The organism is Marinobacter nanhaiticus D15-8W, from assembly GCF_036511935.1.
GTDB lineage: Bacteria > Pseudomonadota > Gammaproteobacteria > Pseudomonadales > Oleiphilaceae > Marinobacter_A > Marinobacter_A nanhaiticus.
This window is the reverse complement of the sequence record NZ_AP028878.1, coordinates 2823674-3054359: the sequence shown is the minus strand read 5'-3', so window position 1 is coordinate 3054359 and position 230686 is coordinate 2823674. Positions and strand designations below refer to the sequence as shown.

General features: G+C 57.3%; 187 protein-coding genes, 2 tRNA genes, 1 other RNA gene, 3 pseudogenes and 1 riboswitch (2 of these 194 cut by a window edge). Of the genes and pseudogenes, 138 read left to right on the top strand and 55 right to left on the bottom strand.

The window, feature by feature from the left end; genetic code table 11:
* The 3 genes from RE428_RS13560 to RE428_RS13550 all read left to right on the top strand — a co-directional run.
* Positions 1–126: the end of an NAD-dependent epimerase gene (locus RE428_RS13560; protein WP_004582563.1), read on the top strand. 882 nt of this gene lie to the left of the window's left edge; the window shows 126 of its 1008 coding nt (coding positions 883–1008); its start codon lies off the left edge, out of view; its stop codon occupies positions 124–126.
* A gap of 77 nt (positions 127–203) precedes the next feature.
* Positions 204–280 (top strand) — tRNA-Val (locus RE428_RS13555).
* Between the two features lie 186 nt (positions 281–466).
* Positions 467–1885, top strand: coding sequence for a hypothetical protein (locus RE428_RS13550; protein WP_004582562.1), 1419 nt, complete (start codon positions 467–469; stop codon positions 1883–1885).
* An 88-nt stretch (positions 1886–1973) separates the two neighbouring features.
* On the opposite strand, the gene RE428_RS13545 is transcribed toward RE428_RS13550, so the two are convergent.
* The 3 genes from RE428_RS13545 to RE428_RS13535 all read right to left on the bottom strand — a co-directional run bounded on the left by RE428_RS13545 (position 1974) and on the right by RE428_RS13535 (position 4558).
* A complete protein-coding gene (locus tag RE428_RS13545) occupies positions 1974–2909 on the bottom strand; it encodes a DMT family transporter (RefSeq protein ID WP_004582561.1) in 936 nt (311 codons plus the stop codon).
* Positions 2910–3039: 130 nt separating this feature from the next.
* A complete protein-coding gene (locus RE428_RS13540; RefSeq protein ID WP_004582560.1) occupies positions 3040–3624 on the bottom strand; it encodes a YceI family protein in 585 nt (194 codons plus the stop codon).
* Between the two features lie 187 nt (positions 3625–3811).
* The gene (locus RE428_RS13535; protein ID WP_004582559.1) at positions 3812–4558 is read right to left on the bottom strand and encodes a CDP-alcohol phosphatidyltransferase family protein; all 747 of its coding nucleotides are present in this window, start codon (positions 4556–4558) and stop codon (positions 3812–3814) included.
* A gap of 148 nt (positions 4559–4706) precedes the next feature.
* Here RE428_RS13535 and RE428_RS13530 point away from each other — a divergent pair, with 148 nt between their 5' ends.
* The 5 genes from RE428_RS13530 to RE428_RS13510 all read left to right on the top strand — a co-directional run bounded on the left by RE428_RS13530 (position 4707) and on the right by RE428_RS13510 (position 9089).
* Complete coding sequence (locus RE428_RS13530) at positions 4707–5732, top strand: zinc-dependent alcohol dehydrogenase (RefSeq protein WP_004582558.1); 1026 nt, start codon at positions 4707–4709, stop codon at positions 5730–5732.
* 25 nt (positions 5733–5757) lie between these two features.
* Entirely contained in the window at positions 5758–6156 is a 399-nt protein-coding gene (locus RE428_RS13525) for a 6-pyruvoyl trahydropterin synthase family protein (protein WP_004582557.1), read from the top strand.
* The gene (locus RE428_RS13520; protein WP_004582556.1) at positions 6146–7225 is read left to right on the top strand and encodes a glycosyltransferase family 4 protein; all 1080 of its coding nucleotides are present in this window, start codon (positions 6146–6148) and stop codon (positions 7223–7225) included. The genes RE428_RS13525 and RE428_RS13520 overlap by 11 nt, the downstream gene beginning before the upstream one ends.
* A gap of 164 nt (positions 7226–7389) precedes the next feature.
* Positions 7390–8154, top strand: coding sequence for a methyltransferase domain-containing protein (locus RE428_RS13515; protein ID WP_169334082.1), 765 nt, complete (start codon positions 7390–7392; stop codon positions 8152–8154).
* Complete coding sequence (locus RE428_RS13510) at positions 8151–9089, top strand: lysylphosphatidylglycerol synthase transmembrane domain-containing protein (RefSeq protein ID WP_004582554.1); 939 nt, start codon at positions 8151–8153, stop codon at positions 9087–9089. Before RE428_RS13515 ends, RE428_RS13510 begins: the two co-directional genes overlap by 4 nt.
* Here RE428_RS13510 and RE428_RS13505 read toward each other — a convergent pair.
* On the bottom strand, positions 9075–9905 hold the full coding sequence (locus RE428_RS13505) for a RibD family protein (protein WP_004582553.1): 831 nt from the start codon (positions 9903–9905) through the stop codon (positions 9075–9077). The two genes, RE428_RS13510 and RE428_RS13505, sit on opposite strands and share 15 nt — an antisense overlap.
* A gap of 564 nt (positions 9906–10469) precedes the next feature.
* On the opposite strand from RE428_RS13505, the gene RE428_RS24460 reads away from it, so the two are divergent.
* Complete coding sequence (locus RE428_RS24460) at positions 10470–11108, top strand: GTP cyclohydrolase II (protein ID WP_406564739.1); 639 nt, start codon at positions 10470–10472, stop codon at positions 11106–11108.
* Here RE428_RS24460 and RE428_RS13495 read toward each other — a convergent pair.
* On the bottom strand, positions 11105–11896 hold the full coding sequence (locus RE428_RS13495) for a creatininase family protein (protein ID WP_004582551.1): 792 nt from the start codon (positions 11894–11896) through the stop codon (positions 11105–11107). The two genes, RE428_RS24460 and RE428_RS13495, sit on opposite strands and share 4 nt — an antisense overlap.
* A gap of 266 nt (positions 11897–12162) precedes the next feature.
* Here RE428_RS13495 and RE428_RS13490 point away from each other — a divergent pair, with 266 nt between their 5' ends.
* Positions 12163–12960: an enoyl-CoA hydratase-related protein gene (locus RE428_RS13490; RefSeq protein ID WP_004582550.1), complete on the top strand. Its 798-nt coding sequence runs from the start codon at positions 12163–12165 to the stop codon at positions 12958–12960.
* 23 nt (positions 12961–12983) lie between these two features.
* Complete coding sequence (locus RE428_RS13485; protein ID WP_227500250.1) at positions 12984–13388, top strand: helix-turn-helix domain-containing protein; 405 nt, start codon at positions 12984–12986, stop codon at positions 13386–13388.
* 49 nt (positions 13389–13437) lie between these two features.
* Here RE428_RS13485 and galU read toward each other — a convergent pair whose 3' ends face one another.
* The gene (gene galU, locus RE428_RS13480) at positions 13438–14274 is read right to left on the bottom strand and encodes a UTP--glucose-1-phosphate uridylyltransferase GalU (RefSeq protein ID WP_004582547.1); all 837 of its coding nucleotides are present in this window, start codon (positions 14272–14274) and stop codon (positions 13438–13440) included.
* Positions 14275–15054: 780 nt separating this feature from the next.
* On the opposite strand from galU, the gene RE428_RS13475 reads away from it, so the two are divergent.
* The 21 genes from RE428_RS13475 to RE428_RS13375 all read left to right on the top strand — a co-directional run bounded on the left by RE428_RS13475 (position 15055) and on the right by RE428_RS13375 (position 44184).
* Complete coding sequence (locus RE428_RS13475) at positions 15055–16812, top strand: ShlB/FhaC/HecB family hemolysin secretion/activation protein (RefSeq protein ID WP_154660770.1); 1758 nt, start codon at positions 15055–15057, stop codon at positions 16810–16812.
* A 450-nt stretch (positions 16813–17262) separates the two neighbouring features.
* Complete coding sequence (locus RE428_RS13470) at positions 17263–18807, top strand: glucan biosynthesis protein G (protein ID WP_004582545.1); 1545 nt, start codon at positions 17263–17265, stop codon at positions 18805–18807.
* Between the two features lie 54 nt (positions 18808–18861).
* Positions 18862–19119, top strand: coding sequence for a hypothetical protein (locus tag RE428_RS13465; RefSeq protein WP_004582544.1), 258 nt, complete (start codon positions 18862–18864; stop codon positions 19117–19119).
* Entirely contained in the window at positions 19112–21244 is a 2133-nt protein-coding gene (mdoH, locus tag RE428_RS13460) for a glucans biosynthesis glucosyltransferase MdoH (protein WP_004582543.1), read from the top strand. Before RE428_RS13465 ends, mdoH begins: the two co-directional genes overlap by 8 nt.
* A 93-nt stretch (positions 21245–21337) precedes the next feature.
* Positions 21338–22921, top strand: coding sequence for an OpgD/OpgG family glucan biosynthesis protein (locus tag RE428_RS13455; RefSeq protein ID WP_040882701.1), 1584 nt, complete (start codon positions 21338–21340; stop codon positions 22919–22921).
* Between the two features lie 311 nt (positions 22922–23232).
* The gene (locus tag RE428_RS13450) at positions 23233–23913 is read left to right on the top strand and encodes a GntR family transcriptional regulator (RefSeq protein WP_004582541.1); all 681 of its coding nucleotides are present in this window, start codon (positions 23233–23235) and stop codon (positions 23911–23913) included.
* Between the two features lie 64 nt (positions 23914–23977).
* Positions 23978–24865, top strand: a complete 888-nt coding sequence (prpB, locus tag RE428_RS13445; RefSeq protein ID WP_004582540.1) for a methylisocitrate lyase — start codon at positions 23978–23980, stop codon at positions 24863–24865.
* 127 nt (positions 24866–24992) lie between these two features.
* On the top strand, positions 24993–26117 hold the full coding sequence (prpC, locus tag RE428_RS13440; protein ID WP_004582539.1) for a bifunctional 2-methylcitrate synthase/citrate synthase: 1125 nt from the start codon (positions 24993–24995) through the stop codon (positions 26115–26117).
* A gap of 98 nt (positions 26118–26215) precedes the next feature.
* Positions 26216–28822, top strand: a complete 2607-nt coding sequence (gene acnD / locus RE428_RS13435; RefSeq protein ID WP_004582538.1) for a Fe/S-dependent 2-methylisocitrate dehydratase AcnD — start codon at positions 26216–26218, stop codon at positions 28820–28822.
* A gap of 438 nt (positions 28823–29260) precedes the next feature.
* A complete protein-coding gene (gene prpF / locus RE428_RS13430; protein WP_004582537.1) occupies positions 29261–30439 on the top strand; it encodes a 2-methylaconitate cis-trans isomerase PrpF in 1179 nt (392 codons plus the stop codon).
* Between the two features lie 154 nt (positions 30440–30593).
* A complete protein-coding gene (gene prpD / locus RE428_RS13425; protein WP_004582536.1) occupies positions 30594–32078 on the top strand; it encodes a 2-methylcitrate dehydratase in 1485 nt (494 codons plus the stop codon).
* Positions 32079–32576: 498 nt separating this feature from the next.
* Entirely contained in the window at positions 32577–33989 is a 1413-nt protein-coding gene (locus RE428_RS13420; RefSeq protein ID WP_004582535.1) for a TIGR03013 family XrtA/PEP-CTERM system glycosyltransferase, read from the top strand.
* Between the two features lie 131 nt (positions 33990–34120).
* On the top strand, positions 34121–34750 hold the full coding sequence (locus RE428_RS13415; protein WP_040882700.1) for an XrtA/PEP-CTERM system exopolysaccharide export protein: 630 nt from the start codon (positions 34121–34123) through the stop codon (positions 34748–34750).
* Between the two features lie 98 nt (positions 34751–34848).
* A complete protein-coding gene (locus RE428_RS13410) occupies positions 34849–36372 on the top strand; it encodes an XrtA system polysaccharide chain length determinant (RefSeq protein ID WP_004582533.1) in 1524 nt (507 codons plus the stop codon).
* 158 nt (positions 36373–36530) lie between these two features.
* Positions 36531–37322: a P-loop NTPase family protein gene (locus RE428_RS13405; RefSeq protein WP_004582532.1), complete on the top strand. Its 792-nt coding sequence runs from the start codon at positions 36531–36533 to the stop codon at positions 37320–37322.
* Positions 37315–38595 carry a porin family protein gene (locus tag RE428_RS13400; RefSeq protein WP_004582531.1) on the top strand — a complete coding sequence of 427 codons (1281 nt, stop codon included), beginning with the start codon at positions 37315–37317 and terminating at the stop codon, positions 38593–38595. The genes RE428_RS13405 and RE428_RS13400 overlap by 8 nt, the downstream gene beginning before the upstream one ends.
* A 27-nt stretch (positions 38596–38622) precedes the next feature.
* Positions 38623–39489 (top strand): XrtA system polysaccharide deacetylase, encoded by an 867-nt coding sequence (locus tag RE428_RS13395; protein ID WP_004582530.1) that lies wholly within the window; start codon positions 38623–38625, stop codon positions 39487–39489.
* Between the two features lie 9 nt (positions 39490–39498).
* Positions 39499–40833, top strand: a complete 1335-nt coding sequence (locus tag RE428_RS13390; protein WP_004582529.1) for a FemAB family XrtA/PEP-CTERM system-associated protein — start codon at positions 39499–39501, stop codon at positions 40831–40833.
* Positions 40833–41852 (top strand): GNAT family N-acetyltransferase, encoded by a 1020-nt coding sequence (locus tag RE428_RS13385; protein ID WP_004582528.1) that lies wholly within the window; start codon positions 40833–40835, stop codon positions 41850–41852. The genes RE428_RS13390 and RE428_RS13385 overlap by 1 nt, the downstream gene beginning before the upstream one ends.
* 241 nt (positions 41853–42093) lie before the next feature.
* Positions 42094–43260: a carboxylate--amine ligase gene (locus RE428_RS13380; RefSeq protein WP_004582527.1), complete on the top strand. Its 1167-nt coding sequence runs from the start codon at positions 42094–42096 to the stop codon at positions 43258–43260.
* 141 nt (positions 43261–43401) lie between these two features.
* Positions 43402–44184, top strand: coding sequence for a polysaccharide deacetylase family protein (locus RE428_RS13375; protein WP_169334081.1), 783 nt, complete (start codon positions 43402–43404; stop codon positions 44182–44184).
* 5 nt (positions 44185–44189) lie between these two features.
* On the opposite strand, the gene RE428_RS13370 is transcribed toward RE428_RS13375, so the two are convergent.
* Positions 44190–45365, bottom strand: a complete 1176-nt coding sequence (locus tag RE428_RS13370) for a carboxylate--amine ligase (RefSeq protein ID WP_004582525.1) — start codon at positions 45363–45365, stop codon at positions 44190–44192.
* A 137-nt stretch (positions 45366–45502) separates the two neighbouring features.
* Between RE428_RS13370 and RE428_RS13365 the strand changes: the two genes are divergently transcribed.
* From RE428_RS13365 to RE428_RS13355, 4 genes are read left to right on the top strand one after another with little or no spacing between them, the layout of a single operon-like run.
* Complete coding sequence (locus RE428_RS13365; RefSeq protein WP_004582524.1) at positions 45503–46582, top strand: glycosyltransferase family 4 protein; 1080 nt, start codon at positions 45503–45505, stop codon at positions 46580–46582.
* A gap of 9 nt (positions 46583–46591) precedes the next feature.
* Positions 46592–47137: an arsenate reductase/protein-tyrosine-phosphatase family protein gene (locus tag RE428_RS24455; protein WP_004582523.1), complete on the top strand. Its 546-nt coding sequence runs from the start codon at positions 46592–46594 to the stop codon at positions 47135–47137.
* A gap of 3 nt (positions 47138–47140) precedes the next feature.
* Entirely contained in the window at positions 47141–48412 is a 1272-nt protein-coding gene (locus RE428_RS13360; protein WP_004582522.1) for an O-antigen ligase family protein, read from the top strand.
* The gene (locus RE428_RS13355) at positions 48405–49355 is read left to right on the top strand and encodes a glycosyltransferase family 2 protein (protein WP_081614628.1); all 951 of its coding nucleotides are present in this window, start codon (positions 48405–48407) and stop codon (positions 49353–49355) included. The genes RE428_RS13360 and RE428_RS13355 overlap by 8 nt, the downstream gene beginning before the upstream one ends.
* On the opposite strand, the gene RE428_RS13350 is transcribed toward RE428_RS13355, so the two are convergent.
* The gene (locus tag RE428_RS13350; protein WP_004582520.1) at positions 49338–50183 is read right to left on the bottom strand and encodes a hypothetical protein; all 846 of its coding nucleotides are present in this window, start codon (positions 50181–50183) and stop codon (positions 49338–49340) included. The two genes, RE428_RS13355 and RE428_RS13350, sit on opposite strands and share 18 nt — an antisense overlap.
* Positions 50184–50777: 594 nt before the next feature.
* Between RE428_RS13350 and RE428_RS13345 the strand changes: the two genes are divergently transcribed.
* The 3 genes from RE428_RS13345 (at position 50778) to RE428_RS13335 (ending at position 54606) form a co-directional block, all read left to right on the top strand.
* Positions 50778–51707: a glycosyltransferase family 2 protein gene (locus RE428_RS13345; RefSeq protein WP_004582518.1), complete on the top strand. Its 930-nt coding sequence runs from the start codon at positions 50778–50780 to the stop codon at positions 51705–51707.
* Complete coding sequence (locus RE428_RS13340) at positions 51697–52836, top strand: glycosyltransferase family 4 protein (RefSeq protein WP_004582517.1); 1140 nt, start codon at positions 51697–51699, stop codon at positions 52834–52836. Before RE428_RS13345 ends, RE428_RS13340 begins: the two co-directional genes overlap by 11 nt.
* 117 nt (positions 52837–52953) lie before the next feature.
* On the top strand, positions 52954–54606 hold the full coding sequence (locus RE428_RS13335; protein ID WP_004582516.1) for an asparagine synthase-related protein: 1653 nt from the start codon (positions 52954–52956) through the stop codon (positions 54604–54606).
* 215 nt (positions 54607–54821) lie between these two features.
* On the opposite strand, the gene RE428_RS13330 is transcribed toward RE428_RS13335, so the two are convergent.
* The 5 genes from RE428_RS13330 to RE428_RS13310 all read right to left on the bottom strand — a co-directional run bounded on the left by RE428_RS13330 (position 54822) and on the right by RE428_RS13310 (position 60984).
* Complete coding sequence (locus tag RE428_RS13330) at positions 54822–55898, bottom strand: polysaccharide pyruvyl transferase family protein (RefSeq protein ID WP_004582515.1); 1077 nt, start codon at positions 55896–55898, stop codon at positions 54822–54824.
* A 114-nt stretch (positions 55899–56012) separates the two neighbouring features.
* Positions 56013–56816, bottom strand: coding sequence for an LPS glycosyltransferase (locus RE428_RS13325; RefSeq protein ID WP_004582514.1), 804 nt, complete (start codon positions 56814–56816; stop codon positions 56013–56015).
* A 106-nt stretch (positions 56817–56922) separates the two neighbouring features.
* Positions 56923–58740, bottom strand: a complete 1818-nt coding sequence (locus RE428_RS13320; protein ID WP_004582513.1) for an ABC transporter ATP-binding protein — start codon at positions 58738–58740, stop codon at positions 56923–56925.
* A 19-nt stretch (positions 58741–58759) separates the two neighbouring features.
* Positions 58760–59959: a glycosyltransferase family 4 protein gene (locus tag RE428_RS13315; RefSeq protein WP_004582512.1), complete on the bottom strand. Its 1200-nt coding sequence runs from the start codon at positions 59957–59959 to the stop codon at positions 58760–58762.
* On the bottom strand, positions 59959–60984 hold the full coding sequence (locus RE428_RS13310; RefSeq protein ID WP_004582511.1) for a polysaccharide deacetylase family protein: 1026 nt from the start codon (positions 60982–60984) through the stop codon (positions 59959–59961). Before RE428_RS13310 ends, RE428_RS13315 begins: the two co-directional genes overlap by 1 nt.
* A 219-nt stretch (positions 60985–61203) precedes the next feature.
* Here RE428_RS13310 and RE428_RS13305 point away from each other — a divergent pair, with 219 nt between their 5' ends.
* The 4 genes from RE428_RS13305 to xrt all read left to right on the top strand — a co-directional run bounded on the left by RE428_RS13305 (position 61204) and on the right by xrt (position 66409).
* A complete protein-coding gene (locus tag RE428_RS13305; RefSeq protein WP_004582510.1) occupies positions 61204–62331 on the top strand; it encodes a glycosyltransferase family 2 protein in 1128 nt (375 codons plus the stop codon).
* A 9-nt stretch (positions 62332–62340) separates the two neighbouring features.
* The gene (locus tag RE428_RS13300; RefSeq protein WP_051079805.1) at positions 62341–63522 is read left to right on the top strand and encodes a DegT/DnrJ/EryC1/StrS family aminotransferase; all 1182 of its coding nucleotides are present in this window, start codon (positions 62341–62343) and stop codon (positions 63520–63522) included.
* Positions 63470–64759, top strand: a complete 1290-nt coding sequence (locus RE428_RS13295) for a hypothetical protein (protein ID WP_169334079.1) — start codon at positions 63470–63472, stop codon at positions 64757–64759. The genes RE428_RS13300 and RE428_RS13295 overlap by 53 nt, the downstream gene beginning before the upstream one ends.
* Before the next feature lie 72 nt (positions 64760–64831).
* Positions 64832–66409, top strand: a complete 1578-nt coding sequence (gene xrt, locus RE428_RS13290; RefSeq protein ID WP_004582507.1) for an exosortase — start codon at positions 64832–64834, stop codon at positions 66407–66409.
* Here the strand turns inward: xrt and RE428_RS13285 are convergent.
* The 9 genes from RE428_RS13285 to RE428_RS13245 all read right to left on the bottom strand — a co-directional run bounded on the left by RE428_RS13285 (position 66406) and on the right by RE428_RS13245 (position 80955).
* Positions 66406–68346, bottom strand: a complete 1941-nt coding sequence (locus RE428_RS13285; protein WP_004582506.1) for a PA14 domain-containing protein — start codon at positions 68344–68346, stop codon at positions 66406–66408. The two genes, xrt and RE428_RS13285, sit on opposite strands and share 4 nt — an antisense overlap.
* A 531-nt stretch (positions 68347–68877) precedes the next feature.
* Positions 68878–69549, bottom strand: a complete 672-nt coding sequence (locus tag RE428_RS13280; RefSeq protein ID WP_004582505.1) for a hypothetical protein — start codon at positions 69547–69549, stop codon at positions 68878–68880.
* Positions 69550–69765: 216 nt separating this feature from the next.
* Positions 69766–72465 (bottom strand): tetratricopeptide repeat protein, encoded by a 2700-nt coding sequence (locus RE428_RS13275; protein ID WP_004582504.1) that lies wholly within the window; start codon positions 72463–72465, stop codon positions 69766–69768.
* 48 nt (positions 72466–72513) lie between these two features.
* Positions 72514–73899 (bottom strand): PEP-CTERM-box response regulator transcription factor, encoded by a 1386-nt coding sequence (prsR, locus tag RE428_RS13270; protein WP_004582503.1) that lies wholly within the window; start codon positions 73897–73899, stop codon positions 72514–72516.
* 408 nt (positions 73900–74307) lie between these two features.
* Entirely contained in the window at positions 74308–76422 is a 2115-nt protein-coding gene (gene prsK, locus RE428_RS13265; RefSeq protein ID WP_004582502.1) for an XrtA/PEP-CTERM system histidine kinase PrsK, read from the bottom strand.
* 311 nt (positions 76423–76733) lie between these two features.
* Positions 76734–77681: an SDR family oxidoreductase gene (locus RE428_RS13260; RefSeq protein WP_004582501.1), complete on the bottom strand. Its 948-nt coding sequence runs from the start codon at positions 77679–77681 to the stop codon at positions 76734–76736.
* Positions 77681–78496, bottom strand: coding sequence for a lysophospholipid acyltransferase family protein (locus RE428_RS13255; RefSeq protein ID WP_004582500.1), 816 nt, complete (start codon positions 78494–78496; stop codon positions 77681–77683). Before RE428_RS13255 ends, RE428_RS13260 begins: the two co-directional genes overlap by 1 nt.
* A gap of 244 nt (positions 78497–78740) precedes the next feature.
* Positions 78741–79958, bottom strand: a complete 1218-nt coding sequence (locus RE428_RS13250) for an integrase core domain-containing protein (protein WP_227500176.1) — start codon at positions 79956–79958, stop codon at positions 78741–78743.
* Positions 79959–80061: 103 nt separating this feature from the next.
* Positions 80062–80955: a D-hexose-6-phosphate mutarotase gene (locus tag RE428_RS13245; RefSeq protein ID WP_004582499.1), complete on the bottom strand. Its 894-nt coding sequence runs from the start codon at positions 80953–80955 to the stop codon at positions 80062–80064.
* Positions 80956–81227: 272 nt separating this feature from the next.
* Here RE428_RS13245 and RE428_RS13240 point away from each other — a divergent pair, with 272 nt between their 5' ends.
* The 21 genes and pseudogenes from RE428_RS13240 to RE428_RS13140 all read left to right on the top strand — a co-directional run bounded on the left by RE428_RS13240 (position 81228) and on the right by RE428_RS13140 (position 104227).
* On the top strand, positions 81228–83717 hold the full coding sequence (locus RE428_RS13240; protein WP_004582498.1) for an acyl-CoA dehydrogenase: 2490 nt from the start codon (positions 81228–81230) through the stop codon (positions 83715–83717).
* Between the two features lie 124 nt (positions 83718–83841).
* Complete coding sequence (locus tag RE428_RS13235; RefSeq protein WP_004582497.1) at positions 83842–84546, top strand: 2OG-Fe(II) oxygenase; 705 nt, start codon at positions 83842–83844, stop codon at positions 84544–84546.
* Between the two features lie 92 nt (positions 84547–84638).
* An RNA gene (gene ffs / locus RE428_RS13230) (signal recognition particle sRNA small type) lies at positions 84639–84735 on the top strand.
* Between the two features lie 208 nt (positions 84736–84943).
* Positions 84944–87058, top strand: a complete 2115-nt coding sequence (gene dnaX / locus RE428_RS13225; protein WP_004582496.1) for a DNA polymerase III subunit gamma/tau — start codon at positions 84944–84946, stop codon at positions 87056–87058.
* Between the two features lie 106 nt (positions 87059–87164).
* Positions 87165–87488: a YbaB/EbfC family nucleoid-associated protein gene (locus RE428_RS13220; RefSeq protein ID WP_004582495.1), complete on the top strand. Its 324-nt coding sequence runs from the start codon at positions 87165–87167 to the stop codon at positions 87486–87488.
* 106 nt (positions 87489–87594) lie between these two features.
* On the top strand, positions 87595–88197 hold the full coding sequence (gene recR / locus RE428_RS13215) for a recombination mediator RecR (protein WP_004582494.1): 603 nt from the start codon (positions 87595–87597) through the stop codon (positions 88195–88197).
* Positions 88198–88254: 57 nt separating this feature from the next.
* Complete coding sequence (locus tag RE428_RS13210) at positions 88255–89394, top strand: ribonuclease D (protein ID WP_004582493.1); 1140 nt, start codon at positions 88255–88257, stop codon at positions 89392–89394.
* A 53-nt stretch (positions 89395–89447) separates the two neighbouring features.
* On the top strand, positions 89448–89741 hold the full coding sequence (locus RE428_RS13205) for a YcgL domain-containing protein (protein WP_004582492.1): 294 nt from the start codon (positions 89448–89450) through the stop codon (positions 89739–89741).
* Entirely contained in the window at positions 89738–90199 is a 462-nt protein-coding gene (locus RE428_RS13200) for a YcgN family cysteine cluster protein (RefSeq protein ID WP_004582491.1), read from the top strand. The genes RE428_RS13205 and RE428_RS13200 overlap by 4 nt, the downstream gene beginning before the upstream one ends.
* Positions 90200–90574 (top strand): hypothetical protein, encoded by a 375-nt coding sequence (locus RE428_RS13195; protein ID WP_004582490.1) that lies wholly within the window; start codon positions 90200–90202, stop codon positions 90572–90574.
* Positions 90575–90607: 33 nt separating this feature from the next.
* Positions 90608–93316 (top strand): VWA domain-containing protein, encoded by a 2709-nt coding sequence (locus RE428_RS13190; protein WP_081614627.1) that lies wholly within the window; start codon positions 90608–90610, stop codon positions 93314–93316.
* A gap of 132 nt (positions 93317–93448) precedes the next feature.
* A complete protein-coding gene (locus RE428_RS13185) occupies positions 93449–94291 on the top strand; it encodes an AAA family ATPase (RefSeq protein WP_004582488.1) in 843 nt (280 codons plus the stop codon).
* Positions 94292–94334: 43 nt separating this feature from the next.
* A pseudogene (locus RE428_RS13180) lies at positions 94335–95511 on the top strand (vWA domain-containing protein).
* A 506-nt stretch (positions 95512–96017) separates the two neighbouring features.
* Positions 96018–96524 (top strand): hypothetical protein, encoded by a 507-nt coding sequence (locus RE428_RS13175; protein WP_004582486.1) that lies wholly within the window; start codon positions 96018–96020, stop codon positions 96522–96524.
* Between the two features lie 11 nt (positions 96525–96535).
* Positions 96536–98347, top strand: a complete 1812-nt coding sequence (locus RE428_RS13170; protein ID WP_004582485.1) for a coiled-coil domain-containing protein — start codon at positions 96536–96538, stop codon at positions 98345–98347.
* Positions 98344–101157 (top strand): tetratricopeptide repeat protein, encoded by a 2814-nt coding sequence (locus tag RE428_RS13165; RefSeq protein WP_004582484.1) that lies wholly within the window; start codon positions 98344–98346, stop codon positions 101155–101157. The genes RE428_RS13170 and RE428_RS13165 overlap by 4 nt, the downstream gene beginning before the upstream one ends.
* On the top strand, positions 101135–101749 hold the full coding sequence (locus tag RE428_RS13160) for a tetratricopeptide repeat protein (protein ID WP_169334078.1): 615 nt from the start codon (positions 101135–101137) through the stop codon (positions 101747–101749). The genes RE428_RS13165 and RE428_RS13160 overlap by 23 nt, the downstream gene beginning before the upstream one ends.
* Before the next feature lies 1 nt (position 101750).
* The gene (locus tag RE428_RS13155) at positions 101751–102125 is read left to right on the top strand and encodes a hypothetical protein (protein ID WP_004582482.1); all 375 of its coding nucleotides are present in this window, start codon (positions 101751–101753) and stop codon (positions 102123–102125) included.
* A 69-nt stretch (positions 102126–102194) separates the two neighbouring features.
* Positions 102195–102836, top strand: a complete 642-nt coding sequence (locus RE428_RS13150) for a MotA/TolQ/ExbB proton channel family protein (protein ID WP_115840350.1) — start codon at positions 102195–102197, stop codon at positions 102834–102836.
* Between the two features lie 16 nt (positions 102837–102852).
* Positions 102853–103230 (top strand): hypothetical protein, encoded by a 378-nt coding sequence (locus RE428_RS13145; RefSeq protein ID WP_004582480.1) that lies wholly within the window; start codon positions 102853–102855, stop codon positions 103228–103230.
* Positions 103223–104227, top strand: coding sequence for an AgmX/PglI C-terminal domain-containing protein (locus RE428_RS13140; protein ID WP_338381143.1), 1005 nt, complete (start codon positions 103223–103225; stop codon positions 104225–104227). Before RE428_RS13145 ends, RE428_RS13140 begins: the two co-directional genes overlap by 8 nt.
* A 53-nt stretch (positions 104228–104280) precedes the next feature.
* On the opposite strand, the gene RE428_RS13135 is transcribed toward RE428_RS13140, so the two are convergent.
* Positions 104281–104763 carry a MaoC/PaaZ C-terminal domain-containing protein gene (locus tag RE428_RS13135; protein ID WP_004582478.1) on the bottom strand — a complete coding sequence of 161 codons (483 nt, stop codon included), beginning with the start codon at positions 104761–104763 and terminating at the stop codon, positions 104281–104283.
* Positions 104764–104913: 150 nt separating this feature from the next.
* Positions 104914–105897 carry an alpha/beta fold hydrolase gene (locus tag RE428_RS13130; protein ID WP_004582477.1) on the bottom strand — a complete coding sequence of 328 codons (984 nt, stop codon included), beginning with the start codon at positions 105895–105897 and terminating at the stop codon, positions 104914–104916.
* 537 nt (positions 105898–106434) lie between these two features.
* Between RE428_RS13130 and RE428_RS13125 the strand changes: the two genes are divergently transcribed.
* From RE428_RS13125 to RE428_RS13115, 3 genes are all read left to right on the top strand, one after another.
* Positions 106435–108111 carry a long-chain-fatty-acid--CoA ligase gene (locus RE428_RS13125; protein ID WP_004582476.1) on the top strand — a complete coding sequence of 559 codons (1677 nt, stop codon included), beginning with the start codon at positions 106435–106437 and terminating at the stop codon, positions 108109–108111.
* Positions 108112–108294: 183 nt separating this feature from the next.
* Positions 108295–112212 carry an ATP-dependent RNA helicase HrpA gene (gene hrpA, locus RE428_RS13120; protein WP_004582475.1) on the top strand — a complete coding sequence of 1306 codons (3918 nt, stop codon included), beginning with the start codon at positions 108295–108297 and terminating at the stop codon, positions 112210–112212.
* A 244-nt stretch (positions 112213–112456) separates the two neighbouring features.
* Complete coding sequence (locus tag RE428_RS13115; RefSeq protein WP_040883547.1) at positions 112457–113578, top strand: beta-ketoacyl-ACP synthase III; 1122 nt, start codon at positions 112457–112459, stop codon at positions 113576–113578.
* Positions 113579–113680: 102 nt separating this feature from the next.
* On the opposite strand, the gene RE428_RS13110 is transcribed toward RE428_RS13115, so the two are convergent.
* Entirely contained in the window at positions 113681–114088 is a 408-nt protein-coding gene (locus RE428_RS13110) for an acyl-CoA thioesterase (protein WP_004582473.1), read from the bottom strand.
* 120 nt (positions 114089–114208) lie between these two features.
* Between RE428_RS13110 and RE428_RS13105 the strand changes: the two genes are divergently transcribed.
* The 5 genes from RE428_RS13105 to dinG all read left to right on the top strand — a co-directional run bounded on the left by RE428_RS13105 (position 114209) and on the right by dinG (position 121529).
* Positions 114209–115003, top strand: coding sequence for an MlaA family lipoprotein (locus RE428_RS13105; RefSeq protein WP_227500248.1), 795 nt, complete (start codon positions 114209–114211; stop codon positions 115001–115003).
* 101 nt (positions 115004–115104) lie between these two features.
* Positions 115105–116583: a DUF3336 domain-containing protein gene (locus tag RE428_RS13100; RefSeq protein ID WP_040883545.1), complete on the top strand. Its 1479-nt coding sequence runs from the start codon at positions 115105–115107 to the stop codon at positions 116581–116583.
* 132 nt (positions 116584–116715) lie between these two features.
* Positions 116716–118521: an ExeA family protein gene (locus RE428_RS13095; RefSeq protein WP_004582470.1), complete on the top strand. Its 1806-nt coding sequence runs from the start codon at positions 116716–116718 to the stop codon at positions 118519–118521.
* 3 nt (positions 118522–118524) lie between these two features.
* Positions 118525–119391: a general secretion pathway protein GspB gene (locus tag RE428_RS13090; RefSeq protein WP_004582469.1), complete on the top strand. Its 867-nt coding sequence runs from the start codon at positions 118525–118527 to the stop codon at positions 119389–119391.
* A complete protein-coding gene (gene dinG / locus RE428_RS13085) occupies positions 119391–121529 on the top strand; it encodes an ATP-dependent DNA helicase DinG (RefSeq protein ID WP_004582468.1) in 2139 nt (712 codons plus the stop codon). Before RE428_RS13090 ends, dinG begins: the two co-directional genes overlap by 1 nt.
* Before the next feature lie 402 nt (positions 121530–121931).
* Here dinG and RE428_RS13080 read toward each other — a convergent pair whose 3' ends face one another.
* Both RE428_RS13080 and RE428_RS13075 read right to left on the bottom strand, forming a co-directional pair.
* Entirely contained in the window at positions 121932–124631 is a 2700-nt protein-coding gene (locus RE428_RS13080) for a winged helix-turn-helix domain-containing protein (RefSeq protein ID WP_004582467.1), read from the bottom strand.
* Between the two features lie 164 nt (positions 124632–124795).
* Positions 124796–125572: a sulfite exporter TauE/SafE family protein gene (locus RE428_RS13075; RefSeq protein ID WP_004582466.1), complete on the bottom strand. Its 777-nt coding sequence runs from the start codon at positions 125570–125572 to the stop codon at positions 124796–124798.
* Positions 125573–125734: 162 nt separating this feature from the next.
* Between RE428_RS13075 and cysB the strand changes: the two genes are divergently transcribed.
* Positions 125735–126709 carry an HTH-type transcriptional regulator CysB gene (gene cysB / locus RE428_RS13070; protein WP_004582465.1) on the top strand — a complete coding sequence of 325 codons (975 nt, stop codon included), beginning with the start codon at positions 125735–125737 and terminating at the stop codon, positions 126707–126709.
* A 182-nt stretch (positions 126710–126891) separates the two neighbouring features.
* Here the strand turns inward: cysB and RE428_RS13065 are convergent, their stop codons facing one another.
* Positions 126892–127626 (bottom strand): phosphoadenylyl-sulfate reductase, encoded by a 735-nt coding sequence (locus RE428_RS13065; protein WP_081614625.1) that lies wholly within the window; start codon positions 127624–127626, stop codon positions 126892–126894.
* 194 nt (positions 127627–127820) lie between these two features.
* Between RE428_RS13065 and thrH the strand changes: the two genes are divergently transcribed.
* Both thrH and RE428_RS13055 read left to right on the top strand, forming a co-directional pair.
* A complete protein-coding gene (gene thrH / locus RE428_RS13060) occupies positions 127821–128429 on the top strand; it encodes a bifunctional phosphoserine phosphatase/homoserine phosphotransferase ThrH (RefSeq protein ID WP_004582463.1) in 609 nt (202 codons plus the stop codon).
* A gap of 167 nt (positions 128430–128596) precedes the next feature.
* A complete protein-coding gene (locus tag RE428_RS13055; RefSeq protein WP_227500176.1) occupies positions 128597–129814 on the top strand; it encodes an integrase core domain-containing protein in 1218 nt (405 codons plus the stop codon).
* Positions 129815–130210: 396 nt separating this feature from the next.
* Here the strand turns inward: RE428_RS13055 and pabB are convergent, their stop codons facing one another.
* Positions 130211–131464 carry an aminodeoxychorismate synthase component I gene (gene pabB / locus RE428_RS13050; RefSeq protein ID WP_004582462.1) on the bottom strand — a complete coding sequence of 418 codons (1254 nt, stop codon included), beginning with the start codon at positions 131462–131464 and terminating at the stop codon, positions 130211–130213.
* A 197-nt stretch (positions 131465–131661) separates the two neighbouring features.
* Here pabB and RE428_RS13045 point away from each other — a divergent pair, with 197 nt between their 5' ends.
* Entirely contained in the window at positions 131662–132237 is a 576-nt protein-coding gene (locus tag RE428_RS13045) for a hypothetical protein (RefSeq protein WP_004582461.1), read from the top strand.
* Between the two features lie 176 nt (positions 132238–132413).
* Positions 132414–133265 carry a DUF6160 family protein gene (locus RE428_RS13040; protein ID WP_004582460.1) on the top strand — a complete coding sequence of 284 codons (852 nt, stop codon included), beginning with the start codon at positions 132414–132416 and terminating at the stop codon, positions 133263–133265.
* A 132-nt stretch (positions 133266–133397) separates the two neighbouring features.
* Here the strand turns inward: RE428_RS13040 and RE428_RS13035 are convergent, their stop codons facing one another.
* On the bottom strand, positions 133398–134012 hold the full coding sequence (locus tag RE428_RS13035; RefSeq protein WP_004582459.1) for a hypothetical protein: 615 nt from the start codon (positions 134010–134012) through the stop codon (positions 133398–133400).
* 160 nt (positions 134013–134172) lie between these two features.
* Between RE428_RS13035 and RE428_RS13030 the strand changes: the two genes are divergently transcribed.
* The 10 genes from RE428_RS13030 to RE428_RS12985 all read left to right on the top strand — a co-directional run bounded on the left by RE428_RS13030 (position 134173) and on the right by RE428_RS12985 (position 145072).
* A complete protein-coding gene (locus tag RE428_RS13030; protein ID WP_227500246.1) occupies positions 134173–135231 on the top strand; it encodes a DUF58 domain-containing protein in 1059 nt (352 codons plus the stop codon).
* Entirely contained in the window at positions 135231–137234 is a 2004-nt protein-coding gene (locus tag RE428_RS13025) for a transglutaminase TgpA family protein (protein ID WP_004582457.1), read from the top strand. Before RE428_RS13030 ends, RE428_RS13025 begins: the two co-directional genes overlap by 1 nt.
* 54 nt (positions 137235–137288) lie before the next feature.
* A complete protein-coding gene (gene holB, locus RE428_RS13020; protein WP_004582456.1) occupies positions 137289–138308 on the top strand; it encodes a DNA polymerase III subunit delta' in 1020 nt (339 codons plus the stop codon).
* Positions 138309–138464: 156 nt separating this feature from the next.
* Positions 138465–138815, top strand: coding sequence for a PilZ domain-containing protein (locus tag RE428_RS13015; RefSeq protein ID WP_004582455.1), 351 nt, complete (start codon positions 138465–138467; stop codon positions 138813–138815).
* Between the two features lie 18 nt (positions 138816–138833).
* On the top strand, positions 138834–139778 hold the full coding sequence (locus RE428_RS13010; protein ID WP_227500245.1) for an alpha/beta fold hydrolase: 945 nt from the start codon (positions 138834–138836) through the stop codon (positions 139776–139778).
* Entirely contained in the window at positions 139775–140689 is a 915-nt protein-coding gene (locus RE428_RS13005) for a DUF4892 domain-containing protein (RefSeq protein ID WP_004582453.1), read from the top strand. Before RE428_RS13010 ends, RE428_RS13005 begins: the two co-directional genes overlap by 4 nt.
* Positions 140690–140693: 4 nt before the next feature.
* Entirely contained in the window at positions 140694–141779 is a 1086-nt protein-coding gene (locus RE428_RS13000) for a patatin-like phospholipase family protein (RefSeq protein WP_004582452.1), read from the top strand.
* Between the two features lie 98 nt (positions 141780–141877).
* Positions 141878–142771, top strand: a complete 894-nt coding sequence (gene prmB / locus RE428_RS12995; RefSeq protein ID WP_004582451.1) for a 50S ribosomal protein L3 N(5)-glutamine methyltransferase — start codon at positions 141878–141880, stop codon at positions 142769–142771.
* Between the two features lie 25 nt (positions 142772–142796).
* Entirely contained in the window at positions 142797–143903 is a 1107-nt protein-coding gene (aroC, locus tag RE428_RS12990) for a chorismate synthase (RefSeq protein WP_004582450.1), read from the top strand.
* Positions 143900–145072: an MFS transporter gene (locus RE428_RS12985; RefSeq protein ID WP_227500297.1), complete on the top strand. Its 1173-nt coding sequence runs from the start codon at positions 143900–143902 to the stop codon at positions 145070–145072. Before aroC ends, RE428_RS12985 begins: the two co-directional genes overlap by 4 nt.
* An 8-nt stretch (positions 145073–145080) precedes the next feature.
* Here the strand turns inward: RE428_RS12985 and RE428_RS12980 are convergent, their stop codons facing one another.
* A complete protein-coding gene (locus RE428_RS12980) occupies positions 145081–145947 on the bottom strand; it encodes a LysR family transcriptional regulator (RefSeq protein WP_004582448.1) in 867 nt (288 codons plus the stop codon).
* Between the two features lie 199 nt (positions 145948–146146).
* Between RE428_RS12980 and leuC the strand changes: the two genes are divergently transcribed.
* From leuC to cysG, 21 genes and pseudogenes are all read left to right on the top strand, one after another.
* Positions 146147–147565, top strand: a complete 1419-nt coding sequence (gene leuC, locus RE428_RS12975) for a 3-isopropylmalate dehydratase large subunit (protein WP_004582447.1) — start codon at positions 146147–146149, stop codon at positions 147563–147565.
* 11 nt (positions 147566–147576) lie between these two features.
* A complete protein-coding gene (gene leuD, locus RE428_RS12970; protein ID WP_004582446.1) occupies positions 147577–148227 on the top strand; it encodes a 3-isopropylmalate dehydratase small subunit in 651 nt (216 codons plus the stop codon).
* Positions 148228–148264: 37 nt separating this feature from the next.
* Positions 148265–149338 (top strand): 3-isopropylmalate dehydrogenase, encoded by a 1074-nt coding sequence (leuB, locus tag RE428_RS12965; RefSeq protein WP_004582445.1) that lies wholly within the window; start codon positions 148265–148267, stop codon positions 149336–149338.
* 136 nt (positions 149339–149474) lie between these two features.
* Entirely contained in the window at positions 149475–150590 is a 1116-nt protein-coding gene (gene asd / locus RE428_RS12960; RefSeq protein ID WP_004582444.1) for an aspartate-semialdehyde dehydrogenase, read from the top strand.
* A 368-nt stretch (positions 150591–150958) separates the two neighbouring features.
* Positions 150959–154135 carry a FimV/HubP family polar landmark protein gene (locus RE428_RS12955; protein WP_004582443.1) on the top strand — a complete coding sequence of 1059 codons (3177 nt, stop codon included), beginning with the start codon at positions 150959–150961 and terminating at the stop codon, positions 154133–154135.
* Between the two features lie 110 nt (positions 154136–154245).
* Positions 154246–155154, top strand: a complete 909-nt coding sequence (gene truA, locus RE428_RS12950; RefSeq protein ID WP_004582442.1) for a tRNA pseudouridine(38-40) synthase TruA — start codon at positions 154246–154248, stop codon at positions 155152–155154.
* Between the two features lie 34 nt (positions 155155–155188).
* Entirely contained in the window at positions 155189–155809 is a 621-nt protein-coding gene (locus tag RE428_RS12945; protein WP_004582441.1) for a phosphoribosylanthranilate isomerase, read from the top strand.
* Between the two features lies 1 nt (position 155810).
* Positions 155811–157019 (top strand): tryptophan synthase subunit beta, encoded by a 1209-nt coding sequence (gene trpB / locus RE428_RS12940; RefSeq protein ID WP_205624668.1) that lies wholly within the window; start codon positions 155811–155813, stop codon positions 157017–157019.
* Between the two features lie 17 nt (positions 157020–157036).
* Complete coding sequence (gene trpA / locus RE428_RS12935) at positions 157037–157849, top strand: tryptophan synthase subunit alpha (RefSeq protein WP_004582439.1); 813 nt, start codon at positions 157037–157039, stop codon at positions 157847–157849.
* Positions 157850–157895: 46 nt separating this feature from the next.
* Entirely contained in the window at positions 157896–158831 is a 936-nt protein-coding gene (gene accD / locus RE428_RS12930) for an acetyl-CoA carboxylase, carboxyltransferase subunit beta (protein ID WP_004582438.1), read from the top strand.
* Positions 158800–160089, top strand: coding sequence for a bifunctional tetrahydrofolate synthase/dihydrofolate synthase (gene folC, locus RE428_RS12925; protein WP_051079803.1), 1290 nt, complete (start codon positions 158800–158802; stop codon positions 160087–160089). The genes accD and folC overlap by 32 nt, the downstream gene beginning before the upstream one ends.
* Before the next feature lie 157 nt (positions 160090–160246).
* Positions 160247–160945, top strand: a complete 699-nt coding sequence (locus RE428_RS12920) for an SPOR domain-containing protein (RefSeq protein WP_004582436.1) — start codon at positions 160247–160249, stop codon at positions 160943–160945.
* Between the two features lie 108 nt (positions 160946–161053).
* Complete coding sequence (locus RE428_RS12915) at positions 161054–161632, top strand: CvpA family protein (RefSeq protein WP_004582435.1); 579 nt, start codon at positions 161054–161056, stop codon at positions 161630–161632.
* A 6-nt stretch (positions 161633–161638) separates the two neighbouring features.
* Positions 161639–163162 carry an amidophosphoribosyltransferase gene (gene purF, locus RE428_RS12910; RefSeq protein ID WP_004582434.1) on the top strand — a complete coding sequence of 508 codons (1524 nt, stop codon included), beginning with the start codon at positions 161639–161641 and terminating at the stop codon, positions 163160–163162.
* 15 nt (positions 163163–163177) lie between these two features.
* Positions 163178–164401 (top strand): O-succinylhomoserine sulfhydrylase, encoded by a 1224-nt coding sequence (locus tag RE428_RS12905; protein ID WP_004582433.1) that lies wholly within the window; start codon positions 163178–163180, stop codon positions 164399–164401.
* A gap of 88 nt (positions 164402–164489) precedes the next feature.
* Positions 164490–165035, top strand: a pseudogene (locus tag RE428_RS24450) (DNA translocase FtsK 4TM domain-containing protein); the annotation flags it as partial.
* A gap of 408 nt (positions 165036–165443) precedes the next feature.
* Positions 165444–167081 (top strand): annotated as a pseudogene (locus RE428_RS24445) (DNA translocase FtsK); the annotation flags it as partial.
* 15 nt (positions 167082–167096) lie between these two features.
* The gene (gene lolA, locus RE428_RS12895) at positions 167097–167738 is read left to right on the top strand and encodes an outer membrane lipoprotein periplasmic chaperone LolA (protein WP_004582431.1); all 642 of its coding nucleotides are present in this window, start codon (positions 167097–167099) and stop codon (positions 167736–167738) included.
* A complete protein-coding gene (locus RE428_RS12890; RefSeq protein ID WP_004582430.1) occupies positions 167738–169105 on the top strand; it encodes a replication-associated recombination protein A in 1368 nt (455 codons plus the stop codon). Before lolA ends, RE428_RS12890 begins: the two co-directional genes overlap by 1 nt.
* A 238-nt stretch (positions 169106–169343) precedes the next feature.
* Positions 169344–170621, top strand: a complete 1278-nt coding sequence (gene serS, locus RE428_RS12885; protein WP_004582429.1) for a serine--tRNA ligase — start codon at positions 169344–169346, stop codon at positions 170619–170621.
* A gap of 79 nt (positions 170622–170700) precedes the next feature.
* Positions 170701–172074 (top strand): siroheme synthase CysG, encoded by a 1374-nt coding sequence (gene cysG / locus RE428_RS12880; protein ID WP_004582428.1) that lies wholly within the window; start codon positions 170701–170703, stop codon positions 172072–172074.
* Positions 172075–172240: 166 nt separating this feature from the next.
* Here cysG and RE428_RS12875 read toward each other — a convergent pair whose 3' ends face one another.
* Positions 172241–173317: a 3-deoxy-7-phosphoheptulonate synthase gene (locus tag RE428_RS12875; protein WP_004582427.1), complete on the bottom strand. Its 1077-nt coding sequence runs from the start codon at positions 173315–173317 to the stop codon at positions 172241–172243.
* Positions 173318–173672: 355 nt separating this feature from the next.
* On the opposite strand from RE428_RS12875, the gene RE428_RS12870 reads away from it, so the two are divergent.
* Positions 173673–175496: a DUF1631 family protein gene (locus RE428_RS12870; protein WP_004582426.1), complete on the top strand. Its 1824-nt coding sequence runs from the start codon at positions 173673–173675 to the stop codon at positions 175494–175496.
* The gene (locus RE428_RS12865) at positions 175493–175915 is read left to right on the top strand and encodes a PilZ domain-containing protein (protein ID WP_004582425.1); all 423 of its coding nucleotides are present in this window, start codon (positions 175493–175495) and stop codon (positions 175913–175915) included. The genes RE428_RS12870 and RE428_RS12865 overlap by 4 nt, the downstream gene beginning before the upstream one ends.
* An 89-nt stretch (positions 175916–176004) precedes the next feature.
* On the opposite strand, the gene RE428_RS12860 is transcribed toward RE428_RS12865, so the two are convergent.
* The 8 genes from RE428_RS12860 to gloB form a co-directional block, all read right to left on the bottom strand.
* Positions 176005–177045, bottom strand: a complete 1041-nt coding sequence (locus tag RE428_RS12860) for an alpha/beta fold hydrolase (protein ID WP_004582424.1) — start codon at positions 177043–177045, stop codon at positions 176005–176007.
* 162 nt (positions 177046–177207) lie between these two features.
* Positions 177208–177993, bottom strand: a complete 786-nt coding sequence (locus RE428_RS12855) for an enoyl-ACP reductase FabI (RefSeq protein WP_004582423.1) — start codon at positions 177991–177993, stop codon at positions 177208–177210.
* Between the two features lie 103 nt (positions 177994–178096).
* A complete protein-coding gene (locus RE428_RS12850) occupies positions 178097–179707 on the bottom strand; it encodes an ABC transporter ATP-binding protein (protein WP_004582422.1) in 1611 nt (536 codons plus the stop codon).
* A 1-nt stretch (position 179708) separates the two neighbouring features.
* Positions 179709–180737: an ABC transporter permease gene (locus RE428_RS12845; RefSeq protein WP_004582421.1), complete on the bottom strand. Its 1029-nt coding sequence runs from the start codon at positions 180735–180737 to the stop codon at positions 179709–179711.
* A gap of 1 nt (position 180738) precedes the next feature.
* Positions 180739–181815 (bottom strand): microcin C ABC transporter permease YejB, encoded by a 1077-nt coding sequence (locus RE428_RS12840; RefSeq protein ID WP_004582420.1) that lies wholly within the window; start codon positions 181813–181815, stop codon positions 180739–180741.
* 31 nt (positions 181816–181846) lie between these two features.
* Entirely contained in the window at positions 181847–183637 is a 1791-nt protein-coding gene (locus RE428_RS12835; protein WP_004582419.1) for an extracellular solute-binding protein, read from the bottom strand.
* A gap of 62 nt (positions 183638–183699) precedes the next feature.
* Positions 183700–185427: a LysM peptidoglycan-binding domain-containing protein gene (locus RE428_RS12830; RefSeq protein ID WP_040882694.1), complete on the bottom strand. Its 1728-nt coding sequence runs from the start codon at positions 185425–185427 to the stop codon at positions 183700–183702.
* 305 nt (positions 185428–185732) lie between these two features.
* A complete protein-coding gene (gloB, locus tag RE428_RS12825) occupies positions 185733–186530 on the bottom strand; it encodes a hydroxyacylglutathione hydrolase (RefSeq protein ID WP_004582416.1) in 798 nt (265 codons plus the stop codon).
* Between the two features lie 116 nt (positions 186531–186646).
* On the opposite strand from gloB, the gene RE428_RS12820 reads away from it, so the two are divergent.
* The 5 genes from RE428_RS12820 (at position 186647) to RE428_RS12800 (ending at position 191579) form a co-directional block, all read left to right on the top strand.
* Positions 186647–187447 carry a class I SAM-dependent methyltransferase gene (locus tag RE428_RS12820; protein ID WP_004582415.1) on the top strand — a complete coding sequence of 267 codons (801 nt, stop codon included), beginning with the start codon at positions 186647–186649 and terminating at the stop codon, positions 187445–187447.
* 110 nt (positions 187448–187557) lie between these two features.
* Entirely contained in the window at positions 187558–188004 is a 447-nt protein-coding gene (rnhA, locus tag RE428_RS12815; protein ID WP_004582413.1) for a ribonuclease HI, read from the top strand.
* A 34-nt stretch (positions 188005–188038) separates the two neighbouring features.
* A complete protein-coding gene (gene dnaQ, locus RE428_RS12810) occupies positions 188039–188764 on the top strand; it encodes a DNA polymerase III subunit epsilon (protein ID WP_004582412.1) in 726 nt (241 codons plus the stop codon).
* Positions 188765–189112: 348 nt separating this feature from the next.
* Positions 189113–190819 carry a FimL-related protein gene (locus RE428_RS12805; protein ID WP_004582411.1) on the top strand — a complete coding sequence of 569 codons (1707 nt, stop codon included), beginning with the start codon at positions 189113–189115 and terminating at the stop codon, positions 190817–190819.
* Between the two features lie 103 nt (positions 190820–190922).
* On the top strand, positions 190923–191579 hold the full coding sequence (locus RE428_RS12800) for a hypothetical protein (protein WP_004582410.1): 657 nt from the start codon (positions 190923–190925) through the stop codon (positions 191577–191579).
* A gap of 497 nt (positions 191580–192076) precedes the next feature.
* Here the strand turns inward: RE428_RS12800 and RE428_RS12795 are convergent, their stop codons facing one another.
* Positions 192077–192391, bottom strand: a complete 315-nt coding sequence (locus tag RE428_RS12795) for an SCP2 sterol-binding domain-containing protein (RefSeq protein ID WP_004582409.1) — start codon at positions 192389–192391, stop codon at positions 192077–192079.
* Between the two features lie 391 nt (positions 192392–192782).
* Between RE428_RS12795 and sohB the strand changes: the two genes are divergently transcribed.
* Both sohB and RE428_RS12785 read left to right on the top strand, forming a co-directional pair.
* The gene (sohB, locus tag RE428_RS12790) at positions 192783–193844 is read left to right on the top strand and encodes a protease SohB (RefSeq protein WP_004582408.1); all 1062 of its coding nucleotides are present in this window, start codon (positions 192783–192785) and stop codon (positions 193842–193844) included.
* A 170-nt stretch (positions 193845–194014) separates the two neighbouring features.
* The gene (locus tag RE428_RS12785; protein ID WP_004582407.1) at positions 194015–195004 is read left to right on the top strand and encodes an oxidoreductase; all 990 of its coding nucleotides are present in this window, start codon (positions 194015–194017) and stop codon (positions 195002–195004) included.
* Between the two features lie 235 nt (positions 195005–195239).
* Here the strand turns inward: RE428_RS12785 and RE428_RS12780 are convergent, their stop codons facing one another.
* The 4 genes from RE428_RS12780 to metH all read right to left on the bottom strand — a co-directional run bounded on the left by RE428_RS12780 (position 195240) and on the right by metH (position 201790).
* Positions 195240–195752, bottom strand: a complete 513-nt coding sequence (locus RE428_RS12780) for a DUF934 domain-containing protein (protein ID WP_004582406.1) — start codon at positions 195750–195752, stop codon at positions 195240–195242.
* Positions 195745–197397 (bottom strand): nitrite/sulfite reductase, encoded by a 1653-nt coding sequence (locus RE428_RS12775; protein WP_004582405.1) that lies wholly within the window; start codon positions 197395–197397, stop codon positions 195745–195747. The genes RE428_RS12780 and RE428_RS12775 overlap by 8 nt, the downstream gene beginning before the upstream one ends.
* 398 nt (positions 197398–197795) lie before the next feature.
* Positions 197796–198038, bottom strand: a complete 243-nt coding sequence (locus RE428_RS12770; protein ID WP_004582404.1) for a DUF2970 domain-containing protein — start codon at positions 198036–198038, stop codon at positions 197796–197798.
* A gap of 56 nt (positions 198039–198094) precedes the next feature.
* Complete coding sequence (metH, locus tag RE428_RS12765) at positions 198095–201790, bottom strand: methionine synthase (protein WP_004582403.1); 3696 nt, start codon at positions 201788–201790, stop codon at positions 198095–198097.
* A gap of 213 nt (positions 201791–202003) precedes the next feature.
* Between metH and nfuA the strand changes: the two genes are divergently transcribed.
* The 3 genes from nfuA to RE428_RS12750 all read left to right on the top strand — a co-directional run bounded on the left by nfuA (position 202004) and on the right by RE428_RS12750 (position 204633).
* Positions 202004–202591, top strand: coding sequence for a Fe-S biogenesis protein NfuA (gene nfuA / locus RE428_RS12760; protein WP_004582402.1), 588 nt, complete (start codon positions 202004–202006; stop codon positions 202589–202591).
* Between the two features lie 421 nt (positions 202592–203012).
* Positions 203013–204233 (top strand): DUF445 domain-containing protein, encoded by a 1221-nt coding sequence (locus RE428_RS12755; protein WP_085988684.1) that lies wholly within the window; start codon positions 203013–203015, stop codon positions 204231–204233.
* Positions 204234–204276: 43 nt separating this feature from the next.
* Entirely contained in the window at positions 204277–204633 is a 357-nt protein-coding gene (locus tag RE428_RS12750) for a hypothetical protein (RefSeq protein ID WP_004582400.1), read from the top strand.
* On the opposite strand, the gene RE428_RS12745 is transcribed toward RE428_RS12750, so the two are convergent.
* The 6 genes from RE428_RS12745 to RE428_RS12720 form a co-directional block, all read right to left on the bottom strand.
* Positions 204601–205671, bottom strand: coding sequence for a glycosyl transferase family protein (locus RE428_RS12745; protein WP_004582399.1), 1071 nt, complete (start codon positions 205669–205671; stop codon positions 204601–204603). The genes RE428_RS12750 and RE428_RS12745 overlap by 33 nt on opposite strands.
* An 11-nt stretch (positions 205672–205682) precedes the next feature.
* Positions 205683–206009 carry a TusE/DsrC/DsvC family sulfur relay protein gene (locus tag RE428_RS12740; protein ID WP_004582398.1) on the bottom strand — a complete coding sequence of 109 codons (327 nt, stop codon included), beginning with the start codon at positions 206007–206009 and terminating at the stop codon, positions 205683–205685.
* On the bottom strand, positions 206009–206293 hold the full coding sequence (tusB, locus tag RE428_RS12735; RefSeq protein ID WP_004582397.1) for a sulfurtransferase complex subunit TusB: 285 nt from the start codon (positions 206291–206293) through the stop codon (positions 206009–206011). Before tusB ends, RE428_RS12740 begins: the two co-directional genes overlap by 1 nt.
* A complete protein-coding gene (locus RE428_RS12730; protein ID WP_004582396.1) occupies positions 206293–206646 on the bottom strand; it encodes a DsrE family protein in 354 nt (117 codons plus the stop codon). The genes tusB and RE428_RS12730 overlap by 1 nt, the downstream gene beginning before the upstream one ends.
* A 1-nt stretch (position 206647) precedes the next feature.
* Positions 206648–207061 carry a sulfurtransferase complex subunit TusD gene (tusD, locus tag RE428_RS12725; protein ID WP_004582395.1) on the bottom strand — a complete coding sequence of 138 codons (414 nt, stop codon included), beginning with the start codon at positions 207059–207061 and terminating at the stop codon, positions 206648–206650.
* 110 nt (positions 207062–207171) lie between these two features.
* Positions 207172–207897, bottom strand: coding sequence for a Bax inhibitor-1/YccA family protein (locus tag RE428_RS12720; RefSeq protein ID WP_004582394.1), 726 nt, complete (start codon positions 207895–207897; stop codon positions 207172–207174).
* Between the two features lie 249 nt (positions 207898–208146).
* Between RE428_RS12720 and RE428_RS12715 the strand changes: the two genes are divergently transcribed.
* A tRNA-Ser gene (locus RE428_RS12715) sits at positions 208147–208237 on the top strand.
* Between the two features lie 200 nt (positions 208238–208437).
* On the opposite strand, the gene cobS is transcribed toward RE428_RS12715, so the two are convergent.
* Complete coding sequence (cobS, locus tag RE428_RS12710; protein ID WP_004582393.1) at positions 208438–209205, bottom strand: adenosylcobinamide-GDP ribazoletransferase; 768 nt, start codon at positions 209203–209205, stop codon at positions 208438–208440.
* Positions 209206–209350: 145 nt separating this feature from the next.
* Between cobS and cobU the strand changes: the two genes are divergently transcribed.
* The gene (gene cobU, locus RE428_RS12705) at positions 209351–209884 is read left to right on the top strand and encodes a bifunctional adenosylcobinamide kinase/adenosylcobinamide-phosphate guanylyltransferase (protein ID WP_004582392.1); all 534 of its coding nucleotides are present in this window, start codon (positions 209351–209353) and stop codon (positions 209882–209884) included.
* A gap of 4 nt (positions 209885–209888) precedes the next feature.
* Here cobU and RE428_RS12700 read toward each other — a convergent pair whose 3' ends face one another.
* Complete coding sequence (locus tag RE428_RS12700; protein WP_004582391.1) at positions 209889–210509, bottom strand: histidine phosphatase family protein; 621 nt, start codon at positions 210507–210509, stop codon at positions 209889–209891.
* Positions 210510–210511: 2 nt separating this feature from the next.
* The gene (gene cobT, locus RE428_RS12695) at positions 210512–211567 is read right to left on the bottom strand and encodes a nicotinate-nucleotide--dimethylbenzimidazole phosphoribosyltransferase (RefSeq protein WP_004582390.1); all 1056 of its coding nucleotides are present in this window, start codon (positions 211565–211567) and stop codon (positions 210512–210514) included.
* Positions 211568–211777: 210 nt separating this feature from the next.
* Here cobT and cbiB point away from each other — a divergent pair, with 210 nt between their 5' ends.
* The 15 genes from cbiB (at position 211778) to cobJ (ending at position 229414) form a co-directional block, all read left to right on the top strand.
* On the top strand, positions 211778–212695 hold the full coding sequence (cbiB, locus tag RE428_RS12690; protein WP_004582389.1) for an adenosylcobinamide-phosphate synthase CbiB: 918 nt from the start codon (positions 211778–211780) through the stop codon (positions 212693–212695).
* Positions 212696–212703: 8 nt separating this feature from the next.
* The gene (gene cobD, locus RE428_RS12685) at positions 212704–213732 is read left to right on the top strand and encodes a threonine-phosphate decarboxylase CobD (protein WP_004582388.1); all 1029 of its coding nucleotides are present in this window, start codon (positions 212704–212706) and stop codon (positions 213730–213732) included.
* 251 nt (positions 213733–213983) lie between these two features.
* Positions 213984–215456: a cobyric acid synthase gene (locus tag RE428_RS12680; protein ID WP_004582387.1), complete on the top strand. Its 1473-nt coding sequence runs from the start codon at positions 213984–213986 to the stop codon at positions 215454–215456.
* Positions 215453–216160, top strand: a complete 708-nt coding sequence (gene bluB, locus RE428_RS12675) for a 5,6-dimethylbenzimidazole synthase (protein ID WP_004582386.1) — start codon at positions 215453–215455, stop codon at positions 216158–216160. Before RE428_RS12680 ends, bluB begins: the two co-directional genes overlap by 4 nt.
* Positions 216161–216193: 33 nt before the next feature.
* Positions 216194–216403, top strand: a riboswitch (cobalamin riboswitch).
* A 34-nt stretch (positions 216404–216437) separates the two neighbouring features.
* Positions 216438–216629, top strand: coding sequence for a CbtB domain-containing protein (locus RE428_RS12670; protein WP_004582385.1), 192 nt, complete (start codon positions 216438–216440; stop codon positions 216627–216629).
* A 106-nt stretch (positions 216630–216735) separates the two neighbouring features.
* Positions 216736–217518 carry a CbtA family protein gene (locus tag RE428_RS12665; RefSeq protein WP_004582384.1) on the top strand — a complete coding sequence of 261 codons (783 nt, stop codon included), beginning with the start codon at positions 216736–216738 and terminating at the stop codon, positions 217516–217518.
* Positions 217499–219250 carry an AAA family ATPase gene (locus RE428_RS24490; RefSeq protein WP_004582383.1) on the top strand — a complete coding sequence of 584 codons (1752 nt, stop codon included), beginning with the start codon at positions 217499–217501 and terminating at the stop codon, positions 219248–219250. The genes RE428_RS12665 and RE428_RS24490 overlap by 20 nt, the downstream gene beginning before the upstream one ends.
* A complete protein-coding gene (cobO, locus tag RE428_RS12655; RefSeq protein ID WP_004582382.1) occupies positions 219247–219840 on the top strand; it encodes a cob(I)yrinic acid a,c-diamide adenosyltransferase in 594 nt (197 codons plus the stop codon). Before RE428_RS24490 ends, cobO begins: the two co-directional genes overlap by 4 nt.
* Positions 219840–221210 (top strand): cobyrinic acid a,c-diamide synthase CobB, encoded by a 1371-nt coding sequence (locus tag RE428_RS12650; RefSeq protein WP_004582381.1) that lies wholly within the window; start codon positions 219840–219842, stop codon positions 221208–221210. The genes cobO and RE428_RS12650 overlap by 1 nt, the downstream gene beginning before the upstream one ends.
* Before the next feature lie 2 nt (positions 221211–221212).
* The gene (gene cobW / locus RE428_RS12645) at positions 221213–222334 is read left to right on the top strand and encodes a cobalamin biosynthesis protein CobW (protein WP_004582380.1); all 1122 of its coding nucleotides are present in this window, start codon (positions 221213–221215) and stop codon (positions 222332–222334) included.
* On the top strand, positions 222334–226191 hold the full coding sequence (gene cobN / locus RE428_RS12640) for a cobaltochelatase subunit CobN (protein ID WP_004582379.1): 3858 nt from the start codon (positions 222334–222336) through the stop codon (positions 226189–226191). Before cobW ends, cobN begins: the two co-directional genes overlap by 1 nt.
* The gene (locus RE428_RS12635) at positions 226181–227317 is read left to right on the top strand and encodes a precorrin-3B synthase (RefSeq protein WP_004582378.1); all 1137 of its coding nucleotides are present in this window, start codon (positions 226181–226183) and stop codon (positions 227315–227317) included. The genes cobN and RE428_RS12635 overlap by 11 nt, the downstream gene beginning before the upstream one ends.
* Positions 227317–227946: a precorrin-8X methylmutase gene (locus tag RE428_RS12630; protein ID WP_004582377.1), complete on the top strand. Its 630-nt coding sequence runs from the start codon at positions 227317–227319 to the stop codon at positions 227944–227946. Before RE428_RS12635 ends, RE428_RS12630 begins: the two co-directional genes overlap by 1 nt.
* Positions 227943–228668 (top strand): precorrin-2 C(20)-methyltransferase, encoded by a 726-nt coding sequence (locus RE428_RS12625; protein ID WP_004582376.1) that lies wholly within the window; start codon positions 227943–227945, stop codon positions 228666–228668. The genes RE428_RS12630 and RE428_RS12625 overlap by 4 nt, the downstream gene beginning before the upstream one ends.
* The gene (cobJ, locus tag RE428_RS12620; protein WP_004582375.1) at positions 228665–229414 is read left to right on the top strand and encodes a precorrin-3B C(17)-methyltransferase; all 750 of its coding nucleotides are present in this window, start codon (positions 228665–228667) and stop codon (positions 229412–229414) included. The genes RE428_RS12625 and cobJ overlap by 4 nt, the downstream gene beginning before the upstream one ends.
* Here cobJ and RE428_RS12615 read toward each other — a convergent pair.
* Complete coding sequence (locus RE428_RS12615; RefSeq protein WP_004582374.1) at positions 229390–230136, bottom strand: cobalt-precorrin-6A reductase; 747 nt, start codon at positions 230134–230136, stop codon at positions 229390–229392. The genes cobJ and RE428_RS12615 overlap by 25 nt on opposite strands.
* A gap of 1 nt (position 230137) precedes the next feature.
* On the opposite strand from RE428_RS12615, the gene RE428_RS12610 reads away from it, so the two are divergent.
* Positions 230138–230686 carry the 5' end (the start) of a bifunctional cobalt-precorrin-7 (C(5))-methyltransferase/cobalt-precorrin-6B (C(15))-methyltransferase gene (locus RE428_RS12610; RefSeq protein WP_040882692.1) on the top strand. Its footprint extends 660 nt past the window's final position, so the window shows 549 of its 1209 coding nt (coding positions 1–549); its start codon is at positions 230138–230140; its stop codon lies beyond the right edge, outside the window.

Genomic DNA, 230686 nt, shown 5'->3' with positions numbered 1-230686 from the left:
GATGTACCGGCCACCTATGCCGACGTCCATGCGCTGATCGACGACGTGGGCTACAAGCCGGACACCCCAGTAGAGGAGGGAATTGCTCGTTTTGTAGACTGGTATCGGGACTTTTATCGAGTGTAATTGTTTTTTTACTGGTCCGGGCAAAAAACGGGTTGACCGCCCCCATCCGGACCAGTATAGTTCTGCCCCGTTGACGGAGGACCATAGCTCAGTTGGTTAGAGCGCTACCTTGACATGGTAGAGGTCGGCAGTTCGAATCTGCCTGGTCCTACCACCGAATTCCGAATTAAGGCAGTGGGTTACGTGTTTTGTAGCCACTGCCTTTTTTTGTGCCCGCAAAATTCCTGCAATTCTCCTGCAAAACCCCTTAGCATACAGTGTCTTCGATGTGTACATTGATTGTTCAGGAAGGGGCGTTTTTACGATTCTTATTTAGCTACTGGCAGGGATTAGAAACGTTATGCAATCGATTGACTCCGAACAGGCGCTGGAAGTGTTGGAGCAAACTTCAACGGACGGGACGGAGTGTTGGAACAATTGGATTGAGCAAAACCTTGATGCAAAAATTAGTTTCGAAGGGATTGACTTCTTGGAGTATTTGGTCATGGATTCAGGTGGCTCTAGCGTTCTCAACTTCAGCGGTATGCGATTTCCAAAAGGTGGATTGGCTTTTAAGAGATGCAGTTTTGGGAATGCAGATATCCTATTTGAAGATTGCGATTTTACTGGTGGTGAGTTGACCATTCACATGCCGACAAGCTTTGGCGGAAATATATCGTTTCAGTCTTCCAAGTTTAAGAATGCCTCCCTGAAGTTTTCGGATATAAGGAAAATAAGGTACGTAGATTTCACGAACCTATTTTCGAAAAATTCCAAATTTGAATTCGAAATGTGTGGATTCGAAAGAGGATTTGTCGATTTCACTGGTTCTGAGATTGTTGGTGGTTTTATACGTTTCTATAATTGCGACGCGATGTTGTCGTTGATTGCATTGCATGAAATGGAGATTAGAAATACAAGTATATTTTTTAATAGAGGTTTGTATGAAAAATCTTCTATAACTATTGTTGAGCTAAAAACAGGTGAGGGAGATTTAGAGTTTGATGATTTGAGACTTGTAGAATCCGACTTGCATATTGATTTTGAGGAAGCTGATACTGGACTAGTTTCGGTCGAGAATTGCTGGATTGACGGTTCTTTGTATTTCAATATTCAGGATTCTTACTGTCCTAAGTTGCTATCGCTTCGAGGGACAACGATCGACGGACCAGTCAACTTATGTGCTACTAAGTTCGCAAATGTACCAGACTTCACGCTTACCCGTATTAATAACCATATCTCTTTCCGAGGGTTTGATTATGAGCTTTTAAGAAGTGAGGGTGTCTTTAAAACTATCATAGATATCGACGACGTTGAAAGAATACAACGGCTAAAGGAGTTAGCGGTTCAAAACGGCGATCATGGCTTGGCGCTTAGGCTTCATGCTGATGAGATGCGAGCCAAACGTTGGGTTTCCCACGGTAAATTTATTTCAATGATAGATCTTCTATTTTCTACGTTTTCAGATTATGGCATGAGCATTATCAGACCTCTGATATGTCTCGGTTCAATTATTTTATCATTTCCTTTGCTGTATAGATGTTATCTTTCCGATGCCGCCGTTGAATCGAGTTACGCAGATTTATTGGTGTTATCCTGCAGTAACAGTCTCCCTTTCATACCGATTTCAAGAGAGGCAAGAAGCTTACTTCTTGACGTAATGCCATTTGTGGCAGATAGTTTGCCTCAACTATATTGTCTCTTTGCGTTCCAGGGTATCCTATCTTTCGTTCTTCTTTTTCTTCTGGGTCTAGCGTTTCGAAATCAGTTCCGCCTATAAATTTAGGCGCTATTAATTTCATGGCTTTGTAAATACCCTCTGAGGGCGTTTTTTTATGGCCAGAATATACCGTTTGAACGTAGCAAGCTTACCGCCGCAAGATCAGCTTCCGAACCGCGCTCCAGCGATTAATCAGCAACGCTGCGAAGATCAGCGAGCATCCCCCCAACTGCACTCCTGACATCGACTCACCAAACCAGCCCGCAGCGAAAATCGCGACCCAGACTGGCTCCAGCACCAGGATCACGACCCCGTGACTATGGATGGACAGGCTTTGGGCATAGGTTTGTACGAAGAAGCGTCCCGCGGTGCCGATGGTGGCGCTGGCCAGAACCCAGACCCATAGCATCGGCTGGACATCCATGAAAGTGGGCGACCAAGGCTCTCGGATGGCCGAGAGAGTCAGCGTGACAAGGCCGACGGTGGTCAGCGCAATTGCTGTCAGTGCCAGCGCTGGTACGCGCTCCTTGCGTGTTTCACTGCCGTCGCGGCGTTGTGCAACTCGGGTATTGGCTGCGCGTGTATTGAGTGTGAAGTAGAGCGCAAAGATACAGGCGGCAATGACGAAGAATAACTGCCCCGGTTCTGGGCGAAAGCCATTGCGCAGGGAGAGTAGCGCAAGGCCGGTTATAGCGATGGGGAGCGCAAGCCATGTGGATATCGGCTGTGCTTCCTTGAACGCGATGCGGGCGATCAAAGGCACGATCACGACGCCCAGGCTGGTGAGAAAGGCGCCCTCGCCAACATGTTCGGTCAGGAACAGACCTGTAATCCAGCAGCTCATAGCGACGCCGAACACCAGCCCGACTCCTATCGCTCGACGGAACTGGTCAGCCGTCAACCGTCTTATTTGGTGCTGACCGGCGGCGATCAGGATGGATCCGGCGATCAGGAAGCGTAGCGCCATGAACAGAAGTGGCGGCATGAGCAATACCGCCTCCTTGGAAAACATCCAGCTTATCGCCGCCAGTAATGTGACGACGACCATCAACAGATCGGCCTTGCGGGAGTCTGGGAGGTTCATTCAGTGAAACAACTCGTCGGTAGGTGAAAGGCGACGCAGTTTATCACGGGATCGTTAGGGAGCGAACGTTATACCTTCGGCCACCGACCGCCTGTCCATATCGAAAAAAGACCCTTCAGTTTCACTGGGGCTAATCTGCAGTCGCCTCCAACTCGAAGCGTAGGTGCACTTCATCCCCAACCATATCCAGTCCGTAATCCATGCCCCAGCGGCTGCGCTCGACGGTGGTCGTGGCCGACATGCCGAGGGTGTAGTCGCCGTGTCCGAACGGATAGTCGGCCATTTTATTGAGAGTAACGTCCAGCGAAACGGAATGGGTCTGTCCAAGCATGGTCAGGTCGCCGGTCAACACCCCTTGCTTGTCGCTATTTCGGGTGAAATCCTTGAACTCGAAGACGATCTCCGGATATTCCGCCGCGTTGAGAAAATCGTCGCTGCGCAGGTGATCGTCACGGTCTTCGTTATCCGTGAATACGCTGTCGCTTTGCACAACCACCCGACCTTCGCCGAAACTCCCGGCTGCCTCGTCATAGACAAAGCTGCCCTCGGCCTCCGTGAAAAAGCCCAACACACTGGCGTATCCGAGATGGTTCACTGCGAAGGAGATGGCGAAGTGTTCCGGGTCGATGGTGAATTCTGTCGGTTCTGCGTGGAGCGGCGCCGCGAGCAGCGTCGCAAGGGATAGCGCACAGGTGGTGGAAACGAGCCGTTGCATGTTTCTCTCCTTGTGGGAGCCTCTGAGTAACTCCTGAATCGTCTCTACGAGCCCTTCGGGGCTTTCAGAGCAATCCACACTCCGCGTTGCGACTTTTTGAAAGGCAACCAGCCTTCCTGCAAAGTTGTGCCTTGATTGTGAATCGCTCTGAAAGCTAGAGGCGACTCAGGAGTTAAGCAGAAGCTCCTTAGCGTTTGGGTTGCCTGATCAGCCAGACGATATCCTTCATGAAGGAATAGGTTAGCAGAGCCAGTGCCAGCGCGAGTAAGCCAGTTGCCATCGACGGCGTGATCAGGGGGAGCAGGCAGATCATCAACGTCACCAGTTGCCAGACGCAAATCGTCTTGCGACGGAAACTCTCGGGCAACGGCTGCGTCAGCTTCGGATAGAGCCGACCCATGACAACGAAGATATACCGATATAGACCGATCAGCAGTACCCAAGCGCCGGCCTTGTCCATCACGATCGTCAATCCACAGAGGATCAGTATCAGCAGGGCGTCGAGCTCCATGTCGAAACGCGCGCCGAAGGCGGAGTGACTCCGCGTCCTGCGGGCAGCGGCGCCATCGACGCCGTCGAGAATCAGTGCAATCAAGGTAATCGATGCGACCGTCCAGGCATGGGTTTGGGCGTATTCGTTGAAGGGGATAAAACCGGCGACCACACATATCAGCACGCCACGTCCGAGGGTTACCTGATTGGCCAGGCCGAGGGAATCTGCATCTTGGGGTCGGTGGGTCGGAGGTGAGAGTGCCCAGAACACGCCTACGGCAGCGGTAAGACCGAGGCCAAGCAGCGTGGTGAATGCCACGAAAGGAACTGCAAGATGCAGCGTGAATGACAGCAAGGCTGCTGCAGTAATGGTTAGCCCGGCTGCAACGGCAAGCTCGGAAGCGATTTTTGCGGGTAGACCCGCCGGCCTTGAAATATCCATAAATGGACGCCCGCGTAATCTTGATCCATTAAGTGTCGGCAACTGACAGGTGTTCAATCAAGCCCTATGTTCGTCGAGTGAACGCCGGTTGCATTTAACCGTAGTTTACGACTTTACTGTTGCCTTGGATTGCGTAAGGAGCACGCTCATGACCGATTCGGCCCCGTCCCAAAACGATGGCCATACCCCAAGCCGCAACTATCAGGGGAAAGCATACTGGATAACCGGCCCGCGTGAGGGAGAAATCCGGCCGGTCGCTGTCGAGCGTGACGGCCTCGAGCTTTCCGGGGATATCGTTGTAGAGACTCTGTACAGTGGTATCAGCCGCGGTACCGAGAGTCTGGTCTTCAACGATGCGATACCCGAATCGGAATATCAACGGATGCGCTGTCCCTTCCAGGAAGGTGAATTCCCTTGGCCGGTCAAATATGGATACGCCAATGTCGGCCGGGTGCTCGAAGGGCCGGCCGAATTGCGAAATCGAGCCGTTTTTTCGCTCTTTCCCCACCAGACCTGTTTCCGGATACCGTCGTCTGCCGTGACGCCTTTGCCCGAAAGATTGCCGCCCGAGCGGGCGGTGCTCGCGGCTAACATGGAAACGGCCGTCAACGCCCTTTGGGATGCTGCACCACGGCTGGGGGATCGTATCGCTGTCATCGGGTGTGGTGTGGTGGGCTCTCTGGTGGCCTGGCTTGCAAGTCGGGTTCCGGGAACCCGTGTGCTGGCTGTCGATCCCAATACCAAACGTGAATCCGTGTTGAGAGGCCTCGGGGTTCGGTGTCAGCCGCAGCCTGATGCCCGGGACGATTATGATCTGGTGATTCACGCCAGCGGCCATCCCGACGGCCTTCAAACGGCATTGGAAATGGCGGGCGTGGAAGGGCGGATCGTCGAGATGAGCTGGTTCGGGGATCAAGCAGTGAGCCTCAATCTTGGCGGTGCCTTCCATTCGCGGCGTCTGTCCCTGATCTCAAGCCAGGTGGGGCGGGTTTCGCCGATTCAGGCGCCACGTTGGTCCTACGGTGACCGCATGGCCCTGGCTCTGCGTTTGCTCCAGGCCGATGAACTGGATCACCTGATAAATTCGGAGTGCACGTTCGACCAATTGCCCCAGCGGATGCCTGAGATTACTGCAGACACGACAGATATCCTTTGCCATCGCGTAACCTACTAGTCAACGAACGACCAAGGAAAAGTCCATGTTCAGTCTTACCGTTCGCGATCATATGATGATCGCCCACAGCTTTAACTCCCCCCGTTTCGGCCCGGCGCAGAAGCTTCACGGCGCAACCTATGTCGTGGATGTGTCCTTCTTCCGTGAGCAACTGGATCAGGACGACCTGGTGATCGATATCGGTCTCGCGTCTGAGCAACTCAAGGCGGTAGTCGATGAGTTCAATCTGACGAATCTTGACGAACAGGCCGAATTCGAGGGTCGCAACACGACCACGGAATTCATGGCCAAGGTCATTTTCGACCGGCTGGCCAAGCGGATTGACAGTGGATCCCTCGGTGAGGAGGCCCAAGGATTGAGCCGGATGCGTGTCTGTCTCAGCGAATCCCATATCGCCTGGGCGACCTTTGAAGATGCGCTCTGATCGTCCGCATATCGTATTTCTCGCTCCCGGCGATCCCAACCAGCGCACGGGTGGCTACGGTTATACCCGACGTATTGTCCAATGCCTTCGTGACCGCGGACATACCGTAGATCTCGATGGGCTGGAGGGCGCTTTCCCGGAAACGGATGCGCTGGCTCAACGGGCCATGGATAACGCCCTCGATGCCCTGGAAGACAATACCGTCGTCATCATCGATGGATTGGCGCTTTGTGGCCTGCCTGCGTTGGCGGATCGCCATATCCAGCGCCTGCGTGTGCTGGCACTGGAGCACCACCCTTTGGCGGACGAAACCGGTTTGACGCAGGCACAGCAAGCGTATTTCTTCCAGAGCGAAAAGGCAGCCCTGGCAAGGGTTGGGGGCGTGATCGTCACCAGCGATTTCACCGCGCGACGACTGCAGGATTTCGATGTCGATCCGTCGCGAATCGAAGTCGTGACACCCGGCGTCGATCGGCCCGTGCCCGCCGACGCCGGTAAGCGCCTGGTATCGGATCGTCCGCTGGAGATTCTCTGTGTCGCGACCCTCGCACCGCGCAAAGCGCAGGATGTTTTGGTCGAAGCGCTGGCACGATGTCAGGACTATGACTGGCACTGCACCCTGGCGGGATCGACCGATCGTCACCCCGACTATGTCGCTTCCCTCAAGGCGCAGATTGATCAGTTGCACCTCAATGATCGTATCGAACTCTGTGGCGAGCTGGAGGAACAGGGTCTGGCTGAGGCCTATCGCAATGCCGATCTGTTCGTCTTGCCTTCCTGGTACGAGGGGTACGGAATGGTGATTACCGAAGCCTTGGCTTATGGTTTGCCAGTAATTACAACGACCGGCGGCGCCTTGGCTTATACCGCGTCAGACCAGGCGGCCATCAAGGTACAACCAGGGGACGCCGGAGCGCTGGGCGCTGCGATGATACAGCTGTTCTCGTCATCCGAGCGTCTCCAGCAACTGGTTGCAGGTGCGGCACAGGCGAGGGACGAGCTGCAGAGCTGGTCCGAGGCCGGGGAACGTTTTGCGAAGGCGATCGATACGTTGCTCTCCGGTCGCTGATAGGGCATTTGGAGAGCTCATTGGTATAACGATGGTGGACAACCATGGTGGAGCCGTTGGCACATCGGGCGTCGCTTTTTGCCGGTGACTGGCTGGCAAATCGAGAGCCCGCCGATCATGCTGCTCGAAGCAGCGACCTTACTCAAAGACTGGTTCGCTGGATCATGACCAGGTCTCCGCAGGCGGAGGTTTACCAGATGCTCGATCTGGGGTGCGGTACTGGCTCCAACATGAGGTACCTGGCGCCACGGCTGCCGGGCGGCCAGGCATGGACATTGGTTGACCATGACCCTGGCCATCTCGAAGCCGCAGACCGTCTGTGCAAGGAACTACCGGGCGTCTCCAGTTTCGCTACCCGGCTGCAGCGCCTGGAAGAGGGTTTGGGCGTAGCGATTCCTGACGAGACAGACGTCGTTACCGGTTCGGCACTGTTGGACCTCGTGTCCGGAGATTGGCTGGAGAATCTGGCGGCACGGGCGGACGAGATTTCCGCAGCCGTTCTTTTTACGCTTTCCTATAGCGGTGACTTCCTCCTATCACCCATGCTCGAAGACGACGGCTGGATATTACGCGCAGTGAACGAGCACCAGCGGTCTGAAAAGGGGAGTGGCCGCGCCTTGGGGCCCGATGCCTGGTTTCAATGTGCCCAGGCGTTTGAACCCCGTGGCTACCATGTTTTCAGTGCACCCTCAGCGTGGGTGTTGGGCGAACCCCTCCGCAACCTGCAGGTACAGCTTTTCGAAGGCTGGGCCGAGGCAGCCGCGGAGCAACGTCCGAACGAGGCTGGGCGAGCGGATGCCTGGTTGACCCAGCGCCTGAAGCTGCTAGACGATGTCGCATCCGAAACCCGCGTCTTTCATCAGGATGTCCTTGCGCTGCCCGACGATGCAGCCACTTCTCCAGTCAAGGATGGGGCTAGGCCCGTATGAGTCGTTATCTGCCGTACCTCCGGTGGATCTGGACCCTGACTATCCTCACGGGCGCTCTGGTCGTGTTCGGTCAGGCGGACATCGTCTCGCATCTGGAAGGTCTGTCGCTCACGGCCGTCGCCTTAGCCCTTGGACTGTTTACCTTGCAGCTTTTCATGTCGGCGTGGCGCTGGAGCTTCACGGCTCGTCAACTGGGCCTTGCCATCGACTGGCGGGATGCCCTGCGTGAATACTATCTGGCGACCTTCGTTAACCAGGTATTGCCCGGCGGTGTGTTGGGGGACGCGAATCGGGCGTTGCGTCATGGTGCCATGACGCGTCAGCGCTCCCGGGCTGTCCATGCGGTGATGATTGAGCGACTTTCCGGCCAGGTGGTTTTAGTGATCCTGGCGGTCACGGCCTGGGCCTTCCTGCTATCCGATCGAGATGGGGTGGCGCTCTCTGCAGGCGCTGGCGGTGTTCATGTCGGTCTTGTTGCTGCCGGAATGGTTTTTGTGGCGATATTGGCCGCGACCTTTTTTCGTGCCCGTGTGGGGCCCCTGATCGCCGCTTTTCGCGATGCGCTCTGGGTAGCACTGCTCCAGCCGAAGGTGCTCGGGGTTCAAATGCTGAGTTCGGCCCTAGTCGTGGGCAGTTATGTGATGGTCTTTTTGGTGTTGGCCTGGGGCATGGATGTTTCGATGCCCCAGTCCATACTGGTGCCTTGCGTTCTGTGTCTGCTGATGACCATGGTGATTCCGGTTACCGTGGCCGGATGGGGTATTCGCGAGGGTGTTGCCGGCGCACTGTGGGTCTGGGCTGGTTATCCGGCTGGCGAAGGGCTGGCCCTGAGCATCGCGTATGGTGCGCTGTTCCTGATCTCAAGCTTGCCCGGCTTACCGTTTGTGTTGCCTCGGGCTTGTGTCCGCGCTTTCGCCAAATCAGGGCGCCCTTAAACACATGTCAAACAGGTAGTCCGAGCCGAGGGTGTAAGCTTTGGTCTCGGGACGCAGGGCGAGGTCCAATTGGTCGATTTCGGGCAGTTGGAGAGCGGGAATGCCGCTGCCAATGATCATCGGCGCGACGATCAGATGCAGGCGGTCAAGACAGCCTGCATGCAGGAAGCTGGAGACGGTTTGGCTGCCGCCCTCGATAAAGATACGACGATAGCCCCGCGCGCGCAGGGCATCGACAATGGCCCCCGGTGTGATAGGGGTACCGTCTGGCGCAACCTGAAGCTCATGTTCTGAATTCGGCGCTCCTGCGACCAGGCGGTAGGTTGGCGCAGAGGACATATCGAATACGGCCTGATCCGGGTCGATACGCCGTCTAGGGTCAATTACGGCCCGGTCTGGATGCGGGCCATCCACACGGCGGACTGTCAGTCGCGGATTGTCTGCGTGGACCGTACCGGCACCGACCACGACGATGTCCGCCATGGCTCTCAGCCGGTGAAGATGATCGAGCCCCGCCTCCCCATTGATGTAATGGGAGGCGCCGGTCACTGTGGCGATGCGCCCGTCCAGGCTCTGGCCAACCTGGGCGAAAACCACTGACGGTCGTGCGGGATGGCAAAAGGGCATGAAGCAGTCGATCAGTTCCGCCGTCGTTGGGTCTGCAGGCTCGGCATGCAGGGTCCAAAGGCCGTCGCTCAAGGTCGTTAGCAGTGGAACGTCAGCCATCGGCAAGGTCACGGACCCCGGAATCGTCGATGCCCGGGTGGTCAGCAACAACTGCCAGGCGTCCTGGAAACTGATCCGTTTTGCAGCCATTTCTGTAAACGTCCTTAGTGATCAATACGGTACTGCCCGATGGTACCCAAGTGTACCTGAACCACGAGGAATTGGATGATGCGCAAGGTTGAGCGAGCCATAGTCGAACTGAAGGCCGGCGAGCCGGTACTGGTGACCGATGGGGACGAGGCTGCCCTGGTTTTCAGTATCGAAGGCGTGGATTCGCCCGCTTTCGAGGCCTGGATCGACAGGCTGAATGCGTCTTCGGTGGCCGTAACCTTGACTCGTAAGCGATTGGAAAGTCTGGGCATTGATCATTCTTCCACGTCGGGCGGCGTGTTGGAGATCCCCTTGACCGATACGATGGGAATGGCCCCCCTGATCGATTCCCTACAGCGGCTGGGCACGCAGACAACGACAAACAGCGGCGTGAGTTCGTCAGATCTCGCCGAACCAGAAGCCATCCAGCAGGCTAGCCTGACCCTCATGCGGCAGGGACGACTTTTACCGGCGTCCGTATCGATCGGTGTTCCAACTGATGCTCGACCGGAGATCGACGGTGCGCTCCATTCCCAGGACCTGATGCGCGTCGATGCGGCCGACGTGTCGGACTTCGAGCAAACGGTCGAGCGCCACCTACACCGTGTCTCTGAAGCACAGGTGCCGCTCGAGGGCGCCGAAGAAACACGCTTCGTACTGTTTCGCGAGGGTAGTGGCCTGCGCGAACACCTGGCCTTGCTGATTGGTGATCCGTCGCACTGGCCCGATCCCGTGCCGGTACGCATGCACTCCGCCTGTCTGACCGGCGACCTGTTCGGTAGCCTTCGCTGTGACTGTGGTGAGCAATTGCGGGGTGCCGTTCGGTCGATCTCGGAAGAGGGCGGCGGTGTGCTGCTGTATCTGGCGCAAGAGGGACGCGATATCGGCTTGGCGAACAAGTTAAGGGCGTACAGCCTGCAGGACCAGGGATTGGATACGGTTGACGCTGACCAGGTACTGGGTTTTGCGGATGATGAGAGGCGCTATGGTGTTGCTGTCGGCATGCTGCGGTCGCTCGGCATCGAACGTATCGATCTCTTGACCAACAACCCTGGCAAGATCCAGGCAATCCTCGATGGCGGCATTGAGGTGGGTAAGCGTCGCGAACTGCTTGGCAGGGTGACGCCATACAACCGCCGCTATCTCGCCGCCAAGGCAGAGCGTTCTGGCCACCTGTTGGGTGCTTCGCTGAAGACCGGTTAGCGGAGGAGCTTCAAATTGAATTGCTGAGCTTCCCGAATGGTTGTCGCCAGTGCTCGAGCGAAGTGGGCCACCAGCTTTTCACCCTGGCTGGTCGTCGCCTGCGCAGCCCTCCCCACGACACCCGCCGGGTTCAGGTCCTGGCCCATCCACGCGAAAGCGGCCTCGTTCTCGGGGCCGAGCTTCTCATTGTTTGCCAACAGGTTGTCGTCCAAGGCCTCGAAATTCTGGAGATGCTCGAGACGGACCGAATCGCGCGCGAGGTATAGCATCATCGCCGTTTCCAGTTCGCCGCCGTGAATACCGCGGGCAAGCTCTGAGGCTTCCACAAGGTCACTCGGCGTCTTGAAGCGGAAATAGTTGGCTTTTACCACGAGCATGCCGAAGCGTTGGCGCAACTGCAGGGCCGCCAGGTCGATAATCTGGCGGTTGCCACCGTGACTATTGAAGATCACCAGGCGATGCACGCCACTGGCAGCCACAGACTGGCCGATGTCCACCAGCACGTCGATGGCGGTGTCGGGCCGAAGCGACAGTGTGCCGGAAAACGAGGTATGTTCCAGGCTGAGACCGACGGTGACTGTCGGCAGGACCAGTGCGGAGGCGCCATCCAATTGGTCCAGCGCCTTGAGCAGGATGCCTTCGCCAATGATCAGGTCCGTGGACAGAGGAAGATGCGGGCCGTGCTGTTCAATGGCCGCCACCGGCAATATGGCCACAGTACTGTCACCAACGACATCGGCTAATTCCTCGGTCGTCAGGTCCTGCCAATAATGAACGGTGTCGTCCATACCTTACCTCGTGTTCCAATTCCATTGAGCTCCCGGCTGTCTGTTCGGGAGCGTTCCTTTCTGCTCGTGAGAGTTTCTCTGTCTGTACGCATTCTAGCTCAAGTCACCGCAACTTGATTTAGGATGAACAGGTGCCTCCAGCCTGTTTGCCGATGCGACGTCGTCATCTGACCGGTGACATCGCAGAACTGTGACCATTGCGCGTGGAAATGAGTGTGGGGTGTAATGGTCGCACTAAAATTGACGGCCCCACCGAGGAGACTGCTTTGGTCGATACCACCAGCACTCAGCCCGATGTCCAGAATGGGTTGGCAATGCTCTCTATTCCGCAATCGGCGGAACGCTATTGGACAGAAGGGGCCCTTGCCGACTTTTTGCAGACCGTCCAGGCTTTGGGGCTGGACCCTGCGGTGAGAGCCTTGATCCTGACCGGCGAGCCGGGTCAGCCTTTTTCTCATGGGCTAGAGCTAACAGCAGTGCGTGAGGGCAGCAAGGTGGCCTCCGCGGGTATTGGCCGTCAGTTCGCCCAGGCATTTGCCGCGCTGCGCCGCTTTCCCGGTGTTTCGGTAGCGGCATTGACCGGAAATGCCTCCGACGCCGGTCTGGAATGTGCGTTATGCTGTGATTTCAGGATTGCCGAACCTGGCAGCCAGTTTTCCATGGTCCCTGCACGGTATGGTCTCGTGCCGGTCGCTGGCGGAAGCCAACTGTTACCGCGACTGGTCGGGGAAGTCTGGGCGAAGCGGCTCCTGTTGTGTGGGGAGACGGTGGATGCCGAGCAGGCATTGGCCATCGGATTGGTGGACGCCGTCAGCGAGTCCGGCGGGGCGGTGGAACTGGCCGCAGATTGGGCCAGGCGCTCGTTTGCCCAGGGGCCGACGGCTATCCGGGCGACCAAACAGCTTATTGAACACGCACGCATGCGCCCGCTGGAAACCGGGTTTGCGGCGGAACGCGACTGGCTGGTGGAGCTACAGGGTACAGCTGAGCAGATCGAAGGCGTGCGGGCCGGCGTCGAGGGCCGTCAGCCTCACTGGCAGGATGATTCAGGGATTCAGGAATAGGGGAGTGATCGGTGATGCGGTATATGAAGTCCTTTCATCGACGGTTGAAAACGCTGCGCGAGATGAAGCAATTGTCAGTGAGCGATGTGGCGCGCCTGGTCGACTCCGATGAGCGCAGGGTCTTGAGCTGGGAGAGCGACAACCCGAAAAACCGGACCTACCCCGACATCGATGAACTCATGGACCTCTGCCTGAAAACCGAGACCGGGCTTGAGGCCTTGCTGGACTTCGAGGATGCTCCGGACGCGGGGCAAATGGAATTGCCGGGACTCGCCTTCAGCAACGATGTCGATCTCACCAAGGTCCTAGACACGCTGGAGCAGGAGATTGAGCGGCTGAAGCCGTCGGAAGAAGAAGTGGAATTGCTGCGCCGATTCCGCAAGACCACTGCGGAGAACCGGCGCATGATTATCCAGCTATTGGGTTAGTGTCGCTGGCTGGGTGGGGTTGGCAACTTAACCAGCGACACTTATCACCTCATTCGCCGTTTTTGTAGATGTTCTCGTAAACGTAGTTGGTGGCCTGTACGAAACCGTCGATGCTGCCGCAGTCAAAGCGACGGCCGCGGAATTTGTAGGCCAGCACCATCCCTGACTGGGCCTGCTGCAGGAGGGCATCGGTAATCTGCACTTCGCCGTTCTTGCCGGGCTCGGTGTTCTCGATGATCTCGAAAATGTCCGGCGTCAGGATGTAGCGGCCAATGATGGCGAGGTTGGACGGTGCGTTCTCAGGTGCCGGCTTCTCCACCATGTCGGTGATACGGTACAGGCCGTCTTTCAATGTTTCCCCGGCGATAACCCCGTACTTGTGAGTCTCGTCTTCCGGCACTTCTTCGATGGCAACGATCGAGCAGCGGAACTGCTTGTATAGCTCAGCCATTTGCGCCAGCACGCCGATATCACCCGGCTCCGGTACACAGAAGTCGTCCGCCAGGATAACGGCAAATGCGTTGTCGCCCATGAGGTTGCGACCGGTCCAGATGGCATGGCCCAGGCCTTTCATCTCATTCTGGCGAGTGAAGGAGAAGGTGTTGTGGTCGATCAGGTCACGGATCGAGGTCAGAAGGTTTTCCTTACCTGAACCAGCGATCTGGTGCTCAAGCTCGTAACTGATATCGAAGTGATCTTCGATCGCCCGTTTGCCTCGCCCGGTCACGAAACCGAACTCACTGATTCCCGCCTCGGCTGCTTCCTCAACACCATACTGCACCAACGGTTTGTTCACGACGGGCAGGATCTCTTTCGGCATAGCCTTGGTCGCCGGAAGGAACCGGGTACCGTAACCAGCGACGGGGAATAAGCACTTCCTGATCATAACGTTCGTCCTTTTGGCTGCTAATTCAGAACCTGTATAAAGCGGAAAAGCTGCCTCTCAGGCATCCAATACAGGTTTCTGCACAAAGTTTGCCAAGTGTAACCAAGTTGATGTGACAAATGGAGTGCTGCCCCCTTACCGGTTATTCACGTTATCCGAGGCGGACTGGCGACCCATTCGCGCCCCGTTTTGGGGCGCTGGAATCCTTTAGGGGCTCTCCAGCTTTCACCGGGGAGTGACTTGACGGGACAGGGTAGGCATCAACATTCGAATATAAGTGTAGCGATGAAGTACGGGAATTGCCGCCAAATAATCTGGAATTCTGCATTTCCTGTATTCGACAACGTCGCATTGAGCAACACCGTCGTTTCTTCCAGAATTCGCATTTAATTTTCGTTACAAGTTTTTGTTTTTTGATAAAAATTAAAATTGTAAAATTTTGAAAATAAGGGCTGGTACTACTTCATTTCCTTCCCTATAGTCCCCGCAGTTGCCGATCGATAGTCCGGTCAGTTTTTGAACAGCTCATTTTTATCAGTGTTAGAGCTAACGGATCGGAAGATCGATGTCTGGAAGATTCCTTCGGTTAAAGGCAGGCCGATTGGAAACGGACTCATGAGCAAAGATTGACGGCAAGACGGCCAGCAGAGCTGGCGAACATAAGAGAATGATCCCAAGTAAGTCGTCTGGGTGGCCAAGGAAGGGCCGGAAATAACGAATTTTCCCTACGTTAATACCTATGCTCAGGCTGCCATGTCGGCCTGATGGAGACGCTTGCTCGTGAGATTTTGGTTGGGTGCACTTTTTCTAAGTGTTATCAGTGCAGAAGCGATGGCGCTCGATGGGGGTGTTGCCCCGATTGAACTGCCGGCCGTTGCGCACTCCGACCTTTCCGGCGTCCTGGATGCAGCCATCGTCCAGGATAACGAGCACAGCTGGCTCACCTCCCGAAACCATTCGACCGCACCTTCTCGTTCAGACGCTATGTTGTCTGACGACATGAAAGCCGATTGGCCGAAGGGGCGTTGCGTCCGGATCGACTCCATTCGTATGCCAGGTCTCCAGTTGATCCCCAAGCGTCTGGAGACCCGTGTTTCCGCCATGGTTCAGCCTCATGCCCGGCAGTGTGTCGACCCGGGCAGGCTGGATGCGCTCACCCGTCGAATCAACGAAGTCTTGCAGGTCGACGGCAAACCCGAGGCCATCGCGGAATTGCCTGATCGACCGATCGTCAACGGGGTATTGACGCTGCGCTTCCGCGATACGGCAATGGCGGCACGTCGCTCACGTGCATCCGGCGGCGGGACATCGATCCGTTTACGGTCCCCCGAGTCCATTGAACCGCCCAAGTCCAAGGCAACGGTCAAGACTCGCTCGATGCCGGTCTATGGCCTCGGCCGCTGGACCGATACTTCCCAGCGGTCCACCTCAGAGCCGCAGCAGGCCATGCCTCTTGCGGGGATCGAGCAAAATAGTGTTGCGCCTACCGTCACACTGCAACGGGTACAGAACCACTGGCTGGCTTCGCATTTGCAATTTGCAGGCAACTCGGCGCAAAGCGACGAAGGTCACCACGGCCGTATTGGGCTCGCGGCGAACGGGCTGGTTCAGGCTGATCACGATATTCGGCTCGACTTTAACGAGTCCGCATCACAGCGGGTCGAGAACGAGTCCGAAGCCATCGCTTTCAGCTATTCCTTCCCGCTGGGCGCAAACCGATTCAGTCTGTATGCGAACAGCTATGAGCATCAGAGTACGGTCGTCGGCGACGAGGGCAAGTATGAGGCCAGCGGAGAAGGGCGGAAATTCAACGTCAGCAATCGTCGATCCCTGTTCTCGTTTGCGGGTATGTCTTTCGACAGCGTAATGAGTATGTCGAGCAGCCAGGCGCGTTATTTCGAGCGAGGGGAGTGGATCGAGGATTCTTCGCGTCAACTGTCGAAGTTCACCCTGGAGGGCGCGACCAGCCGGGATCTGTGGTTCGACGTGCGCTCCACTACGCGCATCTCTGCCGTAAGCGGCCTGGAGGTCCTAAGCAAAGATTACGATATGGAAGAGAGCCTTGACGAGGATGACCGCTTTCATAAGTTTTCGATCTCCAGCAGTCTTAGCAAGGAGTTATACAGCTGGCAGTGGGGTGTGACCGGGCGATACCAGTTTTCTCCAAGCGACCTGCCGGATTCCGAGTATCTCCTGGTGGCTGGTCCTGCCATGATCGCCGGTTTCAACGGCCAGTCGCTGGCGGCGGCGGAAGGTGGCTGGCTGCGCGTGGATGCCAACAGTCCAAGCTTCGGCGTGCCGTTGCTGTCCGATCTGCGCTCGGATATACGTTTCTCCGTGTTGCAGGGCTGGGTGCCTTACGACGACATGCAGTCGGATCGCTATGGTTCGGCCAGTGCTGCAGAGATCTCGCTGCGATTCCAGGGGCGCGGCTTGAGGGCGGATGTCAGTGTCGGGCGGATGCTTGGCTCTTCCAGCTTGTCGACTGACAAACCTGACGTACCCGACGTTTCGCTCTCTCTTTCCCTGGGCTTGTAAACGAAAGATCCTCTACCGGATCACATATGGGGCGTTGTTCGCCCCGTGCCTTTCCTGACGATCCTAGTCCTTCTTCGGAATCAGCTTTCTTTCCGGGTAAAACTCCATACGGTCGGGCTGTTTCCCTTATTCCTGCATATACTGTAATTGGTCTGGACGTCCCACATAAGCGGGTGTCAGCGGATCGGCGATGTGTCTTACATAGATGTCACTTGAAGCGCAAGCTACTGACAGTGTTACATTATTAAACAATGAGACGCCTACGATGACTGAATGTCGTCGAATCTGAAGGATATTTCGAAGGTTCGTTTCCGCATTGTGGGCGGGCTGCTTTGTCGCTGTGGAGCTGGAGACCGTCCGGCTTTTCCGGATGCGCTCCAGACTGCCGCCAGGGAGTGAGCGCCCGGTCCACTGAGTACGGAAAATTGAAACAATGGAGACGGACTATCCATGCTTTCAGCGCGATTGCTGACTATTCCTGTGGCCCTGGCTATTACGTTCGCCGGCAACTTGGCCCATGCGTTCGATCTTGCAGATGTTGTAGAGATGGCCAAGACCCGGGCCCAGAATGCGTACGAACCTCCTGCTCCTGCTCCTCAGTTTCTTCGCGACCTCAGCTATAGCGATTATCAGGCTATCCGCTTCAAGCAGGAGGCAAGCCTGTGGCGCCAGGGAAAGTCCCGGTTTCAGGCGGAACTGATCCCGCCTGGCAGTTACTACACCCATGCTGTCAAATTGCATGAGGTGGACAGCGAGGGCGTCAAACCTATCACCTTCGACAAGACCAATTTCAACTACCCCAACGATGCCTTCGCCAAGCGTGTACCAGCCGATCTCGGTTATGCGGGTTTCAAGCTGACTTTCCCGCTATACACGGAAACGACCCAGAACCAGTTCCTTACCTTTGGCGGCGCCAGCTATTTCCGCGGTATCGGTCGTGATAACCGGTTTGGTCTCTCTGCGCGTGGAATTGCGGTAGATACCGGCTTGCCCTCCGGGGAAGAGGTCCCCAGCTTCGTCGAGTTCTGGCTCGAGCGTCCTGCCGGGGGCAGCGATACGATGCGTGTTTATGGGTTGCTCGAAGGACCGAGTGTGACTGGGGCCTATCGCTTCGATATCCACCCGGGCGACGCCACGCGTATCGACGTCACGGCAGAGCTGTTTTTCCGTGACAATGTGGAGTTGTTGGGCCTCGCCCCCCTGACATCCATGTTCTACTACGGTGAGAACACCGTCCGCCCGGCGGGCGAGTGGCGCCCCCAGGTCCATGATTCCGATGGCTTGCTTATCCACGATGGTGCCAGTGGCGAATGGCTCTGGCGGCCCCTGATCAATCCCCGTTCGTTGCGCATGAGCTACATGCAGATCGGCAACCTCAAAGGGTTCGGGCTGATGCAGCGCAATACCCGCTTCAATCAGTTCGAGGATATGGAAGCGCGTTATGACCTGCGGCCCAGCGCCTGGGTCGATGCCAAGGGCGATTGGGGCAAAGGCGACGTCGTACTGGTCGAGATTCCCACCCGTTCCGAAACGAACGACAACATCGTGGCTTTCTGGCGCCCGGAACAGAGGGTTGGTGGGGGTGATCACCGCAAGCTTGAATACACGCTCAGCTTCGGCGGTCCGTCGATTGCGAAGCAGCCTGCAGGCCACGCTACCCAGACATTCGTTGGCGAAGGGGACAGGATAGGTGGCGGTAACGTCGAGGGCGCCTTTCGCCTGATCGTCGATTTCAAGGGTGGGGAGCTGGATAAGCTCAAACCCGATGCGCCTGTCGTCAGTCAGGTTACCGGCAGCGAGGGCGTGGAGGTCATTGAGCATTTCGTAGAGTACAACGAGCCGGAGCAGGCGTGGCGACTGTCGACACTCGTACGCCCGGCTCCGGAAAAAACGATGAGCATACGCGGCTTCCTGAGTGTTGAGGGCAAGCCGCTGACCGAAACCTGGACCTATGAGTTGCCTGTGAACTCGGACCTGAGGGCTCCGGAAGAGTAGTTGGACCGGCCGCAAGGATCGTCAGGAAAGCAGGTTTCGGGATAAGGAGGAAGGATGTCTCGCGCAGTTTGTCAGTTGGCTCTGGATCGCATTATCGCCTACGTGCGAGGGTGCGGGGTCGAGCTCACCCCCGAGATTTGCCGTAGGGCGCTGCAGTTGGTCGATAGGGCTCTGGCTGAGGCCAGTAACGGCGAGGTCATGGAATTGGCCATGAACCTGGTGCCGGAGTATTTCGACCTACCACACATCCATGTTCCCCAGCAGCATCCGGAGCTAAAACGCGGCAGCATCGGGTACAGTCCCTATGTCTGAAACCTTGCATCACAGCAGAACCGCGAAGACGACCGTCGACCAGGCGGACAAGCGACGTCGTCATGCCTGGCGTGGCGTTGCCTTTATGCGTCGGGCCCTGCTTATTCTGTTCGTCCTGGGGCAGACGACTGTGGCCTGTTACTACCTCCTGTGGGTCCTGCCTTATCACGGCGGGACCGCGGTGGAGATGGGTTTGCTTATCCTGTTCGCGCTGCTGTATTCGTGGATTGCCGTAGGTTTCTGGACAGCGGTACTAGGCTTCGTGCTGCGACTGTTCGGCGGGGATCGTCATTCGCTGCTCAAGCGACACAAGCCAGAGGAGCTGGACCAGACGCCCTTGGGCAAGACAGCGATCGTGATGCCGATCTACCACGAACCGGTTCATCGAACCCTGAGTGGTCTCAAGGCGGTTTATCGGGATATCGAACGGGCCGGCCAGATCGAGAACTTCGAGTTCTATATACTCTCCGACAGTCGCGATCCGAACGTCTGGTTGGAGGAGCAGGCGACCTGGCACCGTTTCTGTGAAGAACTCGGTGCGGAAGGTCGATTGTTCTACCGCCGGCGCACGGTCAACCTGAACTACAAGAGCGGCAACGTGGCCGATTACCTGCGACGCTGGGGGCGTCGCTCCAAGTACATGATCGTGCTGGACGCCGACAGCCTTGTTAGCGGAAAAACCCTGGTGCGCATGGTGCAGTTGATGGAGCGCGAGCCTCAGGTGGGCATTCTCCAGACCAACCCAACGCTCATCAATGGCCAGTCGATGTTCGCGCGAATGCAGCAGTTCGCCAACCGCGTGTATTCGCCGTTGTTTGCCACCGGTCTTGCGGCGATCCAGATGGGCGATGCCGCTTTCTGGGGGCACAATGCGATCCTTCGTGTGGATGCCTTTATGCGCCATTGTGGACTGAGGAAGCTGCCCGGCTTCGGTATTTTCGGCGGACCGATCATGAGCCATGACTTTGTGGAGGCTGCCTACATGGGGCGGGCGGGCTACGAGGTTTGGCTTGAGCCGGGTCTGGGGCAAAGTTACGAAGAATCACCGCCGTCGCTGTCGGACGAGTTGACCCGGGACGAGCGTTGGTCGAAGGGCAATATACAGCATATCTGGATCATGCTGTTCGGCCGCAAAATCCGCTTCGCCCACCGTATGGCGTTCATGAACGGCATCATGGCCTATGTGGCTTCCCCTCTGTGGCTGACTTTTCTCATCCTTACCACGGTGGAGGCGGCGCAGATGGCGCTGTCACCGATCGACTATTTCCCTGAAGGTCATCAGGGGCTCTTCCCACTCTGGCCGGAATGGCGTCCGGAGTGGGCGCTAGGGCTTGCCTTGAGTACTGCCGTGCTGCTCTTCTTTCCGAAATTCCTGGCCATTCTGGACGCGCTTATCCACCGCCAGTCGAAGTATTTCGGTGGCTTCTTGCGGCTGTTCGTTAGCGTCGTGATCGAAATCGTCGTCTCCGTATTACTGGCGCCGGTGCGCATGTTGGCGCACAGCCGGTATGTATTGGGCGCCGTGCTGAATTTCTCGCTCAGTTGGGCGGGCCAGAACCGGACTGAAGAGACGACGTGGCGGGAGGCTTTCATTACCCAGCTCCCCGGACTGATCGTCGGGGCTTCCTGGTCGGCATTCGCCTGGAGCCTGGACCCTCTGTTCTTCCTGTGGTCGTTGCCGGTCGCCATACCGCTGATCCTGGCGGCGCCCACCTGTGTGTTCCTGAGCCGCGTCAGTGCCGGCCGGCGGTTACGTGACCGCAAGCTGCTCCTGATACCCGAAGAACTCAAATCCAGTCAACTGCTTGATGACGCGGAGATCAGTCGGGAGGCCGAGCCGGACGAGTCACCGCTGACATTTTTCGAGGAAGCTGTCCTGCGCCCCAGGCTGAACGAAATGCACCAGGCGTTTGCCGGTCGGCATCGTAGGCAGGTGCGGGCTGAGGTGCTCGAATCGACCGTCCGTCGCTGCCTGAGGGAAGGGCCAGAGGTATTGACCCGCAGCGAACTCAGTCATTTGTGCCGTGACCGTGAATCCCTCGCCGCGCTTCACCAGGAAGCCTGGCGGGCACGCCCCGACAGCTATTGGGGACGCAGAATCGAGAAGCTCGCGGCCATGGACTGACTGATCGACCTGGATGTGCATCGCCTGAATGCGGGCGGACAGGTATGTGATTAGCTGCAGAAAGATGCAAGACAAGGGAGGCGAGAAGCCAGCATGGATAGACGTACTGTCATGAAGATGTTTGCTGCGGTTGGCGTCCAGGGAGTACCGCTGACAGCGTTGTTTAACTCCACTCTGGCGCATAGCCGACCGATTGGGGAACCCCAGGAATTCAGTTACGCATGGCTAAAGGGGCGCGCTCGCGAACTGGCCGCAAAGCCATTCGAATCGCACGAGGGAGAAATTCCGCGGTCGTTGCAAAACATCTCCTGGGATGATTACCAAGCTATCCAGTTTCGTCCTGAAAAATCGCTTTGGCAAGGTAACGATATTAACTTCAGGGCCCAGCTGTTCCATCTTGGCCTGTTTTTCAAGACGCCGGTCACCATTCATGAAGTCATCGACGGCAAAGCTCAGCAACTGGGTTACGACCCGGAATATTTCAAATACGAAGGGGAAGAGCCTCTCGGCGATTTGCCTGAAGACCTGGGTTACGCCGGCTTCCGTATCCAGTTCCATACCAATTTCAAGCTGGATCTCGCGGCCTTTCAGGGCGCGAGCTACTTCCGCGCGGTTGGCGAAGAAATGCAGTACGGCATGTCCGCCCGGGGCCTGGCAATCGATACCGCCACGGACCACGAGGAAGAGTTTCCCAAGTTCACCGCCTTCTGGCTGGAGAAGCCGAAACCCAACAGCACCAAGCTGACGGTCTATGCACTATTGGATTCTCCCAGCACCACCGGCGCTTACGTTTTCGACCTCTATCCCGGCCGCAACATGGTCATGGACATTGGCGCGGCGCTTTACCCCCGTAAAAACATCGAACGGATTGGTATAGCACCGCTCACCAGCATGTACCAGGTCGGCGAGAACAGCCAGCGGATGGATTATGACTGGCGCCCGGAGATCCATGACTCCGATGGGCTTTCCATACATACCGGTAGTGGCGAGTGGATTTGGCGGCCGCTGGTCAACCCGCGGGGAATCCGGGTTAACAGCTTCGTGGATCAGAATCCGCATGGTTTCGGTCTGCTGCAGCGAGATCGCAGTTTCGATCACTACCAGGACGACGGCGTGTTCTATGAGAAGCGCCCGAGTGTTTGGGTTGAACCCAAGGAAGATTGGGGCAAGGGCCAGATCATGCTGGTGGAGATTCCCACGAACGACGAAACGTTCGACAACATCGTCGCGTTCTGGAACCCGGAAAAGCCTTTGGCGCCTGATCAGGAGCACCTGTTCTCATATAAGCTGCACTGGGGGGAAACCCCGCCAGTGAAACCCTACGAGCTGGCCACCGTGCAAGCGACACGCACCGGTCTGGGCGGCGTCGTGGGACAGAAGCGTGAATACTTCTCCTGGCGCTTTGCCATCGACTTCGCCGGCGGCATGCTGGATATGCTGGGTGAGAATGCTGAAGTGGTGCCGGTGATCACGAGCAGCCGCGGCCGTATTGAAATCACATCTGCGCGCCCGCTGCACTCGATTAACGGCTACCGTGCCATGTTCGACCTGGTTCCGGACGATTCCGAGGAGCCCATTGACCTTAGGCTCTATCTCAAACTCGGCAACCAGCCGCTAACCGAGACCTGGATCTACCAGTACACGCCGCCGCCCATGGATCAGAGGACGTTGTATTGAGGGAAGCCGCAAACACATGATGCGGTTCACGTTGCTCACCAAGCATCCTGCGCAGGTACATATAGACTCGAACCGAACGTAGGATGCCGGTGAGGCTTGCCGAACCGCATCACCTTGGTCCACGTAACCGCATTCCTTTCAGCGTCGCCGACCCCTGCCTTCCAAGCTGTTTGACCTGCCGCTTGTTAACAAAACTTGGCTTTTCTACCGCCTTCTTGCCAACAGTCCTTGGGTTGTGCGTTCGAATTGTTGACAAAAACGAATCCCAGGCGTAGCTTTCCCAAAATCAATGACCTTTTTGTCGACAAAATATGCTTGATATCGTACCTCCAACCCAAACGCGTGCTGACGAAGCCTTCGATTGTCTGCAAACGGCAATCGTCAAGGGCGAGCTCGCTCCGGGTGAAAAGATCGGCGAAGTGGAACTCTGTGAGCGCTTTAACCTGACTCGTGGACCCTTGCGCGAAGCTTTGGGACGTCTGGAGTCCCGCGGTCTTCTCGTACGTCGCCCACACGCCGGCTTCAAGGTAATGGCCATGAGCGGCGACGAGCTGCTGGAGCTCTACCGTATCCGCGAGGTGATGGAGGGGCTGGCAGCCCGACAGGCGGCTGAGCGCATGACAGATAGCGAAATCGCGGACCTGCAGGCGCTACTGGACCGTCACGAGAAGATTGTTGACGAAGCGCAGGGCCAAGCCTACTACCAGCACGAAGGCGACTACGATTTCCACCACCGTATTGCCACCGGCAGCCGCAACCGTAAGTTAAGCCAGATGTTGTTGGGTGACCTCTATTATATGGTGCGTATGTATCGCTACCGTCTGAGTACGTCCGCTGGCCGTCCTCACAAGGCGTTGCGTGAGCACCGCAGCATCGCGGATGCCATCGCCCAGCGGGACGGTGAGTTGGCGCAGTTCCTGATGCAGCGCCATATCAATGCTGCACGGCTGAATATCGAGAGAAAGATCCGGGAAGGTGAGCTGGACATCTAGGCACCTGGAGATCGGCCGGGAAAAGATTCTCGGAAATTATAAAGAATACAGAGGAGCGTTCGTTATGACCCAGTCACTGACCGCCGGGGCGCGTTTCCGCAAGGCCCTGAAAGAGAACACGCCGCTGCAGATTGTCGGCACCGTCAACGCCTACTGCGCCATGATGGCGGAGAAGGTGGGCCACCAGGCGATCTACCTATCCGGTGGTGGTGTCGCGAACGCGTCCTACGGTCTGCCGGATCTCGGTATGACCACCATGAACGATGTCCTGGAAGATGTGCGGCGGATTACTGCGGTGACCGATACACCGCTTTTGATCGACATCGATACCGGCTGGGGCGGGGCATTCAACATTGGCCGTACCATCAAGGAAATGGAACGGGCTGGCGCCGCGGCTGTGCACATTGAGGACCAGGTGGCCCAGAAGCGTTGCGGCCATCGTCCAAACAAGGAAATCGTATCCCAGGATGAGATGGTCGATCGTATCAAGGCCTGCGTTGACGCCCGTAACGACGACAACTTCTTCGTCATGGCACGTACCGATGCATTCCAGCGCGAAGGTCTGGAGCCGGCCATCGAGCGCGCCCGTGCCTGCATCGAAGCCGGCGCAGATGGCATCTTTGCCGAAGCGGTCACGGAGCTTGAGCACTACCGCGCATTTGCCGACGCGTTGGACGTACCCCTCCTGGCCAACATCACCGAGTTCGGCGCCACACCGCTCTACAATTGCAAGGAGCTGGCCGACGCTGGCGCGGGCATGGTCCTCTATCCGCTCAGCGCCTTCCGTGCCATGAACAAGGCAGCGCTCACCGTGTACCAGAATATTTTGGAGAAGGGCGACCAGAAGGACGTCGTGGATATGATGCAGACCCGCATGGAACTCTACGATTTCCTCAACTACCACGAGTTCGAACAAAAGCTCGACGAGTTGTTCAAACAGCAGAAGGGCTGATTAGCAGCTGCCCAGGCCCGGGGTGCACGGGCAACCGGATTTGCGGGTAACCCGATTTTCGGGAACAGCCCCGCCAGACACCATAAAAAAGTAAAAAACAAACGCAACGATGAATAAGGTGACGACCATGGCAGAGAAACAACTGGGTGGCGCCGGACTGCGCGGCCAGGTGGCGGGACAAACCGCCCTGTGTACCGTCGGACAAAGCGGCACTGGATTGACCTATCGTGGCTACGACATCAGCGACCTGGCTGAGTATGCCCAATTCGAGGAAGTCGCGTACCTGCTGTTGCGCGGCAAATTGCCGAACCGGCAGGAATTGAATGACTATACCGCGAAGCTGCGCAAGCTTCGCGCGTTGCCAGATGCATTAAAAGCTGTTCTGGAACAGATCCCCAAGAACGCCCATCCGATGGACGTCATGCGCACCGGCTGCTCTATGCTGGGTAACCTGGAGACCGAAGAGGACTTCAGCGAGCAGGACGACAAGATCGACCGCATGCTGGCGGTCTTCCCGAGCATCATCACCTATTGGTACCGCTTCGCCCACGAGGGTGTGCGTATCGAGACCGACGGCGACAGCGAGTCCATCGGCGGCCATTTCCTGGAACTGCTGCACGGTAAGAAGCCCAGTGAGCTGCATGAGCGGGTAATGAATGTCTCGCTGATCCTCTACGCTGAACACGAGTTTAATGCATCGACGTTTACTGCCCGGGTATGCGCGTCGACCCTGTCCGATATCCACAGCTGCGTGACGGGGGCTATTGGCACCTTGCGCGGACCGCTACATGGCGGCGCGAACGAAGCGGCCATGGCACTGATCGAGAAGTTCAAGACGCCGGATGAGGCCGAGCAGGGCCTGATGGGCATGCTGGAGCGGAAGGAAAAGATCATGGGCTTCGGTCACGCTATCTATCGCGAGTCCGATCCGCGCAACGCCATCATCAAGAAGTGGTCAGAGAAGCTGGCCAAAGAAGTGGGCGACGAGGTGCTGTATCCCGTCTCCGTGCGCTGCGAGGACGTCATGTGGCGGGAGAAGAAACTGTTCTGTAACGCCGACTTCTTCCATGCATCGGCCTATCACTTCATGGGCATCCCGACCGAACTGTTCACGCCGATCTTCGTGATGTCGAGGGTTTCAGGCTGGACCGCTCATGTGAAAGAACAGCGCGAGAACAACCGCATTATCCGCCCGAGCGCCGACTATACCGGCCCAGCCCATTCAGAATGGGTGCCGATAGATAAGCGGTAAGCCCGTCAATGAATAAGAAAGCCTGATGAGAGCGGGGAGCGGACCATTCACTGGCCGCTCCCAATCCTTGCCCCTCTGCCTGAATCGAGCGTTTAGCGATGAATACCCAATACCGTAAATCCCTTCCCGGTTCCGACCTGGACTTCTTCGATACCCGCCAGGCGGTAGACGATATTCAGCCGGGCGCCTATGACAAGCTTCCGTATACGTCCCGCATCCTCGCCGAGCAGTTGGTGCGCCGCTGCGAGCCGTCGATGCTCAGTGACTCACTCAAGCAGCTCATTGAACGCAAACGGGACCTGGATTTTCCCTGGTATCCGGCCCGGGTGGTCTGCCACGACATTCTTGGCCAGACTGCGCTGGTCGACCTGGCGGGTTTGCGTGATGCCATTGCAGAGAAAGGCGGTGACCCGGCGAAGGTCAATCCTGTGGTGCCGACCCAGCTGATTGTCGACCACTCCCTAGCCGTTGAGCATGCTGGTTTTGAATCCGATGCGTTCGAGAAGAACCGCGCCATCGAGGACCGCCGCAACGACGACCGCTTCCACTTTATCAACTGGACCAAGACGGCGTTCGAGAATGTGGATGTGATCCCGCCCGGTAACGGCATCATGCACCAGATCAACCTGGAGAAAATGTCGCCGGTGGTTCAGGTGCGTGATCGCGTGGCTTTCCCCGACACCTGCGTGGGGACTGATTCCCATACGCCGATGGTGGATGCGCTGGGCGTGATTTCCGTTGGTGTGGGCGGTCTTGAGGCAGAGAGCGTGATGCTCGGGCGTGCATCGATGATGCGCCTGCCGGATATCGTCGGTGTGGAGCTGACAGGTAAGTTGCAGCCCGGGATCACCGGGACCGACATGGTCCTGGCGATCACCGAGTTCCTGCGTAAGGAGCGGGTGGTAGGTGCCTACCTGGAGTTCTACGGCGAAGGCGCGGACAGTCTGACCGTTGGCGACCGCGCGACGATCTCCAATATGACGCCGGAATATGGCGCCACCGCCGCAATGTTCTACATCGACGACCAGACCATCGATTACCTGAAACTGACCGGTCGTGATGACGACCAGGTGGCGCTGGTCGAACAGTATGCAAAGCATACCGGACTCTGGTCGGACGCCCTGAAGACGGCTGAATATGAGCGCGTCCTGAAGTTCGATCTGTCCAAGGTCACGCGTACCCTGGCCGGTCCGTCCAATCCTCACGCCCACCTACCGACCTCCGAACTGGCCCAGCGTGGTATTGCCGGTCAGTGGGAAGAGGAAGAGGGCAAGATGCCGGACGGCGCGGTGATCATCGCGGCGATCACCAGCTGCACGAATACCAGCAATCCGCGCAACATGATCGCCGCCGGCCTGATCGCCCGGAACGCCAACAAGCTGGGTCTGACCCGCAAGCCCTGGGTCAAGTCGTCACTGGCCCCGGGGTCCAAGACGGTCAAGATGTACCTGGAGGAAGCGAGCCTGCTGCCGGAACTGGAATCCCTCGGCTTTGGCGTTGTGGCGTTCGCCTGCACCACATGCAATGGCATGAGTGGCGCCCTGGATCCCAAGATCCAGCAGGAAGTGATTGACCGCGACCTGTATGCCACGGCTGTGCTATCGGGCAACCGCAACTTCGACGGCCGGATCCATCCGTACGCCAAACAGGCCTTCCTGGCGTCGCCGCCGCTGGTCGTGGCCTACGCCATTGCTGGCACCATCCGCTTCGATATCGAGAAGGACGCGCTGGGGCACGATCAGGATGGCAACCCGATTACCCTCAAGGACATCTGGCCCAGCGATGAGGAAATCGATGCCATCGTCAAGCAGAGCGTCAAGCCCGAACAGTTCCGGGAAACCTATATCCCGATGTTTGACGTTACCCGTAAAGCCCAGGCGATGGTCAACCCGCTGTACGAATGGCGCCCGATGAGTACGTACATCCGCCGTCCGCCGTATTGGGAAGGTGGACTGGCGAAAGAGCGCACGCTCAAGGGCATGCGTCCTCTCGCGGTGCTGCCGGATAACATCACCACCGACCACCTGTCGCCATCCAACGCTATCCTGCCGAGCAGTGCGGCCGGTGAATACCTGGCGAAGATGGGCTTGCCGGAGGAAGACTTTAACTCTTACGCAACCCATCGCGGCGATCACCTGACGGCCCAGCGCGCGACCTTTGCCAACCCGAAACTGTTCAACGAGATGGTCCAGGACGAGAAGGGCGAAGTGAAACAAGGCTCCCTGGCACGCATTGAGCCGGAAGGCAAAGTCACTCGCATGTGGGAAGCCATTGAAACCTACATGGATCGCAAGCAGCCACTGATCATCGTGGCCGGCGCGGATTACGGGCAGGGCTCGTCACGCGACTGGGCTGCCAAGGGCGTACGTCTGGCGGGTGTCGAGGCTATCGTGGCGGAAGGCTTCGAGCGTATCCACCGGACCAACCTGATCGGTATGGGTGTGCTACCGCTGGAATTCCAACAGGGCACCACGCGCAAGACTCTGGGTATCGATGGCACTGAGACCTACGATGTCATCGGCGAATTCAAACCACGCGCGACCCTGACGCTGGTAATCAACCGTAAGAACGGTGAGCGGGAGGACGTGCCCGTGATTTGCCGGTTGGATACGCAGGAAGAGGTTTCGATTTACGAGGCTGGCGGGGTATTGCAGCGTTTTGCTCAGGACTTTTTGGAGGCTGAGGCTGAAAAAGAGACTGCTTGAATAGGCTTCTCCGTCGAGGGTATGGAGCGGCCCACAAGGCTGAGTTACTGGCAGCCCATTGGGCTGCTCCGAAGCTAAAGCGTCGGCTACATTTTGCGATCAACTCGAGCATGTAGCAGAAGCTTCAGCTTCTGAGGCACCCTCATGCGATGGCCTCGTTCGACGTTGGAAGATTAGGCCGCAGCCATTCTCCGGTCACAAGGCAATTTTTGTCGAGGTTTTGGAGGTTCAATGCATGCCTTGTGGGGCAGCCCACGGGGCTGCTCCGAAGCTAAAGCATCGGCTACATTTTGCAATCAACTCGAGCATGTAGCAGAAGCTTCAGCTTCTGAGGCGCCGCAGGTGCCCATGATCTTCACCTCACGGCAATCTCCGTATCGCCAGATTCGTGGAAGCAATAGCGAGTCACAACGCCAATTTGTTCGGGACGAATAAGCAATGACCCACAAACCACAAATCAAAATCCCCGCCACCTACATGCGTGGCGGCACCAGCAAGGGCGTATTTTTCAGCCTGAAGGACCTCCCGGAAGTGGCCCAGGTCCCGGGCGAGGCAAGGGACCGGCTTCTGCTCCGGGTCATCGGCAGCCCCGACCCCTATGGCAAGCAGACCGACGGCATGGGTGGCGCCACGTCGAGCACCAGTAAAACCGTTATTCTTTCCAAAAGCGAAAGCCCCGACCACGACGTCGACTACCTGTTCGGCCAGGTCTCCATCGACAAACCTTTCGTGGACTGGAGCGGCAACTGCGGCAACCTGTCATCAGCGGTAGGCGCCTTCGCCATCAATGCAGGTCTGGTGAACGCGGAGCGCATTCCCGAGAATGGGATTGCCACCGTTCGCATCTGGCAGGCCAACATCGGGAAAACCATCATTGCCCGCGTTCCCATAACCGACGGGGCCGTCCAGGAAACGGGTGATTTCGAACTCGATGGCGTTACTTTTCCGGCTGCGGAAGTCCAGATTGAATTCATGGACCCGGCAGACGGCGACGGCGCGATGTTCCCCACGGGTAATGTGATGGACGATCTGGAAGTGCCTGGTATCGGCACACTCAAGGCGACCATGATCAACGCGGGGATTCCGACCGTATTCGTTAATGGGTCTGACATCGGCTTCACCGGTACCGAACTGCAGGAAGCGATCAACGGCGACGACAAGGTGTTGGCCATGTTCGAGTTGATCCGAGCGCACGGTGCCGTACGGATGGGTTTGATCAACAGTATCGACGAGGCAGCCAATCGTCAGCACACACCGAAAGTCGCGTTTGTCGCAAAACCGGCGGACTATGTGTCTTCCAGCGGTAAAGCGATCCAGGCCAGCGATATCGATCTGTCGGTGCGGGCGCTTTCCATGGGTAAGTTGCACCATGCGATGATGGGCACGGCTGCCGTCGCTATCGGCACCGCGGCAGCCATTCCCGGCACACTGGTGAACCTTGCAGCAGGCGGCGGCGATCGTAACGCTGTGCTGTTCGGTCACCCTTCGGGCACGTTGAGGGTGGGTGCCGAAGCGAAGCAGGTGGATGGCGCATGGGTCGTCGAAAAGGCCATCATGAGCCGTAGCGCCCGCATTCTGATGGAAGGCTGGGTGCGCGTGCCAGGGGATAGTTTCTAGATCCCGGCCGGGCGCTATGATCGTACTGCCGCCTGAACCCTTGACAAGCCCTCCCTACGAGCCAAGCTCATAGGGCGGGTGACTCGATCAGAGGTTTCAAAATAAGGGAGCCTCGCAGCCCCGGGGCTTCTCCATAGCAAAGGAGGATGCACCTATGTCCGCGACGTTTGATCTGAACGAACGCCCTGACTACGACCAAGTCCTGCAGGAAATAGCTGACTACGTGCTCAACTTCAATGTTGAGAGTCAGGAGGCGCTGGATACGGCCCGCAACTGTCTGATGGACACGATCGGCTGCGGCTTGCTCGCGCTGCGCTTCCCGGAATGTACAAAGCATCTGGGGCCCATCGTCGAAGGTACGACAGTTCCCTATGGCGCGCGCGTTCCAGGAACGTCCTTTCGCCTCGACCCTGTCAAAGCCGCCTGGGATATTGGCTGCATCATTCGCTGGCTGGACTACAACGACACATGGCTTGCCGCGGAGTGGGGCCATCCTTCAGACAATCTTGGCGGTATCCTCGCCGTCGCAGACCACCTGTCGCAGAAGCGTGTTGCCCAGGGAAAACCTCCCATGACCATGCGGCAGGTGCTCGAAGGCATGATCATGGCCCATGAGATCCAGGGTGTCCTGGCACTGGAAAACTCCTTCAACCGCGTGGGTCTGGATCACGTGGTCCTGGTGAAAGTCGCCTCTACCGCGGTTGCCGCCAAGCTCATGGGGGCTAACCGTGAGCAAATACTCTCTGCGCTGTCCCATGCCTGGGTGGATGGGCAATCGTTGAGAACCTATCGTCATGCGCCAAACGCGGGCTCTCGCAAGTCGTGGGCGGCGGGCGACGCCACGTCCCGGGCTGTGCGATTGGCAGATATCGCCATGCGTGGAGAGATGGGTATTCCCGGCGTTCTCAGCGCGCCCCAGTGGGGCTTCTACGATGTGGTCTTCAGCAAGACCAACAAGGACCAGACGCTGAAGCCTGAGGATAAGCGCCAGTTTTCGCTACCCCAGGCATTCGGCTCTTACGTGATGGAAAACATTCTGTTCAAGATCTCGTTCCCGGCGGAGTTTCACGCGCAGACCGCCGCGGAAGCTGCCGTGCGATTACACCCGGAGGTCAAGGACCGGCTGGACGATATCGACAGGGTTGTGATCACCACCCACGAGTCGGCCATCCGCATCATCTCCAAAGTCGGCAAATTGGCTAACGCCGCCGATCGCGACCACTGCCTGCAGTATATGGCCGCCGTACCGCTGATTTTTGGCAGTCTTACCGCGGAGCACTACGAAGACAGCTTCCACGAAACGCATCCGATCATCGACGAGATAAGGGACAAGATGGAGGTCGTCGAGGACGAACGCTATACCCGCGAATACCTCGAGCAGGACAAGCGCTCGATTGCCAATGCCATCCAGGTTTTCTTCAAGGATGGTTCCAGCACCGAGAATATCGCGGTCGAGTACCCCATTGGCCACCGCAGACGTCGGGAGGCGGGCATACCGCTACTTGAGGACAAGTTCCGCAGTAACCTAGCGACACGCTTTCCGCCCCAGCGCTGCGAACAGATCTTTGATCTCTGCGCGGATCAGGAGAGCTTGGAAGCCATACCGGTACATGAATTCGTGGAGTTGTTCGTCATATAGGCGATCAGGCACCCACGTGACCCGGGAATGAGGAAGAAAGGCTAAGGGGGGAAGTGACATGATGGCGAAAAGTGTAAAGGGAGGAGCTTGTCAGACAGCTTCGCTTTACAGTCATGTCACACTATTTTACACATTTCATTACGGATAGTTCATGAAGTCTGACTTTGGCTGGAGCGCCAAAGCCGTTAGCTGCCTACGCGATAGCCAGCCCTCTGTTGCGGAATGGCCCCAATGATGGCGCAGTGCCTACGATTCTGTCGCGCTTGCTGCAAATCTTTTGCAACCAACAGGGGAACGCCAGTCGAATATAATTGAACCAATTGCCGGGAACGGTCGGCAGACAAGTCGTCGCCGAATCTTAAAATCTATGTCATATGTCTGGGCAGCCTGATTGCAGTTACAAAAAAATACAGTAGTATTGCTTCCGAAGTTCTCGCCAATGCATGGGATGCAGTTTGGCCGCAAGATCAAGTAGTAGTGTGGCGAAAAGGAGTTGACGTGGCGCACGTCAGGTTGTTCAGACATTATATTCATATTCCGTTTATCATCCTCGGGCTGGTCGATTTCATAGTCCTTGCCTGTGCATTTGCCCTCGCGGTATTTTTTCGCTTTTTCGGCAATCTCAATTTCTTTGTAGATTCCCTCAACTTCGTCGCGCCGTCGGCATTGGTATTCGCCGGATTCAACCTCCTGGTTATGATGGCGCTCGGTGTTCACCAGTCCCGGGTGGATGAGGGCCTATCGGGCATGATGCTTCGAACCATCATGGCGCTGATCCTCAGTATCCCTCTTTCGTTAACGGCCTTCCTCATAGCGACCGATTGGCTTTGGTATCTGGGTGGTGATGGCGTTATCACGGCGGCCTCCGTCTTTGGTTTCTTTCTTCTCGGCATCTTTCGCACCGTGTTCTTCACGATCGTCGGGGGTGACGCGTTCAAGCGGGATATTCTCGTCCTGGGTGCCGGTTTTCGGGCAAAGCAGTTATTGGAAGATTTGCGCACACCTTTCAATCGTAAAGGTTTTAATCTTGTAGGATTCGTGCCGTTACCTCACGAACCGGTTGAAGTTCCCGCCCAGCATTTGATAAATCTCCCAGAGTCCTTGCATCGGTATATTCTCGATAAACCAGTCAGGGAGATCGTTGTTGCAGTGGACGACCGTCGAAAAGGTTTGCCCATGGAGGATCTGCTGGAATGCAAGATGGAAGGCGTGAATATCGTCGACGGGGCTGCATTCTACGAGCGTGAGTCGAGGAAGGTTGCGCTCGAAATGATTACTCATGGCTGGCTTGTTTTTTCCGACGGATTCACGGTCTCCACGGTCTCGGGCCTTGGTAAGAGGGCGTTGGATATCCTTACGTCTGCGATCCTTCTTCTTGCGGCCAGCCCACTTATGTTATTGACCGTACTGGCCATTAAGCTTGAGGATGGCCTCGCCGCGCCGGTGCTGTACAGTCAGGAGCGCGTTGGACTCAACGGGCATGTGTTCAAGGTCCACAAATTCCGCTCCATGCGGCCCGATGCAGAAAAAGGTGGCGCCGTATGGGCACAGAAGAACGATACGCGTGTGACACGCGTTGGTGAGTTTATCCGTAAGGTTCGGATCGATGAGCTGCCGCAAATATTTAACGTGCTCAACGGTACCATGGCATTTGTAGGGCCTCGTCCTGAGAGACCGATGTTCGTCGAGCAGCTTGCTGAAAAGATCCCGTTCTATAACGAGAGGCATCGTGTTAAGCCGGGTATCACTGGCTGGGCCCAGCTTTGCTTTGCCTATGCGGACAACGAAGAGGACAGCCGGGAGAAGCTTCGGTATGACCTTTATTACATAAAAAACCAGAGTCTTTTACTGGATCTGTTGATTATTATTCAAACAGTAGAAGTGGTATTGTTCAAAAAGGGTTCAAGATAGCTACTGGGTTACGGTACTAACACAAGGGTTCAACCCCTTATAACGCCGGGCTCGACGTCAGAGATCGTCTGAGCGCCGAGTTGGAACCGTAGCAACTCATTGACTCCAATAAAGCGTAGTGAGGAAGACGAATGGCAAGGATGTTAGTTGCTGCATTTGCAGTGGTAGCCGCACTTCTTTCCGGTTGTGTATCCACACCGGCCTCCTCGCCTGACAAGATTCGTCAGGCGCTGAATGTCGAAAAGCAGGGTGTAGAGCAGTACATCCTCGGCCCCACCGATGTTGTTGATGTTTCCGTATGGCGGAATCCGGACCTGAGTGTCTCTGTACCCGTGCGTCCAGACGGCCAGATTTCCGTGCCGTTGGTGGGCGACATTCGTGCGGCCGGCAGAACGCCCGAAGTCCTGAGTCAGGCCATTGAGAACGAATTGTCCCAGTACATTCGTGAGCCGCAGGTCAGCGTGGTGGTCACGGGTATGGGCAGTCACGAGTTCACCGATCGTGTGAGGGTGACCGGCGCTGTCCAGGCTCCCATGTCTATGCCATACCGCCAGGGCATGACGGTTATGGATGTCGTCCTTCAGGCCGGTGGAGCGAACCAGTTCGCAGATCTCGATGACGCCATGCTATATCGCACGATGGGTCAGGAGGCCGTAGCCATTCCGGTGAACCTGGAAGACATCCTTAATCGCGGCAATATCAAGACGAATTACCTTCTACAACCGGGCGACATCCTCACTGTTCCGGAGCGGGACTTCTAAAGCCCTTTCTGCTGGGCATCGCACCCTTGAGATAAAGGGTGTGATGAGGTGAGAAATTGATGATTCAAGAACAGTAACGGACTACCTGGACTACTGACATGGCACTTCCATTATCTAAACTGCCTGGTGAAATCATACGCGAAGTCGCCGATCGCAAATGGCTGGCACTGGCCGTGTTCGCGATCGTAAGTTTCGGCGTTCTCGCACTCGGTTTCATATGGCCTTACAAGTATCAATCGGAAGTGGTGATCTACGTCGACGACGAGAACATCATCCGACCATTGATGGAAGGCAGTGCCGTCACCACTGAAATCAATGAGCAGGCTTCAGCGGCGCAGCAATTGTTGTGGAGCCGGAACGTTATGGAGAAGTTAGCCCGGAATGAAGATATCTTCGGTGACTCCTCCTCCCTTTCTCAGGCTCAACTCGAGTCACGTGTTCAGTCACTAAGGCAGAACCTGAGTGTCAGCACTATCGGCGAAGACTACTTCGGTATCGAATACCGCTCTGAAAATCCCAGCAAGGCTTTTAAGATAGCGCAACAACTGGGACAGCTCTTTATCGAGGAATCCTCCAGGCGTAAGCGGGTCGAGAGCCGAAGCGCCTACGAGTTCATTGATAACCAGGTCAAGAGCTACGAGCGACAGCTGTCTGAAGTTGAAGGTCGTATGAAAAGTTTCCTCTCGGAAAACGTGGATGGGACCGAGAACGAAGCGAATAATCGTCTGGCCAATTTGCGTGGTCAGCTGGAACTGGCTCAGTTGGAGAAAAAAGAGCTGAATACCAGGGTGAACTCCCTGGAAAGCCAATTGCAGAACGTTAGCTCTACGTTTAGTCAGAAGCAGACGGTAGATTCCTTCCAGAACCGAATCTCGAACCTTCAGGACCAACTGGATACCCTCCGCACGAAATACCACGACTCGTACCCCGATATCGTCATCCTGGAGGAGCAGATCGCCGAGCTTAAGCGCCAACGCGAAAGGGCGCTTGCCAGCGGCGACGACCTATCGAGGACGGTGCAGGGGGAACAGATTGTGAACCCGCTGTATCAGGAGTTGAGTGCTGAACTGGCCTCGGTCAGGACGAACATCGCAGCGGTCGACACGCGCATCGAGTCTTTGCAGGCGTTGATTGGTGACCAGAAACAGCGCATGGAGCGAATCCAGGCTAACAAGGCGCAGTATTCCGATATCACTCGCGACATGGAGGTCAACAAACAGATTTATGACGACCTTCTGAAACGCCGCGAAAAGGCCCGGGTGTCCATGCACCTCGATGTTGAGGGTCAGGGTCTGAACTATCGTATCAACGAGTCCGCGCAGTATCCGCTCGCGCCCTCCGGGCCCAAATTCTTCCAGTTCGCCGCCGTAGGCCTGTTCCTCGGCATACTTGCACCCTTCGGGGCGGTTGCCGGTCTCTTGCAGGTGGATCCCCGTGTGCGGGTCAAGTCCCAGCTTGAAGAGGACGTGGGCCTCCCGGTCCTGGTTGAAATACCGAAAATAAGAACACCTTTCGAGAAGCGGCGCGATCGTCGAGTAACCCTTGCAGTGGGTATCAGTGCGGCGGTTGTGGCCATTGGATATATCGCGATTGCAGTCGCCTCTGTCATGGGAGTGTTGTAATGGCAGAATCTCCTTCAAATCGTGGATTCAGCCCGTCTAACGACGAGAATGCTGACTCGGATTCTGAGATTGATAACAACCGCGGGTTGACGTCAAAACGTCCGTCGGAATTGCGTCCCCGCTCATCAGAACTTAGCCCGTCCGATTCGACTGGCGACATGCCGGCGAGAAAGGATTCGTCCGGGGATTCGTACAATGAGTGGGACGACTCGCGTCTGCTCGTACCCAGTTCCCTGGAGCTAGGTGCCGGTGCCGTAGATAAGTACGTCATCAGTAAACAGATTCGGCGCATGCAGGAGCCGCGCAGGCTGACAAACGATGACCTGGATGAACGACGCATCATTTATCCGGAGTCTCCTGACCGCGACCTGGTTAACCGTTTCCGTAATCTGAGAACGAAACTTCTGGAAATTTCAGGCGGCAACAACTTTACGCTTGTCGTGACCGGGGCAGCCGAAGGTGCAGGGTCATCTTTCGCCGCACTGAATCTGGCGGCTGCCTTCGCCTTCGATCAGGCCAAGACCGCATTGATCATCGACTGCAACCTTCGTGAGCCATCGTTGCATACCATGCTCGACATGGCTCCCGAGTCCGGTTTGACGGATTTCCTCGACGAATCGGACTATGACATCGGTCGTATCATCTACCCAACGGGCATCCCCCGGTTACGCCTCATACCGGCAGGAAGCCGAAGGGAGTCGCCCAGCGAGTTCTTTACGTCCTTCCGTATGAAGCAGTTCCTCCAGGCCGTGCGCCGCCGGTATCCGGACCGTTTCATTATTCTCGATACCGCACCCATCACCGAAACGCCGGATGCTCGCATTCTCACCGAGCTGTGTGACTACTCGATGTTGGTGGTTCCGCATGGCAAGGTCACGCCGGCTGTGATCGAACAGGCGGCAGGCGCTTTTAATCCGGATAAGTTTGCCGGGGCTATTATCAATGGGTAGAAGCAAAGGATCAGGGACGATTCAGCGTCTCGCGTTAGCGTTGTCGGGCACGATAGCTGTGTCTTCGGTCTATGCAGAGCCGGTGCAGGTCAGGTTGGGCTGGGAAAACCGATTTAGCGATAACGTCAGGTTGTCTGAGTCTAATGAACAGAGTGATATCGAGTCCCGCGTCAATGTCGGTCTGAGTCACCATACTGATCCTGGTCAGTGCAGGTCAGATCTTGCAGCTGATCTGGGCTATGGCGTATACCTCGATGACACTTATGATCCGGAAACTTACGTGAATCTGGATTGGTATGGCAATTGTGAGTTGGCTGATCGGCTCTTTTGGGACGTATCCAACTCCACCCGCGATGTTATAGAAAATTCCAGAAGCGGCGCGACACCAGATAACACGTCCCGCCGCAATATCTTCAGGACTGGGCCACGCTATACCTTTCGGTTGAGCCAGCGGGACTATCTGAACCTATCGGCCGAATATGAGAACACCCAATACCAGGATTCAGATGAGTCCGATAGCGAAGGCGTCAACGGAACTGCAGCCTGGCGTCATCTGTTTTCGCAAACCCTGGCTGGCGGCCTAAGATTCACGGCGGAAAGAACAGAGTATGACACCGACGAAGAGATAACGATTGAAACGGCATCTGTTTTCTTTGATAAGGCCTTTACCACCACCCATGTGAGCGGTTCTCTGGGTGTTACCACGCTTGAGACCGACGAGGATGGTGATGTCCGGGAGTCCGATGGTCTCGTTGGCGATATCAGGATCGATCGTGAAATAACAGATAGTGCCTCATCCTATCTAGAGGCTAGCCACCGGATAACGGACGATACCTCAGAGTACGACTTTGAGTTTAATGGTGTGACGTACGATGTCGAACAGCGTACGGCAGTGGAAATCACGTCTATTCGGGTGGGCTTTCTCAAGCAGTTTGCGGATAGGTCCAGTATTAACACGTCTTTAGTCGCCTATCGATCGGATGAGGTTGAGACCGATATCCGCGAAGATAGGATTTCTCTCGACGTGTCTTACAGGCGACCAATTAACGTATTCCTTGATTTTACTGCTGGTTCCCAACTTGCCTATCTCACATACAGCGACGACGACTCCGAGGATCAGCTTATCAATCTAGACGTGGGGCTTCGATACCAGTGGGCGCGTGATTTGAGCCTGCGCGGCGAAGTTGGCCATAACCGCCGTTTGAGCGATTCAGGTGGTCGGGAATACGCAGAGAACTGGGTACTCGTCAGCATTGACTACCAGTTGCGATAGAGATCTATGAGCGCTCAGGAAGGAAAGATGAATCAACCGCTGAATGCGTTGACCGTAGACGTTGAAGATTATTTCCAGGTTGCCGCGTTGGCCGAAGCTGTATCTACGGACGACTGGGATTCGATGGAATACCGGGTCGAACAGAATACGGACCGGTTGCTTGAGCTTTTCGAACAAAAGCAAGTCAAAGGGACTTTTTTCGTGTTGGGCTGGGTCGCCGAGCGCTCGCCGGATCTGGTTAGACGCATCAAAGCAGGTGGGCACGAAGTCGCCAGTCATGGTTACAGTCATCAATTGATCTACAACCAGAAACCTGATGTCTTTAAAGAGGAAACCCGTCGCTCCAAGCGGATACTGGAAGACATCCTTGGCGAACCGATCCATGGTTATCGGGCAGCCAGCTATTCGATAACGGCGCAATCCAAGTGGGCACTGGATATCCTTTGCGACGAAGGTTTCACTTGGGACTCCTCGATCTTTCCCGTGCATCACGACCGCTATGGCATGCCGGGGACCCCTGAGAAGCCCTACTTGCTTGAGGCTCCTTCTGGTGGGTCGTTGAAAGAGTTTCCCCTTTCGACGTGTCCGATTGGAAAGTACCGACTGCCGATTGCCGGTGGCGGATATTTCCGGCTCTATCCTTATTTCCTAAGCCGCTGGGGATTGGGCAAGATTAACCGGGCAGGGGAACCATTTATCTTCTACCTTCATCCATGGGAGGTGGATCCGGGACAACCGCGCCTAAAGGTAAGCGCTCTGTCACGATTCAGGCACTACAATAACCTGTCGGTCTGTTTCGATCGCCTGCAGCAGCTGTTGAAAGACTTCCGGTTCGGTACGGTGAGTGAAGTGATGGATTCTCTGGATCTCGATTCTTCTCCCGTTAAGGTTTAACGCATTACCATGGCAGAGAATTCAGCGACGAGTGCCGCCAGTGATAATTTTCCTCCCCCTTCAAAAGAGCAATTAGATGCGCTCAAGGCCAGAAAGGGCCAATTGAGTCGGCAAGTTGGAGAAGCAAAGAAAAACGGACTCTCCGCCGATGACCTTATTGAACAGCTCAAGCAGGTTTCCGACGAACTCAAAGCGTTGCAGAAAGCCCAGAAGCAGACACTCAATCGGCAACAGGACGATGCCCAAAAAACCCAAGAAGCCCCGGCCGCGCCACCTTTTGTCGGCGCAAAAATCGAGTCCATAGTCCACCAGATGCTTGTGGATCCGCGAAGCACTGACAGGTGCGCCGCATGGGATCGCTATGTGGATGAGCATCCGGCGGGTACAGCCTACCATCGAATGGGGGTTCGTCGTTTTATTGAGAACACCTACGGGCATCAAACTCGCTATCTGTGCGCACTGGGTGAAAACGGCGAGATCGTTGGCGTCTTGCCGCTAGTCCAGCTGCGTAGTCGCCTTTTCGGTAATTTCGTCGTCTCCGTACCTTATTTCAACTACGGTGGGGTGCTCGCGGATAACAGAAGTGTGGCAGATCGATTGATCGAGGCAGCTTCGGGTTGGTCCGACTCCATTGGTGCCAGCCACGTTGAGTTCAGGCATATGGACCAATCACCGTTAGACCTGCCCGCGAGAAAAGACAAGATCACCTTCTGGCTCAATCTCCCCAAGACGTCCGACGACCTGTGGAATCAGTTCAAACCCAAATTGCGCGCGCAGATAAGACGGGCTGAGCGTGAAGAGCCGGAGTGGTACATCGGTGGGCTTGAGTTGCTGAATGATTTCTACGACGTCTTTGCAGCGAACATGCGCGATCTGGGAACGCCAGTCTACGGTAAGCGTTTCTTTCGTAACCTTATAGAGGAATCTGGGCTCACGACGCGACTGGTCGTCGTTAAGGTTGCGGGAAAGCCTTGCGGCTGCGCATTCCTACTGGGCTATCGGAAACGTATGGAGATTCCCTGGGCATCGACGTTGCGAGAATTCAACTCATCTAGTATTAACATGTATATGTACTGGCGAGTACTTGAATTTGCCATTGAGCAGGGTTACCGCATGTTCGATTTTGGACGTTGCACTGAAGATGCCGGTACCTATCGCTTTAAGCGCCAGTGGGGCGCTGAGCCCCTGCCTATGCGATGGGATTACAAGATGGCGCCAGGAGTCTCCATGCCCGGACTTAACCCGGACAACCCCAAGTTCCGACTGCTCATCGCAATCTGGCAGAGAATGCCGGTTTGGCTGACGCGTATCCTCGGTCCCGGTGTCGTGAAGAGTTTACCGTGATGAGTTTGTTCCAATCTGATGCTTGGCAAAGTGCTTGGTGGGACACATGGGGGCGACAATACAATCTAACCGCGATTAGGTCCTGGGCAGGGGGGCGTAGTGGCCTCTACCTCTCCAAATACTTTCTCAAAGGTGTCATTCCGGTACGCTCCCTGGAGTTCGTTGGTTGTAACTATCGAAATGTTCGCTCAGTGCGCACTGAATACAATTCGTTGTTTTCGATGGCAGAGGACCAGAACGAGCAGTCTTTAGCCTTAACCCGGCTATTAAGTGAAACAGAATGGTCGGAAGCTATTTTTAGCGATTTATTGGAACCGTCGGACGATATATCTTTCATTTACAACGTGGCGAACTCCAACGGATGGCTCATCAGACAGGCCAAGTCTGATATGGCCTGGAGCGTCGATACCACCGGACTCTTCAAAGATTACCTCAAATCTCTAGGGCCAAATACGCGACTGAGATTATACAATCGACGTCGTGTATTGGAGTCTCTAGGAAAGATCACTATCGAAGATCTATGGCAGCAAAAAGGCGGGCTCGAAAAATTTTTCGAGTTAATCGAGGGTTTTCACAAGGCTCGCTGGGGAAAACCCGCGTTCAGGGAAAAGTCTCGGGAGTTTCATAAACGCTTTCTTGAACGAATAGTGTTGGAGGGCGGGCAGCCGTTACTGACTGTCCTGAGCTGTGAAGGAGTGGCTATTTCGCTCATTTATAATATTAAATACGGGAATCGTGTTTATAATATTCAAAGTGGATTTAAAGAGAATTATCATAAAAAGCTCTCGCTTGGCATTCTTCATTTAGGATACGCCATTGAAGATGCGTTTAGGGACCCCGAAGTTAAAGTTTTCGATATGCTTGCTGGTGAAGGGAAAAAGCAAAATTACAAGCAACATATCGCCACTGATCATTATAATTTAGTTTCCCTAATGGTTGTCCGGAGTGAGTTGCTCAAGAGCCTGTATAGGATTAAAGATAGTCAGTTCAAGAAGCTTGTGGATAGTTCCGCATTGTAAGAGGCGAACTTTGTGTAGTGCTCAGCGGCAGAGCATTGTTAGCCGTTGAGTAGTCTATGGGATAACCGGATTGCTCGGTGGAGAGGAATGGCGAGCCAAAAAATTATGTTTAGGAAAAATTGGCTTCACCGACGCGATTGGTAAAAAAATCGAATGAGTCTTAAACGGCACGAACGGTTTCTCATCGTTGAGTTTCTATCTGTGCCGCCAATATGCTTGCGAGGTTAACGTGGAAAAGCACATGCCGGCTATTGTTTTGGCAGTTGGGCTGAATGGGCTGGGCGCAGTTAGAAGCTTGGGTGTGCGCGGCGTAACCGTTTATGCGGTATGCAGTAGCAACGATCGTAGTATTCTTCGTTCCAGATACCTCGTTGGTAGCCACATCGTTCCTGCGGGAGAGGATTATGAAACGAGGCTGTTTCAGTTTCTGATCAGCGAGTACCCGGGGGGCGGCGTCCTCGTACCTACAACCGACCAAACCGCAGAGTTTCTGCAAAATTATAAAAGCACGCTTGTCGAAAATGGTTTTCGATTTCTAATTCCTCCCGACGATACCACTCGGGTGCTCAACGACAAACGCCTTGAAATCGAATTCATCGAGTCTCTTGAAGTGCCTTGCCCGAAGTCGATCACCAGGCTTGCTGACGACAATTTAACGCAAAGCCTGAGCTTCCCAGTTATTGTTAAGCCACGGCGCTTTGACGGTTACAAAGTTATAAATGCCAAGAATGTCATTTTGGAGGATAAGAATGGCGCTATTGATTTTCTCGATAAGTACTCCGATAACCTTGACCTGTTTATCGCGCAGGAAATAATTTCTGGTGATGACGAAAACCTGTGGGTGTGCAACTGCCTATTCGATCAGAATTCTGAACTGGTAAGTTGTTTCACGTTTAATCGTCTTGGAACCTCACCATCACATTATGGTGTGACAACCAGCGCAATAGGAACGCATAACCCTAGAGTCAAGGAGTTGGTAAATCTAATCGGTAAACAAATAGGGTATATCGGTCCTGCGATGTTTGAGTTCAAGCAGGATGAATTCAGTGGTGAATATCAATATATCGAAATAAACCCGCGTCTGGGAATGTGCAACTGGTTCGACACGCAGAGCGATGTAAATAACGTTTATAACTATTACCAACTAGCGTTGGGTTTTCAGGTCAGCGGCGCTGGGTCCAACCCAAGTCAATTGGAAAGAGGGTACTTGAACTTTTTCTCGGATCTTTATGCCCGAGTCGAGGATCGACAGGGCTTCTTCAGCATACTTCGTGTTTTTGTTCGGATCTTGGCGAAAAGGCCCGTCTTTGCAATGTTCTATATACATGATCTTCGGCCAGGAATTGTCGGCATATCCGGCGGCATAGCGATGGGGTATCGTAGGCTGAAAAAAAAGTTAAGAATTTAGCGGTTCGTCATCGATACAGAGTGTATGAATTGCTGTCCTGCTGAGTCCGCCTAATATCTCGCAGGCGAGTTCAGTCAAGTTGGTGCTTCAGTGGATGAGCCAGTTCTTTGTCAACGGATTAGTTAGATAGTGGGAATGAAAATGAACAGCAAGGACATTAAGCGTTATCTAGGTGGCATGGTGTTCGGTCTACGCCTACATAGATTTTTTTTCCGGGACAAGGCTGTTATTGCCGTATTTCATCGTGTAAATAACGATATTGCCCAAAACCCCATTACATGTGACGTAGAGTTATTCAGAGAGTTTTGCGCTTTTTTCAAGCGATACTTTAATGTAATAAGTTTGTCGGAACTGCTGGATAGAATGGAATCAGGTAAATCGATATCGGGTTGCCTTGTTGTTACTTTTGATGACGGGTATCTGGATAATTTTGAAAATGCCGCTCCGATATTAAAAGAGTTTGATATTCCTGCCTGTTTTTTCATAGCAACCGATTTTATTGGAACTCAGCGTGTTCCTGATTGGGATAAAAAATGGGGAGTGGAGTCGGAATGGATGTCGTGGGAACACGTCAAGTCATTGAGCAATGATGGTTTTGAAATCGGCGCACACACGAAAAACCATATCGATCTTGGGGTTGTTGAAGGGGACGAGGCGCGGGATGAAATCCAAGAGTCTCGCCTAGCCCTTGAGCGTCAACTGGGGAAAGATATCGATCTTTTCAGTTTCCCGTTTGGAAGGGAAAGCCAGTTCAGTGAGAGCAATCGTAGCCTTGTTAAAGAACTCAGATTTCGTTGTGCCCCCTCGGCATACGGGGGTATTGTTCGTTCGAACGCTGATCCATTCCGTATGCGGCGTCATCCAATTTCCCCTTGGCATGAATCGGTTTGGCAGTTCGGTTTTGAGCTGTTGCAAGAGGGGTAAGCTGCCTAACGCAGCGATCTCAGGTACTGCTTCAGTTCGACCCAAGCCGGCTTAATGTCAGAAAGGCGATTGATTTCATGCTTTTGTCCATGAAATCTTATCGAAAGAAAAGAGAGGATGCGCTGTAACTTTTTCCGAATGGGATGAGAGCTCTTTATGAAGATGTAAAGGCTGTCCAGATCACCCAAAAGCCACCGCAAACGCTGGTTGTCTCTGTAAGCATTGAGGGCAACGGATGGACGCTTTAGGTGTAGATTGGCGAGCATCAGCGGAAAGTCGACGCCAGCGTCTATTGCGAGTTGGAGAGAGCCCCAGAAGCGCGTGTTAACTTCCATGAGGTAGGGATTGCCCTCATCGGAAACTCGAAACTCCACCATTGCGACGCCATGCCAGTCGACCGCGCCCAACAAGCGTTCGGCGACTGATCTCAGGTCCTCTGGTACGGGAATGCTGCGACTAAGAACACTTACGCCTCCCTCCGGCGGCTTCTCGCGAAGACGTTGGTGGGCGAAAAATTGGACGGGCGTTCCATTATCATAGATGCAGAAGATACCGCTACCATGGCCAGGTATGAATTCCTGTAACATGAAGGGCGCATAGTCCAGATAGTCCATATCGCTGACAATTTGATCCCAATCTGCTGCGTTCTTAGCGATTCGAACCTGGGTGTGGATCCAGCGGCCCTCCCGGTAGATACGGGATAGGGCGGGCTTAATAACAACAGGAAACGTCAAACGATCAACCACGACCTGATCGCGCGAATGGTAGACCTCGCTCTCGGGTATCGCTATATCGAGCTTCCGCGCGAGCTCCACCAAGGTAACTTTGTCAGCCAGTGCCATGACGTTCGAGTAGGCCGCGAAAGGTAGCTCGACGTGGGGCAACTCCTTCTGGAACATCAGCAGGAGTTGGCTGGTGACCTCGGTCGTCGGCATATAAAGATCAAAATGGTGACTGGCCGAGAAGTTTCGTATCCAGTTGATGAATTCTTGTGGTTGTTGATTAGGATCAGGATACCGGTAGTATGTCTGGCTGTAACGGGAGGCGCCCGCCAAAGCGTAAGCGACCGAATCTGCTGAGCTGATCTGGTACTGGCTTGATTTTCCTAAAGAGCGAGTTACCGCCAAAGCGCTGCGTTGATTGGCATCCAGCACTAATACTTTTGGCTTGTCGCGATCCATTCGCGTTGTCTCCTTACATCGAGTTCCGAGCTTACCAAATTGTCAGGTTGGCTAATATCAGGATGTTGGCCCGCCTTCAGGCGCTAGGTTAACATGGAAACAGCCGCCGTCGGATCAATGGAGTGACCCGTAGTCCCATGAAGCCCACCATTTTGCACGTTATTGATACCACTGGTCCGGGTGGTGCAGAGACTGTTTTCCTTGAGTTGGCCGAAGAGTGTACCAAGCGGGGCTATGGCAGCGTTGCCGTAATCCGCGGGCCGGGGTGGGTTGAGTCCCAGCTCCAGAAACGGTCGATCAAGTACTACGTCCGCGATTGCAAGGGCAGTCTCAATTTCAAATTTCTGTGGGAACTGGCCAAGATTGCCAGGCGCGAAAAGGTCACGCATATCCAGTCCCACCTACTTGGCTCCAACGTTTACGCCTCGCTGTTGGGTCTGCTCCTTCGAATACCGGTGACAGCTACGTTTCATGGCCATGTTGATATTTCTGAGAAGGAGCGTCTGCGTAACCTGAAACTTGGCATCATTCGAGCCGGCGCCAGGTATACGATCGCGGTGACGGAAGACCTGAGGCAAACTATTGCTCAATCGTCATCCAGTTGGTACCAGTTAAAGCCTATTGTAATACCGAATGGCGTCGATACCTCTCTTTTGGAGAAGCTACCGCTGCGCACGCCAGAAGCCGCGGAGACGCGGTTGGCTTTCGGGTGTCTTGGCAATGTCAGGCCAGCGAAGAATTATCGTTTAGCGGTAGACTTTATCGGGCACCTGAAGCTAAAAGGTGTCGATAGTCGTCTCGTTATCGCGGGTGATGACACCAAGCCCCAGGCTCTGGAGTTGAAGGAATACGTGAAATCGAAGGGACTGGCCGATAGGGTGGAGTTTCTGGGGTTCATCGACGATGTCCCAGGGTTCTTTTCATCGATCGATATATTTCTGATGACATCCAGCAGCGAGGGGCATCCGCTCGCCCTCACACAAGCATTGGCCGCTGGGAAGCCCGTGCTTTCAACGAAAAACGGCGTTGAGAAAATCATTCCGGAGCCTCTGATATTCCTCTCCGGCGAGCATTCACCTGAAGCGCTTTCGGAGGCGGGCAACCGGCTACAGGAGGCTGATCGTCTGCCCGAACTGTTAACCCAGGCAAGGGCATTCGTAAGGGAGAACTATAGCTTGGATGCCATGTTCACCCGTTACATCGAGCTTTACGGGTAGGTTTGCTGTATGTTTCGAGAATTTATTCAGAACAATTATGGTAGCAGGAAAGGCCTGTTGTACTACCAGTTCGACGGGTTACTTCAGAAGTTGGGCCTTTATCGGCAGCGCCTCCCTTCGGACATCGGTCGGGTGGTTTTCGTCTGTCATGGCAATATCTGTAGAAGTGCGCTTGCCGAGGCTATATTCAAGCAACACTGTGATTTGGATGCGACTTCATTGGGGCTGGATACCACTTCGGGCAAGCCCGCGAACCCCAGGTTAATGAAAGTGGCTAAGAAAAAGGCCAATATTGACCTTTCGGCTCATCGAACAACCAGCTTGAAGGACTACGAGTGCCGGCCTACGGATCTGTTCGTTTGTATGGAAATACGGCACATTCGAAAGCTACGAAAGCTGGGTTACACGAACCCGTGTGTGCTATTGGGTTCATTCGGTGACAGCCGCCTTTGGAGGATAAACGATCCTTACTCGGCAAACGATCTCTTCATGGAAAGAACGGTAGACAATATTATTTATCATTCGACTAAACTGGCCGAGAATTTTAAGAGATAATTTGTGATTTCTATTGTAAAAAAGGATTTGACATCCTTCAGGCAACATCTTCGCAAGCAGGACATGGGGTTCTATCTAGGCCTTTTTTTCATTGTTTTGTATTACCTCCGGCCGCAGTATATTTTTTCTGAACTGCTTATTATTCCCTGGCTTCAGTTAACGATAGTTGGCGGTCTGCTAGTCTTGTTCTCTCAAGGAAAGATTAACTTTAATAAAGAGCATTTCCTCGTATTGCTTCTAGGCCTTTTAGCTTTGGCATCCGCCTTCACATCAACATATCCACAAATCTCTTTTAAAAATATTTCGACGCCTTTTATCTTCTTTGCTGAAGTTCTGTTTCTGTCGAACTGCGCCAGGACTCTGAACCAACTGAAGCTGTTGCTTTTGGTCCTTTTCCTTTGCGTATTCAAGATGTCTTTTTTTGGCGCCAGGGTGTGGGCAAGTCGAGGTTTCGGGTTTGCTGAATGGGGTATACAGGGCCCACCCGGTTTTTTTCAGAACAGTGGCGAGTATACCTTGCTCATGGCTATCATCGCGGTTATGTCTATCCCTGTCATTGCGGCGTTCAAACCTCAAACCAAATTGTATTGGATTTTGCCGGTTACGGCTGTAATGGCTGCAATTGGCGCGAGCTCACGTGGTGGACAGTTAGCACTCCTCGTGGGTCTGGTATATCTTCTGTTAGCATTCAAGAAGCTTAAACCGAAGAACCTTATCTATATATTAATAGTAGTAGGGGTTATATGGGCACTCTTTCCAGAAAAGCAATTGGATCGTTTTCGGACAGCAGGGGACGACAAAACATCTACGACTAGATTGGAGTACTGGTCTGCCGGGTTGGACATGATGCTAGAAAATCCGTTCCTTGGTGTAGGTTATGAGACGTTTCCCGTGTACTATGATAGATATTATAAGGTGCATGATGGTTCATTCCTCTCGCGTCGGAAAGAAGTCGCACATAACTCACTTGTGGAGGTCGGCGCTACCATAGGTTTTCCCGCATTAATTACTTATTTACTTATGCACTTAGCTGTTTTTCGGAAGGAAAAGCGGCCTAGAAAATTTGGTAAGAAGTCAGTTGTTCAAGATGATTTTGTATTAATGACAGAAATTGCCCTCAAGGCAAGCATCATCACGTATTTTGTTGGGGCGATGTTTATGTCAGTCGCGTTTTACCCTTATATCTATCATCTTTTGGCAATCTCAATAATTGTTAAAAGACTAGTTAGAGAGGGTGGTCAGCCCAATATTATTAGTGGTCCGAAGCATGGATAGATTTGTGCCAAACCGTTTTCAAGTAATTGTACCGTTTTTTGAGGACCACGATACTCTGCCGGATCTTATCGAGAGTCTTGTGCTGGTTGGTGTGGAGCCAGCTAGTATATCAGTGGTGCTATCGGGCCCTAGGCGAAACATATTTGAGATTCGGGATAGATATAAAATTGAATTAATCTGTTCGGATGGACCTCTAACTCCCTCCCAAGCCCGAAATCTGGGCGGGAAAAGAGCGACAGCTGACTATATCGCTTTTCTCGATGCCGACACGGTAGTTACTGAGTCGTGGGCCGACGCTCTAAATGAGGTGGCATCTCAAAGTGCAGTCCTCTTAACTGGTGATACCTGTCATATTTCTCGCGATCCAAGTTGGATTGAGAAATCTTGGTTCTCCCAAATCGAGAAGCTAAAAAGCTCCTATATAAATGGCGCGAACATAATAGTTAAGCGTAGTTTTTTCCTCGAACTGAATGGCTTTGATGAAGATCTAGAAACAGGAGAAGACTACGATTTCTCTATTCGTGCCAGCAAACTTGGCGTCGAGCCGAAACTAGATGATCGATTCTTCGTCTATCACGAGGGTTATCCAAAAACAGCAAAAGAATTTTACAGACGTGAGAAATGGCATGCGACTGGTGATTTGGGAAGTTTTTCCGCATTTTTCAAAAGTAAAGTTATGTGGGCTAGTACGTTATATATTTTCTGCCTCTTTGTGCTGATTGCCGCTGCTCTAACTTTCCAGCCAGAGTACTTTCTGATAGCCATTTTAATAATGTTTTTTATTAGCATATCGCTTACTTTGTATAAATTTGGCTGGAATAAGGCTGTGCTAACTAATTCGGTTATTATGAATATCTATTTAGGCGGGCGCGGAATGGCTTTAGCTAAAAAGTTACTAAAACCATCCACGTTTTTCAGGAAGCCTTCACTCAATCCGAAGTGATTCAATCGTTCCGGGAGGGCTTCTACCGTCTAGGAGGTTTCTGACTAGAGGGTGTCCAAATGTATCAAGGTTACTTGGTTTTTCATTGGTAATGGTTATTTCGTCAACATATAGGGACTGCGTTTTTGGTGCTCCGCCATTCCAATAAGTAAAGAGCAACGCTCGGTCAGAGAAGTCAGTAGGCTCCCTAAGAGTCTTTCTACCTGTGATATGCTTGAGGAGTACTCCGTTTTTCCAAATTCTAACTTCAGCCTGCCCGCCGGCATCCACGGGAACATTATCAAGCGTTGCTTCCATTTGATAGCTTTCCCAGCGCCCCTTCACAATTAAATCTTCGGGGTTGCCTATGTTTTGCCAAACTTGTTCACCTTCATAGATCCACTTAAACGCGTTAGGGTCATTTTTTTTATCAATTAAAAAATCGAGATAGCCGTGATTTTTATTTTCCTTTGATTTAGTTTGTATTCTCATGAACTTCAACCGGCCGCCCTCTCCATAGGAATAGTGGTCAAAGCTTTCTGGTACATAAACGTGAACCTGGTACCAGACTGTATCTCCTTTCGTCAATTTTTCCGGAAATATAAACTCGCCGCCCCAGCCACCATATCCAGTGCTCCCGTCTTCGATTGTTAACTTTGCAGCGTGACCTTTTAGTGCGTGCTCATCCGTGTAAACACTGTTACCTCCTGCTCCGTGAAACCCGTCCCCGCCACGATCGGCTTTACTGCCAAGTGGCCCGCTATCAAAGTCTGCGGAAATGGTCCAGCTGTGGGCCGGCTGGGCCATCAGGAAGGTGGCAGCTAAAATGGGTAATGCGAAAAGTCTCATGAGGCCTCCATCAAAAGGGCTAATCGTCTCATTATGAGTGTAGGCGATTTCTCTGGACGAGCACGCCGACGCGTTCTATTAAGAGAAAAGCCATTTTCTGGTGTATTTGTGTCGAGTCGATACTCTGTAAAGCTTGTTCTATGAGCCATAATCAACCAAGGGTTTTCGTATCAAACGACTGGAGTAAATTTTGCTTCCCTTTGACTGTTTTCCTTGCCGACCAGCTAGCTGGCGTCTGGTGTGACGACCGGCGGCTTGAGCGCGAAGCGGCCAAAAGGCTAAACGTCGAAGCGCTCAGTTTCGAGTTAAAGCTTTATGACATCTTTGTAACTTCGACGCTAAGTATTGGCTCACACTACGTAAATATGGTTCACTTGGAGCTAATAACTAAAAGAAATAAAGAGGTCTTCATGTATGACGAATCGCTCTTTGGTGGATCATATAACATCCTAGATGTTCTACAAAATTACGAGCTATAGCAAGACAGCAGCAGATGTATTTATGTATAGTACTGTCAGTTAGCGTATCCCAAGTATTACTTCTTCACTTCGGTACGTAATTTCATCTTTGAGACCAAGCAAACGAATAAGTTGTATGCCAAAGCATCCGTTTTTTTCTGTAGTCATACCCACATATAACCGTCAGGAAATGGTAGTTGATGCGGTTCAATCCGTTCTAGCTCAATCTTTTGCTGACTATGAGGTTATTGTAGTCGATGATGGGTCCAAAGATGATACTGAACGCGCGCTTTCCGCTTATCTGGACCGTATAAAATATGTCCGGCAGACAAATGCAGGTGTCGCGACAGCTCGGAATAGGGGTGTAGTGGAGTCCAGTGGTGAGTATGTCTGTTATCTTGACAGCGATGATACGTGGCCGCCCAACAAACTGGAGATTTATAAAGAGGCGATCGACGCTCATGATTCGATGCCGTTTTTGTTTTCCGACTTCCGGAAACATAACATGCGGTCGGATGAGCGGTACGAAAAGTCTAACTCCGATATGTTCCCTTACATCTTTGAATTATCCGAGCCGACCCACAGTGGCGCATTCCGTTTATCGGGCGAAGACAAATTGGAGCTCTTGCTTACAGGGTATCCTCTTTATCCATCTACCTTTGCTGTTAGACGTGATGTGCATGATAATTTTCGCTGGGATCCCGGTATATTAAAGTCGGAAGATTTTAATTTCGTGCTTAGGTTGTCAAAGAATTATGACATGCTTTATATCGATAAAGATCTAGCGACGGTAAGGGTTCACGATTCAAATAAGTCCGCCGACTTCCTCCTGAAAGACAAGACGAATCTCGCAACCATGAGATTGTATCGCGACCTCTATGCCAAGGGGCGTACCAGAAGTCTTTGCAACTACTACATATCCCGCCGGCAATTTCTAGATGGTAGGGGCTATATGGCAAAGGGGCTCGTAGGAAAAGGCATGGTTCTCATGGCCACCTCCCTGGCATATAAGGAGAACTGGGGGCGTTTGATGCTTAAGGTTTGGAGTAAGCTCGGTGGGCGGTGATCAATTGAACAAAAAGGGGATATTGGCTGTCGGTAATTTCGATTCCAACGAAGGGTACGCCTGGCGTTTGATGGAGCGATTCTGGTGCGACCTTTCTCAATATGGAATGAGCAAGAATTACCAGACTTATATTTGCTTTCCGACGGTTTCTGTTATTCCGCAGTGCCTGAAGGACGCAAATTGTCTAGTGGATGCCGTAGACTTCACCTCTTCGAGCTTTGAGGCTGTTAGAAGGCAGCTTCAATATATAAAGAAGAATGCCATTCGGGTTTTATATTTAACGGACTTCACGACTTATTCATGGCGCTATCTACTGTTTCGGCTTGCTGGCGTGAAAACCATAATCGTCCACGATCATACCCCTGGCGTGCGCAGTTTACCTGGCCGAAGCAAGGCAATGATGAAGCGTTTCCTGAATCGCGCCCCGCTTATATCCTGCTCAGCGGGTTTAGCCGTTAGCCCATACGTGGCGGAAAGGCTGGTTTCTGTAAATGGGTTGCCCGAGGAAAAAGTCTTTTGCGTAACGAATGGTATAGATCTGACTGAAGATGACGGTCGCGAAGTTCGAGCTGGAAAGGGTGGCAGTCTAGTCCGCATCGTGACAGTTGGGCGAGTTTGCCACTATAAGGGTATAGATTTCGCTATCGAAGTGATGAACGTTCTTGTAAGCAAATATTCCTTGAGTGGCTTTGAATACCTCATTATTGGCGACGGGCCTGATCGGGCCGAATTTGCTGAGAAGGTTAAACAATTGGGTCTGGAAGGAAAAGTGCGTTTTGTTGGGAACGTTGACAACGTTTCGGAGCGTCTTCTTGACTGTGATATCGCGTTTCATCCTTCTCGAGGAGAGGCGATGTCCTTGGCGATACTGGAGTACATGCGAGCCAGTCTTCCCGTCGTCGCTTCGGACAATCCTTCTGTCAGCTCAGCATTGAAACACCGCGAGTACGCTATGATCTACCCGGCCGAAGATATTGAACGTGCTGCCTCTACTATCAAACACTTAGTGGAAAACTCAGCAATGCGGGAACAATTAGGTCGAACGGCTCATCGTAAGGTCGTGGAGAATTTCTCTAGCGAAGTTATGTTGAGTAAGTTTAGAGACACTATATCAACCATAGTGGATTAAGCCGGGTTATATAGGGCTTCAACTGAATTGTGAGCGGTCTGGAGGCGCCGGAGCCCCTTAATTTTTTGTAAGGGGACAAGGTTAAGAGTCCTTATTAATTTGGTTCTTGGGGGGCGAATGTTTATCAAGCTAGTGATAGATACAGAAAAGTGCTTCAGCAGTGTGGAAGAACTAACCTTTACTTCTCCTCAAAGTTTCATTTCTTCTGATAAACAGGAAGTTCTACTATTTAATCGACTACCCACTGGGCTGGACGAAGAAGATTTTCGTATAGCGACTTCGAGCAACAACTTCGATTTCGTTTGGTCTGCGGAAAAGGATTTTGTTGCTTTTCATGTAAAATTGGTGAGTGGGAAGCCTATAATAACAACGATAACTGATCGATACGGTAGCTGGCGCGTCTATCATAAGCTGGATTCAGTTGCCTATGTTGTCACCACATATTGGAAGGATGTGGTGTCAAACGATTTCTCTTTTAGTGCCGCAGGACTGAGTGATCTCATTTCCAGCCGACTGCTATATGATGATCACATAGTCTTCGGAGGCGTTCGCGTCAATCCTTTACACCACTTCAGTCACTACAATGGTTCTTTATCCTTTGGCGAAATTTTTCCTCCATCCGTTAAGTTGCCGAAATTTCAAAGTGATCAAGAGACTATTGACTCTATAGAAAACTCTATAAAAAGCTCCCTGGAAAAGGTAAAAAGCCAGCAGGGAAGTTGCGCGGTATTGCTGAGTGGTGGCACCGATTCTTTTATTCTTGCAGCTTTGGCTCAGCAAATATTTGATAAAGTCGTTGCTTATACGCCTACTTGGGAGGACGACTTTAATCCCGAGTTGGAACGGGCCGAGATATTCGCAAAACATCTCGGACTTGAGCATCGGATTGTAACGCTTACCGTAGATGAGATCGGAATTGCGTATACTCAGCTTGTTCAAGCGATGGGAGTACCTATTAGAAACTTTAGCTCTGTACCTCTTTTTGCGTTGCTTGGCTATATAGGCGAGGAAGTGGTGTTGTATGGCGAGTTTGCTGACACCTTGTTCGGTAGCAAGCCGTTCAAGGGTAGGCTGCTGGATCTTAAATACCAAAAGTTGTTAGGCCCTTTTGGCTTCGTTCCGAAAATACAGAGGGTATTAAATCATCTAAGCGCAAGCGAGAATCTTTATTCTATAACCTGGCTTCACGGTATTTCCGAAAAGGATTTTGAGCATGCTGCGACAGTCCTCTTCGGTGACGAGGAAAAGCTCCCAGGTCCGTTTTTGCAAAGTAGTGGCACTGTAGAAGCCTGGAAGGATATGAATTTGCGAACGAGCTGTAGACAGCACATGGTTGAAATAGAGTTCGCTGCGGCCTTCTATGACAAGGTGGTCGCCACGCCCTTTTATAGCCTTGAGCTTATTCAGTTGTCCCGCCGGTTGACTGATGAACAGCTCTTTGGTCGAAAAGGTTTGAGTGTTATCAAGAATTTTAAGCAGGACTACTCATTAGAAGTTAAGCCGCTTCTGAAGGAGCTTGCTAGTCGCTATATCGACCGGCAACATATTTACCGGAGTAAACTGGGTTTTCCCACACCTCACGTCAAGTGGATACTGGCGTTATTTAAAGATGATTTGAAGGAGCTTGAAGTACAAGGCGTAATCGATTCGATCGATCCTAAATACATAAAAAGCCGCTACGAGTGGGTGTGGACCCAGCTTAACTTGTATCACATCTCTCAGATTGTGGAACAAGCTGCGAAGGAAGACGAACTATTAGTGTCAGCTTAGGAATGCTTCAAAAGCAATAAGTATGGCGGGCTGTGATTTTGGTTCCTGGCCAGATCTGGACCGGGCGCAACTGTTCAGAATAGAAATTCGCCTAGGGGAATTGTCTCCACAAAAAAGGGCTCCTTTCTGTAGAGCCCTCGACTGCCTGGCAAGTACATATTCTTCGGTAAGTTTTCTTTTTAGCCTCCGTGCCGGCCTTATTACTAAAGATAAAGCTATGTTGGCCTCGACTGAATACAGGCTTCCGGCTTTTTAAGATTGGTTAGGATGTTTTCAATATAGGTTTGCGTTTGCGATCTTAGTCCAATGAGCTTCTTGTAGTTTTGTTCTTGTATTTGCTCCCTGTCGGCGAGCAGATTCCTTAGTTGTCTCTCGATAACCTCTGCCTCTTGTTCTGCGTATATTAAATGACGATCGAAACCAAAAGTCGTGAACAAGTCGATTATTTTGTGATGTTTTTCTGACACGAGGGCTATAGGGAACAGGCCTTCAGACATGGCGGGTAGTAGCACGTGAAGCCGGTTACTAACGGCTATTCCGTCATTTAGGAAAAAACGTGCGTAATCAAGGTCATCAGGGCGGTCTGTTCGATAACTAACGTTCTCCAATTCGAGATCACCGGCTAGCTGGCGATTGAAAGGTCCGTCTTCGTCGACATTGGAAAAAAAAGAGGCGGACGTTCCCTCTGCTACAAAGTATTCAGTAACGACTTTAATCGCTTTTGCAAGTATGTCTTTGTAGGCAGAGCTATAATTGTCATCTGGCGTTTCATCTCGAAAGCTCAAAGCGACGTGGCTCTGGTTTATTTTGGGGGGCTTGGCAGGCTGCAAGAAAGCCATATCTGGACAGAGCGATACGGTGTTTACGTGCTTGCTTAGCAACGACTTGCTTCGGTTATCCCTCACTCCAATCGAGCTAAAGCGCTTATAGTGGTTAGCATCAAATTCTTGGCCAATCGATATGCCGGTAATATGGATAGGACATTGAAATAATCGAAGAAACATCAACACAAACCGATCTTGTAATCGGCTCCCAAATGTTTCCTTTACGGGCATTTTGGGAAGAAAACGTGCGCCGGGTGGGTGGAAGAAAAACGAACGCTCGCCCATCAGCCGACGTTTTGCAATTTTAAGCAGCGCTTGTCTCAAGCGTAGCGCCGACTTTGCGTATGGGAGCTTCTCCTCGCCCAGAATGTAAAGCTCCTGATGTTTTGCTAGCTCCTCGCAGAGGCATGAGAAAATCAGTCTGTCGCCCAGATTATCGTGACGTCCATTAAACTTGGCGACTATCATGTTTCTGGTCTTCCTCGATTAGGTTGTGTTGATTGTCGTGTGAGTAAAAAGCACATATAGCAGAACTTCCCAAGGAGAAGTCCGAGAAAATCACTGGTTTGGCTCGCTTTCAAGCTAGGAGTTCAGTTTGGAAAATAAGTACTTGACGAATGCCAAATTCGACCTGTCGGCTACCCAGCGGTAGGTTGGGAAACTTCTGGATGTCGATAGGAGAAACGGGCTTTTCATGATCTGGCTGTCGAGTTCGATCTGCCTAATGCGCTCACCATAGCGATGGCCGCTTGGGCCGGCATAGTGAATAAAATAGCTGTCGAACCGGGTGTGAGTCTTTGTGATAACCCGTGTGTGGTTGAATCGATGGCCGAGATCCTCAACCTCCATGCCGAGCTTGTTGGCTCTGTGATTCAGGAACGGTTGATCGTTAAGAAGATTCTCGTGCTCTTTGCGAAATTCCCCTGTGGCCCATTCCTTTAGGCCTTCAGCTTCAGGGTTCACCAGTTCTTTGGTTTCCTGGTCCAGGACCATCATCCCCGAGTTGAAATAACAGTTCTTCCAATCTACTTTTCCCAACACTTCCTGGGTGACCACCCGATCTCGTTTACTCTTTGAGAAAAGCTCTTCATTACAGGCACCGATTTTTCCTTTTGGAGTAAGCTCGAATACGGACGGAGAGTCCGGTGCCACGACGATATCGGTATCGACAAACGCGACCGACTCATAAGTGTCGAGGAGCCGGTATAACTGAAATTTTTCGTACGCCGCCTTGCCTAGCGCTTCAGCGAATTCAGGCTTGTCGATGACTACGAAGTCCGCATCGCAACGCTCTGCGTACCGCTTGATCAGCGGGTGTGTGTGTTTGGCCATTTCCCAGAATTTGTCGCCAAATGTGATGGTCGCAACTGCCTTTGTCTTGCTCATATATTCTGTCTCGATTTGCAATATCTCAAAGTTCGTCTAGACGAATGCACTGGTAATCTGTTCACGCTTCGATGTTCGCCGTGTGGAGCACAAAAGCAGGAGCACGTTATCCGACGTCACTGGCTTCTTCTGATGCGCTGATTTCCATCATTTTTTTGAAATCGCCATCGGTGGCGATCAGATTGTCGTAGCTATCGACCGCCGTCAGGGAGCCAGATCTCATGTGGACGATGGTGTCGGACATCTGAATTGCCGTGGGGCGGTGAGAGATAATAAGAACGATGAGATCCTTTTTGATCGAATCCAGTGTCTTCATCAGCTTATATTCGGATTCAATGTCCAGCGCGCTCGTGGGCTCGTCAAGTACCAGAACATCTGTCTGTTTATAGAGGGCCCGAGCTATGCCAATGCGCTGTCGCTGCCCCCCGCTAAGAAGTTTCCCATCCTGGCCCAGGTTGGTATGGATTCCCTTTGGTAGCGTTTCAACAAATTCCCATGCGTTTGCCATGGTCAGCGCATGATGCACCCTGTCCATATCAATCTCATGGTCGGGGACGCCGAAGGCGACGTTCTTTGCTACCGTATCTTCCAGTATGAAAATATTCTGGGCAACATACCCCAATCGCTTCCTGAACTGAGCAATATTGTCAGCCGTGACAGTGGTGTCATTAACATATAACGCTCCGGAATCGAGCCTGATCAGTCCCAGGATGATATCTGCCAGCGTTGACTTGCCGGACCCGGACTGACCCACCAAAGAATAAATTTGTCCTTTTTGCAACGCTAGTGTGACATTGTCAATGGCAACCTGATCCGACCCAGGATAGGAAAAATTGGCGTCTTCGAGTGTTACTCTATCGATTTTGATGCTGGACACAGGTGCCGGAGCTATATCTTCGTTGCCAGAAACGTTTACGTTGTTTCTAATTAACGCTGCCACCGATCCGTGACCGCTCAAGCTGGAAATCGATTTATATATCTGCTGCATGGTCGGCAGAAGCTTATAACCTGCAAGGGCATATATACTTAGAATTGGTACAACAGATTTGATGCTGTCTTGCGTCATTAGTAATACAACAGCAAGGAGTAGGATGGCTCCAAACGATATGGATTCGATTATGAACTTTGGCAGTTCTCCAGACAGTCCGATAAATGCTTGAGAGCGAAGGCCCTTGACGTTAATCGAATTAAATTCTGTTATGTACTTGTTCTCAATCGAGTCCAGTTTGACATCTTTTATTCCGATAAAAGACTCCGAAAGGATGCTCTGAACCCTATTGTTCCTCTCGGAAACGACTGCACCATGCCTGGCTAGCTTTTTTCGCAAATAAACATAGGTCGCAAGATATGATCCACCGATCACCGTTGCAGAAATAATGGCAAGAAGCGGGTCCAGAATCAATAAGCCGATAAGTATTAAAGCCGCGACAAACAATTGGCTCGTCAAAAGCAGGAATGGCTTGAATAACATATAGACAAAGCGTGGTATTTGTTGGGATATCACGGCGATTTTTCGGTTATAGTTCTCCGTCTTATGCCGTAAATAATCCAGATGAAGGAAGTTCCTGTAAGCATTCTGCTGCAGCTGGCTCCCCAGCATGATCGAGAATTTGTAGGAAATCCAGATCGTATAACCGGCTACCAGGTTGGAAAGCAGGATGAGCACGAGAGAGCCTGCGGCGGCAAAAAACATGAACTGTATATCGTTCTCAAAGCCCAGCGCTTCGTAAACATACGAGAGAGCGGCGTTTTCGTGAATGATTTCAGGGTCAGATAGTATGGAGATGAAAGGGCCTATGCTGGCTATCCCAACGACCTGAAAAAAGGCAGAGCCGAAGAAGATGAGTTGAAGACCGATATATTTTCTCTTGGTTTCCTTGTCCAGCGTCGCCAGTATATTTTTTATAACGTTTAAAATGTACATATGTAAATCTTTGCCGATGTCAGATTGAGTCGGAGTTTGTGCTATTCTCGATGGGCGTTAGTTGTACTTTTTCTCGAGAGGATAGACGTTCATAGAGCTCTTGATACTTGCGAATATTTTGGTTCGCTGAGAATTCCCTTTCCACGTATTGCCTTGCTTTGGCCGAGATAGCTGACAGAAACTCTTCGTCACTGATTAGTCCGGCTATCGCCGATGCGTAGCCCGTCGGGCTGTGGTCGGTAACCAAAATACCGCATGCCCCGCCATCCAGAACTTCGGGTATGCCACCTGTATTGTGAGCGACCACAGGGATACCGATGGAAACCGCTTCAAGCAATGACATAGGTAAACCCTCGTGGTCAGAGGGCATCAAAAGCACGTCGGCCCCGGTTAGTTCCTGCGGGACATTGCTCACGAACCCCTTGAATTCAATGGCATCAGGCGCCTTTAGAGCCGCGTATTCCTTCATTGAAGAAAGCAGGGGGCCATCGCCGTAAATTACGCCGATTACATCAATTTCATGGGTTTGTCGCAGAAGGGCAATCGTATCTATAAACAGATCGATCCGCTTGACGGGTACCGCTCGGCCAATCATCGCTATACGGCACGCTGGCGTGCGATCGCTGGAGCCCGGCGTTTTAGGGCTGGGGATTCTAGAGCCTGCGCTGGCAGAACTTTCCAGGTCAATAAAGTTGCTGATCCGGACGGTCTTGCGAGGGTATTTCCCCGAAAGCGAAGCCTCCAGCTGTCGCGATACGGCAACAATCGCATCTTGCCCGAAGCGGGCGATACAGTCGTCGAGGATCTGTGTCAGCTTCTTGGCAGGCTGCTTCCATGACAGGGTTGTTTCGGGGTTCCCGTGCGCGGTTCGCAGGGACCTCGGTACGCGAGCCAAATGCTGTGCGAGGGTGCCTAGAACATTTTCCTTGAACCCGTGGGTATGCACGATATCGGTATTCTGCTTTTTCAGATGATCACTAATCGTCAGGATCTGGCGCCAAGGTGACAGCGTCGCTTCGTTGGCTACAGTGACTTCGATCCCTAGCCCCTGGAGCTTGTCGTAGAGTATCCCCGGATTGAACACGACGGCGGTGGGAATGACTTCGCGGTTTGCGCGCAGTCCGGATATCAGCTGATAGACCTGGGCTTCTGCACCAGCCCACAAATCGCCGGAAATGATGTGAGTGACAACTGTTTGCTTTTCGCGAATGCCGGGCACTAGGCGGGTCTCCCCATTGTCGCCAGGAAGGTCAGCGCGTTGCCGCCATTGCCATCATGGAAATTGAAGCGTCGGAGACCGTAAGGCTGGGCAGGAGAGTGGTTCCAACCGCGTGCTGTGGTGCAGGCTGCCCTGTAGTGTTCCTTGACCAACTCTTCCCCTTTTTGCGAGATGTCGCCGTTCGGATAGCAGAAAACGGGCAAGGTATTCAGTCCCTTTGCTTTCAGGTCTTCTTGGCAAACAACGATTTCCCGCCTGAGCTGTTCGGAATCGCTCAGCCGATTGAGCCGGTAATGGTGTTGCGTATGGGCACCATAGGTCACCAGACCGGATGCCTGCATTTCCTGCATTTCCTGATCATTCAACAGGTGGCGTGATCGGGGGAGCTCGGCTAATGCGGGGATGGCTTCACGGGCTTCCTGGAGGGGGCCTTCGATTTGTTCGTCGGTAAAGGACTTGAGTCGGGCGATCACCGCATCGGCCTGCTCGATGGAAAGTGCGCTCTGGCGTTTATAACCGCACGCGTCCACTTCTTTCGATAACCAGGTAAGCGCGGGGTGCTCGAGCAGGTCAGCGTGATTGACCAGCAGGTTTAGCACCTGCTCGGGCCAGAATTGCCAATCGGTGTTGATGCGGCGGGACACAAGAAAAATGGTCGCCGGCACAGCATGCTGCTTGAGAATGGGATAGGCATGCTGATAGTTGTCCTGCCAGCCGTCGTCGAAGGTGACCGCGACAGCAAGGCGCGGAAGGTCCGCGCCTTGCTGTGCTTTATCGAGCCATTGATCCAGGGCCACGAAAGTAGCACCAAGAGATTTCATCAATGTGAGATGCCGATTTAGGGAATCCGGCGAAATAACCATCCCAGGCTGTTCGATCTTGCGTGCCGGATCGTTCTCGGGCAGTACGCGATGATAGGTCAGGATGACCAGGCTCGGTGAGCGGGTAAACTTGAATCTCGCCAGTGAGGCCGCAGCACAAAGCGAGTTGACAGCCAGCTTTGCTGCTTGCCGAATAGGGTCCACGCGAAAAAATCCTCCATGATCGCTTGGCGCCACCTTAAATTGGATGCGCTTTCAATCGCAAGATGATTTTGCCATTGCCGGGGATGAGTGTCATCCGTTACTCACATTTATGGGCGACCTTATGTCAATGTAACTATGGTTTGTTGTGGTAAGCTCTTGTCACGAAAATGACGAACAGGCGCATTGGTCGCTTTTAGCTAGTCACTCACGGAAGGTAACATGCTGCAGACACTATTCTGGATTTCGGCTTTTGGATCGGTTTACAGTTATTTTCTCTACCCACTGCTTTTAATGTGCGTTCCCGCCAAGAGAACCCTGAAGACCGAGAGCAACCCGCAGCAACCTTCCGTCTCCCTTATCGTTACCGCTCACAACGAAGCTCACCGTATCCGGGAAAAGATTGAGAATACCCTGGCCATCGACTATCCGGGTATCGAGTTGATTGTTGCGTCCGATTGCTCAAGCGACGCCACCGACGACATCGTTAAAGAATACGCGGACAAAGGTATCCTGCTATCCCGTACCGAAGAAAGATTGGGCAAGGAAAATGCCCAGAAGCAGGCTATTGCCAAGGCGAGCGGCGACATATTGGTCTTTTCCGATGTGGCTACACACATTCCTTCTGATGCTATCGGCGTATTGGTAGGCTACTTCAATAATCCGAAGGTGGGCGCCCTGTCCAGCGAGGATGTCTTTGTTAGCCGCGACGGTGGTGTGGTGGGCGAGGGCGCCTACGTCAAATATGAGATGTGGTTGCGCAAGCTCGAATCGCTACGCGGTGGGCTGGTGGGGCTGAGCGGCTCCTTTTTCGCAGCGCGCCGTTCACTTTGCCAGAAGTGGGATATTCACTCCCCGAGCGATTTCAATACCGCCTTGAACTGTGCGTCCGAAGGCTATGTCGCCGTTACTGCGCCTGATGTTAAAGGGCACTATCACGATGTCGCCGACCCTTCCAAGGAATACCAGCGTAAGTTGCGCACGGTTATTCGTGGCCTGACCGCACTTGCGCGTCATCCCGAAGTACTTAATCCGTTCAGCCATGGAATGTTCGCCTTCCAGGTATTCAGCCACAAAGTCATGCGCTGGTTGGTACCCTGGTTCCTGTTGGTCCTGTTTATCTCCAGCGTGATGCTGCTTCCTCGTGGTGGTATTTATACTCTGGCCTTCCTGGCGCAGCTTGTTTTCTATGGCGTGGTTATCGCCGCCCATTTCTCGCCCGCGTTCAGGACGAAGGGGGTCGCCAAAATCCCGTACTTTTTTGTTCAAGTTAACTACGCCATCGCCCATGCGACCCTGCAGTTCCTTTCAGGTCGTCGCATGACCGTATGGTCGCCGTCACAACGCTAGGATTCCCGAATGCAGATCAGTATGTTGCGACCTGTTGGTAGCCGTGTTCCGAATCCGGTTAGTGGTGCGCCCTCGGAAAGCTTGTCATGGGATGAGCGGTACCATACTGAATTCGTGGATAGTGGAACCTCGGCATTGTCGTTGGCGATCGCACTTTCAATTGCCGCTAACGACCTAGGGGAAACACCAGAAGTAATTTTACCTGCCTATGGCTGTCCCGATTTAGTTTCTGCCGTACTGTTCCAGGGCGCCAAACCGGTCTTGGTAGATCTTGGGAATAGCAGTCCGTGCTTATCCCTTGGCGCTTTGAAACAGGCGCTGACGGATAATACAGTTGCGGTTATCGCCGTTGACTTGCTCGGGTTTCACGAGAACCTAGAGGGTATAAAAGCCGTTCTTGATGGCACCGGAGTATGGTTAATCGAGGATTCGGCGCAGGCTTTTCCGCCAAGCTCGTCGGGCTCAGGGATAGCGGACTGTATTGTCCTGAGCTTCGGGCGCGGTAAGCCTATTAATCTAATGGGGGGTGGGGCGCTACTGATTCGGCGTGATCGCACCCAGTCGGCGAAAGCGATTCTTCAGTCGCTACCCAAGAGAAGAATTTCGACAGGTGCGACTTGGAGGTCAAAACGCTTCATATTCAATCTATTACTTTCGAGACTGTTCTACGGCCTCTTGGCGAGAATTCCTTTTCTTGGCTTCGGCAAGACCGAGTTTGTGCCTTTAGGCTCGATAACTTCGCTGGAAATTCCGCCAGTGCTGATAAGGGCGGGGGTGTCGAGTTATCACAAGCGCGCTTACTTTGCTGGGCTCTACTTGGAGAGTCTAGCCTTTCTTGAAGACCATGGCTGGTCAGGTCCTCGAGAATTGACAAAAGCGTGTGTGGAGTGCTCGGATTCGGACCCATTACCTCGTCTTCTGCGGTTTCCTTTGCTTGCGCCCTCTGTCGAGATTCGAGACCAGGCGGTGTTCGAGCTACAGCAAGCTGGAATCTGCGCCAATTCGCTGTATGGTGCCCCCTTGCCGGGTATTCGCGGATTGCAGTCCTTTTTTGGGCGGTATGCAAGCGATTTTCCAAACGCCAGAGCCTTCTCCAGGCATTTGATTTTGCTTCCGCTGCATGAGGATGTTCGCAGGCATGATATTGAGCATGCGGCTAAAATTCTTAAGAGTATTTCAGCGCCAAATTGACAGTTCAAAGAAAATGAATTCTGACTTTAGAATAAAAGAGTTTATGTTGAACCCAGCAAAGTCGGTTAATCAAATTGAGGTTTGTGGTCCTCTTGTAAAGATCAAGGGGAGTGAGCTTGTTGTAGAGTTCAAGGTGAGTAGCAATGTGCTCCCAGATAAACTTTACTTCGCTGTTGACGAAAAGTATAAGGACTTTATCGATAACAGCCTTAATGCAGCTCTTGTTGCTCTTCTGATACCGGCCATGCGTATTGGCGCCGACCTTTACCTGACCGGTGATATCTCTGAAAAACTTTATCTGTCATCTCACTTGAAGTTGCAGCATCTGGTCAAAAAAGTTCTAGGTTATGAGCCGGTACAGATCAGACATTCGGGAAACCTTTTGAATGAGGCTCCGGTGGCAAGACGCAGCGCAACTGGCTTTTCCGGTGGTGTTGATTCTTACTCGATTCTGCATGACTATTTTTTTCAGCCGATAAATCGCGGGGCAACTATTGATATTTTGGTATTCAACAATGTTGGTGCTAATGGAACTACAGCCGAAAGCACTCTGTTTGAGCGAAGAAAGGCACAAGCTGAAGTCGCTGCTGATACTATTGGTTTGCCATTGATGGTAATCAATTCGAACATGGACGATTTTTACGCGCTGTATAGTGACTTGCACTTCTTTAAAACGCATACCTTCAGGAATTCCGCTGCAGCTCACCTTATTAGCAGAGGGGTTTCAGAATACAAGTATGCAGCGGCCTGCGGCTATAGTGACGTGAAAGTGGCAACTGCCGAAACGATTGGTTACATCGACCCTATTACCCTGTCTTTATTGAGTTCCGAGAAATTGGATCTTCAGTCCGAGGGCGCTCAGTATACCCGTTCGGAGAAAATCGGACAGATTGCGAGTAATCCCATTGTGCAGGAGAACCTTCATGTTTGTGTAGATCATGATGCGAGTGGAAATTGCTCCGTTTGCCAGAAATGTGTACGAACGCTGTTGGTTATCGAGTTGCTTGGCTATCTGAATGATTTTCGGAAAAGTTTCAATATAGATAGATATCTTTCTGTTCGGAACGAGCGCGCTGTAAAGTTTATGGTGGATAATGACTCGTTCAGTGAAGATATTCAAAGCATGATGAGGCAGCATGATCTTAAGCTTGGCAAATGGAATACCGCTGAGGTCGTCGGCAAGCGCACTTGGCGACGCATAAAAACAGGAATCAAAGGCATGGTTGGAAAGGGTTGATTCTGTCCTTAGCGGTGATAGAAGTGCTTAGGACATAGTTAAATTTCCACTCGCTAGTAGGTAGAAATAGTCGTGAATCCAGATGTCCGTAACGCTGATAGGTTTTATCCTCTCTGTTTTTTAGCTGCGTTCGTATTTTTCACCTGGCCCACGCTCGAGGGCCTTGCCGCCCGCTGGGTTAAATGGGATGAGACATTCTCCCATGGCTTTCTGCTTCTGGGCCTGAGTACGCTCCTGACGATCAAGACCTGGTGGCGCCTACGGCCGCGGGTTGGCTTCTACTGGATATGGCTTGTGCCGTTTGTCGCAGCAGCGTTGCTGCATTTGGCGGGCAGTGTCCTGATGATAGAGACGTTCCAGCAGTTAGCCTTTGTACCTATTCTGCTGGGCGGGTTGGTGCTCATGTGGGGGTGGCGCCAAATCGTTCCATTCATTATCCCCGTCGGGATCCTGGTCTTTGCGTTGCCGATTTGGGAGTACGCCGCATGGCCCCTGCAGGTCATCACCGTTAAGATCAATGAACTGATGCTCTCACCGTTGAACATCGATTTCGTGGTCGAGGGCGTTTTCGTGTATTTCCCGGGGGTTGGTGCCTTCGAGATTGCGCATGGATGTTCCGGTCTTCGCTACCTGTTGGTCGGGATGACCCTCTGCTTCCTTTACGGTGAGCTGAACCTGGACCTTTGGCGGTCTCGCCTGCTATTGCTTGTCGTGGGGATCGGTTTGGCGTTGGCGGCAAACTGGATTCGCGTATTCGTCATCATCCATCAGGGCTACGAAACGAACATGGAGTCGCCCTTGGTTAAGGATCATGACACCTTCGGCTGGTGGGTTTTTGCAGCAACCCTCATACCACTCTTTTTCTTTGCCCGCCACCTTGAGCGGAAAGAACGCGGGGCGGTCGCAAATGGCGATTCAGGAGCCGCGACGTCTCAGCGCCAGGTTAAGGGCAGACCTCTACCAGGCATGATCGCTTCGATTCTACCGTTAGTGGTGATTGGCGCGTTGACATGGTACAGCGCGCCCAAGATGCAAGCATCTACCCAGACCTCGACGCTGAGCCATGACTTTTCGGCCGTGGACGCCGCAAGCTGGCTGCCGGTCTTTCAAAAGCAGCTTTCGGGGTGGCAGCCGGAGATGGAGCGGCCTGATCGGGTTCTGGAGCGAACATACGTTGAAAGGGGGTCGATTGCTGATGATGGTGGCGCCAGAAAGCGGTTGTTTGTCGGGCTCTACAGCTATGACTTCCAACGTCCGGGGCGGGAGGTCGTCCAATATCACAATCGACTGTTCTCTAATGAGCTCCTGATCCCTGAAAGTACCTTCAAGATCGACGTTGGTAACGATATTGAACTGGGTGGGCTTTCCCTCCGTTACCGGCAATCGGACGAGCGCATTGTCCTTGCGTATGGGTACTATGTTGAAGGTCATTGGGAGGCCACGGAATTGCAGGCTAAGCTGGCGCAGCTGCCAGGAATATTTAACGCCAGGAGCGATGCGTCACTTATGGTTATCGGCCTGTCTTGCAAGGATTGCGAGGCGAAGGATGTTATTTCGACAATGGCCTCCAAAATACAGACCGAGGTCGAACCCTATCTGGACTCGCTATACGATAAGGTTCGACCCTCAAGAGAGTCAGGGAAACTCTAATCTACAGTTTTTGATACCACTTCGGAGGGCGGGCTCGAAAGCCCGTCGGTATCGACGACCTCGACCGTGAAATACCAGGTTCCTATACCCAGATTCTCAAACGTATAGGACGCTGTATCCCCGGGGACAGTGACGGAGAGATCCAGGAATTCCGGTGCCTGGCCATAATTTATTTCGTAGTGATCGATTTCGCCGAGGGAAAGGGCGCTTCCATCCTGGCGGGTCAAAGGTGCCGTCCAGGAGAGCGTAGCTTCACCAGAAATTACGATATCCTCGACCGGACTTTGAGGCGCTGCAGGGGACGTCGAATTCAGAGTCCATGGATTAAGCTGGTTCTGATAGGCCTCGAGGTTAGTGACGCCGCTGGCATTGGACACATTACTTGCATCCTTCTGCCACGGGTTTAGGCCATAACGCATTTCCCACGTATCGGGGATGCCGTCATTGTCCGAATCCTGAGCGCCGTCGACTGCAGGGTCGGGGGCCTGGAATACTTCCGTCGTGGGTAGTGCCTCGCCAGTAGAGAGGGCTGTGACGTTGAGCTGGGCGGTCGCTCCTCCACCACGCTCATAGTATTCCATAACAACCGGCACGCTTTCGCCTGCTTCTAACGCGACTGAATGACTGAAGGACGTCGGGCCATGGTCTCTCCAATCTTCGATAACTAACTGACCATCGATATACAGTCTTACGCCGTCATCCGTCCTGACAGTGAATCGATACTGTTCCGAACCCGCAGTATGAGGTGCCGTGAAGTTGCCACTCCAGCGAATGCTGAAGTTGTCTGCCGGTAACTCGGGCGCTGGCTGCCTGGTCCATTGGAAATTGACGTTACCGTCGACCCGAGTTGTGATGAACTGGTTGAAGTTGCGACCCTCGTAGTATTGCCCAACCAGCCCGTCGACCGAAGCCTCTGGAACATCTTGAGGGTCGTCGATGTCCGTGTCAGCCCTATATTCCTGAAGGTTCGAGTAGCCATCTCCGTCCATGTCGAGCAAGGCGTCGCTATCGTCCAGTGGGTCCAGACCATAGGCATACTCGTACCCGTCTGGTATGCCATCGTTATCGGTATCCTTGCTCTGAGGAGACGTGCCGATCAGGAACTCATCTGCTGCAGGGAGGAGATCGTCGTCCTGGTCCGAGAGCGCATCATCGGGGTTGCTCGGATCAAGGCCATAAACGACCTCCCAGTTGTCGTAAAGCCCGTCGTTATCATTGTCGAGTGGGGGAAACGAGGCGTCGTAGGGGAGCCCCTGCTGGCCATCAAGGAAGCCTATCCTGTAACCCATCGAATAGGCCCGGTTCGTGCCCATTTCGTCGGAGATAACGGGTTCGGCCCAGGTTGCAAGGTATTCGCTGGTAATAACCTGGCGACGTATACCCGGACCTTCCCATGCTACGCTGAAATGATCGGCGCGGGCCCCTTCCTTGAACCTGAGTTCGAAATAGTACCGTTCACCGGCCGTTAGCGACTGTATGGGAGAGGCCTGCGAACTGTACTTTTCGTACTGGCGTTGGCTTGTGAAGCCTGTTACCGATGCAATTTGAATGGCGCCTTTTGGGGCGGCCGTATCACTCAGGTAAAATTGGGATTGATCGTCGCTGCTTACGAAGAACTGATAGTCCCCGCTGACCTGAGGAACGATGAAGCCGCGAATCAACGCGCCATATTCATCGCCTCTGTCTTCCAGTACTTCAAGCTTATTAATCTCCACAACCTGATCGGGATCGTCAGGATAGCTTTCGAGTGACGTCAAGGCGTCAACACTGCTACCACTGACATTGTTGAAGTAGTAGACCTGAACTTTTCCAGGTTGGCTCGTCTCAGGTAATGCTGCAGTGGGGGGGAGTGTCCCTACATCCCTATATTGCCAACTTTGGCAACCAGTAATCAGGATAATGGCACTACCCAGCCCTAACGTTCTTCCAATTAACATAGGGTCACCTTAAAGGTTGGTAGATGGTCCTGCCTTACTCAGTATTGTTGCCGTCGAGGGATGTTGCGAACTGGCGCTTGTAACGATTAGATATCTTCGGAGTTTTTTTATTCGGACTGGCTATAATTCTGTACTGTATACAACGTATTTATGTATAGGGTGTAGCAGTACCCATATCCAAAATTTAGATCATGGGCTGCGTGAATCACTTTTACTTAGGCCATCTTTGTGACTAGGATTTATTTTGAAGGTCAAGTATGGAGCTGTTCATTTTAAAGTTTTAGAGAAACTATGTGAGGAACGAGTTGTTCGAAAGGGTTTTTGGTGTTTGCAGATAGAAATAAAGTCGCTTGGATCTTTATTTGATGTCTGTTTTATTTAATAGCTGATTATTTTTTGATTTCATTATTACTACACGGTTGAACAGATGGCAGCGTGTTATTAGGTTTTACAGTATACGGCGCAGTGACTAGGCGGGCGCCAAATACAGCCTCTAGTAGTATTTGGCACCTTTGAACAAAATCACATTTTTTAGGCGATTCTTACGAAGCGACCACGCTTTCGTTTGGCCCCTCTCGATAACAAGAGTAGGCCTGTGGAAAGTAATAGAAGCGGAGAGGGACCGGGTACCGGCTGAGGGACCACGCTGAGATCGGTAATTACTCCCAATAGTCCTTGCATAGTGCGTGTCTCATCTATCTCAACCACCTCTAAGGCTGAGAAGAAGTGGCCACCGATGAAGTTCGCAATAGGGAAGTGCGCAGGACCGTCGAGAAAAGGCTCGTTATCGAAATCAAACGAGATGTTGCACACATCAGGGAGATTGGCCTGCTCAAAGCCGCCCAGCGGCAGTTCGTCGGAATAGGAGAATCTGCTGTTGTAGAAGTCCAGGTAATGGAAGGCGCCGCTTTCGCCATGATACGTTAGACCCAGCGTCGAGAAGGTCCAGGAAAAGACCTGACCGTACCCGCTACCTCCCGCACCATCGCGCCATGCGTCTGGGTCAAAGACTATGTTGCCCGTCATAGCAGTGTTGCCGTTGGTGACGACCTTGCCGTCGTTCCTTACTAACGGCGACGACGGGTCGGTATCGATACCATTGATTCTGACGGCAGTCGCGTATCCTGAGAAGGAGTAGGTTATGGGGGTGCTCCAGCAAATGGTGCTGGCTAGCAGTGCCAGTATGGCAGCAAGTATGCGCATTACGGTTGTTCCCTCAGACCGGTAGTTAAACTTATTCTCTTAAGCAGCTGCCGTGCCATCCCTGTGCTGTCAACGACTTGGCTGCGATTGAGTTGCTCGGCTGTAAATAAATTCGACGTTAATCGCTTTTTTTCGAACAGGTGAAGATGGGTATTAGGGGAGGGGCGCTGAACGAAACCAGCGCCCCTTTCTATTCGAACCCGACCGTTGTTCGAATCACATTTCCTGCTTCTTCTCAAGAATAGCCTTGGCCTTCTGATCTTGCCCGGCAGCCTTATAGGCCTCTACCAGGTGCAGCGCTATCTCCTGGGTATCCGGAGCGAGCTTATAGGCCTTTTCCAGCACCGGGATACTTTCCTGGTGATTTCCTTCGCTGAACAGTATCCAGCCGTAGGTATCCGCAACCGCAGCGTTTTCCGGAGCGAGTTCATAAGCCCGGGCAGCCAGGTCTTTTGCCTTCGATTCGCCGGTTTCGTGGTAGATCCAGGCGAGATTGTTCAGGGCGATCGGGTTGTCCGGTGCGTTATTGAGGACCTGCTCGTAAGCGTCGGCCGCCTGCTTCTGCTCGCCGACGTTCTGGTACGCCATAGCCAGGTTCAGCGCGAGCCGGCCATTATTCGGATAGTTCGCAAGCGCCTGCTTGAGTACCTCGATCGCTTTTTGCTGCTGACCATGCTTCTGCAGGGCATCGACGTAGCGCAAATAGATATCCGGGCTAGAGTCCTTGTTCAGGGCAAGCTCATATTGCTCGGCCGCCTTATCGAACTGTTCGGCTTGCGTGTGGTACTGCGCTTCGATCAGATAGGGGCGGGCTGATTCCGGATGGTCCCGACGGATGTCTTTCAGCAGTGCTTGGGCATTTTCAGTCTGATCGTTGCGGAAATAGAGCTCTGCTGTCTGCAGGCCAACGTTCTCGTTATCCGGGAACAACACCTGGGCTCGCTGCATCACTTCGAGCGCTTGCTGTGGTTTGTCCTGGCGCACCAGGGCACCGGCGGCGCTAGTGTATACATTGGCGACGACCGGCGTATTGGGAGATAGCTCATTTTCACTGACAGGTTCCAGCAGGCTAGCTGCGAGCTCGTCAGCTTCGGACGAGTTACCCTGTTGGAGGGCCAGCTCGAGCAATACCAGGCGAGGGCCGACAGCTTCCGGGTTTTCCTGGCTCAGGTCTTCCAGGAAGGAGCGCAGCTCCGCTTCACTGGATACCCGCGCCAACCCCTGGAGTGCCCGTCGGTTATCCGGCGATTTGCTAACCGCTGCGCGGAACTGCTCCCGTGCCTTGTCCGGATTGTCCTGACGCATTGCCAGGATAGCCAGGGCGTAATTGGCTCTCGGGTCCGTGTCGGACAGTTCCAGGGCTTGCTGGTAGTACTGGCGGGCTTGCTCTGTTTCGCCGGCCGCGACGGAAAGGTCCCCGTGGGTGATCAGGGCAGCGATGTTTTCCGGCTGCTCCTTGACCCACGCGGCTGCGGATTCCATGGCCGCGTCCTGGTTACCTGCGGACACGTGCGCCTGAATGATCAGCAGGCGGGCGTCCTCGTTGTTGGGCTCTTTGTCCATCACCGTGCTCGCCTGGTCGATGGCCGCCTCGGTGTTGCCGGTCTGGATCAGGTAGGTTGCGTAGCGCAGGCGTAGCTGGCTGTTGTCGGGGTTCAGCTCCAGGGACTTCTCGATATACTCCTTGCCGGCTTCGATGTCTCCGCTGGCGAGGGTAGCGACGCCGATAAGCGCGAGAACACCCGGATCGGATTGGCTTTCATCCAGGTTCTCGAGGAGTTTGCGTGCTTCTTCCGGGCGCTGCAGTCGCAGTTGGGTGGCTGCGAGTAACTTGTTGGCCGAGGTGGAGTCCTGGAGGTTGGCTGCGACCGGGGTCAGCAGCTGTTCGGCTTCCTCGACGCGCCCTTGCTGGAAGCGGATCATGCCGAGCATCAGGGCGCTCTGGACGTGCTGGGGTGCCTGCTTGAGAACTTCCGTGAGGTAGCGGGCTGCTTCCTGCAAATCACCACTCCGGTAGGCCTCCTGGGCCGAGGCGAAGTTGCTCTTGATGGTCCCCGGGGCGGATTTAGCAAGGATCTCTTCGTAGACGAAGGCTTCAGCCTGCTTATTCTGCTCGCGCAAAACGGTAATCAACGAAGACATCGTGGCGTACTTGCGATACGTCATGACGTCATATTGACCAATATCCTCGAGTGCGCGGATGTAGGCTTCCTCGGCTTTTTCCCATTGCTCCTGAAGCTGGGCGAACTGGCCTTTCCAGAGCCAAAGCTCGGGGTCGGTCTTGTCGATACCTTCTGCCCGGGTAATGAGTGACTGGGCTTCTTCGGGATTGCCATTACCGTAGGCAATGCGCGAAAGACCGATCAGTGCCATCAATGAGTTGGAATCCAGCTCAAGTGCGTCGTTGTAGGCTGCCTTGGCCTTTTCGGGTTGACGGGCGTTGAGATGGATGTCACCACGCAATACGGCAGCCTTGACCTCCTGGCTGTGATCGGGAGATTGCAGTTCCTCGAGCGCCGCCAGGGCCTCTTCCGTCTGGTTGCGCATCATATGCGTGCGGGCGAGAACCAGCTGGATACGGTTATGGACGCTATCAGGTGTTTCCCCGTCTTCCATTCGCGCCTCGATTTCCTGGACCTGCCGTGCAGCATTGACGGCATCGCCGGCGGTGACGAGGTTATCGACAATAATGAAGTAGGGATCTGCCTTGGTGGGATTCATTTCGATCGCGCTACGGGCTTCCAGCGTACTCGCTTTCAGTTCCCCCTGGCGCTGGAAGAAGCGGGCCTGGTCGACGTGGCTGATGTACTGGACTTCTTCCTGGGTCATCTCCTGTTCGTCTTCACCGCACCCTGTCAGGGCCAAACTGACTGCTGCGGACAACAACGTAATGCGAAACAGCTTCTTAAGCATCATGCAAATAATCCTTGGTCAATCCCGGTCCTGCCTATCCTTTCTCTTGTGTCAGACATCAGAAACGACGGGGGAGGTTTCTATCTTGTATTTATCCGTCAGGTTGTAGAGCGTGGGTCGAGTAATACCGAGTAGCCTCGCAGCCTGAGCCATGTTGTAGTTGCTGGTCTGCAACGCATGATTGATGGCCGTTCGCTCGGCCTCTTCCCGGACCTGGCGAAGGTTGAGCACGTTCCCGTCCAGTGTGGCCTGGTCGGTGCGCAACTGCAGGTCACTGGCGCAAACGCGCTTGCCCTCGGCCATAATGGTGGCGCGCTTGATCTTGTTGATCATCTCGCGCACGTTACCCGGCCAGCTGTAGCTCTGTATCGCCTGGGCGGCGTCTTCCGTGAAGGAGAGCTGGGGGCGATCGAGCTGCTTGCCCAGCGATTTGAGCAGTGACTGAGCGATCACCATGGCGTCGCCGTCACGCTCGCGCACGGAGGGCACGTCCAGCGTGATCTCGCTGATCCTGTAGTACAGGTCTTCGCGAAACTCGCCACTGGCAACCAGATCCTCGACGTTACGGTGGGTGGCGCACACGACGCGCACGTCCACTTGCACCGGGTTGACGCTACCGACCCGGTCTATGACCCGTTCCTGCAGGAAGCGGAGCAGTTTGGCCTGCAGCGCCATCGGCATATCGCCGATCTCGTCCAGGAACAGGGTGCCGCCGTTGGCCATCTCGATCTTGCCTTTCTTGCCTTTCTTGCTTTGGGTGGCCCCGGTAAATGCACCTTTCTCGTAGCCGAAGAGCTCGCTCTCCAACAGGTTTTCGGGAATGGCCGCGCAATTGATAGCGGAGAAAGTCTTATCGGCCCGATGGCTCATATCGTGAATAGCCCGGGCCAGCAGTTCCTTGCCCGTGCCGGTTTCCCCGATGATCAGTGTGGTCACGTCAGCGGGTGCCACTTTTTCCACCATCCGGCACAGGGAGAGCATTTGCGGGCTAGCCGCCACGATGCCTTTGATCGATGTGCCATTACGGTTCTGGGCGAGTTCGCGGTTTTCCAGCTCGAGCTCGGCGAGGCGGAAGGCACGGTTCACCACGAAGGTGAGGATGTCTCCGTCCAGGGGCTTCTGGTAGAAGTCGCTGGCACCCATACCGATAGCCTTAACCGCATTCTCACGGTCTTCGCGACCGGTGACCACGACAACCTTGGTCGTGGGGGCGAGCCTGACGATATCTTCGAGAAGGGCAAATCCTTCAGTCGCACCACCGGGATCCGGCGGCAGTCCGAGATCGAGAGTAACAACCTGGGGTTCAAAGCGACGAAGGGAGGTGAGCGCAGATTCACGGTCGCTGGCTACGGTGACTTCGATGTTGTCACTGAAGCACCAGCGCATCTGGCTTTGGAGGCCGGGATCATCCTCGACGATTAAGAGACGCTTATCCACAGCTGGTCTAAATCCTTTTTCTTTAACTGAAACGTCAAGCGCAGAGGGGTGAACTTCATGTTCACGTGCATGCACCCTATATGACGATTGTGACGACCGGAATTACGGTGCCGCGAACTACATCAGCATTCTTCCAGCTTTTTCTTGGAAAGCCGCTCCAAATACCCGACGAGTACAAATAAAGCGTGTACAACGATAGGTTTAGCGGCTCTGTAAAACATTAACATAGATTCTGCCTCTAATTTGACGGTTTGCAAAGGTTGAGGCGCGACGGATCGTCAAAACGTCGTTAATTTGACATTCGTTTTACTGGCGTACCTCCAGTAAATGGTCTCCAGTAATGAGTTGCCAGTGAAATTCTTGAATGTTGCTGGAGTTCCATTCAAGTCGACGCCGCTCCGTGCGGGATCAGCCGCTCTCTGCCAGTTTTTCTGGCGGGCCCTGGTCGGTTTCCTGCCGTGGTTGAGTGCGCCCGAGGGGCAACCTGACCGAAAAGCAGGAACCCAGTCCCGGCTCGCTGGTGACGTCGATGTTGCCGCCGATCTGACGCACATATTCCCGGGCCTGGTAAGCACCGATGCCCATGCCGGCCAAACCCTTGGTGCTCTCGAAGGGCTTGAACAGTTTCATCTTGATAAAGTCTTCGCTCATGCCGGAGCCCGTGTCCTGGATAAACAGGACAACGTGGTCGGCGCTTCTCTTGAGCGTTAGTGTAACTTCTCCCGTGGGAGGCGTCGCATCCTGTGCGTTCTGGATGAGGTGCCCAAGCACGCTGCGCAACTGTTCAGGATCGCCTTTCACCCAGATAGGCTCGCCCAGGCCCTTGTAAACCGGGTTGGGCTGGCTGCGGGTATGGTGATTCACCAGTTCGCCGATCATCGACTCCAGTTCGATGGCCTGTACCGGCAACTCGTCCGTCGCCGGCTTGCGGATGTGGTCCACGAGATTCGACAGTTTGGTCACTGCATGGTCGGTAGTGCGGATCATGTCGTCGATAAACTCAGGGTTGTTGCGGTGACGCTCGGCATTCTTCACCAAAAGCGACAACTGCGCGATCATCGTCTTGAGGTCGTGAACCAGGAATGCGGAGGCCTTCGAAACCGCCTCGAACTGCATGGCGCGGGAGAGTCGATTCTGCGCGTCGGCCTGGGCAAGCACGTTACAACTCTGCCGCGCGACCACGCGAATGAGGTCGAAATTCTCCCAATTGAGCTCGACCTTGGCGTAGGGGGAGCCAATCAGGCAGACCCCGTAAAGATCTTCGCCGAGATAGAGGGGGATGAGAAGCCAGCCGTCCGAGAACTTGAGGACGGCGTCGGGAATCTCCAGCAATTCATAGCGCACCGGGTCCTGATGGTATTCATTCAGGTCGATGATCCATTCCCGTTCGTTGAAAAAGGTGACGAGGTCTGACGCGCCATCGATGAGGGTGTACTTGGGCGGCGGAAGGTTCACCGCAGTTTGCAGGATATAATTGCCGTCTTCGTCCTTCACCCACAGAGCGCCGGCATTGCTCTCCACCAGATCGGCCATGATACGGACTACCCGTTCCAGTAAGGGGGGATCGTCCGACAGGTTGGCGAAGATTTGTGTCATCTTCAGCCATTCTTCGCGGTAATCGTACTTGTAGTCGAAGAAATTCTGGCTGATGAAGATCATCAGGCGCGCGCGGAACCGGCTGGAGCTCAATAGCGCTGCAAACAGGGCCAGGAACGCGGTGAGGAAAAGTACCTGCAGGGCTTCACCCCAGGCGCCGCCCAGCGCGCGCACGTAGTAGCCGCCCAGCGCGACGAAGATAAGGTAGCCGCCGGCAACGATCAGGGCGCCGACATGGAACACGGCATTTCGTGAAAGCTGGAAGTCGACCGGCTGCTTGCGCGTATTGATGACGTTTACCGCAAATAACGGCGCAAAGAAGGCGTTTGCTGCACCCCGTGCCGACCAGAAGGCATCGGAAATCTGGCCAAACAACAGGGCATCGGCGTACATAAAGAAGTCGTAGGCGAAGATGCCGCCGATTCCGATACACAGGTACTTCATGCTTGATCGGCCGAAAGATATGGAATTGCGCCAGATCTGCTCGATCAGGCAGATACCGAGCAGTGACAGCGCGATCTGGCCGATAATCTTGGTCTTGCCGTCTAGCAGGCTCCAGCCTTGGGCGTACTCCAGGATGGCTGTTACCAGCAAAACCACAATGAGTAGCGCAATGGCAGAGCCCAGGAATCGCCGTAGACGTGTCGCCAGGACACCTGTTCGATTGCTGTCGCGAAGTAGCGCGAAAAGTACCGCAACCCAGGCACCGTCACGGATCAATTCGAGCAGGTAGCGTATGAAGAAGGGTGGCTGGTTCCAAATCAGCTGGACCACGAGGGAGCCAGCCCACACGGCGGACACGGTAGCCGCCAGCATCAGTGCGCGATCCGTATTACGGCGCAGATACTTCGAACTCACCAGAATGGCCAGCGCCGCGAAGGCGAGCGCTGCTGCCGAATGACTGACCAGGCTAAAGTCTATGACCATGGATTACTCGTCCTGTGAGCCGGGCGCAGACGGAGCGGTTATAGCTCGGGGCCGTTATCAACACCAACCCGCGCTCGCATCTTCTTGACTCGCCTACAACATGTGGCGCCCAATCCGACGTCAGTATAGATGTTTAGCCCGGCTTCAGGCCACTATCAACTGTCACGCCAAGTGACGCACCTATCAGGCAAAGCGGCCCGCCTATCAACCAAACTTGTACACGTACCCGCCAAAGCGGTACACGCATCAAGCAAAGTGGCGTGGGAGCGGTGTGCACCTGATCAGGTCTGCCCATGCCTGCCACGCCCGGGCTATACGGGCTGTTTGTTCTCGCGATAGTAACGGAAGACCTCTTTCAGCGGCCGCCGTGGTTTGAAGCCGAAGGTATCGCGAAAAGCACGGCCATCGATCACCACCGGATACTTGAAGAAATGCATCAGGTAGGGGGGGAAGCTCTTAAGGTTGAGAAGTCGGGCGATCGTTCGCGGCAGGATCGGCGGAATCGAAGGTATCGGTACCCGAGTGCACCCGCACAGTAGCAGCGCATGCTGATAGGCGACCCAGTCTTCGGGCACCACGTTGAACACACCACGCTGGTTATTTTTGTAGGCAAGCACAATGGCGTCGGCCATGTCATCGATGTGGATGAACTGCATGATAGGGGAAAAGCCGGCGAGCACCGGGGCACGGCGACTGGCGAGCAGCGTACTGATTGAGTTACGCACGCCGGGGCCGACGATGTTACAGGGGCGCAGCACGGTAATGTTCAGGTCTGGGTAGCGCCACAGGTAGATGTTGGCCAGGTTCTCCAGTTCCACCGAATCGATCAGGTCCATGCTCAGGCCGGCACCTTTCAAGGGGGCCTCTTCGTCGATCAGTGCAGGGTTGTAGGCGTTGGCGCCGTATACGTGGTAGGTCGACAGGATCACGACGCGCTCGATGCCATACTTGTGGCTCAGGTCGAGCATTTTCTGGGTGCCCAGCACGTTGGCGTTATATCGGCGCATCCGTGTTTCCTGACTGGACATGATCCGGCCCAGATGGATGACGCCGTCGAAATCATAGCGTCGGAACAGGTCTTCGAACACGCGCTTGTTGAAGTCAATGCAGTAGCTCGGAATGTCGTCGCCCAGGTAGACCTGCTCCCGGAAGTCCACCGCTACCAGGAAATAATCGTCACGAAGGCGGTTGATGACCTGTTGGGCCAGGGCACCGGCTGCGCCGGTGACCAGGATGTGGGGTTTGCGTTCGTTACTCATCAGAAAAGTCGCTTCCTTTCGCAGAGGCCCAGGTCGATCAGTTTGCTGATTTCCGCCTTCACCCTATCTACCCGCTGCGTGACCTTCTCTTCGGGGATGTCTGCGTTGTCGAAGAACATCGGGTCGCCGAATTTCAGGTGAACCTTGGCGGGAAGCACCATGGGTAGGGCAACCGGCACATAGGGTACGCCCAATGCCTGGGCGAGGGGGCGGATATTGGCGATGGCCGGTATCGTCTCCTCACAGCCGACGACGCCGACCGGCACGATCGTGGCGCCATGTTCCATCGCCAGGTGCATAAAGCCGTTGCCGAAGCGCTTGAGCTGATAGCGGTCGCGGTAGAGTTTGCCGGAGCCGCGGATCCCTTCGGGAAAGACAATGACAGCTTCGTTGTTGGCCAGCATCTTGGCGCAGTTCACCGGGTCGCCAAGAACGGCGCCGAGCTGGTTGAGGATATTGCCGACGTAGGGCACTGTCGGGAAGAAGCGCTCAATCATGGCGCGGGGGATGCGCGGATTTTCCTGCCGGGACGCCAGGGCAAAGCCGATCAGCAGCCCGTCCAGCGGAAGCTGTCCACTATGGTTGGCGACCAGCAGCACCGGGCCTTCCGAAGGTACTTTCTCGACGCCGTCAGCTTCCACGCGAAAGTATTTATCGTAAATATAGCGGGCAACCGAGAAGCCAATCTTGATGGAATCGCTGTTGTAGCCCCAGGGATCGTAGCCCAGGGTGCCGATGGGCTTCCTGATGCGATTGACCTGGTCCTCGAGGGCCTGCGGGACGAACTTGTCCTTGATAAACGATCTGAACGTCATGTTCTGTTTCCGTGTCGAGGGGGCGGGTTGCGTCGCCCTTGCCTACACCGTGACTTGTTTAACCCATGTTCCCGGTTTGCACAACACTGCTCCCTCTCCCCTCGCGGGAGAGGGTCGGGGAGAGGGGGCGCCGTCAGGCACTATTCTTTGCCAGAGGCGCCTGGGAGTGAGGCTTTCGCCTCGCCCCCTCTCTCTGTGCAACCGGAACATAGGTAACACTTTGAACCGGCAACATGGGTTACACCTATTCCCCCGCATGCCACTCGCATGCGGGCTCCAATCGCGCGGTTTTGAGGTTAATATGACCGAGCAGATGGGTGCTGTATCGCACCTCGACCCGGTCATTCTCCACCTCTTGCAGGCCTACGCGATGTCTGGCTAACAGCCCGCTGATGTAGATCAGATGGCCCTGCCACTTGATTTCGCCGTTGTGACGAACGTTGCGAACCGCCTGGTCCACGTTATATTCAATCGGGCGCAGCACGGGCGAGTACCGACGCCTTGAGGGCTGATACACGCTGGCCGGTGTTTGCCTGCCCAGCGCCTCATGGCTGCGTTGTTCGTTAAACTCCTCACGGAATGCCTGCAGCGTGGTCTGTTGCTGCATCAAGCTTGTCCCGCGCATCCGTCCACCCACTGCTCGATTCAGTGAACCGTGCATGCGCTCGTGACGGGCATTCTGTGTGGGCGTTCCCGGCTTGCTACGATGCACCCCAATGCCCAGCTCGACCCACCATTTCGACAGTCGCGTCAGACCTCCTGCTGAGCGACTGGCGAAGGGCGCCCCGTTGTCGGACAAGATCCCCTCCGGCAGACCGTACTCATGGAAAACCCATTCCATAATCGGCTTCGCCTGGACGTAGTCTGTTGCGCTCACGCCATGACAGCCCAAGACATAACGGCTGGCATTGTCGGTTACCGTGAGCGGATAACACCAGCGCCCGCCGGCCGTCCGGTACTGCCCCTTGTAGTCCACACTCCACAGCGCATTATTGCGATCACCCAGTTCAAACGGTTGCGGGTCGGCCGGGTACGGCCGCTTGTAGCGCCGTTTCTTGACCAGACCCGCCGCTTTGAGTATCTCACCGGCCGTGCTGTCTGCCGGCAATGCCATCGCCGGTTCTAGCTCACGCAAGCGGTCCAGAACCTTCTTGGGGCCAAAGCTGGGATGGACTTTCTTGATCGCCACAATCTGTTCAGCCACGTCCTCCGTCACTGCATGTGGGCAATAGTGCGGCGCTCGGGAGCGCTCCTGCAGCCCACCGGCACCTTCCTCCTGGTAGCGCCTGATCCACTTGTAAGCCGTCTTGCGGCTAATGCCGTAGCCGCGGGCCAGATCGCTTACACCGTGCCCGCCCTGCAGCCAGGCCGCGATCAACTGCATCTTCAGATCCATTACACAAGTCTCTTTCCAGGGCATGGGCGCGTCCTCCTTGCCCATACCGTAACTTGTGTAACCCATGTTCCCGGCTTGAGGTGTTACCTATGTTGCCGGTTTGCACACTCCAAACCTCTCTCCCGCCAGGGGAGAGAGCCTTTAAACTGCAGTCGTTTACCATGCTCCTTTAACCTCTAGACAACACCAGCTGTGTCATATGCGACTCACCGCCCATTAAACGGATGCAGTTGGAGGTTGTATTGGCAGTTTCGACGCACAGCATGGACGTCCAGGCCGCGTCCGGGAAATCCGGCAGGCGGGCGGCTTTGCCGGGCCCCGGGTTCCAGACGATCGTCGACGCGCTGCCGTTGCTTTCGATTCGAGTCGTTCCTTCGGGTGTATTGATACGGATATCCCCCGCTGCGTGGTAGATGCGGTCGACTTCGCCGTCGAAGCATATGGGACCGGATTGGGTGCGATCCTGCCAATTATCCAATGTATCGGTGTAATGACTCCCGTCAAAACCATCCACTTGCGTTTGATGGATGTCGCTCGTCGGAAAATAGGTATGTAAGGCCTCGGTATAGGTGACGGGCTGATCGCTGACGTTATGTGTCGAGAGCGTGATACGGCATGTTTTGGCGGTAAACTCGAAGGCAATACTGGCTGTCAGGGGCCAGTCGCCGAACCTGTCGCCAAGGTCGCGGGCGTCCAGGGTCAGGGTGACTTCGGCGGATTTGTCCGAGGACTGTGTTCTTTCCAGAGCCCATAGCAGGGTGCGGGCAAACCCGTGAGCTTTGGCGTCCACGATGCGGTCGGCGACTTCGGGCGGATTCTTTGCCGGATCGCCGAACCAGGGCCAGCAGATCGGGATACCGCCGCGTATGGCGGCGCCCGGCGCGTAGTTGGCGGCCGAACTCAGCCAGAGCCAGTTGTCGCTATCCCTGGGGGCGAATTCGGTGAGGTGGGCTCCCTGCAGGAAAATTCGCGCGAAAAACTCGGGGTGCCGGATCTCCAGCACTTGCTGGCCATGTTGAGTGACCAATTCCATGTAATCTGCTTCAACCTTGAGGGAAGTCATCCAGATGCGTCCTCTAATCGCATAACTTCAGGGTGAGGCTGCGGTAGAAATCGGTAGGGTGCCTTTGAGGTTAACCGGGGTTGCCCTAACAGCCTAATTTGGTTTGAGTCTTCAGTGATTTTGTGATCATAGTGTGGCTGTCAGCCGGATGGCCAGTCCAGCTTACTGTTTTCTGCAGCTATTTGCCGGCTCGTACCTGGAGCTTGCCACGTCCAGGAAGGGAGTCGGCCCACGTTTTCCCAAAAACCATGTCGGTAAAAGGAGAAGCCTTCATGAGTGTTCTTTTTCTGCTGATCAGTGCATTGATATTGCTGTACTTCGGAATAGGCGGACTGATCGCCGCCGGCATCATGACTGCGGCGACGTTGTTCGGGATGTACCAGGATGGTTGGCACTTTGCCAGCGTCATCATCGGCGGATTGCTACTCATCTTTGCGCTGGTGCTGGTTATTCCCGGCAAGATCCGCAAGGAAGCCCTGAGTCGTCCATTGCTCAACTGGGTTCGGGGACTGCTGCCGAAGCTGTCGGACACTGAAGAAGAAGCGCTCAAGTCCGGTAGTGTCGATTGGGATGGGGAGTTGTTTTCCGGCCGACCGGACTGGTCGAAATTGCATGAGGCCAAACCTGCCCGGCTAACGCCTGACGAAACCGCGTACATCGACGGCCCGGTCGAGAAGCTCTGCTCGATGCTCGACGACTGGCGCATCACCCACGAACTCTATGACCTCCCGGTCGATGTATGGGATTACGTCAAGCAGGAAGGCTTCTTTGGCCTGGTGATTCCCAAGGAGTATGGCGGTAAGGGATTCAGTGCCACTGCGCACTCCGAAATCGTCATGAAAGTATCGACCCGCAGTGTGTCCGCAGCGGTCACCGTGATGGTGCCGAACTCTTTGGGGCCCGGTGAGCTGCTCGTTCATTACGGTACCGATGAGCAGAAGGAATACTATCTTCCGCGCCTGGCCAGGGGCGAAGACGTGCCGTGCTTTGCGCTGACGTCGCCTGTTGCTGGCTCCGATGCCGGGGCTATTCCGGATAAGGGTGTCGTTTGCCGGGGTCAGTGGAACGGCGAAGAAGTCCTGGGGCTGAAAGTCACCTGGAATAAGCGTTACATCACTTTGGCGCCTGTGGCGACGGTCATCGGTCTGGCCATCAAGGTCTATGATCCCGAGGGCCTGCTGGGCGACGAGGAAAGCCTCGGCGTGACCTGTGTGCTCGTCCCGCATGATCTGGAAGGCGTCAATCACGGCGCCCGCCACCTGCCGATGAATACGGTGTTCATGAACGGGCCCACCTGGGGACAGGACGTGTTCATCCCCATGAGCCAGATCATTGGCGGCCAAGAAATGATCGGCAAGGGCTGGACGATGCTGCTGGAGTGCCTGTCCATCGGCCGTTCCATCTCATTGCCGGCACTCGGCACGGGCGCTGGCAAGTTGGCCTGCCTGAGCACCGGCGCCTATGCCAGCGTGCGCGAACAGTTCGGTCGCTCCATCAGTAACTTCGAAGGCGTACAGGAGGCTCTCGAACCCATCGCTGGCTACACCTACATGATGGACGCTGCACGCATGTTTACGGCTGGCATGCTCGATAGGGGCGTGCGGCCGTCCGTACCGTCGGCGGTGCTGAAGTATCGCAACACCGACCTCATGCGCGAGGTCATTAACCGCGCGATGGATGTCGTTGCCGGGCGTGGTGTGATCACCGGTCCCCGTAACTTCCTGGCGCGGGCGTACGAGGCCGTGCCCATCGGCATCACCGTGGAAGGGGCCAACATCCTGACCCGTAGCCTGATGGTCTTCGGCCAGGGTGCCATCCGCTGTCATCCGTTTATCGTTCGTGAAATCGAAGCGGCGGGCATGGAAGACCAGAACGAGGGCGTCAAGGCGTTCGATGGGGTCTTCTTCAAACATATGGCGCACACCACGCGTAACGGTATGCGCTCGCTGGTGCTCGGCCTGAGTAACGGCTGGCTCGAGCCCGTGCCGTCTCGAGGAAACATCCAGCGCTATTACCGGCAGTTGGCGCGATTCTCGTCTGCCTACGCCGTCGTCACCGACATTTGCTTGCTGACCGTTGGCGGAGGGCTGAAGGCGAAACAGCGTCTGTCAGGCCGCATGGCCGACTGCCTGGTAGCGCTCTACTACGCGTCAGCCATTATCAAGCAATGGCATGAGGATGGTTACCCGGAAGAACACCGCCATGTGGTCGAGTGGGGGCTGAGGCAGTGTACCTTCGACTTCCAGCAGAGCATGAAGCAGGCTATCGAGAACTTCCCCGTTGTTGGTCTGCGGGCCTTGCTGAAAGTGTTGGTGTTCCCCATTGGGGCTCATCTCTCGCCACCCAATGATCGCCTGGGCAGTCAGGTTGCCAAGTCCATCGTCAAAGATACGCCATTGCGTGAGCGGATCGTGCGGGGCGTGTATGTTACCGAGAATACGGACGATCCCGTCGGCCGTGTGCTGAACGCCTATCGTCTGGCGAACGAAACCCGCGAGGTCCGCGATCGTCTGCACGAGGCTATTCGCAAGACCGACCCGGATGAGCTCGAGGGTATCGATATGCTCATGGCGCACCAGCGTGAAGAGTTGGTCGATTGGGCGATTTCGAAGGATGTGGTTCGCGAGAATGAACGGGAGGTCCTGATTGAAGCCATGGCCGCACTCTACGATGTGATCCGGGTAGACGCCTTCAATAAGGAAGCTATCCAGTCGCTGGCCGAATGTGCAGACGGCAAGCTCAGGGAAGTCGAGCGGCCCTGATATAGCCTGGCACCCGATATGGCCGACAGGGTAAGGATCATTCCTTACCTCCCGTCTGGTTAAAAATGCAGCGGGCAGGGCGGTTTCGTCGTAAACTCGCGCCATTCGCGTACGAGGAACCGCCATGCCCGCTACACCTATCGACACGACCTTTGATCACGGTGCCGCCCTCCAATGGCCCGATGCCGACAGGGCGACGGAATTGGAACAATGGCTCGACACCGTGTCGGATGAGCTGGCGGAGTTTGGTTGGACTACACAATCCATCGCCTCGCTCGTACCGACACACCTGGTCGGACAGCTGCGCCAGGAAGTGAAGACTCTCCACCGTTGTGAAGCCATGGATAGTGCCGGTATCGGACGAGGGAAGGATCATGTCCAGGATCGCTCGGTTCGACGTGACCAGATCGCCTGGCTAAATGGTCAAACCGAAGCCCAGCGAGCGCTCTTCGATCTTTTCGAGCAGATCCAGGCCGGGCTGAATCAGCGACTCTTCCTGGGACTCAGGCGCTTCGAGGCCCATTACGCCACTTACGAGCCCGGCGATTTCTATCGTCGTCATCTGGACAGCTTCCATGGCCGGTCGTCCCGGATTATCAGCCTGGTACTCTACCTGAACGAAGACTGGGTTTTGACGGATGGCGGCCTGCTACAGGTGTTCAACCGGGAGAACCCGAACGAGGTTTGTGGCAGCGTGCTGCCGGAAGCCGGCCGAGTGGCTATTTTTGTCAGCGAGGACATGCCCCACGAAGTCCTCGCGGCGCAGCGCACCCGCTACAGCATCGCCTGCTGGTTCCGCCGCGATCCGATCCAGGGCTTGGCGATCTGATCTAAAGGGCCAAAAAATCCGTTGATGCACCGGGAGCGGCCTGCTAAGATGCGCGCCGCATCCGGGGCAATCCCGGAACGTTATGGTGGCTCCGCCGGTGCCTCCGCAACGATAAACCGTGAACCCGGTCAGGCCCGGAAGGGAGCAGCCGAAGCGGTGGACTTGTGTGCCGGAGTGTCGCTGGTGGAGTCACCCCCAGTTTTATCCCCTGTTCGTTATTCCCTTTCCGTCCGGTCCAGGCCGGCAAGTTCCACTTTTCGATAACATCCATTTTTTCAAGCTGTTGACGCTCTTTCGCTGTGGCGGCGAGATGGTTGGGCGCGCTCGCGTTTCCTTCTTATCGACGCCGGTCCATGCTATCGTTAGCGCCAATTGAAACGGTACCGTGACGCATTCGATGAGCTATCAGGTTCTGGCCCGTAAGTGGCGGCCAAAAACATTTCAGGACATGGTCGGTCAGGAGCATGTGCTCAAGGCGCTTGTTCACGCGCTGGACCATCAACGCCTGCACCACGCCTACCTGTTTACCGGCACCCGCGGGGTCGGGAAGACCACGATCGGCCGGTTGCTGGCACGCTGCCTCAACTGCGAGACGGGTATTACGTCCAACCCCTGCGGTGAGTGCGATACCTGCCAGGAAGTGCTGGGTGGCCGTTTCGTCGACCTGATCGAAATCGATGCGGCATCGCGGACCAAGGTCGAGGATATGCGCGAGCTGCTGGATAATGTGCAGTACGCGCCGACCCGCGGGCGCTTCAAGATCTACCTGATCGACGAAGTGCACATGCTCTCCAACTCAAGTTTCAACGCCCTGTTGAAGACGCTGGAAGAGCCCCCCGATCACGTCAAGTTCCTGTTCGCGACCACCGATCCGCAGAAGCTGCCGGTGACCATCCTGTCCCGGTGCCTGCAGTTCAATCTCAAGCGCATGACACCCGAGCATATCGTCGGGCACCTCAACCATGTGCTGACCGAAGAGACCATCCCTTACGAAGAGCCGGCGCTCTGGCTGCTTGCCCGCGCGGCCGATGGCAGTATGCGGGACGCCCTGAGCCTGACCGACCAGGCCATCGCCTTCGGCAACCAGAAGCTGGCAGCGAGTGATGTCAGCGCGATGCTCGGCACCATCGACCAGCGAGACATCCAGCGAATCGTCGAGGCCCTGGTCAAGGGGGATGGCCCGGGCATGTTGTCCGAAGTGAACCGGATTGCCGAGTTTGCGCCGGACTACAGTGTAATCCTCAGCGACTTGCTCTCACTGTTCCACCGGGTAACGCTGGAGCAGGTGGTGCCAGGCAGTGCCGACAACGCCATGGGCGACGCGGACCAGGTCAAGGCCGTCGCGAAACAGCTCAGTGCGGAAGATGCCCAGCTGTTCTACCAGGCGGCACTGATTGGCCGTAAGGATCTGGCGATTACCCCGGATGCGCGCATGGGCTTTGAAATGGCATTGCTGCGGATGCTTACCTTCCGCCCCGGGTCGGATCGTCGTGATCCACCGGCAGCCGCTAATGGCGGAGCCCAGGGGCAGGGCGGCATTGAGCCCCGTCAGGATGACCCCGAACCTGCGCCTGCGACTCAGGTTAACGCGACCGCGCCCCAGCCAGAGAATGCCGGGGAGTCGAACGAGGTGCAGTCCGCTTCGCAGGAACCGCCTGCCGCCGCGGCTCCGACCGCTCCCGTATCTGAGCCTGTAACACCGGCGCCGCAATCCGAAGCACCAACGGAGCCAGCCCCTCAGCCCCAGCCGGTGGCACCGCAGTCGGCTTCGAATGCGACGACAGTCGACGAGACCCCAGAAACATCCTCCCAGCCGGATGATATCCCGCTGAGTGCCTATGACGATCCGTCTCTCACCGCCGATGGGGACGATGATTACGACATAGGCCAGGGCGATGCGGATCCGGTGCCGGTCAACGAAGCGCCGTCGATCGAGGACTCGCAGCCGTCTCCAGACGCTATACCCGGCGCCGATGACGCACGCCCGATCAATGAAAACACGGTAGGTACGCAACCGGAAGCGGCAGCAGAGTCGGCTGCCAAGCAACCCGAACAACCCCAGTCGTCACCGGTTGCGCAGGCTGAACCGCAGCCAGCCACAGAGAAAGGTACCGGGGAAGGTGATACGGTAAGCCCTGCGGATTTCGAGTGGCAACGGGATTTCCGGGCGCTGAAACTGTCGGGTATGGCTGGCAACCTGGCCAGTCAAGCGGCCTTCCGTAAAGATGGCCAGAGCATCGTGCTAACCCTGGACTCCGGTCATGCCCGTTTGCTGACTGACCGCCACAAAGGCCGTATCGCGGAGGCATGCTCTACTTACTTTGGCGAGGAGCTGTCGCTTCAGGTTGAAGAAGGCGAGCCTGGCCCGGAAACGCCGGCCGCGTTTGCCGAGCGTGCACGTATTGCCCGGCAGCAAGCTGCCGAATCGGCGATTGCGGATGATCCGATTGTTCAGAATATCGTGAACCGCTTTGAGGGCACGATTGTCGAAGGCAGTATCGAGCCTGTTTAGCGAGACCTACGAGCAGCGTTGCAGAGCCGTAATCGGTGCAGGCTTGAAATCGGTCGGCGGGCACCGCAAATCCGCAGACAGATCCACGAATACCGAGGTGAGAGCCATGATGAAAGGTATGGGCGACCTGATGAAACAGGCCCAGAAGATGCAGGAAGAGTTCAAGCGCATGCAGGAAGAGGCCGAGAAGGCGGAGGTTACCGGTGAAGCCGGTGCCGGGCTGGTCAAGGTCACCATGACCGGTCGTCACGATGTGCGCAATGTGGAGATCGACCCGTCCCTGCTGACTGAAGAAAAGGACGTTCTCGAGGACCTGTTGGCGGCGGCTGTCAACGACGCCGTGCGTCGCGTGGAGGAATCCCAGAAGGACCGCATGTCCGGCATGGCGTCCGAGATGGGTATGCCGCCCGGCTTCAAGATGCCGTTCTGACCCGGGGCGAGGTAAGCACTCTATTGATCTGCAAGCTACAGCCTGTAAGCGGTCATGCATACAGGAAGTCAGAGGCCGGTGATGCCATGTATTCAGAGGTTCTTTGATGGCCTTTAGTCCCCTCGTCGATGAACTGGTGGAATCGCTGCGCTGCCTGCCCGGTGTTGGCCAGAAAACTGCGCAGCGCATGGCTTTCCATCTCCTTGAACGGGGCAGGGGTGGTGGCGAGCGCCTTGCCACTGCGCTGCAGGGTGCCATGTCTGGCGTTCGCCGATGCAACTCGTGCCAGAACTTCGCCGATACCGAAATCTGTAACCTTTGCGCCGATGAAAAACGTCGTACCGGTACCCTGTGTGTCGTCGAGAGCCCTTCAGACCTGTTGGCTATCGAGCAGGCCGGCTATTATGACGGCAGTTATTTCGTATTGATGGGGCATTTATCGCCTATCGATGGTATCGGCCCCCAGGAGATCGGTATCGAGCAGCTGCTCAAGCGCGTACGGGGGGAAGGGGTCACCGAACTGATCCTGGCGACGAATCCCACGGTTGAGGGTGAAGCTACAGCGCATTACATTGCTGACCGGCTGGAGGGACAGAATGTGCTGATAACGCGACTGGCACACGGTATCCCCGTCGGCGGCGAACTGGGCTATGTGGATGGCTTCACCCTGAGCCACGCTTTCCGCGGTCGCAAACCTCTCGCAGACTAACGGGGCGCCCATTCCTCTGCGTTATTCCAAAGCTTGCTGAATCGACTGGACGAAACCATGAGCAACGATAAGGCTGTGCGTTGGCTGGAAACAGCGTCCGAACTGGATGACTGGCTGGCTTCCCGAAGCGACACCCCCCTTGCGCTGGATACCGAGTTCGAGCGCGTCAACACCTTCTTCCCGATCCCCGGTCTGGTCCAACTTGGGCTCGACGACGATCTCCGTCTGGTTGAACCCTCGGTTGCCGAGGCCTCCGAAGGCTTCAGGAGCTGCTTGAGCGATCCAAAGCGCCCCAAGCTGCTCTACGCCATGAGCGAGGACCTCGAACTCTTCCGGCAGTGGCTGGATCTCGAACCCCGGTATGTTCTGGATTTGCAGATAGCCGCCGCTCTTGCAGGGTTAGGGTTCTCGGTGGGTTACGCGCGGATGGTTGATAATCTCTTCGATGTGGAGATCGACAAATCCGCCACTCGTTCTGACTGGCTGGCCCGTCCGCTATCCGATGCCCAGTGCCGCTATGCGCTTGAGGATATTCGCTACCTGCTGCCGATGCATGAACGCCTCCGGTTACTGCTCGAATCACGGGACCTCTACCAGGCCTGGATCGAGGAAAGCGACCGCTTTGCATCCGAACTTGCCAGTCAGTCCGATCCGCAAAACTATTATCTCCGCATCCGGGGTGGTTGGCAGTTGAGCCCACGCCAACAGGCGGTGCTCAAGTGTCTTGCCGACTGGCGGGAAGCCGAATGCCGACAGCGTGATCGGCCCCGGGGCCGCGTACTGGCTGATCCGGTGCTGATTGGCATCGCCGAGCGCATGCCCACCAGCAAGGGGGCCTTGGGTGCGGTGGCTGATGTGCCGCCGGTGGTGGTTCGGCGGTACGCCGACAAGATCCTGGAGTGTGTGGAGCGGGGCAGGTCAGCGGAGCCGAATGCTGATAGAATCGAACCCCCACTGACACGGGAGGAGCAAGGCCTGTTCAAGCAGGTCAAAGGTCTGCTCCGGCACGTGGCGGAAGAACGCGAGGTGCCGATCGAACTGTTGGCACCGCGCCGGCGGATAGAGGCCTTTATTCGCTGCAGGCATTCAGACGACTCGGGTCGATTTTTCCGAGAGGGCTGGCGCGGCGAGTTGCTGCACCCGGTACTGGACGACGTGGATAATCTCGTGAACGGCAACGCGTCCCTCCAACGCTAGTTTGGTTACGGCGCGATAGGCCGCTCGTTTAACAGCTGAAGAAAGTTGATTTAATGGCAGAAAGACAGTTTGTTTCCGTATTCCGCAGCGGCACGAAGGCGGATACCTATATTTTCGTCAGGCGGGGCCAGAAGTGGGATGACCTGCCTGAAGCGCTACGCGCCATTTTTGGTGCCCCCCAACACGCGATGGATCTCCTGCTGACAGAGGATCGGAAACTGGCGCGCACAAGCGGCAAGGACGTGCTGGAAGCCATCGAGGAAAAGGACTTCTATCTGCAGCTCCCGGAAGAGCAGGACGAATACATCGTCGAATTCAAGCAGAAGCTGAAATCGCACCCGGAATGATCGCGCAGATCCCTTTCTGGCAACGTAAGCGTTTCCATGAAATGTCGCCCGCAGAGTGGGAGTCGCTCTGTGACGGCTGCGGCAAGTGCTGCCTCACCAAGCTGGAAGATGAAGACACCGGGGAGGTGTACTACACCGACCTGGCCTGTGAATACATGGATGGCGATACCTGCCAGTGCACGGTTTACAGCACGCGCCAGCAAAAAGTACCTGATTGTATTGTGCTTTCGCCCGTTGTTTTTGGACCTGATAGTATGCAGGATTTCCACTGGCTGCCGCGGACCTGCGCCTATCGGTTGCTGGCGGAAGATAAACCGCTACCTGACTGGCACCCGCTGGTTTCGGGCGACCCGGACAGCGTACACGAGGCCCAGGTTTCGGTGAGATACAGGACGGTTTCCAACGCGGAAGTTGATGAGGCCGATTGGGAAGAACACATCATTCATTGGGTACTCTAAGTGATTGAACAACAACTGGGTATGAATGCGGACGCGCAAATGGCCTACGCCATTTTCTGGACGGTATATGCAGTCGCATTCGTTCTGTTTTTCTATCTTTTCTCCCGTCTTCTCCGAATCATTCCCATCTATGGCGTTCGCACCCTGATACAGGCAGCGCTGATCGTGTTCTTCCTGACGCCCGTAGAATCATCCGAAGCGGTGAACTGGTGGATTCCAGCCTGGCTCCATGGCGGCTATGAAGGCATCCTGGGGCACGTGGAAGAATCCACCCGGGCGTTTTCCAACATGGCATTGGCTGGCGCCTGCCTGTTTATCGTGTGGATACTGGACCTGGTTCGGGTACGTATCCGGAGTCGCCGCAAGGCAGCCTGACATTCATTCACTGATCCGATAGAAACCAACAACATGAGAACAGTTCTTCGGCCTCAGTATCTCGTCTTATTTCTCCTGCTTCTGGTGATCTTCGCGGGCGCGTCCTCCGCTGAGGAGGTGCCTCCGCTTCCGCCTGCGAAGGATGTGCGTATTGTCGTCGACATCTCGGGGAGCATGCGGGACAGCGACCCCCAGAACTTGCGTCAGCCGGCCGTCAGACTGCTGGCGCGGATGCTGCCGGAAGACGCGCGCAGCGGCGTGTGGACCTTTGGCCAGTACGTGAACATGCTGGTGCCCTCGGGAGAGGTTTCACCGGATTGGCGTGACAGGGCGGTTGAGCGCTCGGACGAGATCAACTCCGTTGCACTGCGCACGAATATCGGTGAAGCGCTGGAAGTCGCCAGCGACGACTTCTACGGCGACCGCCAGTTCGACAATACGCATTTCATCCTGCTTACCGACGGCGTGGTGGATGTTTCTCCCCAGGCCACCGTCAATGCCCGCGAGCGCAACCGCATCCTCGACGACGTGGTCGAGAGGATTCGCTCTCGCGGCGCGACGATCCACACCATCGCCTTATCTGATAATGCCGACCTGGCCCTTCTGGAGCGGTTAGCCGTTGAAACCGGCGGCACCTTCGCCGTAGCGCCGGATGCCGAATCACTCAATCGCGTGTTCGCTGAAACCCTCAATACTGCGGCGCCGCAACCGGAAGTTCCTATCCGGGACAATGGCTTCACCGTGAGTGACGATGTCAAGGAATTCACGGCGCTGATCTTCCGCGAGGTTGAAGAGACGCCGCTGGCCCTGATCTCTCCTGATGGCCAGCGAATCGAGGTTACGCGTACGCCTGACAACGTGCGCTGGTACGCCGAAGGCGAATATGACCTGATCACCGTTACCGAACCCCAGGCCGGTGACTGGCAGATCGACGGGCAACTGGGTGAGCAATCGCGGGTGACTGTGGTCAGTGACCTGCGCATGGCTGTGTCGCCGATTCCGAACTTCTTCTATACCGGGCAGCCGGTCTCCATCGAAGCGGCCTTCTATGAGAAGGATAAGCCGATTACCAATACTGACTTCCTCGGTGTGCTAGATGTGTCGCTGACACTGAAGACGGAGGATGGCCGCTCGGGCACCAAATCCCTCTCTGGTGAGACGCCGCCGGACGATGGGGTCTACACCGATACCATCGAGAAACTCAGTGAACCGGGCACCTATGACTTGACCTTGAGCGCGGACGGCAAGACCTTCGCTCGCCAATACGCATCCCGGGTCACCCTCCGCCCGCCGGTGAATGTGGAGGTCAGGGCGGAAGGCCAGGGGAGCGATGCGCGTTACGTGGTTGAAGTGCGTCCCGAACATCCGGAACTGGATATCCAGCAATCCGAGGTCGAAATCCAGGTGGGGGCGCCTGACCAGTCTGGCGACCCTGGTTTTGAAACCCTTGCCTTCGATCAGGAAGCCGGTCTCTGGCGTACTACGATCGCGGCGTCCAAGGGTGATGGCGAGTATCCGGTAAGGCTCAGGTTCCGTGGTCAGACCAATGGCGGGTTGGCATTCAACTACGCTCCATCGCCGTTCGTAGCCGAGTTCCCCCGCGGCGATGCGGATGGCGCTGCCTACACCTCACTTAGCGCGCCGACGGTTACCACCGCTAAGGTAGCCGAGGATGTTGAAGCGCCCTCTGAGCCGGACGGCCAGGCACCGCTCTTGGGCCCGGAGACGGCAGAGCAGCCCCAAGCTGAGGAGGGGACACCCGTTACCGAGCCTGAACAGCCTGCGGTTCAATCTGAACCTGTCGAGGAGCAGTCTTCCGGGCCGGTGGAGGAGCCTCAAGCGCAGCCAGAGGAAGATATTGTGTCGCCTATAGATGTCTCCCAGGTGGAAACGCCAGCAGAGGAGGCTCCTGCCGAGGAAGAAGCGTCCTTCTGGGAGCAGATCCCGCTATGGGTGTGGGGAGCTCTTGGTGGCGTGGTTATCCTCGGTGGCGCTGCATTCGGCATCATGACGGCACGCCGCAAAAAGAAAGAGGCCCCTGACGAAGCTTCGCCTGCCTCATCGGATGAAGGCGAAGTGACGGAGCCAGAGGCTGTTCCGCCGGTGGTGGAGCCCGAGGAGGAAGACAAGCCTGAAGCGGAGGCGGAAGAGCCCCTGGCGGAAATGGACCTACCTGAAGCGGACGAGCAAGAGCCCGAGCCTCCGGTAGCGGTGCCTGCGACGGACCTGGATGAGCCCTCAGCGGACTTTGAAGCGCCCTCAGCAGATATTGAAAAGCCCTCCGCTGATGACGAAGAACCGTCTACAGAGTCAGAGCAACCCCCGATCGCGAGTGAAGAGCCAGGACCCAAGGCGGCAGACAGCGCCGATGTTCCCGTACTGGAAGAGACGGAAGTGAATGTCGTCGACGAAGCAAGCGGTACGGAAGAATGGCCCGATGAGGTCGAACCTCCCATAGCCTCCACCGAAGTGCCCGGCGAGGAAGATCTGACGGGTGCCGACGAGAAGGCCGACGAGATCGAACGTTTCCTGGCGGAGGCGCGCCGGGACCAGGACGACCTGGACATCGAAAACGAAGATATCCTCGAAGAGCCGGAGTCACCGGCCACAGAGAACGTCGAAGACGACGAGCACATGCTTGAGGACTTTGATCTTTCCGATATCGATGATCTGCCCGATCTGGACGAAGAGCCGGACGAGGACGCATCGAGAGGGGAATCGGAAAGGCGGCGCCAGAAATAGCAGTTGCGGGCTGCTCTGGCTGCCGTGGCCGGCATCTGGTGTCAAGGTGCTGGCGACTCGAAGTTACCGAGCGTTCAAGTTGCTCAAGCTATTCTGTTCATCCGACTTACAGCTTAACAAAGGACAGACACCATGAAGTTCACCGGTACCGAAAAGTACGTTGCCACCGAAGACCTGCAAATGGCCGTCAATGCGGCGATCACTTTGCAGCGACCGCTGCTGATCAAGGGCGAGCCCGGCACGGGTAAAACCATGCTGGCGGAGGAAATGGCCTCTGCCCTGGGGGCTCGGCTGATCACCTGGCACATCAAGTCCACCACCAAGGCACAGCAGGGCCTGTATGAGTACGATGCGGTGTCGCGCCTGCGGGATTCCCAGTTGGGGGATGAGAAGGTCAAGGACATCGGCAACTACATCGTCAAGGGCAAGCTGTGGGAGGCCTTCGAAGCGGACGACCAGGTGGTGTTGCTGATCGACGAGATCGACAAGGCGGACATCGAGTTCCCGAACGACCTGCTGCTGGAACTCGACCGCATGGAGTTCTTCGTCTACGAGACGCAGAAGGTCGTGAAGGCGAAGAAACGACCGATCGTGGTGATCACCAGTAACAACGAGAAGGAACTGCCGGACGCCTTCCTGCGCCGCTGTTTCTTCCACTACATCAGCTTCCCGGATCACGACACCATGAAGAGTATCGTCGAGGTCCATTTCCCCAACGTCCAGCAGGAGATCGTGCGCGATGCACTGGAAGTCTTCTTCGATGTGCGCAAGGTGCCTGGACTGAAGAAAAAACCGTCCACTTCCGAATTGGTCGACTGGCTCAAGCTGCTCATGGCCGACGAGTTGTCCGCCAAGATGCTGCAGGAGAAAGACACGTCATCGGCCCTGCCTCCGCTCTATGGTGCGCTGGTGAAGAACGAACAGGATGTCCACCTGCTGCAGAAACTTGCCTTTATGGCGCGTCGCCGGAGCTGATCTGGGCGTCTTAAGGGGTTTTTGACCCTGGAGGGAGGACACTATGCTGATAGATTTCTTTATGGAGGTGCGCCGCGCCCGCGTGCCGGCAAGCCTGCGTGAGTATCTCGACCTCATCGATGCCCTGCAGCACCGCCTGGCGTTTGCCGACCTGGAAGAGTTCTACTACCTGGCGCGGCTATGCCGTGAAGGACGAACGCCACTACGACAAGTTCGACCGGGCGTTCGACGCCTATTTCAAGGGTATCGAGAATCTCGACGACCTGATGCAGCAACTGATCCCCGAGGACTGGCTGCGTAAGGAATTCGAGAAGCAGCTGAGCGAGGAAGAGAAGGCCAAGATCGATTCGCTGGGCGGCCTGGAAGAGCTGATCAAAGCGTTCAAGGACCGGTTGGAAAACCAGAAGGAGCGTCACCAGGGCGGCAACCGCCAGATCGGGACCGGCGGCACGTCCCCATTCGGCGCCCACGGCTACAACCCGGAAGGGTTTCGTATCGGCCAGGAAAAAGGTCGCCATGGGCGTGCGGTCAAGGTCTGGGAGAAACGGGGCTTCAGGGATCTGGATGACAGCATCACCCTGGGTATCCGCAACATCAAGGTTGCCCTGCGCCGGCTGCGTAAATTCGCTCGACAGGGCGCGGCGGAACAGCTCGATATGGACGACACGATTCGTTCCACTGCGCGGAATGCCGGCTACCTCGACCTGAAGATGGTGCCCGAGCGGCACAACGCGGTGAAGGTACTGATCTTCTTCGATGTGGGTGGATCCATGGACCCGCATATCCGGGTCTGCGAGGAGCTGTTCTCGGCGGCACGGATGGAGTTCAAGCATATGGAGTATTTCTACTTCCATAACTTCATCTATGAGAGTGTCTGGACGAACAACGTGCGTCGTTTCAACGAGACAACCAGTACCTGGGATATCCTGCACAAGTACACGCCGGACTATAAGGTGATCTTCGTCGGGGATGCCAGCATGGCGCCTTACGAAATCTCTCATCCCGGCGGCTCTATCGAGCATTGGAACGAGGAGGCCGGCGCAACCTGGTTCCAGCGTGTCCAGGACCATTTCCGCAAGGTGGTGTGGCTTAATCCGCTGCCGGAGAACTATTGGGGTACCGGGGGCTCTATCGGCATGACGCGGCAACTGGTCGGCGACCACATGTATCCGCTCACCATCGATGGGCTTGAGTCAGCGATGCGCCACCTCAGTAAATAAGGTACGAAACAGGTTGAAGTGCCGGACAATGACCAAGGCGGCCAGAAAAGGTCGCCTTTTTCGTTTAGGCAAAAAAAAGCCGATGCGGTTGAGGCGCATCGGCGAAGCTCGGCATATCGAACGGTTTACCCTTCAGTGAAGAATTGCACCGCACCTGAGACAGAGCACACACTCTGCCAGGAATTAAAAAGTCCATAAAAAACAGTTTCTTATATAAAAAATACAAGCGCCGGCTCCTGTTTTATCGAAAGGTGACCCAAAAGTTGGCACCGATGTGTAAATCCCTCCGACGTCGGGTTTCCTGTCTGTAAAATTCTCTGACAGAACAACTTCGCATAACAAGCCATCGACTTCTCGTGAGAGTTCTATTTGGTGAATTGGATACCGTTTCGCCGGTCGGGCCAGTGTTACGCTTCCTTGCGAAATGTAACTCGATTTGTCTGAGCAGGCTGCTATCGGGTTGATGTCATCGAGACATGCCGGGAAAAGATGGAGAGACTCCCACCATGCGTCTGATCGCCCTGACCATGGCCCTGATGGCCAGTTTTACGGCAATACCTGTTTTGGCGGAATCTATCGACCGGGAGATTGCCGAACTGAAAGCCGATGTCGCGTCACTGAACCAGGAACTGTTCCAACTGGAAGAGGACATCCTTCATCCAGCCAACACTCAGGTGGCGGTTTACCTGTCCTTTAGCGCCCGCGACTACTTCGTTCTCGACTCCGTGGAGCTTGCGATCGACGGACATCCGGCAGTGTCGCACCTCTACACCGAACGCGAGCGCACAGCGCTGGAAGAAGGCGGCGTGCAGCGGTTATATCTCGGTAACCTATCCGCCGGCGAGCACACGTTGAGCGCGGTGTTCAACGGCCAGGGTACGAACGACCACTACTACCGTAAGGACGCTCGTTTCACGATCCGGAAAGCATCGGGCAAGGCCCAGTATGAGCTGGTCCTCGAGACCCGAGCGCCCAGCTACGAGCCGAAGCTGCGACTCAAGGAATGGGAATAGGGCGGTCGGCAATGACACGATTCCTGAGCTGCATCCTTTTACCTCTGGTGCTCTTGCAGGGTGACGCCCTGGCTGCAGCCGACCGCCTGAACGAACGGCTCGCCCGTTTCAGCCTGGCCACCGGCGAACCTGCCATGGCACTGCGTTGGGTGGCGGCTGATCCATCGTCCGAAGCAGAAATCCTGAGGGGAATGGCTTACTGGAATTTGGGGCTGGTTGAGCAGACTGCGGAGGTCCTCGGGAAGGTGGCGGATAAAGGGGAGTCGCTCGACCCGGGAGCGGCGCTCGTGCTGGCCAAGGCCAACAGGGCGATAGGTCAGACAGATGTTGCAAATCGGCTGCTGGAGGACCTGCGTCATAGTGGTAAACAAGATGAAGCTCAAGAGGCCTCGTTCCTGCTGGCCCAACAAGCGATCGAAATTTCGGCCTACGATCGCGCCGGGCAAGTTCTGGCCCATGCGCCGGAGGGTTATTGGGCCGCTCTAGGCTACCTGAACCTGGCGACGGCCTATGCCCTGCAGGACACTGACACCGCCCGCAGCCTCATCGCATTGCGGGTCGCCCAGGCTATGCTGGGTGAGCGGGCAACCACCGCCTATCCGGATCTACTACAGCGGATCCAGCTCACTGCGGGCTTCGTGGCGTTGAAAGGCGAGGATCCCGACAAGGCCCTGTCGTTCCTCAATAAGGTGTCCCTGAAGGGCTATTACACACCCCGGGCGCTGTACTTGCATGGCCTGGCGCATGCCCGTAAGGACAACTATCGCGCTGCCATGCAGTCCTGGCATCGTGCCCGCAAATTTCCCTTGGGCTTTCCCGGCGCTGCGGACGCATGGCTTGGCATGGGACGGGGTTTCGACGAAGCAGGCTACCTCGGGCAGGCCGGCGAGGCCTATCTCGGTGCGATCGCCGCGTTCGAGGGAGAGCTGGTGACATTGGCGACCCTCAAGCAGCAGATACGGCAGCAGGGCAGCTATGACGCCGTGGTCCGATCGGCCCGGGCGGAAGACGTGGAATGGTTCCTGGCAGAGAGCAAGACTCTTACCCAGCCGCGTCTGGCTTACCTGATGCACTTTATGGAAAGCGCCGACGCCCAGAACGCCGTTGTCCGGGTCGCTGAGCTGGACCAGATGGCGCAGCGCTTACGCAGCCGAAAGCAGGAACTGCACGTGTTCGGCCGGATGCTGAACCAGCGCCGGGACAGCCTGCGCAGACATACGGGTGTCGGCGACCTGGATGTTATCGGTGCGCATATCGCAACATTGAAAGCGCGCCGGCAAGATCTTGAAGGCACATTGCGGTCAATGGCCCAAGCCGGTCGATCGGCCGAATTGGCCAGTGGCGAGCTGGCCCGAAAACTGGAGCAAGTGCGGTCCCTGCAAGCGAAAAATAACCTGACGCCGGAAGAGTTCGAGCGCCTGGAAAGATTGCAGGGTGTATTGGCCTGGCAAGCCCAGGAGCAGTTCGACCTGGCGCGACGGGATCACGAACGGGAGCTCACCCGCATCGGTAAAGCACTTGATGCCGCTGAACAGAGCTATGGACGGTTCGAAGACCAGTTGCATGAGGCGCCCGAGCGGTTTGAGGGCCTCATCGACCGGGTTGATCAGCTTGCCGTCGAAGCTGATCGGCAACTCGATCGGATCGAGTCTTTGCGCCAACGGTCCGAAAAGACTCTGGACTCCGCGCTGCTGCATTTTCTCGACAGGCAATCTGCAGTGATGAGTGGGCACCTGGACAGAAGCGAGCAGCAAATTGCGCATCTCTATGAGTACCTTGCGCTGAACCGGGCGGTCGACACTGCGGCGGGAGGCGACGAATGAGAATGCTGCGGTCTCAGGTCAGCGCGATTTTCTTCGTGGGTCTCCTCGCTGCTTCGGCCTGGGCGGAAACCCCGGCGAGCTTTCAGGTCAACCTCGGTGAGGACGGCACGACCATCGGTGAGATGCGACCGGTATTCCTGGAGATGTCCTCCCGACCACTGCCCGCGATTTCCACCAAGGAGGTTGCCCGGCGCTATCAGCGGCTGTTCGAGGAGGCGGAAGAACCCGAAGTGCGCATCGACGCACTGCACCGACTCACCAATCTCCATTCCCTGTCCGGCGACGGGTTGGACCTGTCCCCCGAACAGGAGGAGATCATCTATAAGGAAGCCCTGAAGAGCTACGAGATGATCGTCAGTCAGGGACGCTATCAGGGGCGGCTTGATGAATTGCTCTACCAGACCGCCAAGGCGTACGCCTTCATCGGCAATGAGACCCAGTCCATTACCCGTCTCAAACAATTGGTGGGTCTCTATCCGCAGTCAGACCTGGCACCTGAGGCCCGTTTCCGCATTGCCGAGAGCGCCTTCTCCCGGGGCGCCTACACCGAGGCGGAAATTGCCTATCAACAGGTTATCCAGCATGCAAAGCGCGCCGATCTGAAGCATAAGGCGCTCTACATGCAGGGGTGGAGCCAGTACAAGCAGCACAAGCTGGGGATGGCCAGCACGACCTTCTTCGAGGTCCTGGACGACTACTACGCACGGTCTGAAGGCTTTACGGCGCTTGAGGGTGGTAGTGAGGACTTGGTGAACGATACGTTCCGCATTCTGGCGTTGATGGCTTCGCGGCAGGGGGGCGCCCGTACCCTGGACCAGATGCTGGCAGAGCAGGGCGTCCGCCCCTACGACTACCTGTTATACGACCGTCTTGGTGACTATTACCTGGCCAAACGGCGCTACGCCGACAGCGTTGCGGTGAATCAGCATTTCGTCGATGAACGTCCTGCTCATCCCCGCAATGCCGCCTTGCGCGCCCAGATTGTAACCATTTGGGAAGCGGGTGGCTTCGAGCAGCAGGCCCAGAAAGCCCGTGAAGCCTTTGTCACGGCGTATGCAGCGCCGAATGCCTACGCCGCGCTATCGGCGCCGGAGCAAGCGCTCTGGCAGCAACTGGCGCGTTATGTGGCCGACGTTGTATACCGCGAGGCGGGGCAGGCAAGCCCAATGACCGCTGAACAGGGATTCTCCCAGGCGGCAGGCTACTATGGCCGGTTGGGGAATCTTGAGATGGATCAGGCCGAGTCTTCCGAGGCGGGTAAACTGTGGCGGTTGGCCGGTGATGCCTGGCTGCAGGCAGGCGATCAACAGCAAGCGCAGAGCTACTTCACGCGGGCGGCGTATCACGCCGAAGGATACGGCGAGGCCGCGGATGCTGCATGGGCCGCATTATTGATCGAACGGAAATCGCCTTCGCCCGCTGGAGACGAGGCGTTGATCCGGTCAGTGGACCGCTTCGGCGAGACCTTTCCGAATGATGCTCGGGCCCCATCTGCCCATGCGGATCTGGCCAACCGTCTGTTGGCTGCAGGTAAGCCAGTCGAAGCTGGCCGGGAAGCGATCCTGGCCGTGGAGCACCCCCGGGCCACTGAACCTCAGCGACGAGCCGCCTTCCTCGTACTCGGCCAGTCTGCCTACGAGCGCGAGGACTATGTTGCCGCAGAAAAGCATTACCGTGAGGCCCTGGCGATCGCCGAGCCTGAGGCCGCTTCGGGGAATTCGACCGACCCGGCCATTCGCGACCAGTTGGCACGCACGATCTATCGGCAGGCTGAGACGGAAGACGCTGAAGGGGACGTTACCCGTGCCGTCGAGCATTTCAGGCGAATCGCCGAAGTTGGCGCCGACCGATCGATTACGGTAAACGCCCATTATGACGCTGCTACGGCATTGCTGCGCGCGGAGAAGTGGCAACCTGCCATCGAGCAGTTGCAGGCGTTCCGCGAGGACTACCCGCGGGAACCGCTGACATCGACGATCAGCGAGAAGCTGGTCCTGGCCTATCGCGAAGCTGGCGAGCCGGTGTTGGCGGCTGAGGAATTGCTGGAACATGCGGGGCAACGCTCATCGCCGTGGGACGCTCGGCTGAGGGCTTCCGAGTTCCTTGTTGAGGCCGGGGAAACCCGCCGCGCCAACATGATTGTCGGTGATTATCTCGCCCAGGTCGGTGCGCCGGGAGATGCCGATGAACATCTGAGCCACCAGACCCTGCGCCACCAGGTTATTGCCTCCTCTCCCGACGACACGGCATTGGCGATGCGTACAGCATTGGTGGAGCGCGAGCTGGACAGTCAGTGGCATTCCGACGAAACCCTGGCCTGGGCGGCGCAATCCGCCCTGGTGCTGGCAGAGGCGGCGTCGGCGCGGTTCGACGCCATTGCGCTTTCACTGCCGCTCAGGCAATCCCTGATGCGCAAACGCCGGGCCCTGCAAACGGCCGTGGATCGATACAACCAGGCTGAGAGCATGGGCGACGCCGAAGCACGGTCCCACGCGCTTTATGGCAAGGCGGAGCTGTTCCGAACGCTAGCCAGGGACATTATGCAGTCGGATCGTCCCGCAGGCCTCAATGACCTTGAGCAGGCGCAGTACGCCATCCTGCTGGAGGAGCAGGCCTATCCATTCGAGGAAAAGGCGATCGATATGCACGCCGTGAATCATGAGCAAGTTGGCGAGGGTATCTACAACCCTTGGGTGGAGCGCAGCCTCGCTGCACTGGCGGAAATGTTCCCGGGCCGCTACAGCCGCAAGACCCGCTGGCTGGAATGGACGCCAGAGGAGGTGGATTATGCCCGCGCCGAAACACGCTAGTTGGCCATGCCGTGTTCTCGTCTTCCTGCTCGCCGTAGTCCTTGGTCTTGCCGGTTGCGCTTCGATGCCCGGGGGCGGCGAGAATAGCCAGGCGACCGAGCGCAAACCCGTGGAGTCTCTAAGTCCCGAGCAGGAGGTTGAATTGGCCCGTGCACTCAATCTTGTCCGCAGCCGAAAGTACGCCGGAGCGATCGATATCCTGCAGGGTTTGCAGGCGCAACGCCCTGCTATGGGACTGATCGACGCACGCATAGGCTGGATATTGCAGCAGCAGGGACGGCAGGACGAAGCCGAAGCGGCCTATCGCCGCGCTCTGGGAAAGGCGCCTGGAGAACCCATGGCCTCCAACAACCTGGCGTTGATCCGCCAGAAGCACGGCGATTTTGACCAGGCCAAGCAGTTTTTCGTGGCTGGCCTCCGGGCGCATCCCGATACGCCGGCACTGCATTACAACCTGGCGGTGCTGGCGGAGCTATACCTGCTCGAACTGCCTCTGGCCCTCAAACACTACCGTCGTTTCCAGGTGCTGACCGATGGCGGTGACGAACAGGTTGCGGGTTGGATCGCAGACCTGGAACGTAGGGTGAACTGATATGACGTTCTTTGATTCCCATCGCGTTTTTGCACGACTGATGATGGCATGCTTGATCGCAATAAGTGGTACAACTGTACCGGTTTTTGCGGCCAATACGCCGTCGGCGGAAGAACCAGAAGTAAAAGAAAAGGACCAGGCAGGTACGAGGACGGCACTCACTGTCGAAGGCATCTCAGTCCAGGGCGACGACGACTACCCACGGGTACTCAACATCCTGCCCTGGCAGCCACCGACCGTCTCGCGGCGTGCCCGCGATCCGCTGCGACTTGAGGGAGAAGGTCTGCTGGAGCCGGTGGATCCGGAGGCGATGCAGCGACATCGCCAGTTTCGCCAGACACTGAATCCGCTGGGCCATACCAGGCCCGACCGCTGAATCATAACAACAACGATACAGGACAAGACGGAGAGTCATCCGATGGAGAGTCATTTCATGGACATGCCCCTGCTTGAGACCGTGATTCGCTTCTTCCAGAACGGCGGACCGTTCATGTATCCCATTGCGGTGGTCCTCATTGTCGGGCTGGCTATTGCCCTGGAACGGTTCATCTACCTCTCGATGGTGCGGCGTTCCAATCGCCGCGCGTTCGAGGCCGGCATCCTCCCCTTGATAAGAAAGCGGGACTACCGAAGTGCGATGCAGGCCGCTAATAAATCGAACAGTGCGATCGCTTCCATCCTCGGGGCAGGTCTGGCGCGGCTACTGGGCGAGCATCGGCGTGAAGATATCGAATACGCCATGGAAGAGGGGGTGATGGAAGCGTTGCCACGGTTGGAAAAACGCACCCAGTACCTGGCTACCCTGGCCAACATCGCAACGTTACTTGGCCTGCTCGGGACTATCATCGGTCTGATCGCGGCCTTCACTGCGGTGGCCAATGCCGATCCGGCAGAGAAGGCCACGCTGCTGTCCGAAAGTATCTCGGTCGCCATGAACACAACTGCCTTTGGCCTGATGTCTGCGATTCCATTGTTGCTGTTTCATGCGCTGCTGCAGACCCGGACCAACGAACTGGTGGACAGTTTCGAAATGGCGGGCGTCAAGTTCCTGAATACGGTTTCCGAACAACGCGCCCCGGCAGCCTGATTCGCGGATGGCAGCCATGAGACCCAAACACCGGCGGCTAAAGGCGAACCCTGAACTGGACATCACCGCCTTCCTCAACCTGATGATCGTGCTGGTGCCGGTTCTACTGTTGGGCATGGTCTTTACCCAAGTGAGAATGATAGAACTCGACTTCCCCGGCATTGCCAAGGGTGAAGCACCTGATTCACAGTCTTTTCGCCTGGAGGTGCTGCTCGTACCCTCGGGCATTCGCGTTGCTGACAGCGCCCGCGGAGTTCGAGGTGGTTGCCCTCGAACGGGGTATCGCCTTGGAGTCGAGTGCCGGGGAGGTAGTCCCATGAAAAGCGCCGGGCGTGCACACCGGATAGCAGTGGAGCACCGTCCGGATCCGGCGGGCGAGGGCACCAATGGGTAGCCGTTTCGAGGTCGACAACCGGGTCATTGAGACTGCGGATCGGGTCGATGTCTCCCTGGCGCTGCCCTGGAGCCGTGAACCCGGCGAGCGCCGAAGGTTTGCCTGGTGCCTCGCAATCTTCCTGCTCCTCTTCATGCCGCTTGCGTTGATCATTCCGGGCATCGACCTGCCGGAACCAGACCGGACTATCCAGGAGCGTATCCCTCCGCAGCTGGCCAAGCTGATCCAGGAGAAACCCGAGCCCGCGCCAAAACCGGAACCTGATCCTCTCCCCAGAGCCAAGCCTGACGCCAAGTCAGAGCCCAAACCAGAGCCCAAACCAGAGCCGAAGCAGGCTCCGGCGCCGTCTACAGACCAACCCGCGCCACCCCCGGTCGTTCATGAACCTAAGCAAACCGTGCAGCAAGCGCGGGATACCGCCTCTCGTTCCGGACTGATGACGTTGCAGGATGAGCTATCGTCGATGCACTCGATGGCCGACTCGGAACCGGCATTGAGGATGACGGCCAATGTAGAGACATCCTCTGCGGCGGTCGCCGCGCAACGCGAGCCAGACAAAGAGGATGTCCTGGCCAGCGCCGGTGTCGCGGATGCCGATGGGCCCCAGGAGGAGGTCGAACTTGCCCGTCATCAGGTCAAGGATGTAGCTGCGGCTGAGCCAAAAGCGGCGGCACAGCCGGCCAGACAGGCCCAGTCAATGGGCCCGGGCGAGCGATCGATGGCCAATATCCGCCGGGTGTTTGATCAACAGAAAGCGGTTCTGTTTGCGCTCTACAATCGGGAGTTGCGCAGGAACCCGGCGCTGGAAGGTGAGGTGCTGCTGGAATTGACGATCGAGCCCGACGGACGGGTCTCCGATTGCCGAGTGGTTAGTTCCGAGCTGGAGGCGCCCGCCCTGGAGCAGAAGATCGTTAACCGGGTGCGTCTGTTCAATTTTGGCGCTGCCGATGTGGAGCAGCGCCAGGTCCGCTTCCCGATTGATTTCCTGCCTTCATGAACGCCTGAAGTCTCGAGCACTTGCGATCTTGCAGGCGTGCGCCCTGACTGCGATCAGCCGTTCGCCGTTTCGATGGTAATGCGGGGAAGCTGCGGCTTCGTCAATGAGAGCTTTTCTTTTGGCGCGATGACCTTGGCTTCACCGGTCACGACTTCCTCGTCGCGCTGGTTGGTAACCAGGCAGTCCAGGGTGACCCCGTTTTTCGGGTTCTTGCTGGCGACGGTCAGCTTCACCGTCAGGGTATCGTCCAGCTTGACTGGGCGCTTGAAGCTAAGGCTCTGCTCGAGATAGATCGTCCCCGGTCCCGGCATAACGGTGGCCAGGGCCGCGGAAATCAGTGAGCCGCTCCACATCCCGTGGGCGATACGTTCCTTGAACATGCTGTTGGCGGCGAAAGCAGGGTCGAGATGGACCGGATTGACGTCACCGGAGACCGCTGCAAACAGCACCAGTTCTTCCTCGGTTAGCGAGCGGGTATAGCTGGCGGTGTCTCCCACCTGCAATTCGTCGTAAACGATATTTTCCAAAGTTTCCATGTGCCTCACGTCCTGAAGTCCTTGGCATCCTGCTATTAAAATGGTTTTACGGAAGCCTGTCTCTACCTAGTTTGTTTTGTATTGTTATGCGACATATTTTATTCGTGCAGGCCGTTGGCGCTGATGCAGCGGCGTCGCGACGAAAGCGCTCTAGCGATGTCGGGTCAACCATGCGATCAGCGTTTCCTCCGCTTCCGCCCGTTGTTTTTCGTTGAAGGGTTCGTGCCGCATACCCTGGAAAACGATGCAGGTGACGTCCGAATGTCCCGTATCTCGGTAGGCTTGTGCCAGACGTCGTGGTCCTTGTCCGAACTCACCCACCGGATCCTCTGCGCCGCTGATAATCAGGATTGGCAGATCCGCAGGCACACGCTGGAGCGTATCGCGCCGAAGAAGGGCCGTCAGTCCGTAAGCAAGATCGGACCATAGCTGGTTGGTGCAATCGAATCCGCAGTAAGGGTCCGCGATGTAGTCGTAGACCGCGCCTTCGTCATGGCTCAACCAGTCGAACCGGGTCCGAGGCGTTTCGACGCTTCTGGCGAAAGCGCCAAACGTCAGTTTATGCACTGTCGGACTCGTCGCGTGTGGGCCTTTGAACAGGCGTACGATACGCAAGATCGTCCGTAGGGCCGCAAGCTGGACGCGCTTGTCACGGTTGGATCCGGACAGGATGAGTCCGGCGAGTAGCGGCGGTTCCGGATTGCGGGTCAGGTAGCCCTGCGCGATGAACGAGCCCATACTGTGACCCATAAGGTAGCAGGGCAGGGTGGGCCACGACTGGTGAATCCACCCCTGGACAATGCCAACGTCCGCCGTGACCTTGTCCCACCCGTCCTCATCCGCGTAGTGACCGAGCTCGTCAACTGGTGTTTGCTGACCGTGGCCCCGGTGGTCGTGAGCCACGACCAATAGATGGTGTTCATTCAGGTAGCGCGCGAGGCGAGCATAGCGCTGCCCATGTTCGGCCATCCCGTGACAGATATGGATCAGCCCCCGGGGCGCCCCCGGCGGCTTCCATAGGTAAACCGGAATACGGTGCCCGTCGGCAGCCGTCAGTTGAGTCTGCTCAAAAGTCGCGTTCCGGGCGTCCTGGGCCGGCGCGGCTTCCGGCGTTACGTCTGGCTGGGTACTCAAATGGGGCTCCCTTCGTCGGCGATATTGCGGGTACGTGTTATCGCCTCGATGTGACTTTTCCAACGGTGTCGTGTGACGGCGGTTGGTCTAGCTCTGACGGCTTTTTCCTGGTGCTGGCTCCTTTACTCCGGTATCTCTAGTGTACATTCATGCGATAGACAAAAGTGTGGAGGAAAATGTGATGCCCGTCGCGTTCTCTGCCAAATGCAGTCTCGGGAATGGATTGTCCAATTTCGACAGGAATCCGTAGCGACGCTCCCTACACCAGCTACCTCATCTGTTTGAAAACTGGTATTCTCACGTCACTTTTTGCGGGTAAAACCGATACCAGGCCATGCCCAGCGCCGTCGGGAGTGCTGTTGCATGGATCGGAACAAGAAAGTCAGTCCTGGTTGGGGGCATTTTGCCGTGGGCCGGGCAAACTGATCGAACCTGCGGGTCATCCAAGAAAAAGAACGTTTTACCTACGAATGCTTAAACAGACAGTCACGACAAAACAATCATTACAAGCATAAATGCAATACAGGAGATGGTGTGATGGATTTGGAGCAGTTTTACCAGGATAAATATCCGCCCGGGGTGAATAACCAGATCGACCTGAACAAGTACAACAGCATGCTTGATGTGTTCGATACGGCCGTAAAGAAGTTCGCCGATCGTCCCGCTTTCAGCGCTGTTGGGGTCACGCTGACTTACCACGATCTGGATGTTCAGAGCCGTAACTTCGCGGCTTGGCTGCAGAACAAGACCAATCTGAAACCGGGCGACCGGATCGCCATCCAGATGCCCAACCTGACCCAATATCCGGTTGTGGTATTCGGCGCCATGCGTGCCGGCCTGATCGTGGTCAATACCAACCCGCTCTACACCCAGCGGGAAATGGAACACCAGTTCAACGATTCCGGAGCCAAGGCCCTGGTGGTTCTGGCCAACATGGCCAGCAATGCCGAGAAGGTCCTGCCGCATACCGGCATCGAGCATGTCATCGTGACTGAAATCGCCGACATGCATAAGCCGCTGAAGCGCACGCTAATGAACGCGGCGGTCAAACACCTCAAGAAAATGGTGCCGGACTATAATTTGCCCAACGCCCACAGCCTGCCCAAGGTCCTGGGTACGGGGGCCAAGTGCAAGTTTACCCCGGTCCAGGTCAAGAAAGACGACATCGCGGTGCTGCAGTACACCGGCGGCACCACCGGCGTAGCCAAAGGCGCGATGCTGACCCAGGGCAACCTGGTGGCGAACCTGCTCCAGACCCGTCCGATGATGGAAGACAATGTGGAAGAGGGTAAGGAGGTGGTCATAGCGCCGCTGCCGCTCTATCACATCTACTCCTTCACGCTGAACTGCGGCATCATGATCGAGGCTGGCGCCCATAACGTGCTGATCCCGAATCCGCGTGATATTCCTGGCTTCGTCAAGGAGCTGAAGAACCACCGCTTCACGTCGTTCCTGGGTCTGAACACGCTGTTCGTTGCCCTGTGCAACAACGAAGAGTTCAAGAACCTCGATTTCAGTGCCCTGAAGATGACCTCTTCAGGCGGCATGGCGCTGACCAGCGCTACAGCCAAACTCTGGAAACAGGTCACCGGCTGCGAAATCACCGAGGGTTACGGCATGACGGAGACTTCTCCGGTCGTGTCCTTCAACCCACCCAGTGCTATCCAGCTCGGCACCATCGGTCTGCCGATCTGCGACACCCTGATCAAGACCGTCGACGAAGAGGGCAACGAGACCCCAATCGGCGAGCCGGGCGAACTGTGTGTCAAGGGCCCGCAGGTCATGAAGGGCTACTGGCAGCGTCCTGAAGAAACCCAGAAGGCCTTCACCGAAGATGGCTTCTACCGCAGTGGCGATATCGCTGTGATCCAGGAAGATGGCTATATCCGCATCGTCGACCGCAAGAAGGACATGATCATCGTGTCCGGTTTCAACGTCTTCCCGAACGAAATCGAAGACGTGGTATCCAGTCACCCGCAGGTGGTCGAGTGTGCCGCCGTTGGTGTGCCGGACGAGAAGAGTGGCGAAGCGGTCAAGGTGTTCCTGGTGAGCAAGTCGGCGGACCTGAAAGAGTCCGAGATCAAGGAATTTTGCCGCGAGCGCCTGACGGCGTACAAGGTCCCCAAAGTCTTCGAATTCCGCGACGAGCTGCCCAAGACCAACGTCGGCAAGATCCTGCGTCGGGAGTTGCGTGACGAGGAACCCAAGAAGTAAGTCTTTAGGCCTGCTTCGATAAACCCTGCCCCGGTCCCAGGCCGGCGGCGGGGTTTTTTGTTTGGTAACGGGTTCGTGGACCGTGGCCGGCCTTGATGGGCAGACCACACGTAATCCCGGATTCTCTGTTATCGTGTGACTTAACCTTTACCCGATCAATACAGCTGCTATCACACCCGATTGATGAGCCATTCCGATTCTACTGTTGCACCCCATCCCGCACCGGGTAGTACCGAACTCAGTGCCCGTTTCGACCAGATTCCACAACGTCATGTTGCGCGCATCAAGAAGTTGCTGGCGCGTCGCAAGGGCAAACCGGATGCCAGGGATTCGGAAAAGATAGCCCGTTGGCTGGAAGAGGGGGATGCAGAGTATGAGCGCCGGGTCGGTTTGATGCCCGAGATCCGTTATCCGGATGGGCTTCCGGTTTCCGAGCGTGTCGGGGATATTCGCGAGGCCATCGACAATCACCAGGTCGTGATCGTGGCCGGCGAGACGGGGTCGGGCAAGACCACACAGATTCCCAAGATTTGCCTGGAAGCGGGCCGCGGGACCCGGGGCATGATCGGCCATACCCAGCCACGACGGATCGCTGCCCGTAGCGTTTCGTCCCGCATCGCTGAGGAAATCGGCGAAACCGTGGGTAAGCGGATTGGTTACCAGGTACGGTTCACCGATGTGACCTCCGAGGAGTCACTGGTCAAGGTCATGACCGACGGCATCCTGCTGGCGGAGATCCAGCATGACCGCTTCCTGGACAACTACGATACCCTGATTATCGACGAGGCCCACGAGCGTAGCCTCAATATCGATTTCCTGCTGGGTTACCTGCGCAACCTGCTGCCCAAGCGCCCGGACCTCAAGATCATCATCACGTCCGCCACCATCGAAGTGGATCGCTTCAGCGAATTTTTCAGCGATGCGCCGATTATCGAGGTGTCCGGCCGTACCTATCCGGTGGAGGTGCGTTATCGGCCGCTGGTGGGTTCCGAGGACGACAAGGATCAGGGCTGGCCTGACGGCGTGGTCGAGGCCCTGGAGGAAATCGAGGTCCACGAGCGGCAGACGGGACAGCCGCCCGGCGATGTCTTGGTCTTCCTTCCCGGTGAGCGCGAAATCCGAGAGATGAGCAAGGCGCTGCGCCATGCTGAGCTACGCCACACCGAGGTGCTGCCGCTGTATTCCCGCCTGAGCAGCAAGGAGCAGAACCGGATTTTCCAGTCCCACGCCGGCCGCCGCATCGTGCTGTCGACGAACGTTGCGGAAACCTCGCTGACCGTGCCTGGCATCCGCTATGTCGTTGATACGGGGGTGGCGCGGATTAGCCGCTACAGCGTTCGCTCCAAGATCCAGCGCCTCCCCATCGAGCCGGTTTCCCAGGCCAGCGCGAATCAGCGCAAGGGCCGCTGTGGCCGTGTGGCGCCGGGGATCTGCTTTCGCCTCTACGACGAGGCCGATTTCCTGAGCCGGCCGGAATACACAGACCCGGAGATCCTGCGTACCAACCTGGCCTCGGTCATCCTGCAGATGGCGGTCTCCGGCTTGGGCGACATCCGCTCATTCCCGTTTCTTGAAGCGCCGGACAACCGGTTGGTCAACGACGGCTACAAGTTGCTTGAGGAGCTGGGCGCGGTGTCCAGCAAGCGTCAGTTGACCAGGTTGGGGCGGACCATGGCGCGCCTGCCGGTGGACCCGCGCCTGGCGCGTATGCTGGTCGCCGGCGCAGACGAAGGCAGCCTGTCGGAAGTCCTGGTGGTTATCGCTGGCCTCAGCGTTCAGGACCCGCGCGAACGGCCGCAGGAGAAACAGCAGCAGGCGGATCAGGCCCATGCCCCGTTCAACGATAAGGAATCGGATTTCGTCACGCTGCTGAATATCTGGAACTTCTACGAGGAGCAGCGTCAGGAGCTATCCCAGAACCAGTTGCGCCGGCTATGCCAGAAGAACTTCCTCTCCTACATGCGCATGCGGGAATGGCGTGACGTCCATCGCCAGTTGATGCAGCTGTGTCGGGAGCAGAAGCTGAATATTAACGCGAAGACCGCTAACTACGACGCCATCCACAAGGCGATCCTGGCGGGCTTGCTGGGCCAGGTGGCGATCAAGTACGAGAAGCGGGAGTACCTCGCAACCCGAAATCGGAAGGTGATGCTGTTCCCGGGGTCGAAGGTGGCCAAGAGCCCGCCCAAATGGATTGTCGCCGGTGAAATCGTGGAAACCAGCCGGGTTTTCGCGCGCATGATCGCCCGCATCGAGCCGGAATGGGTCGAGCCTCTCGCCAGCCATGTGGTCAAGCGCCACTACTTTGAACCGCACTGGGAGCGCAAGCGGGCCCAGGTTGTCGGCTACGAGAAAGTCAGCCTTTATGGGCTCGATGTGGTTCCAAAGCGGCGCATTGGCTATGCCAAGGTCGACCCGGTCGAAAGTCGCCAGCTCTTTATCCGGCGAGCACTTGTCGAGGGCGACTACGACACCAAAGCGCCGTTCATTCAGCGCAACCAGGCCCTCCTGGACACGGTCGAGGACATGGAGCGCAAGTCTCGTCGGCGAGACCTGCTGGTGGACGAGGAAACGCTGGTCGCCTTCTATGACGAGCGATTGCCGGATTCGGTGGTCAGCGGCCAGCACTTCGAAAGCTGGTGGAAGTCCCTGTCGGCCGAGGCGGTTCGGAACCTCGAGCTGACCGAGGCCGATATCCTGCAACGGGCACCGGATGCCCAGTTGGGTTCAGCCTATCCGGACGAGCTGGAATGGGAGGGCGCACGCTATCCACTCAGCTACGAATTCGAGCCCACCCGGGCGGACGACGGGGTTACGCTTCAGGTGCCCTTGATGGCGCTCAAGCAGGTCCCGTCACACCGGGTCGACTGGTTGGTACCAGGCTTGTTGCGGGAGAAGTGCATCCATCTGGTGAAAGGGTTGCCCAAGGCCATTCGCCGCAATTTCGTGCCGGTACCGGATTTCGTTGACGCGGCGTTGGCAAAGATGACGCCGTCCAACGAACCGCTGACCGTCAAGCTGGCCGACGAACTACGCCGCATGACCGGCGTGCGCATCGACCCGGAGGCCTGGCCGAGGGAAGAGCTGCCGGCGCACCTGCGCATGAACATCCGCGTCGTTGACGACAAGGGCCGTAAGCTTGCTGAAGGCCGCGATGTTACCGATATCCAGTCCAGGCTGGAATCTCAGGCGGAACAGGCTCTGAGTCAGGTCTCCGAAAATGACGATGCCAAAGGCGAAAAGCGGGAAGCCACGGAATGGACGTTCGGCGCCTTGCCTGACGCGGTCGATACCGGGCGCAGCGGCATGCAGGTACGGGTTTATCCGGCTCTGGAGGACCTGGGCCACCGTGTGCGGGAGACCCGTTTCCTGGATCCGCTGACCAGCGAGCGCACCATGGCCCGGGGCGTGGCGCGGCTGATCATCAACCGGTTTGGCAGTACGCTGGGTGGCGTCGATCGCAAACTCAAGGACTTCAAACCGGCGGCGCTTCTTTTTGCGCCAGTCGGTAAGGCGAGCGAATTGCTGGATGATCTGCTGGTGTCCAGCGTGATCGAGCATTTCCTGCTAAACGGCATACCCCGCAGCCGGGAGCGCTTCGATGCGGTTTTCGACCAGGGCCGTGGCGACTTTATCCCGTTCCTTGAAGCGCGCGCAGCGCTCGTACATCAAATCCTCAAGGCGTATAACGCGCAGATGAAGCGGCTCAAGGGCAAGATCCCGCTGGCACTGGCCAACAGCATGGCCGATGTGAAATTCCAGCTGAATAATCTGGTCTATCCCGGCTTTCTCGTGGCGACGCCGGGTGAGTGGCTCCGGCAGTATCCGCGCTACCTCGAAGCGGTGGACGTACGCATGGAAAAGATGGCGCGGGAAATGGGGCGCGAACGCACGTTCCTTCATGAGTTCGAGGGATTGTGGGAGCGTTATGCCAAGCGGCGCGAAGCCCAGGAGAAACAGGGTATCAGCGATCCCGAACTGGTGCTTTACCGCTGGATGTTGGAAGAGTACCGGGTATCCTTTTTTGCTCAGCAACTGGGAACCACGATGACCGTTTCTGTCCAAAGGCTGGACCGACAATGGGAAAAAGTACACGTCTAGAAACGGCTCTTGGGAAGCCTCCGACGGGATGATCATTTCCAGCAAGCCTCAAGGGCTGCAGCCCGGGCGGTCTGTGTTAGTATTTGGTGCAGGTAATAGCATCCGGTTTCATCTTGAGGCAGGCCCTGTTTGAGACAGGCCATGCGGCGACCACGGGACTGAGCCCCTGACTCGAAGCTGCCTGACTCTAAGCCTACGTAGTGGCCGGAGCCAACAACAACCGAATTCGATGGTGGAGTGTCAAGTGATTAAAGCCGTTATCAGCGGAACGGGGCTCTATACGCCGCCTGCGTATATCGACAATGAAGAACTGGTCGAAGCATTCAACGTGTACGTCCAGCGTCATAATGAAACCCATGCCGATGAAATCGCCCGCGGCGAGCGCGAGCCCCTGCAGCCCTCTGCGCCCGAATTCATTGAGAAAGCGTCCGGCATCAAGCGCCGTCACGTGATCGACCGGGAAGGTATTCTCGATCCGGATCGCCTCTGTCCCTATATCCCCGAACGTTCCAACGACGAGCCCAGTGTCCAGTGCGATATGTCTGTCGCTGCAGCCAAAGAGGCTCTGGAACAGGCGGGGCGTTCGGCTGCGGATGTCGACGCGGTTATCGTTGCCTGTTCCAATATGCAACGCCCGTATCCGGCCATTTCCATCGAGGTACAGGAAGCGCTGGGCATCGACGGTTTCGCCTATGACATGAATGTGGCGTGCAGCTCCGCGACCTTCGGTCTACAGGCTGCGGTGAACTCCATCGAAAATGGCTCGGCAGATGCTGTGCTCGTGATCAGCCCGGAAATTTGTTCTGGTCACCTGAATTTCCGCGACCGGGACAGTCATTTCATTTTTGGCGACGCCTGCACCGCGATACTTGTGGAACGTGAAGACCGTGTAGGAGCCAACCAGGGCTTCGACGTTCTCGGTACGCGTTTGAAGACCAAGTTCTCCAACAATATCCGCAACAATTTTGGCTTCCTGAATCGCGCGGATGAAAAGGGCGTCGGCCAACCGGACAAGCTGTTTATCCAGCAGGGTCGGAAGGTATTCAAGGAGGTTTCACCCATGGTGGCCGAAACTATCCAGGGGCACCTGTCGGCGTTGGAACTCTCGGCGGAGGATCTCCGGCGGATGTGGCTGCACCAGGCCAACCTCAACATGAACCAGCTCATTTCCAAGCGCGTACTGGGTAGGGATGCGACCGAGGAAGAAGCACCGGTTATCCTGGACGAGTACGCCAACACCAGCTCCGCAGGTTCGATCATCGCTTTCCACCTGCACCGGGACGATCTGGCATCCGGCGATTTGGGCGTGATTTGTTCTTTCGGCGCGGGTTATTCGATCGGCAGCGTTGTTGTTCGTAAGCGCTGAGTCAGTTATTCAGTGGACGCGTTATTCAGTAAGTCAGCTATTCGGTAGAAAGGCTTCGAAAGGCCCGTCGCGACGGGCCTGAATATTGATGACAGGGGCGGTCTATTCAGTAGCCAAGGCCCGGAGTTCGTCAGGCAGCCGTGTGGATTTGCGGGTTGCGTGATCGAACCAGACAATCTTTGCATAGCCTTCCGCGTATTTATCACCGTTCTTGCTGCCGAGCAGTTCGTACCAGGTTTCGAGGCTGGTATTGCCGGCCTTGCCGATGTAGGTCCTGACCTGCACGGTAGCCGGGTAGTTGAGTTCTTTGAGGAAAGTGGCGCTGGTCGTGATGATGATAGGGCCAGTGCCGTCTGGCGCGCTGGCCAGCTCAAGGGAATCCAGCCAGGTGATTCGGGCTTCTTCAAAAAAGCGGAAATAAACCGTATTGTTGGCGTGCCCGTAAGCATCCTGGTCTCCCCAGCGCAGGGGGATATCGATGGTGTGCGTCAGGTTCCCGAACTCTGACATGCATTTTCTCCCATGTATGGCTCTTCGAAGTAATCATATAACGATAAATGCGGATCACCGCATACGACGCAACGCGCTATTTTCGGCGAAACAAGTGAAAAGTAAACCTCAGGCGGCCTGATGAAAAACCCGGTAAAGCACTCTGTCACTCGCCATGGGCGGATGATACTTAGCGTTCTATTCCTTTTTGCGGCTGGACAGGCGTTTGCCCAGCAGCCACCTCCGCCCTCCGATCAGGAGCCCATGCCCAACGCCCAGGCTGAGGAGCGCGATCCCTGGGAGGGTTGGAATCGCCAGGTCCATGCCTTCAACGAATTCGTCGATGACTGGTTCCTGCGCCCGGTTGCACAGGGCTATCGCTTCATTACGCCGAATGTTGTCGACAACGCCGTTACCAACTTTTTCACCAACCTGGGCGAGTTGAACAACTTTGCCAACAGTGTATTGCAGCTGAAAGGTGAATCCGCGGTGGTTGCGCTGGGCCGCTTCACCTACAACACGACCTTTGGCCTGGGTGGTTTGTTCGATGTGGGGACCGCTTTCGGTCTGCCGGAACGACCGGAAGATATGGGGCAGACCTTGGGTTACTGGGGCATAGGGAGCGGACCCTATCTGGTGCTGCCGTTCCTCGGACCCTCGACAGGTCGAGACTTTGGTGGGCTCGCTGTCGATCTCACAGTCATGCCCAGCACCTGGGATTACATCGAATCCCCCGAGAACTATTACCTGCGCGCCCTGCAACTGGTTGACGTGCGGGCAGACCTGATCCCTGCGGAGAGTTTTATGTCGGGAGACAGCTATACTTTCGTCAGGAATGCCTACCTGCAGAGACGTGAGTTCCTGATCAATGACGGCGAGGTCAAGTCGGATCCGTTTGCCAGCGATGACGAGGATCTGATGCTCGAGGACTTCTGATGCTCCGCCTGGGCCCGGTTGAACGGTCGCAGAGCAGTTGAATGCGCATCATTGGCAATCGGAAAGGCTCTCGGCAGGGCATGCTCGAACAAGGGGGCGGGATGATTGGAGCCAGTCGTATCGAGAAGTACCGCAGACAACTTGCCGAAGCGCCGAACTACGAGCGTTGGAAGGCCGCGGCCCTGGAACTCGATTACCTCGAAGGCAACGTGGAATGGAAGGAGGAAAATCCGTCCGATCTTTACCACTATGAGTTGATCTACGATCGCCTGACCCACCTGCGGGACTACCATCAGAACCGAGACTACGAGCGCCTCAAGCGGGCGCTTCGCGAAGGGTTACACCATGATCTTGGCAATATGGGAAATACGGCGCTCTATTCGCGTTCGAGGGTGGGAACCAAGCACCTGATCGAGACCTACATTACCCAGGTCTGCGAGTCGCTGGATTTCCTTTGCGACCATCCTGTCCCCAATTTTTCCCTGGAAGAGAAGCTCCGTTTCTTTCGTGACACCCTGACCAGTTATGGTCGGCCGGCGCTTCTGCTGAGTGGCGGGGCGTCGCTGGGCACCTTCCACCTTGGTGTTATCAAGGCGCTCTGGGAACGGGGGTTGTTACCGCAGACGATCGCCGGGTCTAGTGCAGGCGCGATCATGGCCGGCATTCTCGGGACGCACACGGACGCCGAACTGCCGGATCTATTCAACCCCGAGACCCAGCATCTCAAGGCCTGGAAGTGGAACGGTCTGCTGAAGGGGATCAACGGGCAGGGTTTAATGGATCAGAAGCAGTTGATGGCCAACCTGCGCGCCAACATGGGTGAATATACGTTCGAGGAAGCCTTCGACCGCACCGGCCGCTCCATTAATATCAGCGTGTCACCGGTGCGGGTAAACCAGAAGCCACGGCTGCTTTGCGGCTACACCTCACCGTATCTGCTGGTCTGGAGTGCGGCACTGGCGTCCGCAGCCGTGCCGGGTATATTTCCACCGGTGACCTTGATGAAGAAGGACCTGAACGGCTCGATCCTACCTTACATGGCCCGGCTGAAGTTTGTAGACGGATCGGTGGTGAGCGATTTGCCGGTCGAGCGCCTGATGCATCTTTACGATGTCAACTTCACGATTGTCAGTCAGAGTAACCCCCACGTTGTTCCTTTCCTGAACCGGCGTGGGCAGGACGAGAAACTGAGCCTCATGAATCTGCCTATGCATGCGATCAAGGCGGAAATCCAGTTTCATGGTCGAGGTGCGTTCGACTACCTACGCAAACGTGTGCGTCCGGAGCTGCTGCGCCAGGTTTCTGGTCAACTCTATACCATTATGGCGCAGCGCTATTCCGGCGATATCACCATCGCGCCTCACTACCGCTGGCGGCATTTCACCCGCATGCTGTCAAATCCCTCGCCGGAATTCGTGCGTGAGATGATGCTGGAAGGGGAGCGGGCGACCTGGCCCAAGATTTCCATGATCCGGTCCCATGCCAAGATCTCCAAGACCCTGGAGCGGTGCATCGGCAGGGTAAAGGACCAGATGCACAATCGGCGTGGGGAGTTGAGGCTAGTCTCGCGAGCGGAGTAGGCGCCGTTACAGCCGCAGCCCAAAAGGGTTACCGATGGCCGTTGAATGGTGACAGTAGTTGGAGCAGAACGGTATCATACTGATCGCTTGCGCGACGCTGACATCCGACTGGACACCCCTGACTGGACACCCATGTACTACGAGTTCTTTGGCTTTCGGGAACCGCCATTCTCGATAGCGCCAGACCCCCGCTATCTCTACCTTAGCGAGCGGCACAAAGAGGCGCTGGCCCACCTGATGTATGGTGTTCAGGGGCAGGGCGGTTTCATTGTGATCACTGGTGAGGTGGGCACCGGCAAGACGACCGTTTGCCGCTGTTTTATCGAGAACGTTCCCGAGAACGTCGATATCGCGCTGGTGCTCAATCCGCGTCTGTCCGCACGGGAGCTGCTGTCCAGCATCTGTGATGAGTTGGGCATTCGCCATCCATCCGGCAGCAGCATCAAACGCCTGATCGACCTGGTCAACCACCATTTGCTTGAAGCCCACGCCAATGGTCGTCATCAGGTCCTGATCATCGATGAAGCGCAGAATCTTTCCGCAGATGTTCTCGAGCAGTTGCGTCTACTGACCAATCTGGAAACGGCTGAAAAAAAGCTCTTACAGATTGTCCTGCTCGGCCAGCCCGAGCTTCAGGAAATCCTTGAGACCCGGCAACTGCGTCAGCTCTCCCAGCGTATCACCGCACGCTACCATCTGGATGCCATTGGCCGCGACGAGTTGCCAGCCTACCTGCGTTATCGCCTGAGCGTTGCCGGCCAGCGCAGTGAGTTTTTCAGTTCTTCCGCTTTGGGGCGGCTCTATCGGCTGAGTGGCGGTATCCCCCGGGTGATTAACCTGATCTGCGATCGCGCTTTGCTGGGTGCCTATTCCGAAGGCACCCATGAAGTCGGCAAGAAGCATATCGACCGGGCCGCCAAAGAGGTTCTTGGCAACAAACAGGTTGTCGGCAAGCAGCGCCAACATCGTGGCCTTGGCTACTTGCGGGTGGCATCGATAACTGCAGCGATTCTTGCTGCCGTGGTGGTCAGTTGGGCGGCGGTCGAGCGCCTTGGATCGGACAACGCCGACGGGGTAGCGTCCAAGGGGCAAGCTGCCGAAGTCGTGGAAGAGGCGTCACCAGCGTCGGAGCAAACAACAGAAGAAGGCGGGGACGAGGCACCATCGGTAGCATCGGATTCCCCTGCCAAGGAACCGGAGACTGCTTCCAAGGCCGCTACCGAGCAGGTGGAGGTCGTGGAGCAACCCTTTATTGATGGTCCTGATGGTTCACCCACCGAGCCGCGGGTTCCGCCGAACTGGCTGGCGGTTATGGAAAAGCCGGGGAAGGATCAGACCCAAGCCTACCGAAACCTGTTCAGTCGCTGGGGCTTCGAGTATGAGCCGACCGAATACCCTTACGCCTGTGATTTCGCCGAGACCATCGGTCTGCGCTGCCTGCACCGCCAGGGGAATTGGCGCAGTATCGAACAACTGGACCGGCCCGTGATCCTTCGTCTCTTCGACGACGAAGGCAATCCTCGTTACGCGACCCTCGTTAACCTGGAGAATGGTATTGCCCGACTGATGCTGGGGGACGAGCGCCTGGATTTGCCCCTGGAAACCGTGGACCGGTATTGGTTGGGCGACTATTCGCTGGTATGGCGCTTGCCGCCTTATCAATCCACGCTGGTGCCGTCTGGCGAAGCAGTTAGCGAGGAAGCCTGGTTGAGTGCGCGGCTGATGGAGTTGATTACGACCCTGGAAAGCAATGTCGCGCGCCAGGATGAGTTGATTGCTTCGTCGCTCCAGGAGCAGATTCAGTGGTACCAGTCCCGTAACGGACTGATCCCGGACGGTATCGCCGGGGCCAAGACCCTCATCCAGATGAATTCCGACCTGTATCCGTCGATTCCCACGCTAGCGCCTTCGCGCCGCCAGACCGCGGAGGTGCGGTAAGCCATGTCCTATATCCTCGATGCGCTCCGTCGCTCGGAATCCGAGCGACAGCAGGGGCGGGTTCCGGATCTGGCCCACTCGGTGCAAATGGTTCACAAGCCCAAACGCCGGGCTATCCCGGTTGGCGTCTGGGTGGCCCTTGCCCTGTTCTTCAACGGTGCAATCCTGGCGGTAATCTTCTGGCCGGGTTCCGGTTTTCTGGCCAGCACGGTCGATGAGCACGCGTCGGAGTCTGTAACACAGACGGAACCTGAGACCAAACCAGGGCAGGCGCAACAGGCAAGCCCGGCGAAAACGCAAACTGCAACAGACGCAGACACAGAAAAGGAAACGAACCCGGCGCCCGTTACCGAAGTGCCCGCCGAGCAGGCATTCGCCGAGGCACCACAATCGCCACCTGCCGTGCCGGTGGAGGGCGCCGAGAGGCCTGAAAGCCCGACCAGACCCGCTGAGGAGCCGATGTTGATTACGCCGTCTACGGCCGATGAAGAATTGTATCCTGAAGCCCAGGCCGGCCCCGGACTCTCCGAGGAACCGACCCTCATCGTGCCCAGTCAGAGAGAGAGCGGTCCCGGAAATGCGGGGCAGCAGACACCCGCCTACGATTTCGCCGACGGCCCGCCGGTCCAGCACCTGGTGGAGAAGCCTCTGGCGTTCCAGCGCAGCATTCCCGACCTGCGCTTCAGCAGCCATATCTATGCTTCGGATCCGGCAGCCCGCCGGGTCATGATCAACGACCATTACCTGCGTCCGGGTGACACCTTCTCCGGCATTCGCGTCGAGGCCATCACCGCAGACGGTGTAGTGCTCAGCGCGTACGGTGAGACCTTCCGGGTTGGTGTCGTTCGCGACTGGATCAGTCCCCGCTGATGGCTTTATCCGAAGACGTCAAACAGAGTATCCAGCAGGGCTATCGGGATCTCCTCGGCGGCAAGTCGATCAAGGCGCGATACGGTCAGCGTCTGATGATCGCCGAAATCGCCCGCTACCTGGGTGGTATTACCGAGAGTGATGGTAAGCGCACGTCGCCGGCCTCCGCCTGTGTCGTCGAGGCGGGTACCGGTACCGGCAAGACCCTGGCCTACCTGCTGTCCTGCATTCCCATGGCCAAGGCGATGGGTAAGAAGCTGGTTATCTCCACAGCCACGGTTGCGCTGCAGGATCAGATCGTGCAGAAGGATCTCCCGGATCTTCGCAAGCACACTAACATCGATTTTGATTGGACCCTGGCCAAGGGACGCGGTCGTTATCTTTGCCTGTCACGCCTCGAAGGACGTTTACACGACGAGGGCGTGCAGGATAGCGACACCATGCCGCTGTTCCTGTTGGACAAGCAGACCGACGACGAACCGGGTACCCGTGAATTCTTCGAAGAAATGCTTGGCCAGTACGCCTCCCGCAACTGGGATGGGGATCGTGACCACTGGCCCCAGCAGATCCCTGACGATCTATGGCGTCAGGTCACCACGGATCATCGCCAATGCACCAACCGCCAATGCAGTTACTTCGACAGCTGTGCGTTCTTCGATGCGCGGAAGGGGATCGACGATGCGGATGTGATCGTTGCCAACCACGATCTGGTGCTCGCGGATTTGGCCCTTGGCGGCGGCGCGATCCTGCCGCCTCCAGAAGAAGCGATCTTCATCTTCGATGAGGCCCATCACCTGCCGGACAAGGCGTTGAACCACTTTGCCGCTTCAGTCTCGTTGAACGCAACGCGCAGTTGGCTGAAGCAGCTATCCCAGGTCGTCGTGAAGATGAAGCCGCATCTGGCGCCGGTTTCGCTGGCGTCCAAGACGCTGGATCGGATCAGCGAGGCCTCAAGGGAATACGACGGGCGTCTGACCCAGGTCTATGAGCTGGCGGAAAAGAAGACCGAATGGACCTTCGAGGATGAACGCAACGTCGCTCAATGGCGCTATCCGGATGGTGAACTGCCGGAAGAGCTGGCGGCCGCCTCCGCAGAGGCTGGCGTGGTTTCGGCAACGCTGACGCGACAGCTGGGTGTCCTGGTAGACGAACTGCAGAAAGCATTTGACGAAAAACGTGAACATGATGTGGATCGCCAGACGGCCGAAGCCTGGTTCCCGGTCGCCGGCGGCCTGCACGGCCGGGCGGAAGAACAGCATCGGCTATGGGCTGCGTGGCAAACCGCCCGGGAAGACAAGGGCCCGCCGCCGGCCCGCTGGGCCATCCGGCAGCGTTTCGATCATGCCGAGGATATTACGTTCTTCAGTAGTCCGATACTGGCTGACAGCCTGTTATACGGCCGGCTCTGGTCCCGTGCATTCGGTATCGTGCTGACAAGCGCAACGCTGACTGCGCTGGGGCGGTTCGATCGCTTGCGCAGCCGCGCGGGTCTGCCGGAGGCGAGTCACTATCTCGTTGTCCCCAGCGCCTTCCGTTACGCCGAAATGGCGACGGTGGAGGTACCGTCTATGTCAGCGTTGCCCACCGACGCTGATGCCTTTACCGAAGCGTTGGTCGAGCGCCTGCCTGAACTTTGGCGGGACGGTGAGGCCACGCTTGTGCTCTTTACGGCGCGACGTACGATGAATGCCGTACGCGACCGTTTGGCCCCGGAGTGGCCGGAGCTGATCACCACCCAGGACGACATGGCCAAAGGTGAGGTGCTGCGCCAGCACAAATCGCGAATCGACGAAGGCCGCCCAAGCGTGCTTTTTGGTGTGGCGAGCTTCGCCGAGGGCATCGACTTGCCCGGTGAATACCTCAAGCACGTCGTTATTACCCGGCTGCCGTTCGCTGTACCGGACGATCCGATCGACGCCAGCCTGGCCGAGTGGGTCACGGCGCGTGGGGGTAATCCGTTTATGGAAATCACGGTGCCGGATGCCTCGATCCGGTTGGTCCAGGCGGTGGGGCGTCTGTTGAGGACCGAGCAGGATAAGGGGCGAATTACGATTCTCGACCGGCGTATCGTGACGCGACGGTATGGTCAGTTGTTGCTTGATGCGTTGCCGCCGTTTCGGCGGGTTATCTCTCCCTGAGTGCGTACCTGAATCGGGCACCTTCGGCGCCTCAGAAGCTGAAGCATCTGCTACATGCTCGAGTTATCCGGCCGATGTAGCCGACGCTTCAGCTTCGGAGCAACCCCCCGGGTTGCCCGCTCTCCCGCCCGCAATCTCCAGGCTCTCCGTCCGGCAAACCCAATAAAAAAAGGCGCCAATCCAAAACGGTTGGCGCCTTCGAGAAGCAGGGCTCTGACTAGATAACCCTGGGGTTTTAAGCAACACGGAACATGGAATCCAAAGGCCTGAAGTTTCAGATTCCGGAGGTGAGGTTTCCCTCACCGTCGAGAGAATAATAAGAGGCGTAGGGGCGTAGATGGATCGTCCAAAGGGCGTAGTGGGGCGAATAAATTCGATAAAAGTGTGATCTGCGTCACAAATCTATTTCAGCAAATCGAGCTGGCGAGCCCTGGCCAACGCCTCAGTCCGGCTTTTCACCTGGAGTTTTCCGTACAGGTTTCGGATGTGGGCTTTTACCGTGGTGCCGGCCACCTGCATTCGTAGGGCGATGTCTTTATTGGCAAGGCCTTCATTGATCAGCTCAAGCACTTCACTTTCCCGTGCGCTCAAGGGCTCGATCAAATCGGCGAGCGTTTTGGCTCCGGCTTTGGGTGCCGAGTCCCGTACCTTGGTCTCCGGTAACATTTCGCGCAGCTTTTGCAAATAGCGGCTATCGACGCTGGGCGATGTGGTGTCGCGAATGAGGGCGTGAACGACGGCACTTTCCTCAATGAATAGGCGGTAGATCTGCTCGCTAGAGGAGCGCTTGAGGGCTTCCACCAGGAGAGGCATCGCATCGCTGGTTTTTCCCTCTCGATCCAGAGCCTCAGCGTAGACGGTGAGGACTTCGATCAAGTGCTTGTTGTGCTGGCCGGTTTCCGTCGACAGTCGCAGTGGTGTCAACAGGGTGATGGCCTTACCGGGTTTATCGAGCGCGATCATTACCCGGGCCGCAGTAATGGCGTCCTGCTCGGCGTTGAGCGGATTACGGAATTCTTCCGGATTACGGTGCTCGAGCCATTCACGCGCCAGCTCGAGCTCACCTTTCGCCAAGTGAACGCGTGCCTTCAACGCCGCAAGGTTGGGCGGTTCGAACACGATATGTTCCCGCCGCCCGCGGAGAACCCGCTCCGCATCGTCCAATGCGCGGGTGGCCTGTTCGTAATCGCCGCGGGTGAAGGCCAAGTGCGCACGGGCATACTGGATAATCACGTGCTGGCCGGGTTCGGTACCCTGTTCCAGGTGGCCCAGTAAGGGCGCAAGGTAGGTGTCCGCCAGCTCCAGCTCGCCCCGTTCCCGGTAGATCTCGATGAGTGCGCAGTTCTGCCAGCATGAGAGCAGCTTGGGTTGCTTGGGGTCGGTGTAATGCCGGTCGATCCACTGGCGTATCGAGATACAGCTTTCAAGGGCCAGGTCGATGTGTCCTCGATTGAACTGGATCCAGGCCAGTAGCCCTCCGCTGGAAAGCACGGTAGAGGGCTTACGCTCGATCTGGCCGTGAGAGACGGCCGACTGCAAGGCTTCCTCGGCTGCGGGCAGGTCCCCGCGACCAAAGTAATCGAGGCCCAATCCGTAATAGGTGACGGACTTAAGCGGAATCTGGGTATGGTCGATGTCCCGCAGGACCTGCTGGGTCAAGTCCGATGCGCTCTTGAGGTCGCTCCGCGTGCGGGCGAGGTAGGATCGGATCAGCGCGATTTCGCTGTGCAGGCCCAGCGCACCTTCGGCATCCGGATGGGAATCGGCTACCCGACGATCGAGCAGGTCTTCCAGCCGTTCCAGGCGAGGCTCGAGGGCATCAAGCCGATTGGCGAAGAAATGCCCCCAGATCTGCAGCATGGATAGGCGCGGATTGCTTTCGACCGTCCCGGACGGCAGCTTGTCCAGCCAGTCCAGTACCGGTAAATGGAAGCCTCCGTGGATCAGGTTGTTGCCATGCTGTTCGAGGACACCGGCCAGCCATGGCCAATCTTCGAGCTGAACCAGTTGCGCAATGGCCTCCTGGATATGGTCGTGCTCCAGCAGCCAGCGGATAGCCCGGGATTGCAATGTCTGTATCCGGTCGGGATCGGTCTGCTGCAGGCGCTGGAACAGGGCCTCGCGAAACAGATCGTGATAGCGGAACCATTCGTCGCGGTTATCCAGCGGGATCAGGAACAGGTTACGCTGACTCAGGGCTTCCAACATCTCCTGACTATCCCTGGACTCCCGGACGCGATCACAGAGGGAGGCCGTCAGGCGTAGGCAACAGGCGGTGTCCAGCAGGAAGTCTGCGACGTTTTCGGGTTGCTGGTCGAGAACCTCGCTCAGGATATAGTCGTTGATCTGCCGTGACGAGTCGGGTATCAGGTTGGCCGATTGGACGTCGCCAAGTGATGGTCTGTTGCGGGCAGAAAGCGCACTGAGTTGCATGGCGGCGACCCAGCCTTCGGTTTTCTGCCAGATGCGTCGCGCTTCGTCCTTGGACAGCCTAATGGCCATGCAATCCTGGAAAAAACGATGGCATTCGTCTTCGGAGAACGCCAGCAGTTGCGGATGGATATCGTCCACCCACTGCCGGACGCGCCAGCGGGCAATGGGCAGGTCCGGTTCGGTACGGGATACCAGCACGACGGTCACACCGGGCGGCAGATAGTCGAGGAAATAGGTCATCTGGCGATGAATCTCGGCCGCCTGGATCTGGTGGTAGTCGTCGATGACGAGGTTCATTCCGCCACCGACGTTTTCTACCAGACCGTTTATCAGACCGGTAATGGCGCCTTCCAACTCGTGGGCCGCGTAGGTATTGAACGCCTGCTGACATTTTTCAAGTTCGGCAAAGCCGGCGTGGACCAGGGCACCGGTGATGTATTGCCAGAAACGGCGGGGATCGTCGTCATTGGCGTCCAGCGATAGCCAGGCGACCGGTAGGGTCTGGGTCGCACTCCACTGGTTGACCAGCGTTGTCTTACCGAAGCCGGCGGGCCCAACCACCAGGTTCAGGCGCTTGCCCTCTCGCCGCTCCAATACCTGTAGCAGGCGATTGCGAGGAATCGCCCGCGGGTCGGCAGCGGGTCTGAGAAACTTGGTCGTCAACAACATCGGGTCTGGCGAATCCGGTCAGGTCAACAGCATGGTCGCGGCGCAACGGCGCAGAACTCAACATCCTCTTAAATAAGAGGGGAGTGTATTGACGATTCTCTGCGCTGCCGCCGGTAAGTCAAGGCCGGGCCTCGACCACGGCGGAGCGTAACACCCGCCCAGACTTAGAAGAAGGTGTATTTCAGGCCGATCAGCAACAGAATGCCAGCCAGGGTGGATTGCAGGACGCGGTTGGGTAACTTGCGGGCCAGCCGGGTGCCCAGTTGGATGGCGGGAATGGAACCGATCAGCAGGGCGCCAAGCAGGTACCAATCGATATTGCCCAGATGCCAGTGGCCCATACCGGCAAGGAACGTCAGGGGTACGGCGTACGCCAGGTCGGTGCCGACGATCTTGACGCCGCTCAGGTGTGGGTAAAGCATCATCAGGATCGCGGTGCCGAACGCGCCGGCACCGACAGACGATAGAGTCACCGCAAAACCTAAGAACACGCCGGAGAGGACGGTCAGTCCTTTTTGGTGGCGTACCAGGAAAGTATCGTCGGTTTCGATGTTCCGGTGTTTCAGAATCCATGGCCGGAAGATCAACACGACTGAGGTCAGGATCAGCATCGCCCCCAGGGTGGACACCAGCAACCCCCGGTAATCCTCAGGTTCGGTAAAGAAAACGGAGAGCAGGACGATGGCTGCAAGGGAGGCGGGGACGCAGCCAATCAGCAGACGGCGGACAATAGGCCAGATAATGGTTTGCTGGCGATGATGTGCGTAGACGCCGGTGCCCTTGGTGATGGCAGCGTAGATCAGGTCGGTACCGATGGCGATGTGCGGCGGAAAGCCGAACATCAGCAGTAGCGGGGTCATGAGAGATCCACCGCCTACGCCTGTCAGTCCGACGGCGAGGCCGACACCGGCACCCGCAAGAATATAAAACAAGATATCCATAATATGATCTACACTGAAAACCGTGAACCTTCACGTTCCCTCGAATCAGGGTGAACTAAGTGCCTGAAAGGGTTTTCACTGTAGACCTTTGCATCTATTCTTAAAAAGAATTATTACTTATATTTTTATGCGAATAATAACGAAGATGGAGCGAGACGGTCGATGAAACTACAACAGCTGCGCTACATCTGGGAAGTGGCGCATCACGATTTGAATGTCTCCGCGACGGCCCAGAGCCTCTTTACCTCCCAACCCGGCATTTCGAAACAGATCCGTCTCCTTGAAGATGAGCTCGGTGTCGAGGTTTTCGCCCGTAGCGGTAAGCATCTCACCCGGATCACGCCGGGTGGTGAAACAATCATCCGTGAAGCGGGGGAGATTCTCCGCAGGGTGGAGGGGATCAAGAAGATCGCCCAGGAGTTCAGCAACCAGCGCAAGGGTGACCTGAGCATTGCCACCACGCATACCCAGGCCCGCTATGCCTTGCCGCCCATTATTCGTGGTTTTATCGATGCCTACCCGGAAGTGTCCTTGCACATGCACCAGGGTACGCCAATGCAGATCTCTGAAATGGCCGCCAACGGTGCCGTGGATTTTGCTATCGCCACGGAAGCCCTGGAGCTTTTCAACGACCTGATCATGATGCCGTGCTACCGCTGGAACCGGAGCATCATCGTGCCCAGGGACCATCCGCTGACGCAGTGCAATCCCTTAACCCTTGAGGCGGTGGCCGAGTATTCCCTTGTGACCTATGTGTTCGGTTTTACCGGTCGTTCGCGACTCGACGAGGCCTTCCAGAGCAAAGGGCTGACCCCGAAAGTGGTGTTTACCGCTGCGGATGCGGACGTGATCAAGACCTACGTCCGTTTGGGTTTGGGCGTAGGGATCATCGCCAGCATGGCGTTTGATGAGAAGACTGATGGGGACCTGGTTGCGCTGGATGCAAAGGATCTGTTTGCGCCGAGCGTCACCAAGATCGGCTTCCGTAAGGGCACATTCCTGCGCGGCTACATGTACGACTTCATCCAGCGCTTCGCGCCGCACCTGACCCGGGAAATGGTGGATGAGGCAACGCATCAGTCGAGTCGAGCCGATGTCGAGGCGTTGTTCGAAGGGATCGAATTGCCGACTCACTGAGGCGATGAGTTCTCATTAAAGCTGGGAGTTGCTGAGAATTTTGGGCAGCCCGGTGGGCTGCTCCGAAGCTGAAGCGTCGGCTACATTTGCAGCCGACTCGAGCATGTAGCAGAAGCTTCAGCTTCTGAGGCACCGAAGGTGCCTATTGAGCCTCAGCTTGCTTAAGTTCACCTAAAGCCGCTTTACTTCTCCGAAGCAATCAGATTGCCCGCGTGCAGCCCGCACTCCTTCTGCGTCGCCTCTTCCCACCACCAGCGACCTTCACGCTCGTGCTGGCCGGGCAATACCGGGCGGGTGCAGGGCTGACAGCCGATACTCACGAAGCCTTTCTCGTGAAGCTCGTTGTAAGGCGCTTCGGTAACCCGGATATAATCCCAGACTTCCTTCGAGCTCCAGTTGGCCAGCGGATTGAACTTGATCAGCGGTTTGTCCGCTGTCGAGAACGCATCATCGATCTGGACCACGGGCACATCGTTCCGGGTGCCTGGGCTTTGGTCCTTGCGCTGTCCGGTAATCCAGGCATCTACGGTGGACAGCTTCCGGCGTAGCGGGTTGACCTTGCGGATGCCGCAACATTCCTTGTGGCCATCACGATAGAAACTGAATAGTCCCTTCTCGGAAACCAGCGCCTGTACTTCCGCCGCGTCCGGAAACAGGATCTCGATATCGATGTTGTAGTGCTCCCGCACCCGTTCGATAAAGCTGTAGGTCTCGGCGTGGAGGCGGCCAGTGTCCAGTGTGAAGACCTTGAGGGTGTCCGTCAGCTTATGAGCCATCTCGATCAGCACGACATCCTCGGCGCCGCTGAAAGACACGGCGATTGAATCGTACTGTCCCAGGGCGTGTTTCAGGATGGAACGGGGTGATTGGCCGTTCAGTCTCTCATTCAGTTCTGTTATAGATTCCATCGTATTCATCGCATTATGAGCTGTGTTGAGAATCTAACACCAGGGCGTGTCCAGCAAAAGTAACGAGCTTTCATAAGGTTATACCCGCGGTGCAATTGCGGGTTCTTTTCCTTATGATAGGGCCGCTAAAATCGGGGGTAGGGCCATAGTCACCCTCAACTATTTTTACGGCGTACTGCCTGGACTTTGATTAGGAGAATCCTGTGGAACTTGCTTGCCTTGACCTGGAAGGGGTACTGATCCCTGAAATCTGGATCGCTTTTGCGGAAAAGACGGGGATTGAAGAGCTCAAGGCGACCACCCGGGACATTCCTGATTACGACGTGCTGATGCAGCAACGCCTGCGTCTGCTCGACCAGCATGGCTACGGCCTGCCGGAAATTCAGGAAGTGATCGGCACCCTTGATCCTCTCGACGGTGCGCGGGAATTCCTGGACTGGCTGCGCGAGCGCTTCCAGGTGGTGATTCTCTCCGATACCTTCTATGAGTTCGCGATGCCCCTGATGGCCAAGCTGGGCCACCCGACGTTGTTGTGCCACAAGCTTGAAGTGGACGAAAAAGGCCGTATCACCGATTACCTGCTGCGCCAGAAAGACCCCAAGCGCCAGTCAGTCCGCGCCTTTCAGCTTCTTAACTACCGTGTGATTGCAGCGGGTGACTCCTATAACGATACCACCATGCTGAAGCAGGCCGAGGCTGGCATCCTGTTCCATGCGCCGCAAAACGTGATCGATGAGTTTCCACAGTTTCCGGCGGTCCATAACTTTGAGGATCTGCGTCGGAAGTTTGAAGAGTTGAGTGAGCGTTTCTAAGTTTTTGGGCAAACCTGGGGCAGCCCTTAGGGCCGCTCCGAAGCTAAAGAGGGTGTTGCAAAAGTAGCCGTATCTCCAAAGTATCGGCATAAACTCCCTCTCCCCTCGCGGGAGAGAGGTTTGGAGTGTGCAAACCGGCAACATAGGTAACACCTCAAGCCGGGAACATGGGTTACACAAGTTACGGTATGGGCAAGGAGGACGCGCCCATGCCCTGGAAAGAGACTTGTGTAATGGATCTGAAGATGCAGTTGATCGCGGCCTGGCTGCAGGGCGGGCACGGTGTAAGCGATCTGGCCCGCGGCTACGGCATTAGCCGCAAGACGGCTTACAAGTGGATCAGGCGCTACCAGGAGGAAGGTGCCGGTGGGCTGCAGGAGCGCTCCCGAGCGCCGCACTATTGCCCACATGCAGTGACGGAGGACGTGGCTGAACAGATTGTGGCGATCAAGAAAGTCCATCCCAGCTTTGGCCCCAAGAAGGTTCTGGACCGCTTGCGTGAGCTAGAACCGGCGATGGCATTGCCGGCAGACAGCACGGCCGGTGAGATACTCAAAGCGGCGGGTCTGGTCAAGAAACGGCGCTACAAGCGGCCGTACCCGGCCGACCCGCAACCGTTTGAACTGGGTGATCGCAATAATGCGCTGTGGAGTGTGGACTACAAGGGGCAGTACCGGACGGCCGGCGGGCGCTGGTGTTATCCGCTCACGGTAACCGACAATGCCAGCCGTTATGTCTTGGGCTGTCATGGCGTGAGCGCAACAGACTACGTCCAGGCGAAGCCGATTATGGAATGGGTTTTCCATGAGTACGGTCTGCCGGAGGGGATCTTGTCCGACAACGGGGCGCCCTTCGCCAGTCGCTCAGCAGGAGGTCTGACGCGACTGTCGAAATGGTGGGTCGAGCTGGGCATTGGGGTGCATCGTAGCAAGCCGGGAACGCCCACACAGAATGCCCGTCACGAGCGCATGCACGGTTCACTGAATCGAGCAGTGGGTGGACGGATGCGCGGGACAAGCTTGATGCAGCAACAGACCACGCTGCAGGCATTCCGTGAGGAGTTTAACGAACAACGCAGCCATGAGGCGCTGGGCAGGCAAACACCGGCCAGCGTGTATCAGCCCTCAAGGCGTCGGTACTCGCCCGTGCTGCGCCCGATTGAATATAACGTGGACCAGGCGGTTCGCAACGTTCGTCACAACGGCGAAATCAAGTGGCAGGGCCATCTGATCTACATCAGCGGGCTGTTAGCCAGACATCGCGTAGGCCTGCAAGAGGTGGAGAATGACCGGGTCGAGGTGCGATACAGCACCCATCTGCTCGGTCATATTAACCTCAAAACCGCGCGATTGGAGCCCGCATGCGAGTGGCATGCGGGGGAATAGGTGTAACCCATGTTGCCGGTTCAAAGTGTTACCTATGTTCCGGTTGCACAGGAGAGGGGGTAGCGCCGTCAGGCGCTCATCGTTGCCAGAGCCGACTTCGAGCGAGGCTTTTGCCTCGCCCCCCTCTCTCCAAACCTCCGCTCCGCGCCCCAGCCCGTCGCCAGAGGCTCCGGGCGTTCCGGCGGGCGAAGCGCTGCTTCGCTACTTCCGCCTACACCCCGCGAGGGGAGAGAGGCTTCAAGCCGCAAGCTTTTGCAACACCCTCTAAAGCGTCGGCTACATTTTGAGATAACTTGAGCATGTAGCAGATGCTTCAGCTTCTGAGGCGCCGAAGGTGCCCGAGTATTTCTTTCCGTACCTCGGGTTCCTGGCGGCTCAGAAGTAGTTAGATGGCGCCTAACCCATCCCCTCCAACGTCTCCATCAACCGCCGCACCTTCGTTATCGACTCCTCATACTCTGCTTCCGGCTCGGAATCGGCCACGATACCGCCTCCGCCCCAGCAACTGATTGTCCCGTCCGGCCGGGTCATCAACGTACGGATCGCGATATTACTTTCAAGCGTCCCATCGGCGCTGATATAGAAGACACTGCCGCAATAAGGGCCACGGTCGTGGGGTTCGAGTTCGTCGATAATCTCCATCGCCCGTCGTTTCGGGGCGCCGGTGATGGAGCCGCCAGGGAACGCCGAGAGCAGGGCATCGATCAGCGAAACATCGGTGTCCAATTCGCCGGTTACTGTGCTCACCAACTGATGGACGTTGCGGTAACTCTCGATCGCGAACAGCTTCGGAACCTTGACCGAAAAAGGTTTGCAGAAGCGGGAGATGTCGTTGCGGATCAGGTCGACGATCATCAGGTTTTCTGCGCGATCCTTGAGGCTGGCAGCAAGGTTGTCCTGCTGTTTCCGGTCGTCGGCGTCAGTTTCTCCGCGCGGACGCGTTCCCTTGATGGGTTTGCTCTCGACTACACCTTCGTGGATACGGAGGTAACGCTCGGGTGAGATACTGAGGACCTGATAAAGCCCCGTATCCACGTAACCGGCATGAGGTACGGGAATGGCGCTGGTCAGCGCTTTGAATGCCGCGAACGGATGGCCTGTGAACTGGCCGGAGAACCGCTGCGAAAGATTTACCTGGTAACAGTCACCAGCGAGGATGTAGTCGAGTATACGCTGCACCCGTTGGTGGTATTGGGCTTGGGTTTGCTCCGGCTGGAAGGGTTGCACCATCCTGAAGTTCAACGGTTCGCCGGCAGGCTGCTCGGCTTCATCGATTAATGGCTTGAGCTTATCCATGATCGACGGCGGGCAGTGGGGATGGATGACCAGCCGCGGTCGGTCGTCGGATGATGACGGCAAATTCAACGCCCACAGATACTCGCCTACCCAGCCCACGTCAGGCAGGTTTTGCTCATATGATTGGGGTACGTACCCAGCAACCGTATGTTTAGCCGCTTCGTAGTTGATCGCCCCCACCAGGCCGCCTGCGAACAGCTCTTCTGCTGCCTTTGAATGTTCCTTGAGCTGAAGCTGCCGTTCGGCTTCCTGAAGCTCATGGAGGTTCTTTTGCCAGGCCTGTTCATCTTGCGGCAATCGCCAGGTGCGTGCCGGCCAGGCCGAGGCAAAGGCAGAGCCGTCAGCACGATGCATAAAGACAAACCCTGCCTCTGACGCCAGGTGATTCACCCAAAGTGCCGCACATTTGGCAGAAACGGGAAATTCTTTTAGGGATGATGGCACGCTGAACCTGTGAAGCCTGTGTAAATAGTGCGGCCAAGCATGATACCGCAAACGCAGAGGGCTTCGCAGATCAACACCCTATAAAAAGAAATCGCAAGGAGTACGGCATGCGAGTCATCCCAAAGCTTTTCCTTATCCGATTGTTTCTTCTTCTCATGCTTTCTATTTGCTCAAGCCAGGTGTTTTCCCAACAGCCAAAGAGCGAACTGAGCGAAGCTGAGATCAAGCAGTTTGCCCAGGAGCAGTTCGCGAAAATGTACAAGCGGGCAATGGAAAACGCTTCATTACGTCTGGCTGACGGCGAAGCGGTCAAGGCCTTCGCGGTCGTGGCTGACCGGGGCGGTGAGATCCGCCTGATCAGGATCGATAAGATCGAACAGATGCCGCCTAACGTCGCTTTGGAAGTTATGCGTCGAAGTCTCCGTGTACTCGTGGGTAAGGGCAACGTGGGCGCTACCTGTCTTGTGTATGTCGCCGGGAACCCAAATAAGGAGGCGCGAGCGGAATATGTGCTGGTCGCCGAAATGGAACACATCTTTGGTCCGACTCTGGCGCAGTTAACGCCTTATACCGTGCAGGAAGGTAAGACCGTTTTTGGCGAACCGGTAACGGTGGAATCCGAACCCTCTATCTTCAATTTCAGGAACAAGGACGGCGAGCGCAGCGAAGCGCCTGCAGAATAGACGGTGTTGGAGGATAGTTATCTCAGGTTACTAAGGTTGTTGGACAATGTGATTATTGGGACTGTGAATGTGGTCACGGAACCATCGACCTGATCGAACTACGCTTTGAATCGTGCGGTAACAAAACAATACAGACCGCATTGGAACAACAACAATTTTCCGTTTAGGAGAACACTATGAAAGGCCTGAAGAAACTTGCACTCGCATCCGCAATCGCGGCTGCTCCGTTCGCTGCCCAGGCAGAGCTGAAAGCCCTTGACGACGGTGCCATGGGCAACGTGACTGGTCAGGCGGGTGTGACCATCGAGCTGGAAACCAAGGTTGACGTGGGCGAGTTCCGCTACGTGGACGAAGGTAGCTTCGCCGTATCCGGCATCCATATCGGTGGCGGTAACGTTGTCACTGACGCAGATGGCAACGTGACTGGCGTTGACGGTCTTCTGGATGACCTCAAGATCGATATCGACGTAGAAGCCGACGGCGACGCCGTCATCCACGTTGGTAATGTTAACGGTCAGGTGCCCATCGACTTTGCGGTCGGTATCGAGTCTGCCTCTCTGCGTGCGCAAGGTGTCTCTGCTGCTGACGCAACCGACTCCAACTCCACGCTGCTGGCTAGCAACATTGGCATCGTCGGTAACCTGGCTCAGCTGGATATCCGTGTTGACACCGAAACTGATCATCTGATCACTGATGTTTCTTTCAACATCACTAACATGGATATGGATATCGACTTCCTGGGTGTTAACATCCGCGGCATGCAGGTCATGGGGGCTAACTTCTTCGAGGAATCAGCCGCAGGTGGTGGTCTAACTCCTGCAGGCATGTTTGCTGCAGCACAGATCACCATCAGCAAAGCGACTGGAACTGGCTCTGCAAACGGCGATGCGCTGCAAATCGAAGTGCCTCAGTTCGTAACCGATATCAACGTAGCTGCAACCGAAATCGGTGGTTCTTCTATCGGTACGATCCAGTTGGACAACCTGGCGATCACCCAGACCAACATGAAGGTTTACGGTCACGAGTAATCGGGCCGAGCTTTCTTAGCGATCACGCCCCGCATAGCGGGGCGTTTTTGTTTTCGGGAAGCAAGCTGATCGATTGTCCGCAGAAACAAAAAAGCCAGTCGACTGACTGGCTTTTTGAATTGCGCTCTGTGGTTACCTGTCTGGCACGTCGATCGAAAGATCAAACCCACCGCCGGGCCGTGGCGTCAGCTGGACAGGCCCTTCGTTAATCCCCTGCGGAATCTGTATCTGATCGATACCCGGTGGATTGCCAATCGAGAAATTCACACTCTGACCATCGAAGCCGATACCCAACTGGTCGTTGAGGAAGCTTTGGGTGAAAGGCTCATCCGGAATTTCCATCTGCTGGCCATAGATAACCGGTGGAATGTTCGGTGTCAGGTTGGCGACGGGCTGGGCCCGGCCTGCTTCTTCGATTGGCTGCAGCAGCGCCCGGCGAATGAACTCGTCTTCTGCTTCCTGCAGTGCCTCGTTCTGGTCTTCGTACCGTGTTTTGCGGAGGATGTTGGCATAGGCCTCCTCCTCCGATTCCTCGATAACCGGCTCACCCGGAGAAATGGTCAGCGAGCGTATGATGCGCTGCCGCTCTTCCTCGGATTTCCGTTGGGCCCGCGGGACGACGATGATGGCAGAATCCTCGATATAGGTATCGACCATCTCGTCGGAGGTCAACGTCTCAACTCCGGCCCAGGCTGGCAGGGCAATAGACGATGCGATTGCGGCGGCAACCAGTTTGCGGGTACGCATGGTGAGCTCCTGCGTTTGGGAACTTCTGGACGGGTGTATGTCAGAGATCGCTTTGCGCCAGTGGCGACAATTAGACGCGTTTCATAACAGAGAAACAGATCGACCTCTGATAAAGTATTTCGATCGGTTTCACACATTTCAAGCGGTTTGTGGTGAAAATGTGATCAGGTCTCAGGGTTTCGATCGGAAAGAGCGTCGAAGAACGCCTAATGAAGGCAATATTCGGCGGCGTTGGCGTGGATGGGTTGATCGCCGGATACCTTTATCCGACGAGCAGCAGTTCACCCAGAAAAACATCTTCATTCTGCCCTCCGGTGCCGGCCTGGTCTTTGGCCTGTTATTGCTGGTCATGTTGATGACCGGCATTAACTACCAGAACAGCCTTATTTATCTCCTGACCTTTATGCTTGGTGCTTTGTTCGTGGCGGCCATGCATCAAACCCACCGGAATCTGGCAGGCTTGAGACTCAGTCTCGTGTCTGCCGGCGAGGGGTTCCCCGGGGATCACCTGACCTTCCGCATTCGCGCAACTGCCGAGAAAGACGCCTTCGGCATCCAGTTCATTAGCCCCGAGGGTGAAACCCGCCGCATCAATGTAGTACCCGGCGAAATAGGTGAATTCGAACTGCCAGTACCCGCCCGACAGCGGGGGCCAGTCCCTGCGGGGCGCATTCAGGTTGAAACACGTTTTCCGTTCGGCTTGCTGAAGGCCTGGTCCTGGATGCGCCCGGGTTCGACCGGCGTCTGTTACCCCAGGCCAGTAACGCCGCCCTATGAAACCGGTGGTGAGGAAGAGGGCGTCCAGGCCAGCCAGCCTCGTAAGTCCGACGATCTGTCCCACGCCGATTTGAGACCCTGGCGCCAGGGAGACTTGAGCCAGCGGGTACTTTGGAAACGCTTTGCCCGCACGGGGGAGATGACGATTGCCGATTGGGAGGGCGAGAGCGGCGAGCCTGTCTGGCTCGACTTCAATCAATTCCCTGGTGCTGACCGGGAACTGCGCCTGAGTTACCTGGCTGCCCTGGTGGAGTCCCGCTCACGCGCTGGTCAGGTTTTTGGCCTGAGAATCCCCGGGCTTACCATCGAGCCGGATCAGGGAAGCGCTCACCGGAGCCGCTGCCTGCGTGCCTTGGGGCTTTGTGGTTTTGAGAAGCACGTCGCAGAGGCTGGTGTCGCCGCTGCGGCGGGTGGAGAGTCCGTATACGCGAGGGCCTCCTGATGGACGCAGCGAAAGCCCCGGACCTGCCTTCCAAAGCAATTGTATGGCTGCTCGTCAGTTTTGCCTTGTTGCTCGTTCCGCAATGGGACCGTCTGCCCTGGTGGCTGATTGCCGCGTGCCTGGCGCTTGCGACCTGGCGCTGGCTGGCGCAAACCGGGCGAGCTGCGTTACCCGGCCGGTTGGTAGGGACGCTGATCATGTTGGGGCTGATCGCGGTCTATGTGCTCACCGTGCAGGGTCGATTCACTGTTGAGACGGCTGCCTCGTTCTTCGTTCTCGCGGTCGGATTGAAGTGGCTGGAAACCCGGACCTCCCGGGATTTCTATGTGCTCTTCTTTATTCTGTGCTATCTCGCAGCCGTCAATTTCCTGTTCCAGCAGGGGATCGTCTGGACGCTGCTGAACCTGGCGGCGATCTTTATCCTACTGATCGGCCTGCAGATCCTGAACGCACCGGACGCGCCGAATGTCATGGCGGCTGGATGGAAGCGCCTGGGCGGACTCATGCTCAAGACGCTTCCGGTAGTCATCCTTCTGTTTATCTTCTTCCCGCGCATGTCGCCGCTGTGGAGCGTGCCGCTGGTTTCCGGCCAGGCAAAGACGGGCATCTCCGACCAGATGGACCCCGGTTCGATCTCCAACCTGGCGCAAAGCAGCGAGCGGGCTTTCCGGGTGACTTTCGGTGGGGAAATCCCCCCGCACCGCGATCGCTATTGGCGAGGGTTGATCCTGGACCGGTTCGTCAACGGGCGCTGGGAACAATGGCAGATCGACGCTCGCCGACGCACGGGGCGGGTTCAGTCCGATGGTGGCGTTGGACCTTTGCAGTCCGGGGAATACGATGTCCTGCTGGAGCCGACCTACCAGCCCTGGGCCTTTGCCCTCGACGGGTCCGAAGCCATTTCCGACAATGTCGAGGAGACGGCGGCCGGTACGTTCCGTTTCCGTCGGCCGGCTGACACCTCGGTTCGCTATCGCATGGCCTTGACCGAAGACAAAAGGGAATCGGCGTTTCTCAGTCCTCAGGATCGGCAACGTTACCTTCATCTTCCGGCGGAGGGGAATCCCAGGGCAAGGGCGCTTGCGGAAGCGCTGGACCAGCAGACCAACTCGGATCTGGCTTTGGTCCAGTCCCTGCTGACGCGTTTTCGTCAACAGCCTTACTTCTATACGTTGCGCCCGCCGGAAATGCCGCAAGATGCTGTCGATACCCTCCTGTTCGACGTCCAGCGCGGCTTCTGTGCCCACTACGCCAGTGCAACTGCGTTTCTCCTGCGGTCGGCGGGTATCCCTGCCCGGGTTATCGTGGGTTACCAGGGTGGGAGTCCGGGCGCCGACGACGAGTACCTGATCGTCCGGCAGTATGACGCACACGCCTGGGTAGAGGCCTGGATTCCCGGTACGGGCTGGTTACGCGTGGATCCCACGGCGGCGATCTCGCCGGATCGAATCGAGTCCGGTCTCCGGCAGGCTGTCGCTGAAGAAGGCTCGTTCCTTGAGAATGAATGGGCGTCTGCACAGAAATATGGCGATGTTGCCGTCGTTCAATGGCTGTCGTTGCAGATGGATCAGATCAACTACGAATGGCAGCGCTGGGTTGTGGGTTACCAGGGTCAGACACAGATGAACCTGATGTCCAAGCTGCCGGGCAATCTCTCCATGCGCGACCTGGGCTACATTTCGGCTGGCGTGCTCGGAGCCGCATTGGTGGTCGCTGGCCTCTGGACCGGTTGGCGTCACCGCAGTCGTAAACCCAGGGTCCCGGCGCTTAGGCTGATGGGAGAGTGGCAACGCTTGTTGCTCAAACGAGGTATTCTCGCAGAAACGGCTGATACCCCATCATCCTTGGCGTCACGGGCCGCGCAGCAGGAGCCGGTGCACGCGCGTCGGCACGAGGCTTTTGCGCGGGCGATTAACAATCACTATTATGGCTCGGGTTCTTTGAGCCGGGACGACCACAGACGCCTGCGCGGTTTACTGCGGCAGCTCAGGCGCTCATCCTGAGCGCGCTCTGCATTCGGCAAATCCCGGTACGACCACCCCCATTTCGAGGCTGACTTGATCGAACGCGTTGACGAACTACCCTGGCTGAAGACCCAATGGTCGCGTCTTATCGAGCGCTGGAATCTTGGGCGTCTGCCGCATGCGTTGTTGTTCGAGGGACGCAACGGCATCGGTAAGACACTCTTCGCCGGTTACCTGGCGAAACGGCTCGTCTGTGATGGGGCTCATGGAGCGGTGGAGCCTTGCGGCCATTGCAAGCAGTGCGAGTTGATTGCTGCCGGGTCCCACCCGGATGTCCGGACGTATCGGCCGGAGGATTCCAAGGTGATCAAGGTGGACCAGGTGAGGGCGCTGGGCGAATTCGCCGTGGCGTCGCCACAAGTGGCCCACCACAAGGTGATCATTCTGGACAGCGCCGACAAGCTGAATATCAACTCCGCCAACGCCCTGCTCAAGACCCTGGAAGAGCCCAACCCGGACGTGACGTTGATCTTGCTGCAGCAGTCCGGCAAGCCGCTGTTGCCGACGATCCGTTCCCGTTGTCAGTCCGTCCTGTTACCAGCACCCGATACGGAGACCGCGCAACAGTGGCTCTCGTCACATTTGGCCGCGCGGGAAGAAGGCGGCGAGGCGGACGCTGGAGTGCAGGCACGCGCGCTGCGGTTGGCCAGCGGCGCGCCATTGCTCGCCCGGGAGTATATCGAACAGGGGTTTGTCGAGAATGTGGATGCCTGCCTGGACAGTTTTCGCCAGTTCCTCAAATCCCGACTGGCCCCGGAAGAAGCCGCCAAACCCTTTGTGAAGCTGGGTCTGGAAAACGCGCTCAGCCTGATGGAGCGTTGGGGGGCGGACCTCGCGCGACTCGGTGTAGGGGCGGAAGCAGCAGATCCCGAGGTCGCCGATATCCTCGGCTACCTGGCCGGCCACAACCCACCACATCGCGTTCACGCTCTGCTCGGCCATATTGCCGAAGCCCGATCTGGCCTCGCCTATAACGTAAACCCCGAGCTTGAGGTCGAACGGTTGCTGTTCGAATGGCTCTCGTTTATGCCCAGGAAGAAAAGGGCCGGCTGAGTGAAAGGTTTTTAGGTGCCGGGCGGTTCAGGAACGGCTTGGCCTCGGGGCTGTGTCATGAGGCTCCGGGCTGCTAAGATTAATGACAATTATGTTAGCCGGGACAAGCCACTCGATACCCAGGCTGACGACCGGTTTTAACGGAAGGAAGACACTATGGGTCCAGGTTTTGGCGCGCGCAGCGGTATTCTTACACTGACGATCAAGGATAAGGCAGTTCTCTACGCGGCCTACATGCCGTTCATCAAGGACGGTGGTCTGTTCATCCCGACCCAGAAACAGTACCAGCTGGGCGACGAGGTCTTCCTGCTACTCAACCTGATGGATGAGCCGGAGAAAATCCCGGTGGCCGGCAAGGTTGTCTGGATTACCCCCAAGGGCGCCCAGGGTAACAGGGCGGCGGGCATTGGCGTGCAGTTCACCGGCGACGATGAAACCGCCAAGAACAAGATCGAGGCCTACCTGGCCGGCGCGCTGGGTTCCGACCGTCCTACCCATACCATGTAACCGGACCGGTTACCGACCATGAATACCAAGGTTTCAGTCACAACCGGCAAGGAGCGCCGGATGGCGTCCGCACGTACTGACAAGGCGCACATGGACAAAGCCCATGCTGACACGGAATGGCCGCTTCGCCATTTGGTGCTGCGGGGCTTGAGCTGGTCGGCGCCCGACACGCCTGATACGGCCATACCTATCATTGGCCTGCACGGCTGGCTGGACAATGCGGCGACCTTCACCCGGATTGCACCGGCGCTCGCACAATTGGCCCCGATGCACTGCATCGACTTTCCCGGTCATGGCCACTCTGAGCACCGTCCGCCGGGCCAGGACTATGTGTTGGTGGACTACGTTGCGGATATTGCCGATCTGATCGACCGTTATTTCGAGGGGCCCGTGCATATCGTCGGTCATTCGCTGGGTGGCATCGTTGGTGCCATGTATGCGGCGAGTTTCCCCGACCGCGTCGGGCGCCTGGTCATGATCGACAGTCTTGGGCCGCTTACGCTACCGCCGGAGAAGTCCGCCGCGCAGTTGCGTAAGGGGATCACCAAGCGTTTGCGGGGCTCGGGGGCGCCCATGACCTATGGTGCCGTGGAAGACGCCGCGAAGATTCGCGCCGGCGGATTGAGCCCGCTATCATCCGAGGCTGCGCACTTGCTGGTGCCGCGTAACCTGCGTGAAGTGGAGGGCGGCTATCAATGGCGTACCGACGCTCGACTGCGCTATCCCTCGCTGTCGCGCTTCGATGAGGCCCAGGTCGAGGGTTTCCTGAAGGCCATCGAATCGCCGACGCTTTTCCTGAGAGCGGAAGACGGGCTGCTGGGCGGCCGCGAAAGCTGGCGAGGCCGGTCCCGCCTTATTCCTGATTTCAGGGAGGTCGTTGTCCCGGGTTCCCATCACTGCCACCTCGACGGAAACGTTGACCCGGTTATCGAGGCCATCCGAGAGTTCCTGGACCCGTCATGAAGATGTTTAAACAGGTGCTATTAGCGCTGGCCGCGGCTGGTGCCATTGTGTTGCCTTTGGCGTCAGCAGCAGAAGAGTTGCCGGCGTTTCCAATGGCAACGGTGGAAAAGCGCGTGAAGATCGATAGCGCAAGCCATCGTGTCCTCCTGAGTCCCGTGCGCGAGGTAAATGACGAGATACGCGCGGACAATCAGGTGCGTCTGAACGTGAAAGGCACCGGGCGGCTGATGCGCATCGACCCGGAATCCTCCCTGGAGCGTGTAAGCGAGTTCTACCGGGAGGCCCTGGCTCGTCGCGAGAGCCGCACGCTGTTCAACTGCTCAGGACGCGACTGTGGCCGTAGTAACGTATGGGCCAATGCCATCTTCGACGAATCCAAACTCTATGGCCGGGACGATGACCAGTCTTATGCGGCGTATTCGTATCGGGATGATCGCGAACAGCTGCAACTGGTGCTTATGTATACGATCACCCGGGGTAACAAGCGCGACTATCTCTGGCTGGAAGAGCTGACCGTGGAGGATGAGTCCACCGTAGCTGCCTTGTCGCCGGAAGCTGGCCGTATCCTCGGACCGGTGTACGTTCCCTGGTCCGGCCAGCTCACCTATCAATTCGATTGGGACCTCGATACCCGCGAGAAACTCGTGACTTGGGCGGAAAGCCCCGGGGCTACCGTGATGATCGTCAGCCACGTGATACTGGAAAGCAGCGAAACCATCGACGATGCGCTGGAGCGTTCGGCGCGGGTGGGGGATTCGATGCAGGCGCTGCTGGTCCGGCTTGGTATTCCCAAGGAGCAGCAGATGCTGGTTAATGCCGGTCCGGCGCTGACCACAGTTCAGGATGCCCACGGCAGTGGTAACCGGTTGGAAATTGTCGTCATCAAGGATATCGCCACCGAAGGAAGCTGACGCCATGCCTGAATCTGCGCATAAGCCGCCCGTCCCAAAGACCGAAGAGCCCAAACGCAAGCGTACCTGCGCACTGGTATTGGGCAGTGGAGGCGCGCGTGGCTACGCCCATATGGGGGCTATCGAGGTCCTGGAAGAACGCGGCTACGAGATTGTCGCCATTGCCGGCTGCTCCATGGGCGCGCTGATCGGTGGCGTCTATTCGGCCGGCCGGATGCAGGACTACAAGGATTGGGTAACAGGGCTCAAGCAGTTCGACGTTATCAAGTTACTGGATCTCTCGCTGTCGCCGGCAGGGGCCATACGCGGCGAAAAAGTCTTCTCCGTAGTGCGGGAGATGATTGGCGACATCCAGATCGAGGATCTGCCGATGTCCTACACCGCGGTGGCGACGGATCTTCTCGCCCACAAGGAGATCTGGTTCCAGGAGGGGCCGCTACATCAGGCCATCAGGGCATCCATTGCCATTCCAGGCTTGGTGACACCGGTGGTTTTCAACGGTCGTGTGCTGGTGGATGGTGCGCTGCTCAACCCCTTGCCGATCATTCCCACCATTGCAGCCCATGCGGACTATATTTTTGCGGTCAACCTGTCGGGTGAAGATCGCAGTACCTACCGTCTGCCAAAGGACATCTACCTCAATCAACACCTCGACCAGGACGACTGGCTCGATCGTATGCGCATGACCGCCTCGCGCTGGTTCGATTGGGACGTATTGCGCTCGTTCGGTGGGCGGGGAACCCCCGACCCGGTCGGCGGCGACGAGCCTGAGATAGAACTCGAACCAACAGAAGTCGAGGACGAAGCGCAGGCACTGGGTGACGGCACAGAGACCATCGCCTGGGACCGCCTGGGTATCGGCAAATTCGACATCATGAACATGACGATCGAGACCATGCAGAGCGCCCTGATCCAGTACAAGATCGCCGGTTACCCGCCGGATATGCTCGTCAACGTACCCAAGGATGCCTGCCGAACCTACGATTATCACAAGGCGCCTGAGATGATCCTGCTGGGGCGCGAGCGCATGGGGAAAGCCCTCGATCGGTTCGAGAACGAGGAGAACAGCTCCGGCCCGCTGGCTCCATGAGGAACCCTTAATCGCCCGTCAACCTACCTATGGACCACAAAGCCGCCCAAACCTGCGTATAATGCAGGCCTCGAAATCCACCGACGGAATGAGTACTGGTGTCTCCACAGCCTGCTGAAGAACTGCTGACGATCCGCGATCTCCTGCGTTATGCCACGACGCGTTTCGCGGCTTCCGAAATCTATTACGGTCACGGCACAGACAACCCCTGGGACGAGGCGGTCCAGCTGGTAATGCGTAGCCTGTCTTTGCCGCTGGAAAACAACACGATTTTCCTGGATGCGCGGCTGACGTTTGATGAGCGCAAACTTATCCTGGGTAGGATCGAGCGGCGCGTAGAGGACCGCATCCCGGTGGCGTACCTGGTTAGTGAAGCCTGGTTCATGGGGCTGCCATTCAAGGTGGACTCCCGCGTGCTCGTGCCACGGTCGCCGATCGGTGAGTTGATCCAGGCTGAATTCCAGCCCTGGCTGGGCGACGGGCCTGTGGACCGGATACTCGACCTGTGTACCGGAAGCGGTTGTATCGGCATTGCAGCAGCAACGGTATTCGACGAAGCGGAAGTGGATCTGGCCGATATTTCCGAGGACGCACTCGATGTAGCACGGGAAAACATCGAAATGCACGGTTTGGGACATCGCGTTCGAACAGTGCAATCGGATGTACTCGACGGCATCGAGGGGCGGTATGATCTGATTCTCAGCAATCCGCCGTACGTCGATGCCGAGGACCTGGCTGACATGCCGGAGGAGTACCACCACGAGCCGGAATTGGGCCTGGCAGCCGGGGTGGATGGGCTGGAGATCGCTTATCGCATTCTGGCCCAGGCAAAAGATCATCTTACAGAACAGGGTCTATTGGTGGTCGAGGTCGGTAATAGCTGGGTAGCCCTGCAGGAAGCACGACCGGATATTCCGTTCACCTGGATCGAGTTCGAGCACGGCGGCGATGGTGTGTTCCTCTTACGCCGCAATGATCTCGAAAGTATTTGAAGAAACGCATATAAGAAGCTGAATTATGTCTGGAAATAGCTTTGGAAAGCTTTTTACGGTAACCACCTTCGGTGAAAGTCACGGCCAGGCCCTCGGGGCTATCGTCGACGGCTGTCCCCCAGGGCTGCCGCTCACGGAAGCCGACCTGCAGCGGGATCTTGACCTGCGTAAACCGGGGACCTCGCGTCATACCACCCAGCGCCGTGAGCCGGACGAGGTGCGTATCCTGTCCGGCGTTTTCGAAGGCAAGACTACCGGTACGCCTATCGGTCTGCTGATCGAGAACACCGACCAGCGCTCCAAGGATTATTCCAAGATCAAGGACCAGTTCCGTCCTGCTCACGCCGACTACACCTATATGCATAAGTACGGCGTGCGCGATTACCGAGGCGGCGGCCGTTCCTCCGCACGGGAAACCGCCATGCGCGTGGCGGCGGGCGCGATTGCCCGCAAGTACCTCGAGCACCGGCTGGGCATCCGTATTCGCGGTTATCTGAGTCAACTCGGGCCGATCACGATCGACCCTGTTGACTGGGAGCAGGTCCATCAGAATGCCTTCTTCTGTCCCGACGCCAGCCGTCTCCAGGAGCTGGAGGACTACATGGATGCGCTGCGGAAGGAGGGCAACTCCGTCGGTGCGCGGATCAATGTCGTGGCCGATCATGTGCCGCCCGGTCTGGGCGAACCGATCTTCGACCGGCTGGATGCGGATCTGGCTCATGCCCTGATGAGCATCAATGCGGTGAAGGGTGTGGAAATCGGTGCCGGCTTCGGCTGCGTCACCCAGAAGGGCACCGAGCACCGGGATGAGCTGACGCCGGAGGGTTTCTTGTCGAATAACGCCGGCGGCGTGTTGGGAGGCATTTCTTCCGGGCAGCCGATCCTGGCCAGCATCGCGCTAAAGCCGACCTCCAGCCTGCGCTTGCCGGGGCGTAGCATCGATGTCAACGGTGAACCGGTCGAAGTCGTCACCACCGGGCGACACGATCCCTGCGTCGGCATCCGTGCAACGCCGATTGCTGAAGCGATGATGGCGCTGGTGCTGATGGATCATTACCTGCGACATCGGGCGCAGAACGGCGACGTCAGTATCGACACTCCGGATATCGAAAAGGGCCGTCATAACAGCTGAGCAGCGGCGACAGGGAGGCGGCTATCTACTGGCGACTGTCCAATCTCTATTTCTGGTTCTTTGCGCTACTGGGGGCGCTGCTGCCTTACTGGTCGCTGTACCTGGAGGACCGGGGATTCAGTTACCTGCAGATAGCAACGCTCATGGCGACGATCCAATTGACCAAGATCGTCGCGCCCAATCTCTGGGGCTGGCTGGGTGATCGAACCGGGCAACGGGTCAGGCTGGTCCGGATAGGCTCGGTCACCGGCGCGCTTCTCTTTACCGGCGTTTTCCTTGAGCCCGGTTTCTACGGCCTGATGCTGGTCATGTTGGCATTCACGTTCTTCTGGAATGCCGTCCTTCCCCTCTACGAAGTGATTACGCTGCAGGGCCTGGGGCGCGACCGTGCTCGTTACGGCCGGGTGAGGCTCTGGGGCAGCGTGGGTTTTATCGCTTCAGTGGCATTGATCGGCCTAATCCTGGAATACGTCGACCTGCGCTGGCTGCCAGCCCTTCTTATGCCGCTATTCGTGGGCATCGTGGTGGCGGCTTTCTGCGTGCCGTCGAGCCAGGGGCAAATCCGGCCTCACGATGGCAAGGGCAACCTCAAAGGTATCCTGTTGCAGTCGACAGTCATGGCCTTCTTTGCGATGAACATCCTGTTGCAGGTTTCCCACGGCGCCTACTACACGTTCTTCAGCATTCACCTGGAAGACCTGGGGTACGACAAGTTTTCCGTCGGTCTGTTGTGGTCGCTAGGCGTAGCCGCGGAGATCGTGCTGTTTATGGTCATGCACCGGGTCTTCGATCGTTTCCCTGTCCGAACCATTGCGATCGCGGCGCTGGCCCTGACCTTGCTGCGCTGGATCCTGATCGCTGAATACTCGGCAAACGTACCCGTCCTGATACTCGCCCAATGTTGCCACGCGGCCTCATACGGCGCGTTGCATGCGGTGTCGGTGAACTACATCCATAGTTACTTTGGTTTCCAGCACCACGGCCAGGGGCAGGCACTCTATAGCGGCCTGACCTTTGGCGCCGGCGGTGCAGTTGGCGCCTGGCTGTCGGGGGTGCTGGTAGAGTGGCGGGGCACTGGAGCCGCCTTCTGGGGCAGCGCCGGCGCTATTGCGGTGGCTTTGGTTATTGCAGCAATCTGGCTGCGTTCACCGCCGAAGGTGGAGCATTGAATCATCATTCAGTTCAGCTCGCGCGCGATCTCCAGCAATGCCTCGGCGGCCGGGCTCAGACCCCGCCCCAGGAGGCCGATAGCCCCCAGCATGCGTGAGATCTCGTGCCCGACGGGCAGGACGTGGAGTGACTGATCCACCATGCTTTTCGGTAGCACACTCCAGCCTAAACCCACGCTTGTCATCATCTTTATCGTTTCCAGGTAATTCGTGGGCATCTGCGGATGCAGGGTAAGCTTCTCTGCCAGGAAGAGGCGGCTGACTACACGAAAGGTGGCGGTGCCGGTCTCCGGTAGCAGCGCGCTGTAGCTGGCCAGATCAGTCAGCTCGGGACTCGGGGTTTGTGCCAGCGGGTGGGTCCGGCCCGCGACGAACACCATGGGATCGTTCCATTGCGCCTTGATGTCGAACTGCCTGTCCATGGCGTCGTCGAGGGTAACGAACGCCAGCTCGCAGGTACGGCGTTTGAGCTGGTCGAACGCGCTCTCCGAATCCATGAACTGCAGTTCTAGCGAGACATCGGGAAAGTCCCGGTTAAAGCGTCTAAGCCAGGCCGGCAGGTGATGCAGGCCAATATGGTGGCTGGCGATAACCGAAAGTCGCCCACCAATCTTCCCGGATGCAGCCGCGAGATCCAGCCGGGCATTGTGCAGTTCATCGAGAATGCGACGAGCGTAGGGCAATAGCCTGCGGCCGGCTTCGGTCAATGCCAGGCTGCGCTGGCCGCGTTCGATGAGTGGAGAGCCCAATTGGTTCTCCAACGACGCGAGGCGTTTGGAAACCGCGGGCTGGGTCAGATGAAGGGCTTCTGCCGCCTCTGAAAACGACTGGTAATCGACGACGGCGATGAACGCGGCGAGCGCTTGGGTGTCCATTGTTAAATCTCAATCATTGACCTAAAGCGTGGAAACGGCATCGGCATTCCATAATGGAATGCAATCTATAAAAAACATGAATTGAGGTTATCACGCGCCGGGCGTTACCATAAAGCCATCGATAAAAACCTGATGAGAACCGCTGCCCGTGACCGACTGATCGACAGTTAGCGTTCGCGGCAGCGATAGTGGAGGCCCCATGGCTGGCAAGACCTTATACGACAAATTGTGGGACGACCATTTGGTGAAACAGCGGGACGACGGTTCCGCCTTGATCTACATCGATCGTCACCTGTTGCACGAAGTCACTTCGCCCCAGGCTTTTGAGGGCCTGCGCCTGGCGGGACGTCGTCCGTGGCGGCTGGATGCCAACCTGGCAACGCCGGACCACAACGTGCCCACGACCGACCGGGCACGTGGCATCGATGGCATCGTCGATCCCGTCTCGCGTATCCAGGTGGAGACCCTGGACAAGAACTGCGACGAGTTCGGCATCCTCGAATTCAAGATCAAGGACCAGCGCCAGGGCATCGTCCATGTAATCGGTCCTGAGCAGGGCGCGACTCTGCCGGGCATGACCATCGTCTGTGGCGACAGCCATACCTCGACCCACGGTGCCTTCGGTACGTTGGCTCACGGTATCGGTACGTCAGAGGTCGAGCACGTGCTGGCAACCCAGACTCTGGTCCAGCAGAAAATGAAGAACATGCTGGTCAAGGTGAACGGCAAACTGGGACCCTATGTTACCGGCAAGGATGTTGTCCTGGCCGTTATTGGCCGCATCGGCACGGCTGGCGGTACCGGCTATGCCATCGAGTTTGGCGGCGAAGTCATCCGCGATCTTTCGATGGAAGCGCGCATGACCATCTGCAACATGTCCATCGAAGCCGGTGCTCGGGTCGGCATGGTGGCGGTCGATGACACCACCATCAATTATGTGAAGGGCCGCCCGTTCGCACCAAAAGGCGAGATGTGGGACCTGGCTGTCGAGTCCTGGAAGAACCTGCACAGTGATGCGGACGCCAAATTCGACAAGGTCGTCGAGTTGGAAGCCTCTGAGATCCAGCCGCAGGTCACCTGGGGAACGTCGCCGGAGATGGTTGTCGGTGTTGACGGCCAGGTGCCGGATCCGGAGCGTGAGGACGATCCCATCAAGCGCGAAGGTATCGTCCGCGCGCTTAAATATATGGGTTTGGCGCCGAATACCCCGATCCGTGATATCAAACTGGACCGTGTGTTTATCGGCTCGTGCACTAATTCCCGAATCGAAGATTTGCGCGAGGCAGCGGCTGTGGTCAAGGGACGCAAGGTCTCTCCGATGCTGAAACAGGCCATGGTGGTTCCGGGCTCCGGCGTAGTAAAGGCCCAGGCCGAGCAGGAAGGCCTGGACAAGATATTCCTCGAGGCAGGTCTGGAATGGCGTGACCCTGGGTGTTCGATGTGTCTGGCCATGAATGCCGACAAGCTGGGCCAGGGCGAGCATTGTGCGTCCACCTCCAACCGGAACTTCGAAGGCCGGCAAGGCTTTGGCGGGCGGACCCATCTTGTCAGCCCGGCCATGGCCGCGGCGGCCGCCATTGCCGGTCATTTCACCGACGTCCGCGAATTCGTCCAGTAAGGAGCCCAACCATGCGTGCATTTACCCAACACAAAGGCGTCGTGGCCCCAATGGATCGCTCCAACGTGGACACGGATATGATCATTCCCAAGCAGTTCCTCAAGTCGATCAAGCGATCCGGCTTCGGACCGAACCTGTTCGATGAACTGCGCTATCTGGATGAAGGCAAGCCGGATCAGGACTGCTCGCAGCGTCCGCTCAATCCGGATTTCTTCCTCAACCAGCCTCGCTATAAGAGCGCGAGTATCCTGTTGGCTCGCCGAAACTTCGGCTGCGGTTCGAGTCGCGAGCATGCCCCTTGGGCGCTGGATGACTACGGATTCCGAGTGATCATCGCGCCTAGCTTTGCCGATATTTTCTACAATAATTGCTTTAAGAACGGGCTGTTACCCATTGTTCTTGAAGAGGAAGTTGTTGACCGTCTTTTCGGTGAAGTGGAACGTGAAGAAGGGTATCGGATTGAAGTGGATCTGGATGCCCAGGTGGTGAAAACGCCGGCTGGAGAGGAATTTACCTTCGAAGTCGATCCATTCCGCAAGCACTGCCTGCTCAACGGACTCGACGATATCGGTGTTACCCTCGAGGACGGCGATGCGATCAAGGAGTATGAGGCTGCACGTCGCAAGAGCGCGCCCTGGCTGTTTGATTCGTTCAATGGATAAAGGCCTTTCAATTCATAAGAAGATCTAAGGAAGCAACATGAGTCAGTCCGTACTGTTACTGCCGGGCGATGGCATTGGGCCGGAAATTGTCGCCGAAGCCGAGCGCGTACTGCATAAGGTCAACGAGCGCTTCGATCTCGGTCTGCAATTCGCCACCGCTGATGTCGGCGGCGCGGCAATAGATGCTGCCGGAGAGCCTTTGCCGTCGAAAACCCTGGACCAGGCGCAGAAATCCGATGCGATTTTGCTTGGCGCCGTAGGTGGTCCGAAATGGGATGGCCTGGAAATGGCGTTGCGTCCGGAGAAAGGTCTGCTGGGTTTGCGCTCTAACCTTGAGCTCTTTGCCAACCTGCGTCCGGCCATTCTCTATCCGCAGCTGGCGTCAGCGTCATCATTGAAGCCGGAAGTGGTTTCCGGGCTGGACATCCTGATCGTCCGCGAGCTGACCGGTGGTATTTATTTCGGCCAGCCGCGCGGCGTGCGTGAGCTTGAGGGTGGCGAGCGTCAGGGCTACAACACTTACGTCTACAGCGAATCGGAGATTCGGCGTATCGGTCGTGTGGCCTTCGAGGCGGCCCAGCAGCGTAACGGCAAACTGTGCTCGGTGGACAAGGCCAACGTGTTGGAAGTCACCGTGCTCTGGCGCGAGATCATGAACGACCTGGCCAAGGATTATCCCGAGGTCGAACTCTCGCATATGTATGTCGACAACGCTGCCATGCAACTGGTCAAAGCGCCCAAGCAGTTCGACGTAATTGTGACCGGCAACATGTTTGGTGATATTCTTTCGGACGAAGCAGCAATGCTTACCGGATCCATCGGTATGTTGCCCTCGGCATCCCTGAACGCGGAAAAACAGGGGATGTACGAGCCCTGTCATGGATCCGCTCCGGACATTGCCGGCCAGGGTATTGCCAATCCCCTGGCCACGATCCTGTCTGCAGCGATGATGCTTCGCTACAGCCTCCAGGCGGAAGAAGCCGCCCAGGCCATTGAAGCCGCAGTCAGTGCGGTGTTGGATCAAGGCCTGCGCACTGCAGACATCATGTCTGAAGGGGCAACCCGCGTAGGTACCCGTGAGATGGGTGATGCGGTTTTGGCTGCCCTCTAGGGAGTTCCTGGATACTTCCGAATCGGACATCGAGACCTGACGATGACAGGATGCCGTCATCGCAGGATCATTCATCCGGTCCCGTCCCGGCGAAAGGGGATTGGGGCCGGCACAAAACGAGGTTCAAGAGTCGCACATGAAGCGAGTTGGACTTATTGGTTGGCGCGGCATGGTGGGATCCGTCCTCATGCAGCGTATGCAGGAAGAAAACGACTTCGCGGACATCGATCCGGTCTTTTTCTCCACATCCCAGGCAGGCCAGGCGGCGCCCGACGTAGGCAAATCCGGCGTACCGGCCCTGAAGGATGCATTCGACCTGGACGCGCTCCGGGAAATGGACGTTATCGTCACCTGCCAGGGTGGTGATTACACCAACAAGGTGTTTGGTCCGCTGCGTGGAAGTGGCTGGGAAGGCTACTGGATCGATGCGGCCTCTGCGCTGCGAATGGCTGACCACTCTGTGATCGTGCTCGACCCGGTCAACCGCAAGGTTATCGACGATGCGCTTGATCGTGGCGTCAAGGATTATATCGGTGGTAACTGCACCGTGAGTCTGATGATGCTGGCGCTCGGTGGCCTGCTCGAGAAAGACCTGATCGAGTGGGTCAGCCCAATGACTTATCAGGCCGCATCTGGTGCAGGCGCGCAGAATATGCGTGAGCTGCTCGAGCAGATGGGTGGGCTTCGCGGCAGCGTAGCCGAACTGTTGGATAATCCGGGCTCCGCTATTCTCGAGATCGATCGCAAGGTGACCGAAACCATGCGTGACGGCAGCTTCCCGGTGGAGCATTTCGGTGTGCCACTGGCGGGCAGCCTGATCCCGTACATCGATAAGCAGATGGATAACGGGCAGAGCAAGGAAGAGTGGAAAGCCCAGAGCGAGACCAACAAGATCCTGGGTCGCAGCGACAATCCGATCCCCATCGACGGGATCTGTGTCCGTATCGGCGCCATGCGAAGTCATAGCCAGGCGCTAACCATCAAGCTGCGCAAGGATCTACCGGTCGATGAGATCGAGTCGTTGCTGGCTGAGGCCAACGATTGGGTCAAGGTCATTCCCAATGACCGCGACGCCAGCATCCAGGAATTGTCTCCAGCCAGGGTTACGGGTACGTTGAGTGTGCCCATCGGGCGAATCCGCAAGCTGGCGATGGGGCCGGAGTATATCTCCGCGTTTACCGTGGGAGACCAGTTGCTATGGGGCGCCGCGGAGCCGCTGCGTCGCATGCTGCGTATCCTGCAGGAGAAATGACCCTTTAACCGGACCTGGAAATGCCAACGGTGTCCGGTTTTAAAGGCTTGTGTCAGGGGCGAAAGCTGGATTAGGCTTTCGCCCCTGTTGTTTTCAGGCAGGATGTATCGCCTAAAACGTCGTATTTTTGAAAGTTTGTGACGGTATTTCGTCAGCAGATACAGGGTCTTCCCAACATTTGTTTAACAACAATTACAAACAATATCTCTGATTGATTGATAAAGCGGGCTTTATCAACAATACTTTCGCAACATTAAAATCAGATTTGCCAATAAGAATAAATATCGAAAGACGGAAGTCATCCAACCTCGTCCGAGTCTGAAGTAAAGACGGCAGTAACGAATAACGGAGACTGGTAAGGAAAAAGCATGAAGGTACGCAAACTTGCGGTTGCGCTGGCTCTGGTGGGAGGGCTCGGCTCAAGCGTCGCGAACGCGCTCGGGCTCGGCGAAGTTGAACTTCAGTCCTATCTCAACGAACCCCTCGATGCAGATATTGCACTACGCAACACCGGCGGGGTAAGTCCTAACGAGGTTTATGTCAATTTGGCGCCACCGGCGGTTTTCGAGCGGGTTGGCATCAGTCGTGACTTTTTCCTTACCAATCTTCAGTTCGAGGTAACCACCGCGCCCAATGGCCAACTCGTGATCAACGTCACGACGCGTCAGCCGGTACGCGAGCCTTACCTGAACTTCCTGCTGGAAGTGACGTGGCCCAGCGGCAAACTCCTGCGCGAGTACTCGATGCTGCTCGACCCGCCGGTATATGCCGCCGAACGCGACGATGCAGCTCCGGTCCAGGCGCCGTCGACGTCGCGCTCCCAGACCGCTGCTCCCGCCACGCAGCGGACCCAGTCCGCGGAAGGCGGAACTTCGTCACGCTCGACTGCACAGGCAGGGGCGAGCCAGGTTGGCGGTACCTTCGGTCCAACCGGACCATCGGATACCCTTTGGGGTATAGCATTGCAGGTTCGTCCTGACGAGAGCTATACACCGCAGCAAGTGATGCTGGCGCTGCAGGACCTGAATCCCAACGCCTTCATGGATAACAACATCAACCGCCTCAAGCGCGGCCAAGTGTTGCGAGTTCCGACTGAAGAGCAGATCGCTTCCCGCACACCGAATCAGGCCAGCCAGGAAGTGACCGTCCAGAACCGCGCGCTCCAGACGCCGACGCCGGCAGTGGATGCGACGGGCCAGCAGCCGACGGTCGTCCAGCAAGGTGAGCAGGCGCCGCAGGACGAGCTGCGTCTGGTTGCAGGCAACGACTCCACCAGCCCGGAAGACGGCGCATCTTCGGGCGGTGCTGACGGTGTCGAAGGCGGTGCAGAGGGCAGTACGGCAGTTGTCATGGAGCAGTTGGACAAGACTCGCCGAGAGAACGAAGAACTGAACTCCCGTGTCGAAGATCTGCAAGCCCAGCTGGCGACCATGCAGCGCCTGGTCGAGCTTAAAAACTCCCAGCTAGCTGAACTCCAGGCTGAAGCCGGCCAAGCGGCAGAGCAGGGTGAGGGCGCGGATCAGCCATTACCCGGCAACGAGAGCGACCCTTCAGCGGTCGGCGGCGCCGCTACCGGTAATGACGCCGCAGCAGACGAAGCAGCTACAGATGGCTCTGCTGGAATGGAAGGCGCCGCCGCTCCGGAAGCAGGTCAGGGTGAGCAATCCGACACTGGCGAGGTGGCGCCTGCTGAGGAGTTTGGTGTAGACGCTGTAGAAGACGGTTCGGAGACCGGATCCAACGCAGTCACCGGTCTTGAAGAATCAGGCCAGACCCCGGTCGACGGCGAATCTACGCCTGAGACAGCAGGTCAGGCCGCCCCCAACGAGCAGGAGCAGAACGAGCCAGCAATGGCGCAACAGGCTCCGGCGCAGCAATCGGTGGAGGCAGAGCCAGCGCAACAGACGGAGCCCGTCCAGCCGACAGTGGACAGAGGTTTTTTTGGCAATCTGCTCGAAGAGCTCAAGAATAATCGGCTGTACCAGCTCGTTGCGGGTGGTATCGGTATTCTCGTGCTGTTGTTGCTTGGTTTGCTTGCCCGTCGCAACGCCAATCGTGAGAAAGAGTTCTACGACCAGCTCAACGCCGAATCAGACTATGGTGATGACACGATCGATCTGGGCGGTGAAGGCGATGAGCACGGCGACGAAGACAAGGACGCTTTGGCGGAAGCGGATGCTTATATTGCCTATGGTCGTCACGATCAGGCTGCGGAAACCCTGGAATCAGCGATTTCCCGAGAGCCGAGCCGTACCGACCTGCGCCTGAAGCTATTGGCCGTCTACGCTGACAGTCAGGACCGCGGCGCATTCGAAAAGCAATACGATGAACTTGAAGCGCTCGACGATGAAGCAGCCATGGTTGAAGCCCAGGTGTTGCGCGAGCGTTTGGAAGAAGCTGAATCCATGCCCAGTATCGACGATCTGGAGTCACAGCTTCGCTCCACGTCGTCGGCAGAAACCGGATCTTTCGATCAGACCTTTGCGAACCTCGATGCGGAGTCCGCCGATAAGGAAGACGAAGATTTTTTCGGCCAGTCCAGCGAGTCCGCCAAGACTGAGGAAGCCGCCGATGATTTCGGTCTGGATGACCTTGAGCTCGATGAAGAGCCGCTGGAACAGGAAGATCTGGGTGGCACCAAAGAAAAGGACGCAGATGCACCGATCGAATACGACATCTCTGACCTGAACCTGGATGAAGAGAGCATCGAATCCAGGGACAGCGCTGATCAGCCGGAGACCCAGATTGAAGATCTGGAGTCTGCCACGGAGTCGGAAGAGCTGGATATCAGTTTCGATTATGAAGAAAAGCCCGAAGCGGACGCTGAGCCCTCCGAGCTGAGCGAAGATGATTTCGGTTCCCTTGAGTTGGACGACGCCTTCCTGGAAGACGAAACCGGCAGGAGTGAGTCCGCGCCCGCGGAAGATCGCGCAACCAGCGACGATGAACTGCCGCCGCTGGAAGAGGACCCTGAACTGGCCACCGACGATGCGGGTGTCCTGGACGAATCCTTCCTGGATGACCTGGATGCGGAGCTTGAGAAAGTGGCCAGCGAGACGGAAGACGAAAACGAGCCCTCGGAGTCGGAAACCGACACGCTCGACGAGCTTGAGTTGGACGTCTCTGACGAGGATCTTGCATTGATGGAAGAGGTTTCCGATACCTCGTCCAAAAAAGCGGATTCCGATGATGAGATTCCTGAGCTCGACGAGGAGCTTGGGCTGGAAGATCCGCTTCAGTCCGCTGACGACGAGGATATTCCGACGGCGGAGGAATCAGTCGAAGCGCAGGAGGCCAGCGAAGTGGAGAAACCCAAGGAGAAGCGCCCGTCTGTCGCAGAATTTGATGAAACGGCACTGGATGACGAAGACGACTTCGATTTCCTCTCCGGCACCGACGAGGCGGCGACCAAGCTTGACCTTGCCAGAGCCTACATCGAGATGGGCGACGCTGATGGTGCGCGCGACATCCTGGAAGAAGTCGCTATCGAAGGTAGCGATGACCAGAAGTCGGAAGCGCAAGGGTTGCTTAAAAACCTCGCTTGATCCGCTATAATACTGGGCCCTTTGAAGTTACGGGCCTCCTTCTCAACGCCGGGGGTGTCAGCACTCCCGGCGTTTTCGTTTAAAGTCTTTACTGAGCGGATCGACCGACTTTGCTATCTAACCTGCCGCCGACGTTTAACGAATTCAATCAGGATGTGCTGATTGGCGAGGGCCGTATAGCCCTGTTGTTCGAGTATGATGGGGCCGACTTCCATGGTTGGCAGATGCAGAAAACCGGTGTTCGGTCGGTACAGGGAGAGCTTCAGAAGGCGGTCGCCAAGGTGGCCGACCACGAAGTGGATCTTGTCTGTGCCGGCAGAACCGATGCCGGTGTCCATGCATCGTCGCAGATTGTCCACTTCCATGCGTCGGTCAAGCGCAGTTTTCGATCCTGGGTCATGGGAATCAACACGGCGCTGCCGTTCGATATCGGAGTTCGCTGGGTAGGCCAGGTGCATGACGACTTCCACGCCCGCTTTTCCGCTGTCAGTCGTCGCTACCGGTATGTGATCTTCAATCACCCCGTGCGGCCCGGCATACTCAGGAATCAGGTCGCCTGGACATTCCGGCCACTCGACGCCGATCGAATGCATCGCGCGGCGCAGGCGTTGGTTGGGGAGCATGATTTCACGTCATTCCGTGCTGCAGGCTGTCAGTCGAAAACACCTAACCGCAACGTCCACTTTGTTAGTGTCAGCCGTCACCGGGATTTCGTGGTGATCGATATCCAGGCCAACGCTTTCCTGCATCACATGGTGCGCAATATTGCCGGAGCCCTGATGGCGGTCGGGAACGGCAAACAGCCGGAGAGCTGGATTCATGAGATACTGAAAGAGCGGGATCGTCGTCGGGCAGACATTACAGCTCCGCCCCAGGGCCTTTACCTGGTGAACGTGACCTATCCCGAAGGTTCGGGAATACCGGAAGAAGCGCCAGGGCCGGAATTCATGCAGCCCTGGTTTACGCCGGATCAGCAGGCGCTGGTCCGGGGCCCGGTCTTCAGGAAAGCGAAGGATTAGCAGCTATGAAAGCCCGAATTCCGGGAATGTGCTCATGAGAACCCGAGTAAAGATCTGCGGTATCACGCGTCTCGAGGACGCTCTTCAAGCCGTCGAGGCTGGGGCGGACGCAATCGGGTTTGTGTTCTATCCCCCAAGCCCACGTGCGGTTGATATCGAAACCGCAGCGGGGATCGTTCGTTCGTTGCCACCCTTCGTAGAGACGGTCGGTTTGTTCGTTAACCCGGATCCTGAATTGGTCCGTACGGTAATAGAGAAAGTCGGTGTCAGCCTGCTCCAGTTCCACGGCGATGAGCCGCAAACCTTTTGCGACCAGTTCGCCCATCGTTGGATCAAGGCGGTCCGCGTGCGGGATATGGATGACGTTCCCGCTGCATTTCGGGAGTATCCACGCGCGGCCGGCCTGTTGGTCGATGCTTACGATCCTCGGAAATATGGGGGAACCGGACAAATCTTCGACTGGTCGCTGATCCCCAAAGAGCGCCCCCGGCCACTCATATTGGCCGGTGGTCTCAACTCTGCTAACGTAGCCTCCGCCTTAGCGGCCGTCAGGCCCTGGGCCGTGGATGTGAGTGGTGGCGTAGAACTCGACAAGGGAATCAAGGACGCGTCCCGCATCATCGAATTTATCAAAGAGGTGAACCGTGTCGGTTAAGCTGACTGAAGAAATGCTCCGTTCATTACCCGACAGTCGTGGCCATTTTGGTGCCTACGGCGGACGCTTTGTGTCGGAAACCCTTATGGATTCGCTGATGCACCTGGAAAAACAGTACTTCCAGTTGCGGGACGATCCGGAATTCCAGGCGCAGTTCGATAAGGAGCTGGCCGATTACGTCGGGCGCCCAAGCCCCCTTTATTTCGCAGAGCGCCTGACCCGCGAAACCGGCGGAGCCCAGATCTGGCTTAAGCGCGAAGACCTCAACCACACGGGCGCCCATAAGGTGAATAACACCATTGGTCAGGCTTTGCTGGCCAGTTTCCTGGGCAAGAAGCGTGTTATCGCCGAGACTGGTGCGGGCCAGCATGGGGTGGCTACGGCAACCGTCTGCGCGCGCTTGGGGCTTGAGTGTCATGTGTTCATGGGTGCCGAAGATGTTCAGCGCCAGTCGCTTAACGTCTACCGGATGAAACTGTTGGGCGCCGAAGTGCACCCGGTGGAAAGCGGGACGCGTACCCTCAAGGATGCGATGAACGACGCCATGCGCGACTGGGTGACTAATGTAGACGATACGTTCTACATTATTGGCACGGTTGCCGGCCCGCACCCTTATCCGTTACTCGTGCGCGATTTCCAGGCCGTTATCGGCCGCGAGACCCGCGCCCAATGCCTCGATAAGACCGGCAGGCTTCCGGATGCGCTGGTGGCTTGCGTTGGCGGTGGCTCCAACGCCATCGGTATGTTCTATCCATTCCTGACTGACGAGTCGGTTGAGATGTATGGGGTAGAGGCGGGTGGTCTGGGCCTGGACAGCGGTCAGCATGCCGCCCCGCTATCGGCGGGTCGTCCCGGTGTACTCCATGGTAACCGGACCTATCTGATGGAAGACGAGAACGGCCAGATTTCTGGCACCCATTCAGTCAGTGCCGGCCTCGATTACCCGGGTGTAGGGCCCGAGCACAGCTGGCTCAAGGATATCGGCCGCGCCAAGTATGTTGCCGTGACCGATGACGAGGCGCTGGCTGGTTTCCGTCGGCTGACGCGTGTCGAGGGCATTATGCCGGCTCTGGAGTCTGCACACGCGGTGGCCTATGCCACCAAGCTTGCCGCGACCATGGATAAGGACAAGATCGTCGTGATTAACGTGTCTGGCCGCGGCGACAAGGATATTCATACCATCGCCAAGCTTGATGGCATTGAGGTTTAACGGGGTCGGGACATCGCATGAGCCGTATTGAGACTGTACTGAAACGATTGAAAGGGCAGGGACGCAAGGCGCTGATCCCGTACATCACCGCAGGCGATCCGCATCCGGATGTCACTGTTGACCTGATGCATACCCTGGTGGACGCCGGGGCGGACATCATCGAGCTGGGCGTTCCCTTCTCCGATCCCATGGCGGACGGCCCGGTCATTGCGCTGGCCTGTGAGCGTTCCCTGAAGCACGGTACCTCCCTGCGACAGGTGCTGAAGATGGTCGAAGCCTTCCGCGCCTCCGACAGCGAAACACCGGTAGTGCTGATGGGCTACCTCAATCCCGTCGAAGCCATGGGTTATACGGCATTTGCCGATGCGGCCAAGGCTGCCGGTGTCGATGGTGTGTTGACCGTTGACCTGCCGCCAGAAGAGGCCGAAGACGTGGCGCCCCTGTTCTCCGAGCGCGGACTGGACGCCATTTTCCTGTTGGCACCGACGACAACCGAAGAACGGATTCGAGCAATCAGTGGCCACAGTTCCGGCTATGTCTACTATGTTTCATTCAAGGGTGTGACTGGGGCAGCCCGTATCGATGTCGACGATGTGGCCGAGAAGGTAAGCCGCATTCATTCGCTGACTGCATTGCCGGTCGGTGTGGGGTTCGGTATCCGGGACGCGGAAACTGCCGCTGCTGTAGGTCGGGTATCCGATGGTGTAATTGTGGGCAGCGTCCTGGTCGATACAATTGCCAAAAATCAGGAGGATATCGAAGCGCTGAAGACCGCGCTCGCCAACCTCCTGCGGCCGATGCGCGAAGCCCTGGACGAACTGGCCTCCTGACGCCTGTCCATCCGCGCCAGCAGAAACATATGAATAGGATGACATCATGAGCAACTGGCTGGACAAGATCATGCCGAGCATGATTCGCTCGGATTCCAAGCAACGCACCAGTGTGCCGGAAGGACTGTGGAAGAAATGCCCGAAGTGCGGTGCGTTTCTCTACAAGCCAGAACTGGACAAGAACCTTGATGTCTGCCCAAAGTGTTCCCACCACCTCCGGGTCACCGCGCGCCGCAGGCTGGATATCTATCTCGATGCCGACGGGCGAGAGGAAATCGGCAACGAACTCGAACCCTGGGATCGCCTGAAGTTCAAGGATAGCAAGCGTTACAAGGATCGACTCAGCCAAAACCAGAAGGCGACCGGCGAAAAAGATGCGTTGGTGGTGATGCGTGGGCGTACCCTTGGCCTGCCTTTGGTGGTCTGCGCCTTTGAGTTCAATTTCCTCGGTGGTTCCATGGGGCAGGTCGTCGGCGAAAAGTTCGTTCGCGCCGTCAACGTCGCCCTGGAAGAGCGCATTCCGCTGGTCTGCTTCTCTGCCAGTGGCGGTGCCCGCATGCAGGAGGCGATCCTGTCACTGATGCAGATGGCCAAGACCGCTGCAGCCCTGGAGCGTATGAAGCAGGAAGGTGTTCCATTTATTTCGGTGCTGACGGATCCGGTCTTCGGGGGCGTGTCGGCCAGCCTGGCGATGCTGGGGGATCTCAACCTTGCCGAACCTTACGCCCTGATTGGCTTCGCAGGCCCGCGGGTTATCGAACAGACCGTGCGTGAAAAGCTGCCGGAAGGGTTCCAGCGTTCGGAGTTCCTGCTGGAGCATGGCGCCATCGACATGATCGTCCACCGCCACGACATGCGCTACCGCACAGCCTCTCTCCTGGCCAAGTTCACCGGTCAGGAACCGCCGCAGCCGGAAGCGGCCATCGAGCTGGATTCCGAAAGCGAGGAGGATGTCCAAGCTCCCGATGCTACAGGCGCCTGAGTCCGGAGCCACTGTCGACCAGTGGCTCGATTACCTCGAAGCTCTCCATCCCAAAGAAATCGACCTGGGTCTCGACCGTGTGCTCGTTGTGCTGCGCCGTCTGTTCCCGGTGCGGCCCAAGGCGCGTGTGGTCACTATCGGCGGCACCAATGGCAAGGGCACTACGGTGGCCGCGCTGGAGCAGCTCCTGCGCGCAAGTGATCGTACTGTCGGCGCCTATACGTCGCCTCATCTGCAGCGCTATAACGAGCGGGTAAGGATCAACGGTGTCGACGTCTCTGACGACGACCTGGTTGCGGCTTTCGAGACTGTTGAGGAGGCGCGCCGCTCGGTTAGCCTCACCTATTTCGAGTTCGGTACGCTTGCGGCTTTTGTCCTGTTCCAGCGTGCCGAACTGGACGACTGGATCCTCGAAGTCGGCCTTGGCGGCCGATTGGATGCGGTCAACGTGCTAGATGCCGATCTTGCCATTATTACTTCGGTAGACCTGGATCATACGGCTTGGCTGGGTAATGACCGTGATACCATCGGCTATGAAAAAGCCGGGATTCTTCGTCACGGCCAAAAGGCCATATACGCTGATCTGGATCCACCGCGTTCCGTGCTTCAACAGGTCTCAGCGCAAGGTGTTGATTGTTACCGTCTTGGTGAGCAGTATCGTATAGAAACCAACAGCGCAGGGGCTCGCGTAGTAACGGATGCCGGCGGCCACTGGTCGTTTGCGTTGCCGGCCTCCTGTCTGCCGGAACAGAGTCTCGCTGCTGCGGTGCAGGCCTTCCGTTTGCTGCAGCCTGATGAGGCCGATGAGCGTATTGAAACCGCTTTGGAAAACGTGCGAATTCCCGGCCGATTCGAAATTTTCGGTGAGGCACCGCGAGTTATCCTCGATGTAGGTCACAATCCTCACGCCGCCCGGTGGCTACGCGCGCGTATCGAGAGGCTCGGTGTCTCTGGCCGGGTCAGGGCGGTCTACGCCTGCCTTCAGGACAAGGATACGGCTGGTGTGCTTCGTGCGATGGAGCCAGTCGTTGATGACTGGTACCTGGCGCCATTGTCGATTGCACGAGGGTTGGACATAGGAGGCGTGTGGGAGCGGGCCCGTGACCTGTTGCCGGTCCACGATGTGGTCCGGCGTGAGGCGAGCGTGGTCGAGGCGCTGGAGCAGGCGCTTGCTGAGGCGGAGCCGGAGGACTGTATCCTGGTGTTTGGTTCTTTCTTTACGGTCTCCGAAGCTCGCGAACTGTTGAGTAACGCCTGACAAACGGTTCGTCGGAAAACAAAAGCGAACAAATTTAATAATTTATCGCCGATATCTTCCTTAAACATCATTCATTCTGGCTATGAGGCTTTGTGTTCCATAGCGGCTAACGTTAGTATCCGGTCAGAATCTCCCCCAACGCAGAGGACAGCTTCCTGTGGATGGATTGAAGCAGCGTATTGTTGGTGCCCTGGTACTGATTTCACTGGCCGTTATCTTTGTTCCGATGCTGTTTGACGAACCGCACACCGAGCGCACTTCCAAGACTATCGAATTACCTGAAGAACCTGCGTTTCCATCTGTCGACGTGAACGAGTCTGCCGATCAGCCGGCCCCGTTAGAACAATCGCCCGCGTTTACCCTTGAAGAGTCCCCGGCAGCTAATCAGCCAACTGCTACCGACGCCATGAGTGAGCCGGTGGCGGTCGAAGCACCTGCTCCAGAGAGTACGTCTGCGCCGGAATCTGCATCTGCGCCGGAACAACAGCCTGTCGCGGTTAGCGAACCTCGGCCGGAACCCCCTCCAGCACCTGCCAAAACCACACAACCTACGCAGTCTGCGAACCCCGGAACGTCAGCCAAGACTGAGGAGGGTGTCGAGTATTCCCGCGCTCTCGAGGGTGCCTGGTTGGTGCAGTTAGGTAGTTTCGGCAACGCCGACAACGCCACTCGGCTGCGTGACAAGGTGCGCGAAAAAGGCTATGCCGCCTATACCCAGAGCGTTGAGCGCGGCGATATGACCCTGACCCGCGTATTCTCTGGTCCGTTCGTTTCCGAGCAAGAAGCCAAGTCCGCAAAATCCAGGCTGGATAAGTCCTTTTCCCTGAATAGCCTGGTGATGGAAGGCGACAGTTAGGACTCGGGGCTTCCTGATATACCGGTGCCTGTTTTAGGTCGCCAAGGTTTGGTGTAACCCGGTTTCCTGATAGAATCCGCGCTTCTGAATTTCCTTGTTGGGTCGAGAATGAACGCGCTGATCTGGATTGACTGGGTCATCATCACCATTATTGCTGTTTCGACCCTGATCAGCCTGAAACGTGGGTTCGTCAGGGAGGCGCTATCCCTGGTGACCTGGATCGGTGCCTTCATCATCGCGCGCACTTTCCACCCGCAAATGCAATCCCTACTCGAAAGTACCGTCGAGACGCCGTTGGTGCGTTTGATTGCCGCATTTGGGATCCTGTTTTTTGGTACCCTCATCGTAGGTGCCGTGATCAACAACATGATCGGTCAACTGGTGAAGGCCACCGGCCTGTCGGCGACCGATCGTGTACTCGGTATGGGTTTTGGCCTGTTGCGTGGGCTGGTGGTGGTCATCGTGGCCATCGCATTCGTGCGCTATACGCCCTTGTCCCAGGATACCTGGTGGCAGCAGTCGGTGATGATCAGCCGGCTTGCAGTCGTGGAGCAGTGGTCCCGGCGCATGCTGGGCGATGAGTTCGAGCGTTTTCTGGGTCCTGCGGAAAATGATTCCGCGACGGCGGTGCAACTGGAAACAGGTGCTGTCGGGCAGAATATCAAGCTATCTGTATCGGAGAAGTAAACACCCATGTGTGGCATTGTCGGTATCGTAAGTACCTCAAACGTCAACCAGACGCTCTATGATGCGTTGACGGTCCTTCAACACCGGGGGCAGGATGCGGCCGGCATTGTAACTTTCCAGGACGACCGCTTTTACCTACGCAAGGATAATGGGTTGGTGCGGGATGTATTCCGTACCCGCCACATGCGCCGGTTGGTAGGTAACGTGGGTATCGGTCATGTTCGTTACCCTACCGCGGGCAGCGCCAGTTCCGCCGAGGCCCAGCCGTTCTACGTGAACAGCCCATACGGTATTACGCTCGCCCACAACGGCAACCTGACCAATGCCGACGAGTTGAGCCGAGACCTGTTTCGTACGGACCTGCGTCATATCAACACTAATTCCGACTCAGAGGTCCTGCTCAACGTCTTTGCCCACGAACTGCAGAAACTGGGCAAACTGAATCCGACCAAGGATGAAATCTTCGCCGCCGTCAGCGCCGTGCACGAACGCTGTCGTGGTGCCTATGCCGTCATTGCGATGGTGACCGGTTACGGTATCGTTGGGTTCCGCGATCCGAACGGCATTCGCCCGGCATGCTACGGCGTGCGTGAGACTGAGGTCGGCAAGGAATACATGATTGCGTCCGAAAGCGTGGCCCTCAATGCCGCCGGCTTCAAGCTCGTACGTGATATCGCCCCGGGCGAGGCGGTCTACATCGAAACCGACGGGACGCTCTACACCCAGCAGTGTGCGCCGAAGCCGCATCTGATCCCGTGTATTTTCGAACACGTCTATTTCGCCCGCCCCGATACCATCCTCGACAAGGTATCCGTCTATAAGGCGCGTTTGCGCATGGGTGAGACCCTTGCGGACAAGGTGCTGCGTGAACGTCCTGAGCACGATATCGACGTAGTAATGCCCATCCCCGATACCAGCCGGACTTCGGCCATGCAGATGGCCCACCGCCTGGGTGTAAAGTTCCGGGAAGGCTTTATCAAGAATCGCTACATTGGCCGGACTTTCATCATGCCGGGCCAGAAGATGCGCAAGAAATCGGTGCGCCAGAAGCTGAACCCCATCGACCTGGAGTTCAAGGGCAAGAACGTCATGCTTGTGGACGACTCTATCGTGCGCGGCACCACCTGTGAGGAAATCGTGCAAATGGCCCGGGATGCGGGTGCGCGTAAGGTCTACTTCGCGTCAGCCGCGCCGCCTGTCCGTTATCCCAACGTCTATGGCATCGACATGCCGGCGGCAGGTGAGTTGATCGCCCATGGCCGTACGGTGGAAGAGATTCAGGACCTGATTGGAGCCGACTGGCTCGTCTATCAGGACCTTGAGGACCTGATCACCTGTGTCAGCGATGTGAACCCGGAGATCGAGGCCTGGGAGTGTTCGGTATTCGACGGCAACTACATCACCGGCGACATTGACGCGACGTACCTGGCCAACCTTGAAGATCAGCGTAGCGAGAGCGGTAAGGCCAAGAAGAATCCGGAAATGGCGACCGACAATGGCATTATCGATCTTCATAACGACGAAGACTGAACGGAACCGTAGCTGATGACCAAGATACGCGACGAGCACGTTCGCATTCCCGAGTCCGATCTCGAGGGCGTCTCTGTCGATACCCTGGCCGTGAGGGCAGGGCAGATCCGTACCGAACAGCTCGAGCACAGCGATGCGATATTCCCTACGTCGAGCTTTGTCTACGGCAGCGCCGCCCAGGCGGCGGCGCGATTCGGTGGCGATGAGCCGGGGAACATCTATTCGCGCTTCACCAATCCTACAGTGCAGGCATTCGAGGCCCGTATTGCCGCGATGGAAGGTGGAGAACGGGCTGTGGCGACCGCTTCGGGCATGGCCGCAATCTTGAGCACCTGCATGGCGTTGCTGCAAAGTGGCGATCACGTTGTCTGTTCGCGTGGCGTTTTTGGCACCACCAACGTCCTGTTCCAGAAGTATCTGGCCCGTTTCGGGGTAGAGACCACCTTCGTCGGGCTGACGGACCTGGATGGGTGGGCCGCGGCAATACGGCCTGAGACGCGGATGCTGTTTCTGGAGACTCCGTCCAACCCGCTTTGCGAAGTTGCGGATCTGGAGGCGCTCGCGGAACTGTCCCACCGCAACGACGCGTTGTTCGTGGTGGATAATTGTTTCTGTACACCGGTACTGCAGCGTCCGTTCGAGCTGGGCGCGGATATCGTGATTCATTCGGCAACCAAGTATCTGGATGGCCAGGGTCGCTGTGTTGGCGGCGTCGTGGTTGGGTCGGACAAGTTGATGGAAGAGGTCTACGGCTTCCTCCGTTCAGCCGGACCGACCCTCAGTCCATTCAACGCCTGGGTCTTCCTTAAGGGCCTGGAAACCTTACCAATCCGTATGCGTGCCCACTGTGCTAATGCGTTAGAGTTGGCCCGGTGGCTGGAACAGCATCCTTCGGTGGGGAAGGTGTTCTATGCTGGGCTGGAAACCCATCCCCAGCATGAGCTCGCTGCCCGGCAGCAGAAGGGATTTGGTGGCGTCGTTTCGTTTCAGGTTAAAGGTGAGCGTGAGGCAGCCTGGCGGGTCATCGATGCCACGCAGATTATTTCCATAACGGCAAACCTGGGGGACGTGAAAACCACGATCACCCATCCGGCGACGACGACACACGGTCGTCTTTCTCCGGAAGACAAGGAACGGGCCGGTATTACGGAAAACCTGATTCGTGTATCAGTGGGCCTGGAAGATATCGACGATCTGAAGGCCGATTTGTCCCGCGGGCTGGATGCCCTGGGGCAGTAGCCGCCATGTACCGAGGCGGTCGCTGAGGCGATATCGGTGAGACGATATCGCTGAGAAGATAGTAACGAGAGGGGAAGCCTGCTCCGAGATGAGCCGTAGCCAGTCAATGTCTGAACGCAAGAAAGCCAAAAAAGAGACTCAGCTGACGGAGAAGCAGCAGCGTTTCCGTAGACTGTTGGCCCAGGGTGGCCGCGAAGGCGCGCTGATAGCCCTTGTCGCCCTGTGTATTTACCTGATGATGGCGCTGGTGAGCTACAGCCCGGCGGATCCCGGCTGGGTCAGCGTCAGCCATGATGAGCAGGTCACGAATTACGCAGGTCGCACCGGCGCCTGGATCGCCAGCCTTCTGACGGAATTCTTTGGTCAGATGGGCTTCCTGTTCCCCGTCATGGTCGGGTTCTATGCTTTCCTCCTGGTCAAGCATCGCAACGATCCGCTCGATCTTCACTGGCCTCTGTTTACGCTGCGTTTTGGCGGTTTCCTGTTAATCCTGCTCAGCGCCACCAGTCTACTGTCGATGTACTCCATCATGGGACTGGATTCCAGTGCGGGTGGCGTGCTGGGTAGGGAAGTATCCGAGGCTATGGTCGGTGCCTTCAATCTGCCCGCGGCGACCCTGCTGCTCGTCGCCATATTCCTGTTTGCGCTGACGGTATTCAGCGGCCTCTCCTGGTTCCGGCTGATGGACTTGCTGGGCTCGAACACGTTGCAGTTCGTGGACTGGATCAAGACACAGTTCGATACTCGCGGAGACGACTCGGAGGAAGAGCCCAAACCCGTCAAGCCGGAACCCAAGGCGCCGGAGCCGCGGCGCGAGCCACCGGTCGTGAATGACCGGGTAGCTGCCGAGGATAAGCCATCGCTGCTTGCACGTTTCAAGAGGCTCTTCAGGCGCAAGGATGATTCGGGTTTCGTGCCGGAGCCACTACCCGCGCGTATTGAGCCGAGTATGGACGGTTTGGCCGCCACGGATAACTTCGATGGCACCATCGATGGCGGATTCTCTGCAAACGAGTCTGCGCCAGTGCGTACCGCAGCCAAACCTGCCCCGAAGCCGGAAAAGCCGGAGCCCGAAGCCAAGGCTGTCCGAATTTCCCCGTTCAAGCGAAAGGAAGAAGCGCGCAAACCAACCGACAAAGAGCGTCAGCCCTCGCTGTTTGACGACATCGAAAGTGCGATACCTCCGCTCACCCTGCTGGATCCGGCTGATCCCAACAAGAAGAAGGGCTACTCCAAGGAGTCCCTCGAGCACATGTCGCAGTTGCTCGAGGAGAAACTGTCCGATTTTGGTGTCAGCGTCGAAGTTGTCGAAGTCAATCCCGGCCCGGTCATTACCCGGTTCGAGATCAAGCCTGCACCGGGCGTGAAGGTCAGTCGCATTTCAAACCTGGCGAAAGACCTGGCGCGCTCATTGGCGGTTATCAGCGTGCGTGTGGTCGAGGTTATTCCCGGCAAATCTGTGGTCGGTATCGAGATTCCCAACGAAGAACGGGAGATGGTTCGCCTTCGCGAGGTGCTCTCGTCCAAGACCTACGAGGAGTCGTCGTCGCCACTGACCCTGGCACTGGGTAACGACATTGGTGGCAATCCGATGACGGCCAATCTCGGAAAGATGCCTCATCTGTTGGTGGCGGGTACCACCGGTTCCGGTAAATCCGTCGGCGTGAACGCCATGATCCTGAGCATGCTGCTCAAGGCTACACCCGATGAGGTCCGCTTTATCATGGTCGACCCGAAGATGCTCGAACTGAGTATCTACGACGGCATCCCGCACCTTCTTGCCCCGGTCGTTACCGATATGAAGGAGGCAGCCAACGCATTGCGCTGGTGCGTAGCGGAAATGGAACGCCGGTATCGACTGATGGCTGCGCTCGGCGTGCGTAACCTGGCGGGTTTCAACCGCAAGGTGAAAGATGCCGCGGAAGCCGGTGAGCCGATAGTCGACCCGCTTTGGAAACCCGATGAGTACCTCGATAACGACGAGCAGGCTCGGCCCGAACTGGAGCCACTGCCGTTCATCGTGGTGGTGATCGACGAGTTTGCCGACATGATGATGATCGTCGGCAAGAAGGTGGAAGAGTTGATTGCCCGGATCGCCCAGAAGGCGCGAGCGGCCGGTATCCACCTGATCCTGGCAACCCAGCGGCCGTCTGTCGACGTCATCACCGGCCTGATCAAGGCCAACATCCCGACCCGGATTTCCTTCTCCGTCCAGTCCAAGATCGATTCCCGTACGGTGCTTGACCAAGGCGGTGCGGAGCAGCTGTTGGGCCATGGTGACATGCTTTATCTCCCGCCGGGATCCGGACTGCCGGTACGTGTCCACGGTGCCTTTGTCGACGATGACGAGGTGCATCGTATTGTCAGCGCCTGGAAGGAGCGGGGCGAGCCGGTCTATGTCGACGACGTGCTGAGCGGCGCTGAGGGTGAGAGCCTGCCCGGTGTGCCCAGCTTGTCCGAAGGCGGTGGCGATAGCGAGGGCGACGCGCTCTACGATGAGGCTGTGGCCTTCGTTACGGAAGGGCGTCGGGTGTCCATTTCTTCGGTGCAAAGAAAGTTCAAGATCGGCTACAACCGGGCGGCCAATCTGGTTGATGCCATGGAGGCCTCCGGCGTGGTCAGTGCCGCCGGCCATAACGGTGCCCGGGAAGTCCTGGCGCCGCCACCCCCGCGAGATTAGGAGTTGTTTGTGCGCATGAGAACCTTCCTTGCACGCCTCACCGGCGTACTGGTTATCAGCTTCGCCTTGGTATCGGCCGCGATGGCGGATACTTCCGCGACCCAGGCGCTGGCCGAGAAGCTGAAACAGTACCGTTCGTATCAGGCGGATTTTATCCAGATTGTCGTGGACGGTACTGGCAATAAGGTCCAGGAATCCCGTGGCGAGCTCAAGGCAAAGCGCCCGGGGTTGTTCTATTGGAAAGCGGAGACGCCTTTTGCCCAGACTATCGTGGCCGACGGCGAGAAGGTCGAGGTATATGACCCCGATCTGGAGCAGGTGACTATCAAGCCCATGGATGAGCAGATGACATCGACCCCGGCGTTGCTGCTCAGCGGTCAGGTTGATCACCTTGAGGAAGCCTACAGCGTGTCCCGTCCTGAAGGCGCCTCAATGGGCGAAGAGTTTATCCTCGAGCCGAAGAATCCGGATTCCCTGTTCCTTTCCCTGCGCCTGCGCTTCCGCGATGGTGTCCTTAGCGAGATGCGGCTACGTGATTCGCTGGACCAGGTCAGCATCCTCAGCTTTCAGGACGTCAAGGTGAACGAGCCCGTGTCCAACGAGGTCTTCGAGATGGATTATCCGGACTCGGTGGACGTCATTACGAGTGCCCAGTAATGCAAGGCGGCCTGTTCGAGGAATCCCGCGGCTTCCAGCCGCTGGCGGCCCGAATGCGGCCGCGAACCCTGGATGAATACGCCGGCCAGCAGCACCTGGTTGGACCGGGCAAGCCGCTACGTCGGGCGGTGGAAGATGGCCAACTGCATTCGATGATCCTCTGGGGGCCGCCGGGTGTGGGTAAAACAACGTTTGCCAAGCTCCTGGCGGATACCGCCGATATTACCTTTGAAAGCCTCTCTGCCGTTTTGAGTGGTGTAAAGGATATCCGTGATGCCGTAGAGCGCGCCCGCAACCGGAAGCAGGTCGAGGGGCGCGACACGCTGCTGTTTGTGGACGAGGTCCATCGTTTCAATAAGAGCCAGCAGGACGCTTTCCTGCCGCATATCGAGGACGGCACCGTTATTTTTGTCGGTGCCACAACCGAGAATCCTTCCTTCGAGCTCAACAGTGCCTTGCTGTCCCGCACGCGCGTCTATGTGCTCAAGCATTTGCAACCGGACGAATTGATAGGACTGCTCCGGCGGGCACTCGAGAGCGAGCATGGCCTGAATGGTCAGCTCCGGGTGCCTGAACCTCTGTTGGAGATGATTGCTGCCGCTGCAGACGGTGATGCCCGACGCGCCCTGAATATTCTGGAAGTCTCATCCGACCTTGCAGAAGAAGTAGACGGTATTGCCGAGCTGACCGAAGACATGCTGGAACAGGTCATGCAGTCCAGCCTGCGCCGTTTCGATAAAGGCGGCGACGTGTTCTACGATCAGATTTCCGCGTTGCACAAGTCGGTACGGGGTTCCGACCCGGACGCTTCGCTGTACTGGATGTGCCGCATGCTCGATGGCGGATGCGATCCAATCTACGTCGCCCGGCGCCTGGTGCGTATCGCCAGTGAGGATATCGGCAATGCGGATCCCCGCGCCCTGCGCCTTACACTCGACGCCTGGGACACCCAGGAACGGTTGGGGTCCCCCGAAGGCGAGCTTGCGCTGGCGCAGGCGGTGACCTATCTGGCCTTGGCGCCGAAAAGCAACGCGGTGTATAACGCCTATAACCGCTGCGTGGCCGATATCCGCCAACAGCCCGATTACGAAGTGCCGGTTCACCTGCGTAATGCGCCGACATCACTGCTCAAGTCCATGGGTCACGGTAAGGAATACCGCTACGCCCATGACGAACCTGATGCATTTGCCGCCGGGGAGGCCTATTTACCGGAGGCGATTTCTAAAGTACGTTATTACCAACCCGTTCCGCGCGGCCTGGAGATCAAGCTGCGGGAAAAACGGGACTGGCTCGATGCCCGCAACGCCGCGGCCAGCGAGCAGCGTTATCCTTCCGATACACCGGATTCCGGCAAGGCGTCGTCCTGACGTAAATCCATCGCCGCATATCGTCTGTGCCGGTGGTACATGAAATTCCTGAAGGTATACTATGCGCAACGTCGCGCTCTGTAGGTTGGGAGTCTGTTCCAGGCGGCAGCTTCCGGTAGGCACGGATGCAGGCGACATTCCAGGGAGTCTATGAATAGCTCCTGGGTCAGCTCCCGGCTTTCTGAGCGACCAAAAGCTGTTCAAGCCTCGCAAATCACCAGAAGTTAACAGGACGATCATGCTCGATCCCAAACGTGTTCGGAACCAGACTGAAGACATTGCCCGCCGACTTGCCGTGCGCAACTACACCTTCGATGTGGAGGCTTTCCAGTCCCTGGAATCCCGTCGCCGGTCTCTCCAGGTCAGGACTGAAGAACTCCAGAGCGAGCAGAACAAGCGATCGAAGGCGATCGGCAAGGCCAAGGCGGCCGGTGAAGATATCCAGCCGCTGCTGGATGCGGTCGAAGATCTCAAACGGCAGCGTGGGGATGCGGAAGATGAACTGCGGGCGCTGCAGGAAGAGCTCAATGCGTTCCTGTCCGGCATCCCGAATGTCCCGGACGACAGTGTCCCGGAAGGCAAGGACGAAGACGACAATGTCGAGCTTCGGACCTGGGGCAACGTGCCGGCGTTCGATTTCGAGCCAAAGGACCATGTGGATCTCGGGCAGGGCGTTCACGGCCTGGATTTCGAGACAGCCGGCCGACTGGCGCAATCCCGGTTCGCGGTGATGCGTGGTCCGGTGGCTCGCCTGCATCGTGCACTGGCGCAATTCATGCTCAACACCCACACGGACGAGCACGGTTATTCCGAGACCTACCTGCCGTACCTGGTTAATGCAAATACGCTGTATGGCACCGGTCAGTTGCCGAAATTCGAGGAAGACCTGTTCAAGATGGAGGGTGAACATCCCCTCTACCTGATCCCGACGGCGGAGGTGCCCGCCACCAACCTGGTCGGCGACAGCATCCTCAAGCCCGAGGAGTTGCCCTTGCGGATGGTTTGTCATACCCCGTGTTTCCGCAGCGAAGCGGGATCATACGGTCGCGACACTCGGGGCATGATACGGCAGCACCAGTTCGACAAGGTGGAATTGATTCACGTGGTGCGTCCGGAAGATTCCGATGAGGCGCTGGAGCAGCTGACCGGGCATGCGGAGAAGATCCTGCAGAAGCTGGAACTGCCATACCGGGTTGTGGCCCTCTGCGGCGGTGATATTGGCTTCTCCGCAGCGAAAACCTATGACCTGGAAGTGTGGCTGCCGGGGCAGGGTAAATACCGGGAGATTTCCTCCTGCAGCAACACCCGGGATTTCCAGGCGCGTCGCATGCAGGCGCGTTGGCGCAACCCGGAAACCGGAAAGCCGGAATTCGTGCATACCTTGAACGGCTCTGGGCTGGCGGTTGGGCGGGCGCTGATCGCCGTCATGGAGAATTACCAGCAGGCCGACGGCAGCATCCGTATTCCGGAAGTACTACAGCCCTACATGGGCGGCATCGACGTAATACGGCCTTGAAGCCCTCGACGCGGGGATCGACCGTGCTGAAGGTCGATCGTGCCGGCCGTAGCGAGGGTAGGGCATTAAGGAGTTTGCAGTGACCCTCACGGTTTCTCTCAGGATCGATCATCCGGTCGTCGGTTGTATTGGCATCGGCCCACGTTTGTTGGCGAAGGCGCGCGCGTGCGCGGAGCAGGGTGCACGCATTGTCTGGATCGGTCACGATGAATTGCCCGACGAGGCGCCCCCTTCGAGCGTCGTGGCGGATATTCCCGCGGCCGGTACCCCCCTTGTTGGGGCCGATTATGGCTTGCTGTTGATCGATACCGGTGTAGTCGAAGATGATGCGGCTTGGATTGCTCGGGTGGAAGAAGGCTTGCCGGTGTGGTCGCCGGTGGATCACCCCCGGGCGCAGGTGCAGTTTCCGGCGACGCTCCAGCGGGGCCCGCTGCGCATCACCGTCGATACCGGGGGCCGTTGGCCCACGGTAGCCAGTTGGCTGCGGCAAAAGCTGGATACGCTGTTGCCGGAAGGGTTGGGCAATGTGCTCCAGCAGATGACGCGTAAGGGCGATCTGTCCGACCGCCTGACCACGCCGCATCAGCGCCGGAGCTTCTGGTACCAGTTGTTGGATGGCAACCTGGTCGCCCGCGCGCATCAAATGCCCGCCTCGGATTTGTCCGATTCCCTTGAGAGTGCGATCCGCAAGGCCGCGTCAGGCTCGGGGCGTGGCGAAGTCTTCCTTGTCGGCGCCGGTCCCGGCGATCCTGACCTACTGACCCTCAAGGCCCTCCGAATTATCGCCCAAGCGGATGTGGTGCTATACGACCGTTTGGTATCGAGGGAAATCCTGGCGCGTGTCCGCGCCGACGCCGAAATGATCCATGTCGGCAAACAGCGCTCGAACCACACACTGCCTCAGCATGAGATCAACGAACGTCTGGTGGAACTGGCCAGGAAAGGGCGGACCGTGGTCCGATTGAAAGGGGGGGACCCTTTCATTTTCGGGCGTGGTGGCGAGGAAATAGAAACCCTGGCCGAAGCTGGCGTTGCCTTTCAGGTGGTGCCTGGTATAACGGCGGCCTCCGGTTGCTCTGCCTATGCTGGCATTCCGCTAACACACCGCGATTATGCGCAATCCGTTCGTTTTGTAACGGGCCATCTCAAGAACGATACCTGCGACCTGCCGTGGAAGGATTTCGTTCAAAACAACCAGACCCTGGTGTTTTACATGGGCCTCGTCGGCCTCCCGATTATCGTGCGGGAATTGGTCGCCCACGGGATGCCGGCGGATATGCCGGTAGCACTGGTTTCCAAGGGTACCACGCCGGAACAGGTAGTCGTGACAGGGCAGATCGATTCCATCGTGGAAAAGGTCGAGGCCAGCGAGGTGAAAGCGCCAACGTTGATTGTTATCGGCGAGGTGGTGAAGCTTCGGGATAAGCTGGACTGGATTGGGCAGTCCGTTTAACGGCGTGTTCAGCTCAATACCTAAAAGTAGGTCGGGTTCACCCAAGGGCGTAAAAGCAACGCGTAACCCGACAAGCCTCTTCCAGACACCACTTGTGGGTAACACCGGAACTCCATGTCGGGTTACGCGTTGCTAACCCGACCTACGTTGGTAGCGCGCGGGCGGGCTATTGAGCCGCCCGCTTAGGCAAGACATCCTTCAGCTTGTCACGCAGCTCCCGCAGCGTCTTCTCGGTCGTCGGCCAGTCGATACAGGCGTCGGTGATCGATACGCCGTACTTCAGGTCGGCCAGGTTCTCGGGGATGGACTGATTACCCCAGTTGAGGTGGCTTTCCACCATCAATCCGAGGATTGAGGTGTTACCTTCCATTATCTGGTGGGCTACGTCCTGGACGACCAGGGGCTGGATGCCTGGATCCTTGTTCGAGTTGGCGTGACTGCAATCCACCACCAGCGCGTTGCGCAGGCCGGCCTTCTCCAGTTCCTGCTCGCACAGGGCGATGCTTACGGAGTCGTAGTTCGGTTTGCCGCCACCGCCGCGCAGGACCACGTGGCCATAGGCGTTGCCGCGGGTACGGACGATCGACACCTGGCCTTTCTGGTCGATGCCCAGAAAACTATGGGGGTGTGAGACGGACTTCATGGCGTTGACGGCCACGTCGAGACTGCCATCGGTCCCGTTCTTGAAGCCGATCGGCATGGACAGGCCACTACTCATCTCACGATGGGTCTGGGACTCGGTAGTCCGGGCGCCAATGGCCGACCAGGAAATCGTGTCCTGCAGGTACTGGGGCGAGATCGGATCAAGCGCTTCAGTCGCCGCCGGCAGACCCAGTTCCGCAATATCCAGTAGTAGGCGACGACCGATATGCAGGCCCTGCTCGATGTCGAACGAGTCGTTCAGGTGAGGGTCGTTGATCAGGCCTTTCCAGCCGATCGTCGTTCGAGGCTTCTCGAAGTAGACTCGCATCACGATATACACGGTGTCGCCGATCTCGTCGGCCAATGCCTTGAGCTTTTGCGCATACTCGTGCGCGGCCTTCACATCGTGGATGGAACAAGGGCCGACAACGACGAAAATCCGGTGATCCTTGCCATCGAGGATGTTGTTGATGGTTTCCCGGCCAGCGGCTACGGTTTCGGCAGCCTTGTCGGACAGGGGCATTTCCTGTTTCAGGGCTTCGGGGGTGATCAACGCCTCCTGGCTGGCGACGTTGATGTTTTCAAGCTGCTTTTGAGACATGGTCGTTGTCTTCTCCACAATCAGCAGTTTCGCATCACCGATTAACATGGTGTGTTGCATCGTGAGGGGGGCTTGATAACCTTCCTGAGGCGTTTCCGGTTACACCCCGTCACGGTCTCTGCCGTCGTTATTATCGAGTTACGGAAAGGGGCAGTTATACTGCGATATAAGCGCCTCCAATGCAATTCATCCGAGGTTAACACTGCATTGATAAGGAAGCCTCCGATGATAAGTCTGGTGGACGAATTCGTCGATGCGTGCTGCAATGGCCGGTCTTGCGCAAGAAGGATCCCAGCCCTCTCGGTAATGCTCACGCCAACGGAATGGCGCAGGCTCAACAGGAAACTTGATCTACATGGTTCAGAAACGGGCCCAAATCGCGGGTGGCGCCCCATCCAGCCCGGATGTTATTCAGGCGATTCTCAAGGGTATTCGGGTGCCTGAGCTGCCTTATCCGGTGACCCGACCGAGTGAAGATGCCGTGCCGGACTGGGTTCCATTGCTACACGCCTATTGGCAGGACCAGCGTGACGAACGTGTGGTGGACATGCTCGACACCGGCGCCATGACCTGGTCGGTACGCCAGGTGAATGCGGCTTATCTCGCCGACCGCATCATGGACGTATTCCTGCAGAAGTCCGGGCTCCACGCGACCCTCGTTCAGCGCACTGCTCGACTGCGCTTCCTCCTGGCCTGGCAGATCCATGAACAGGGTTCCGACGCTGTCGGTGATGCCAGCCCCGTACATAACTGGCTTGATAGCCTGCATACACTGCGCGGCTGGAGTGATTCCGGCGGACGCGCCGCCCGTCAGCTCCTGAACTGGCTGGATACCTTGGTCCAGGTGGTCGACCAGTGTTTCGCCGAACGCACCCTCGAGCCGTTCGAGCGCTTTGCCAAAGACTGGCAAAAGGACCAGGCCCAGAAAGAAGGGCGAATTGATCGTCTGAGACAGCGCTTGCTGGAAACCGAAAAGGGCGCAGCTCGCCAACGATCAGCGGAGAAAATCGCCAGGGCTCTGGTCGGCCGAGCGCTGGGCAATCGCCAGTTGCCGCCGGCCGTCACCCATTTTATCGACAACTATTGGCTGGCCTTGCTGCGGCAGGTGATATGGGCAAAGGGTATGGCCAGCGACAATGCGCGCCATGCCGCCAAACTTCTCGAATGGATGATCTGGGTTTCGGACCCGCGCTTATCGGATCAAGATCGTGACAAGCTCTACCAGGTCGGTGAGCAGTTGGGCGACAAGATCGGCGAAGTCTGGTCGCGGGTCAACAAGGATCCGCTGCCGGAAAATGCACTGCAGGGTATCGAACTCACCATGGTTGCTCGTCTGCGGGGCACGCCAGTGGAGCTTGAGCCGGTGGCCGGGTATACCTACGAGACTCGCTGGCTGAATCCGCCGAAAGTGAACGAGGGCGACGTCGAAGTATACCGGGGGCGTTGGTTCGTCGAAGGTGAAGGGGCCCAGGAACAACGTCTCTATTTCTTCGCCTTCCTGACGGATTCCCTCGAAGTGCTTTGGACCAACGGCGAGGGCGTCAAGCTGGGCCTTATGGACTGGACCGAGTTCCAGGATGCCCTGGCTCGGGGACGAATTCGCAGCTTGCCGGACATCAATCACTTTGCCGACGTTGTCAGCGAGACGGTCAAGGCAATGGAGCAGGTGCTGCGGTCGCAGCTCGTCAAACGTCGCGCAGCACGGGAGAAAGCCGAGGCCCAGGCGGCAAAGGTCCGTGCAGAGCGGGAGGTAGCGGAGCAGCGGCGCCAGGAAGAGGAGGCCCGTCTCCAGGCGGAAGAAGCCGAAGCGAGGGCGGCGGAGGCGGCGGCAGCCAGGGCACGGGAAGAAGCCGAACAGGTACGCCTGGAGAAAGAGAGACTGACAGCGGCGCGTGCGCAGGTGGACAGTCTCAAGTTGGGTGGCTGGATAGCGGTCGCCAGCGAGGTGCTGACCGAGGACGAGCCGTCCGAGCCGCGCAAGCTGAAGCTCGCCGTGCGTCTCAATGCGACCGGTAAACTGGTTTTTGTTGACCGTCTGGGGTTGAATCGGACAGAAATGACGGTCGATGGACTCGTTGACGCCCTCGTCAAGGGCCAGGCCCGCGTCATGAGCAGCGAGGCCGAATTCGAAGATACGCTTTCGCGTGTGGTTGGGCGAATCAGGGTAGGTCGATCATGACTGTTGGTGGCTTTGGTAGCTCCGGCGATTACAGTTTCGGCAATGAGCCTGAAACCGATAGGGAGCAGCGTCGAGAATTCCGGCTGACAGGACGGGTCACGGTTAACCTGGAGCTGGAATCTCCGGATCCGGACGAAGGCCGCGAAGCCCGCGTCACTACGTGTTATACCAGTGACCTCTCCGCTACAGGTATCCGCGTGGTCGCAAGAGAGGAGGTGACCGAAGGAGCGATCCTGCCGGCCTATGTGGAGCTATTCCGCAACGGTGCGAAAGCGGCCTATACCCTCATGGTCGAGGTGGTCTGGTGCAGGGCCTGTGACGATGGCTTGTGGCAGGTTGGATTGCATGTGCTCGAGTCCGATGACACGGCGGTGCTGGAGTGGCTCGAAACCATGGCGCAGGCACTCGAAGAGGACTGACTCAGCCTGGGCGTACCGACTCGCATGACATCGTTATCTGCTGCTGTTTGAACGTAAAAACGGTGTTATCGGAAAAAGCGCCCAACTGCCTAGTTCGCCTGCGCGACCCCCTCGTCGATATCGCCAGCCGGTTCAGGAAATACCGCCAAACCATTCGTGAGAAAGCGCCTCACGTCCCTCAGGGTCTCATCAGGCGCTTCTTCCATCGGCATATGCCCAACCCCTTCATAGGTGACAAGGCGGGCGTGGCTCAGGTCATTCAACCAGTGTGTGGCCAGCTCCACCGGAACCCAACTGTCATCTTTGCCCCACATGAGCAGCGTGGGGGCGGCAATACGATAGAAAGGTAAGGGCGCTTCGTTCTCTGTCCGTTCTTCCACCATCTCGAGGGTTTTCATATAGATTGGCTTGGCTCCCGGACGCTGGGCCATGTGAACGTAGCGATAAACGTCCTTATCCTGCATGCGCCGTGGATCGCCGTAGGCATTGCGCAGTGAGAGCGTAACGATGAGCGGGGGCTGCACGTAGTTCCCCAGAAAGTTAAAGGGAAAGGCGGTGCCCAGATTCATGAGCAGGGGTGTTTCCTGAGGATAACCCAAGGGATCCACCAGGATCAGGCGGTCGACACGATTGCCGTATTGGGCTGCGTAGCGCGCCGCAACGTAGCCACCAAACGAATTGCCCGCCAGGGTAAAGTTCTCCAGATCCAGATGCTCCACGAACTTGGCGAAGGTATTGACGATATTGTCCTCGTCGAAATCGTCCAGGTTCTCCGGCCCCCCGGTCATGCCAAAGCCGGGCATATCCAGGGCAATGACCCGGTGGCTGCGGCTCAGTTCCGCCACCCAGGCGTCCCAGGTCTGCAGTGACGAGAAGATGCCGTGAAGCAGGATGATGGTTTCGCCCTCGCCCTGATCGCGGTAGTGGATGCGATAGCCGTTGACGTCGATGAACCGGGAATCTTCATTCACATAGCGCTCTTCCAGGTATGGCATCGGAATATCCGCCAAGCCGGCAGCGTTGGCCAGCGACGGGCTTGCCTTCATGGCGGAGCCCACACTCGAACAGCCTGACAGAAATAAGGTGGCAGCAACGGCTAGTAGAGCAAGGAAGCGGAAGGTCGAACGCATGTGGAGGACTCCTGTCAACATGCGCCGAGGTTACTTAACTTTACAGTTCGGAACAGTGATGGAGTTCGACAAACAGGGAAGGGGGCAATACTGCGGAAACGTTAGGGAAGATGTGAGCCATGGCCTTCAGCTGAAGAGGCCATGACTCTTGCGACGTGGCGATTATTCTTCCAGCGCGCCCATGCCGGTGATATTGAAGCCGGCATCGACATAGAGGATCTCGCCGGTAATACCACTGGCCATGTCGGAGCACAGGAAAGCGGCAGAGTTACCGACTTCTTCAGTGGTGACATTGCGCTTGAGCGGCGCCCGGTTGGCGTTTTCCGAAAGCATCTTGCGGAAGCTCTTGATGCCGGAAGCGGCGAGGGTCTTGATCGGACCGGCGGAAATACCGTTGACGCGCACGCCGTCGGGCCCGAGGCCGGCAGCCATGTAGCGCACGTTGGCTTCCAGGGACGCCTTCGCAAGGCCCATGACGTTGTAGTTGGGCAGAACCCGCTCGGCACCGAGATAGGTCAGCGTCAGCAGGGAACTGGTGTCGGTGAGCATCCCGCGGGCGGCCTTGGCCAGGGCCACGAAGCTATAGGAGCTGATATCGTGGGCCATCTTGAAGCCGTCACGAGTGGTCACGTCTACGTAGTTGCCGTTCAACTCATGTGCCGGAGCAAAGCCGACGGCGTGGACGATAATGTCGATCTTGTCCCAGTGCTTGCCCAGCTCTGTGAAGACCGCTTCGATTTCGTCGTCATTGGCGACATCGCAGGGAAAGGTCAGCTCGCTACCCCAGCCCTTGGCGAAATCTTCGACCCGGGACTTGAGCTTCTCGTTCTGGTAGGTGAAAGCCAGCTCGGCACCTTGCTGGTGGAAGACTTCGGCAATACCGTGTGCAATCGAGTGCTTGCTGGCCACCCCGACGATGAGGGCCCGCTTTCCTTTGAGAATTCCCATGAATGATCTCCTGATTCACTTGTAGGACGCATTTTCACCGATCGGCGCAGATCGTATAAGTCGCTATTCGTCTAAGGTGTCGAGGACTACAGCCGTGTCACTCTTAGGTGCCGATGGATTCATCGGGTTTGCCCTGGTAGAAGAAAGCGGCCTCCAGCAATTGGCGTGTGTAATCTGCCTGTGGCGCGCCCAGCACCTGTTTAGCCTCACCGTACTCCACAACCTGCCCGGATTTCAGTACAAGCACGCGGTGACTTAGTGCCCGCACGACGGCAAGGTCGTGGCTGATGAAAAGATAGCTTAGTCCATAGCGTTGTTGCAGGGAACGCAGGAGCTCGATGACCTGCTTTTGCACCGTTCTGTCGAGAGCGGATGTCGGCTCGTCCAATACGATCAATTTAGGGTGGAGTACTAGCGCTCGAGCGATAGCGATACGCTGGCGTTGCCCGCCGGAAAATTCATGGGGGTAGCGGTGCCGGGTTTCCGGGTCGAGTCCCACATCCGTCAGGGCCTGGATGATCATCTCCTCGTGACGGTGCTTTTCGTCCGGGAAGTGAATGTCCAGCCCCTCACCAACGACTTCACCGACCGACATGCGCGGACTCAGACTGCCGTAGGGATCCTGGAAGACAATCTGGATATCTCCCCGCAACGGCTTGAACTGCCTCTGGTTGAGCTCGCCGATAGAGCGATCCTCGAAATGGATCCTGCCGTCGCACTGGGTCAGTTTAAGCAGGGCCATGCCGAGCGTTGTCTTGCCGCTGCCGCTCTCGCCGACAATGCCCAGGGTCTCGCCGGTCCGCAGTGTGAGGCTGACGTCGTTGACCGCATGCAGGAACGTCTTGGGGCGTCCGAGGAAATCCTTGGTAATCGGGAAGCGTACGTTGACACCTTCCATCCGCAGCAGGGTGTCATTATCGCCAGCCACGGGTGGTGGTGGATCGCCCGGATCTGCATTCAGTAGCATGCGGGTATAGGACGTATCGGGCTCCTTGAAGATCTGGCTGGTCGGTCCGGCTTCCATGACATGCCCCTGCTGCATGACGACCACGTCATCCGCGTAATGTCGAACAATCGACAGGTCATGGGTAATGAGCAGGACAGCCATGCCCATCCTGGCCTGGAGATCCCGCAGCAGTTCGAGCACCTGTCTCTGCACGGTAACATCCAGCGCCGTGGTGGGTTCGTCGGCAATCAACAGGTCCGGCTCGTTGGCGAGGGCCATGGCGATCATGATCCGCTGCTTCTGGCCACCGGACAGCTGGTGCGGGTAGTAATTCAATCGCTGTTCAGGATCGGGAATGCCTACGAGGGACAACAGTTCCACCGTGCGCTTGCGCGCCTGGTTGGGTCGCATACCCTGATGCAGCGCAAGGGTTTCGCCAATTTGCTTCTCCACGGTGTGCAGCGGGTTCAGGGAGGTCATGGGCTCCTGAAAGATCATGCTGATGCGCCTGCCGCGTATCTGGCGCATGCGCGGAGGCTTGGCCCTGAGCAGGTTCTCTCCCTCAAGATGGATTTCACCGGTGGGATAGGTGGCGTGGCGTTCGTCCAGCAAGCGCAGGATCGAAAGCGCCGTAACGGATTTGCCGGACCCGCTCTCGCCAACCAGGGCCACCGTTCGCCCCGCTGGCACCTTGAAGCTGACATTGTTCACCACCTGATTGCCATGAAAGGCTATGGACAGGTTGCGGACGTCGAGAAAGTCGGCCATATCAGTTCTTCCTCGGGTCGAATGCATCTCGCACCGCCTCGCCGATAAAGACCAGCAGCGTCAGCATGATCGCCAGGGTGACGAAGGCTGAGATACCGAGCCAGGGCGCATGAAGGTTGGCCTTTCCCTGGGCGATAAGCTCGCCGAGCGACGGGGAGCCGGGTGGCAGACCGAAACCCAGGAAGTCGAGGGAGGTGAGGCCGGTTATGGCGCCGGTGAGGATAAAGGGGACAAAGGTGATCGTTGCCACCATGGCATTGGGCAGCATGTGTCGGAACATGATTTTGCGGTTACCCAACCCCAGCGCTCGGGCCGCGCGCACGTATTCAAAGTTGCGAGCACGCAGGAATTCCGCTCGCACCACATCCACGAGCCCCATCCAGCTGAACAACAGCATGATGCCCAGCAGCCACCAGAAATTGGGCTGCACGATGCTGGATAGGATGATCAGTAGGTAGAGCACCGGGAGCCCTGACCAGATCTCCACGAAGCGCTGGCCAAACAGGTCCACCTTCCCGCCATAGAACCCCTGGAGTGCACCGACGATCACGCCTACGACGCAACTAAAGAAGGTCAGCGTCAGTGCAAAGAGCACGGAGATCCTGAAGCCGTAAATCAACCTGGCCATGACGTCCCGGCCCTGATCGTCCGTGCCCAGCCAGTTGATTGCGGACGGCGGCGCGGGTGAGGGCACCTTGAGGTCGTAATTGATGGTGTTATAGCTGAAGCGAATGGGGGGCCAGAGCATCCAGCCATTGGCATTGATTTCGTCAGCAATGAACGCGTCCCGGTAGTCTGCTTCAGTGGGCAGGAAGCCGCCGAAGGCTTCCTCGTTGACGACTTCAAATACCGGAAAGTAGAGCTCGTCCTGATAACTGACGACCAATGGCTTGTCGTTGGCGACGAATTCGGCAAACAGCGTAACCAGGAAAAGGGCCAGGAATACCCACAGCGACCAGAACCCACGGCGATTGTTACGGAAATTCTGCAGCCGGCGGCGCTGGATCGGGGATAGCTCGAACGATGCCACGTCAGCCCTCCCTGCTTTCGAAGTCGATGCGTGGATCGACCAGCACGTATGTGAGATCGCTGATCAGTTTCAGTACCAGCCCCATGAGAGTAAAGATGTAGAGGGTGCCGAAGATCACCGGATAATCCCGGTTCAGCGCGGCCTCGAAGCCTAGCAGTCCCAGGCCGTCGAGCGAGAAGATCACTTCGATCAGCAGTGAGCCGGTAAAAAACAGCGAAACCAGCAGCCCCGGCAGGCTGGCGATGACGATCAGCATGGCATTGCGAAACACATGGCCGTAAAGGATACGCCGCTCCTCGAGACCCTTGGCGCGGGCGGTCACCACATACTGCTTGCCAATTTCGTCGAGGAAGGAATTTTTGGTCAGCAACGTCAGGGTGGCGAAACCGCCGATCACGTTGGCGGTTACCGGTAGCGCCAGGTGCCAGAAATAATCGCCGATTTTCTCGTACCAGTTGAGTTCATCGAAGTTAGGCGATGTTAATCCCCGGAGCGGGAACCAGTCCCAGTAGCTGCCACCGGCAAACAGCACGATAAGCAGGATGGCAAACAGGAATCCCGGAATGGCATAGCCAACGATAATGACCGAGCTGGTCCAGACATCGAAACGACTGCCATCGGTGACGGCCTTCTTGATCCCCAGGGGTATCGAGATCAGGTAGATGAGGAGTGTCGACCACAGGCCGAGAGAGATGGATACCGGTAGCTTGTCGATAATCAGTTCGATGACCGTCCGATCGCGGTAGAAACTTTCGCCGAAATCGAAGGTGGCGTAGTCGCCCAGCATCTTGAGAAAACGTTCGTGGGGCGGCTTGTCGAATCCGTAGAGGGTTTCGATTTCCTTCAGCAACTCTGGCGGTAAGCCTTTCGCTCCCCGGGATTCCCCACCTTCGCTGACTTCCATGCCGCCACCGCCGGTAGCCCGTTCCAGGCTGCCGCCACCCATGCCTTCCATTTCAGCAACCAGTTGTTCGATCGGGCCGCCGGGCGCCGCCTGAACGATCACGAAATTCAGCAGCATGATGCCGATCAGCGTGGGAACGATCAGCAACAGTCGCCTGAGGATGTAAACACCCATCAGTCAGCAGATCCTCCTGGGGAGTTGATGCTCAGGGTTTGACCCACCAGCGGGACAGGTCGATGCCGGATTTGGGTGTCTCATCCGGTCGCGCAAGATGATGCCAGTAGGCAATGCGGTCGACAGCGAGGTGCCATTGCGGAACCACGTAGTGGCCCCAGAGCAGCACTCGGTCGAGCGCGCGGGTCCGGGTGACGAGGGATTCGCGGTCCGGCGCCTGGATAACCTTTGCCACCAGGTCGTCCACCACGGGGTCGCTCACACCCATGTAGTTACGCGTGCCCGGACTGTCTGCGTTTGAAGAATGCCAGTAGTCCCGCTGTTCGTTGCCGGGAGAGTCGGATTGGCCGAGGCTCAGTACGACCATGTCGTAGTTGAAGTTACGCACCCGTTGGACATATTGATTCGTGTCGATCAGGCGAACATCCACATCGATACCGAGTCGTCCCAGGTTCTGTTTGAAGGGTAGGACGACACGCTCGAAGGTTTTCTGGTGCAGCAGGATCTCGAAGCGCAGCGGCTTGCCGGTTTCGGTTTCGACCATCTTACCGTTCTTGATCTCGTAGCCGGCTTCATTCAGGAGCGTCATGGCCGTGCGCAGGTTGTCGCGCAGGGTCGTTCCGCCGGTGGTTGACGGCGGATGGTATTCCTCGTCGAAGACCTCGGAGGGAAGCTGTTCCCGATAGGGCTCGAGCAGTGCCAGTTCATCACCCTCGGGGAGACCGCTGGAGGCCAGCTCGCTATTCTCGAAGTAGCTGTCTGTGCGGGTGTACTGGCCGTAGAACAGGTTTTCGTTGGCCCAGTCAAAGTCGAAGCCGTAGGCGAGCGCTTCCCTGACCTTGCGGTTATCAAAGGGATGTTTGCGGGTGTTCATGATGAACGCCTGCATGCCCACCGGGCGGCCGTGATGAACGGCCTGCTTAACGATCCGGCCCTCTTGAAGGGCATCCGAAGCATAGGCTGTGGCCCAGTTCTTGGCCGAGGATTCCAGGCGGAAATCGTAGATGCCAGCCTTGAATGCCTCCAGGGCGACCGTGTCGTCCGAATAGTAGTCGTAGCGTACCTGCTCGAAGTTATGGCGGCCTACATTGACGGGTAGGTCCTTGGCCCAGTAATCCGGGTTGCGCTTATAGGTGATCGACCGACCGGCGTCGAAGCTAGCGATGGTATACGGTCCGCTGCTAACCGGAATCGTCAGGCCGGACTCCTCGAACTCGTGCTTTTCCCAGTAGTGCTTGGGCAGGATAGGCATCTGGCCCAGTATTAGCGGGAGTTCGCGATTCTGGGTCTTGCCGAAGTCGAAGCGGGCCCGCAGTTTGCCTTCCGCCGTTACCTTTTCCACTTCCGCGTAGTAGTTACGATAGAAGGGGTGGCCCTTTTCTGTGAGCAGGTTGAACGTAAAGACGACATCTTCGGCAGTGATCGGCTCGCCATCGGAAAAACGGGCATCCGGATTGATATTGAAGGTCACGTAGGAGCGATCTTCGGGTGTTTCGAGCGACTCGGCAATGAGCCCGTACATGGTGAACGGCTCATCGTCGGAAGCGATCAGCAGGCTGTCGTAGGTATAGACCTGGATGCCGGCGGCGGAAACGCCCTTGAGCAGGAACGGATTGAGGGAATCGTAACCGTTAGCCACCACGCCCTGTTTCAGGGTGCCGCCCTTGGGTGCGTCGGGATTGACGTAGTCAAAATGCTTGAAGTCGGGACCGTACTTAGGGGCGCCATGCATGGCGAAACCGTGAACGGCTTCGGCTGCATGCAGGGCCGAAGCCATGACAAAAAGGAAGACGGCGATGACGGTCTGAGAAAATCTGATCATGGATTCCGCTCTTTTTCTGGTGGCTGACCGTCACGTCCGAGCTTTCAAATCCTCGTGTACGATCAGGGGCTTCGGCGAATATCGACGTAGAGTACCAGACTTTGCCCGGGCTGCAGATAATTGTTGATGTCCAGGCTGTTCCAGCTCGCGATATCCCTCACATTTACATTGAAGCGATTGGCGATGCGGGCCAGGGAGTCGCCCTTACGCACCCGGTAGCCGACCTTTCGGACCATATCGGAAGAGCCGCGTCGGCTGGCCATAGCCAACTGCTGGGTTTGTGCGTCCTTGGACCAGATCACCAGCTTCCTGCCGGGCATCAGCGGGTCACCCGGTGCCATGCCGTTCCATTTTGCCAATTGACGGACACTGACGTTGTGATCCCGGGCTATGTCCCAGAAGGTGTCCCCCCTTTGAACGAGATGTTCGATGCGAGTTCCATCTGCACGGCGTCCGACGGCAGCCTGCTTGTCCTTCAAACGCTCATTGGCGCTTAGCGCATAGGCATTGTTGCCCTTGGTCGACGTGGGGATAAGCAGGCGCTGGTCGACGCGGATGAGATTGGAGCGCATGTGATTGACTTGCTTGATCACATCCGGGGTGGTTCCGAACTGACGGGCAATCTTGATCAGGCTGTCGCCGCTGCGCACCTTGTAGTTTTTCCAGGAGACCCGCATTTCCGGGTCCAGTCCTTCCAGCCCCTTGCGGAATTGCTCGGCATTCTTCACCGGTACCAGCAGGCGATGTGGGCCTTCAGGTGATGTGGCCCAGCGGTTGTAGGCCGGGTTCAGCAGGTAAATTTCCTCGATGTCCACGGAAGCCAGGTCGGCGGCCTGAGCCAGATCGATCTGCGAGCCGGTATCGACGACTTCAAAGTAGGGCTCGTCCGGAATGGGCGGCAGGGTAATACCGTAGGCTTCCGGGTCTTGGATGATCTTGGAGATCGCAATCAGCTTGGGCACGTAGGCGCGAGTTTCCCGCGGGAGATCGAGAGCCCAGTAATCGGTGGGCAGGCCGCGGGCCTCGTTCCGGCGAATGGCGCGACCGACGGTGCCGGCGCCGCTGTTGTATGAAGCCAGGCCTAGCAGGTAGTTGCCGTCGAAGCGGCTGCTCAGTGCATCCAGGTATTCCAGAGCGCCGCTGGTCGCCGACAGCACATCGCGACGCTGGTCGTGCCACCAGCTTTGGTTGAGGTCGTACACGCGTCCGGTAGACGGAATGAATTGCCACAATCCGGCCGCCCGGCCGTGGGAATAAGCGAAGGGGTCGAAGGCGCTTTCAACCACCGGTAGCAGGGCGAACTCGCCCGGCAAGTCGCGGGCTTCAACTTCGGTAACGATGTGGTAGAGATAGCGGCGCGCGCGCTTGGCCACGCGATCGATATATTGCGGATGCTTGACGTACCAGTTGAGCTGCTGCTCGATACGCGCGTTGTCCAGGGTCAGATCCATTGCGAACTGGCTCCGGAGGCGGCTCCAAAGATCGTGCGCTACCTCGTCGCCATCGACGCTTTCTTCCGTAGGCTGTTCCAGACGTTCCCGGGCGCGGGCAGCCTGGGATTTAAGTGAGGGTTCAATGGCGTCGTCGAGGACCGTCGTATCGTCCGAGGGCGTATCTCCCTCGATCGCCGCTTTCAGTTCGTCGTCCCCGGCGGCAATCGAGACGCGCTCGGATTCGAGGAGTTCGCCTTCACTGAGGGAGCCATCCTGTTCGCTATGGCCAGGAAACGCCTGGCAACCCGCGAGAAGGACCGCGAAAAGAAGGGCAGAGATCAGTCTTGCCATTGTCATAATTCTTCCGAGATATCGTGGTGCTGCAAGACGAAGGGCAGCGTATTTTGAGAGCCAGTACCAAGCCCTGACGACAAGGCCCCCGAGCGCTGCGACCGGCAGCGAGACCTCGCCGGATTCTATGGGAACCCTTTTTAAGGGGTCAAGAAAGCGTTTGTTACGCCCCGTACAGATAGGAAATCACTATTTCTGCAGGTCGGCTCACTTTTGTTCACCCCGAGAGGCACGTCGACCTTCGGGGCGTCGCAGACATGAGAGGGGGTTCACGCGTTTATGATGTCGAGGCTGTGGACAAACCCGTCGAGCTAGAACGTATCCTTGGCCCGCCTGACCTGGGCAAAAACACGGTCGTCGCCACTGAGCTTGCTGTCAACATCGATTGCGCGCTTGCTGACGGCCTTGATCACGGCCTCATCGTCCCAGCGCAGGAAAGGGTTGAGGGCCGCTTCCTCTTCCAGGGTAGTCGGCAGGGTGGGGGCACCATTCTCCCTCTTCTGCTTACAGTAGACTTCAAAGGCCTCCAGTGCGTCGTCCTCAGGCAAAAGATCACGGGAGAAGCGCAGGTTCGCCAACGTATATTCATGGGCACAGTAGACCCGGGCGTTGGGCTGCAAGCCGCGCAATTTGGCGAGGGACTGACGCATCTGCGCGGGCGTGCCCTCGAACAGGCGACCGCAACCGCAGGCGAACAGGGTGTCGCCACAGAACAGTACCGGCGCATCGTCGATGACGTCCTGTTCCGAAATATAGGCAATATGGTCGAGTGTGTGGCCCGGGACTTCCAGGACACTGAACGTTACTTGTCGCCAGGTCACGGTATCCCCTTCGGACAACGGCTGGGTAATGCCCTGGAAGGGGGAGTCCTTCGGTCCGTATATCTCGTTGGGGGAAAATTTACGCTCAAGTTCGGCCACGCCGCCGACGTGATCGGGGTGATGGTGGGTAATCAGGATAATGTCGAGTTTCAGGCCTTTTTCCTGTAGGTAGCGTTCGACCGGTTCGGCCTGGCCGGGGTCGACAATGGCGGCCCGGTTGGTTTCTTCATCGACCAGGCACCAGATATAGTTGTCGCTGAAAGCGGGTATCGGAGCTATTGAAAACATGAGGAACCTTTTGGCTACGGTCGGCGGATGTAGACTGTTATCATAAAGGATAGAGGGTAGGTGCCCAAATTTCGTCAGATGCACCCACCTGGAGACTCGCGCAATCGAGGTTGGCCATGGTCAGAGCCGGCAAAAGGAACTATACGTTACAGCGTGATGCCTTCGAGGCCTGGTTCCAGAGCCCCCTTGGCAGAGCCCTGCTGGCTGACCAGCGCGAGCAGATCGATGCTCTGCTCGGAGACCAGGCCGGCGCACACCAACTGTTGGTCTCCGTGAGCCATCGTCTGCCCTTGGCGACTTCGACCGATTTCAGCATGCGCATGATGACCACGCCTCGCTGGTCCAGTCACCTGCCGGATGGCGTGGTTGTTTGCGAGGCGGACGAGTTGCCGTTCCCGAACGAGTCGGTGGATCTGGTGATCATGCACCATACCCACGATTTTTCCGAAAGACCGCACCAGGTTGTCAGGGAGGCGGCCCGAGTGTTGCGTAGCTCAGGGAGCCTGGTAATTATTGGCTTCAATCCTTTCAGTTCCTGGGGGCTGCGTAAGCTGGTGTCCCGCCGACAGCATCCACCCTGGAGCGGCCGATTTGTCACCCTGCGCCGCTTGGAAGATTGGTTGAGTCTGTTGGAATTTGAGGTCGAGGAGACGACAAGCCGCTTCTTTCGCCCGCCCATCCGCGGTCAGCATGCGTTGGACCGTCTGAACTCCCTTGAGAAATTCGGCCGCAGGTTGCATCTTCCTGCGGGGGCCTATTACTGTATCCGCGCCGAGAAGCGGGTGCTGGCTCGCACCGCAAACCGGATCCGGTGGCGGAAGCCGAAGCCGGTCGCGCTGCCGGTGGCAGGCGCCTTGGGATCTTCCAGCGCGGCACGTCACGCGTCAGACGTGGCCCTTCCCGATAGTCGGAAATAGGCGATCCAGGTCGCTATCCGCAGGAATCCGCTACCAAGAACTATCTTCTACCGGGCGTTCTCCATGGCATTTTTAACAACAGGAACCCTGCTACCAGGAAATACAAAGCTATGACAAAACGCGTTGTGCTGTACACCGACGGCGCCTGCAAGGGAAATCCGGGCCCCGGTGGTTGGGGCGCGGTATTGAGTTACGGCGATGCCGAGCGGGAACTCCATGGCGGCGAGAAGACCACGACCAACAACCGCATGGAGTTGATGGCAGCGATCCAGGGCCTGAAAGCACTGAAACGTACCTGTGAGGTCGATCTCTATACCGACTCCCAGTATGTCCGCAAAGGCATAACCGAATGGATGCACAACTGGAAGAAGAATGGTTGGAAAACGGCGGCGAAGAAGCCCGTGAAAAATGCCGATCTGTGGCAGGCATTGGATGAGGAAGTCCGTCGTCACGACATCCGCTGGCATTGGGTAAAGGGTCATGCGGGCGTACCCGGTAACGAGAGAGCGGATGCGTTAGCTAATAAAGGGGTAGAGAACCTCTCTGCATCCACCTGATTTTTAGATTGTTTTTTAGAGTTCGGAGCTATACATGCGCCAGATCGTGCTGGATACGGAAACCACAGGTATCGACCCCGAACAGGGGCACCGGATTATTGAAATCGGCTGTGTCGAGTTGATGGAGCGTCAGCTCACCGGCCGCCATTATCACGTCTATATCAATCCCGAGCGGGAAGTGGAGGCCGAGGCGATCCAGGTACACGGGATCACCAACGAGTTCCTCGCGGACAAGCCATTGTTCCGGGATGTCGCGACCGAATTTTTCGAATTCATCAAGGGCGCTGAGCTGGTCATCCATAATGCGGCGTTCGACGTGGGTTTCATAGACCACGAATTCCGCAAGCTGGGTACCGGATGGAAAGTAGCTGACCACTGTGGCGTGTTGGATTCCCTCGCCGTCGCCCGCAAGAAACATCCCGGCCAGAAGAATAGCCTCGATGCGTTATGTAAACGCTATGGCGTCGACAACAGCAACCGCGAATTGCACGGCGCTCTGCTCGATGCCGAGATCCTTGCCGACGTTTTCCTGCTACTCACAGGGGGTCAAACGGCGTTCTCCCTCGATAGCGGCGCGTCGGATGCCGGCGATGCTGTCGGCGGGATTCGCCGCCTGGGAACTGACCGTCGCAGGACGCGTGTGATCCGTGCCAGCGATGAGGAAATCAAGGCACATGCCGAGTTACTGGAAGTGGTGGGCAAGGCGAGCGGGGAGGCACTCTGGAGCAAGCTGGACAGCGCGCCGCAAGCGGCCGACTGAGGCGTCCGTAATGCGTTGTTAACGCAAAAAGGTGCACTGTAAACGGCAGAAAAATAAGTACACAGAGCCGTTCTTGAGGTGCATGAATTTTATGTTATAAGTAAAGGTTAGTTCGATAATTTTCCGAATCCGGCCGGTATATAAGAATCTTCTATAAACTGAAGTACGGTCGTTTTCACGGGCAGGGTGCGCGTTCTTGGTCGTTCCGGGATTGGACGTTGCTGGCATTCATACCCACCAAATAACGATAGCCACAGGTGGTGCCGGTTAGACCGGTCAGAGTCGTCACCTGAAAAATCGGCAGGGGAAGCGGTACTCTCCGCATCTATCTATGGGAAGCGTCATTTTATGGTTCAATCGTCTCTAGCGACGAAGTCTCAATCGTTTGACCTGGTCAAGAACGAAATAGAACAGACCATCAAACAGGCTGAGGCCAGCCTCGAACGCTTTCAGGAGAACAGGGAAAGTGGAGAGGACCTGCAGAACTGCGTCGATTTCCTGAACCAGTTGCGCGGTATCTTTGTCCTGGTTGAGCTGCGTGGCGGTACGCTGCTGTGCCAGGAAGCGGTGGCCGTCGCCAACGATGTACCCGTCGGTGCCAATGACGATAAGAACACCCTGCTGACGGCCTTGAGCAGCGCACTGTTTATCCTGCGGCGTTACGTTGAATACTATCAGCAACAACGCGCCGACCACCCCGAACTCCTGTTGCCGATTACCAATGACCTTCGCGTTGCCCGCGGAGAGAAGCCTTATCCCGAATCCTGTTTCTTCGATGTCGATGCACGCAAGCGCCCGGATTTCTGTAGCAGTCTGGGTCTGAAACCCCTTGGCGACAACGAAGCCGACTTCGAGATCCATGCACGTCGTATGCGCCTGATGTACCAGATTGGTCTGCTGGGCGCGCTACGTGAGCGTAATGAACGCGTCAGTCGCAAACTGATCGCGCGCGCGGCCAAGGGCTTCGCCCGCCTCTGTAACGGCGCGCCCATGGGCCAGCTATGGTGTCTGATGGGTATCGTTGCAGACACCATGCAGGACCGCGCCATGGGTTTCGGCAAGTCCCGCAAGCGCTTGTTCATGCGAATCGAGAAATACACGCGTGAGATCGTCTATATCGGTAAGGTGGCGATCAACAAGGATGCGCCGGACTCTCTTTTCAAGGAACTGGTCTACATCCTGTACCGCAGCGGGTCGGTGAATCCGGAAGTCTCCCAGATCCTCCAGGCGTACGGTATCCGTCCCACCGAATTCCCCGAGAATATCCTCGAATCCCACCGCAAGCGTCTCTACGGACCGGGCACCGATGTGCTCAAGTCCCTCTCCACGGCGTTGCAGGAGGAGCTCAACCAGCTCAAGGATAAGGTGGATATCATCGAACGTGGCATAGAGCCGGACCTCAACGAACTGTCGTCGATTGCCGCGTCCCTGGAACAACTGGCCAACACACTCTCTGTGCTCGACCTGACCAAGCTGGCCGATCTCGCGCGCAAGGAAGCGGCGCAATTACGCAACTGGCACGCAGACAATCGGCTACCGCAGGACGATGAGCTCTACAACCTGGCCAACGCCGTCCTTAGTATTGAAGACGCGGCCATGCAAATGGTGACACGCGGAATTACCAGCGAGACAGACGCTCTGGCCATCGTCAAGGCCAACCGGGAAGAGACCACCTATCTCAGCGAGGCGCATATCGTCGTTGCCGACGAGGCGAGGGCGGCGCTTACCCTGGCCAAACGTGCGATTACGGCCTTCATCGAATCCGACTACGACAAGCTGCACCTGGCCAATGTGCCGGCGACACTTCGCAGTATTTGGGGCGGTTTCATGATGCTGGAGGATCGGGAAGGGGCAAAGGTCTTGGGGCGTATTGCGGATGCCATCCAGTCGCGCCTGCTCGATGCCCGGGAGGCGCCTCCGGCGACAGTGCTTGAGGCGCTGGCCGACGCGCTGACTTCTCTGGAATACTATATCGAGAGTATCGGTACCCGGGATGAGCGTAACCAGGACCTGTTGAAATTGGCTGAAACCTCTCTGGACGATGTGGGCCTCTAGCGAGGCAATCCGGCACCTCTTCAGGTTCAGAGAGCCGCGTGACTGCATTGCGGGTTCCAACAACAAAAGATTGCAGTAATAGCCCCTAGCAAGAGAGCCCTATATGTCCCAGGACATCGCCCTGATCGCATTGGCTGCCATCGGCGGCGTGCTGGCCCTGTTTGGGCTGGCCTTCTTTGTTCGCCCCCGTTGGTTTTTCAGCTGGCTTAAAGGCACCTTTGCGCTGTTCCTGATCGGCGCCGGTGCCTACGTCGGTCTCTTGGCGCTGGACCTGCGCCACTATCAATCCCTTGACAGCATGCAGACTATTGCCACCGTCGGTGTCTCAAAGACGGGGCCACAGGCCTGGCGCGTGCGTCTCGAACGGAATGAGCAACCGCCCATGGAAGTCGTTATCAGAGGCGACCAGTGGCAGGTGGATGCGCGGATCATTCGCATGGCCGGTCCGCTTACGTGGCTTGGGGTCAGGCCCGCCTACCGACTGGACCGGCTGAGCGGCCGCTACGTCAGTCTCGAGCAGGAGCGCTCCGGCCAGCGCACCGTCTATCCCTTGGGGGAAGACTCCTGGTTCGATAGCTGGCTGTTGGATCAGACCTATGGACTGCCGTTCGTTGAAGCTGTTTACGGCAATGCCACATTCATGCCGTTGAAAGATGGAGCGATCTTCGATGTGCGCTTGTCCAGTACAGGGTTGGTGGCCTTGCCGGCTAACGCGCAGGCTCGGGAAGCGATGGAGCAGTGGTTCCCTCAGGCAGGGTAGGTGTTGGGAACGAACATGAAGCCTTGACGGGCTTTTTTTGGTTCATCGCACTTTAGCGGGAATCCATGTAACGGAAAGCATTCCAGGAACGGGCAGCCCGCCGGGCTGCTCCGAAGCTAAAGAGGGTGTTGCAAAACGTAGCGAGCGAAGGCCAGGCAAGGCGGAAATTCGCGAAAAAGCGCAGTTTACTGGTCGTAAATGAGCATTTTGAGCGGATTTCCAACGCCGCATGGCCGAGCGCAGTAGTTTTGCAACACCCTCTAAAGCGTCGGCTACATTTTCCAGATAACTCGAGCACGTAGCAGATGCTTCAGCTTCTGAGGCGCCGAAGGTGCCCATGATCTTACGGCGCCTGCGGAGGACTCCCGGCTCCCTGTGACGCTAATGCGCGATGAGACTTTTCTTGAGTTTGGAATTACAGATTCTGGGGTTGCGCAGTGCTTGGGAGGGAGGGAAAGTCTCGGGCCGCGCCGGGGCGGCCCGAACAAGGCGGGGCCTTAGCCCATATTGAACAGCTCGCCCAGTTTGGTAGCCAGCATCATGTCGCCTTCGGCGCGCAGCTGTCCGGCCATAAACGCCTGCATCCCATCGGTTTCGCCGGAAACGATACCCTGCAGGGTTTCGGAATTCATGATCAGGGTTACGGAGGGATCTTCGTGCTCACCTTCGTGCAGCTTGCAGGTGCCGTCTTTCACGACCAGGTGATAGGTTTTGTCGTCTTCGATGTTGAACTGGAAAACCAGATCCATGCCGGCGGCAGCATCCGGGTTAAAGTTCTGTTCCATCTTCTCGAAAGTCTGTTGTACTGACATTGTTCTTTCCCTTTTCTGTGCGTCTGAAAGCCTAAGTTTATCTGAAACCCTGAGTGTCTGAAAAAAGTGCCGAGATACTGCCCAGGGAGCCGGCGGCAGCGTGGCAATCCGGCGAAGCCAGATCGACTTTAGGGGTAGGGCCAGGTAGTGTCAAGCTCGATCGAACGCTTGTTTGAATATTTGGCGCGAAGGACCTCGTGCATGCCTGTAGCGCTCAGTTACAATCGTTTCCGTTTGTGATAGGTCTTATAGACGCCTTTAGGACATTAACCTCTAAAGAACGCTCCCGCGCTGCTCAATCGAAAGAAGCTATGTTCGAAACGAAACTCTGGCGGGTTATTAATATCTATATTGAAGCATTAACACTCTATCGGGTAATTGGAGAACGGATTTGGAATTTTTGACGGAATTTGGACTGTTCCTCGCTAAGACGGTCACGTTTGTGGTGGCCGTGCTCATTGTCGTCACGGCTGTCGTCTCTGCAGCGCAGCGCAAGCATGAAAGCGAGGACGCCGATGGTGACCTGCACCTGAAGCGCCTTAACGAAGGCTACAAGCGACTCAGGGAAAACATCCATCAGAAAATGCTGGGTGAATCCGACCGCAAGGCTTGGCTCAAGGCGCGAAAGAAAGAAAAGAAAGCCGACGCCAAGGCCCGCAAGAAAGCCAAATCCGTTGAGAAGGAGGAGGAAACCAGCCCGCGAGTTTTTGTGCTCGACTTCAATGGCGACATCAAAGCCAGTGATACCGACTCCCTGCGGAAATCCATAACTGCAGTGCTAAGCGTTGCGGAGCCGGGTCGTGACGAGGTGGTGGTTCGCCTGGAAAGCGGCGGCGGCCTGGTCCATGCGTATGGGCTTGCAGCAGCGCAGCTTGACCGTATTCGCTCCAAGGGAGTGACGCTGACGGCCTGCGTCGACAAGGTGGCAGCAAGTGGCGGTTACATGATGGCCTGCGTCGCAGATCGGATCATCGCGTCCCCGTTCGCGGTGCTTGGCTCTATCGGCGTCGTGGCCCAACTACCGAACTTCCATCGCCTGCTCAAGAAGAATGATGTGGATTTCGAGGTGCTGACCGCCGGCGAACACAAACGTACCCTCACTGTCTTCGGTGAGAATACGGACAAGGGGCGGGAAAAGTTCCTGGAGGACCTGGAGGATACCCATGTCCTGTTCAAGGAATATGTCACCGAGCGCCGTCCGTCCGTCGATATCCAGCAAGTGGCGAATGGTGACATCTGGTTTGGCCGGCGCGCGTTGGACGTACATCTAATTGATGAACTGAAGACATCCGACGAGTATCTGATCGAGGCCTGTGATCGGGCCGAGGTCGTCACCGTCAACTTCCGGCATAAGCGTACGCTGCCGGAAAAACTCGGTCTGGCGGCCAGCAGTGCCATAGAACACGGCATCTGGAAAGTGTTGGGTGCGCTACGTAATCGGAATATCCAGTAAACGGGTCTGAATGGTACTGAACACGGTGGTTTCACCTATCCATATTAAATTAGGTTATTTGTGAGCGGAGCGGGCCACCAGCATAGTGGTCCGATAACGTACCTGAAGTGTCGAGCAGTACTCAGACGGTATTCAAATTCATCAAGTTCCGACAACGAGAAGGATTCGAGATGGCCACTTATAACGCCTGGCGAGTACACGAAAAGGACGGCGAATACGTCGGCAACATCGAGACACTGGACACCGCAGATCTTCCTGACGGGGATGTCCTGATTCACGTCACTCACTCATCCCTCAATTACAAGGACGCCTTGTCCGCCTCAGGGAACAAGGGTGTTACCCGCGAGTTTCCTCATACGCCCGGCATCGATGCGGCGGGCGAAGTGATCGAGAGCAGCACGGATCAGTACACCGTTGGCCAACAGGTGCTTGTCACCGGTTACGACCTGGGCATGAATACGCCTGGCGGGTTTGGTGAGTATATTCGGGTGCCCGCGGGCTGGGTCGTTGCAGTGCCCAAAGGTTGGGATGCCCATAAGGCCATGGTTTATGGTACGGCAGGGCTGACTGCGGGGTTGTGTGTCAACAAGCTGCTCAAAGCGGGTGCAAATCCGGAGCAAGGCCCTGTTGTTGTGACAGGCGCCAGCGGCTCGGTAGGTAGTGTGGCTGTTGAGATCCTTTCCGGACTCGGCTTCGAGGTCACCGCAGTGAGCGGTAAGCCAGATCAAGCTGAGTATCTAAGTCAGCTGGGTGCTAAGGATATTGTCGGTCGTGACAGCCTTGCGCCCGAGAAAAAACCGCTGCTCAAGCCACAGTTTGCCAATGCGGTAGATACTGTTGGCGGTGGGCCATTGGCTGAACTGTTAAAACAGATCAAACCCGGTGGTTCCGTAGCCTGTTGCGGGCTTGCGGCCGGAATGCAGCTGGAAACAACTATGGCACCCTTCATTCTGCGCGGTGTAAACCTGTTGGGTATCGACTCGGTTGAGATTCCGCTGCCCGAAAAACATGAAATCTGGAGCAAGCTGGCGCAGGATTGGAAGTGCACCGTTACCGAGAATTCGGCGAAGAGTATCGGCAAGGAAGACCTGAACGATGCGCTCCAGGCGTTCCTGAAAGGGGCGTCGGCCGGGAAGATCGTTCTCGACCACTCTGTCTGAAATCGCTTTATGGTATCGGTTTCTTGGATGGGGAGGCCGATATCATGATTGATGCGGTTCACGTTGTTCACCCGCATCCTACGCGGCCACCTCGACGCACGAGTTAAACGTAGGATGCGGTGAGCTTGCGAACCGCATCGATGCCTTCCGGCTGTTACCGGAGCCTGAAGACGGCGCTATAAACAAAAAGACGGCCCGCGGGCCGTCTTTTTGTTTATATGCCTAAGAGAAGGACTCAAGACGCCGCTTCAGCCTTCCGCCGACGGAACAACGGTTCCTTGTTATCAACCGCAGCCTGGTAGGTATTGCTGAAGACATTCAAGCAATGCTCAGCCTGGCTGATGTCCTTGTCAGCACGCAGCGCGTATGCATCAAAGCCGCAGCGCTTCATGTAGAACAACTGATCCAGCAGGACGTCGCCGACCGCGCGCAGTTCGCCCTTGTAGCCGTAGCGCTCACGCAGCAGGCGCGCGATGCTGTAGCCCCGACCGTCCGTGAACTTGGGGAAGTTCACTGCGATCACCGGCAGATCGTCGATCACTTCGGCAAAAGCCTCAGGTTCTTCGTGGCTGTCGAACCAGATGCCGATATCATTGCGCCCGGCGAACTGGTCACGATTTTCCTTCCATACCGTGGCTGGCAGCAGGGCCGGGCCGTCCGGCAGGGTCAGCTCCTGGTCTTCTTCAGGTGCAGACACCAGGGTCCACTCATCGTCATGGATGCCGTCATGGCGGATCAAATCAGGCATATACACGCTCCTTGAAAGGATCGATACCGATGCGTCGATAGGTGTCCAGGAAGGTTTCTTCCTCGGTCCGGTTGTCGACATACACGTTGATGATCTTCTCGATCACCTGGGGCATTTCCTCCCGCGCGAATGACGGTCCCAGGATCTTGCCCAATGACGCGTCGCGTTGGGAAGAGCCCCCTAGGGAAATCTGGTAGAACTCTTCGCCTTTCTTGTCCACCCCCAGCACGCCTATATTGCCAACGTGGTGATGACCGCAGGCGTTCATGCAGCCTGAAATGTTCAGGTCGATATCGCCCAGGTCGTAGACATAGTCCATGTCGTCGAAACGGCGCTGGATGGCTTCAGCCACCGGGATGGACTTGGCGTTGGCCAGGGCGCAGTAGTCGCCGCCGGGGCAGCAGATGATATCGGTCAGTGTGCCCAGGTTGGCGGTGGCAAAGCCCATCGGACGAATCGCCTGCCAAAGCTCGAACAACTGATCTTGTCGGATATCGGCCAGTACCACGTTCTGCTGGTGGGTCACGCGCAGCTCTCCAAAGCTGTATTGCTCGGCCAGATCTGCGAGCTGCTCTAGCTGACGGTCGCTGACATCGCCCGGCGGCACCCCGGTTTTCTTCAGGGTGAGGGTGGCAATGGCGTATCCCGGCTTCTTGTGTTTGTCGACGTTCCGCTTCACCCAGCTATCGAATGCCTTACTTTCGGCGCGCTGGGCCTGAAGCGTGTCGGGGTTATCTTCGAGCGCCTGGTAATCGGGTTCGGTGAAGAAACGCTTGACGCTGTCGACCGCTTCGCGGGTCAGGCGGGTCGGTGAATTCTTGATATGCTCCCATTCAGCCTCGACCTTCTCGGCGAAGGCTTCCGGAGTCATGGCCTTCACCAGTATCTTGATCCGCGCCTTGAATTTGTTGTCCCGGCGACCGTAGCGGTTATAGACGCGAAGGATCGCTTCCAGGTAGGTCAGCAGATCCAACTCTGGCAGGAACTCACGAATTACCGGGCCGACAACCGGTGTACGGCCCAGGCCGCCACCGACATAGACACGGAAACCCAGCTCGCCGGCTTCGTTATTGACCAGTTCCAGGCCAATGTCGTGAACCTGGACGGCTGCACGGTCCGTACCTTCGGAGGCATTCACCGCGATCTTGAACTTGCGCGGCAGGAACGCGAATTCCGGGTGATAGGTGGACCACTGACGAATCAGTTCGCAATAGGGGCGCGGGTCAGTCAGCTCTTCGGACTGGACGCCGGCGAACTGGTCGGTCGTGGTATTACGGATACAGTTCCCGCTGGTCTGGTTGGCGTGCATCTCGACTTCGGCCAGTTCCGCCAGGATATCGGGCACGTCTTCAACCGCCGGCCAATTCAGCTGTACGTTCTGACGCGTCGTGAAATGCGCATAGCCCTTGTCATAGTCCCGAGAGATCCGGGCCAGACGGCGCAGCTGGTTTGCTCGCAGCATGCCGTAAGGAATGGCGATGCGTAGCATCGGGGCAAGACGCTGCACATAGAGACCATTCTGCAGACGCAACGGCAGGAACTCGTCTTCGGCGAGCTCACCGGCGAGGGCACGATCCGTCTGATGCCGGAACTGCGCTACGCGCTCATTCAGGATCTGGCGATCGTATTCGTCGTAAACGTACATAAACCTGTTCCTGGGGACACTCATCCAATTTGGCGGCTAAGATATCAGCTTTGCCTTATGCACAAAATGATTATTTCTAAATATGCTAATAGCGTATTGGACTTAAAATGCGGTGGAAGGGAAGCCTTTTCAAACATAGGCTTATAGGAGTTTGCTGCCTTCCAAAGTCACTCTTGCAGTTGGTTTTGTGCGGTAGACTGTTCGGGCACTATGCCCTCAGCAGTAAACGTTATGATAACAAGAATTACTGGTGCGAGGAGTGTGAATATGAGTAAAAAATCCACTTACACCGATAGTCAGGTCGATGCCGTCGCGGCTGTGGTGCTGATATTCCTGTTCGTGGGCGCAGCCGTCTACTGGGTGAGTGGCCTTTAGTCTGCTCCCGGCTTCGCAGGCGGCTACGAATGCGTGCTGATCACCCATTGGACAACTAGCGCAATGGTCACGACGAAGACCAGCACAAAAACGATCCCGGCCACGATATAGGTCAAGGGGCTGCCGCTGGAGAAATCTTCCTCCCGGCGGCGGTCGGACTGCACCCCGAACGCTCCGGCCAGGATGCTCTGGATAACCTTGAAGACACCCGGACGTCTGGGGCGTCCTTCCGGTCTTGCCGCGTCGTTGTGCTCAGGCTTATTCATGCTCACCTCATTCCATTCATACCGGATGCGCCGGCGTGGAGCGAGACGCAATCCGTTTACTCAGCCGGATCGTAGGCCAGGCTGGGTGCCAGCCAGCGTTCGGCGTCCGCCTTGCTCACGCCTTTACGTTTAGCGTAGTCCTCAACCTGGTCGCGTCCAATCTTGCCTACCGAGAAATACTTGGCCTCCGGGTGGGCGAAATACCAGCCGGAAACGGACGCTGCCGGGAGCATGGCGAAATGTTCGGTCAGCTGCATGTCTGCATTTCCTGGCGCGTCCAGCAACTCGAACAGGGCTTCTTTCTCGGTATGGTCCGGGCAGGCCGGGTAACCTGGCGCCGGGCGGATACCGCGATAGCGCTCCTTGATCAGGGCATCGTTGTCCAAAGCTTCGTCAGGGTCGTAACCCCAGAACTCCTTACGCACGCGCTCGTGCATGTGCTCGGCAAAGGCTTCGGCCAAGCGGTCGGCCAGCGCCTTGACCATGATCGCGTTGTAGTCGTCGTTCTTCTGTTTGAACTCGTCCGCAAAGTCTTCGGCGCCAATACCGGCCGTGACGGCAAATCCGCCGACGTAGTCGCACTCGCCATCGTCGTCGATCAGGAAGTCGGAAAGGGCAAGCATGGATTTGCCAGGCGACTTCTCATCCTGTTGCCTCAAGTGGTGCAGGGTGGTCAGCACGTCGGTACGGCTCTCATCCTTGAAGACGAGAATGTCGTCCCCCTTGCGGTTGGCGGGCCAGAAGCCAATGACAGCCTTGGCAGTCAGTCGTTTTTCGTCGAGGATGCGCTTGAGGATCGCCTGGGCATCGTCGAATAGTGTCCTTGCCGCCTCGCCGCGCTTGGGGTCGTCGAAGATTGCCGGGTATTTCCCGGACATATCCCAGGAAATGAAGAAGGGCGTCCAATCGATGTAGTCGACCAGCTTGTTGAGGTCGTATTCCTCGAAGGTCCGTAGGCCAGTAAAGGCAGGGCGCACGGGTCTATAGTCGTCGAAACTAATACCGGTGTCGCGCTGGCGGGCTTCGGAAAGATCGATCAGCTTGGTGCGTTCGCCGCGGTTCTTGCGGCGCTCGCGGATCGTGTCGTACTCATTCCGGGTCTTGTCTACGAGCTCCGTTTTGGCTGTTTTGCTCAGGAGTTGCGAGGCGATGTTGACGCAGCGCGAGGCATCGGAGACATACAGCGCCAAATCATTCCTGTACTGCGGCTCGATCTTCACCGCCGTGTGCGCTTTCGACGTGGTGGCTCCGCCTATCATCAACGGGACCTGGAAGTCCAGCCGCTGCATTTCCCGCGCTACATGCACCATCTCATCCAGTGATGGTGTAATCAGGCCGCTCAGCCCAATGATGTCGACATTCTCTTTCCTGGCAGTGTCGAGAATTTTCTCGCAGGGCACCATAACGCCGAGATCGAGCACCTCGTAGTTGTTGCACTGGAGCACCACGCCGACGATGTTCTTGCCGATGTCGTGCACGTCGCCTTTCACCGTCGCCATGAGGATTTTGCCCTTGGCCTGCTGGCCCTCGGACTTTTCAGCTTCGATGTAGGGAATCAGATGCGCCACGGCCTGCTTCATGACTCGGGCGCTCTTGACCACCTGCGGCAGGAACATCTTACCGTCGCCGAACAGGTCGCCGACGACGTTCATGCCGTCCATCAGCGGCCCCTCGATGACCTCAATGGGGCGCTCGGCGTTCTGCCGACAGGCTTCCGTATCCTCGATAATATAGTTCGTAATGCCTTTGACCAGAGCGTGCTCGAGACGCTTTTCTACGGGCCACTCCCGCCAGGCGAGGTCCTCCTCACGGGATTTGCCAACTTCGCCGCGGTAGCGCTCTGCCGCTTCCAGCAGGCGGTCGGTACCATCATCGCGTCGATTGAGGACAACATCGGTTACGAGTTCGCGGAGTTCCGGGTCGATCTCATCGTAGACGACCAATTGACCGGGATTCACGATACCCATGTTCATGCCGGCCTTCACGGCGTGGTAGAGGAACACCGAATGGATCGCCTCGCGTACCACGTCGTTGCCGCGGAAAGAGAAGGAGACGTTACTCACGCCGCCGGAGATCGATGCGTGGGGCAGGTTCTTGCGAATCCAGCGTGTCGCCTCGATGAAGTCCACGGCGTAGTTGTTGTGTTCTTCGATACCGGTGGCGATGGCGAAGATATTGGGATCGAAGATGATGTCCGCCGGATTGAAGCCAATGCTCACCAGCGTGTCGTATGAGCGTTTGCAGATCTCGGTCTTGCGCTCGAACGTGTCGGCCTGGCCTTGTTCATCGAAAGCCATGACCACCACGGCCGCGCCATACCGCATGCAGGAACGTGCCCGGGAGAGGAATTCCTCCTCGCCCTCCTTCAGGCTGATGGAGTTCACCACCGCCTTGCCTTGGACGCAGCGCAGCCCAGCCTCGATCACGTCCCACTTGGACGAGTCGATCATGATTGGCACGCGAGCGATGTCTGGCTCCGAGGCAACGAGGTTGAGGAACTTCACCATCACCTCGCGGGAGTCGAGCATCCCTTCATCCATGTTGATATCGATGACCTGGGCACCGTTCTCCACCTGGTCCCGGGCCACGCTCAGTGCTTCCTCGTACTGTTCTTCCTTTATGAGGCGCAGGAAGCGTTTGGAGCCTGTAACGTTGGTGCGTTCGCCTACGTTGATAAACAGCGAAGTCTCGTCCCCAGTAAACGGTTCAAGTCCGGACAGGCGCAAGGCTGGCTTGATATCGGGAATCTGGCGCGGCGGGTACTTGCTGACGGCCTTGGCCACCGCTTCGATGTGGTCTGGTCGTGAGCCGCAACAGCCGCCAATGATGTTAAGAAACCCATCCTTCGCGAAGCCTTCGATAATGGCCGCCATCTCTTCCGGGGTTTGGTCGTATTCACCGAACTCGTTGGGCAGGCCGGCATTCGGGTGTGCGCTGACATAGGCTTCGGCGCGATTCGAGAGTTCCTCGACATAGGGTCGAAGGGCGTCCGCGCCCAATGCGCAGTTCAGGCCAACCGAGAGTGGTTTGGCGTGGGCGATTGAGTTCCAGAAGGCTTCCGTCGTCTGGCCAGAAAGCGTGCGGCCGGAGGCATCGGTAATCGTGCCGGAAATCATGATCGGCAGCTCGAAGCCCGCATCTTCGAAATACTGCTGGGTGGCGTAGATAGCGGCCTTGGCGTTCAGGGTATCGAAGATGGTTTCGATCAGGATCAGGTCTGAGCCGCCTTCAGCCAATCCTTTGACCGCTTCGTAATAATTCTCGTACAGCGTCTGGAAGTCGATGTTGCGGTAGCCCGGATTATTAACGTCCGGCGAAATAGACGCTGTACGTGACGTGGGCCCTACCGCTCCGGCCACGAAGCGGGGCTTGTCCGGGTTGCGCTGGGTGAACTCATCGGCAATCCGGCGTGCCAGTCGGGCACCCTCGACATTCAGCTCGTAGGCGAGAGACTCCATCCCGTAGTCGCTCTGGGACAGCTGGGTGGAGTTGAAGGTGTTGGTTTCGATGATATCGGCGCCGGCATCCAGGTAATCCGCGTGGATATTGCGCAGCAGTGCCGGCTGGGTCAGATTGAGCAGGTCGTTGTTGCCCTGCACGTCCCGGCCATAATCTTTGAAGCGCTCGCCGCGGAAGGCGTCTTCGTCCAGCTTGAGGTTCTGGATCATGGTGCCCATGCCACCGTCCAGGACAACAATGCGCTGCTTCAGGGCTTCGTGCAGTTGGTTCAGACGGGTCTGGCGATCGCTCATAAGGACTTATCCGGGTTGCATTGATCTCATCAGGGCGCGGAATCATAGCAAAAATGCGACATTGCGTCGTCCACACGCTTGCAATTAGCGTGATAGGCGTCATATCCCTTGTGCGGATTAATGACATCGATAAAGACTGAGTAAAATACTAGGTCTTTTATGTTGATCCGGCGTGGCTTAAAATACTCTCAAATTCTCAATCAGGTTAGAGAAATGGCATTGGTTACGGTTACTGATTCCGCACGGGACTATCTCGCGCAACTGATCGAAAAGCAGGACGTGGAAGGCATGGGCGTCCGCATCTTTGTGACCCAGCCGGGCACCAAGCATGCCGAGACCTGTCTGGCGTACTGTCCGCCCAATGAGGTGGTGCCGACCGATGAGAAGATCGATCTGGAGAAGTTCACCCTTTACCTGGATCACAACTCCGTGCCGTTCCTGGAAGAGGCTTACGTCGATTACTCGACCGATCGCATGGGCGGCCAACTGACCATCAAGGCGCCCAACGCCAAGGTGCCGAACATCGACGAGAACGCGCCATTACCGGACCGTATCAACTATATCCTTGCGTCGGAAATCAATCCGGGGCTGGCCGCCCACGGTGGGGAAGTCTCGCTGGTCGAAGTCGCGGACGAATCAGTCGCCGTGCTCCGTTTCGGCGGTGGCTGCCAGGGTTGTAGCGCAGTAAGCCTGACCCTGAAGCAGGGCGTCGAGAGCACGTTAACGGAACGTATTCCGGAATTGACCGGTGTGCGCGATGTCACTGATCACACCTACACCGAGAACGCGTACTATCAATAAGCGTTCCTGGTAGAACCTGCCTTTCCTGCCCGCCGCTTCCAGCCGGTCTGACGCGGCGGGCACACTTCACATTATTCCAATTATCAAGGCGATAGGGCATTACAGTCGATTCCGTTTCGGCGGGACGGCCAATGTCGTATGGTATTGGCTCCAGCATTATGCGATCCATAATAGATAAGCCGCTGAACGCCCGAATCCTTTCTTCGAGCATTTTTTGAGGGTCCGGGGCGTACTGCATGCCGCGTCGCGACTTTTGAAGGGCTGTTCGTTGTCCTGCAACGTTGTACCTTGATTCTGGAATCCTCTGAAACCCAGGGGCACGCGAGGCATTGTGCAGGGGGCTTCTAGGCGGTCGGGCTGGTGCTCAGGCCGATGATGTCTTGTTATGGCTCGGCATGCCGAATTTCTGACGGGGACCCTAATGTTCAGTGAGACAGCGTTCAGCGATACAGCGCTGTGGTCCATTCCACTGATGGCCGCCTTTGTGGGTTGGTTCACCAACTGGCTGGCGATCCAGATGTCCTTCCATCCGGTGAATTTCGTCGGCATTGGTCACTGGCTGGGCTGGCAGGGCGTCATTCCTCGCAAGGCCGAGAAGATGGCCCACATCTGCGTCGACCGAACGTTGAAGCAATTTGGCGACCTCAGCCTCGTATACGAGAAGCTGGATCCCGAGCGCATCGTGCAGCAGGTGGTTTCCCAGGTCACGCCGCGACTGGATGAGTACATCGACGAAATCATGTACGAGGTGCAGCCGGTGCTCTGGGACAATATGCCCAATTTCCTGCGCAACCGGATCTACCAGTGGGCGAGGGAGCAACTTCCCGGCCGAATCGAATCCCTGGTCGAGGATTTCGGAGATGATCTCAGCGAAATCGTGGATCTCAAAGCCCTGCTGAGCCGTGAGTTGAAAGACCACCCGGACTTGATGAACCGTATCTTCCAGCAGGCCGGTGCGGTCGAGTTGCGTTCCGTAATCAACAAGGGTGCACTCATCGGTGGCCTGCTCGGCGCAGCTATCCTGCCTGCGTGGCTCAACTTTCCTTACCCGTGGTTGTTGCCGTTGACCGGCTTCTTTGTGGGTTTTCTGACCAACTGGGTCGCCATCAACCTGATTTTCCGCCCGTTAAACCCGCGGCGAGTCCTGCGCTGGAACGTACAGGGGCTGTTCCTGAGGCGTCAGGCGGAGATCAGTGAGGTCTGGAGCAAGCTGGTGGCGGAGGAGCTGCTCACGGTGGAAAAGGTGGCGGACGCGATGATTAACGGTCAGGAGGGTGCGCGTACCCGCGCTATCATCCAGAAACATCTTCGCCCGCTACTGGATCAGTCCGTCCTGATGAAGCTGGGTGCACAGCTCAGCGTCGGTATGAGCGGTTACACCGAGATTAAGAGGGCGATGAACGACAAGGCGATCCTGGCCACAGGGCATGTTTTCTGCGACCCGCAATTCAACCGGGAGCGTGCGCCGATCGTTGCCGGTGTCCTGGCTCAGCAGATGAAGGCCCTGGCGCCGGCTGAATTCCAGGACATTCTCCGGCCGGCCTTCAAGGAAGAGGAGTTGTACCTGATGGTCGTGGGTGGGTTGTTCGGCGCCATAGCCGGGGCGGTGCAATTAGGTTTCCTTTACTACTGGCCACTGTAAGACTGGTTAATCGAATGCTGAACAGACTTAAAAGGGAGCCACCATGGCATTCTGGCAGGAATTGTTGATACAGCTGCTGGCAACCGCCTCGACCGTCCTGGTTGTGCTGGCCGCTTTTCACCGCTGGGTGATCAAACCCTACATAGACGCCCAGGTCGAAGAACTGAAAAAGGCGAGCGCGCAGGTGGAAGAGCGGGTGACCCGTGGCGTACGCGAGGGCGTCAAGCAGAGTATCGTCGATCTCCCTGACAGTACGCTGAAGGAATCAACCCGCACTTTCCTGCGTTTCGGTACAGACTTGATGGAAAATGGGCTGAGCAGCTTCCTCGGGACTTATGAGGATTTGCAGCGCCGCGGGAAGGACGATTCAGGCACTGGACCGGGTAACAGGCCCCGCTGATTTGAAGCGCTCACGATCCCGCTGTTCCCAGAGCGTTCTGGCCATTTCGAGTGCCTCATCCTGGGTGCTTGCTCGACCTGCCTCGTGCAGTGCGAAAGCTGCGGTCGAAATCACCGCGGCTTCACCATACTCGTCGGAAAGCTCCCCTTGCCAAACAGCCCGCATATCCTTGACGTCGATCTGTTCCGGCTTTACGTGACGTTGAGGGAAGAGGGCAGTCCAGCTTTCTTCCTCAGTGATAAAACCATCGTCTTCCCGGCGGGCCCTGAAGACCTTCATGGTGGTGTCCGGATTGCGCTCGATCTCGCCGCCCTCGCCGCGAATAACCGCGACCCGCTCATACTGGAGCAGCTCGCCAGCCCCTTGGTGGAGGCCCGCGTAGGGCGGGTGGAAGATGCCCTGCAATACGACGGGCGCCGAGAGCGGGTTGATCAGTCTAGACAGGGAGTGAACCGGAGAGCGCAGGCCGAGAATCGGACGTAGCTCGATCATCTCTGCCAAACGGGGGGCAATGTCCCGCAGGTGCATATAGGTAAGATTGGACGCATCCAGTTGTTTTGCTGCTGTCTCCCAGTCATGGGCAACGGGAAAGCCGAACGCCTCCATGACCGCAGTGAGATAGATCCGTTCCGGAGTATGCCCCTCGGCCCCATGAATAAAGACCCGCAGGCCTGAATCGGCCAGTAGCAAAAGCGAGAAGAAGAACCAGGGGGCATGGCGACGCTTGCCGGCATACGAGGACCAGTCGATATCGACGCGGAGGCCCTCTGGGGCCTCGGCCTGGTCGCGAACGGCATCGACGAATCCGGCCAACTCCTCCGCCGATTCTTCCTTCACCCGCATCAGCATCAGGAAGGCGCCAAGCTGCACATCTTCAACCCCGCCCGCCAGGATCATGCCCATGGCGTGGCGTGCTTCCGCGCGATTGAGTGAGCGCGAGCCGCGTTTGCCGCGCCCGAGAATACGGACGTAAGGCGCGAAGGGATGTTCGCCGGGTTTGGTTTCGGGTAACGCTGGTTTATCGGCGGAATCTGGCATGGTTTGGCCTCTCACAGGCAGTTCGTCGGGCGCGGCAGACCGGCAATGCGGCACGCCACTTTGACGGCGCTGGTCCCCGGAAACAGCTGCATCAGGTAGATACTGTTCCCTTTTTCCTCACCAAACGCCTGTTTGACAGCCTTTACGAAGAAGCGAGCGGCGGGCGGCGCCATTTCATGCTCGGCGTAGAAGTCCCGCAGCATATGGATGATTTCCCAGTGGGCCTCGGTCAACGTGATACCGGATTCAGACGCGATCTGCTCGGCAACCGCTGGCGACCAGAGCATGGGATCTTCCAGGAAACCTTCATTGTTGCGGGGGGGCATTACCGATGACATTACCAGCACACTACCTTTTCAGATTCTGTGGTCAAGGTGACGAACCCGGGATAATCGACGGAAAGCCACGCTTTACCGACGGCGGCATCCTTCAGACCCCGGGCTTCGAGGTCGTCTAGCAGCACATTCAATTTCACCCCTTCTGGCCAATCGGTCGTGTTATGGACAACGGCGATGACGGCGTTTTCGATGAGCAGGAGCGTGTCACCGTGAGTGAGGCCTGAAAGACAGGCGTCGAACCGGGGTTCTCCAGGCGCCTTGTTGAGGATGTGCAGGCAGGACATTACAGGCGTACCACGTCAGTAAATTGGTCTTCGACCTCCCGGATGGAGGTTATGGGAGTGACGTCCAGTGACGGATCGGTTTGCGTCATAGCGAAGCGATCAAGGCTGGACTGATCTGCGTAAAGGGCTTCTATCCCGAACAGGGCGGCAGCCGAGAGATTGCGCGACACCGTTTTCTGCTCGATAGCCGTCGGGTGCTGTTGTTCCCTCAGCCAGTTTACGCCCGCTTCAGTAAAGAGCAGGGCGACCGGCTGATCGAACGCTGCAGCTGAGAGCGCCATGTCCAGCGTCTCGCGACCACTCCAGTCGCCGTAGGGAGCTCGGTCGATAACAAAGAGATAACGTCGATCCATGTCAGTGGCTCCCATTGAAGTAGAGCGTTCGGGAGCTCGACTGACTGGATTCGAGCCATTCACCCAGTCCGGCAATGCGATAGGGTACGGATACATTCGACGCATCACGCTCGTAGCGTTTGGCCTCAGTCTCATCCAGTAACCCGCGGCGAAGGGCCGATGCCACGCAGCAGGTCGCGGGAATCTGATTTCCGGTCAGGAAGTCTCTCCATTGGCTGGGCCAGTCCGCTTCGTCACTGGGTGGGCAGGCCAGGTCCGAGGCCAGGTGAACGCCATCGCCATAGAGGAACACGTGGGTGATACTATGTCCGGCGTCCAATGCGGCCCTGGCGAAATGCAACGCGGTTTGAGGCGCTTGACTGGAGTATGGCGCGCCGGTAATGACCAGGGTGAAGGAATGGGATGAAGTCGTCATGGCGCTCACAATACGTTTTATACCGCTGCGATCAACTACCCCGGTCTATTCCGGGATTAAAAAACCCCGGACATGCCGGGGTTTAGGTGCCGCTGCTTCAATGCTGGGTATCAGTCGTCGCCGTTGAAGGCGCCCAGGATGTGCAGCAGGCTGACGAACAGGTTGTAGATGTTCAGGTAAAGGCCTGTTGTCGCAAGGATGTAGTTGGTCTCGCCACCGTGCACGATGCGGCTGGTGTCATACAGGATGAAGCCAGACATCAGCAGCACGATTGCAGCGCTGATCGCCAGGCTGAACATGCTCACATCGACACCGAACAGGCCGGCAACCAGTGAACCGACTGCGGCAATCACAACCACCAGCAGACCTGCCATCAGCATGCCGCCCATGAAGCTGAAGTCCTTCTTGGTGGTCAGGACGTAGCCGGACAAGCCCAGGAAGACGACAGCGGTGCCACCCAGCGCCTGCATGACGACGGCGCCGCCGTTGGACATGGCCAGGTAGTGGTTCAGGATCGGACCCAGTGAAAGGCCCAGCAGGCCGGTAAAGGCAAAGACCACGCCGATACCCGCGGAACTGTTTGCTGTACGTGGCAGAACCAGCCAGATCAGCGCCAGTGCGCCAAGGCTGCACATGAGGCTGACGCCGCGGCTCATTTCGATCGCCATGGATACACCGGCCATCACCGCGCTGAACAGCAGGGTGAAAGCCAGTAGGGTATAAGTGTTGCGCAGTACGCGATGGGCGTCCGCACTAATGCCCGTTGCACGTCCCGCCTGGCTGGCCGCGTAGGCACCGCCTTGGCTGTTACGAACATCGAAACGTCTGTCGTCCATCATAATCTCCAGTTCAGATGGTAGAGCTTCTATAGTTAGAACCTACACTCATGATAAGGCCAATCGTGCAAGTTTCAACGTCTTATCGCGCGATTTTGCGCTTTATTTGCGAGCTTGGACCGGCGCACGTTTGCTTGGTTCATATTCCGTTTATGAAATTACCGAAAGCTTAGGCAAAGCGTTGACAGGGCACTCGATTCCGGTATCATGCACCCCGCTGTCGCACGGCAGCTTCGCTTTTTGCGAGTCGGTGGGCTGGCAGAGTGGCTGAATGCAGCGGTCTTGAAAACCGCCGAGGGTTAATAGCCCTCCCGGGGTTCGAATCCCTGGCCCACCGCCATTTTCTCTTTTCCTTCCAGATGATTGGCTGACTTCTCGGCCGCTTCCCAACCTCGTAGTCATTGGCTTGGCCTCTCAGGAATAATATACGGTTGTATATTATCCTTGGCTTCATTTCGTTTTCTTGAATCTTTCTGCTTAGCTGGCTCGGCTCGCGCCGTAAGCGAATGGTGGCTTCGGGAATAAAGCGCTTCCGAACGGCTACATCATTCCAGCGAGTAGGACGAGCTCCGAAAGCACCACGCAAGCTCCCAAGGTATCGCCGGTATAGCCGCCCAATCGGGATTTCAGGTAGCCGCCCCAAATCAGCCCGACACCGCCTGTGGCGATCAAGCTTGCGACGATGAGTTCAGGCTGGTCGTCAAAAGCCGCCACTACAACCACCGCGGTAAAGGCAACGGCGAAATACAGTCGGTCAGGCGGGAAACCGCTTGCCACCGGTTTGGTTTTGCTGGTGTCCGAGGTTGTGACGTACGGCAGGGCCCGCATCAACAGCAAGGGAGTCAGTCTCGACACGCAGGGTGCGACCAGCAGCGCCAACCAGAGGGTGTCCGAGTCCAGTAGCAGGGCGGTTTTCAGTGCGAGTGCCATGATCAGCGCGATGGTGCCGTAGGTGCCGATCCGGCTGTCCTTCATGATGCGGAGTTTGTCTTCGAGCGTATAGCCGCCGCCGAGTGCATCCATGCTGTCGGCCAAGCCGTCTTCGTGGAAGGCCCCGGTCATCGAGAGATGAAGCATGATCACGGCAAGCACCGAGACCAGCGGGGTAAACGTGTACTGAAATAGGGTGAAGGCGCTGGCGTAGATCAGTCCAAGCAGCAGGCCGACGAGCGGGAAATACATGCTGCAGTTATTCATCAATCGCTGCGAGTAATCGATCTTGATCGGTATTGGAATGCGTGTCAGGAAGCTGATCGCAAGCCAGAACGTTTGCCATTCCTGCTGGAGTCGGGATCTACCTTGGCTCACTATTGGACCTTCTGCTCGAATGAAGACCTGCATTCTAATGGCAATTGCTTGAATTGACAGGTCAACTCGGGGTGAAGCTGGTATGTTGATTTGTTTATTCCGTTGGCGGGGTCATGCCGCAAGGCATCGGTAAAGAGAGTATGGAATGGGTGGAAAAACGCTGGTGATCGGCGGCATCCGGTCGGGCAAGACGGCCCTGGCGGAGAAAGCGGCAGCCGAGTCGGGGTCAAAAGTGGTGTATGTAGCAACCGCAACGGCAGGCGATGAGGAAATGGCTCGCCGAATCGACCGCCATCGCTCACTAAGGCCATCTCACTGGGGGCTGGAAGAAGAGCCAACGGCCCTCGGGCAAGTGCTTGACCGTCAGGCGGAATCCGTTGATCCGCCGTGCCTGCTAGTCGATTGCATGAGCCTCTGGATAAGCAACCTGCTTTTCGCGGGTGATGAAATGTTCAGGATAGAGCGCGAGGCGTTCCTGGCTGCTCTAGAGCAATACCCGGGCTCTGTGGTTATCGTCAGCAACGAGGTCGGGCTGGGTACCATCGGCATGGACTCGCTGACACGCCGTTTCTGCAACGAAATAGGGCTGCTCAATCAGGAGCTGGGCGCACGTTGCCATCGCGTCCTGATGAGCGTTGCCGGCCTTCCGCTGACACTGAAAGAAGAACTTCCGTACTGAACGGCTAGTCGTCCTCGGCCAGGGGTATGTGGCTCAATAGCGCAAAGAAAGTGCCGTGAGGCGTACGGTCGATACGAATGCGGCTACGGCAGGCGAAGGGCACGGCGAAACCCGAGAAGGAGCGTTCGAGGGGAATTCCGAGCACTTCGGCCAGGATCATGCGGATAATGCCCCCATGGCAGACCAGCAGCACCTTCTGTCCCTCGTGTTTTTCGATTATGCCGTTCCAGCTTTCGATCACCCGTTCGTGGAAAATACCCAGGGCCTCGCCTCCGGGTGGGGTGTGATCCACGGGGTTGGACCAGAAGTTCTTCAAGTGGTCGCCGTAGGCTTCTGCCACCGCGGCGCTGGTCTTGCCTTCCCACTCGCCAAAGCTGACCTCGCGAACACCTTCTTCGATCGTTAGCGGCAAATTCTGCTCCGTGGCCAGTTTTTCGGCGAATTCACGGCACCTTCTGAGCGGGGAGCTAACCACGACATCCCAGTCGTTGTCGTCACGCGTGGCCTCGGTCATGTGTCGCCAGCCCAGCGTGCTAAGCGGGTCGTCCAGGGTGCCCCGGAACTTCGGGCCACCTTCCGGCTCGCCGTGGCGTATAAGATCGATCAACGTATAGTTCTGGCTCATTTTCAGCTCCCGTCACTCACGCCGGCATCGGCAAAGCTGGCCATCTGGTTGTGAAGAGCGCAGGCCTGGCGCATTAGCGGAACGGCAACCGCCGCGCCGCTGGCTTCCCCCAGGCGCATGCCGAGATCCAGCAATGGCTTGGCTTGCATCGCTGCCAATACCCGTTGGTGGCCGCGTTCGGCTGACCGATGGCCGAAGTGCAGCCAGTTGATCAGTGAGGGTTGTTGTCGCATAGCGACTAGCGCGGCAACAGAGGCAATGAACCCATCGACGAGGATCGGCATCCGACGCTGCGCGGCACCGAGAAACGCGCCTGTGATCGCCGCAATTTCGAATCCGCCCAGCGAGGCGAGTATGTTCGCGGGCTCCCGATCAGCGCCATGCCGTGAGATGGCTTTATTCACGACGCTGGCCTTGTGAGCGACACCTTCGGGAGTAAGGCCAGTGCCGGCGCCAGCGAGTTCCTCCGGCGAAGCTTCAAGCAGGGCGCAAGCCAGCGCCGCCGCCGCGGTGGTGTTGCCAATACCCATGTCGCCAGCGATGAAAAGCTCGGCGCCGTTATCCGAAGCCCGCTGTGCCGCCTGATCGCCAGCCTGGAGGGCGGAGGCGAGCTGCTCGGGCGTCATTGCAGGTGCTTTGGCCATATTGACGGTGCTGGGTGCAATCTGCAGATCGATCACACCGGGCAAGTCGGCAGGTGTATCGCCAACGGTCCCCAGATTCACGACCTCAAGACTGGCGCCAAGAGATTTTGCCAACACGCTGATCGCCGCACCACCGTTGGCAAAATTGGCGATCATCTGCGCAGTGACGGCCTGCGGGAATGCCGATATACCTTCCTCACAAACACCGTGGTCCGCTGCAAATATGCTGATGTGAACCCGATCGACAGAGGGTTGTTCGCGCGCCTGTTGGCCGCAGAGGTCGATGGCGAGCTGTTCGAGCCTGCCCAGTGAACCCGGGGGCTTGGTGAGCGTCGCCTGATGGGCGACAGCTCTCTCGATGAATGCGCGATCCGGATCGGGGAGGGCTTGGGTCCAACTGGTGGGTAAAGTCATTCATGGGTCCTGGCGGAGAAGCGGGCGGAAGATGGTCTAACGCGCCTGTGGCAGTGTCAAGGTGGTGGCGTCTGGGTGACGGTGTCACGCTAGATGGTGTCAAGGTCCGAGCCGTCCAGTAGACTGTGCGGTTTTTGCGGGGGGCTCATGCCCTGGGGCCATTTTCAGCCGAAGTGCTGTTTTTGAGGTAAAGCGTGAGGTGGAAGCGCGTTGATTGAGTCGGCTGTCATCTGTCTGGTTGCCGTTCTGCTGGATCATGGATTGGGTGAGCCGAGGCGCTGGCATCCTGTCGTGGGGTTCGGCAATCTTGCCGCACGCGTGGAGCAGCGATTGAACTCGAGACCCGGGTCGGTGGCGCGAGGCGCGCTAGGGCTTGGTCTTTTAACGGTCCCGTTTCTGGTGTTGGTTTGGCTGGTGACCCTCTGGCTCCCGGAACCCTTTTCGTGGTTACTGGAGGTGATCCTGCTCTGGTTGACGATTTCACTAAGAGGTCTTGCCGAACATGGTCGTGCCGTCGCAATGCCTTTGGGGCAGGGCAACCTCGAGGCAGCCAGAGAGGCGGTCGGCCGAATCGTGAGCCGAAATCCTAAAACCCTTTCGGAAGCAGGTATTGCTACGGCGGCAACCGAATCCATGCTGGAAAATGGCGCCGATGCCGTTTTCGCCAGTCTGTCCTGGTTCGTCATTGCTGGCCTGCCAGGGCTGCTACTGCACCGCATGGTCAACACGCTAGATGCGATGTGGGGCTACCGGAATGAACGCTTCCTGCATTTCGGTCGTTTTGCCGCGCGACTGGATGACGTGATGAACTGGATTCCCGCACGCCTCACCGCGGCGACTTACGCCCTCGTGGGAAAGACATCCCTCGCCTGGCAGTGCTGGCGGCGACAGGGCGGGCAGTGGGAGAGTCCCAATGCAGGCCCGGTGATGGCCTCAGGTGCCGGAGCACTCGGTGTATCCCTGGGCGGCCCGGCGCCCTACAGCGAAGGTATGCGCGAGCGCCCGGTCCTGGGTGGAGGTCCCGAACCGACCGCCGATACCATCGAAGCCGCGATCGCGTTGGTCTACAGAGGCGTCGCCCTTTGGGTGGCGGTCCTCTTCGCCATCGCCTTGCTGGACCTGACCTAGGAGAAACCATGGACTCTCGGGAACCACTTCATCACGGTGGCCGGTTGGGCGAAGCGGCCCGTCGCTGGGGTATACCGCGTGAGCAGTGGCTCGACCTGTCTACGGGCATCAATCCTTATTCTTGGCCAGTCCCGGTGATTCCGGGGGCTGTCTGGCAGCGACTACCGGAGGACGACGATGGTCTTGCCGACATCCTGCGTTCCTGGAGCGGAGCACCGCAGGCCGCAAGCTGTCTGCCGGTGCCAGGTAGCCAGTCGGTCATCCAGACGTTGCCACGTTTGCGCGAGCCCTGCCGGGTAGGCGTTCCTGTCCCCGGATACGAGGAGCATGCCCGCTGCTGGGCCCAATCCGGGCACACGATTGTCCCGGTTGACCCTTCACGCGCTGACGATGATGAGCAGTGGCTCGATGAACTCGACGTTCTGGTCTGGATCAACCCTAATAACCCTACCGGCGACCGGCGGAACCGCTCTCAGCTCCTGCATTGGCATGATCGGCTATGCGAACGGGGTGGTTGGCTGGTGATCGATGAGGCCTTCCTCCTCCCCGACGAATTCTCGGACAGCCTGGCGTCTGCCGCCGACAGGGAAGGACTGGTGGTGCTCAAGTCCCTGGGAAAATTCTTTGGGCTCGCGGGTCTGCGGGCCGGTGCCGTATTCGGTGATCGGCATATTGTGAGCGCACTCGAAGCCCACCTGGGCCCCTGGTCACTCAGCCACCCTGCGCGGTTTGTGATGGCGAAGGTGCTTGAAGATCGCGTTTGGCCGGCAGAGATGCAAGTTCGGCTTCGTGACCATTCCGGAAGGCTGGATAGCCTGCTTAAGTCGGCTGGACTCCCACTCTCGGCGGGCACGGCATTATTTCGGTACGTTGATGTCGCCAATGCGCACGCGATTGCAGACGGATTGGCAGAGCAGGGCATCCTTGTCCGTCGTTTCGACAACCCTGCTGCGCTACGTTTCGGGCTGCCCGGCGCAGAACGCGACTGGGCGCGTCTTGAAAGCGCGTTGGCCTCGCTCCTGGGAAGCGCCGGATAACCATTTAATATAAGGTTCATCACGCTTTAGTGAGATTCCGTGTAATCGGACGCCTTCGGGGAACGGCAGCCCGTCGGGCTGCTCCGAAGCTGAAGCGTCGGCCACATTTCCCAGATAACTCGAGCATGTAGCAGATGCTTCAGCTTCTGAGGCGCCGAAGGTGCCCATGGTCTTACGACTCGTGTGGAGGACCCCTGTCACGCCAATCCGCGATGAACCAATAGAATAGAAAAGGGGACGAAACCAAAGACATGACGACCTTGATGATCCAGGGCACCACCTCCGACGCGGGCAAAAGCACCGTGGTCGCCGCATTGTGCCGCTGGCTGGCTCGGCAGGGCGTATCGGTCGCGCCGTTCAAACCCCAGAACATGGCCCTGAACAGCGCGGTCACCATAGACGGTGGCGAAATCGGCCGGTCAACCGCCCTGCAGGCGCTGGCCTGTGGCCTAGAGCCCCACAGCGACATGAACCCCGTGCTGCTAAAGCCCCAGAGCGACCGGGGCGCCCAGGTCATCCTTCGCGGACAGGTACACGGCAATATGGATGCCTTGGATTACCATGGCTTCAAGGCCGAGGCGGCCAAGTCGGTGATGGCCGCGTGGCGGGCCCTCGACGAGCGATACGATGTCATTATCGCCGAAGGCGCCGGCAGTCCCGCCGAGATCAATCTTCGCGCCAATGATATCGCCAATATGGGCTTTGCGGAGGCTGCCGACTGTCCAGTATTGCTTGTCGGCGACATCGACCGCGGTGGCGTGTTCGCCCAGTTGGTGGGGACGTTGGAACTGGTTTCGCCCGCCGAGCGCGATCGCATCGTGGGTTTCGTGATCAACCGTTTTCGGGGAGACCCGGCACTATTGGAATCCGGACTGCGCTGGCTTGAAAAACGCACGGGCAAGCCGGTCGTGGGCGTTCTGTCCTACCTCAATGGACTCTTGCTCGACGCCGAGGATAGCGTCGGACTCGATGGTGTTGGCGGAAAGGACGGCCTCAAGATCGTCGTCCCGCGCCTGCCGCGTATCAGTAACCACAATGACTTTGATCCACTTCGTTTACATCCGGGTGTAGAGCTTAGCTTCGTCGGCGAAGAGCGTGCGATTCCGCCAGCAGACGTGATTATTCTCCCCGGCAGCAAAAACACCCGGCACGACCTCGATTGGCTCAAGGCACAAGGCTGGGTCGAGGCGATCCAGCGGCACCTACGCTATGGCGGCCATGTGTTCGGCATTTGCGGCGGTTTCCAGATGCTTGGGGAGACCGTTGCCGACCCGGATGGCCTTGAAAGTATGGCGGGTGAGACCGAAGGGTTAAGGCTGTTGCCGATGCACACGCGTATGGTTGCAGGCAAGCAGCTGCGGGATGTGTCGGGCGTACTTCGCCTGGGCGGACGGGAAGCCCGGCTGAAGGGCTACGAGATGCATAATGGCGTGACCACCGGCGCGGCGTTACAGGCTCCCTTAATCGATCTCGATGGCCGGCCGGATGGCGCCATCAGCCGGGACGGGCAGGTCACGGGCACCTACGTCCACGGCATCTTTGATCGTCCAGGCGTCTGCGACACGCTGCTTTCCGCCTGGGGACACCTGGGCGAGCATCAAGCTGTCGATTACCAGCAACACCGGCTGACTCAACTGGACCGCCTCGCAGACCATCTCGAGCAGGAACTGGACACCGGCTGGCTCAGGAAACAACTGGGATTGGGGAGTAAGACAAGCGCATGAGCATAGACAACCAGAACGCCTTCCCGGAACAGGAGAAGCGTGGCCTCTACCGAGCCATTCAGGAACGCCGGGACGTGCGCTCACAGTTCCTGCCGGACCCGATTCCCGACGAGATCCTGGTGCGCCTACTTGAGGCGGCCCATCACGCGCCGTCGGTGGGCTTCATGCAGCCCTGGGATTTCCTGGTAATCGATAGCGTTGAAGTGCGGCAGGAAGTCCTCGACATCTTCGAACGTGAAAACGAGCGCGCTGCGGAAAATTATGCCGGTGATCGCGCCCAAGCCTATCGTAGCCTGAAGCTCCAGGGCATCCTCGAGAGTCCGATGAACCTGTGCATCACCTGTGACCGTAGTCGCGGCGGCCCGAATGTGCTTGGACGCAATACGATCGTCGAGACCGACCTTTTCAGTACCTGCCTGGCAGTCCAGAACCTCTGGCTGGCGGCGAGGGCAGAAGGTATCGGCGTCGGTTGGGTCAGCATCCTCGATCAGCAGGAACTGGCCCAGGTGCTGAAGTTGCCCGAGGACGTGTACCCCTTGGCCTATCTTTGTCTCGGCTATGTGAGCGAATTCCTCGATCAGCCCGAATTGCAGGCCAAGGGATGGCGCAGTCGCTTATCTCTTGAAGAGCTCGTCCACCGCAACCGCTGGGGTGCCGGCCTTGCGCCCGGCGACGAACTCATTTCACTTCTCCAGCGACGCTGACAGCGTTGCTACCATCCGATCAATGGATTAGGATGATCGCTCTACGGACAGGTGCCCCTGATCTTCAGGGGATAATCGGGAAGTATGGTGCGGCCGCTCAGGCCAATTCCATCGCTGCCCCCGCATCGGTAATAAAGGCGTAGTCTGCAAATACCACTGGCGCGAGCCGGGAAGGTGCAGACGATGACTGCCTCCAGGCTGTCCCCTTTGAGCCCGAAGACCGGCCTGTTATGTCGTGTTTTCCATTGTGGTGCGGCGGGCACCGGGGAGTTACATCATGTCTGCTATTAGCTCATCTTCCAGTGACCGGGCAACCGGTTCTTCCATCAAGGTTTCCTCTCTCGGCCAGAAAGCCGGGGTCCTGCTGTTCGGTATCGTCGTCCTGTTTGCGGTTGGCTTCCTCCCCATGAGCGAAGCGCATAACGCAGCGCACGACACGCGTCACAGCTTCGTGTTTCCCTGCCACTGAATTTGTCTGCCTAGTCAGTCTCAGCGGTCTGTTCGGTATTCGAGAGCCATACCGACGGATAACTGAACGTTTTTGCTACGACAAATCCGTCCCTGGAGGGAAACTGATGTTCCGTTCTCTGATTCTTAGTGCCTGCCTGATTGGCGTCGTTCTCGGTCTGCTCGTTACCGCCGTGCAGGCTGTCGGCGTCACGCCCATTCTGCTGAACGCCGAACAGTTCGAGGGGGCCGGCGAGCCGGCTGCACACGAACATAGCGGTGGTGAACAAGCAGCTCACCATCACCATGAGGAAGCGGCGGGTGGGCATCACCATGGCGACGACGCATGGGCACCTGAAGATGGCGCCGAGCGTACGTTCTACACCACCGTTTCCAATATCTTTGCCGGCATCGGTTTTTCCGCTGTCCTGCTGGTCGTGATGAGCCAATTGCGTGAGCGCGGAAAAATGATGTTGTCGCCCTCCCGGGGGTTGCTGATCGGAGCGCTGGGCTTCCTCGCGGTTTTCGTAGCGCCGTCGCTTGGCCTGCCACCGGAGGTCCCCGGCTCGGCTGCTGCGCCCCTTGAAGCGCGGCAGCTCTGGTGGGTCTTTACCGTACTAATGGTCGTCGCCGGTCTGGGGCTGGTAGGGCTGGCTCGCGGCTGGATGAAGCTGGCGGGCATTCCGCTGCTGGCCATTCCCTATCTCTTCGTGCCAGCCCATGAGGGCCCGCTGTTCTCACATCCTGACCCGCAAGCGGTGGCGGCGCTGACCGAACTGCACCAGCAGTTCATCTGGGCCACGGGTGTGACCAATCTGGTCTTCTGGTTGCTGGCCGGAGTTCTCAGCGCCATTGCCTTGAAACGCCTCTACAAAGCGTCAGCCGATCAATATGACGAAGCTACTGCCTGAGTTTCCGTTTTCGGCCATCGTCGGCCAGGACGCGCTCAAGACCGCCTTGCTCCTGAACGCCATTAATCCCCGGATTGGTGGCGTCCTGATATCCGGCCCCCGTGGGAGCGCGAAGTCCACGCTCGCCCGCGGTCTGGCCGACGTACTGCCCCCAGGCGACGATGGACAGCACCCACCGTTTATCAACATGCCGCTTGGTACGAGCGAAGATCGTCTTGTCGGCAGCCTCGACCTGCAACAGGTCCTTTCTGAGCAGGATGTTGCCTTCCAGCCGGGCCTTTTGGCCAAAGCCGATGGCGGCGTGCTCTACGTCGATGAGGTCAACCTGCTGCCCGATACCCTGGTGGACTTGCTGCTCGACGCCGCCGCACGCGGTATCAATGTCGTCGAACGGGACGGTCTGAGCCATTCCCACCCAGCGCGATTCAGCCTGATCGGCACGATGAATCCGGACGAGGGCGAGCTGCGCCCGCAATTGCTGGATCGCTTCGGCCTGTGTGTCGAACTGGAGAAGACGCTTCCGGCAGCACAACGCATCGCGGTGGTGCAGCAGCGGGAAGCATTCGAGCGCGATCCGGAGGGTTTCGCTGCCGATTACGCCGATCGGCAGCACGCGGTTACCGAGCGGATCCGCGCAGCCACGGACAGATTATCTTCGGTGGTCGCCGAACCCTGGGTTTACGAGCACATCGCTTCTCGCTGTGAAGCGGCCCAGGTGGAAGGTTTGCGGGCGGATGTAACCTGGCATCGCGCCGCCCAGGCGCATGCTGCCTGGCGCTGCGACAACGCCATCGAGCGGGAAGACCTGGACGCGGTGGAAGAATGGGTATTGGCCCATCGACGCAACACCCCAGAGGAGGCGCCGGGCAATCCGCCTCCACCTCCTCGGAGCGACCCTTCTTCACGGAATGGGAACCCGTCATCCGACACTGGCAATGCGCCACCTGAATCTGAGCAAGGGCAGTGGGGCGCTATGCCGCCTGTCAACGAGCGAACCCAGGCTGTGCCCTTTGTTCCTAATGAAGCGTCGTCCCGGCTACAAAAGCACGCATCGAAAACCACGGCCGACCGGTCTGGGAACACGAGAAAGGGGCGGCAGCTGGGGCGCCGGAGCCCGGCGGATATGTCCCGCAAGCCGGACTGGTTTGCCACGCTGGTAGCGAATCGCGGCCAGTGGCCGCTTGAGCAGCTGAAATTCCAGAGAAACCGTGCGGGCCAACCCATCGTGCATCTGGTTTTGCTGGACACTTCCGGCTCCACCTTGGGCCGGCGTCTGTTCGGGCGTGCCAAAGGTCTTGTCCAGTCCTTGGCTAAAGCGGCCTACGGGACGCGTGACCAACTCGCCATCATGGGGTTCGGTAACGATCAGGTGGCCGATGTCTTGCCGCGTCGGCGCGCACCCAAGGACATGGTGGGTCTGCTGGACTCCTTACCCGGCGGCGGTGGAACGCCGTTGCGGGATGCACTCTTCAAGGCTGCGCGCACCATACGCCAGTGGCAGCGACGCGAGCCGGGCCTGCAAATCCGGACGTACCTCATTACCGATGGCCGCACCCGCCAGTCCGTAAGCGACGTTCCGGCTCTGGGCGAGTGCATGGTTATCGACGCCGAACAGTCTGCGGTCAAGCGCGGTCGCGCCGACGTCATTGCAAAGCAACTGGGCGCTTTTTATCAGGCGTTTCCAGTCCAGATGCCATTCGCCCGTCTGCCAGTTAATAGGGAGGCTTCGTGAACGACAGTCGCCATCGTGAGCGCATGCAGAAAAAGAAGGACGTGGTCGATGAACGTATCGCCAAGGCGTCTGAAGAGCGGGGCGTGCTGATCCTGCTCAAAGGTAATGGCAAGGGCAAGAGCAGCTCTGCCTTCGGTACGCTGGCCCGTTCGCTCGGGCACGGCTACCGGTGTGCGGTGATCCAATTCATCAAGGGTCGGCGGGAGACGGGCGAATACCTGTTCTTCCGGGATCATCCCCAGTTGGATTGGCACATCATGGGTCACGGCTTTACATGGGAAACCCAGGACCGCGAAAAGGATATCGAAGCCGCACAGGCCGCATGGTCGATTGCCGAGGGTCTGCTGAAAGACCCCAATTACCAGTTGATCGTGTTCGACGAAATGAGCTACATGCTCAAGTACGGCTACCTGGAGCCCGAGCCTATCGTCGAAGCTTTACGGCAGCGCCCACATCATCAGAACGTCATCATCACCGGTCGCACCATGGCGCAGCCGCTCCAGGCCATCGCCGACACCATCAGTACCGTTCAGGACGAACGTCATGCCTTTCGCGGGGGCGTGAAGGCTCAGCCGGGGATCGAATTCTGATGGCTAGTGACCAGGCCTCTACAGCGCGGGCGGTCTGCCCGGCGATCTTTATCGCGGCCCCGGCATCCGGGCAGGGCAAGACGACCGTCACAGCGGCGCTCGCCCGCCTTTTGCGCAACCAGGGCAAGGTGGTGCGCGTGTTCAAGACCGGTCCGGACTACCTTGATCCGTTGGTGCTGGCGCAAGCCTCAGGCCAGCCGGTGGACCAACTCGATCTGTGGATGGCCGGCGAGGCTTATTGCCGTCAGCGCCTGTTCGAAGCGGCCCGGGAAGCGGACCTGATCCTTGTGGAAGGCGCCATGGGGATCTTCGACGGCGACCCGTCCAGCGCGGATCTGGCCGCACGTTTCCAACTGCCGATGGCAATCGTCATGGATGTGAAAGGCATGGCGCAAACCGCCGCGGCGCTGGTCGCCGGCATCGCCGGGTTCCGTGACGACATCACCGTTGCGGGCCTGATCGCCAATGCTTGCGCCTCCCAACGGCATCGCGAATTGATCGAGTCCGCGCTGCCGGCATCGATTCCTTTGTTGGCGACTGTTCCACGGGACCCGGATATGGCGCTGCCGGAGCGGCACCTGGGCCTGGTGCAGGCAGAGGAGATCCGCGACGAGCTGGAAGCCCGCTTCGAAGCCGGTGCCCGGGTACTCGAAGCCCAGGGGCTGGCAGACACACTGTTGCGGGTGCCACCCGTGGTTTTCGAGGCTCCGGTCGATGGCATCGCGATGCCGCCGGAAGCACTGAAAGACCTGACCATCGGTGTGGCGCGGGATGCTGCATTCAGCTTTATCTACCAGGCCAACCTGGATTTGCTGCAAGCACTGGGCGCGGAGCTCCGTTTCTTCTCGCCGATCACGGATGGCGAACTGCCCGGTTGCGATGCATTGTGGCTTCCCGGGGGATATCCGGAGCTGTATGGCGCCGAACTGGCAGCCAACCGACCCATGAAAGCTGCCATCCAGGCCTTCTTCATGGCGAATAAACCCATACTGGCCGAATGCGGTGGGCTGCTTTACTGCCTGGAAACGCTGACGGACTACGACGACCAGATCCATGAAATGCTGGGCCTGCTGGCCGGGCAGGGCGCGATGAAAGGCCGTCGTGGTTGCCAGGGAATGCAGACCGCCGACCTGCCGGAAGGACCTGTTCGCGGTCATGCGCATCATCGTTCGGTCAGCCATGGCACACCGGAACCCATTGCCCATGGCCAACGCCAGCGCCATCCCGCCCCGGGCGAAGCCATCTATCGGGCGCGTCGCCTGACGGCCTCTTATCTGCACCTTTATTTTCCAAACAACCCGACGGCCATTGCCAAACTGTTCCTCACGGAATCAGCGGCAACCGATCTGCAGCCCATTCAAGGAGCCTGACGATGCAACTGAACAAGATACCCGCCACGGTAGTCACCGGCTTCCTGGGTAGCGGCAAGACCACGCTGCTGGCCAGCATTCTGCGCCAGGTCACCGGCAAGCGCATCGCAGTGATCGTGAACGAGTTCGGCGAGCAGGATATCGACTCGGACGTCCTGCGCAGTTGTTCCCTGGGGTGTGAAGAAGGTAGTGAAGAGGGCGGTGAAGGGAAAACCCCAATCGACGGAGAGGAAAGCGGTGTCTACGAGCTGGCCAACGGCTGCATCTGCTGCACCGTCGAGGAAGAATTCCTGCCGGTGATGAAGAAGCTGGTGGAGCGCAGGGATCAGATCGATCATATCCTGATCGAAACCAGCGGACTGGCACTGCCCAAGCCCCTGGTCCAGGCATTCAACTGGCCGGACGTCCGCCAGCATTGCACTGTGGATGCAATTATTACGGTCGTCGACGGCCCCGCGGTGGCCGCAGGCCGCTATGCCGCTGATGTGGATAAGGTTGAAGCGCAGCGTCTTGCGGACGAAAACCTGGACCACGACCCGAGCCTGAAGGAGTTGCTGGATGACCAGCTGGGTGCCGCGGACCTGGTGATCGTCAGTAAGACCGATCTGTTGTCCGAGAAAGAACGCAAGCGGGTCGAAGACGTCGTGCAGCAGCGTGTACCGGCTTCGGTGAAGACGCTGTTTATCGACCGGGAAACCTTCGCTGACGACAGCGCGAAACTGGAGGCGCTGATGGGTATCGCCGCGGCCAGCGAGGAAACCATCGACGAGATCGAGAATCACCATGACCGCTACCACGCCGAGGGCGCCCATCACGACCACGCCCATGACCATTTCGATTCCTGCGTGATTACCCTGGGCGAGGTCGACGGTGACCGCCTGGCCGTCGCTCTGCAGCAACTCCTGAAAGACTACAGGATCTATCGGGCCAAGGGCTTCGCGGCATTACCCGGTAAGCCGATGCGCCAGGTTGTCCAGGCGGTGGGCAAGCGACTCGATACCCACTTCGACCGGCTTTGGGGCAAGGAAGAGGCGCGCCGGACACAACTCGTCATCATCGGTCGAGGATTTGACCCGGCTAAACTCAAGGACGCCCTGACCACAGCAGAAACCACCGCTGCCTGATGCATCTTTTTGCCGCCAAACCCGGAGGTTTCGTCGACGACGAGGGTATCGTCGATCTGCAACAGACCCCGGGCGACATCGTTATCCTCTCCGCCGCCGACAGTAGCCTGTCGGCCCTGGCGCAGGCTGCCGAACGCCTGGATGAAAGTTACCCGTCTGTGCGGCTGGCGAACTGGATGAACCTTGTCAAACCCGCCGCCTACGATCTGTATGAGGATCGGGTGCTCGATCATGCGCGCCTGGTTATTCTCTCCCTCCTTGGCGGCACCTCATACTGGCAATATGGTTACGAGCGTTTGTTGGCCTGGGCCGCAGCGTCTCCGGAGCGCCAATTGATCGTTGTACCCGGCTGCGATGCGCCAGACGACGAATTGCTTGAAGCATCCACCGTACCTTTCGATACCGCCTGGCGCGTTTGGCGCTATTTGCGAGAAGGTGGCGTGGACAACGCCGAGCAGCTGCTTTGCTTTATTGGTGATCAATGCCTGGAACGACCCGGCGCGTGGCGGGAACCGAAGTCGATACCTGATGCGCTTCTTTACGCGCCGGATTCATTCGGGAGGGGGCAGCAGATTACCTTGGCGGACTGGCGTGCCGACCACGCCCCGGCGCGCCCGGTGTGCTTGCTGGTCTTCTACCGGAGCCACCTGCAGGGCGCGAATACCCAGGTGATCGACGGTATGGTCGCAGCACTCAGCGACAAGGGCTTCGATGCACTGCCGGTTGCGGTTGCCTCACTCAAGGAAGAGGCCTGCGTGGCCTATGTGAATCACCTCATCGAAAAAACGGGTGCAATGCTGGTCGTCAACACCACCAGTTTTTCGGTGAATCGTGGCCCCGAGGATATCGACGCGCTGACCGGCAACGAGACGGACGGGATGTTTGTGGGTCGCCCTGTGGTGCTGCAGGCGATGTTGTCCAGTAGTACCGAGGATGACTGGGAGGCGCAGGCCGGCGGGCTACGCAGCCGCGATGTAGCCGTGCAGGTGGTGCTGCCCGAGATGGATGGGCGTGTAATTACCCGGGCGATTGGTTTCAAGGCCGAGGAACACTACAGCGAACGTTGCCAGCTTTCGGTCATTCGTCATGTGCTCCAGCCTGACCGCGCAGCATTCGTTGCCGAACTGGCGCGGCGTTTCTGCGTCCTGAGGACCAAACCCAACGCCGAAAAACGCCTCGCACTGATCCTCGCCAATTACCCTAATCGCGACGGCCGTATTGGCAATGGTGTCGGCCTCGATACACCGGCCTCCACGGTTAAGATCCTCGAGGCGCTGGCGGCCTCGGGCTATCCGATAGCAGATCTTCCTGAAGACGGAGATGGGTTAATCAACGCCCTGCAGGGTGCGGTGACCAACGCTCCTGGTTCCATCGATCAGCGTCCGTGCTGGCAGAGTATTGGGGTCGAGGATTATCTGGCCTGGTTCCAGACGTTGCCGTTGGCCGCCCAGCAGGCGGTCTGGGCTCGCTGGGGGCATCCGCAACAGGACCCCAAGCACCGCGCCGGTCGGTTGATGATTGCCGGCATCCGCCTGGGGGAGACCTTCGTCGGTATCCAGCCGGAGCGGGATTTTATCGATGATCCCACCGAGACCTACCATGACACCGACCTGGTGCCGCCTCACAGCTATCTGGCGTTCTACGCCTGGTTGCGCGAGCACTACAAGGTGGACGCCGTCATCCATGTCGGCAAGCATGGCAACCTGGAGTGGCTTCCAGGCAAGAGCACGGCGTTGTCATCCGGTTGCTGGCCGGATATTGCCCTTGGACCGCTACCGCACTTCTACCCGTTTATCGTCAACGACCCAGGTGAGGGCGCGCAGGCCAAACGCCGGTCTCAGGCGGTGATTATCGATCACCTGATGCCCCCCATGGCCCGCGCCGAGCTCTATGGCGCCATGGCGGAACTGGAATCGTTGACGGACGAATACTACCAGGCGCTGGGCATGGACCCGCGCCGGGAAGACCTGTTACGCAAAACGATCCTGGAGCACCTGCGTCAGACCGGGATTGACCAGGAACTCAGTCATGCCGCCGATCCAACAGGACGTGACGACGAGGCCCTGTTGAACGACCTTGATGCCTACCTGTGCGACATCAAGGAAGCCCAGATTCGTCACGGCCTGCATATTCTCGGAACCTTGCCCGAAAGCGATAAGCTCACCGGCACGCTGGTGGCGTTGCTACGACTGCCACGGGGCAGTGAGCCGGAGTACCGGGGCATCCTCCATAACCTGTCGCATGATCTCGGCCTTTCCCCGGATGGTACGTTCGACCCGCTGGCCGAGAACGCCGTGCCCTGGCAAGGTCCCAGGCCGAACGTTCTTGAAGAACTCGACGGCACGGTATGGCGCACGGGGGCGGATACCCGTGAACGGCTCGAGTTATTGGCTCACCGGATCGTCAGGCGCTTCATTGTCGATGGCGAGCCCCTGGATGAGTTGATCCGCGACTATCCGTCCACGGCTGCACAATGCCGTTATGGGCGTGACGCGGTGCTGTCCGCAATGGCCCAGGGTGCCGAAATGGAAATCCAGTCGCTTTTGGACGGACTCGAGGGTTATTTCATTCCGCCGGGTCCGAGTGGCGCACCGAGCCGGGGTCGCCTGGACACACTGCCTACCGGTCGCAACTTCTTTACCGTCGATAACCGGGCGATTCCATCCCCCGCAGCCTGGCAGTTGGGGGAGAAGTCTGCGCAATCCTTTATCGAGCGCTACCTACAGGACAACGGCGACTATCCACGGCGTCTGGGGCTGTCGATCTGGGGCACTGCGACCATGCGAACCGGCGGGGATGATATTGCCCAGGCGCTGGCGCTGATGGGCGTCAAACCTATCTGGTCGCTGGGTTCGCAGCGGGTCATCGATGTCGAGGTCATCCCGACCATGCTGCTGCAGCGTCCACGGGTGGACGTGACGCTCCGGGTGTCGGGCTTCTTCCGTGATGCGTTCCCGAATGTGATCCGCCTGTTCGACGCCGCGGTCCAGGCGGTAGCCAACTATGAGGAACCGGGCGAGGACAACGTGATACGCAACCAGATCCGCGCCCGTCAGGCGCAGTTGCAATCCGAGGGTATCGACGCTGATGCGGCTTTCCGGCAGGCCAGCTATCGCGTCTTTGGCAGCAAACCCGGCAATTATGGTACCGGCCTCAACCGCCTGATCGATGGCCGGCATTGGGATACCAGGGATGATCTGGCGGAAGCTTACATCGGTGCTGGCGCATACGCCTATGGCCAGGCTTCGGAATCCGGCGTCGAAGCGCGCTCGGATTTCGAACACCAGCTCTCAGGCCTGGAAGCCGTGCTCCAGAATCAGGACAACCGCGAGCATGACATTCTGGATTCCAATACCTATTACGCGTTCCAGGGGGGCATGGCCAACGCCACCCGAAGCCTGAGTGGTGCGGCTCCGTCCATCTACCATGCCGACCATGCCAATCCGGCCCAGCCCCGCATCCGCACGCTGAACGAGGAACTCAACCGGGTGATTCGTTCCCGGGTACTCAATCCCAAGTGGATCGAGGCGATGCGGGAACACGGCTATAAGGGCGGTTTCGAAATGGCGGCGACGATCGACTACCTGTTTGCCTATGATGCCACAACCGATCTGGTCGCCGACTACCAGTATGCCCAGGTCGCCGATGCCCTGGTTTTCGATCCGGGCAACCAGGCGTTCCTGCGTGAGCACAATGGTGATGCCCTGGAGGAGATGGCCGAGCGTCTGCTGGAAGCGATGCAACGAGGGCTCTGGCAGGAACCGGGTGACCACAAAGAGGCACTGCAGGACTTGTTGCTGGAGCTGGACGAAGTCAACGAAACAGCGATGACCGGAGCCGTCAGTCATGGCCGATAATATCTCGATCAAGGGCTGGTGTCCCGGAGCCTGGCGGCCAATGCCTTCGGGGGACGGACTGCTGGTGCGGGTGCGCCCGGAGCGGGCCATGTTGGACCGAAACCAGGTGTTGGCGCTTTGCGAGGCCTCGGAAACCTTCGGCAACGGCATTATCCATTTAACCAACCGTGCAAACCTGCAGTTGCGAGGCGTGAAGGAAAAGCACTGGCGACCCTTGCTGGATATGCTGATGGGGGCGGGGCTGGTGGATAGCGATCCAGCGCGTGAAGGCCAGCGCAACCTCCTGTTGGCGCCGGACTGGGGGGCGGGGGACGTTACCGATCGTCTCGCCCGACAACTGCTCGAACGACTGTCAGAACTGCCCAGCCTTCCGGCCAAAGTCGGCTTTGCCATCGACGCGGGCAGGAACCCCATACTGGCCGGGGATTCTGCCGATTTCCGGATAGAGCGGGGCCTGACAGGGGAGCTGATCGTCCGGGCTGACGGCCACGCTACGGGCACAGTCGCCCATTCGGAACGCGGTGCGGTCGACCTAATCATTCGACTCGCACGCTGGTTCATGGCAACAGGGGGAGCCGACAGTGGACGCATGAGCCGGCATTCGCAGCCGTTGCCACCTTGGGCTCAGGCGCAGGTGGCGCCGTCTACGCCGCGACGGCCGCTATCTCTGGGCGATCACGCATTGGGAGCGGTTTATGGCCTGACCTTCGGCCAGGTGGAGGCAGCGGCGCTACGCGATGCAGTGGGGCCTGAGTACGTGACCGGCATTCGTGTAACACCCTGGCGGCGGCTCCTGGTTGAGGGGGCTGAAGTCCGTCCGTTGCCCGGTCTACTGGATAACGACGATGCGCCTCAATTGCGGGTCGATGCTTGCCCGGGCGCACCGCACTGCGAGCAAGCGACGGTAGCGACGCGCGAACTCGCCAATAGCCTGAGTCGTCACGTTGCCGGCCGTCTGCACGTTTCTGGCTGCAGCAAGGGCTGCGCGCGTCGCCAGCCGGCAGACGTCTGTGTCGTTGGAGACAGTGGCCGTTACCAGCTGATTTTCCAAGGTCGAGCGGACGGGATAGCGGATGTCACCGACCTGACCGAATCACAAGTCTTAACCTATTTCGGAGTTAATTAATGCCCCACGTCTACGAAACGGACGGGCCAGCGATATACCGCGAGTCTTTTTCCATCATCCGGCGTGAAGCCGCCCTTGAACGTTTTGCTGTCGACGAGGAACAGATTGCGGTACGCATGATTCATGCGGCCGGTATGGTCGAGCTCGCGCCACATATCCTGTTTCGTGACGACGTGGTCGCCCGCGCACGCGCTGCGCTGGAGCAGGGCGCGCCTATCCTGTGCGATGCCCGCATGATTTCCGAGGGGATTACCCGGGCGCGCCTGCCCGCCGATAATCGCATCATCTGCACGCTCTGGGATGAACGGGTGCCGGAGCTCGCGCAGGAGATGGGCAACACCCGCTCTGCCGCCGCGGTCGAACTCTGGCGACCCTGGCTGGACGGTGCGGTCGTCGCGATCGGCAACGCACCCACCGCGCTATTTCACCTGCTCAATATGCTGGAGGATCCCCAGTGCCCGCGCCCGGCATCGATTATCGGCTGTCCAGTGGGTTTCGTCGGCGCTGCTGAATCGAAGGAGGCGCTTTGGGACAGTAACGTCGCGCCCTGTTGTATCGTGCGCGGGCGTCTCGGTGGCAGTGCCGTAACCGTCGCCGCCATCAATGCTATCGCGGATAGAAAAGAATGAAGATTGGACGAATCTACGGGGTCGGCCTTGGTCCTGGCGCCCAGGATCTGATGAGCGTGCGGGCGGACCGGCTTATCCGCGGGACCCGACACATCGCGTATTTCCGCAAGAAGGGGCGCACCGGCCACGCGCGGAGTATCGTTGACGGTATGCTGGCAGCTGCCACCGTCGAGCTGCCCATGGAGTACCCGGTCACGACGGAAATCCCGTTCAGCGATCCGCGTTATAACGCGTTATTGGCCGAGTTCTATGAAGCCAGCGTCAGGCGCTTGGTGGAGATTGCCGAGTCCGGTGAAGACGTCGTGGTGCTGTGCGAAGGCGATCCATTCTTCTACGGGTCCTTTATGCATCTGTACACCCGTCTGAACGGCCGCGTACCCGTCTCGGTCGTGCCGGGCATCACGGGAATGTCCGCCGCCTGGACGGCGACCGGGCAGCCGGTCACCTGGGGCGATGATGTGATGACGGTGCTTATGGGTACCTTACCGGAGGCTGACCTGGCCGATCGGATCGCCCGCACCGATGCATTGGTCATCATGAAAATCGGCCGCAATCTAAACAAGGTTCGACGGGCCCTTGAGCACGCCGGCCGCACCGGGGAAGCCTGGCTGATCGAATACGCCGCAATGGCTGAGGAACGGGTGGTGCCGTTTACTGAGGTGGGGGATATTGCGCCTTACTTCTCGATCCTGCTCATCCATGGTAACGGGAGACGGCCGTGACCGGATCGCTGGTTATTGCCGGGCTTGGCCCAGGCTCGGCCGAATTGATTACGCCTGAAGTCAGCGAGGCCCTGGCCGAAGCCACGGATATCGTCGGGTACAAACCCTACGTCGAGCGCATACCCCCTCGGGACGGGCTGGTTCGCCACAGCACCGACAACCGGCAGGAAATCGAACGTGCGTCCCACGCATTGGAAATGGCTGCGGCAGGCCGCAAGGTCGTGGTGGTGTCGTCCGGGGACCCGGGTATCTTTGCCATGGCAGCGGCGGTTTTCGAGGCGCTTGAAGCCGGCGATCCGGCTTCGCAGACCCTCGATATCCGGGTATTGCCCGGTATCTCCGCCATGCTCGCGGCCAGTGCCCGGGTAGGCGCCCCTCTGGGGCATGATTTCTGCTGCATCAATCTTTCGGACAACCTTAAACCCTGGCCGCTGATCGAGAAGCGGTTGCGCCTCGCCGCCGAGGCGGATTTTGCCATGGCCTTTTACAACCCGCGTTCAAAAGCCCGGCCAGAGGGCTTCGCCAGGACGCTGGATATCCTGCGGGACGCGTGTGATCAGGATAGGGTCATCGTTTTTGCCCGTGCCGTTTCCACCGCGGACGAATCGGTACGCGTAACGACGTTGGCTGACGCCACACCGGATATGGCGGATATGCGCACGCTGGTGATCGTCGGGTCGAGCCTGACCCGCGTTATCGAACGGCACGGAGCACCGCTGGTTTACACGCCGAGGTCGGCGCCGTGATGCAGCCAGTCCAGGACCGCATCGCTATCGTGGACCTCACGGCGCTCAGGCAGTGCGGGACGATCGATCATCAACACGGGCAGGCCGAGCTGACGGGCAGCCGTGATCTTGGCAGCCGCACCTTGCCCGCCTGCATTCTTGGAAACGACCAGATCGATCCGGTGTTTCCGGAGCAGGTGAAGGTCGCCTTCGACCGTGAACGGACCGCGATCGATGGTCACCGTGCAGTCGGGGAGCGGCATGGGGTTTTCCGGCGTGTCGACCAGCCGCAGGAGATAGTGATGCTGTGGCTGATCCCGGAACGCCTCGAGATGCATCCGGCCGATGGCGAGCAGGATGCGCCGGGGCTCGCCCGCAACGGCATCGACTGCGGCATCGATATCGCGGACATGATGCCAGCGATCGCCTTCGACCGGTTGCCAGGGTGGACGGGTCAGGGCAATCAAGGGGATTCCAGTGCTCTTCGCGGCGAGAACCGCATTGCGGCTCATTTGCCCGGCGAATGGATGAGTCGCGTCGACGATATGAGTGATGCCGCAGGCAAACAGGTAGCTGATCAAGCCGTCGACGCCGCCGAATCCACCGATGCGGGTCGGTATGGGCTGCGCTTTGGGCGTTGCGACGCGGCCGGCGTAGCTGAAAACGGCGGGAATGTCGTGGGCCGCCAGGGTGTGGGCCAGGGCGCTGGCTTCGGCGGTGCCTCCGAGAATCAGGACTTTCATGATGGCTGACGTAGCGGACGCCCCCTGGCTGACGATTTTAGGCTGGGGGGAGAGTGGCATAAACGGTCTGACGCCGGCAAGCAAAGCCGCGCTGGAGCGAGCCGAGATTGTGTTTGGAGCCGCGCGCCACCTCCGTGTGCTGCCCAGCCTCCAGGCCGAAGTGCGCGAATGGCCGGTACCGTTCGCCGATGGTGTTCCCGAACTCCTTGCCGAACGCGGTCGGCAGGTGGTGATGTTGGTGTCCGGCGATCCGTTCTGGTTCGGTGCGGGTACCGTCCTGGCTCGTCATCTATCGGCCGGTGAGTGGCTCTCGCATCCGTCGCCATCCACGTTCAGCCTGGCGGCTGCCCGCCTGGGTTGGGGGCTGGAGCGCACCCGCTGTCTCGGCCTGCATGCCGCGCCTCTGACCAGGATTCGTCCTGCTCTTCAGTCGGGGCAGCGTTTGATCGTCTTGCTTCGAGATGGCGACGCCGTTGCTGAGTTGTCCGCTCTGCTTACCCGCTGTGGGTTCTCGGCTTCGACGCTCCATATTCTCGAAGCCCTGGGGGGA

Excerpts from the sequence above, each read along its gene's own strand:
- RE428_RS13450 (WP_004582541.1), top strand. The coding sequence starts at position 23,233 with ATGCTTGATATCGTACCTCCAACCCAAACGCGTGCTGACGAAGCCTTC.
- RE428_RS13090 (WP_004582469.1), top strand. The coding sequence starts at position 118,525 with ATGTCCTATATCCTCGATGCGCTCCGTCGCTCGGAATCCGAGCGACAG.
- RE428_RS13355 (WP_081614628.1), top strand. The coding sequence starts at position 48,405 with ATGGATAGATTTGTGCCAAACCGTTTTCAAGTAATTGTACCGTTTTTT.
- RE428_RS12770 (WP_004582404.1), bottom strand. The coding sequence starts at position 198,038 with ATGAATAAGCCTGAGCACAACGACGCGGCAAGACCGGAAGGACGCCCC.
- RE428_RS12800 (WP_004582410.1), top strand. The coding sequence starts at position 190,923 with ATGTCCCAGGACATCGCCCTGATCGCATTGGCTGCCATCGGCGGCGTG.
- dnaQ (WP_004582412.1), top strand. The coding sequence starts at position 188,039 with ATGCGCCAGATCGTGCTGGATACGGAAACCACAGGTATCGACCCCGAA.
- RE428_RS12635 (WP_004582378.1), top strand. The coding sequence starts at position 226,181 with ATGGCCGATAATATCTCGATCAAGGGCTGGTGTCCCGGAGCCTGGCGG.
- RE428_RS13375 (WP_169334081.1), top strand. The coding sequence starts at position 43,402 with ATGAACAGCAAGGACATTAAGCGTTATCTAGGTGGCATGGTGTTCGGT.
- tusB (WP_004582397.1), bottom strand. The coding sequence starts at position 206,293 with ATGTCCTGCCTGCACATCCTCAACAAGGCGCCTGGAGAACCCCGGTTC.
- RE428_RS12720 (WP_004582394.1), bottom strand. The coding sequence starts at position 207,897 with ATGGACGACAGACGTTTCGATGTTCGTAACAGCCAAGGCGGTGCCTAC.
- aroC (WP_004582450.1), top strand. The coding sequence starts at position 142,797 with ATGTCTGGAAATAGCTTTGGAAAGCTTTTTACGGTAACCACCTTCGGT.
- RE428_RS13000 (WP_004582452.1), top strand. The coding sequence starts at position 140,694 with ATGCCTGAATCTGCGCATAAGCCGCCCGTCCCAAAGACCGAAGAGCCC.
- RE428_RS13275 (WP_004582504.1), bottom strand. The coding sequence starts at position 72,465 with ATGATGCTTAAGAAGCTGTTTCGCATTACGTTGTTGTCCGCAGCAGTC.
- RE428_RS13330 (WP_004582515.1), bottom strand. The coding sequence starts at position 55,898 with ATGATAGTCGCCAAGTTTAATGGACGTCACGATAATCTGGGCGACAGA.
- RE428_RS12700 (WP_004582391.1), bottom strand. The coding sequence starts at position 210,509 with ATGAGCCAGAACTATACGTTGATCGATCTTATACGCCACGGCGAGCCG.
- RE428_RS12805 (WP_004582411.1), top strand. The coding sequence starts at position 189,113 with ATGGTTCAATCGTCTCTAGCGACGAAGTCTCAATCGTTTGACCTGGTC.
- RE428_RS12650 (WP_004582381.1), top strand. The coding sequence starts at position 219,840 with ATGGCTAGTGACCAGGCCTCTACAGCGCGGGCGGTCTGCCCGGCGATC.
- cobN (WP_004582379.1), top strand. The coding sequence starts at position 222,334 with ATGCATCTTTTTGCCGCCAAACCCGGAGGTTTCGTCGACGACGAGGGT.
- RE428_RS13245 (WP_004582499.1), bottom strand. The coding sequence starts at position 80,955 with ATGACTTCCCTCAAGGTTGAAGCAGATTACATGGAATTGGTCACTCAA.
- RE428_RS12875 (WP_004582427.1), bottom strand. The coding sequence starts at position 173,317 with ATGTCTCAAAAGCAGCTTGAAAACATCAACGTCGCCAGCCAGGAGGCG.
- RE428_RS13205 (WP_004582492.1), top strand. The coding sequence starts at position 89,448 with ATGGCAGAAAGACAGTTTGTTTCCGTATTCCGCAGCGGCACGAAGGCG.
- RE428_RS13530 (WP_004582558.1), top strand. The coding sequence starts at position 4,707 with ATGACCGATTCGGCCCCGTCCCAAAACGATGGCCATACCCCAAGCCGC.
- RE428_RS13135 (WP_004582478.1), bottom strand. The coding sequence starts at position 104,763 with ATGGAAACTTTGGAAAATATCGTTTACGACGAATTGCAGGTGGGAGAC.
- RE428_RS13065 (WP_081614625.1), bottom strand. The coding sequence starts at position 127,626 with ATGAATACGATGGAATCTATAACAGAACTGAATGAGAGACTGAACGGC.
- RE428_RS12860 (WP_004582424.1), bottom strand. The coding sequence starts at position 177,045 with ATGCGTTCGACCTTCCGCTTCCTTGCTCTACTAGCCGTTGCTGCCACC.
- RE428_RS13025 (WP_004582457.1), top strand. The coding sequence starts at position 135,231 with ATGGACGCAGCGAAAGCCCCGGACCTGCCTTCCAAAGCAATTGTATGG.
- cobD (WP_004582388.1), top strand. The coding sequence starts at position 212,704 with ATGGACTCTCGGGAACCACTTCATCACGGTGGCCGGTTGGGCGAAGCG.
- leuC (WP_004582447.1), top strand. The coding sequence starts at position 146,147 with ATGGCTGGCAAGACCTTATACGACAAATTGTGGGACGACCATTTGGTG.
- RE428_RS12630 (WP_004582377.1), top strand. The coding sequence starts at position 227,317 with ATGCCCCACGTCTACGAAACGGACGGGCCAGCGATATACCGCGAGTCT.
- RE428_RS13040 (WP_004582460.1), top strand. The coding sequence starts at position 132,414 with ATGAAAGGCCTGAAGAAACTTGCACTCGCATCCGCAATCGCGGCTGCT.
- RE428_RS13305 (WP_004582510.1), top strand. The coding sequence starts at position 61,204 with ATGCTGCAGACACTATTCTGGATTTCGGCTTTTGGATCGGTTTACAGT.
- RE428_RS12665 (WP_004582384.1), top strand. The coding sequence starts at position 216,736 with ATGTTCCGTTCTCTGATTCTTAGTGCCTGCCTGATTGGCGTCGTTCTC.
- RE428_RS12670 (WP_004582385.1), top strand. The coding sequence starts at position 216,438 with ATGTCTGCTATTAGCTCATCTTCCAGTGACCGGGCAACCGGTTCTTCC.
- leuD (WP_004582446.1), top strand. The coding sequence starts at position 147,577 with ATGCGTGCATTTACCCAACACAAAGGCGTCGTGGCCCCAATGGATCGC.
- RE428_RS13385 (WP_004582528.1), top strand. The coding sequence starts at position 40,833 with ATGAGTTTGTTCCAATCTGATGCTTGGCAAAGTGCTTGGTGGGACACA.
- bluB (WP_004582386.1), top strand. The coding sequence starts at position 215,453 with ATGAGCATAGACAACCAGAACGCCTTCCCGGAACAGGAGAAGCGTGGC.
- RE428_RS13390 (WP_004582529.1), top strand. The coding sequence starts at position 39,499 with ATGGCAGAGAATTCAGCGACGAGTGCCGCCAGTGATAATTTTCCTCCC.
- RE428_RS13320 (WP_004582513.1), bottom strand. The coding sequence starts at position 58,740 with ATGTACATTTTAAACGTTATAAAAAATATACTGGCGACGCTGGACAAG.
- RE428_RS12750 (WP_004582400.1), top strand. The coding sequence starts at position 204,277 with ATGGCATTCTGGCAGGAATTGTTGATACAGCTGCTGGCAACCGCCTCG.
- mdoH (WP_004582543.1), top strand. The coding sequence starts at position 19,112 with ATGTCTGAAACCTTGCATCACAGCAGAACCGCGAAGACGACCGTCGAC.
- RE428_RS13160 (WP_169334078.1), top strand. The coding sequence starts at position 101,135 with ATGCCCGCGCCGAAACACGCTAGTTGGCCATGCCGTGTTCTCGTCTTC.
- RE428_RS13455 (WP_040882701.1), top strand. The coding sequence starts at position 21,338 with ATGGATAGACGTACTGTCATGAAGATGTTTGCTGCGGTTGGCGTCCAG.
- RE428_RS13505 (WP_004582553.1), bottom strand. The coding sequence starts at position 9,905 with ATGGCTGCAAAACGGATCAGTTTCCAGGACGCCTGGCAGTTGTTGCTG.
- RE428_RS13365 (WP_004582524.1), top strand. The coding sequence starts at position 45,503 with ATGAAGCCCACCATTTTGCACGTTATTGATACCACTGGTCCGGGTGGT.
- RE428_RS13510 (WP_004582554.1), top strand. The coding sequence starts at position 8,151 with ATGAGTCGTTATCTGCCGTACCTCCGGTGGATCTGGACCCTGACTATC.
- RE428_RS13495 (WP_004582551.1), bottom strand. The coding sequence starts at position 11,896 with ATGGACGACACCGTTCATTATTGGCAGGACCTGACGACCGAGGAATTA.
- RE428_RS13055 (WP_227500176.1), top strand. The coding sequence starts at position 128,597 with ATGGGTTACACAAGTTACGGTATGGGCAAGGAGGACGCGCCCATGCCC.
- RE428_RS12835 (WP_004582419.1), bottom strand. The coding sequence starts at position 183,637 with ATGATCAGATTTTCTCAGACCGTCATCGCCGTCTTCCTTTTTGTCATG.
- cysB (WP_004582465.1), top strand. The coding sequence starts at position 125,735 with ATGAAACTACAACAGCTGCGCTACATCTGGGAAGTGGCGCATCACGAT.
- acnD (WP_004582538.1), top strand. The coding sequence starts at position 26,216 with ATGAATACCCAATACCGTAAATCCCTTCCCGGTTCCGACCTGGACTTC.
- RE428_RS13285 (WP_004582506.1), bottom strand. The coding sequence starts at position 68,346 with ATGTTAATTGGAAGAACGTTAGGGCTGGGTAGTGCCATTATCCTGATT.
- RE428_RS13550 (WP_004582562.1), top strand. The coding sequence starts at position 467 with ATGCAATCGATTGACTCCGAACAGGCGCTGGAAGTGTTGGAGCAAACT.
- RE428_RS13325 (WP_004582514.1), bottom strand. The coding sequence starts at position 56,816 with ATGAGCAAGACAAAGGCAGTTGCGACCATCACATTTGGCGACAAATTC.
- RE428_RS13280 (WP_004582505.1), bottom strand. The coding sequence starts at position 69,549 with ATGCGCATACTTGCTGCCATACTGGCACTGCTAGCCAGCACCATTTGC.
- RE428_RS13465 (WP_004582544.1), top strand. The coding sequence starts at position 18,862 with ATGTCTCGCGCAGTTTGTCAGTTGGCTCTGGATCGCATTATCGCCTAC.
- RE428_RS13540 (WP_004582560.1), bottom strand. The coding sequence starts at position 3,624 with ATGCAACGGCTCGTTTCCACCACCTGTGCGCTATCCCTTGCGACGCTG.
- rnhA (WP_004582413.1), top strand. The coding sequence starts at position 187,558 with ATGACAAAACGCGTTGTGCTGTACACCGACGGCGCCTGCAAGGGAAAT.
- RE428_RS13145 (WP_004582480.1), top strand. The coding sequence starts at position 102,853 with ATGAGACCCAAACACCGGCGGCTAAAGGCGAACCCTGAACTGGACATC.
- RE428_RS13405 (WP_004582532.1), top strand. The coding sequence starts at position 36,531 with ATGCCGGCGAGAAAGGATTCGTCCGGGGATTCGTACAATGAGTGGGAC.
- RE428_RS12865 (WP_004582425.1), top strand. The coding sequence starts at position 175,493 with ATGACTGTTGGTGGCTTTGGTAGCTCCGGCGATTACAGTTTCGGCAAT.
- RE428_RS13255 (WP_004582500.1), bottom strand. The coding sequence starts at position 78,496 with ATGACGTTCAGATCGTTTATCAAGGACAAGTTCGTCCCGCAGGCCCTC.
- folC (WP_051079803.1), top strand. The coding sequence starts at position 158,800 with ATGTCCAAGCTCCCGATGCTACAGGCGCCTGAGTCCGGAGCCACTGTC.
- RE428_RS13515 (WP_169334082.1), top strand. The coding sequence starts at position 7,390 with ATGACCAGGTCTCCGCAGGCGGAGGTTTACCAGATGCTCGATCTGGGG.
- RE428_RS13155 (WP_004582482.1), top strand. The coding sequence starts at position 101,751 with ATGACGTTCTTTGATTCCCATCGCGTTTTTGCACGACTGATGATGGCA.
- RE428_RS12625 (WP_004582376.1), top strand. The coding sequence starts at position 227,943 with ATGAAGATTGGACGAATCTACGGGGTCGGCCTTGGTCCTGGCGCCCAG.
- RE428_RS13525 (WP_004582557.1), top strand. The coding sequence starts at position 5,758 with ATGTTCAGTCTTACCGTTCGCGATCATATGATGATCGCCCACAGCTTT.
- RE428_RS13535 (WP_004582559.1), bottom strand. The coding sequence starts at position 4,558 with ATGGATATTTCAAGGCCGGCGGGTCTACCCGCAAAAATCGCTTCCGAG.
- nfuA (WP_004582402.1), top strand. The coding sequence starts at position 202,004 with ATGGCATTGGTTACGGTTACTGATTCCGCACGGGACTATCTCGCGCAA.
- leuB (WP_004582445.1), top strand. The coding sequence starts at position 148,265 with ATGAGTCAGTCCGTACTGTTACTGCCGGGCGATGGCATTGGGCCGGAA.
- prpF (WP_004582537.1), top strand. The coding sequence starts at position 29,261 with ATGACCCACAAACCACAAATCAAAATCCCCGCCACCTACATGCGTGGC.
- RE428_RS24490 (WP_004582383.1), top strand. The coding sequence starts at position 217,499 with ATGACGAAGCTACTGCCTGAGTTTCCGTTTTCGGCCATCGTCGGCCAG.
- RE428_RS12945 (WP_004582441.1), top strand. The coding sequence starts at position 155,189 with ATGAGAACCCGAGTAAAGATCTGCGGTATCACGCGTCTCGAGGACGCT.
- RE428_RS12780 (WP_004582406.1), bottom strand. The coding sequence starts at position 195,752 with ATGCCTGATTTGATCCGCCATGACGGCATCCATGACGATGAGTGGACC.
- RE428_RS13300 (WP_051079805.1), top strand. The coding sequence starts at position 62,341 with ATGCAGATCAGTATGTTGCGACCTGTTGGTAGCCGTGTTCCGAATCCG.
- RE428_RS13210 (WP_004582493.1), top strand. The coding sequence starts at position 88,255 with ATGAGCAACGATAAGGCTGTGCGTTGGCTGGAAACAGCGTCCGAACTG.
- RE428_RS13125 (WP_004582476.1), top strand. The coding sequence starts at position 106,435 with ATGGATTTGGAGCAGTTTTACCAGGATAAATATCCGCCCGGGGTGAAT.
- RE428_RS12980 (WP_004582448.1), bottom strand. The coding sequence starts at position 145,947 with ATGGACACCCAAGCGCTCGCCGCGTTCATCGCCGTCGTCGATTACCAG.
- prpD (WP_004582536.1), top strand. The coding sequence starts at position 30,594 with ATGTCCGCGACGTTTGATCTGAACGAACGCCCTGACTACGACCAAGTC.
- RE428_RS12955 (WP_004582443.1), top strand. The coding sequence starts at position 150,959 with ATGAAGGTACGCAAACTTGCGGTTGCGCTGGCTCTGGTGGGAGGGCTC.
- RE428_RS13520 (WP_004582556.1), top strand. The coding sequence starts at position 6,146 with ATGCGCTCTGATCGTCCGCATATCGTATTTCTCGCTCCCGGCGATCCC.
- RE428_RS13335 (WP_004582516.1), top strand. The coding sequence starts at position 52,954 with ATGTTTATCAAGCTAGTGATAGATACAGAAAAGTGCTTCAGCAGTGTG.
- RE428_RS12830 (WP_040882694.1), bottom strand. The coding sequence starts at position 185,427 with ATGACAATGGCAAGACTGATCTCTGCCCTTCTTTTCGCGGTCCTTCTC.
- RE428_RS12740 (WP_004582398.1), bottom strand. The coding sequence starts at position 206,009 with ATGTCATCGGTAATGCCCCCCCGCAACAATGAAGGTTTCCTGGAAGAT.
- RE428_RS13165 (WP_004582484.1), top strand. The coding sequence starts at position 98,344 with ATGAGAATGCTGCGGTCTCAGGTCAGCGCGATTTTCTTCGTGGGTCTC.
- RE428_RS13260 (WP_004582501.1), bottom strand. The coding sequence starts at position 77,681 with ATGAGTAACGAACGCAAACCCCACATCCTGGTCACCGGCGCAGCCGGT.
- RE428_RS13140 (WP_338381143.1), top strand. The coding sequence starts at position 103,223 with ATGGGTAGCCGTTTCGAGGTCGACAACCGGGTCATTGAGACTGCGGAT.
- dnaX (WP_004582496.1), top strand. The coding sequence starts at position 84,944 with ATGAGCTATCAGGTTCTGGCCCGTAAGTGGCGGCCAAAAACATTTCAG.
- cobW (WP_004582380.1), top strand. The coding sequence starts at position 221,213 with ATGCAACTGAACAAGATACCCGCCACGGTAGTCACCGGCTTCCTGGGT.
- RE428_RS24455 (WP_004582523.1), top strand. The coding sequence starts at position 46,592 with ATGTTTCGAGAATTTATTCAGAACAATTATGGTAGCAGGAAAGGCCTG.
- cobT (WP_004582390.1), bottom strand. The coding sequence starts at position 211,567 with ATGACTTTACCCACCAGTTGGACCCAAGCCCTCCCCGATCCGGATCGC.
- RE428_RS13545 (WP_004582561.1), bottom strand. The coding sequence starts at position 2,909 with ATGAACCTCCCAGACTCCCGCAAGGCCGATCTGTTGATGGTCGTCGTC.
- prpB (WP_004582540.1), top strand. The coding sequence starts at position 23,978 with ATGACCCAGTCACTGACCGCCGGGGCGCGTTTCCGCAAGGCCCTGAAA.
- metH (WP_004582403.1), bottom strand. The coding sequence starts at position 201,790 with ATGAGCGATCGCCAGACCCGTCTGAACCAACTGCACGAAGCCCTGAAG.
- accD (WP_004582438.1), top strand. The coding sequence starts at position 157,896 with ATGAGCAACTGGCTGGACAAGATCATGCCGAGCATGATTCGCTCGGAT.
- RE428_RS12915 (WP_004582435.1), top strand. The coding sequence starts at position 161,054 with ATGAACGCGCTGATCTGGATTGACTGGGTCATCATCACCATTATTGCT.
- RE428_RS12730 (WP_004582396.1), bottom strand. The coding sequence starts at position 206,646 with ATGGATCGACGTTATCTCTTTGTTATCGACCGAGCTCCCTACGGCGAC.
- RE428_RS13345 (WP_004582518.1), top strand. The coding sequence starts at position 50,778 with ATGCCAAAGCATCCGTTTTTTTCTGTAGTCATACCCACATATAACCGT.
- RE428_RS13035 (WP_004582459.1), bottom strand. The coding sequence starts at position 134,012 with ATGCGTACCCGCAAACTGGTTGCCGCCGCAATCGCATCGTCTATTGCC.
- RE428_RS12840 (WP_004582420.1), bottom strand. The coding sequence starts at position 181,815 with ATGGGTGTTTACATCCTCAGGCGACTGTTGCTGATCGTTCCCACGCTG.
- gloB (WP_004582416.1), bottom strand. The coding sequence starts at position 186,530 with ATGTTTTCAATAGCTCCGATACCCGCTTTCAGCGACAACTATATCTGG.
- hrpA (WP_004582475.1), top strand. The coding sequence starts at position 108,295 with ATGAGCCATTCCGATTCTACTGTTGCACCCCATCCCGCACCGGGTAGT.
- serS (WP_004582429.1), top strand. The coding sequence starts at position 169,344 with ATGCTCGATCCCAAACGTGTTCGGAACCAGACTGAAGACATTGCCCGC.
- RE428_RS13395 (WP_004582530.1), top strand. The coding sequence starts at position 38,623 with ATGAATCAACCGCTGAATGCGTTGACCGTAGACGTTGAAGATTATTTC.
- RE428_RS13105 (WP_227500248.1), top strand. The coding sequence starts at position 114,209 with ATGAAAAACCCGGTAAAGCACTCTGTCACTCGCCATGGGCGGATGATA.
- tusD (WP_004582395.1), bottom strand. The coding sequence starts at position 207,061 with ATGACGACTTCATCCCATTCCTTCACCCTGGTCATTACCGGCGCGCCA.
- galU (WP_004582547.1), bottom strand. The coding sequence starts at position 14,274 with ATGATCAGGAAGTGCTTATTCCCCGTCGCTGGTTACGGTACCCGGTTC.
- recR (WP_004582494.1), top strand. The coding sequence starts at position 87,595 with ATGGCCTTTAGTCCCCTCGTCGATGAACTGGTGGAATCGCTGCGCTGC.
- RE428_RS13295 (WP_169334079.1), top strand. The coding sequence starts at position 63,470 with ATGATATTGAGCATGCGGCTAAAATTCTTAAGAGTATTTCAGCGCCAA.
- RE428_RS12905 (WP_004582433.1), top strand. The coding sequence starts at position 163,178 with ATGACCAAGATACGCGACGAGCACGTTCGCATTCCCGAGTCCGATCTC.
- lolA (WP_004582431.1), top strand. The coding sequence starts at position 167,097 with ATGAGAACCTTCCTTGCACGCCTCACCGGCGTACTGGTTATCAGCTTC.
- purF (WP_004582434.1), top strand. The coding sequence starts at position 161,639 with ATGTGTGGCATTGTCGGTATCGTAAGTACCTCAAACGTCAACCAGACG.
- RE428_RS13200 (WP_004582491.1), top strand. The coding sequence starts at position 89,738 with ATGATCGCGCAGATCCCTTTCTGGCAACGTAAGCGTTTCCATGAAATG.
- RE428_RS13100 (WP_040883545.1), top strand. The coding sequence starts at position 115,105 with ATGATTGGAGCCAGTCGTATCGAGAAGTACCGCAGACAACTTGCCGAA.
- RE428_RS13185 (WP_004582488.1), top strand. The coding sequence starts at position 93,449 with ATGAAGTTCACCGGTACCGAAAAGTACGTTGCCACCGAAGACCTGCAA.
- RE428_RS13240 (WP_004582498.1), top strand. The coding sequence starts at position 81,228 with ATGAGTGTTCTTTTTCTGCTGATCAGTGCATTGATATTGCTGTACTTC.
- RE428_RS13370 (WP_004582525.1), bottom strand. The coding sequence starts at position 45,365 with ATGGATCGCGACAAGCCAAAAGTATTAGTGCTGGATGCCAATCAACGC.
- RE428_RS13045 (WP_004582461.1), top strand. The coding sequence starts at position 131,662 with ATGCGAGTCATCCCAAAGCTTTTCCTTATCCGATTGTTTCTTCTTCTC.
- RE428_RS12870 (WP_004582426.1), top strand. The coding sequence starts at position 173,673 with ATGGTTCAGAAACGGGCCCAAATCGCGGGTGGCGCCCCATCCAGCCCG.
- RE428_RS13080 (WP_004582467.1), bottom strand. The coding sequence starts at position 124,631 with ATGTTGTTGACGACCAAGTTTCTCAGACCCGCTGCCGACCCGCGGGCG.
- RE428_RS13410 (WP_004582533.1), top strand. The coding sequence starts at position 34,849 with ATGGCACTTCCATTATCTAAACTGCCTGGTGAAATCATACGCGAAGTC.
- RE428_RS12785 (WP_004582407.1), top strand. The coding sequence starts at position 194,015 with ATGGCCACTTATAACGCCTGGCGAGTACACGAAAAGGACGGCGAATAC.
- RE428_RS13400 (WP_004582531.1), top strand. The coding sequence starts at position 37,315 with ATGGGTAGAAGCAAAGGATCAGGGACGATTCAGCGTCTCGCGTTAGCG.
- RE428_RS13015 (WP_004582455.1), top strand. The coding sequence starts at position 138,465 with ATGGGTCCAGGTTTTGGCGCGCGCAGCGGTATTCTTACACTGACGATC.
- asd (WP_004582444.1), top strand. The coding sequence starts at position 149,475 with ATGAAGCGAGTTGGACTTATTGGTTGGCGCGGCATGGTGGGATCCGTC.
- prsK (WP_004582502.1), bottom strand. The coding sequence starts at position 76,422 with ATGGTCATAGACTTTAGCCTGGTCAGTCATTCGGCAGCAGCGCTCGCC.
- RE428_RS13010 (WP_227500245.1), top strand. The coding sequence starts at position 138,834 with ATGAATACCAAGGTTTCAGTCACAACCGGCAAGGAGCGCCGGATGGCG.
- RE428_RS12755 (WP_085988684.1), top strand. The coding sequence starts at position 203,013 with ATGTTCAGTGAGACAGCGTTCAGCGATACAGCGCTGTGGTCCATTCCA.
- RE428_RS13095 (WP_004582470.1), top strand. The coding sequence starts at position 116,716 with ATGTACTACGAGTTCTTTGGCTTTCGGGAACCGCCATTCTCGATAGCG.
- RE428_RS13415 (WP_040882700.1), top strand. The coding sequence starts at position 34,121 with ATGGCAAGGATGTTAGTTGCTGCATTTGCAGTGGTAGCCGCACTTCTT.
- RE428_RS13250 (WP_227500176.1), bottom strand. The coding sequence starts at position 79,958 with ATGGGTTACACAAGTTACGGTATGGGCAAGGAGGACGCGCCCATGCCC.
- RE428_RS13190 (WP_081614627.1), top strand. The coding sequence starts at position 90,608 with ATGAGAACAGTTCTTCGGCCTCAGTATCTCGTCTTATTTCTCCTGCTT.
- RE428_RS12820 (WP_004582415.1), top strand. The coding sequence starts at position 186,647 with ATGGTCAGAGCCGGCAAAAGGAACTATACGTTACAGCGTGATGCCTTC.
- RE428_RS13170 (WP_004582485.1), top strand. The coding sequence starts at position 96,536 with ATGACACGATTCCTGAGCTGCATCCTTTTACCTCTGGTGCTCTTGCAG.
- RE428_RS13485 (WP_227500250.1), top strand. The coding sequence starts at position 12,984 with ATGAAGTCCTTTCATCGACGGTTGAAAACGCTGCGCGAGATGAAGCAA.
- RE428_RS12615 (WP_004582374.1), bottom strand. The coding sequence starts at position 230,136 with ATGAAAGTCCTGATTCTCGGAGGCACCGCCGAAGCCAGCGCCCTGGCC.
- RE428_RS13110 (WP_004582473.1), bottom strand. The coding sequence starts at position 114,088 with ATGTCAGAGTTCGGGAACCTGACGCACACCATCGATATCCCCCTGCGC.
- RE428_RS13350 (WP_004582520.1), bottom strand. The coding sequence starts at position 50,183 with ATGAGACTTTTCGCATTACCCATTTTAGCTGCCACCTTCCTGATGGCC.
- cobU (WP_004582392.1), top strand. The coding sequence starts at position 209,351 with ATGGGTGGAAAAACGCTGGTGATCGGCGGCATCCGGTCGGGCAAGACG.
- RE428_RS13005 (WP_004582453.1), top strand. The coding sequence starts at position 139,775 with ATGAAGATGTTTAAACAGGTGCTATTAGCGCTGGCCGCGGCTGGTGCC.
- RE428_RS12850 (WP_004582422.1), bottom strand. The coding sequence starts at position 179,707 with ATGGCCGACTTTCTCGACGTCCGCAACCTGTCCATAGCCTTTCATGGC.
- RE428_RS13235 (WP_004582497.1), top strand. The coding sequence starts at position 83,842 with ATGCCCGCTACACCTATCGACACGACCTTTGATCACGGTGCCGCCCTC.
- trpA (WP_004582439.1), top strand. The coding sequence starts at position 157,037 with ATGAGCCGTATTGAGACTGTACTGAAACGATTGAAAGGGCAGGGACGC.
- RE428_RS12680 (WP_004582387.1), top strand. The coding sequence starts at position 213,984 with ATGACGACCTTGATGATCCAGGGCACCACCTCCGACGCGGGCAAAAGC.
- RE428_RS13380 (WP_004582527.1), top strand. The coding sequence starts at position 42,094 with ATGCCGGCTATTGTTTTGGCAGTTGGGCTGAATGGGCTGGGCGCAGTT.
- RE428_RS12775 (WP_004582405.1), bottom strand. The coding sequence starts at position 197,397 with ATGTACGTTTACGACGAATACGATCGCCAGATCCTGAATGAGCGCGTA.
- dinG (WP_004582468.1), top strand. The coding sequence starts at position 119,391 with ATGGCTTTATCCGAAGACGTCAAACAGAGTATCCAGCAGGGCTATCGG.
- RE428_RS13175 (WP_004582486.1), top strand. The coding sequence starts at position 96,018 with ATGCGTCTGATCGCCCTGACCATGGCCCTGATGGCCAGTTTTACGGCA.
- RE428_RS12855 (WP_004582423.1), bottom strand. The coding sequence starts at position 177,993 with ATGGGAATTCTCAAAGGAAAGCGGGCCCTCATCGTCGGGGTGGCCAGC.
- RE428_RS13470 (WP_004582545.1), top strand. The coding sequence starts at position 17,263 with ATGCTTTCAGCGCGATTGCTGACTATTCCTGTGGCCCTGGCTATTACG.
- RE428_RS13220 (WP_004582495.1), top strand. The coding sequence starts at position 87,165 with ATGATGAAAGGTATGGGCGACCTGATGAAACAGGCCCAGAAGATGCAG.
- RE428_RS12890 (WP_004582430.1), top strand. The coding sequence starts at position 167,738 with ATGCAAGGCGGCCTGTTCGAGGAATCCCGCGGCTTCCAGCCGCTGGCG.
- pabB (WP_004582462.1), bottom strand. The coding sequence starts at position 131,464 with ATGCATCGTGCTGACGGCTCTGCCTTTGCCTCGGCCTGGCCGGCACGC.
- RE428_RS12745 (WP_004582399.1), bottom strand. The coding sequence starts at position 205,671 with ATGCCAGATTCCGCCGATAAACCAGCGTTACCCGAAACCAAACCCGGC.
- RE428_RS12795 (WP_004582409.1), bottom strand. The coding sequence starts at position 192,391 with ATGTCAGTACAACAGACTTTCGAGAAGATGGAACAGAACTTTAACCCG.
- prpC (WP_004582539.1), top strand. The coding sequence starts at position 24,993 with ATGGCAGAGAAACAACTGGGTGGCGCCGGACTGCGCGGCCAGGTGGCG.
- RE428_RS13075 (WP_004582466.1), bottom strand. The coding sequence starts at position 125,572 with ATGGATATCTTGTTTTATATTCTTGCGGGTGCCGGTGTCGGCCTCGCC.